The organism is Glycomyces amatae (assembly GCF_020991375.1).
GTDB lineage: Bacteria > Actinomycetota > Actinomycetes > Mycobacteriales > Micromonosporaceae > Glycomyces > Glycomyces amatae.
On sequence record NZ_JAJLQZ010000005.1, the window covers coordinates 171551 to 401186 of the forward strand.

At 72.6% G+C, this 229636-nt stretch carries 195 protein-coding genes and 2 pseudogenes (2 of these 197 cut by a window edge); 106 read left to right on the forward strand and 91 right to left on the reverse strand.

Annotated elements, in window-relative coordinates; genetic code table 11:
* The 3 genes from LO763_RS10035 to LO763_RS10045 all read right to left on the reverse strand — a co-directional run.
* Positions 1-370, reverse strand: the 5' portion of a protein-coding gene (locus LO763_RS10035) for a hypothetical protein (RefSeq protein WP_230601838.1). It extends 263 nt beyond the left edge of the window; 370 of the gene's 633 nt are visible here — the first part of the coding sequence; it begins with the start codon at positions 368-370; its stop codon lies beyond the left edge, outside the window.
* 139 nt (positions 371-509) lie between these two features.
* Complete coding sequence (locus LO763_RS10040; RefSeq protein WP_230601839.1) at positions 510-1820, reverse strand: DNA cytosine methyltransferase; 1311 nt, start codon at positions 1818-1820, stop codon at positions 510-512.
* A gap of 205 nt (positions 1821-2025) precedes the next feature.
* Complete coding sequence (locus LO763_RS10045; RefSeq protein WP_230601840.1) at positions 2026-2715, reverse strand: KpnI family restriction enzyme N-terminal domain-containing protein; 690 nt, start codon at positions 2713-2715, stop codon at positions 2026-2028.
* A 117-nt stretch (positions 2716-2832) separates the two neighbouring features.
* Here LO763_RS10045 and LO763_RS10050 point away from each other — a divergent pair, with 117 nt between their 5' ends.
* Genes LO763_RS10050 through LO763_RS29735 form a run of 3 tightly spaced genes read left to right on the forward strand, consistent with a single transcriptional unit; the run spans position 2833 to position 6917 of the window.
* Entirely contained in the window at positions 2833-4242 is a 1410-nt protein-coding gene (locus LO763_RS10050) for a ParB N-terminal domain-containing protein (RefSeq protein WP_230601841.1), read from the forward strand.
* Between the two features lie 10 nt (positions 4243-4252).
* Positions 4253-6073: a DEAD/DEAH box helicase gene (locus LO763_RS10055; RefSeq protein WP_230601842.1), complete on the forward strand. Its 1821-nt coding sequence runs from the start codon at positions 4253-4255 to the stop codon at positions 6071-6073.
* On the forward strand, positions 6057-6917 hold the full coding sequence (locus tag LO763_RS29735) for a protein NO VEIN domain-containing protein (protein WP_230601843.1): 861 nt from the start codon (positions 6057-6059) through the stop codon (positions 6915-6917). The genes LO763_RS10055 and LO763_RS29735 overlap by 17 nt, the downstream gene beginning before the upstream one ends.
* Here the strand turns inward: LO763_RS29735 and LO763_RS10065 are convergent.
* Together LO763_RS10065 and LO763_RS10070 are read right to left on the reverse strand one after the other, a co-directional pair.
* Positions 6873-7391 carry a very short patch repair endonuclease gene (locus LO763_RS10065; RefSeq protein WP_255672187.1) on the reverse strand — a complete coding sequence of 173 codons (519 nt, stop codon included), beginning with the start codon at positions 7389-7391 and terminating at the stop codon, positions 6873-6875. The genes LO763_RS29735 and LO763_RS10065 overlap by 45 nt on opposite strands.
* A gap of 128 nt (positions 7392-7519) precedes the next feature.
* The gene (locus tag LO763_RS10070) at positions 7520-8266 is read right to left on the reverse strand and encodes a hypothetical protein (protein ID WP_230601845.1); all 747 of its coding nucleotides are present in this window, start codon (positions 8264-8266) and stop codon (positions 7520-7522) included.
* Positions 8267-8695: 429 nt separating this feature from the next.
* Here LO763_RS10070 and LO763_RS10075 point away from each other — a divergent pair, with 429 nt between their 5' ends.
* Together LO763_RS10075 and LO763_RS29740 are read left to right on the forward strand one after the other, a co-directional pair.
* Positions 8696-10156: an NF041680 family putative transposase gene (locus LO763_RS10075; protein ID WP_230601846.1), complete on the forward strand. Its 1461-nt coding sequence runs from the start codon at positions 8696-8698 to the stop codon at positions 10154-10156.
* Positions 10157-10243: 87 nt separating this feature from the next.
* On the forward strand, positions 10244-12913 hold the full coding sequence (locus tag LO763_RS29740; protein WP_230601847.1) for a CHAT domain-containing protein: 2670 nt from the start codon (positions 10244-10246) through the stop codon (positions 12911-12913).
* A gap of 181 nt (positions 12914-13094) precedes the next feature.
* Here the strand turns inward: LO763_RS29740 and LO763_RS10085 are convergent, their stop codons facing one another.
* The 3 genes from LO763_RS10085 to LO763_RS10095 all read right to left on the reverse strand — a co-directional run bounded on the left by LO763_RS10085 (position 13095) and on the right by LO763_RS10095 (position 16255).
* A complete protein-coding gene (locus tag LO763_RS10085; RefSeq protein WP_230601848.1) occupies positions 13095-13787 on the reverse strand; it encodes a DUF6338 family protein in 693 nt (230 codons plus the stop codon).
* 555 nt (positions 13788-14342) lie between these two features.
* Positions 14343-15188 carry an aldo/keto reductase gene (locus LO763_RS10090; RefSeq protein ID WP_230601849.1) on the reverse strand — a complete coding sequence of 282 codons (846 nt, stop codon included), beginning with the start codon at positions 15186-15188 and terminating at the stop codon, positions 14343-14345.
* A gap of 14 nt (positions 15189-15202) precedes the next feature.
* Positions 15203-16255 carry a glycoside hydrolase family 113 protein gene (locus LO763_RS10095; protein ID WP_230601850.1) on the reverse strand — a complete coding sequence of 351 codons (1053 nt, stop codon included), beginning with the start codon at positions 16253-16255 and terminating at the stop codon, positions 15203-15205.
* A gap of 118 nt (positions 16256-16373) precedes the next feature.
* On the opposite strand from LO763_RS10095, the gene LO763_RS10100 reads away from it, so the two are divergent.
* Positions 16374-16997 carry a TetR/AcrR family transcriptional regulator gene (locus LO763_RS10100; protein ID WP_230601851.1) on the forward strand — a complete coding sequence of 208 codons (624 nt, stop codon included), beginning with the start codon at positions 16374-16376 and terminating at the stop codon, positions 16995-16997.
* Between the two features lie 604 nt (positions 16998-17601).
* On the opposite strand, the gene LO763_RS10105 is transcribed toward LO763_RS10100, so the two are convergent.
* Complete coding sequence (locus LO763_RS10105; RefSeq protein ID WP_230601852.1) at positions 17602-17913, reverse strand: hypothetical protein; 312 nt, start codon at positions 17911-17913, stop codon at positions 17602-17604.
* Between the two features lie 248 nt (positions 17914-18161).
* On the opposite strand from LO763_RS10105, the gene LO763_RS10110 reads away from it, so the two are divergent.
* Entirely contained in the window at positions 18162-21056 is a 2895-nt protein-coding gene (locus LO763_RS10110; RefSeq protein WP_230601853.1) for a DUF5005 domain-containing protein, read from the forward strand.
* A 162-nt stretch (positions 21057-21218) separates the two neighbouring features.
* On the opposite strand, the gene LO763_RS10115 is transcribed toward LO763_RS10110, so the two are convergent.
* On the reverse strand, positions 21219-24593 hold the full coding sequence (locus LO763_RS10115) for a DUF4132 domain-containing protein (protein ID WP_230601854.1): 3375 nt from the start codon (positions 24591-24593) through the stop codon (positions 21219-21221).
* Positions 24594-24754: 161 nt separating this feature from the next.
* Here LO763_RS10115 and clpS point away from each other — a divergent pair, with 161 nt between their 5' ends.
* From clpS to LO763_RS10135, 4 genes are all read left to right on the forward strand, one after another.
* Positions 24755-25102 carry an ATP-dependent Clp protease adapter ClpS gene (gene clpS / locus LO763_RS10120; RefSeq protein WP_230601855.1) on the forward strand — a complete coding sequence of 116 codons (348 nt, stop codon included), beginning with the start codon at positions 24755-24757 and terminating at the stop codon, positions 25100-25102.
* Complete coding sequence (locus LO763_RS10125) at positions 25102-25674, forward strand: DUF2017 domain-containing protein (RefSeq protein WP_230601856.1); 573 nt, start codon at positions 25102-25104, stop codon at positions 25672-25674. Before clpS ends, LO763_RS10125 begins: the two co-directional genes overlap by 1 nt.
* Before the next feature lie 524 nt (positions 25675-26198).
* Positions 26199-26522 (forward strand): DUF2563 family protein, encoded by a 324-nt coding sequence (locus LO763_RS10130; RefSeq protein WP_230601857.1) that lies wholly within the window; start codon positions 26199-26201, stop codon positions 26520-26522.
* Between the two features lie 79 nt (positions 26523-26601).
* Positions 26602-28659, forward strand: a complete 2058-nt coding sequence (locus LO763_RS10135; protein ID WP_230601858.1) for a hypothetical protein — start codon at positions 26602-26604, stop codon at positions 28657-28659.
* A 93-nt stretch (positions 28660-28752) separates the two neighbouring features.
* Here the strand turns inward: LO763_RS10135 and LO763_RS10140 are convergent, their stop codons facing one another.
* Positions 28753-31182, reverse strand: coding sequence for an MMPL family transporter (locus LO763_RS10140; protein ID WP_230601859.1), 2430 nt, complete (start codon positions 31180-31182; stop codon positions 28753-28755).
* A 42-nt stretch (positions 31183-31224) separates the two neighbouring features.
* Positions 31225-31857: a TetR/AcrR family transcriptional regulator gene (locus LO763_RS10145; RefSeq protein WP_230601860.1), complete on the reverse strand. Its 633-nt coding sequence runs from the start codon at positions 31855-31857 to the stop codon at positions 31225-31227.
* A 195-nt stretch (positions 31858-32052) separates the two neighbouring features.
* Between LO763_RS10145 and LO763_RS10150 the strand changes: the two genes are divergently transcribed.
* The 5 genes from LO763_RS10150 (at position 32053) to LO763_RS10170 (ending at position 41406) form a co-directional block, all read left to right on the forward strand.
* Positions 32053-33519, forward strand: coding sequence for an RICIN domain-containing protein (locus LO763_RS10150; RefSeq protein WP_230601861.1), 1467 nt, complete (start codon positions 32053-32055; stop codon positions 33517-33519).
* A gap of 135 nt (positions 33520-33654) precedes the next feature.
* Complete coding sequence (locus LO763_RS10155; RefSeq protein WP_230601862.1) at positions 33655-35553, forward strand: glycoside hydrolase family 127 protein; 1899 nt, start codon at positions 33655-33657, stop codon at positions 35551-35553.
* A 146-nt stretch (positions 35554-35699) separates the two neighbouring features.
* Entirely contained in the window at positions 35700-37130 is a 1431-nt protein-coding gene (locus LO763_RS10160; RefSeq protein ID WP_230601863.1) for a glycoside hydrolase family 43 protein, read from the forward strand.
* 64 nt (positions 37131-37194) lie between these two features.
* Positions 37195-38583, forward strand: a complete 1389-nt coding sequence (locus tag LO763_RS29745; RefSeq protein WP_369431961.1) for a glycoside hydrolase family 43 protein — start codon at positions 37195-37197, stop codon at positions 38581-38583.
* Positions 38584-38670: 87 nt separating this feature from the next.
* The gene (locus LO763_RS10170) at positions 38671-41406 is read left to right on the forward strand and encodes a beta-L-arabinofuranosidase domain-containing protein (protein ID WP_230601865.1); all 2736 of its coding nucleotides are present in this window, start codon (positions 38671-38673) and stop codon (positions 41404-41406) included.
* 73 nt (positions 41407-41479) lie between these two features.
* Here LO763_RS10170 and LO763_RS10175 read toward each other — a convergent pair whose 3' ends face one another.
* A complete protein-coding gene (locus LO763_RS10175; RefSeq protein WP_230601866.1) occupies positions 41480-42883 on the reverse strand; it encodes a four-carbon acid sugar kinase family protein in 1404 nt (467 codons plus the stop codon).
* A 247-nt stretch (positions 42884-43130) separates the two neighbouring features.
* Here LO763_RS10175 and LO763_RS10180 point away from each other — a divergent pair, with 247 nt between their 5' ends.
* Positions 43131-43580 (forward strand): hypothetical protein, encoded by a 450-nt coding sequence (locus tag LO763_RS10180; protein WP_230601867.1) that lies wholly within the window; start codon positions 43131-43133, stop codon positions 43578-43580.
* Positions 43581-43619: 39 nt separating this feature from the next.
* Here the strand turns inward: LO763_RS10180 and LO763_RS10185 are convergent, their stop codons facing one another.
* Both LO763_RS10185 and LO763_RS29380 read right to left on the reverse strand, forming a co-directional pair.
* A complete protein-coding gene (locus LO763_RS10185; RefSeq protein ID WP_230601868.1) occupies positions 43620-44324 on the reverse strand; it encodes a FadR/GntR family transcriptional regulator in 705 nt (234 codons plus the stop codon).
* 67 nt (positions 44325-44391) lie between these two features.
* The gene (locus tag LO763_RS29380; protein WP_304608810.1) at positions 44392-45060 is read right to left on the reverse strand and encodes an NUDIX hydrolase; all 669 of its coding nucleotides are present in this window, start codon (positions 45058-45060) and stop codon (positions 44392-44394) included.
* A gap of 190 nt (positions 45061-45250) precedes the next feature.
* Between LO763_RS29380 and LO763_RS10200 the strand changes: the two genes are divergently transcribed.
* Genes LO763_RS10200 through LO763_RS10210 form a run of 3 tightly spaced genes read left to right on the forward strand, consistent with a single transcriptional unit; the run spans position 45251 to position 48260 of the window.
* Positions 45251-46171 carry a 5'-methylthioadenosine/S-adenosylhomocysteine nucleosidase family protein gene (locus tag LO763_RS10200; protein ID WP_230601869.1) on the forward strand — a complete coding sequence of 307 codons (921 nt, stop codon included), beginning with the start codon at positions 45251-45253 and terminating at the stop codon, positions 46169-46171.
* On the forward strand, positions 46168-47853 hold the full coding sequence (locus LO763_RS10205; protein WP_230601870.1) for an AbeC-like domain-containing protein: 1686 nt from the start codon (positions 46168-46170) through the stop codon (positions 47851-47853). The genes LO763_RS10200 and LO763_RS10205 overlap by 4 nt, the downstream gene beginning before the upstream one ends.
* Complete coding sequence (locus LO763_RS10210; protein WP_230601871.1) at positions 47850-48260, forward strand: hypothetical protein; 411 nt, start codon at positions 47850-47852, stop codon at positions 48258-48260. The genes LO763_RS10205 and LO763_RS10210 overlap by 4 nt, the downstream gene beginning before the upstream one ends.
* A 121-nt stretch (positions 48261-48381) precedes the next feature.
* On the opposite strand, the gene LO763_RS10215 is transcribed toward LO763_RS10210, so the two are convergent.
* Complete coding sequence (locus LO763_RS10215; RefSeq protein ID WP_230601872.1) at positions 48382-49053, reverse strand: response regulator; 672 nt, start codon at positions 49051-49053, stop codon at positions 48382-48384.
* The gene (locus LO763_RS10220; protein ID WP_230601873.1) at positions 49050-50156 is read right to left on the reverse strand and encodes a sensor histidine kinase; all 1107 of its coding nucleotides are present in this window, start codon (positions 50154-50156) and stop codon (positions 49050-49052) included. Before LO763_RS10220 ends, LO763_RS10215 begins: the two co-directional genes overlap by 4 nt.
* A gap of 176 nt (positions 50157-50332) precedes the next feature.
* Between LO763_RS10220 and LO763_RS10225 the strand changes: the two genes are divergently transcribed.
* A complete protein-coding gene (locus LO763_RS10225) occupies positions 50333-51337 on the forward strand; it encodes an AF_0692 family protein (protein WP_230601874.1) in 1005 nt (334 codons plus the stop codon).
* A 214-nt stretch (positions 51338-51551) separates the two neighbouring features.
* Here the strand turns inward: LO763_RS10225 and LO763_RS10230 are convergent, their stop codons facing one another.
* Both LO763_RS10230 and LO763_RS10235 read right to left on the reverse strand, forming a co-directional pair.
* On the reverse strand, positions 51552-52931 hold the full coding sequence (locus LO763_RS10230; protein WP_230601875.1) for an extracellular solute-binding protein: 1380 nt from the start codon (positions 52929-52931) through the stop codon (positions 51552-51554).
* The gene (locus tag LO763_RS10235; RefSeq protein WP_230601876.1) at positions 52924-55029 is read right to left on the reverse strand and encodes a vWA domain-containing protein; all 2106 of its coding nucleotides are present in this window, start codon (positions 55027-55029) and stop codon (positions 52924-52926) included. Before LO763_RS10235 ends, LO763_RS10230 begins: the two co-directional genes overlap by 8 nt.
* A 149-nt stretch (positions 55030-55178) precedes the next feature.
* Between LO763_RS10235 and LO763_RS10240 the strand changes: the two genes are divergently transcribed.
* Together LO763_RS10240 and proC are read left to right on the forward strand one after the other, a co-directional pair.
* On the forward strand, positions 55179-55703 hold the full coding sequence (locus LO763_RS10240; protein ID WP_230601877.1) for a GNAT family N-acetyltransferase: 525 nt from the start codon (positions 55179-55181) through the stop codon (positions 55701-55703).
* 157 nt (positions 55704-55860) lie between these two features.
* Positions 55861-56649 (forward strand): pyrroline-5-carboxylate reductase, encoded by a 789-nt coding sequence (gene proC, locus LO763_RS10245; protein WP_230601878.1) that lies wholly within the window; start codon positions 55861-55863, stop codon positions 56647-56649.
* 13 nt (positions 56650-56662) lie between these two features.
* Here proC and LO763_RS10250 read toward each other — a convergent pair whose 3' ends face one another.
* The 5 genes and pseudogenes from LO763_RS10250 to LO763_RS29750 all read right to left on the reverse strand — a co-directional run.
* Entirely contained in the window at positions 56663-57664 is a 1002-nt protein-coding gene (locus LO763_RS10250) for a hypothetical protein (RefSeq protein WP_230601879.1), read from the reverse strand.
* A gap of 88 nt (positions 57665-57752) precedes the next feature.
* On the reverse strand, positions 57753-58913 hold the full coding sequence (locus LO763_RS10255) for a trypsin-like serine peptidase (protein WP_230601880.1): 1161 nt from the start codon (positions 58911-58913) through the stop codon (positions 57753-57755).
* 96 nt (positions 58914-59009) lie between these two features.
* Entirely contained in the window at positions 59010-59324 is a 315-nt protein-coding gene (locus tag LO763_RS10260) for a DUF4190 domain-containing protein (protein WP_230601881.1), read from the reverse strand.
* A 74-nt stretch (positions 59325-59398) separates the two neighbouring features.
* Positions 59399-59923, reverse strand: coding sequence for a Rossmann-fold NAD(P)-binding domain-containing protein (locus tag LO763_RS10265; protein WP_369431956.1), 525 nt, complete (start codon positions 59921-59923; stop codon positions 59399-59401).
* A gap of 91 nt (positions 59924-60014) precedes the next feature.
* Positions 60015-60320 (reverse strand): annotated as a pseudogene (locus tag LO763_RS29750) (NAD(P)H-binding protein); the annotation flags it as partial.
* Positions 60321-60383: 63 nt separating this feature from the next.
* Here LO763_RS29750 and LO763_RS10275 point away from each other — a divergent pair.
* Positions 60384-60974 carry a TetR/AcrR family transcriptional regulator gene (locus tag LO763_RS10275; RefSeq protein ID WP_230601883.1) on the forward strand — a complete coding sequence of 197 codons (591 nt, stop codon included), beginning with the start codon at positions 60384-60386 and terminating at the stop codon, positions 60972-60974.
* A 162-nt stretch (positions 60975-61136) separates the two neighbouring features.
* Here LO763_RS10275 and LO763_RS29755 read toward each other — a convergent pair whose 3' ends face one another.
* Complete coding sequence (locus tag LO763_RS29755) at positions 61137-62081, reverse strand: GntR family transcriptional regulator (protein ID WP_230601884.1); 945 nt, start codon at positions 62079-62081, stop codon at positions 61137-61139.
* A 162-nt stretch (positions 62082-62243) separates the two neighbouring features.
* Here LO763_RS29755 and LO763_RS10285 point away from each other — a divergent pair, with 162 nt between their 5' ends.
* Positions 62244-63368: an FAD-dependent monooxygenase gene (locus LO763_RS10285; protein ID WP_230601885.1), complete on the forward strand. Its 1125-nt coding sequence runs from the start codon at positions 62244-62246 to the stop codon at positions 63366-63368.
* A gap of 34 nt (positions 63369-63402) precedes the next feature.
* Here the strand turns inward: LO763_RS10285 and LO763_RS10290 are convergent, their stop codons facing one another.
* Positions 63403-63984: a pyridoxamine 5'-phosphate oxidase family protein gene (locus LO763_RS10290; RefSeq protein ID WP_230601886.1), complete on the reverse strand. Its 582-nt coding sequence runs from the start codon at positions 63982-63984 to the stop codon at positions 63403-63405.
* 205 nt (positions 63985-64189) lie between these two features.
* On the opposite strand from LO763_RS10290, the gene LO763_RS10295 reads away from it, so the two are divergent.
* The 4 genes and pseudogenes from LO763_RS10295 to LO763_RS29765 all read left to right on the forward strand — a co-directional run bounded on the left by LO763_RS10295 (position 64190) and on the right by LO763_RS29765 (position 68377).
* On the forward strand, positions 64190-64627 hold the full coding sequence (locus LO763_RS10295; protein WP_230601887.1) for an SRPBCC family protein: 438 nt from the start codon (positions 64190-64192) through the stop codon (positions 64625-64627).
* A gap of 140 nt (positions 64628-64767) precedes the next feature.
* Positions 64768-66516: a glycoside hydrolase family 35 protein gene (locus LO763_RS10300; protein ID WP_230601888.1), complete on the forward strand. Its 1749-nt coding sequence runs from the start codon at positions 64768-64770 to the stop codon at positions 66514-66516.
* Positions 66517-66721: 205 nt separating this feature from the next.
* Positions 66722-67756: pseudogene (locus LO763_RS29760) on the forward strand (winged helix DNA-binding domain-containing protein); the annotation flags it as partial.
* A gap of 147 nt (positions 67757-67903) precedes the next feature.
* The gene (locus tag LO763_RS29765) at positions 67904-68377 is read left to right on the forward strand and encodes an OsmC family protein (protein WP_369431962.1); all 474 of its coding nucleotides are present in this window, start codon (positions 67904-67906) and stop codon (positions 68375-68377) included.
* 64 nt (positions 68378-68441) lie between these two features.
* Here LO763_RS29765 and LO763_RS10310 read toward each other — a convergent pair whose 3' ends face one another.
* Positions 68442-69197 carry a helix-turn-helix domain-containing protein gene (locus LO763_RS10310; protein WP_230601890.1) on the reverse strand — a complete coding sequence of 252 codons (756 nt, stop codon included), beginning with the start codon at positions 69195-69197 and terminating at the stop codon, positions 68442-68444.
* A gap of 145 nt (positions 69198-69342) precedes the next feature.
* On the opposite strand from LO763_RS10310, the gene LO763_RS10315 reads away from it, so the two are divergent.
* From LO763_RS10315 to LO763_RS10330, 4 genes are all read left to right on the forward strand, one after another.
* Positions 69343-70332 carry an ABC transporter substrate-binding protein gene (locus LO763_RS10315; protein WP_230601891.1) on the forward strand — a complete coding sequence of 330 codons (990 nt, stop codon included), beginning with the start codon at positions 69343-69345 and terminating at the stop codon, positions 70330-70332.
* A gap of 3 nt (positions 70333-70335) precedes the next feature.
* Positions 70336-72069, forward strand: a complete 1734-nt coding sequence (locus tag LO763_RS10320; RefSeq protein WP_230601892.1) for a siderophore-interacting protein — start codon at positions 70336-70338, stop codon at positions 72067-72069.
* Between the two features lie 1042 nt (positions 72070-73111).
* Positions 73112-74263 carry an iron chelate uptake ABC transporter family permease subunit gene (locus LO763_RS10325; RefSeq protein WP_230601893.1) on the forward strand — a complete coding sequence of 384 codons (1152 nt, stop codon included), beginning with the start codon at positions 73112-73114 and terminating at the stop codon, positions 74261-74263.
* Positions 74260-75291 (forward strand): FecCD family ABC transporter permease, encoded by a 1032-nt coding sequence (locus LO763_RS10330; RefSeq protein WP_230601894.1) that lies wholly within the window; start codon positions 74260-74262, stop codon positions 75289-75291. The genes LO763_RS10325 and LO763_RS10330 overlap by 4 nt, the downstream gene beginning before the upstream one ends.
* A gap of 4 nt (positions 75292-75295) precedes the next feature.
* Here LO763_RS10330 and LO763_RS10335 read toward each other — a convergent pair whose 3' ends face one another.
* The gene (locus LO763_RS10335; RefSeq protein WP_230601896.1) at positions 75296-75925 is read right to left on the reverse strand and encodes a cellulose binding domain-containing protein; all 630 of its coding nucleotides are present in this window, start codon (positions 75923-75925) and stop codon (positions 75296-75298) included.
* A gap of 431 nt (positions 75926-76356) precedes the next feature.
* On the opposite strand from LO763_RS10335, the gene LO763_RS10340 reads away from it, so the two are divergent.
* Together LO763_RS10340 and LO763_RS10345 are read left to right on the forward strand one after the other, a co-directional pair.
* A complete protein-coding gene (locus tag LO763_RS10340) occupies positions 76357-76677 on the forward strand; it encodes a DUF2218 domain-containing protein (RefSeq protein ID WP_230601897.1) in 321 nt (106 codons plus the stop codon).
* Positions 76678-76706: 29 nt separating this feature from the next.
* A complete protein-coding gene (locus LO763_RS10345) occupies positions 76707-77648 on the forward strand; it encodes an NADP-dependent oxidoreductase (protein ID WP_230601898.1) in 942 nt (313 codons plus the stop codon).
* Between the two features lie 84 nt (positions 77649-77732).
* Here LO763_RS10345 and LO763_RS10350 read toward each other — a convergent pair whose 3' ends face one another.
* From LO763_RS10350 to LO763_RS10365, 4 genes are all read right to left on the reverse strand, one after another.
* Positions 77733-78545, reverse strand: a complete 813-nt coding sequence (locus tag LO763_RS10350) for a carbohydrate-binding domain-containing protein (RefSeq protein ID WP_230601899.1) — start codon at positions 78543-78545, stop codon at positions 77733-77735.
* 231 nt (positions 78546-78776) lie between these two features.
* Positions 78777-79442, reverse strand: coding sequence for a class I SAM-dependent DNA methyltransferase (locus LO763_RS10355; protein WP_230601901.1), 666 nt, complete (start codon positions 79440-79442; stop codon positions 78777-78779).
* Positions 79443-79475: 33 nt separating this feature from the next.
* Complete coding sequence (locus LO763_RS10360; protein ID WP_230601902.1) at positions 79476-80018, reverse strand: hypothetical protein; 543 nt, start codon at positions 80016-80018, stop codon at positions 79476-79478.
* Positions 80019-80124: 106 nt separating this feature from the next.
* The gene (locus LO763_RS10365; protein ID WP_230601903.1) at positions 80125-80976 is read right to left on the reverse strand and encodes a helix-turn-helix domain-containing protein; all 852 of its coding nucleotides are present in this window, start codon (positions 80974-80976) and stop codon (positions 80125-80127) included.
* Positions 80977-81141: 165 nt separating this feature from the next.
* On the opposite strand from LO763_RS10365, the gene LO763_RS10370 reads away from it, so the two are divergent.
* The 3 genes from LO763_RS10370 to LO763_RS10380 all read left to right on the forward strand — a co-directional run bounded on the left by LO763_RS10370 (position 81142) and on the right by LO763_RS10380 (position 83884).
* The gene (locus LO763_RS10370; RefSeq protein ID WP_230601904.1) at positions 81142-81924 is read left to right on the forward strand and encodes an SDR family oxidoreductase; all 783 of its coding nucleotides are present in this window, start codon (positions 81142-81144) and stop codon (positions 81922-81924) included.
* A 182-nt stretch (positions 81925-82106) separates the two neighbouring features.
* Positions 82107-83051, forward strand: coding sequence for an aldo/keto reductase (locus tag LO763_RS10375; protein ID WP_230601905.1), 945 nt, complete (start codon positions 82107-82109; stop codon positions 83049-83051).
* 89 nt (positions 83052-83140) lie between these two features.
* Positions 83141-83884 (forward strand): phosphotransferase, encoded by a 744-nt coding sequence (locus tag LO763_RS10380; RefSeq protein WP_230601906.1) that lies wholly within the window; start codon positions 83141-83143, stop codon positions 83882-83884.
* 625 nt (positions 83885-84509) lie between these two features.
* On the opposite strand, the gene LO763_RS10385 is transcribed toward LO763_RS10380, so the two are convergent.
* From LO763_RS10385 to LO763_RS10410, 6 genes are all read right to left on the reverse strand, one after another.
* Complete coding sequence (locus LO763_RS10385) at positions 84510-84875, reverse strand: hypothetical protein (protein ID WP_230601907.1); 366 nt, start codon at positions 84873-84875, stop codon at positions 84510-84512.
* A 467-nt stretch (positions 84876-85342) separates the two neighbouring features.
* A complete protein-coding gene (locus LO763_RS10390) occupies positions 85343-86227 on the reverse strand; it encodes a hypothetical protein (protein ID WP_230601908.1) in 885 nt (294 codons plus the stop codon).
* A gap of 303 nt (positions 86228-86530) precedes the next feature.
* A complete protein-coding gene (locus LO763_RS10395) occupies positions 86531-89479 on the reverse strand; it encodes an RICIN domain-containing protein (protein WP_230601909.1) in 2949 nt (982 codons plus the stop codon).
* Positions 89480-89691: 212 nt separating this feature from the next.
* A complete protein-coding gene (locus LO763_RS10400) occupies positions 89692-90477 on the reverse strand; it encodes a hypothetical protein (RefSeq protein WP_230601910.1) in 786 nt (261 codons plus the stop codon).
* Positions 90478-90529: 52 nt separating this feature from the next.
* The gene (locus tag LO763_RS10405; protein WP_230601912.1) at positions 90530-91690 is read right to left on the reverse strand and encodes a PP2C family protein-serine/threonine phosphatase; all 1161 of its coding nucleotides are present in this window, start codon (positions 91688-91690) and stop codon (positions 90530-90532) included.
* A 61-nt stretch (positions 91691-91751) separates the two neighbouring features.
* On the reverse strand, positions 91752-92153 hold the full coding sequence (locus LO763_RS10410) for a winged helix-turn-helix transcriptional regulator (RefSeq protein WP_230601913.1): 402 nt from the start codon (positions 92151-92153) through the stop codon (positions 91752-91754).
* Between the two features lie 110 nt (positions 92154-92263).
* On the opposite strand from LO763_RS10410, the gene LO763_RS10415 reads away from it, so the two are divergent.
* On the forward strand, positions 92264-93124 hold the full coding sequence (locus LO763_RS10415) for an SDR family oxidoreductase (protein WP_369431964.1): 861 nt from the start codon (positions 92264-92266) through the stop codon (positions 93122-93124).
* Between the two features lie 43 nt (positions 93125-93167).
* Here LO763_RS10415 and LO763_RS10420 read toward each other — a convergent pair whose 3' ends face one another.
* Positions 93168-93986, reverse strand: coding sequence for an NmrA family NAD(P)-binding protein (locus LO763_RS10420; protein ID WP_230601915.1), 819 nt, complete (start codon positions 93984-93986; stop codon positions 93168-93170).
* A 303-nt stretch (positions 93987-94289) separates the two neighbouring features.
* On the opposite strand from LO763_RS10420, the gene LO763_RS10425 reads away from it, so the two are divergent.
* Positions 94290-95492: a cellulose binding domain-containing protein gene (locus LO763_RS10425; protein ID WP_230601916.1), complete on the forward strand. Its 1203-nt coding sequence runs from the start codon at positions 94290-94292 to the stop codon at positions 95490-95492.
* A 117-nt stretch (positions 95493-95609) separates the two neighbouring features.
* On the opposite strand, the gene LO763_RS10430 is transcribed toward LO763_RS10425, so the two are convergent.
* Positions 95610-98777 (reverse strand): AfsR/SARP family transcriptional regulator, encoded by a 3168-nt coding sequence (locus tag LO763_RS10430; RefSeq protein ID WP_230601917.1) that lies wholly within the window; start codon positions 98775-98777, stop codon positions 95610-95612.
* Between the two features lie 94 nt (positions 98778-98871).
* Here LO763_RS10430 and LO763_RS10435 point away from each other — a divergent pair, with 94 nt between their 5' ends.
* Positions 98872-100401: an MFS transporter gene (locus LO763_RS10435; protein ID WP_230601919.1), complete on the forward strand. Its 1530-nt coding sequence runs from the start codon at positions 98872-98874 to the stop codon at positions 100399-100401.
* Between the two features lie 141 nt (positions 100402-100542).
* Here LO763_RS10435 and LO763_RS10440 read toward each other — a convergent pair whose 3' ends face one another.
* A complete protein-coding gene (locus LO763_RS10440; protein ID WP_230601921.1) occupies positions 100543-101289 on the reverse strand; it encodes an SAM-dependent methyltransferase in 747 nt (248 codons plus the stop codon).
* Positions 101290-101535: 246 nt separating this feature from the next.
* Here LO763_RS10440 and LO763_RS10445 point away from each other — a divergent pair, with 246 nt between their 5' ends.
* Positions 101536-102027, forward strand: coding sequence for a VOC family protein (locus tag LO763_RS10445; protein WP_230601922.1), 492 nt, complete (start codon positions 101536-101538; stop codon positions 102025-102027).
* Here LO763_RS10445 and LO763_RS10450 read toward each other — a convergent pair whose 3' ends face one another.
* The 5 genes from LO763_RS10450 to LO763_RS10470 form a co-directional block, all read right to left on the reverse strand.
* Positions 102028-103053 carry a glycoside hydrolase family 43 protein gene (locus LO763_RS10450; RefSeq protein ID WP_230601923.1) on the reverse strand — a complete coding sequence of 342 codons (1026 nt, stop codon included), beginning with the start codon at positions 103051-103053 and terminating at the stop codon, positions 102028-102030.
* 13 nt (positions 103054-103066) lie between these two features.
* The gene (locus LO763_RS10455) at positions 103067-103864 is read right to left on the reverse strand and encodes a helix-turn-helix domain-containing protein (protein WP_230601924.1); all 798 of its coding nucleotides are present in this window, start codon (positions 103862-103864) and stop codon (positions 103067-103069) included.
* Positions 103861-104241, reverse strand: coding sequence for a nuclear transport factor 2 family protein (locus LO763_RS10460; RefSeq protein WP_230601925.1), 381 nt, complete (start codon positions 104239-104241; stop codon positions 103861-103863). Before LO763_RS10460 ends, LO763_RS10455 begins: the two co-directional genes overlap by 4 nt.
* A gap of 120 nt (positions 104242-104361) precedes the next feature.
* A complete protein-coding gene (locus tag LO763_RS10465; protein WP_230601926.1) occupies positions 104362-105045 on the reverse strand; it encodes a haloacid dehalogenase type II in 684 nt (227 codons plus the stop codon).
* A gap of 114 nt (positions 105046-105159) precedes the next feature.
* Positions 105160-105783, reverse strand: coding sequence for a TetR/AcrR family transcriptional regulator (locus LO763_RS10470; protein ID WP_230601927.1), 624 nt, complete (start codon positions 105781-105783; stop codon positions 105160-105162).
* A gap of 48 nt (positions 105784-105831) precedes the next feature.
* Here LO763_RS10470 and LO763_RS10475 point away from each other — a divergent pair, with 48 nt between their 5' ends.
* Complete coding sequence (locus tag LO763_RS10475) at positions 105832-106782, forward strand: NADP-dependent oxidoreductase (RefSeq protein ID WP_230601928.1); 951 nt, start codon at positions 105832-105834, stop codon at positions 106780-106782.
* Positions 106783-106872: 90 nt separating this feature from the next.
* On the opposite strand, the gene LO763_RS10480 is transcribed toward LO763_RS10475, so the two are convergent.
* Complete coding sequence (locus tag LO763_RS10480) at positions 106873-107352, reverse strand: hypothetical protein (RefSeq protein WP_230601929.1); 480 nt, start codon at positions 107350-107352, stop codon at positions 106873-106875.
* Positions 107353-107638: 286 nt separating this feature from the next.
* Between LO763_RS10480 and LO763_RS10485 the strand changes: the two genes are divergently transcribed.
* The 3 genes from LO763_RS10485 to LO763_RS10495 all read left to right on the forward strand — a co-directional run bounded on the left by LO763_RS10485 (position 107639) and on the right by LO763_RS10495 (position 110201).
* Positions 107639-108079 carry a hypothetical protein gene (locus tag LO763_RS10485; RefSeq protein WP_230601930.1) on the forward strand — a complete coding sequence of 147 codons (441 nt, stop codon included), beginning with the start codon at positions 107639-107641 and terminating at the stop codon, positions 108077-108079.
* A gap of 35 nt (positions 108080-108114) precedes the next feature.
* Positions 108115-109182 (forward strand): hypothetical protein, encoded by a 1068-nt coding sequence (locus tag LO763_RS10490; protein ID WP_230601931.1) that lies wholly within the window; start codon positions 108115-108117, stop codon positions 109180-109182.
* A 179-nt stretch (positions 109183-109361) separates the two neighbouring features.
* The gene (locus tag LO763_RS10495; RefSeq protein WP_230601932.1) at positions 109362-110201 is read left to right on the forward strand and encodes a S1 family serine peptidase; all 840 of its coding nucleotides are present in this window, start codon (positions 109362-109364) and stop codon (positions 110199-110201) included.
* Positions 110202-110285: 84 nt separating this feature from the next.
* On the opposite strand, the gene LO763_RS10500 is transcribed toward LO763_RS10495, so the two are convergent.
* The 6 genes from LO763_RS10500 to LO763_RS10525 all read right to left on the reverse strand — a co-directional run bounded on the left by LO763_RS10500 (position 110286) and on the right by LO763_RS10525 (position 114835).
* On the reverse strand, positions 110286-110861 hold the full coding sequence (locus tag LO763_RS10500) for a GNAT family N-acetyltransferase (RefSeq protein ID WP_230601933.1): 576 nt from the start codon (positions 110859-110861) through the stop codon (positions 110286-110288).
* 8 nt (positions 110862-110869) lie between these two features.
* Complete coding sequence (locus LO763_RS10505; protein WP_230601934.1) at positions 110870-111730, reverse strand: alpha/beta fold hydrolase; 861 nt, start codon at positions 111728-111730, stop codon at positions 110870-110872.
* A gap of 12 nt (positions 111731-111742) precedes the next feature.
* Complete coding sequence (locus tag LO763_RS10510) at positions 111743-112309, reverse strand: TetR/AcrR family transcriptional regulator (protein WP_230601935.1); 567 nt, start codon at positions 112307-112309, stop codon at positions 111743-111745.
* Positions 112310-112456: 147 nt separating this feature from the next.
* On the reverse strand, positions 112457-113677 hold the full coding sequence (locus tag LO763_RS10515) for a cytochrome P450 (RefSeq protein ID WP_230601936.1): 1221 nt from the start codon (positions 113675-113677) through the stop codon (positions 112457-112459).
* A gap of 104 nt (positions 113678-113781) precedes the next feature.
* The gene (locus tag LO763_RS10520; RefSeq protein ID WP_230601937.1) at positions 113782-114003 is read right to left on the reverse strand and encodes a hypothetical protein; all 222 of its coding nucleotides are present in this window, start codon (positions 114001-114003) and stop codon (positions 113782-113784) included.
* Between the two features lie 16 nt (positions 114004-114019).
* Complete coding sequence (locus LO763_RS10525; protein ID WP_230601938.1) at positions 114020-114835, reverse strand: NAD(P)H-binding protein; 816 nt, start codon at positions 114833-114835, stop codon at positions 114020-114022.
* Between the two features lie 170 nt (positions 114836-115005).
* Between LO763_RS10525 and LO763_RS10530 the strand changes: the two genes are divergently transcribed.
* From LO763_RS10530 to LO763_RS10565, 7 genes are all read left to right on the forward strand, one after another.
* Complete coding sequence (locus LO763_RS10530) at positions 115006-115317, forward strand: winged helix-turn-helix transcriptional regulator (protein ID WP_230601939.1); 312 nt, start codon at positions 115006-115008, stop codon at positions 115315-115317.
* 126 nt (positions 115318-115443) lie between these two features.
* On the forward strand, positions 115444-116187 hold the full coding sequence (locus LO763_RS10535) for an SDR family NAD(P)-dependent oxidoreductase (protein ID WP_230601940.1): 744 nt from the start codon (positions 115444-115446) through the stop codon (positions 116185-116187).
* Positions 116188-116190: 3 nt separating this feature from the next.
* Positions 116191-117459, forward strand: a complete 1269-nt coding sequence (locus LO763_RS10540; RefSeq protein ID WP_230601941.1) for a metallophosphoesterase — start codon at positions 116191-116193, stop codon at positions 117457-117459.
* A gap of 285 nt (positions 117460-117744) precedes the next feature.
* Positions 117745-118446, forward strand: a complete 702-nt coding sequence (locus LO763_RS10545) for an alpha/beta fold hydrolase (RefSeq protein WP_230601942.1) — start codon at positions 117745-117747, stop codon at positions 118444-118446.
* Between the two features lie 192 nt (positions 118447-118638).
* On the forward strand, positions 118639-119562 hold the full coding sequence (locus tag LO763_RS10550; RefSeq protein ID WP_230601943.1) for a phage antirepressor KilAC domain-containing protein: 924 nt from the start codon (positions 118639-118641) through the stop codon (positions 119560-119562).
* Positions 119563-119974: 412 nt separating this feature from the next.
* Positions 119975-121471 carry an HAD hydrolase-like protein gene (locus LO763_RS10555; protein WP_230601944.1) on the forward strand — a complete coding sequence of 499 codons (1497 nt, stop codon included), beginning with the start codon at positions 119975-119977 and terminating at the stop codon, positions 121469-121471.
* 654 nt (positions 121472-122125) lie between these two features.
* Positions 122126-123346: a glycoside hydrolase family 64 protein gene (locus LO763_RS10565; RefSeq protein ID WP_230601945.1), complete on the forward strand. Its 1221-nt coding sequence runs from the start codon at positions 122126-122128 to the stop codon at positions 123344-123346.
* Between the two features lie 108 nt (positions 123347-123454).
* On the opposite strand, the gene LO763_RS10570 is transcribed toward LO763_RS10565, so the two are convergent.
* The 3 genes from LO763_RS10570 to LO763_RS10580 form a co-directional block, all read right to left on the reverse strand.
* On the reverse strand, positions 123455-125812 hold the full coding sequence (locus LO763_RS10570) for a discoidin domain-containing protein (RefSeq protein WP_230601946.1): 2358 nt from the start codon (positions 125810-125812) through the stop codon (positions 123455-123457).
* A 433-nt stretch (positions 125813-126245) separates the two neighbouring features.
* Positions 126246-127913: a sialidase family protein gene (locus LO763_RS10575; protein WP_230601947.1), complete on the reverse strand. Its 1668-nt coding sequence runs from the start codon at positions 127911-127913 to the stop codon at positions 126246-126248.
* A gap of 203 nt (positions 127914-128116) precedes the next feature.
* Positions 128117-129133 carry a LacI family DNA-binding transcriptional regulator gene (locus LO763_RS10580; RefSeq protein WP_230601948.1) on the reverse strand — a complete coding sequence of 339 codons (1017 nt, stop codon included), beginning with the start codon at positions 129131-129133 and terminating at the stop codon, positions 128117-128119.
* Between the two features lie 78 nt (positions 129134-129211).
* On the opposite strand from LO763_RS10580, the gene LO763_RS10585 reads away from it, so the two are divergent.
* The 4 genes from LO763_RS10585 to LO763_RS10600 are packed head-to-tail and all read left to right on the forward strand — an operon-like array spanning position 129212 to position 134444.
* Positions 129212-130573, forward strand: a complete 1362-nt coding sequence (locus LO763_RS10585) for an ABC transporter substrate-binding protein (protein ID WP_230601949.1) — start codon at positions 129212-129214, stop codon at positions 130571-130573.
* Complete coding sequence (locus tag LO763_RS10590; RefSeq protein ID WP_230601950.1) at positions 130570-131502, forward strand: carbohydrate ABC transporter permease; 933 nt, start codon at positions 130570-130572, stop codon at positions 131500-131502. Before LO763_RS10585 ends, LO763_RS10590 begins: the two co-directional genes overlap by 4 nt.
* A gap of 2 nt (positions 131503-131504) precedes the next feature.
* Entirely contained in the window at positions 131505-132374 is an 870-nt protein-coding gene (locus tag LO763_RS10595) for a carbohydrate ABC transporter permease (RefSeq protein WP_230601951.1), read from the forward strand.
* 3 nt (positions 132375-132377) lie between these two features.
* The gene (locus tag LO763_RS10600) at positions 132378-134444 is read left to right on the forward strand and encodes a glycoside hydrolase family 2 protein (protein WP_230601952.1); all 2067 of its coding nucleotides are present in this window, start codon (positions 132378-132380) and stop codon (positions 134442-134444) included.
* 997 nt (positions 134445-135441) lie between these two features.
* Here LO763_RS10600 and LO763_RS10605 read toward each other — a convergent pair.
* The 4 genes from LO763_RS10605 to LO763_RS10620 form a co-directional block, all read right to left on the reverse strand.
* A complete protein-coding gene (locus LO763_RS10605; RefSeq protein WP_230601953.1) occupies positions 135442-137331 on the reverse strand; it encodes an HNH endonuclease signature motif containing protein in 1890 nt (629 codons plus the stop codon).
* Between the two features lie 652 nt (positions 137332-137983).
* Entirely contained in the window at positions 137984-138676 is a 693-nt protein-coding gene (locus LO763_RS10610) for a hypothetical protein (RefSeq protein ID WP_230601954.1), read from the reverse strand.
* Positions 138676-139494 carry an ATP-binding cassette domain-containing protein gene (locus tag LO763_RS10615; RefSeq protein WP_230601955.1) on the reverse strand — a complete coding sequence of 273 codons (819 nt, stop codon included), beginning with the start codon at positions 139492-139494 and terminating at the stop codon, positions 138676-138678. The genes LO763_RS10610 and LO763_RS10615 overlap by 1 nt, the downstream gene beginning before the upstream one ends.
* Positions 139491-139823: a PadR family transcriptional regulator gene (locus LO763_RS10620; protein ID WP_230601956.1), complete on the reverse strand. Its 333-nt coding sequence runs from the start codon at positions 139821-139823 to the stop codon at positions 139491-139493. The genes LO763_RS10615 and LO763_RS10620 overlap by 4 nt, the downstream gene beginning before the upstream one ends.
* Before the next feature lie 285 nt (positions 139824-140108).
* On the opposite strand from LO763_RS10620, the gene LO763_RS10625 reads away from it, so the two are divergent.
* On the forward strand, positions 140109-140921 hold the full coding sequence (locus LO763_RS10625; RefSeq protein ID WP_230601957.1) for an isocitrate lyase/PEP mutase family protein: 813 nt from the start codon (positions 140109-140111) through the stop codon (positions 140919-140921).
* Between the two features lie 110 nt (positions 140922-141031).
* Positions 141032-141394, forward strand: coding sequence for an Imm51 family immunity protein (locus tag LO763_RS10630; protein WP_230601958.1), 363 nt, complete (start codon positions 141032-141034; stop codon positions 141392-141394).
* Here LO763_RS10630 and LO763_RS10635 read toward each other — a convergent pair.
* The 3 genes from LO763_RS10635 to LO763_RS10645 all read right to left on the reverse strand — a co-directional run bounded on the left by LO763_RS10635 (position 141391) and on the right by LO763_RS10645 (position 144189).
* A complete protein-coding gene (locus tag LO763_RS10635) occupies positions 141391-141846 on the reverse strand; it encodes a PaaI family thioesterase (protein ID WP_230601959.1) in 456 nt (151 codons plus the stop codon). The genes LO763_RS10630 and LO763_RS10635 overlap by 4 nt on opposite strands.
* 227 nt (positions 141847-142073) lie before the next feature.
* Entirely contained in the window at positions 142074-143390 is a 1317-nt protein-coding gene (locus LO763_RS10640) for an extracellular catalytic domain type 1 short-chain-length polyhydroxyalkanoate depolymerase (protein ID WP_230601960.1), read from the reverse strand.
* Between the two features lie 163 nt (positions 143391-143553).
* Entirely contained in the window at positions 143554-144189 is a 636-nt protein-coding gene (locus LO763_RS10645) for a LysE family translocator (protein WP_230601961.1), read from the reverse strand.
* 122 nt (positions 144190-144311) lie between these two features.
* Here LO763_RS10645 and LO763_RS10650 point away from each other — a divergent pair, with 122 nt between their 5' ends.
* Complete coding sequence (locus LO763_RS10650) at positions 144312-145949, forward strand: hypothetical protein (protein WP_230601962.1); 1638 nt, start codon at positions 144312-144314, stop codon at positions 145947-145949.
* A gap of 34 nt (positions 145950-145983) precedes the next feature.
* On the opposite strand, the gene LO763_RS10655 is transcribed toward LO763_RS10650, so the two are convergent.
* The 7 genes from LO763_RS10655 to LO763_RS10685 form a co-directional block, all read right to left on the reverse strand.
* Complete coding sequence (locus tag LO763_RS10655) at positions 145984-146526, reverse strand: histidine phosphatase family protein (RefSeq protein WP_230601963.1); 543 nt, start codon at positions 146524-146526, stop codon at positions 145984-145986.
* Between the two features lie 189 nt (positions 146527-146715).
* A complete protein-coding gene (locus tag LO763_RS10660) occupies positions 146716-147366 on the reverse strand; it encodes a response regulator (protein ID WP_369431957.1) in 651 nt (216 codons plus the stop codon).
* Positions 147356-148651: a sensor histidine kinase gene (locus tag LO763_RS10665; RefSeq protein ID WP_230601964.1), complete on the reverse strand. Its 1296-nt coding sequence runs from the start codon at positions 148649-148651 to the stop codon at positions 147356-147358. Before LO763_RS10665 ends, LO763_RS10660 begins: the two co-directional genes overlap by 11 nt.
* A 1-nt stretch (position 148652) precedes the next feature.
* Positions 148653-149387 carry an ABC transporter permease gene (locus tag LO763_RS10670; protein ID WP_230601965.1) on the reverse strand — a complete coding sequence of 245 codons (735 nt, stop codon included), beginning with the start codon at positions 149385-149387 and terminating at the stop codon, positions 148653-148655.
* Positions 149388-149415: 28 nt separating this feature from the next.
* A complete protein-coding gene (locus LO763_RS10675) occupies positions 149416-150324 on the reverse strand; it encodes an ABC transporter ATP-binding protein (RefSeq protein WP_230601966.1) in 909 nt (302 codons plus the stop codon).
* A gap of 130 nt (positions 150325-150454) precedes the next feature.
* Positions 150455-151282, reverse strand: coding sequence for an SAM-dependent methyltransferase (locus LO763_RS10680; RefSeq protein ID WP_230601967.1), 828 nt, complete (start codon positions 151280-151282; stop codon positions 150455-150457).
* A gap of 282 nt (positions 151283-151564) precedes the next feature.
* Complete coding sequence (locus tag LO763_RS10685; RefSeq protein ID WP_230601968.1) at positions 151565-153895, reverse strand: ATP-binding protein; 2331 nt, start codon at positions 153893-153895, stop codon at positions 151565-151567.
* 302 nt (positions 153896-154197) lie between these two features.
* Between LO763_RS10685 and LO763_RS10690 the strand changes: the two genes are divergently transcribed.
* The 10 genes from LO763_RS10690 to LO763_RS10735 all read left to right on the forward strand — a co-directional run bounded on the left by LO763_RS10690 (position 154198) and on the right by LO763_RS10735 (position 164196).
* Complete coding sequence (locus LO763_RS10690) at positions 154198-155802, forward strand: tryptophan halogenase family protein (protein ID WP_230601969.1); 1605 nt, start codon at positions 154198-154200, stop codon at positions 155800-155802.
* Between the two features lie 106 nt (positions 155803-155908).
* Complete coding sequence (locus tag LO763_RS10695) at positions 155909-156997, forward strand: monodechloroaminopyrrolnitrin synthase PrnB family protein (RefSeq protein WP_230601970.1); 1089 nt, start codon at positions 155909-155911, stop codon at positions 156995-156997.
* A complete protein-coding gene (locus LO763_RS10700; protein WP_230601971.1) occupies positions 156994-158238 on the forward strand; it encodes a flavin-dependent oxidoreductase in 1245 nt (414 codons plus the stop codon). The genes LO763_RS10695 and LO763_RS10700 overlap by 4 nt, the downstream gene beginning before the upstream one ends.
* Entirely contained in the window at positions 158235-158834 is a 600-nt protein-coding gene (locus tag LO763_RS10705) for a flavin reductase family protein (protein ID WP_230601972.1), read from the forward strand. Before LO763_RS10700 ends, LO763_RS10705 begins: the two co-directional genes overlap by 4 nt.
* Positions 158834-159196, forward strand: coding sequence for a DoxX family protein (locus LO763_RS10710; protein WP_230601973.1), 363 nt, complete (start codon positions 158834-158836; stop codon positions 159194-159196). The genes LO763_RS10705 and LO763_RS10710 overlap by 1 nt, the downstream gene beginning before the upstream one ends.
* A 67-nt stretch (positions 159197-159263) precedes the next feature.
* Positions 159264-160955 carry a beta-ketoacyl synthase N-terminal-like domain-containing protein gene (locus LO763_RS10715; protein ID WP_230601974.1) on the forward strand — a complete coding sequence of 564 codons (1692 nt, stop codon included), beginning with the start codon at positions 159264-159266 and terminating at the stop codon, positions 160953-160955.
* A complete protein-coding gene (locus LO763_RS10720; protein ID WP_230601975.1) occupies positions 160952-162004 on the forward strand; it encodes a beta-ketoacyl-ACP synthase 3 in 1053 nt (350 codons plus the stop codon). The genes LO763_RS10715 and LO763_RS10720 overlap by 4 nt, the downstream gene beginning before the upstream one ends.
* Positions 162001-162255 carry a phosphopantetheine-binding protein gene (locus tag LO763_RS10725; RefSeq protein WP_230601976.1) on the forward strand — a complete coding sequence of 85 codons (255 nt, stop codon included), beginning with the start codon at positions 162001-162003 and terminating at the stop codon, positions 162253-162255. The genes LO763_RS10720 and LO763_RS10725 overlap by 4 nt, the downstream gene beginning before the upstream one ends.
* A gap of 16 nt (positions 162256-162271) precedes the next feature.
* Positions 162272-163531 (forward strand): cation:proton antiporter, encoded by a 1260-nt coding sequence (locus LO763_RS10730; RefSeq protein ID WP_230601977.1) that lies wholly within the window; start codon positions 162272-162274, stop codon positions 163529-163531.
* A 188-nt stretch (positions 163532-163719) separates the two neighbouring features.
* Positions 163720-164196 (forward strand): MarR family winged helix-turn-helix transcriptional regulator, encoded by a 477-nt coding sequence (locus LO763_RS10735; RefSeq protein WP_230601978.1) that lies wholly within the window; start codon positions 163720-163722, stop codon positions 164194-164196.
* Positions 164197-164559: 363 nt separating this feature from the next.
* On the opposite strand, the gene LO763_RS10740 is transcribed toward LO763_RS10735, so the two are convergent.
* Positions 164560-165657 (reverse strand): NAD(P)/FAD-dependent oxidoreductase, encoded by a 1098-nt coding sequence (locus LO763_RS10740; protein ID WP_230601979.1) that lies wholly within the window; start codon positions 165655-165657, stop codon positions 164560-164562.
* Positions 165658-165819: 162 nt separating this feature from the next.
* Between LO763_RS10740 and LO763_RS10745 the strand changes: the two genes are divergently transcribed.
* The 4 genes from LO763_RS10745 to LO763_RS10760 all read left to right on the forward strand — a co-directional run bounded on the left by LO763_RS10745 (position 165820) and on the right by LO763_RS10760 (position 169588).
* Positions 165820-166998 carry a MalY/PatB family protein gene (locus LO763_RS10745; RefSeq protein WP_230601980.1) on the forward strand — a complete coding sequence of 393 codons (1179 nt, stop codon included), beginning with the start codon at positions 165820-165822 and terminating at the stop codon, positions 166996-166998.
* A gap of 32 nt (positions 166999-167030) precedes the next feature.
* Complete coding sequence (locus tag LO763_RS10750; RefSeq protein WP_230601981.1) at positions 167031-167483, forward strand: MarR family winged helix-turn-helix transcriptional regulator; 453 nt, start codon at positions 167031-167033, stop codon at positions 167481-167483.
* A complete protein-coding gene (locus LO763_RS10755; RefSeq protein WP_230601982.1) occupies positions 167480-168199 on the forward strand; it encodes a DUF8817 family protein in 720 nt (239 codons plus the stop codon). The genes LO763_RS10750 and LO763_RS10755 overlap by 4 nt, the downstream gene beginning before the upstream one ends.
* Positions 168200-169249: 1050 nt before the next feature.
* Positions 169250-169588: a hypothetical protein gene (locus LO763_RS10760; RefSeq protein ID WP_230601983.1), complete on the forward strand. Its 339-nt coding sequence runs from the start codon at positions 169250-169252 to the stop codon at positions 169586-169588.
* A gap of 248 nt (positions 169589-169836) precedes the next feature.
* Here LO763_RS10760 and LO763_RS29775 read toward each other — a convergent pair whose 3' ends face one another.
* The 3 genes from LO763_RS29775 to LO763_RS10775 all read right to left on the reverse strand — a co-directional run bounded on the left by LO763_RS29775 (position 169837) and on the right by LO763_RS10775 (position 173990).
* The gene (locus LO763_RS29775) at positions 169837-170898 is read right to left on the reverse strand and encodes a GNAT family N-acetyltransferase (protein ID WP_230601984.1); all 1062 of its coding nucleotides are present in this window, start codon (positions 170896-170898) and stop codon (positions 169837-169839) included.
* A 284-nt stretch (positions 170899-171182) separates the two neighbouring features.
* Positions 171183-171332: a hypothetical protein gene (locus LO763_RS10770; RefSeq protein ID WP_230601985.1), complete on the reverse strand. Its 150-nt coding sequence runs from the start codon at positions 171330-171332 to the stop codon at positions 171183-171185.
* Positions 171333-171611: 279 nt separating this feature from the next.
* Entirely contained in the window at positions 171612-173990 is a 2379-nt protein-coding gene (locus LO763_RS10775) for a VPS10 domain-containing protein (RefSeq protein WP_230601986.1), read from the reverse strand.
* Positions 173991-174269: 279 nt separating this feature from the next.
* Here LO763_RS10775 and LO763_RS10780 point away from each other — a divergent pair, with 279 nt between their 5' ends.
* Positions 174270-176168: a glycoside hydrolase family 3 protein gene (locus tag LO763_RS10780; RefSeq protein ID WP_230601987.1), complete on the forward strand. Its 1899-nt coding sequence runs from the start codon at positions 174270-174272 to the stop codon at positions 176166-176168.
* Here the strand turns inward: LO763_RS10780 and LO763_RS10785 are convergent.
* Complete coding sequence (locus tag LO763_RS10785; RefSeq protein WP_230601988.1) at positions 176165-176629, reverse strand: HIT family protein; 465 nt, start codon at positions 176627-176629, stop codon at positions 176165-176167. The genes LO763_RS10780 and LO763_RS10785 overlap by 4 nt on opposite strands.
* A 100-nt stretch (positions 176630-176729) precedes the next feature.
* Here LO763_RS10785 and LO763_RS10790 point away from each other — a divergent pair, with 100 nt between their 5' ends.
* Positions 176730-177380, forward strand: coding sequence for a 4a-hydroxytetrahydrobiopterin dehydratase (locus LO763_RS10790; RefSeq protein ID WP_230601989.1), 651 nt, complete (start codon positions 176730-176732; stop codon positions 177378-177380).
* Positions 177381-177429: 49 nt separating this feature from the next.
* Here LO763_RS10790 and LO763_RS10795 read toward each other — a convergent pair whose 3' ends face one another.
* A complete protein-coding gene (locus LO763_RS10795) occupies positions 177430-178071 on the reverse strand; it encodes a dihydrofolate reductase family protein (RefSeq protein WP_230601990.1) in 642 nt (213 codons plus the stop codon).
* Between the two features lie 80 nt (positions 178072-178151).
* Between LO763_RS10795 and LO763_RS10800 the strand changes: the two genes are divergently transcribed.
* Positions 178152-178661, forward strand: coding sequence for a winged helix-turn-helix transcriptional regulator (locus LO763_RS10800; protein WP_255672164.1), 510 nt, complete (start codon positions 178152-178154; stop codon positions 178659-178661).
* A 50-nt stretch (positions 178662-178711) separates the two neighbouring features.
* Here the strand turns inward: LO763_RS10800 and LO763_RS10805 are convergent, their stop codons facing one another.
* Entirely contained in the window at positions 178712-183208 is a 4497-nt protein-coding gene (locus LO763_RS10805) for a HEAT repeat domain-containing protein (RefSeq protein ID WP_230601992.1), read from the reverse strand.
* 75 nt (positions 183209-183283) lie between these two features.
* Positions 183284-183952, reverse strand: coding sequence for a cellulose binding domain-containing protein (locus LO763_RS10810; RefSeq protein WP_230601993.1), 669 nt, complete (start codon positions 183950-183952; stop codon positions 183284-183286).
* Between the two features lie 220 nt (positions 183953-184172).
* Between LO763_RS10810 and LO763_RS10815 the strand changes: the two genes are divergently transcribed.
* The 9 genes from LO763_RS10815 (at position 184173) to LO763_RS10855 (ending at position 197714) form a co-directional block, all read left to right on the forward strand.
* On the forward strand, positions 184173-186473 hold the full coding sequence (locus LO763_RS10815; protein ID WP_230601994.1) for an FdhF/YdeP family oxidoreductase: 2301 nt from the start codon (positions 184173-184175) through the stop codon (positions 186471-186473).
* A gap of 132 nt (positions 186474-186605) precedes the next feature.
* Positions 186606-187490: a hypothetical protein gene (locus LO763_RS10820; protein ID WP_230601995.1), complete on the forward strand. Its 885-nt coding sequence runs from the start codon at positions 186606-186608 to the stop codon at positions 187488-187490.
* Positions 187487-188182, forward strand: coding sequence for a hypothetical protein (locus LO763_RS10825; RefSeq protein ID WP_230601996.1), 696 nt, complete (start codon positions 187487-187489; stop codon positions 188180-188182). The genes LO763_RS10820 and LO763_RS10825 overlap by 4 nt, the downstream gene beginning before the upstream one ends.
* Positions 188183-188309: 127 nt before the next feature.
* On the forward strand, positions 188310-189131 hold the full coding sequence (gene fdhD / locus LO763_RS10830; RefSeq protein WP_230601997.1) for a formate dehydrogenase accessory sulfurtransferase FdhD: 822 nt from the start codon (positions 188310-188312) through the stop codon (positions 189129-189131).
* A gap of 105 nt (positions 189132-189236) precedes the next feature.
* Entirely contained in the window at positions 189237-189728 is a 492-nt protein-coding gene (locus tag LO763_RS10835) for a hypothetical protein (protein ID WP_230601998.1), read from the forward strand.
* A 428-nt stretch (positions 189729-190156) separates the two neighbouring features.
* Positions 190157-190795, forward strand: coding sequence for a hypothetical protein (locus tag LO763_RS10840; protein ID WP_230601999.1), 639 nt, complete (start codon positions 190157-190159; stop codon positions 190793-190795).
* Positions 190792-194112, forward strand: coding sequence for a helicase HerA domain-containing protein (locus tag LO763_RS10845; protein WP_230602000.1), 3321 nt, complete (start codon positions 190792-190794; stop codon positions 194110-194112). The genes LO763_RS10840 and LO763_RS10845 overlap by 4 nt, the downstream gene beginning before the upstream one ends.
* A complete protein-coding gene (locus tag LO763_RS29780) occupies positions 194109-195827 on the forward strand; it encodes an AIPR family protein (RefSeq protein WP_230602001.1) in 1719 nt (572 codons plus the stop codon). The genes LO763_RS10845 and LO763_RS29780 overlap by 4 nt, the downstream gene beginning before the upstream one ends.
* A 192-nt stretch (positions 195828-196019) precedes the next feature.
* On the forward strand, positions 196020-197714 hold the full coding sequence (locus tag LO763_RS10855) for a DUF6055 domain-containing protein (protein WP_230602002.1): 1695 nt from the start codon (positions 196020-196022) through the stop codon (positions 197712-197714).
* A gap of 52 nt (positions 197715-197766) precedes the next feature.
* On the opposite strand, the gene LO763_RS10860 is transcribed toward LO763_RS10855, so the two are convergent.
* On the reverse strand, positions 197767-198051 hold the full coding sequence (locus LO763_RS10860) for a hypothetical protein (protein ID WP_230602003.1): 285 nt from the start codon (positions 198049-198051) through the stop codon (positions 197767-197769).
* Between the two features lie 220 nt (positions 198052-198271).
* Here LO763_RS10860 and LO763_RS10865 point away from each other — a divergent pair, with 220 nt between their 5' ends.
* Genes LO763_RS10865 through LO763_RS10875 form a run of 3 tightly spaced genes read left to right on the forward strand, consistent with a single transcriptional unit; the run spans position 198272 to position 200457 of the window.
* Positions 198272-198640 (forward strand): effector-associated constant component EACC1, encoded by a 369-nt coding sequence (locus LO763_RS10865; RefSeq protein ID WP_230602004.1) that lies wholly within the window; start codon positions 198272-198274, stop codon positions 198638-198640.
* Positions 198633-199829 carry a caspase, EACC1-associated type gene (locus LO763_RS10870; RefSeq protein WP_230602005.1) on the forward strand — a complete coding sequence of 399 codons (1197 nt, stop codon included), beginning with the start codon at positions 198633-198635 and terminating at the stop codon, positions 199827-199829. Before LO763_RS10865 ends, LO763_RS10870 begins: the two co-directional genes overlap by 8 nt.
* Positions 199830-199845: 16 nt before the next feature.
* Positions 199846-200457 (forward strand): hypothetical protein, encoded by a 612-nt coding sequence (locus LO763_RS10875; RefSeq protein WP_230602006.1) that lies wholly within the window; start codon positions 199846-199848, stop codon positions 200455-200457.
* A gap of 469 nt (positions 200458-200926) precedes the next feature.
* Here the strand turns inward: LO763_RS10875 and LO763_RS10880 are convergent, their stop codons facing one another.
* Positions 200927-201511, reverse strand: a complete 585-nt coding sequence (locus LO763_RS10880; RefSeq protein ID WP_230602007.1) for a hypothetical protein — start codon at positions 201509-201511, stop codon at positions 200927-200929.
* Between the two features lie 208 nt (positions 201512-201719).
* On the opposite strand from LO763_RS10880, the gene LO763_RS10885 reads away from it, so the two are divergent.
* Entirely contained in the window at positions 201720-202487 is a 768-nt protein-coding gene (locus LO763_RS10885) for a hypothetical protein (protein ID WP_230602008.1), read from the forward strand.
* 55 nt (positions 202488-202542) lie between these two features.
* Here the strand turns inward: LO763_RS10885 and LO763_RS10890 are convergent, their stop codons facing one another.
* The 3 genes from LO763_RS10890 to LO763_RS10900 form a co-directional block, all read right to left on the reverse strand.
* Positions 202543-203118, reverse strand: a complete 576-nt coding sequence (locus LO763_RS10890; protein WP_230602009.1) for a TIGR03086 family metal-binding protein — start codon at positions 203116-203118, stop codon at positions 202543-202545.
* A gap of 89 nt (positions 203119-203207) precedes the next feature.
* Positions 203208-203957, reverse strand: coding sequence for a MerR family transcriptional regulator (locus tag LO763_RS10895; RefSeq protein ID WP_230602010.1), 750 nt, complete (start codon positions 203955-203957; stop codon positions 203208-203210).
* 230 nt (positions 203958-204187) lie between these two features.
* On the reverse strand, positions 204188-204943 hold the full coding sequence (locus LO763_RS10900; protein ID WP_230602011.1) for an AraC family transcriptional regulator: 756 nt from the start codon (positions 204941-204943) through the stop codon (positions 204188-204190).
* Between the two features lie 76 nt (positions 204944-205019).
* On the opposite strand from LO763_RS10900, the gene LO763_RS10905 reads away from it, so the two are divergent.
* Positions 205020-206180, forward strand: coding sequence for an MFS transporter (locus LO763_RS10905; protein WP_230602012.1), 1161 nt, complete (start codon positions 205020-205022; stop codon positions 206178-206180).
* Here LO763_RS10905 and LO763_RS10910 read toward each other — a convergent pair whose 3' ends face one another.
* Positions 206181-206597 carry an SRPBCC family protein gene (locus LO763_RS10910; protein WP_230602013.1) on the reverse strand — a complete coding sequence of 139 codons (417 nt, stop codon included), beginning with the start codon at positions 206595-206597 and terminating at the stop codon, positions 206181-206183.
* Positions 206598-206922: 325 nt separating this feature from the next.
* Positions 206923-207966: a LacI family DNA-binding transcriptional regulator gene (locus LO763_RS10915; protein ID WP_230602014.1), complete on the reverse strand. Its 1044-nt coding sequence runs from the start codon at positions 207964-207966 to the stop codon at positions 206923-206925.
* Between the two features lie 364 nt (positions 207967-208330).
* On the opposite strand from LO763_RS10915, the gene LO763_RS10920 reads away from it, so the two are divergent.
* From LO763_RS10920 to LO763_RS10945, 6 genes are all read left to right on the forward strand, one after another.
* Positions 208331-209149, forward strand: coding sequence for an SGNH/GDSL hydrolase family protein (locus LO763_RS10920; RefSeq protein WP_230602015.1), 819 nt, complete (start codon positions 208331-208333; stop codon positions 209147-209149).
* Between the two features lie 333 nt (positions 209150-209482).
* Positions 209483-209950, forward strand: coding sequence for a hypothetical protein (locus LO763_RS10925; protein WP_230602016.1), 468 nt, complete (start codon positions 209483-209485; stop codon positions 209948-209950).
* Between the two features lie 66 nt (positions 209951-210016).
* Positions 210017-210430 (forward strand): YchJ family protein, encoded by a 414-nt coding sequence (locus tag LO763_RS10930; protein ID WP_230602017.1) that lies wholly within the window; start codon positions 210017-210019, stop codon positions 210428-210430.
* A gap of 136 nt (positions 210431-210566) precedes the next feature.
* The gene (locus LO763_RS10935) at positions 210567-211154 is read left to right on the forward strand and encodes a TetR/AcrR family transcriptional regulator (protein ID WP_230602018.1); all 588 of its coding nucleotides are present in this window, start codon (positions 210567-210569) and stop codon (positions 211152-211154) included.
* A gap of 57 nt (positions 211155-211211) precedes the next feature.
* Positions 211212-212204, forward strand: a complete 993-nt coding sequence (locus LO763_RS10940; RefSeq protein WP_230602019.1) for an aminoglycoside phosphotransferase family protein — start codon at positions 211212-211214, stop codon at positions 212202-212204.
* A 119-nt stretch (positions 212205-212323) separates the two neighbouring features.
* Complete coding sequence (locus LO763_RS10945; protein WP_230602020.1) at positions 212324-213067, forward strand: SDR family NAD(P)-dependent oxidoreductase; 744 nt, start codon at positions 212324-212326, stop codon at positions 213065-213067.
* 59 nt (positions 213068-213126) lie between these two features.
* Here LO763_RS10945 and LO763_RS10950 read toward each other — a convergent pair whose 3' ends face one another.
* Complete coding sequence (locus LO763_RS10950) at positions 213127-214818, reverse strand: Hsp70 family protein (protein ID WP_230602021.1); 1692 nt, start codon at positions 214816-214818, stop codon at positions 213127-213129.
* A gap of 202 nt (positions 214819-215020) precedes the next feature.
* Between LO763_RS10950 and LO763_RS10955 the strand changes: the two genes are divergently transcribed.
* Entirely contained in the window at positions 215021-216010 is a 990-nt protein-coding gene (locus LO763_RS10955) for a phosphotransferase enzyme family protein (protein ID WP_439650282.1), read from the forward strand.
* Positions 216011-216045: 35 nt separating this feature from the next.
* Here the strand turns inward: LO763_RS10955 and LO763_RS10960 are convergent, their stop codons facing one another.
* Positions 216046-216750 (reverse strand): alpha/beta fold hydrolase, encoded by a 705-nt coding sequence (locus LO763_RS10960; RefSeq protein ID WP_230602023.1) that lies wholly within the window; start codon positions 216748-216750, stop codon positions 216046-216048.
* An 88-nt stretch (positions 216751-216838) separates the two neighbouring features.
* On the opposite strand from LO763_RS10960, the gene LO763_RS10965 reads away from it, so the two are divergent.
* From LO763_RS10965 to LO763_RS10980, 4 genes are all read left to right on the forward strand, one after another.
* Complete coding sequence (locus LO763_RS10965; protein ID WP_230602024.1) at positions 216839-217345, forward strand: GNAT family N-acetyltransferase; 507 nt, start codon at positions 216839-216841, stop codon at positions 217343-217345.
* A gap of 882 nt (positions 217346-218227) precedes the next feature.
* Positions 218228-218368 (forward strand): hypothetical protein, encoded by a 141-nt coding sequence (locus LO763_RS10970; RefSeq protein ID WP_230602025.1) that lies wholly within the window; start codon positions 218228-218230, stop codon positions 218366-218368.
* Positions 218369-218546: 178 nt separating this feature from the next.
* Positions 218547-219077: a hypothetical protein gene (locus LO763_RS10975; RefSeq protein ID WP_230602026.1), complete on the forward strand. Its 531-nt coding sequence runs from the start codon at positions 218547-218549 to the stop codon at positions 219075-219077.
* A 209-nt stretch (positions 219078-219286) separates the two neighbouring features.
* Entirely contained in the window at positions 219287-220288 is a 1002-nt protein-coding gene (locus LO763_RS10980; RefSeq protein ID WP_230602027.1) for a TerC/Alx family metal homeostasis membrane protein, read from the forward strand.
* A gap of 36 nt (positions 220289-220324) precedes the next feature.
* On the opposite strand, the gene LO763_RS10985 is transcribed toward LO763_RS10980, so the two are convergent.
* Complete coding sequence (locus LO763_RS10985; protein ID WP_230602028.1) at positions 220325-221425, reverse strand: MFS transporter; 1101 nt, start codon at positions 221423-221425, stop codon at positions 220325-220327.
* Positions 221415-222056 carry an HAD-IA family hydrolase gene (locus LO763_RS10990; RefSeq protein ID WP_230602029.1) on the reverse strand — a complete coding sequence of 214 codons (642 nt, stop codon included), beginning with the start codon at positions 222054-222056 and terminating at the stop codon, positions 221415-221417. Before LO763_RS10990 ends, LO763_RS10985 begins: the two co-directional genes overlap by 11 nt.
* A 58-nt stretch (positions 222057-222114) precedes the next feature.
* Between LO763_RS10990 and LO763_RS10995 the strand changes: the two genes are divergently transcribed.
* Entirely contained in the window at positions 222115-223305 is a 1191-nt protein-coding gene (locus tag LO763_RS10995) for an ROK family transcriptional regulator (protein ID WP_230602030.1), read from the forward strand.
* Here the strand turns inward: LO763_RS10995 and LO763_RS11000 are convergent.
* Positions 223302-224540, reverse strand: coding sequence for an MFS transporter (locus tag LO763_RS11000; protein WP_230602031.1), 1239 nt, complete (start codon positions 224538-224540; stop codon positions 223302-223304). The two genes, LO763_RS10995 and LO763_RS11000, sit on opposite strands and share 4 nt — an antisense overlap.
* A gap of 469 nt (positions 224541-225009) precedes the next feature.
* Complete coding sequence (locus LO763_RS11005) at positions 225010-226680, reverse strand: glucuronyl esterase domain-containing protein (RefSeq protein ID WP_230602032.1); 1671 nt, start codon at positions 226678-226680, stop codon at positions 225010-225012.
* Between the two features lie 385 nt (positions 226681-227065).
* Between LO763_RS11005 and LO763_RS11010 the strand changes: the two genes are divergently transcribed.
* From LO763_RS11010 to LO763_RS11020, 3 genes are all read left to right on the forward strand, one after another.
* Complete coding sequence (locus LO763_RS11010) at positions 227066-228505, forward strand: class II fumarate hydratase (RefSeq protein WP_230602033.1); 1440 nt, start codon at positions 227066-227068, stop codon at positions 228503-228505.
* Between the two features lie 70 nt (positions 228506-228575).
* Positions 228576-229370 (forward strand): SDR family NAD(P)-dependent oxidoreductase, encoded by a 795-nt coding sequence (locus tag LO763_RS11015; protein ID WP_369431965.1) that lies wholly within the window; start codon positions 228576-228578, stop codon positions 229368-229370.
* Positions 229371-229386: 16 nt separating this feature from the next.
* Positions 229387-229636, forward strand: the 5' portion of a protein-coding gene (locus LO763_RS11020) for a low temperature requirement protein A (protein ID WP_230602035.1). Its footprint extends 947 nt past the window's final position; 250 of the gene's 1197 nt are visible here — the first part of the coding sequence; it begins with the start codon at positions 229387-229389; the stop codon falls past the right edge of the window.

The window sequence follows — 229636 nt, forward strand, 5'->3', positions numbered from 1 at the left end:
CGCCACTTTTCTCGATGTAGATAGCGCGCTCGAAGATACGCAGGGTGCCGTCGGGAGCCGCACCAAAGTCGGCCACGATCCTGCGGAGTTCGGCCTCGATGGTCGAATCGCGGTGGTCCGCGTCCAACGGGTTGGCCTCGATAGCGACGCCGCGGTGGCGCAGCGTGCCGTTCTCGTCGAGCTCGGGGACCATCGCAACACCGATCATGCCGCGCACCCCGACCTTGACGAAGTATCCGTCCCCTGTCCGCCCGTCGTCTTCCCACGCGACCTTCTGGTAGTCGCCGGAAGCGATCCCGGCCCCCACTTCAGCTTCAGTGATGGGCGGGTTGACGCTGATCGCCTCGTACACGTAGACGTCTTCGCTCATGCTCAGTCCTCCCGGTGGTAGGGCGTCTCGAAGTCTATGGGATCCGGAGCAGCCTGGCCGGCCCGCTAAACCAAGCCGGAGCAGGGCTTCAGGCTGTCCTTGGGGCCCGCGCGGAGGCGGCGGTGCGCCATACACGGGCTCAGCTGATCCGCGACTGCTGCTGCGCGAACTTCTTGTTGCGGTCGTGGTCCAGCTGGCCGATGAAAGCTTCGAACCTTTCGAGCTTGTACGCCCAGGCCCCGTTGGAGCGCTGCTCCATCTCCACCTTGAAGTCGCGGCCCAGGTGGTTGATGTGCCTCTCGATCTCGGCCACCTTCATCTCGATGCCCTCCCGCAGCAGCTTCTCCTCTATCTGGAGGGGGGTGAGCGACCGGTTGGCGCTTCGGAGGATCCTGTACACGGGATCGTGCACGGTGCTGGTCGACTCGATCAACTGCTTTGGCTGACCGGTCTTCAGCAGCGCCTTCCGGATCACCGCCCCGAGGTCTTTAGCGACTGGAGGGGGGAAGGCGTTCCCGATCTGGCGGTACACGGAGGTCTTGCGGCCGTGGAACCGCCATCCGGAGAACTCCGGCCCGGTCCAGCCCTGGATCCGCGCGACCATGGCATTGGTCAGCCGCGGCCCCGGCGCGTCCCCCGCCGGCTCCCATCCTGGACCCGGCGCCATGTCGGCGACGCCCATGGCGTCGACTCCTAGGAGCGACCACGCCCGCTTCGCCCTCGTCGGCCCGAGGTCCGCTCCGCCGTGCCGCTTGGACCCCCCGACGATCGTCGGGGCGACGCCGTTGGCGGTGACTGCCCATTTCTCGACGAGCTCGCGCTCCCAGCCGTTGGCGGACATGAGGTCTTTGAGGAGCTCTCCAACAGTCGGCGGCTCTTCCGCGTGCCGCTCAGGCCAGGAGAAGTACGGGGCGTACTCCTCCCGCAGCGCGATCAGGACGAACCGCGGACGCTGCTGGGAGACTCCGAAGCTGCTGGCGTGGAGCAGGCTCCACTCGGCTATGTAGCCGTGCTCGTGGAGCCTGTCGAGGACGTGCTGCCGGTAGGCCGAGAACCGGTTGCCGCTCAACCCCCTCACGTTCTCCAGCATCAGCGCTTTGGGCTTGACCCGGCCGCAGAGCTCCACCGCCCATGCGAAGAGGTCCCGCTCGTCGTGGGCGCCGAGCTGCTTGCCTGCGATGCTGAAGGGGGGGCACGGGACGCCGCCGGCGAGCAAGTCGACGCCTTCGAAGTCCTCCGGCCTCCAGACTTCGGCAGAGGCCACGTCGCCGACCTTGACGACCTGGTCCCCGTTCGCGAGGTTCTGGCGGAGGGTTTCGGCGGCGTTGGGGTCGAGCTCCACTGCCAGCCGGTGCGCGAACCCGGCCCTCTCCAGCCCGAGGGACTGGCCTCCGGCGCCGGCGCAGATCTCAACCACGTCGAGTTGGCGGTCTGATCCGGTCCGTGACATCGGCTGGCCTCTCCATCCCGGGGCTTCGAACAGGACGTCTACCCATGGATATCCCCAGGTCGGCATATACGTCATCGCATGAGCAGGAAAACCGCGCCGCCTGGCAACGGCTGGTCTGCTGCAGTCTAGTCGCCGGGTGCGTCAAAGCTGAGCGGCCGGGTTCGGCCGGGGGCCTCAACTAAACGAAACCGGTTCTCGTTTCTGGTCAGTCGGGCTTCTCAACCTCGGCGCGGAGCTGGTCGCGGTACTCAGGAGGCAGGGCGCGGTAAGCGCTCCAAAGGAGCTCGAGGTCGGACCAATCCCTCTCGTCCCGGGCCATCCACTGCGCGAGCTGCCGCTTCGCGGCCTCGTCCAGTGCTCCGATCCGCTCCTGCAGCTTGTCGAGGCGCCGCGCGCTCTTCGCCGAGCCCGACCGGCACCGCTTGCACTCGGCCATGGGCCCGGTCTTCCGCGAACCGTCCGGCAGCACGACCTCCTTGCGGAAGACGGACAGCACGGCGGTGTTGACGGGGTCGTCCGGATACGACTCGCCCCCGGTGATCCCGCAGGTCCTGCACATGTAGCCGTCGCGTTCCATCGTCTCCCCGCGCACCTTGGCGCTCAGCGGCTTCTCCCGCTGGCTTGCGCGCCGCGCTTCCCGGTCCCAGACGGGGGCGCCGATCTTAACGAGCCGCTGGGCCTCGGCGGACAGCCTCGCGTCACTGGTGTTGGTGTGGATCACCCAGCCGTGGTCCCGGAGGTCGCGGATGCGGCGGTCGGCCTGGGCCACACCGGGAAACGCCTCAGCGATCTGCTGCTTCGTGAAAGTGTTGCCCTCTCCGACGACCTGCTTCAGCCACAGGGCGCCGCGCACCATGGTGCCGGCTTCGAGTTCGTCCCAGGCGGGTTCGGACATGCGCTGCTCCGTTTCATCAGGGGTTCGGTCGGCGACGCTGCAGTGGTTCCGAGAAGGTCACCACCGCCTGACATGATGTCATGGAGCATAAGGAGTCCCGTGTCCTATGGAGGGGTCATGCGAGCAGAGCTGGGGCGGCCGGCGCAAGGCGACAAGATCCGCGCGATCGCCGAGGAGCGCCAGAAGCAGGCCAGGCAGGAGGACGGCGCCAAGATCACCGTCCCGTGGCGCGGGGGCGAGGAGAAGCACCTCTACGTGATCGCCGTGCCGGTCAACCTGCTCTACTTCAACCCCGACACCCACCGCGTGCGAGCCCAGCGCACGCTCGATCCCAAGAGGGACGACGTCCTGGACGCGGACCCGTGGGGAGAGGAGGCGCAGGACTACCTCCACCACCTGCTCCGGTGCAAGCCCTCCGACCCGGACAAGGTCGACCCCGACTACACCGCCTTGAAGGAGGAGCTGGAGGCCTTCGACCAGCGGGAGCCGGGCATCATCACCCCCGACGGCGTCCTCGTCGACGGGAACACCCGCTGCGCTGCGCTGAAGGACCTGGGCAGGGAGTACATCCGCGTCGGCGTCCTCCCCGAGGACACCTCCTCGGACGACATCAACAACGTCGAGTTGAGGATCCAGCTCCGCCGCGACAAGCGCAGGGAGTACTCGTACATCAACCAGCTCATGGCCATCGAGGACGAGCTCAGGAAGGGGCGGAAGGAGGACGACGTCGCGAAGGACTTCAACATCAAGGTGAAGACCCTCCAGCTGGACCGCCAGGTGTACAAGATGATCATCGACGTGATCGAGCGGAGCGAGGCCCCGGACGGGAGCAGGCTCCGCCTGGTCGACTTCGAGGACCAGCAGGAGAAGCTCCGGGAGCTCCAGCGCGACTACAGCAAGCTTGCCAAGAGCAACCCCCAAGAGGCGGAGCAGCTGAAGGAGTCCCGGCTCGCGGCGCTCTTCCTGAGCTTCCCGAAGACCTCCATGCGCCTGGTCGAGCCCGACTTCTACGACCGCTACCTGGCGCGCAACCTCCCCGACGAGCTCCGCCCCCAGGACGAGGCCCCGGAGACGGTCGCCGTTCCCGGGCTCGACGGGGTCGAGGTCCAAGGAGACTCCCCCCAGGTCAAGAAGGTCCGCAGCCTGACCGACCAGGTCTTGCGGGATCTCGCGGCCACCAGGTCTGTCAGCTCTGACCAGAAGGCTGCTGCTAGGGCGCGCGGGCGCCTGGACAAGGCCGACAAGGTCTTCGCCACCGCAGCGAAGCTGGCGGGGCAGAACGAGCAGCTCAGGAAGCGCCAGATCGCAGTCCCAGACCGGATCACCGACGCCGCCGACTACATCCGCCAGTGCGAGGCCGAGTTCGCCGAGGCGAAGGCGAAGGGAGTTCTCGACGAGGACGCGCTCGACGACGCCCTCATCGTGCTCAGGGACGAGCTGGCGCGCCTCGCGAAGCACGCGGCGAGGGCCTTCGACACCCCCGGCGACGGCGTCCAGTGGCTGCTCGACTCGGCCCGGAACGTCTAAGGCGGCTCTGATGGCGGAGCAGAGCCTTCGGCTCGGATTCAGCGACGACACGGCCCACGTGGTGCTCAGGGCCAGTCCCGGCGGCGAGGACGACCTGCGCCGACTGGCGCTGCGCTTCAGCAGCTGCGTCCAGCGGTCGGCCACCACCCTCGAGGTGGAGCTCGACGACCTCCTCGCGAACCTGGCGGCCCTCGCCGGGTGGCCGGACAAGGCGGGGGTCGAATGGGCGCCTACGCTCAAGGCGCTCGTCACCGACTCCGCGTCCGACGCGCAGCGGGTGTCCAAGCGGCTCGACCCCGCCACCGACGACGCCGACTCGGTCGACCCGCCAGAGGTCCCCGACCTGCTGGGACCGGACTGGACCGGCCCGCTGACGCCGTTCCAGCAGAGGGACGTAGCGAAGCTCCTGTCGCTCCGCCACGGGGCCAACTTCTCAGTCCCCGGAGCGGGGAAGACGAGGGTGGGCCTCGCCGTGTTCCACGCGCTCCGCCGAAGCCAGGCCGTCGAGCGCCTCCTCGTGGTCGGGCCCAAGTCCTCATACGAGGCGTGGCTCGAGGAGAACAGCGAATGCCTCGCCCGGCCGCTGCGGATGAAGGTCCTCGACGGGCGCCCGGACCCGGCCGCGGACTCCCTCATCGTCAATTACGAGCGCCTCAGCCGATCGGTCGGCGAGCTCGGGCAGTGGCTCTCCGAGGCCCCCTCGATGCTGCTGCTGGACGAGGCCCACCGGATGAAGCGCGGCGCCGGGGGCGTCTACGGGGCCGCCTGCCTCGCCCTGGGCCCCCTCGCCCGCCGCAGGCTCGTCCTCACCGGCACACCCGCGCCGAACGGCGCCCGCGACCTCGAGAGCCTCTTCGGCTTCGTCTGGCCCGGCTACGGGCGGAGGACCGTGGTCCAGGCGGTGGCGGGCGGCGACCTGGCGAAGGCGAGCAAGGTGCTGAGGCCCCTCTTCACGCGGACCACGAAGAAGGAGCTCGACCTGCCGAAGATGGAACCCAAGGTGAGGTGGGTCTCCATGCCTCCGAGGCACCGCGAGGTGTACGACGCCCTGACCGGCCAGTTCTCAGCGCGCGCAGCAGGGTACGAGGCCGACTTCCAGAGCCTGGGGGGGACGATCGCGTACCTGCTGATGGCGGCGACGAGCCCGGCGCTCCTGTCGGTCGGCAGCACCAGGCACGAGCCGCTCGAGTACCGGGTCCCGCCGCTCGGGGTGCCGGACGACTCGTCGCTGTTCGAGCTGATGAAGGACCTGCCCAGCTACGAGATGTCGCCCAAGTACGCGGAGGCGCTCCACATCGTCGCGGGCAACGCCGAGCAGGGCAGGAAGACCCTGGTCTGGTCGACGTTCATCCGGAGCCTGAACACCCTGGAGCGGATGATGGCCCGGTTCTCGCCCGCGGTCGTCCACGGGGGCACCGAGGACCGGGAAGAGCAGATCAAGAGGTTCCGCGAGGACGACGACTGCAAGGTCCTCCTCTCGAACCCCGCCACGCTCGGGGAGGGCATCAGCCTCCACCACGACTGCCACGACGCGGTCTACATCGACCGCGACTTCGCCGCCGGCCGGTTCCTGCAGAGCCTCGACAGGATCCACCGGCTGGGCCTCCCTCCCGACACGGACCTGAGCGTCACCGTCCTCGCCTCTGAAGGGACGATCGACGAGGTCGTCGCCCAGCGGCTGGACGACAAGCTGCGCTTCATGGGCGGGATCCTCGACGACCCCTCGCTGAGGGAGCTCGGCGACCTCGGGGAGGACGAGCCGGTGAGCGGAGGGTTGAACCCCGAGGACATCCGAGCGCTGATGGGGCACCTCCGTGGCCATCCCGCCTGAGCCGATCCTCCGCGCCGCCGCCCGCTGGCTGGACCTGCTGCCGTCGACCGGGGCGGCGAGGTCGAGGGCGATCCTGAACTCCCACAGCGGCTTCAGCGACATCACGCCCACCCAGTACGAGACCGCTTACGACTGGCTGGAGAAGACCGGGCTGCTGGAGGGCCCCCGGGACGGGGGCAGCCCAGCGCACTCCGTGCTGGAACACTCGCTCGTCTGCGACGCGCCCCCCTGGCTCCAGGACGCCGACCTCCTCGTCCGCGGGCCGGACGAGCTGCCTGCAGACGCGGCGCGGGCTGCGGAGGCGCTCGGGTTGAGCCTCAGCGAGGCGTACGCCTGCGTGGCGGCGGCTTGGGGGAAGGTCGACACCGCGGAACGCAAGCGGATCGGCGACGCGGGCGAGCTCGCACTGGCGAAGCTCATCGAGGCTGAGACAGCCGCTGACGTCGACCACGTCGCCGCTCGAAGCGACGGCCTCGGATTCGACCTCCTCGTGAAATGCAGGACCTTTCAGTCGCACATCGAGGTCAAGTCGACGACGAGGAGGAGCAGGCTCTCTATCTACCTCTCCCGCAACGAGTTCGAGACCATGAAGCGGGACCGCGACTGGCTGCTCGTAGCGGTCCGGCTGGACGAGCGCATGCGCATCCTCGCGACCGGGACCGTCTCGCGGGACTGGCTGTCGCTCAACGCGCCCTCGGACAGGGGACCGCACGGCAGGTGGGAGTCCTTCCGCCTCGACGTGCCGCCAAGCGAGCTCGAACCGGGGATACCGGCCCTCGCCGACCAGCTGGTGTCCGACTCAGGCGACCCGCTCATCACCGGGGGCCTCGCCTGGGACAGGTAGCGCCGCCCCCGCGGCCGCCGACCTGGCTGCGGCGGACCGCCTGGCGGCCACCGCTTCGCTGATCGCCGTGGCGCAGCCTCCCGCGTGCTCGTGCTCCCAGAAGCGCAGCACCAGCCAGCCCTCCCCGAAAAGGCGCTCGTCGGTCTCGACATCGCGGGCCTTGTTGCGTGCGATCTTCTCCTGCCAATACGCGGAGTTCGTCTTCGGGAGGCGGAAGTGCTCGGGGCAGCCGTGCCAGTAGCAGCCGTCGATGAACACGGCCACCTTGGTCGGCCGGAAGACCAGGTCGGCCGTGCGGCGCATACCCGGCAGCGGCTTCGCCGCCACCCGGTACCGGAGGCCCGAGGCGTGCACCAGGCTCCTGATCGCGAGCTCGGGGCGCGTGTCCCGGTTGCGGTTGCCCAGCATGCTCTTCCTGTTGCCCGGAGACGACGCCCATGAGCCCTCGGGCGCAGTCCAGGGCTCCTGCTCCATCGATTCACTCAACACGGATGCAGTGTACGAGTGCCGTCCGACATGCCGAAGCGGCCCGCGGCGGGCCCGAGGCAGCCCCGGCGCCCGAAGGGCGGGCGCGCCGACCTCGGCAGCTCCTCGCCGGGGCGTCAGAGCGGGCGCGGACCCGGCTGCCGTGCCGGACCCTCTGCAAGCAGGGGCGGGGCCGCCATTGAAGCGCTGTCCGCCAAGCCGCTGCCCTGATGCACGGCATCGGCCTCCGAGACCCCTCGGAGCCGACGAGACGCAGCGGACCCGAGCTCGGCCGCCGCTGCAGGTCCGAGGTGGCCCAGGCCGGCGAGGGCGCTGAGGAGCTCAGGCGCGAGGACTGGCTGCAGCGCCAGGGACTCGGGGTCGGCAGCGACAAGAGCCCAAGCCGGTCCGAGGCGGTCGGCGAGGGCTTCATGGACGGCGGCCCGTTCTGCTTCGGGCAAGGCCTGGTAGATGTCGCAGGCGATCGCATGGGCCAGCTCCTGCTCGGCGTAGTCGGCAAGGCCGGTCGGGACCTTCGCAGAGCCGGGGTTGTCGACGGCGAGTGCTGCGCTTGCCGCGGCCCACCATGACCGGTGCCCCGCCCGGTCGGCTTCGATGTAGGGCCCGAAAGGGTGCTCCGGGTCGTCGGTTCCGACGAGGTGCTGGTCGCGGTGCGCGGCGGCGAGTCCGATAGCGGTCCTCCATCGCTCGTAGGCGGTTTCGTCGCAGGGGGCGTCGCCGAAGGCAGCCGTCCAGGCGGGCCGCTCAGCCGCAGCGTGCTGGGCGAGGCGGTCGACGTGAGTCTTGATGGCGTCTGCGACGCGGTCGAGGTAGCGCCGGAGGTCCGCGGGGACGACGTCGCTCTCGTGGAGCGGCGCGGGCACCGCCGCCCAGGGAAGCGGATGCGGCGTTGCTTCAGCTGCCCGGACGCGCTGATGCCAGGTCAGCTCGTGGCCGGCTTCGAGGGCGAGGTCGGCGAGGGTGCGGCCGGGAGCGAGTTCGTTGATGAGTTCTGCTGGGTCGCCGCCGGCGTTCTCCCAGGCTTTGGTGGTCCATGCAATAGCCGGCCAGGCTTGGCCGGTGTGGGTGGGGTCGAGTTCGATCAGGCGGGTTTGGCGTTCGATGCGCCAGGCGAGGCTCTCGGCGTGGGAGTCGAGGCCGTCGAAATCGCGTTGCGCGGCGGCACGGCGCAGTGCCTTAGCTTGTCTTTTAACCTGTGGTGCTGGTCAGAGCACCCCGCTTGCGGGCGAGTGAAGCCCTTGCTTGATGATTCTTGTTGCGACGCAAGAACATCGATATAGCAAGGGCTTCGTTTGTCTATTCTTCCTGAACCAGGCGCTGCTGCGGGCGCCGGGGCACTGTCGGCGTTCCGCGCCGGGCTCTATCAGTGCCTGACTGCGCGAGCGGACACGCTGTTCGAGCTCGTCGAGGCACTGCTGTGCCAGAGCGACTCGGTGACCTCGTTCCCGGCCTTGTCGTTGGCCGAGGTGTTCCGGCGCGGGCACGGGGCGCTCTATGACGCGCTCGGGGCCGGCCGGATCGATGCCGGCCGCCTCCGTAACTTGCTCGCGGCCGGGCCGATCAGGCGCCTTGGCGGTCGGATCGTCCTTGCCGTGGACCTCACCCATTGGCTGCGTCCGGATGCGAACCGCAGCCCCGATCGGCTGTTCTGCCATGTGTATGGGCGTGGCCGCTCCGCTGACCAGTTCATCCCAGGATGGTCCTATGCCATGGTGGCGGCGCTGGAATCGGGCGCCTCGTCATGGACGCAGATCCTGGACGCGGCCCGGATCGGCCCGGACGACGACGTGCAAGCCGTGACCGCGGCGCAGGTGCGCGGGGTGGTCGAACGGTTGACCGCTGCCGGTCATCACCGCGAGGGCGATCAGCCGATCCTGGTGGTCGCCGATGCCGGATACGATGCGGCTCGTCTGGCGTGGTGCCTGCGGGACCTGCCGGTCACCGTGACCGCCAGGGTGGGGTCGGACCGGGTCTTCTACGCTCGACCGACCCGGCAGGCCGCGGCCGGCGGTCGGGGAGGACGGCCGCCGAAACACGGGACCGCCCACCGGCTGGCCGAGCCTGACAGCTGGGTATCGCCGACGCATCGCACCGCCTGCGAGACCGCTCGCTACGGCAGATTGGAAGCCAGATCGTGGAATCGGCTCCACCCGCGGCTGACCCAACGGGCCGCCTGGATCGGGGCCGGAGCCGAGCTGCCGGTCATCGACGGGACACTAACGCGCATTACCGTCGACCGGCTCCCGCATGAGGGCAGTCCAAAACCGGTATGGCTCTGGACCTCGGCCGCCGGACTGTCCGCGGCCGAACTCGATGGGATCTGGGCGGCATGGCTGCGCCGCTTCGACATCGAGCACACCTTCCGGTTCCTCAAGCAGGCTCTGGGATGGACTACACCCCGGCCGCGGCATCCGGCCCAGGCCGATGTCTGGACCTGGATCGTCATCGCCGCGTTCACCCAGCTCGGGCTCGCCCGCGGCCTGATCGCGGATCGGCGTCTGCCCTGGGAGGCGCCGACCGATCCGGGGAAGCTGACACCGACCCGCGTCCGGCGCGGGTTTCGGAACCTCCGCCCCGACCTGAACTGTCCGGCCCGGGCACCGAAACCTTCCCGGCCAGGACCCGGGAGACCCAAAGGCCGCCGCAATGCCCGACGCGCACCCCTCTACGATCCCGGCAAGACCACCAAACGCAACAGAAACCTCACACAACAAGGCGCAGAACCAAAAGCCGCCCAACCGCCCCCAGGTTAAAAGACAAGCTTAAGGCCCGGGCGGTGGGCTCAAACGCCTCCTGAGTCGGGTGGTCGGCGGGGATTGCCCGGTGGACATAAAATCGGTGTGGTAAGCCGGGGCTTCGGTGCGGGGATTGGTGACAGCTTCGCTTACGTCCTCACCTACGACCAGGTTCAGCACGATCTGGGCCTGTTGAGGAGCGACGCCTTGCAAACCCGACTCGTGCAGATCGCCCAGCTCATCGCCGGTTACGAAGCAACTGGTATTGGCGGCTTCATCTCCAGGGCCGAGAGGCTCAGTCGAAACCTCGAACGTGAAGCGCCGCCGTATTTGGCGGCCACCGCGGTCGCCATGCGCGGCACCGTGCTCTGGACCAGGTTCGAGCACGCCCGCAAGCCGGCGGATCTGGAGGAGGCCATCGCGTGCTTTGAGCGGTCGGTCGTCCTCGCGGACTTTGATGCCGACGCCAGAGCATCGGCGCACGCCGAGCTGGCGGCCCTGGCGCGGTTGCGGTGGGAGACTCATGGCGGGGCCGAGGACATCGAGACCGGGCTCGAACATATCGAGAAGGCCCTCGACGCCACCGACCGCTCCGCCCAGAACTACTCTGGGCGCCAGGTGAAGAAGGCCAGCCTGCTGGAGGCCCGCTACCTCGTCCTCGGCGACCGCGACGATCTCGACGCCGCCGCTCTGAACTACGAGCGCGCGCTGGCGGCTTCCATGAGTCTGCTCGGCCTTGGGGCGGCCTCCTATGACGTCGCGATGAAGGCCGGCACGCACTCGAACCTGGCGCTGCTGCTCGTCACCGGCCAGGCCGCCATCCCGCGGCCGCAGCTCGACAAGGCGCTGCGGCACGCGGAGACGGCAGTGGGCATGGTCCCCGAGCGGCACCGCTTGCACGCACGATTCTTGTCGAACCTCTCGCAGGTGCGGCTGCGTCGCTACGAGGAGACCCGTGAGCTCGGCGAGCTGCAGGCCGCCCTGCGGGCCTGCGAAGACGCCGTAGCCGCCACTCGCGCCGGCGATGCCGCCGCCCCCATCCGGAACCTGTGCCTCGCGCGAATACTCGACGCGCGCTTGCGCCACGACCCTCATCCGTTGTACGTCGACCGGCAAGTCCGGCTCACCCGCCGCATCCAGACGCTCCCGCGAAGCAGCGAATCAGTGGTGGCGCAGGCGACTCTTTTGGAGGCCAAGGCGCTGCGGACAGGAAGCGAGTTCGCATCGAGCCGCCAGTTCGCGTCTGCCGAGCGGCGCCTCGAGAGGTTCGCGCGCCGATGGCGGCTCCCGGCCGACCTCCAGACCGCTGTGCTCGAGGAGTGGGCCCACCTCGCGCTCCGGCGCTCCCCGCAGCAGGCGCTGCCGCGCTTCGAGCAAGCGGTCGAACGACTGTCCGTACTGGTACCCAGAAGGGCCGTGAGCCTCGACGAGATCCAGCTGCTCGCCGACTTCCGCGGACTCGCCGGTGACGCCGCGGCCTGCGCGGTCAAGGCAGGACGCCCTGACCGGGCCGTCGCGCTGCTGGAGCGGGGGCGCGGAGTCCTCCTCACCCGCCAGCTGGGCATCGATCATCCGCTACGGCGGCTCGCGCGCGACCATCCGCGGGTCGCCGCGGAATTCGAGAGGACCAGGGACCGGCTCAACACCCGGCGGCCGTCCGATCCGAAAGAGCGCGAGCGGCTCGCCCGGGAATTCGGTGTGATGATCACCGAGGTCAGGGCGCTCGGCGGCTATGCGGACTTCTTCGACTTCGACTTCGATCTCCGGCAGGTCGCCGACCGTGCGCCGCTGGTGTGGCTGAACGTGTCCCAGCTCGGCTCGCACGCGATCATCGCCCGCGACGGGTTCGAGGTCGTCGAACTCGCCGAATCGGTGGACGAGCGGACAGTCCGCTCCGCCGTCGTCAAGTTGCAGCGCGCGGCGGTCGGCGGACCCGACCAGGCGCGCGTGACGGAGTCGGTGCTGGAGTGGATCTGGTCGAATCTCACCGCCCCGGTCCTGCGCCGCTTGGGGATCGACGGCCCGCCGCCAGACGGCCGCTACCCGACCGTGTGCTGGATTCCGACCGGACTCGCGACGCAGCTGCCGCTCCACGCCGCCGGGCGGGACGGCGAGGCCGTCATCGACCGGGTGGTCTCGACCTACGCTCCTACCGCGATGAGCCTGCGCGAGAAGACGACGACGCGACCGGACGGCCCGGTGCGGGCCGTGGTGGTGTCGGTCGCATCGCATGACGGACTGCCACGGCTCAAGGCCGCGGAGAAGGAGGCCGCCGCGGTCGCGGGCCGTGTGCCGGGGGCCGAGGTCTTGAAGGACGGGGAGGCCACCGCCGCAACGGTGCGAGCAGCCTTGCGGAACGCGGAGCTGGCGCACTTCACCTGCCACGCCGAGGCGCCCGACCACGCCGACCCCGGCTCGGGCGGGCTCATGCTCCACGGCGGCGAGCGGTTGTCCCCTCGCGATGTCCCGGTCTCCGAGTCCGCGTTGCTGGCGTTCCTGTCGGCCTGCCGCACTTCGCAACCGGCGATCGAGATGGTCGACGAGTCACTGCACACCGCCGGCGCCTTCAAACTCGCCGGCTACCGCAACGTCATCGGAACCCTCTGGCCGATCCGGGACCGGCAGGCTGTGGAGGTCGCGGACGCGTTCTATGGGCACCTCGACCATGAACGGCCGCAGACCTCAGCCGAGGCCTTGCACCAGGCACTCCGCGAGATCCGTTCACGCACGCCGAAGGACGCTCGGGCCTGGGCCGGGTATGTCCACTTCGGGTAATCGGCGCTCGGCTGAGGTGTCCGTACCGCCGTAGTCCTCGATATCGGGCGGACCACCGTCGAGGTCGCCTTTGGGTTGGAAGCCGATGGATTCGTCGTCGTCCCAGCCGCCGGGGTCCCCCCGGAAGCGGTGCTCCTCCTGCTCCGACGACTCGTCCTGCGGTGTGCTCTCACGGTCGTGTTCACTCATCGTCAGACGCCTCCTCGTTCTCGACCTCGCCGCGGTCCCGCTCACCGGCCCCGTGGAACTCCACGAAAGCGATCTCGTCGCCGTTGATCCACACGCCGTCGCTGGAGGGAACGGGCGGTCCGTAGACTTTGCCCGCTCCGGGCATGAACTGCCGTTCGAGGAACAGGTCCCTCCTGGAGGGGTCCGAGGCCGCGAACGACCGCGAACCCAGATACCCCAGGACGACGCGCTGGTCCTTGAGATGCACCCGGACGAAATCGGGGCGGCGGCGACTGAAGTGCCATTGCCAGGCATCAGGAGTGCGAATGTGATGGGCCAGCGCCGTGTAGTCGAGCACCGCCGCCGCCCAACGCGGACGGCGCGCCTTCACCGCGGTGGCCGCCACCGAGCCGACGAGGACCGGCCCCGCAACGAGCACCACCAGCGCCCACGCCGCGAACTCCCACGGGCTCGAAGTCCCCTCCCTGGCCGCCTCGACGAGCCGGAACGTCCAAGGCAGAGCGAGCGAATGCACAATGAGCGACCCGACAACCGTGCGCGCCAAGAACACCCGATCGTGCGTCTCGGGAGACCGCAGGCCGCGCATGTACGCCGAGTGCAGCAGAAAACCGGGAACGGTGAACAGCACCGGCACCGCGAGGCCCGAAACCACGGCCACCGCGGTCGAGGCGAGGACTTCGTTCACGATGCCTCCGAAAGGGGGGACCTGCATAATACTCAGGCTGCTCCAGCGGTGTCGCCGATCGGACTGCGGGCCACAGGTCGCCAGGAGCTTTATGGGTTTCGCGATACGCCCGCTTCTCGGGCCTGCCGAGCCGACCGCTGCGGATGCCGATGCCGTATCGGACCGTGAGCCCACGCTGTCTCACTCCGGATTTGAACGAGGCGCCGAGCCCCATCCGTCGACTGGTGGTGAGGTGTCGTGCGAGGGGACGAGGGCGCCTCTCCGCCACCTGCTCGACAGCCGATTCGGCACTGCTGCCGGAGGGAAATGCGGGGCCCGAAGCTTCGGCGTCACGGGAACACTGATCCGACAGGCCTCCCGGTCACGCCGTCTACCTTCGGTGGTGTGCGCAAAGGAGCGATTATCGGCTCGACCATGCATCGGTGACAGCGTGTGTTCTGGGTCCGGGCAGTCGGCGGCCGACTGCCCGAACCCGTTTTCAGCGGCTGGTGGCCGCGTCGGTGTCCTTGCCCGGGTCGTCCGGTTCGGAGTCGATGGCAAGGCCGGGCGCGGTTCTCATTCGTTCAGTTCGGCCATGTCCGTGGCGGTGAGGCGGAGGCCTGCGGCGGCGGTGTTCGCCATGAGGTGGTCGATGGAACTCGTGCCCGGGATCGCCAGGGTCGCGGGCGAGACGGCGAGGAGCCAGGCGAGGGCGATCTGCCTCGGTGCGGCGTCGTGCCGGGCGGCGACCGCCGCCAGGCGGTGCGCGTCGATCTGCTGCATGCCCCCGCCCAGGGGGAAGAAGGGCGCGTAGGCGATGCCCTCCCGCTCGCATCGCTCGAGGATCGCGGCGTCGCCCCGGTAGTGGACGTGGAACTGGTTCTGCACTGCGGCCACGGGGGCGATGGACCGGGCCTCCTCCAGTTGCGCGGCGTCGACGTTGCTGACGCCGAGGTGCCGGATGAGGCCTCCCTCGCGCAGTTCGGCCAGGGCGGCGAAGCGGTCGCCGATCGATTCGCCCGGCGTGGGCTCCATGCCGCCGGCGCGCAGGTAGGCCAGGTCGAGCCGCTCGACGCCGAGGCGCCGGAGGTCGTCCTCGACCAGGGCGCGCATGTCGTCGGGGCCGGCTTGTCCGGCGGGCCTGCCGTCCTGGAACAGCGGACCGAACTTCGTCGCGATCACCAGCTCGTCCGGGTACGGCGAGAGGGCCTCCCGGATGAGCTCATGCGAGCGGAGCGCCCCGGCGCCGTAGAAGCCGGCCGTGTCGAGGTGGTCGACGCCGAGGTCCGCGGCGCGTCGCAGGAGCGCGACCGCTGCCTCGGGGTCGCGGATCGAGCCGCCGATCGCGAGCCGCATCGCCCCGAGGCCGAGCCGCTTGACGGGGCGGTCGCCGCCGAGGGCGAACTTGTCGGGATTGCTCATGGGTGTTTCGCCTTTCAGGAGCGGGGGCGGGAGTAGCGGGACGCGACGGCGGCGAAGGCTTCCTTCGGCTCCCAGGGCATGTCGGGGTAGGTGGTGCCGCGGCCGCCGTCGAGGACGGCGACGATGCCCGGGCTGGCGAGGTCGAGGTCCTCGCGGCGGTCGCCGCCGGGCCGGTGGGGGTAGTTGTAGAGCGCGAAGAGGTGGACGAACGCGCTGTCGACGCCCTCCTCGGAGAAGAGGTCGAGCAGTTCCGCCAGGTAGGCGGCCTGGCCGGGCTCGTCGCGCTGGTACTCGCCGTCCAGGCGGGCCGTGCCCGTGCGCTCGTCCCAGCGGGCGATCTCCATGCTGCGGGGCGCGACGTCGGCGGCGCCGCGCCATGTCGCGCAGGCGAAGCCGGTGACCGCGACGGGTTTGTCGTGCGAGCGGACGAGGGTGCGCACGCCCTCGCGGAACCGGTCGGCGACCTCGGCGGAGCGGATGAGCTCGAGCGTCACGATGTCGAACAGGTCCCAGTCCAGCCGCTCGAACGGGATGGCCGCGTAGGTCACCTTCCCGTGGAACCGGTCGCGGACCGCCGCCACCGCCTCCCGGAGGAAGGCGTCGAGCCCGGCGCTCACGTCGGCGATGCGCTTTTGACGGCCGACCGGGTCGGCCAGGAGCCGCGCCACCCGGTCGTCGATGCCGTCGCCGTCGATGAACCCGCTGCTCATGACGCTCAGCTCGACGCCCGTGACGAAGACGACCTCGGCGCCCTCGGCGCGCAGCCGCTCGGCGCGTTCGGCGCAGTCGGCGAACAAGGGGAGCATCTCCCCGGTCTCCAGGCCGATGGGGTAGGGCGAGAACCAGACCTCCATGCCGAGGTCGGCCGCGTACCGCGCGGCGGTCTCGAGGCGGGCCGGGTCGCCGCCGATGATCTGGACCGCGTTGCAGTGCAGGTCGTCGCGGATGATCGTCAGCTCCCGCCGGACCGTGTCGGGGTCGAAGTCGGGCCGGGAGTCGAAGTGCTCCGGCGAAGCGCTGCTCGGTTGGTACAGGCCGGTGTCGTAGGCGATGCCCCTCGCACGCATGTGATCGGTCCTCCTCTTGGGTGTCGGGGTCCACGACGCTAACTCGAAAAATGCGCTCACGCAAGTTTACGGATACGTAAGTTTGCGCACCGGCATCGACGTGTGCCACGCTGGGACCGTGACGACGCGACGGACGGGGCTGCGCGAGCGAAAGAAGCAGGCCACCAGGGAGGCCCTGCGGCGCGCCGCCCTGCGCCTGGCACTGGAGCGCGGCCCTGAGAACGTCCGGGTCGACGACATCGCGGACGCCGCCGGGGTCTCCCCGAGGACCTACAACAACTACTTCTCCAGCCGCGAGCACGCGATCGTCGCCGCCGTCGTCGAGGACCGGGAGGAGCGGATCGCCGCGGCCGTGGCCGCCCGGCCCGCCACGGTGCGGTTGTCGGAGGCCGTCGCCGACGCCGTGGTCGAGCAGTACACCAACCCGGGCGACGAGGCGCGCGGGGCCATGATGATGATCACCACCAGCCCCGGTCTGCGAAGCTGCTACGTCGACGCCGCCGAATCCCTCACTGGGCCGCTGACCCGCGCGATCATCGAACGGGCCCCGGGCACCGATCCCATCGCCGCCGAGGTGCTCGCCGCCGGCGTCGGCGCCGCCACCAAGATCGCCGTCCGCGAATGGCTCCGCTCCGGGGCCGGGGACCTCGTCATCGCCGCCGGCTCCCTGCCCGACCTCATCCGGAAGGCGCTCCTGCCGCTCGCCCCCGCGCTCGACGCCACCATGACCGCACCGCCGTAAGTCGACCTCGGCAGACTGCCGGGGCGACGGCAAGCCTCAGAACCTCGTCATCTGCTGTGTCATCGCCATTGCGACCCACGCCCGTCGCGGGAGATCCCTCGACCGCTTCGCGCCCCCGCAACTGTCGCGCCCGAAACCACCCGGCCGTCTGTGGGGGCATGTGCTGAGCACCTTGCGACCCCGCGAGCCCAGATACCAGAAGAACCCCGCTCCGTCGGCAACACCTTCAACGGCGACGTCCGGAACGTCATCCAGGGAGGACACGTCGAAGTCCATGCGGGGCCGGTGGCCGTCGGCTCGCAGGAGGGGCCCTTGGCGCGAGCGGACTGGGTCGGGCGGGAACGCGATCTCGAGACGATAACCGAAGCGCTGCAGGAGGTCGGCCGGTGGCGCTCGCCGGCGTGAGCCTCTTCGATAGTGTCTACAGTGGCCTCAGTGACTCCGCCAGACGGCGCTACCGCCTGCTCGGCTCCCTGCCGAACGGCGAATTCGAGCGGGCGCTGACCGGGAATCTTCACCGGTTCGAAGAACTGGACCGTCGAAGGGGTCCCCGCGCCCTTCGCGGAACTGCTCGACACCGAGCGCGTTCGCCGCACGCTCGAACTCAACGGAGCGGCCGGACGCTGAGCACCGCCTCGCCCTCCCGGCCCCGGAGCTGCCAGCCGCCCGCATCGGGCTGACCGGCCTCGAACCAGACCGACACGGCCGCGTCCGCCGACCCGGGCGGAGAGGCTGAGCGCAGGCGCCGCCCGTCCTGTGCTGCCCGGACACTCGTCGCCACCGCCATCGGATGCTCCCGCAGCAGCTGCCAGCCTTCCTTGAGCGCCTCGGCATCGGTCAGCCGCCCATGGTGGCGGACGATGACGTCGGCACGATCGCGCGCGTCCACATCGAGACAGCGGACGTCGGCCGCCAAGTGCCCGGCGCCGTGGGGGACCAGGCCGAACGCGCAGCCCGGTCGGCCGTTTCAAGATGTCCCGGTTGCATGTTTACTCCGCCTGGGCCACCCCGTACGCCCGCGCCGAGCGGAGATGCAGATCAATCTGCGTGGCCCTCCGCACACGGTGATCGACCTATCCAAACCCTTGGGGCGCTGCGATACTCAACGGACCTCACCCTACAGGAGGAATGTTGAGAAGGCTTGCTCAAGTCTGCATAGCCGCGGTGGCAGCGACCCTGCTCGCCGCGCCCGCAGCACAGGCGGAACCCGACCCCGCCCCCGACCCCGCCCCCGACACCACTGGGCACACCGGCGTTCCCCAGGCGCACGAGTTCGACTCGGCCATCGCCGACGCGTTCGCGCAGAGCCAGGGCTTCCCCTCCCTCACCGGGGAGGCCGACTTCGGATCCGACGAGCACATTGTCGATGCGCACCGCGAAGGCGAGATCAACACCGCCGAAGCGGTCGAGTACGGCCTCGCCTCCCTCACCGACCCCGAGTCGGTCCCCGAGGAGCTGCGGCCCACCGGCCCGATCGAGGACCCCGAGCGGTACCTCGCCTACCTCTCGGCGCAGGGCGCCGAAGTGGACCCCGCCCGCAACCCGCTGCGGCAGACGATCACCGCGCCCGAGTCCTCGACCGCGCAGTACGACGACTGCGCCTCGCCGCTGGAGTACAACTTCCACGACTACGAGTGCCAGGCCTTCGTCGGCGACTTCGTGTTCCTCTACGACGTCAAGGACGACCCGAGCGACGAACGGGGCCTCCCGGCCGACGTCAACGGCAACGGCCGCCTCTCCGTGGTCCAGGACATGATGAACGCTATCGCCGAGGCGCAGGCGGCGTACGAGGAGCTGGGTTTCGAGGTCGACCCCGGAGACGGCCCCTGGGGCGTCGTGGTGGGACTGAACGAGACGCAGGAGGGCTGGTTCCAAGGCCACCCGTTCGCCCTGCCGTTCGGCATCAACGACCAGCCGATGATCATCATGCCCTCCGACCCGGGGTGGCACGACAGCGACAACTACGACTACGTGCCCCGGCACGAGTTCTTCCACATCGTGCAGTACCAGTACTGGGACACCGGCGAAGTGGGCTGGGTGTACCTGCTGAACTGGCTGGGAGGCAGCGCGTTCAAGTCGATGAACTGGTGGATGGAGTCCACCGCCGAGTGGGCCACGGCCCAGTCGTACCGCCTCCAGGACTGGGATCCCGCCAACCCGGCGGCCGCTGAACTGTACGCGCGCAACGTGGACGAATTCCTGGGCGATCCAGGGAGGGCGCTCAACGCCGCCGGTGAGCTGGGCGCCTCGCGCCAGTACGGCGCCTTCGTGCTCCCGACCTACCTGAGCGAGCGCACCGACCGCGCGTTCGTGCGGCGCACCTGGGAGCGGATCGCCTCCAACGACGAGTACCCGATCGCCGCGATCACGGCGACGCTGGCCGGGTACGGCCTCGACCGCGACTCGACGCTGCTGGGGTTCGCGGTCGCCAACTACCGGCTCGCCGCCGAGCAGGGCGGCGCGCCGCCCAACCCCATGGCCGGCTACGGGTACGACGACCCCGACCGGGAGCTGTGGCGCGACTACCTCGGCGACGACGGGACCGACGACCACGTCCTCGGCCTGGATCGGCCGGCCCGGACGGTGCGCGCGGTCCCGCTGGGGCACGACGAGACCTACACCGCCGCGATCGAGCCGGGTGGGGCGGCGTACTTCGACTTCTCGGCCGTCGAGAAGTCCGGCGACCCCGCCGACGGCTACGAGTCGACCCTGACCCTCGACACCGGGAACCACGACGAGCTCGAGTACGTCGCGCTCGTCTGGTCCCCGGTCGGCAGCCCCGGGTCGCTCGCCGAATACCCGACCGCCGCCCGTGCGGTCTACCCGAACGCGAACGGCGTCATCACCGTCACCGATTTCGCCTCCCCCATGGTCGTCACGCTCATCGCCGCCCGCACCGACCTCAACCACGACTCGGCCGAGGCCGACGAGGACGGCCGCGATTACTCCTGGCGGGTGCGCGCCCTCATCCCGCTGGACAAGCGCTCGTGCGACCTGTCGGATCTGGACGTGGGCAACCTGGAGGCCGACGCCGCGCCGCAGCAGCTGTTCCTGGACTACGCGGACAGCACCCCGAACGGCTGGACCGGCGGCGACTCCACCTACTCGGTGCGCCTGCCCGACGGCGACCTGCTGTGGCTGTTCTCCGACACGTTCCTGGGGCCGCTCAACGACGACGGCACCAGGCCGACCTCCGCGCCGCTGGTGAACAGCACCTTCGTCAGACAGGACGGGAACTCGCTGTCCACCATCCAAGGGGGCACGGCGGCCGATCCGGCCGCGATCATGCCGCCGTCTGAAGCGAACCACTGGTTCTGGCTCGGCGACGGCATGATCTCGCGCCAGAGCGGCGTCGACTACCTCCAGGTGGTCTACCAGGAGTACTACCGGTACGGCACCGGCGCCTGGGACTGGGCCTTCAAACGCAACGTCGTGGCCACGTTCTCCCTGAACGACCTGAGCGAGCCCCTGCGGGTCGACGAGCTCCCGTCCCAGGCGGGCGCCTGGGGCTCGGCGCTGCTGCCGGCCAGCCAGTCCGGCGACGGCTACACCTACGTCTACGGGCTCGCCGACGCCCAGACCAACAAGAAGCAGCGCATCGCCCGCGTCCACGGTTCCAACCTCAACGCCGTCGACAAATGGCAGTACTGGACACCGGACGGGTGGACCGCCTACGAGTCGGACGCCGGCATCGGCCTGAACGGGATCGCGAACGAGTACTCCGTGACCAAGTGGAACGGCCAGTACGTCCTGGTCAGCCAGGATTCGACGCTCGCCTTCGACAACGAGGTGTATGCGTACACCTCGTGCTCGCCCGCCGGCCCGTTCACCAACCAGAGCCTGATCTTCGCGATGCCGGAGACGGGACCGTGGGGCAGTTACGGGGACAAGGACGTCTTCGCCTACAACCCGCACATCCACCAGACGCTGAGCTCGGGCAACACGTTCACGCTCTCGTACAACGTCAACCACTTCGACACCACCGTGGGCCCGGACGGCGCCCACTACCGCGACCCGAGCATCTACCAGCCGAGGTTCATCACCTTTACGCTCTCCTGATCCGACCGGTCCGACAGCGGGGACGGGGCCGTCACGGCCCCGTCCCCGCTCGCCGCGGGGCCCGGGACGGTGGTCGGTCTCGGGCGGCGGACCAGGACGCTCGGCGCCGTCGGCGAAGTACTCGGCGGCGGGCCGGATCGATGGGCCCGGCCCGCCTCGCCGTCAGGAGGCCGCGGTGATCCTGGTGAGCGCGCCCAGCACTTCGGCGGCGGTCACCGCGTCGACGCCGGTCGGGTGGTCCCCCTCGCCGGACGCCGCGTAGTCCGCACTCGCGGACAGGCGCACGCTCACGACGGTCTGGACCTGCGCGGCGTCGACCCTGCCTTCGTAGCTCTCGATGCCCGGGTCCAGCGAGACCACGACGAAGCCGCCCTCCGGCAGCGGGTAGTGGAAGCCCGGCTCGACCCACCAGCCGTTCGAGGCGCCGCGGCGCCACCCCCACTTGGCCAGCCCGAGGACGCTCCCGGACTTGAGGGTCGCGCCGTCGAAGCGCGTGATCCGGCCGCTCTCCAGCTCCTCCGCCGTGAAGTCCGCGACCGGCCGCGCGAGCTGCCGGAACGGCTGGAGGATCTCGTAGTCGGCGAAGACCTCGGCCCAGTCCGCGAGCCGGTCTCCCAGCATGACGGGGTGGGCCAGGCGGATCGACGCGTCGCCCGGCAGGTCGCGCCGGTCGTCCTCGACGTCGGCGACCGTGCGGTCCTCGGCCAGGCGGAAGCCGAAGCTGCCCGCGCCGGTCTCGGCCAGCCACACGAGCCGCCGGGCCAGGTGGCGCATCAGCGGGTGGCCCGAGAAGAACTCCTCGAACTCCGGCACCGTCCACGCGCGACCCGCCACCATGGCGTGTTCGAGCCGCCGCACCTGCTCCTTCGCGACCGTGCGGAGGTCCTTCTTCAACTGCGCGAACCGCTCGTAGGCGGCCTCGGCGGCCGCGGCGTCGTCTTCGGCGCCCGGTTTCGGCAGCCGCTTCAGCGGCGTGCCGTCCCCATCGGACACGAACGGTCGCAGCTCCTCGTCGAAGCCCACGGTGAACCGCCGCGGCCCGTAGTCGAGCACGAGGCTCGTCTCGCCGTCGAGCCCGAAGTCCGGCACGAGCCGGTCGGCGAGCTGCTCGGCGGTGAGCCCGAGGCGCTCGGCGACCACCTCGATCTGCCGTCCGGCCTCCTCCTTGAGCGCCTTGAACTCGACCTTCCGGGAGATGCCGTGGAGTGCGCGCAGGGAGGTCTCGGAGCCGATGGCGCCCAGGACCTCGAGTCCGGTGACGGCCCGCTTGTGCTGGCCCTGGCCGGGCCACCGGCGGACCAGCGCCGCGATCTTTGCGACGGTGTCGTCGTCGGCGAAGCGCGCGAGCTGCGTGAACGCCCATCCGTCCTTGGACGGCGCGCCGACGTCCGTCCACAGTTCGAACAGCTTCCAGGAGAAGCGCGTGAGCGAGGCCGGGTCGCAGGCCTCGGTGACGACCTCGACGCCCGCGTAGGGGAGCTGCGGGCTGTCGAGGGCCAGCACGGTGGTCAGATGCCCCACCGCTTCGGGGGGCAGCGCCGACTCCCGTCCCTTGAGGATCACCTGCGGCAGCATGGTCGGGGTCGCCCAGGCGGGCGGTCGGGGGATCCTGGCGTCGAGCGGGTCGAGCGGGTCGGTCGCGGCGAGCGCGCCGATCGCCTCGGCGGCGGCCTCGCCGTACGCCTTCGCGGCGGCCGTCACCGCCTCCGCGCCCTGCTCGGCGATCAGGTGCCGCAGTGCGACGGTGGCGGCGCGGCGCGCCGCGGCGTCGCCGCCGAGCGCATCCGGGACGAGCAGGAGCGCCGACGCGTCGGCGTGCCGGTCGAACCAGCGCTTCGCGACGGGTACCAGGGATTTCGACCGCGCGAGCCAGTCGGCGGCGATGCGGGCGACCGCCGGGCTCCGGATCGGCACGAGCACTTCGGCGAGTCCGCTGCGGCCCTTGGCGAGATCGGTGACCCGATCGGCGACCCGCGGCCCGAACCTGCCGAGGAGCCGCATGAGGTCCCTGCCGGCGGGGTGGCTGGCGGTGCCCTGCCACCGGTCGAGGAACGGCTCGGCGTCCTCGGCCTTCCCCCAGGAGAGGAACATCAGCAGGTGGTCGTACCCGGGGTGCTCCTCGAGGAACGCGAGGAGCTGTTTCGGCTTATCGGCGTCGTACCGCGTGTAGGGGTGGTCGTCGCCGACGGTCGCCCAGCGCCGCTCCTCGTCGGCGTCGGCCCAGACGACGCCGGTCTCGGATGCGGGGGCGAGGCCCTCGATCACGACTCCCTTGCGGCGCTTGCCCTTCCATGGCGGGGTGACCAGGAGCGGCGGCAGCGCGTCGGCGGGGGCGTCGGGCACCCTGTCCGAGGCGTCCAGCAGCGCGGCGACGGCTTCGCGCGTCCGCTCCCCGGCTTCGGGCAGCGCGGCGCCCAGCGCGGGGGAGGACCGGACGACGCCCGCGAGCCGCTCCCGCTCCGCCGGGCCGGCCTCGCCGGCGCGGGCGGCGACGGCCCGGAGCGTGCGGTGCGGGAACCGCTCCGCGGCCGCCATCACCGCGGTGAGCACCCCGGGCAGCGCCAGCCTGTCGACCAGGCAGCCGACGGCCTCGTCCGAGGGCAGCAGGCCGATCGCGGTCATGAGGGCGGCGCGGGCGGGCTTGGACATCCGCGCGAAGCGCCATTCCAGCAGGCTCGCCAGCACCGGGAGCGCGGCGGCCCCGAGGCCCTCGAGCAGCGGGGCGAGGTTGCGCTCGTCGATGCGGTCGGGGTTGACGCCGTGCCGCTCGACCAGCTCCTGGTGCAGCGGGTCGGCCGCGATGGACCACAGCATCCAGTCGTCGACGCGGCGGCGGTCGAAGTAGCCCGTGCCCGCCTCGAACGCCTCTCGGACCCAGTCGGCCTCGGTCGGCAGCAGGAGCGCCGCGCCGATGCGCCGCTCCGGGTCGGTGCGGCGCGCGCCGACCGCGGCGGCGGCCTCCCGGTACTCGGCCTCGGGGGCGGCCGCCAGGAGCGAGCGGAGGCGGTGGACCGCGGGCTGGGCGGCCAGCCAGCCCTCGGGCTGGTCCCAGTAGAGGTAGGTGCCGAGGTTGCCCTCCGCGATGGCGCGGTCGTCGGGGGCGAAGGAGCCGTTGCGGATCATCGCCGACTCGAGGACGGCGGCGGCGGCGAACGCGAGCCCGTGGACGGCGACCCAGGCGTCGAGGTGCCGCAGGCGGACGGCCGGGTCGATCGTGTTGTGCACCCGCCGGTGCGCCTCGGTGCTCTCCAGCAGGTGCATCACGGCGGCCGCGCCGACCGGGTCGGGCCGCCCCTCCAGGTGGGCGGTCATCGCCGCCGCGTACTTCTCGTTCGCCCGCCTGGCGAGGCCCGCGTCCAGCTGCGGGCGCTTCTCGGCGATCCGCCGGGCCACCGCTTCGGCCGCGCTCGGGTCGACCGCGGTGTCGAAGTCGGTGTTGGCGACGTCGCGCCCGCGCCGGGGCGGCACGTGCCGCCGCCACTTCGCGGGGAGGCTGAGCCGGTCTTCGTCGGGGCGGGGCGTCTCGGACTGTTCCATGCCGCGCAGCCTAGAGCGGCGGGCCGACACGCCGTCGCCCGCGCGTTCGAACAGTGATGGCGTTGAGCGCGTTGGCGACAGTCGGGACGGTCCGGGCCGCGGCGCGCGGCGGCCCGGGTCCCGCAGGCGGCGCCCGCCGACCCGATGGCAGCATTGACGCCGTGTCCGTCCAGTCCTCATCCGTCACCACCGCCCCGCCGGGCGGCGTCCTGGCCGCCCCGGTCGAGGCCGAGCGCGCGGCCCCGGCCGCGACGCCCGCCGAGACCGCCGAACCCGACCTCCCGTGGGTCACGATCGTGCACAACGACCCGGTCAACCTCATGAGCTACGTGTCGTACGTCTTCCGCAGCTACTTCGGGTTCACCGAGGACAAGGCCGAGCGGCTCATGCTCGACGTCCACCACAAGGGGCGCGCGGTCGTCTCCAGCGGCACCCGCGAGGCGATGGAGCGCGACGTGCAGGCCATGCACGGCTACGGCCTCTGGGCGACTCTGAGCCAGGACCGCTGATGGCCCGCCACTTCGAGCCCCGGCCCGGCGGCGGCGCCGCGATCACCTTCGAGCCGTTCGAGACCGCCCTCCTGCGCGACTGCGCCGAGCAGCTCCTCGACCTGCTCGGCCCCGAGGACGGGCCCGAGGACCCGCTCGCCTCGGCCCTGCGGCAGGGGCCCAGCGAGGCCCCCGAGGACCCGGCGCTGGCCCGGCTCCTGCCCGACGCCTACGGCGACCGCGACGACGAGGCGCGCGCCGCTTCGGCGGAGTTCCGCCGCTTCACCGAGAACGACCTGCGCGCCCGCAAGCGGTCCGACGCCCTCGCGGTGCTCGCCTCGCTCGACGAGGCCGAGCCGGCGGCGGGCTCCCGCGACGCGGACGTGCGCCTCGGCCCCGACCGGTGCCGCCAGTGGCTCGGCGCCCTCAACGACCTCCGGCTCACCCTCGCCTCCCGCCTGGGCATCGCCGCCGAGGGCGACGACCGCGCGCTCCTGAAGCTGCCCGACGACGACCCGCGCCAGGCCGCCGCGGCCGTCTACTTCTGGCTGACCTGGCTCCAGGACGACCTCGTCGAGGCGATGATGCGGTGAGGAGCGGACCGCCGCGGCCGACGGACCGGAACTCTCGGAACCACAGTGGCCAGAGTGGAATGACCTTGACGGATCCACCTGGGGCGCAACGGCTCGACGCACCCGATGCAACCGGTTGCGGCGTGTCCGCAGATGAAGTTCTGGTAACGAATTCGCCAATGGGGCCGGGCGTTTCCGCGTCGCGTCCGGCGCGGTCGCGCGCCTCGCCGTCCGATGTGACTAGCGCGCGCTACGTCGTCCCAGTTCAGGGCCCGCGCCGCACCCGGCGTGGAACCGGTTGCGCGCCGGGCGTCCGAGAGGTGTCGGATGCCCGGATTCAGAACGGAGTGTTTATCATTGCCCCATCCTCGCGCCGCAGGGTCCGGCCAGGGCGGACCCGTGGTCGCGGCTGACGCAGAGAGCGCTCACCTGTCGACGGGGCGCCGGCTCGGGGGACGCGAGAAGGGCTCTGCATCTGTTAGCCTCGATCGTGTCAAACGGCTCATCGTCGTATATAAGTCGTAATATTCACATAAGGCGATTCCATGGCTGAACGAGTAATCGATCCCGAAGCGCTCGAGGAGTACCGGGCGCTCATCCGCGAGCAGTTGGACCACCTCGACTCGATCATCCCCAAGCTCGAGAACGGTCAGAGCCTCGGCCGCGCGCCCGCCTTCGGGCAGATGGACGCGTCCCAGGCCGCCCACGAGAGCTACGCCCAGTTCCACCAGACGACCTGGGACAACCTCCAGGACCTCCGCGAGGCGCTGCACGGCATGATCACGACCCTCAACGACTCCGCCGAGCTGGCCGAGGAGTCCGACCAGGCCGCCGAGGACGAGATGAACCGGTATGAGTCGGCCCTCTGACGCCACCGCCCGCACCGGTCGCCGCCCGGGGCGGCGCCGGCCCGACACCTTCCCGCCGGCCGAGAGCGAGTAGCAGCCGATGTCCGAAGAAGAACCCGATTTCGAGCGCAAGGACTACGGCGACCTCTCCGAGGGCCAGTCCGGCGCCGACTACCAGACCGCCGCGAACGACCTGCGGGTCAGCCCGCAGTGCAGCCACGACTCGTGCACCAACAGCACCGAGGACCCCGCCGAGCCCGCGTGGGTCAAGCTCATGTCCGCGGTGCCGCAGGCGAACCAGATCAGCAGCCTCAAGGCCGCCCGCGAGGGCACCATGATGCTGCCGGAGGGCCAGACCATCCAGAGCATGGTCGCCTCGATCCGGCCCCAGCCCGAGGCCGATTACGCGCTCGACACCATCCGGGACGAGTGGATCGACTTCCGCGAGGACTTCATCACCATCGCCCCGAAGCTGGAGCAGGGCCTCACGACGCTCTCCGGCTTCTGGAAGGGCACCGACTTCGACGCCTTCGAGGAGCAGGCCGAGACGGTCCTGAAGAACTGCAAGACCATCGCGGGCGACATCGCGGGGGAGAACGGCGACGGCGGCGTCGTCAAGCTGCTCGACGACAAGCAGCTGGAGATCTACGACCAGCAGGGCGGCACCTCCTGCGTCTACCCCGCGCCCAAGTTCTACATGCAGGGCACCAGCTGCGGCTCGCACCAGATCCACATCCGCCCGCCGTTCTTCAAGAACTGCGAGATCCACAAGAACGACGAGATCAAGAAGGCCGTCGAACTGGCCGGCTTCGACCCCACCGTCATCGACGAGGTGCAGGAGGGGCGCGAGACCACCTACAACCGGTGGCTCGAGTACGTCAACGCCAACCCCGACTACGAGGAGGGCGGCGTCAAGGGCGAGGCCCTGGCGAAGCAGAAGGCCGACGAGTTCGCCGACCGCCGCCTGATCTCCCTGGGCGCGCAGGGCTCCGAGCAGCTCGAGGAGGAGTCCGCCCGCGTCAACGAGGAGGTCACCGAGCGCCACTCCAACGCCGAGGCCCACGTCCAGGAGATCACCCCGGACGTCCGCAAGGGCGAGGCGACGACGTTCAACGACGGCGAGACCCCGCCGTTCGACAGCGGCGGCCTCGACATCGGCGACGGCGGCGGGATGCCCGACCTCGACGGGACCGGCGGCATCGACGGGATGCAGACGCCCGGCGAGCTCAAGTCCCTCAGCGGCGGCGGCCTCGACGGGACCGGCGGCGGCCCGGGCGGCGGGGGCCTGGACAGCACCAGGCCCACGATGCCGAACAGCGGGAGCCTCAACGGCCTCAACGACGAGAACCCGTTCGGCTCCAACATCCCCGACCCCGACAACGTCACCGGCGGCACCCTGAGCACGCCCAGCAGCAGCGAACTGCCGCCCGGGTCGAACCTCTCGGGCCTCAACGGGACGCCGCCCGGGGCGGACTACTCCGGGAGCGACCTCGCCGGCCTCGACGACAACCCCTGGAGCGCCGGGACCGACCCCGACGACATCTCCGGCGGCCTCGCGAGCGGCGGCGGCCTCGGCTCCCCGCCCGGCGGCATCAGCACGGGCGGCCTCAGCGGCGGCGGCCTGGGCGGCACCGGCGGCGGCACGCCCCCGAGCTCCTTCGGCGGGCCCGGCCTCGGCGGCACGACCGGCTACACGCCGCGCCGCGGCTCCACCTCCGGTCTCAACGGGCCGCGCAAGCTCGGCGGCACGGACGGCACCGGGCCGCGCAAGATCGGCGGCAAGCTCGACCCCGGCCGGACGACCTCGGGGCTCCCGGGCGGCTCGGGCAAGGGCGGCAGCCTCGGCGGCCCGCCCGGCTCGTCGGGCCGCGGCAGCGGCCTGAGCGGCCTGAGCGGCGGCTCCGGTTCCGGTTCCGGCTCGGGGGCCGGCCGCGGCCTCGGCGCGGGCGGGGTCGGCGCGGCCGGCGCCGCCGGAGCGGCCGGTGCCGGAGCGGGCAAGGGCGGCGTCTCCGGCGCCCACGGCATGATGGCGCCCGGCGTCGGGGCCGGCGCCCGGCGGGACGACGACCAGGAGTCCGAGCGCCAGTTCTGGATCGCCGAGGACGAGGACGTCTGGGGCGGCGGTCCCGAGGACGAAGAGGAAGACCCGTACGCGTAGGCCGACAGGCCCGGCGACACCGCCGGGCCCGGCCGCCGCAGCGCGAAGGCCGCCGACCGGAACCCCGGTCGGCGGCCTTCCACGTTGCGGCGCCTACCCCTTCGCCGCGGGCTGCGCCTCCTGCTCGACGTGGGGGTGGCGGCGCTCCAGAGAGGCGCCCTCCACGTCCACATCGGGCAGGATCCGGTCGAGCCACTTCGGCAGCCACCAGGCCTTGTCGCCCGCGAGGTGCATGAGCGCCGGGATGAGCAGCATCCGCACCACGAACGCGTCGACCAGGACGCCGAAGGCCATCGCGAAGCCGATCGGCCGGATCATCGCGCTGTGGGAGAACATGAACCCGCCGAACACGGCGATCATGATGATCGCCGCCGCGGTGACCACCGCGCGCCCGGCGTGCAGGCCCTGCACGACCGCGAGCCGCGCGGGCGCGCCGTGCGCGTACGCCTCCCGCATCCCCGAGCCCAGGAACAGCATGTAGTCCATCGCGAGTCCGAACAGGATGCCCACGAGCAGGGTGGGCAGGAAGTTCAGGATCGGGCCGGGGCTCTCCACGCCGAACACGTCGGCGAGCCAGCCCCACTGGTAGATCGCGACCACGCCGCCGAGCGCGGCGAAGTAGGACAGGATGAACCCGAAGGTCGCGATGACCGGCACGTAGATCGACCGGAACACCAGGATCAGGATGATCAGCGACAGGCCCACGACCACCAGGAGGTACAGCGGCAGCGCTTCGGCGAGCTTGTCGGAGATGTCGATGTTGCCGCTGGCCGAGCCCGCGACGCCGATGTCGTAGACCCCTTTGACGGGGGAGAGGTCCCGCAGCGTGTGCACCAGGTCCTCGGTGGACTCGCTGGTGGGCCCGTCCTCGGGCACGACCTGGAACGCGGCGACCGTGCCGTCCTCGTTGGCCCCGATGGGGGCCACCGCGACCACGTCGTCCTGCTCGAACAGGGCCTGGGCGATCGCGATCTGGTGGTCCACGATCGCGGCCTCGTCCGCCGAGGGCGGCAGGTCGGCGACCACCAGCAGCGGGCCGTTGACGCCCGCGCCGAAGGACTCGGACACGGTCTGGTAGGCCTGGTACTGCGTCGAGTCGTGCGCCTCGGTCGACCCGTCGGGCAGGTTCAGCCGCAGGTCGAGCGCGGGGATCGCGAGGACCAGCAGCCCGGCCACGCCGGCGACGACGATGCCGAGCGCGCCGAGCACCGTGAACTGCCGCGGCTCCTTCGCCGCCTTCGCGGGCCTCGCGCCCCCGGCGACGGCGGCCCGGTCCTTCCGGCCCAGGACCCGCTTCCCGACGAGCGCGAGCAGCGCCGGGGTGAGCGTCACGGCCACCAGGACGGCGACGACGATGCACATCGCGCCGACGGTGCCCATGAGGCCGAGGAAGGGGATGCCGGTGACGTTGAGCGCCAGCAGCGCGATCACCACGGTCGCCCCGGCGAACACCACGGCGTTGCCGGAGGTGCCGTTCGCGAGCGGGATCGACTCCTCCAGGTCGTAGCCGTCCTTGAGCTGGCGGCGGTGGCGGTTGATGATGAACAGCGAGTAGTCGATGCCCACGGCCAGGCCCAGCATGATGCCGAGGATCGGCGTCACCGACGCCATCTCGACCGCGCCCGACAGCGACATCGCGAACAGCGCGCCGACCCCGACGCCCACGAGCGCGTTGACGAGCGGCAGCCCGGCCCCGATGAGGGTGCCCAGCATGACGATGAGGACCACCGCGGCCACGACCAGGCCGACGACCTCGCCGACGCCGAAGACGTCCGGGACGCCCCCGGCGATCTCGGTGGAGTAGTCGACCTGGACGCCCTCGATGTCCGCGTCGTCGAACACGCCCGTCAGGCCCGACTTGGTCTCGTCGGAGAGCGCCATGGAGTCGTCGCTGAACTGCACCTGCGCGACCGCCGCGGTCCCGTCCTCGGAGACGACGCGGATCTCCGCGGCCGTCGCCATCAGGGCCGCGCCCTGCTCGAGTGCGGCCTGCTGCTCCTGGATCGCCGCGAACCCGGCGTCGAGCTCGGCCTGCTGCGCGTCGAGCTCGGCCCGGGCCTGCTCGATCGTGCCGGCCTCCTCGGCGGCCGCGCGGGCCGCGTCGAGCTCCGCCTGCGCGGCCTCCAGCTCGGCCAGTCCGGCCTCGAGCTCGGCCGCCCCCGAGGCCATCGCCTCGGCCTGGGCGGCCTGCTCGAACGGGTCGACGACGCCCTCGACCCCCTCGACCTCGGCCGCCTCGTCCAGGGCCGCGCCGATCGCCTCCTGCTGCTCGGGCGTGAAGGCGCCGTCCTCGGCCTGGAAGACGATGGTGCCCGACCCGCCCGAGGCCTCGGGGAACTCCTCGGCGAGCCGGTCGGTCACCTCCGAGGTCGGCGTGTCGGGGATGGTGAAGGCGGTGGCGAGCGTCCCGCCCCCGAGCGCGTAGGCGGCGCCCGCGGCGGCGAGTACGAGCACCCACACCGCGATCACCGTCTTCGCGCGCCGGGCGGCGGCGCGTCCTATCCGGAACAGCAGTTCGGCCATGGCAGTCCTTCGGGTGTTGTGGACGGATTCTTGGAGTCGGCGCTAGACGGCGGCGTGGCCGTTTCGCACCTTGTCGAGCAGGCGGTCCAGGAGCTCGCGCCACACGCGGTGGGAGTGCTCGTCGACCACGGCGCCGGTGGCGTCGTACCAGTGGCGGTGGACCACGATGAGGCCGCTCGCGACCGAGGCGACCAGCAGGTGCACGCTCAGCTCGTCGGCCTCGGGGCGGCGCTCGGCGATCTGGCCCACCAGGAGCGTGCACAGCTCGGTGAACGCGCCCAGGAGCATGGCGGCCGAGCGCGGCGGGGGCGGGTCCTGGACACCGCCGAAGACCCGCGTCAGGTACGCCATCGGCTCGACGAGCTCGATGTCGCGCAGGGTGGCGGCGAGCTCGTCCAGGATCGAGGCGCCCTCGCCCGCGGCGGAGCCGAGGGCGACCTGCTCGAACAGGCCGCCCAGGAGTTCGCCGCAGACGATGATGAGGAGGTCGTCGAGGGTCGCGAAGTGGTTGAAGACGGTGCGCCGCGAGACGCCCGCCCGCTCCGCCAACTCCTCGACGGTGAAGTCCGTGCTCTCGGTCTCCCGCATGAGCGCGGCCGCCGCGTCGATGATCGCGCGGTGGCGCCGCTCCCGCAGCAGCGAGCGGCGGTCGGTGGTCGGCGGAGTCGGCGGCACGGGGCCACCCTACCCACTCGGTGCACTCAGTGCAAATTGTTCACCGGTCGTTCGCCGTGACGCCTCCCGCAGGCCCGCCGCCGGGGCCTTGCGCGACCGCACGCGGGTTATGTAAATTGAAGAAATTAAATATCACGATCATCGATGCCCCTGGCCCCGAACGATCGTGGTCCCCTCCGTACGAAGGAGCGACGCATGACCCTGTCCGCACCCGCCGCCCGAAGACGACCGGCGCTCGCCGGCCGCTCCCGCCTGCTCCTCGCGATCGCCGTGGTCGCGATCGGGGCGCTGGTGGCCGCCTCCCTCACCGTCTGGAACAGCGCCAAGGCCCAGGCGTTCGAGACGGGCGTCTGGTACAACATCGAGTCGCGCCATTCCGGGCTGGTGCTGGGGATCCGGGCGGCCTCGACGGCCAACGGGGCCGAGCTGGTCCAGTGGGACTCGAACGGCTCGACCGATCAGCAGTTCCGGTTCCTGGACTCCGGCGGCGGCTACTACCGTATTCAGGCCCGGCACTCGAATAAGGTCCTGGACGTCGCCTCGGGGAGCACCGCTGACGGGGCGCTGGTCCAGCAGTGGGGCGACGCCAACAGCACGAACCAGCAGTGGCGGGTCACCGAGTCGGGCGGGTACGCGACGTTCGTCAACCGGGCTTCGGGTAAGGCGCTGGACGTGTGGGAGTGGTCGACGGCCAAGGGCGGCCGGATCTCCCAGTACGCGCCCACCGGCGGCACCAACCAGCAGTGGGAGCTCAACGAAGTGGGCGGCGGCGGCCCCGGCGGCGTCGGCGACCTCGTGGGCTTCGCCGAGGGCACCACCGGCGGCCAGGGCGGCACCACCGTCACCGTCACGAACCAGGCCGACCTCGAGGACTACGCCAACGCCCCGGGCGCCTACGTCATCAGGGTCGCGGCCGCGATCAACATCAGCCCCAAGGGCAAGGAGATCCGGGTCGGCTCGAACAAGACCATCATCGGCGTCGGGACCTCCGGCCACATCGTGGGCGGCGGGTTCTTCCTCGGCGAGGGCACGAACAACGTCATCATCCGCAACCTCACGATCCGCGACACCCTCATGCCCGAGGACGACCCGGACGACAAGGACTACGACTACGACGGCATCCAGATGGACACCGCCAGCAACGTCTGGATCGACCACAACCGCATCTACAACATGAACGACGGCCTCATCGACTCGCGCAAGGACACCACGAACCTCACGGTCTCCTGGAACGAGATGGGCCCGGGCAACAAGTCGTTCGGCATCGGCTGGACCGAGAACGTCACGGCCCGGATCACCATCCACCATAACTGGATCCACGGCACCAACCAGCGCAACCCGAGCACCGACAACGTCCAGTACGCCCACCTCTACAACAACTACCTCCAGGACGTCTCCGGCTACGGGAACTACTCCCGCGGCCACACGAAGATGGTCCTGGAGAACTCCTACTTCGACAACGTCAACGACCCCTGGTACCCGGACTCGACCGCGCAGCTGCGCCAGAGCGGCAGCATCTGCGTCGACTGCACCGGCGACCGGATCACCAGCGGCTCGGCCTTCGACCCGTCGGACTTCTACGACTACAGCCTCGACCCGGCGAGCGGGCTCCCCGCCCTGCTCGACGCCTCCGCCGGGCCGCAGGCCTGGCTCGGGGTCTGACCGGACGCCGGCCCCCGGAGGCGAACCGGGCCTCCGGGGGTCCTCACGTACCGGGACCGGCGGTTGACATGGCGTTATGTACCGGTAAAGTGCTGGAGGTTCGCACCCGCCGCCAGCGCCGCTAAGGAACCGCCCATGTCCCAGCCACACCGCTCCTCCCTGCCGATCCCCGACGTGGTGATCGCCGACGAGTTCTGGTCCCCGCGCCGGGAGACCGTGCGCGCCGAGACCCTCCCGCACCAAGAGGAGCGCCTGCGCGACGGCGGCCAGTTCGCGGCCCTGCGCTTCGAGTGGCGGCCGGACCCCCACGACGACCGGGAGCGGTTCCCGATCTTCTGGGAGTCCGACGTCGCCAAGTGGATCGAGGCCGCCGGGTACGCGCTCGCATCCAGGCCCGACCCCGGGCTCGAGGCGGCCGTGGACGAGGCGATCGCGCTGCTCGCCGGAGCCCAGCAGGACGACGGCTACCTCAACGCGTACTTCACCGCGATCAAGCCCGGGAAGCGCTTCACCGACCTGCGCGACGCCCACGAGCTGTACTGCGCGGGCCACCTCATCGAGGCGGCCGTGGCCCACTTCCAGGCCACCGGCAAGACCTCCCTCCTCGACGTCGTCCGCCGCTACGCCGACCTCATCGACCGCGAGTTCGGGCCCGGCGGCTCCTGCGAGGGCGGCTACTGCGGCCACCAGGAGATCGAGCTCGCCCTCGTGAAGCTGTTCCGCGCCACCGGGGAGCGCCGCTACCTCGACCTGTCGCTGCGCCTGCTCGACAACCGCGGCAAGGCGCCGTTCTACTTCGACGAGGAGGCGCGCGAGCGCGGCGATGCGGGCTACTTCGGCGGCCAGGGGTCGGTCGTCCGCGCGGACCGGCGCTCGCGCGAGTACAACCAGTCGCACGCGCCGGTGCGCGAGCAGACCGAGGCCGTGGGCCACTCGGTGCGCGCCATGTACCAGTACGCGGCCATGGCCGACCTCGCGCTCGAACTGGGGGACCAGGGCCTGCGCGAAGCGTGCGAGCGCCTGTGGCGCGACCTGGTCGGCACCAAGCTCTACGTCACCGGCGGCATCGGCGCCGACCCCTCCATCGAGGGCTTCGGCCCGGCCTTCCACCTGCCCGACGGGGACGGCTACGCCGAGACCTGCGCCGCGATCGGCCTGGTCTTCTGGGCCCACCGCATGATGCTCCTGACCGGCGAGGCGACCTACGCGGACGTGCTGGAGCGGGCGCTGTACAACGGCGTGCTCTCCGGCGTCTCGGCCGACGGCACCGCGTACTTCTACGGCAACCCGCTCGCCAGCGACGGCACCGTCGAGCGCAGCGACTGGTTCGACTGCGCCTGCTGCCCGCCCAACCTGGCGCGGCTGCTGACCTCGCTCGAGGAGTACGTCTACGTCGCCGACGACGCGGGCCTGGCGGTGAACCTGTACGTCTCCGGCACCGCCCGCTTCACCCGCGAGGGCCGGCACGCCTCGGTGACCCAGCGCTCCGCCTACCCGTGGGACGGCGCCGTGGCGCTCACCGTCGGCGGTGAGGCGCCCCTGGCGTTCGCGCTGCGCCTCCGCATCCCCGAATGGACCACCGGCGAGCCCGCGATCGCGGTCAACGGCGAGCCCGCCTCCTTCGCGGTCGAGCGGGGCTACGCCGTCCTCGACCGCACCTGGGCCCCCGGCGACCGCGTCGACCTGGTGCTGCCGATGGCACCGGTGCTGGTCCGCGCCGATCCCCGCGTGGCCGCCGCCCACGGCAAGGTCGCGCTCCAGAAGGGACCGATCGTCCACTGCGTCGAGGAGGTCGACAACGCGGCCCCGGTGCCGCACCTGGTGATCGCACGCGACGGCGAGCCCGCGGTGGAGCACCGCGACGGGCTCGACCGGATCACCGTCGCCGGCGCGGTCGACGCGCCCGCCGCGGGCGGCCTCTACCGCACCGGGACTACCGCCTTGCGGCCCACCGAGGTCCGCACTGTGCCCTACTTCGCGTGGGCCAACCGCGGCAAGGGCACCATGGCCGTCTGGGTCCGCGAGGCCCCCTGACCACCGGCCGAGCGGCCTCCGTCCGGACCGGACGGAGGCCGTTTTCCGTCGCGTTCTCGTTAGATATCGAAGATATTGACTACGTCGATGCGTGATGTTACCCTTCACATCACGCATTTCGGCTCTCCCTCCCTCTTGGAGTGACCATGTCCTCGAACTCCCGTCCCCCACACCTGTCGCGCCGCGGCCTGCTCACCGCGGCCGCCGCGATCCCCCTGGCCGCCGCCGTCCCGGCACCCGCGGCGGCCCAGACCGCCTACACCGGATACCTCATGGCCCACTTCATCGGCGAGGGCACCGGCGGCGAGCAGATCTACCTCTCCCACTCCGACGACGGCCTCAACTGGACCGACCTCAACCGCGGGCAGATCGTCCTGCGCACCCCCATCGGCACCCGCGGCGTGCGCGACCCGATCATCGTGCGCTCCCCGGCCGGGAACCGTTACTGGATCGTCGCCACCGACCTCCACATCGGATCGGGCACCTCCTGGAACGACGCCGCCAACAACGGCAGCCGCAGCCTCGTCGTGTGGGAGTCCGCCGACCTCGTCAACTGGTCGATCCCGTGGCTGCTCGGCGTCGCGAACGCGATCGGCGACGCGGGCGACGCCTGGGCCCCCGAGGCGATCTGGGACGCCGCCGCCGGGAACTTCCTGCTCTACTGGGCCACGAACTCCACCCTGAACGGCATCAAGAAGCACCGCATCTGGTCCGCCCGCACCTCCGACTTCCGCTCCATCAGCGCTCCGCAGGTCTACGTCAACCCGGCCGGCACCGAGGGCATCATCGACACCCAGATCGTCGAGGCCAACACCGGCGGCTGGCGCTACTACCGCGCCTCCAAGGCCACCCAGATCGTCATCGAGGGCGCGAACTCGCTCACCGGCTCCTGGACCCGGCTCGGCGACCTCGCGAACCTCACCGGCAGCGGCGTCGAAGGCCCCATGTGGGCCAAGTTCAACGACCGCGCCGAATGGGCCCTGTGGCTCGACCAGTACGCCACCGGCCGCGGCTACATGCCCGTCCTCACCACCAATCCCGCGAACGTCGGGGGCTACCGCAAGACCACCGGCTACGGCCTCGGATCGAACCTCAAGCGCCACGGCTTCATCCTCAACCTCACCTCGGCCGAGGAGTCCCGCGTCCTCTCGCGCTACCGGAACCCGGTGTTCAACCGCCTCCAGTCCTACAACTACCAGGACCGCTACGTCCGCCACTACAACATGGACGTGCGCATCGACCCCAGCGTCAGCCCCGGCGCCGACGCCCAGTTCCGACTCGTCCCCGGCCTCGCCTCCTCCTCCGGGCACGTCTCGATCGAGTCGGTCAACTTCCCCGGGCACTTCCTGCGGCACACCGACTACGACTTCGCGCTCGTCGCGAACGACGGCTCGTCCCAGTTCGCGCAGGACGCCACCTTCCGCCAGGTCGCCGGACTCGCCAACTCCTCGTGGAGCTCGTTCCAGTCCTACAACTTCACCGACCGCTACATCCGCCACTACGGCTACAGCCTGCGGCTGGATCCCGTCAGCACCGCCACCGAACGGTCGGACGCCACCTTCCGCGTCACCACCTGACCCGCGCCGGGCCGCGGAGGCCCGCCCGCCGCGGCCCGCCCGCACTCCCTCACCGAAAGGCCCGATCGTGCTCTCACGCCGACGCCTCCTCGCCACCGCCACGGCCGCCGCCGCGGTCCCCTTCGCCGGCGCCTCCACGTTCCTCTGCGCGAGCCCGGCTGCCGCGCAGGCGAACGCCGCCTACGCCATGTCCTACTTCAAAGAGTCCCCGAACGAGACCGACGACAGCTACGCGCTCCACCTCGCCGTCAGCGCCGACGGCCTCCAGTGGACCCCGCTCAACCAGAACGACCCCGTCGCCGTCCCGACCGCGGGCACGGGCGGCCTGCGCGACCCGTTCATCCTGCGCAAGCGGACCGGCGGCTTCGTGGTCCTCGCGACCGACCTCAAAGGACGCGTCTTCAACCTGAACAACCAGTACCTGCACGCCTGGGACTCGACCGACCTGCGCAGCTTCACCGGCTACCGGCGCATCAGGGTCCACGGCATGGCCACCCACTCGTGGGCGCCGACCGCGTTCTGGGACCCCTCGCGCGGCCAGTACGGCGTCGTCTACTCCGCCTACAACGGCACCCGCGACGTGCTCCTGGTCAACTACACGGCCGACTTCGTGAACATGGGCTCGCCGCAGGTCTTCTTCGACCCCGGCTTCAACGTCCTCGACGGCGACGTCCTCGCCCACGACGGCGCGTTCTACCTGGCCTACAAGAACATGGACAACGGCTACCTGTACGTCGCCCGCTCGACCACCGGGGCGCCGAACTCCTTCACCACCCTCACCTCGGGCCTGCGCCAAGGCGGCGCCATCGAGGCGCCGATCCTGGTGAAGTCCAACTCCGCCAACGCGTTCTGGCTGTGGGGCGACTCGTTCTCGCCGTCCAACGCCGTCTTCTACGCCTGGCAATCCTCCAACCTCGCCGGGAACTCCTGGTCGGCGCTCGACCAGCGCGCCTACACCGCGCCGATGAGCAGCAAGCACGCCGGGATCGTCCCCATCACCGAGGCCGAGCGCGCCGCGCTCGTCTCCCGCTGGGGCGCGCCGCAGTGGAACCGGCTCAAGTCCTACAACTTCCCCGACCGGTTCGTCCGCCACGCCGCCAACGTCGCCAGGATCGACCCGTTCCCGATGGAGCCGCCCGCCGACCAGCAGTGGCGCCTGCGCCCCGGCCTCGCCGACGCCTCCGGCGTCTCCTTCGAGTCGGTGAACTACCCCGGCCGCTACCTGCGGCACGTCGACTACGCGGTCGGCCTGGTGCAGAACGACGGCTCGACCCAGTTCGCGCAGGACGCGACCTTCCACCGCACCGCCGGCCTCGCCGACGGCGCGTGGGCCTCGTTCCGCTCCCACAACTTCCCCGACCGGTACCTGCGCCACTCCGGCTACGTCCTGCGCATCGACCCCGTCGCCACGGCCACCGACCGCGCCGACGCCACCTTCCAAGTCACCTACTAGGACCACATTCCCGGGCGGCCCCACCGCCGCCCGACGGCGCCTGCCCGCCGCCCGGCGGGCGGGCGCCCCGGCACCCCAGGAGCAACCATGCAGTCCACACCCGTCAACCGCCGCAGACTCTTCCAGACCGCCGGAGCGGCCGCCGTCGCCGCGGCCGTCCCCGTCGGCGGCGCCGCCCACGCCGCACTGGCCCCGGCCCGGCCCGACCAGGGCGTCGCCGCCTACGCGTTCGACCTCGGCAAGGTCCGCCTCACCAGCGGGCGCTGGATGGCCAACCAGTCCCGCACGCTCGCGTACCTCCACGACGTGGACGTCAACCGCCTGCTCTACAACTTCCGCGCCAACCACGGCCTCTCGACCGGCGGCGCGGCCGCCACCGGCGGCTGGGAGGCGCCGACGTTCCCCTTCCGCACCCACTCCCAGGGCCACTTCCTCACCGCCTGGGCCCAGGCGTGGGCCGTCCTCGGCGACACCGACGCCCGCGACAAGGCCAATTACATGGTCGCCGAGCTCGCCGAATGCCAGGCGAACAACGCCGCCCGCGGCTTCAACACCGGCTACCTCTCCGGCTTCCCCGAATCCGAGTTCACCGCCCTCGAGGGCGGCTCCCTCTCCAACGGGAACGTGCCCTACTACGCCCTGCACAAGACCCTCGCCGGCCTGCTCGACGTGTGGCGCCTCATCGGCTCCACCCAGGCCCGCGACGTCCTCCTGGCCTTCGCCGGCTGGGTCGACTGGCGCACCGGCCGCCTCTCCTCCTCCCAGATGCAGACGGTGCTGCGCACCGAGTTCGGCGGCATGAACGCCGTCCTCACCGACCTCTACCAGCAGCACGGCGACGCCCGCTGGCTCGCCGCCGCGCAGCGGTTCGACCACGCCGCCGTCTTCGACCCCCTCGCCGCCGGCACCGACCGCCTCAACGGCCTCCATGCGAACACCCAGGTGCCCAAGTGGATCGGCGCCGCCCGCGAGTACAAGGCCACCGGCACCGCGCGGTACCGGACCATCGCGACGAACGCCTGGGAGTTCGTGGTCGACGCCCACACCTACGCCATCGGCGGCAACAGCCAGGCCGAGCACTTCCGCGCCCCCGACGCCATCGCCTCGCACCTCACCAACGACACGTGCGAGGGGTGCAACACCTACAACATGCTCAAGCTGACCCGCGAACTGTGGCTGCTGGAGCCCGAGAACGCCGCCTACTTCGACTACTACGAGCAGGCCCTGCTCAACCACCTCATCGGCTGGCAGAACCCGAACGACGCCCACGGGCACATCACCTACTTCACGCCCCTGCGCCCCGGCGGGCGCCGCGGCGTCGGACCCGCCTGGGGCGGCGGCACCTGGAGCACCGACTACAACTCGTTCTGGTGCTGCCAGGGCACGGGCATCGAGACCTTCACCAAACTGCCCGACTCCGTCTACGCCTACAGCGGCACCACCCTGTGGGTCAACCTCTTCACGCCCTCGGTCCTCACCTGGTCCGAACGGGGCCTCACCGTCACCCAGACCACCGCCTACCCCGCGAGCGACACGACCACCCTCGCGGTGACCGGTTCGGCGAGCGGCTCCTGGACCATGCGCGTCCGCATCCCCGCCTGGACCCAGGGAGCCGAGATCAGGGTCAACGGGCAGCTCCAGTCGGTCGCCGCCGCGCCCGGCACGTACGCCGCCCTCACCCGGACCTGGGCCTCCGGGGACACGGTCACCGTCAAGCTCCCCATGCGGGTGGTCATGCGGGCGGCCAACGACGACGAGAACGTCTCGGCCGTCGTCTACGGGCCCGCCGTCCTCTCGGGCGACTACGGGAACACCGCCCTGAGCGCCCTCCCGGTGCTCGAGACCGCCTCGATCCAGCGCACCAGCACCACCGCGCTCGCCTTCACGGCCACCGCGAACGGCGCCCAGGTGAACCTCGGCCCGTTCTACGACGCCCACGGCCACAACTACACCGTCTACTGGAACGCCGACGGCGAGGGCGGCTCGACCGCCGGCCCGGCCTTCCGGCTGTTCAACGCCGCCAGCGGCATGGTCCTGGGCGTCCAGGACATGTCCACCGCCGACGGCGGCCGGGCCCTCCAGTGGGGCGACACCGGCACCGCCGACCACCGGTGGGAACTGGTCGTCGACGGCGGTTCGGTGAAGTTCCGCAACGCCAACAGCGGCAAGGTCCTCGGTGTCCAGGACATGTCCACCGCCGAGGGCGCCGCGGTGCTCCAGTGGTCCGACAACGGCACCGACGACCACTTGTGGACCGTCACCGACCAGGGCGACGGCACGCACGAGATCGTGAACGGCAACAGCGGCAGGCTGCTGGGGATCGCCGGGAACGCCGCCTCCCAGGGCGCCCTGGCGGTGCAGACCGCCGACGACGGCACCGGCGACAACCGCTGGCGGTTCGTGCCCGACGGGGCCCGGCGCCTCCAGAACCTGCGCAGCGGCATGGTCCTGGGCGTCCAGGACATGTCCATGGCCGACGGCGGCCTGGCGCTCCAGTGGGGCGACACGGGCACCGCCGACCACCTGTGGACCGCCGTGACCGACACCGGCGGCTACTTCCGGCTCCGCAACACCAACAGCGGCAAGGTCCTCGGCGTCGAGAACGCCTCCACCGCCGCCGGGGCGCGCGTCCTGCAATGGTCCGACAACGGCACGGCCGACCACAAATGGCGGCTGCGCTACGGCGACGACGGCTACTTCCGCATCCAGTGCGCCAACGGCGGCAAGGTGATCGGGGTGCAGAACGCCTCGACCGCCCAGGGCGCGCAGGTCGTCGTGTGGGACGACAACGGCGCCGACGACCACCTGTGGCGCTTCCTCTGAAAGACGCGGTGAGCGGCCCGGCGTCCCGGGCCGCTCGCCGCGGCCGGGGAATCGCCGACGGCCGCCCGCCGGCTCAGCCGGCGAGCTTCGCGACCACCGCCGCGAGGGAGTCGGCCTGCCCGACGTTGCCCGCGAAGACGACGTAGGGGACGCCCACGGCCGGGCCGGTCTCGGGCCGCCACAGGGACACGATGCCCGGGAGCATGGGCCCGACGACGGTGGCGCGCCGGATGCGCAGCGCCTCGGAGGCCACGTCGGAGGAGGTGATGCCGCCCTTGGCGACCACGAACCGCGGCGGCGCGAGCTCGAGCACGCGGGCGACGAGGTCCACCACGCCGCCGGAGACCCGCCGGGCGATGTCGAGGCTCTCCTCGGCGGTGGCGCCGGTGACGAGTTCGCGCGTGGTGTGGACGATGACGGTGCCCTCCTCGAGGGCCCGCGCGACCGCCTCGGCCCGCTCGGCGAGGTGCGCCTCGCGGCGGTCGCCGATGAGGCGCCGCACGTCGAGCTCGACGGTGGCCGTGCCGGGCCGCGCCTCGCGGAGCGCCGCGAGCTGCGCGGTGGTCAGCGGCACGTGGCTGCCGACCACGACCAGGCCGCCGCGCTCGTGCGCGAGCGCGATGTCGCCGGCCTCGACCGGCTCGGCGATCTCCTGCCCGATGTGGGCCCTCACGTAGGGCGGGCCCACGCGCAGCAGTGTCCCGACGCCCTCCTTCTCGATGCGGTGCAAGGCGATCGCGACGACGCGCAGGTCGGTCTCCTCGACCGCGTCGACCGCGGCGACGGTCCCGGCCGGGAGCGCGCGGAGCGCCTCGGCGACCGCTTCGGGCCCCTGGCGGATCACGTCGAGCGCGAGCGCGGCGACCTCGGCCGCCCCCACGCGCCCGCCGGTCTTCTCCTCGACCCACTCGCGCAGGTCCGAGGAGCGGAAGCCGAAGGTGGCGTCCCGCGCGAAGGGCGTCTCGCCCACCGGCGTCGCCTCGCCGTCGACCGCCCAGTAGTGGACGCCGTCCACGGTGATCCGCCCGGCCTCGGGGAACGCGGGCACGAGCAGCGTGAGGGCGGGGGCGCGCCCGCCGTGCGCGGCGATCGCCTCGGCGAGCACGTCGGTCTCGAGCGGGAAGTGGCCGCGCAGGGTCGAGTCGGAGCGGGAGACGAAGGTGAGGCGCTTGCCCGCGCGCCCGGCGGCGTCGAGGGCCGCGGCGACGACCTCGCGGTTGCGGGCCGCGGCGGTGCCCTCGTCGAAGGAGCGCGTGTTGGTGAGGACGTAGACCGCGGGGGCGCCGGTCGCGAGGGCCCAGTCGAGGTCCTCGGCCTCCCAGCGGGTGAGCACCGGGAGCCCGGCGACGGACTGGGTGCCGGTCGGGTCGTCGTCGAGGACGACCAGGACGGCGTCGGGGTCGGCTTCGGCCCGCACCTCGGCGGCGGTGGTCGCCGCGGGGTCGGGCACGGGCGCGAGCAGCGTCTCGATGCGCACGGGAGCTCCTTCGTCCACGATCGGGAATCTCGGATATCAGATATCTGATATCACACGTCGGCCATCATGCCTCGGCATCCCGCCGTTGTCAAGCGGCCGCCCCGGCCGGGGCCCGGTCCGCGAATTCGCGGACCGGCGTGCAACCCCGGGGCGTATTCGATACGTATTTACATGTAACGATCCCTTGGTCCTGATCCCCGCCCCGTGTCCACCGTCGCCCACGCGACGATCGCAATCAGGAGAGTGCATGACCGTTCGACGACTGAAGAGGACCGCCCAGGCCGCCGCCACGCTCGCGGCCTCGATCTTCTTCGTGATGGCGCTGGCCCCGAGCCCGGCCCAGGCCCAGAACAACTACCACGCCTGGGTGTGGGCCCAGAACCCCGCGGGCACCTACAACGCGGGCGTCGCGGAGATCCGCAGCTACGGCGAGAACATCCTGGTCGAGGACTTCCACCCCGACGGCTGGGGCGTCCGCGCCCAGCTCCAGACGCTCGAGTGGGCCCCCGAGGGGTACCGCTACTGGAAGAACCACGGCGGCGTCTGCTTCGACGACACCAGCCGGGGCAACACCGCCCGCGGCGCCACCGTCTGCGACCGCAACGTCGCCGAGGGCCAGGAGTTCCGGGTCCACATCTGGGCCTCGCAGAGCGGCTCCACCAAGTGGCACCACTACAGCCCGTCGATCCCCGCCTGATCCCCTGAGCCGCTGAGCCGGGCCGCCTCCGCGGCCGGCTCAGCGGCGGGCGTGGACGTGGGCGACCAGGTCGCCGCGGGTCTGGTCCATGTGGCTCGCCATCGCGTCGCGCGCCGCGAGCGGGTCGCCCGAGGCGATCGCGGCGACCACCGCCTCGTGCTCGGCGATCGCGTGCTCGCGGATCTCGGACACCGCGCTCGTCTCGCTGCGCGTCTCGGCGAGCATCGCCGTCAGCGGCAGCAGCGCCGCCACCAGGATCCGGTTGTCGGCCGCCCGCAGGATCACCTCGTGGAACTCCAGATCGGCCTCCGCGAACGCGGCCACGTCGGTCCGCTCGTGCGCCGCCCGCATCCGCTCCACCTCGCGGCGCATGGCGTCGACGTCGGCCTCGGAGCGCCGCGCGGCCGCGAGCTGCGCCGCGCCGGTCTCGATCATCATGCGCACCTCCAGCAGCTCCAGCGACGAGCGCTCGCGCTCGCCCGCGCTGCGCGCGTGCCGCACCACCGCCTCGAGCCCCGACCACTCCGCGACCGGCGCCACCCGGTGCCGCCTGCCGGGCACCTGCACGATGACCCCCTGGGCCTGGAGGAGCCGCACCGCCTCGCGCAGCGTCAGGCGCGAGACCCCCAGCTCCTCGGCGAGCACCCCTTCGGGAGGCAGCGCCTCGCCGGTGCGGATGGCGCCCTGGATGATGGCGTCGAGCACCCGCTCGACCACCTCGTGCGTCCTCGACGCTCGCGCCATCGCGTTCCTCCCCGCTGTCCGGTCAGGGTAAGCCAGTTCCGGCGCCGGTCCGCGCCCGCATCCCGCGTCAGCGCCCCGGCGAGAGCGGCAGCGGCAGCCACCGCAGGTCCCCGGCGGTGTACAGGGCCGCCGGGCGCCCGCCGTCCTTCGTGGTGGTCCTGCCCGTGGGCTCCAGGAAGCCGCGGACCTTGGTGACCTTGCGGTGGAAGTTCCCCGGGTCCAGCCTGGTCTGCCACACGATCTCGTAGACGCGGCGCAGCTCGGCGACGGTGAACTCCTTGGCGCAGAACGCCGTCGCGGCCGTCGTGTACTCCAGGCGCCGCCTCGCGTGCTCCACCGCGCTGCCGAGGATGCGCGAGTGGTCGAAGGCCAGGGGCTCCCCGAGGGCCCGGTCGACCGGGACCCACTCGGTCGCGGCCGCGTCGCCGCCCGCGCGCGCCCGCGGCGGGTTCGGCACCAGCGCGGCGAAGGCGGCGCTGACGACCCGGCCGCGGGGGTCGCGCCCGGGCTCGGAGTAGACGCCGATGTGCTCCAGGAAGGACTCGCCGGCGGGGAATCCGGTCTCCTCGTGGAGCTCGCGCGCCGCCGCGTCCTCGAGCGTCTCGCCGTCCTCGAGGAACCCGCCGGGCAGCGCGAGCCGCCCCTTGAAGGGCTCGTTGGCGCGCCGGATGAGCAGCACGGCGAGCCCGCCGCCGCGGATGGTCAGGATCGCCACGTCCGCCGCCACGAAACTCATCGGAGTCGTACTGTCGCCCAACGTGCTCCCCCTTATTGATGACTTGACAATAAAAACGCCTCGGCCTAGGCTGTTCTTGTTGTCTCTAAAACAATAAACGTCGACAGTATAGACGAAGTTTTGTCGGCTACCCGACAGAACCCTCACTCCCCGAAGCATTCAGCCTCGCGCGACCACCCCTGGAGTCCCCATGAACGACCTCCCGACCGCAGTCCTCGCCACCCCCATCGACGTCGAGCGCCAGGCCGTGCTCGAACTCCTCGCGGAGAGCGAGCTCATCGACCGACATCGGGACGGGATCGCCTACCGCACCGCCGAGTTCGCCGGGCGCCACGGCACCTGGAACCTGGTGCTCGCCATGACCGGCCGCGGCAACGAGCGGGCGGCCGCCGCCGTCGAGCACGCCCTCGCGGCCTGGCGCCCGCAGCTGCTCGTCCTCTGCGGCGTCGCGGGCGGCCTGCGCGACGCCCAGGTCGGCGACGTCGTGGCCGCCACCAAGGTCTACGGGTACGAGCCCGGACAGGACACCGACGCGGGGCTCCTCCCGCGCCCCGAGTCCCTCCCCACCTCCTTCACCCTCCACCAGCAGGCCCAGCTCCTCGTCGAGCACCGGTCCTGGGCCCGCCGCCTCGGCCCCGGGGCGCCGCCCCGCGTCTTCCACCGCCCGATCGCCTCCGGATCCAAAGTGGTCACCGGCAGGGACTCGGCCACCGCCGAGCTCGTCAGGAGGCAGAGCGGCGACGCGCAGGCCATCGACACCGAGAGCTACGGCGCCATGGCCGCGGCCGCGCGCAAGAGCGCGGTCGAGGCCACCGTCGTGCGCGGCGTCTCGGACCTCCTGGCGGGCAAGACCAAGGCCGCCGACCGGGTCCACCAGCCCGCCGCGGCCCGCAACGCCGCCGCCTTCGCACTGGCCCTCATCGAGTCGACCCGCCCGCGGAGCGCCGGGACACGGCCGCTGTCGGGCGGCTCGGGCAGCACGTACATCGGCGCGGTCGGACCGCACTCGCAGGCGGTCACCGGGGCCGTGGGGGAGCGCGCCCGGGGCAGCGTCGTCATCAACAACCGAGGCTGGAACGGCCGCCCGGACGGCAACAGGGACGCCCCGTGATCCCGACGCAGTCCCAGGCCGGCCCGGCGGCCCCCTCGCCCGCGCCGCCGCCGCGGACCGGGACCTGGGCGACCATGTTCCTCTGCGCCGGGACCTACCTCGACCGCGAGTACCGCGACTACGTGATCGACCAGATCTACATGAGGCCCGACCGCGGCATCGCGCCGAACCCGGGCGCGGACGCCGCGCCGGTCCTGCGCCACGCGCTGAAGGTCCGCAGACTCGAGGTCCTCCAGCAGTCGATCCTGCTGTCAGGCCTCGTGTTCCTGCTGGTCGCGGCCGCGAACCCGCTCGTACCGGCGGTCGGGCTCGCCCTGTGGGCGCTCGCCGGCTGGCCGGTTCTCGTCCTCGAATCGCGGCTCGGCACCTCCCAGGCCGGTCGCAGGTCGACCAGCGCCCGGCCGACGCGATGGCCGCGCCTGCACGCCGGCACGGCGGTCGGGCTGTTCTGCCTCGCGCTGTTCCTCGCGGCCGCCGTCGCCGCCATCACCGCGACCGCCCTTTCCGCAGAGGCCGCGGGCGCCGAACCGGCCGCCGCCCGCCCCGCCGCGGGCCTCCTGCGGGACCTCGAGCTGGTCATCGGCGGAGGCACCGCGCTCGGCCTGATCGCCGCGGTGTTCGGGCTCCTCCGGGCCAGGGGCCTGATCTCGATTCCGACCGACGCCGGACCCCCGGCCCCGCCCGACCCGCGGATCGCGTACATCGACGAGGCGCAGTCGGCGCCGGTGGTCGCCTACGGCATCGGGAAGCACCCGTTCGTCGGCTCCGGCCGGCTCATCGGGCCCTGGGAGTTCGCGATCGCGCTGCGGCCGAAGGACGCCGACGCGGACATGACCGTCGACGCGGTGGACCTGAACCGGAGCGTCAAGGCCAGCGTGCAGAAGCTCGACGCCCGCACCGGCGGGGCCGGCGCACTGCCGAACCTCGCCTTGAGCGACCACCTCTACGTGTCGGGGGGCGCGGTGCTGCGGCCCGTGCGGCACGCGCACGAGCTGCCCCACGCGGGGTTCCCGTTCCAGTCGCTGGAGGAGGTGCAGCGCAGCCCGGTCACCGCGGTCCGGCACTATCTGCGCTGCACCGTCTCCTCCTGGGACGGGGAGCTGGTCACGACCGTCCTCCTCCACTGCGCGCTCCAGGGGGAGAGCCTCTACGTGGAGTTCGCCGGCTGCATCCTGCCGCCGATCGCCCCCCGCTACCACGTGTTCGGCGAAGGCCGGGTCCCCGACTGGGCCACCCTGGTCGCGGGGGCGCTGCGCGGCGCGGCGTCCATGCCCGTCCTGCTGGTGCGCAGCCCGTTCGACAGCGTCCACTACCTGCTCCGGGCCCTGAGGAACGCCGTCCGGTCCAAGCACGACGGGGTCCGGGCCCTCCGGGACCGCGGCGCCGTGCACGGCGTGCGCGAGCTCGGGACCCACTGGCGGTGGCTGGACTACTTCCAGTACCGCGACTCGGTCAAGTACCGCGGCATCCTGGAACTCCAGTTCCTCGACGCGATCACCCACTACCTGCGCGGGAACAACGTGGACACGAGCGAGCTCGAGCAGCGCGTCGCGGCGATCATGAACACCAACATAGTCAACTTCGGACAGTTCACCGCCGGCGCCGCCGGCACCGGCGCCACCGCCTTCACCGGCGCGGTCGGCGACGGGAGCAGCGGCACCGCTACAGGAGGGAAACCATGACCGACAACGCGAACGAGACGGCCCCCACGGGCTACGTCTTCAGAGGGAACGTCCAGACCGGCGCCGTCGGGACCGGGGCCTCCGCCACCGTGGGGGCCATCGGCGACAACGCCCGCGGCACGGTCCACGTCAACCGCGCCCAGGCCGAGGACCGGCTCCTCGAGGAGATGCTCGAACTCGTCGGCGAGCTGCGCACGCGGCTCGACGAGCACCGGCCCACCATCGGCGAGCGCTACGACGTCATCAAGGACAACCTCGACGACCTCGAGGAGTCCATCGAGGACATGAAGCCGACCGGTCGCATCCGCTCCAAGCTCAAGGCGATCGAGCAGCTGGTGAGCCCCTTCGGCGCCCTGGTCGACCTGGTCCTCAAACTCATCGAGCTCGTCAACCGCCAGGAGGGCTGACCGGCCCCCGGACAGGCCGGGGGCGCAAGGGATTCCACCCCCGCGCGCCTCCGGCCGCGCCTGCGCGGCGCCGGCTCGGAACCCGGCCGGGCGGTCCGCCCCGCGCCCCGGCCGCACCGCGTCAGTCGGCCAGGCCGGCGTCGTGGACCAGCAGCGCGAGCTGCACCCGGTTGTTCAACCCGAGCTTCGCGAGGGCGGCCGACACGTGGGTCTTCACCGTCGGCACGCTCAGGTGCAACGCGGCGGCGATCTCGGCGTTGGCGCTGCCGCGGCCCACCTCGACGGCCACCTCCATCTCGCGCTCGCCCAACGCGGCGAGCCGTTCGCGGGCCGCGGTGCGCCGGTCCTCGGCGCCGCCGACCGCGAGGCCGATGAGCCGCCGCGTGACCTCGGGGGACAGGACCGGCTCGCCCGCGGCGACGCGACGCACGGCCGCGACGATGTCGGCCGGCGGCGTGTCCTTGAGCAGGAACCCGCACGCGCCGGCGCGCAGCGCCCGCCGCACGTGCCCGTCCGCCTCGAACGCGGTGAGCACCAGGACCTCCGGCGCGCCCGGGGCCGAGCGCAGCCGCTCGGTCGCCGTCAGGCCGTCGACGCCGGGCATGTGCAGGTCCATGAGCACCACGTCGGGCCGCAACCGCGCCACCAGGGCCGGCACCTCGCCGCCCGTCCCGGCCTCGCCGACCACGGCCAGGTCCCCGGCCCCGCCGAGGATCATCCGCAGCCCCGCCCGCACCAGCGGGTCGTCGTCGACCACCAGGACGTTCAGCACGGTCGCCGTCGCTTCGCTCATGCCGTCCAGGGTAGCCACGCCTCCACGAGCCAGCCGCCTTCGGCGGTCGGCCCGTAGGCGAGTCGTCCGCCCGCCAGCGCGGTCCGCTCCTCCAGGCCGATGAGCCCGTGCCCCGACCCGGCGCCCGCGTCCTCGCCGGGGCCGGACCGGACGGCGACGCGCAGCCCCTCCTCGGGCCCGCCCGCCACGGTCACCGCGACCGCGGCGCCCTCGGCGTGCCTGCGGGCGTTCGTGAGCGACTCCTGGACGATCCGGTAGGCGGTGCGCCCCGAGCGGTCGGGCACCTCGCCCTCGGCGTCCACCGACAGCTCGATCCGCATCCCCGGCCGGGCCTCCTCCACGAGGTCCCGCAGGTCGGCCATGGTCGGCTGCGGCAGCTCCCCGATCGGGGCGCGCAGCACCGCGATGACCTCGCGCAGGTCGCGCATCGCCAGATGGGACTGCTCGCGGATCACCCCGGCCGCGCCGGCGAGCTCCTCCGGCGGGGCGTCGGGCCGGTACTCGATGGCGCCCGCGTGCAGGCTCAGCAGCGACAGCCGGTGCCCGAGGAGGTCGTGCACTTCGCGGGCCAGCTCCTCGCGCGCCTTCTGGCGGGCCCGCTCGCGCTCGGCCCGCTCCTGCTCGGCCGCGCGGGCCCGCAGCTGCCGCCGGTAGCGGACGAACAGCCCCCAGCCCGCGACGGCGCCGCTGAGGACCACCGAGAAGACAATGTTCCCCAGGAGGCTGAAGCCCTCCTCGGGCCGCAGCGCCCAGTAGACGAACGTCGCGGACAGCGACACGGCGTAGACCAGGGCCGCGACGCGCAGCGAGCACCGCACCGTGACCGCGAACAGCAGCACGATCAGCGGGAACGCGATCGTCTCGGAGACGCCCGACAGCACCGCGGCGACGAGGGCGGCCTGCGCGGGCCGGCGCCGCCGCAGCCACAGCAGGCCCAGCCCGATCAGGCCCGCGACCTGGTCGACCTCGAACAGCCACGACGGCGAGGGCATCCCGATCCTGATGCGCTCGCCGACCAGGTACAGCCAGGCGAACACCGCGAAGGCGAACAGGACCGTGTCGACCGCCCACCCGCGCGCGCCCCGCCGTGCCTGCTCCACCATGGTCCGAACTTAACCACCGGTCGCGCCAGCGCCAAGGACCGGCGCCCGATCCGATACTTTCGTCGGCCCGGTCCATGCTTCGGTCGCGTTCCGCACCGCGGAATCCATGCCTCCGCCAAGGCCGAGGCGACCGCCGACCGATGCGCCCGGCCCGCCGCGGCCCATACCGTCGAGGCATGGAGACCGCAACGACGCTCGAACCACCGCGCACCAGGCCCGCCGGCCCCGTCCGGCTGCTCCTGGTCCTCTTCCTGCTCGTGCTCTCGCCGATCGGCGCGGAGTACCTCTCGGCCTACGACGACTCCACCGGGAACCTCCTCGGCCTGCTCGGCGGCCTGTTCGTGTTCATCCCGCTCTACGGGGCCGCGGCGGTCCTCATCCGCGAGGCCGCCCGCCGTTTCGGCATCGGCCGGGGCGGCGTCCTCACCCTGGGCGCCGCCTTCGGCGTCGTCCAGGCCGGGCTGATCGACCAGGCGATGTTCTCGACCGGCTACCGCGACATCCCCTACTGGCAGGACCTCATCGGACCCACCTGGATCGAGCCGCTCGGCCTCGGCGTCGCGTCCTCGCTCGGCTGGGTCCTCGGGCACATGATCATGAGCATCACCGCGCCCATCGTCCTCACCGAGGGCCTGAGCCCGCGCCTGGCCGACCGCCCGTGGCTGCGCGCGCCCGGCCTGACCGCGACGGCCCTGCTGTACCTCGCCGGGGCCTGGATCGTCCTCAAGTGGCACTACGAGACCGAGACCGACCACGCCTCGGCCGGGCAGCTGATCGGCGCCGGGGCCGTGGCGCTCGCCCTCGTCGTCCTGGCGTTCGCGTTCGGGCGCAGGAGGGCCGAGCGCGTCGAGCGCCGCGTCCCTCCCGTGTGGGCGATCGGCGCCGCCGCGTTCGCCGGGATCTGCACGATCGGGGCCTCCTCCACCTGGGCCGGGGTCGCGCTCGTCGCGGCCGCCATGGGCGCCTTGGCCCTCGGCGCCGCCTACTTCGCCCGCTCGACCGCCTGGGGCCGGCGCCAGGCGACCGCCCTCGCCGTCGGCGCGCTGCTCGCGCAGGCCTCCCTCGGGTTCCTCACGGAGCCGCTGGGCGACATCGACCCGGTCGCCAAGTACTCCCACAACGCGATCGCCACGCTCGGCGTCCTCGCTCTGGGCTGGTGGACGCTGCGCCGCACCCGCTGATCTCCGCTGCCGACGGCGGCCAGCGCGGTCGCACTCGCCTGCGGCCGCGCCGCGGCGGTCGTCCGCTGCGCCCCCGAGAGCACCCGCTCGGCCGCCGTCGCCCCGCGCAGGGGTCGCCCGGCGGCGCAGCGAGCCGGACGGGCCCGTCCTCGACCGGTGCCCGCGCCCTCCGCGCCGGTGCGCTGAAGGCATGCGAGTCCCGCCGCCCTGCGCCCTACTTCCCGTCGATCGCGTCCTTGAGGCGGCGCTCGAGGTCGCCGAGCTCGGGGTCGGGGTTGTCCGTCAGCTCCGCGTGCAGCACGTCCCGGAACGCGCGGCTGAACTGCGTGTACCGCTCGACCGCGGGCCTGCGCCCCGGGCCTTCGCCGGTCAGCGCGTCGTACAGCTCGTCGGCCTCGGGCCGCGGCCCGGCGGCCGCTTCGCAGTCGGCGCCGCCCGCGCCCGCCGGCGCGTTCTCGAGCTGCGCGATCGCGTCGAAGTACGGTTCCGCCCGCGCCGCCGCGAACCCGCCGCGCTCGAACAGGAGCTGCTGGCTCGTCGCGCCCGTCAGGAACTCGACCAGCGCCCTCGAGACGTTCTTGCGCTCCGAATGCGCGCTCACCGCCAGGCTCCCTCCGCCGAGGACGCCGCCGGGCATCGGCACCACCCCCGCCGTGAACCCCAGGTCGCACGACTCGAGGGCGCGGATCGCCTGCGGCCAGTGCCGCAGGAACGGCACCCGTCCCTCCTGGAACGCTTTCAGGGACTCGTCCTCGTTGTGCTGCAAGGCGTCCTGAAGGATCACGTGCGCGCCCCCGTCGAGCTCCTCGTGGAGGTCGCGGCCCAGGTCCTTGAGCACCCCCGCCGCGGCCGAGCGCTCCCCGAAGTCGATCATGCCGTCGCCCTCGTCGACGGCGACGCCGTTGGCCAGCAGGTACTCCCAGACGTTGACCGTGAAGCCCTCGTAGGAGGCCAGCTGCATCGCGATGCCGCCCTCGAACGCCGGATTCGCCTCCAGGACCCACCCGATGGTGTCCCGCAGGTCGTCCCAGTCCCCGATGGACTCCGCCTCGGTGGCGGTCAGCGTCCCGTCGGCGTAACCGGGCTCGGGGCCCTCGCGGTAGTAGAGCATTCCCACGTTGGTGTTGAACGGCAGCGCGAACAGCGTGCCGTCGATGCGGCCGGTCTCCAGCGGGCGCTCGAGGAACCCGTCGGTGTCGGCGTCCTCGAAGGGCTCCAGGTGGCCGGCCGCCGCGAAGTCGGCGATCCACGGTATGTCCAGGTCCACCACGTCCACGTCGGGGCTCCGGGACTGGAGCGCGGCGTGGATGGCGCCGTACTGGAGGTCGGCGATCGGCGGGAGCTCCACCATCTCGACCTGGTGGTCGGTGTGCCAGGCGTTCCACTGGTCGACGAGCAGCCGGCGCTGGCCGTTCGCGGTGCCGTCCTCGGCGGCGAGCAGCCGCAGACGCCGATCGCCGACCTCCTCCCATTCGCGCGCGCCCCTGCGGGAGCCGAGCAGGTACCCGCCGCCGAAGAGCGCTCCCCCGACGAGCACGAGGCCGGCCTCCGCCATGGTGCGCCGGATGAACTGCCTTCTGGTGCGCTCAGGCATCGCCGCTCCACAACTGGCTGAACAGACCGTCGAAGGTGATGGTGATCTGCTGCTCCGCGGCCTCGAAGCAGGTGACCCGCGAGTCCTCGGCCAGGGCGCTGAACGAGGCCGACCGGCACGAGGCCTCGCCGACGGCGATGAGGTACAGCCGCACCTGGGAGTCCGCGAGCCGGTCGCGCACCGCCGCGGCCGTGGTCGGGGAGTCGTCGGCGTCGGCGCCGTCGGTGAGCACGACCATGGCGCTGAGCCGCTCGCCCTCGCGGGCCGCCTCGAGCGCGGCTATCCCGTCCACGACCGTCTGGTGCAGGTCCACGCCGTGGCTGACCTCGGTGTCCTCCAGCGCCTCCGCGACGCCGCCGCCCGGGTCCGGCCCGATGTCGAGCACCGGCGTGTGCGAGTCCGATCCCTCGGCCGGGAACGTCCACACCCCCACCCGGTCCTCCGCGCCGAGGTAGTCGAGCGCGGCCACCGCGCCCTGCGCGGCCAGCTCGAACCGGCTCGCGCCGCCGCCGACCGGCTCGTTCATCGTCGCCGACCGGTCGATGGCGAGCAGCACGTCGGTGGGCACCCGGTTCCGGCTGTAGACGTCCCGCAGCGCGGTCAGCTCGTCCGCGCTCATCGGATCGGCCTCGGCGGCGAACCCGTGCTCGAACCCCTCGTCGCCGGCGATCGCCCCGCCTGCGTACCGGACGTCGCGCAGGCCCATGTCCGCGGGACTCCAGCCGTCGTCCCCGTCCGCCAGCCACGTCCGCAGGTCCTCGGCCACCGCCGCGCGCCGCTCGGCCCACGCGTCGTCGTTCCAGTCCAAGCCCACCGCCTGGTAGTCGAGCGCGCCCAGTTCGGGGCTGTAGACCGGCACCAGCGCCGGGGGCGCGTCGCCGCCGATCGCGCACTCGTCGCCGAGGGAGCCGCCCGTGTTGGAGCGGGCCAGGGCCGCCTCCGTGGTCAGCACCGCCGCGGTGGGGATCGACCCCTGCGCCGTGCTCAGATCGCACAGGAGATCGGTATCGCTGGGGGACAAGGCGATCCCCGTCTCCGCGGCCGCGTCGGCGAGCCGGTTCTCCATCCGCGCGCCGGTGCCGCCGGGAGCGGCGTCCCGGCCGTAGAGGGCTCTGAGGAACAGCAGGCCCGCGTGCGTCGCCTCCGGGTCGGACCTGAGCACCGGCGTGCCGTGGACGTCCCCGAGTTCGGTGATGAGCTCGGGCAGCGTCCGGTCGGCGATCGGCGAGCCGCCGTTGAACCCCTCGCCGAGCACGCCGGTCGGGACGGCCAGGACCAGCGGCGTCAGGCCGATCGGCTCGGCGTCGTCCGGTGCGAAGACCTCGTAGTCGACGTCCGAGCCGTCCAGCGCCTCGGCGGCGAGGTCGACCTGCGTCCGCGATTCGGCGATCCAGAGGTGGGGCCGGGGCCCGACGTCCCGCAGCGGGTCGAACAGGGCGCCGTCCTCCGCGTCCTCGGTGTCCTCGACGTGCTCCCAGCCCAGGCGCATCGCCTGCTCCACGGCGGGCCAGGGGGCGCTGTAGCTGGTCACGTTCGCCCTGCGGCACCGGTCCTTGTCGGTGTACCGCTCGTTGAACTCCGCGATCGACTCCTGGAAGCCCGCCGCGCCGTCCACCGGCACCACGACGGACAACTCCACCGGGTCGGCGCAGTCGACCAGCAGCGTGTCGTTCAGCCGCTCGCCGACCGGCCTCAGGATGTAACCCAGGACCAGGAAGAACACGCTGACGCCCACGACCACGGCGAGGATCGAGCGGCGGCGGCCCTTCCGGTCGCGCAGCAGGTCCACCAGCCAGGAGCCGCCCGCGAGCGCGATGCCCGCGATGATGAGGACCGTCCGCCACGGCGGCGCGGCCGCGCCGATGAGCAGCTCCAGGCACAGCAGGAGCACGCCGATGCCGGTGATCGCGGGCGCGAGGCGGCGCAGGGACTCGGCGACGATCCGGGCGACGTCGGCCTCGTTCATGCGCGGGGCGGGCCGGTCCGTCGCGTCGGCCGGGGGAGGGGCGCCTGTCGGGTCGTCCCGGTCGGTGTCGTTCTCTGTTCTGCTGTTCTCGCCTGCGCTGTCTTCGGCTGTGCTGTTTTCTTCATCGGGCACGGTGGCTCCGTCGCGGGGTCGCTCTGTCCTGTTGCCGTAAGCGGTCGTCCGGAGGTCCAATCCGGAACATCATGCAGAACAGTATGCCCGATCACAGCTCGCCGCAGGGGCGCCGAACGCGAGCGGAGCGCGGGGAGCAGGATGGGGGCATGATCGCGATCCGACCCGTCGTGCCCGGCGACGCCGAGGCCGTCGCCGCCCTGCGCCGCGAGGGCCGCGACTACCTCGCCCCGTGGGAGCCGGACCGCGGCGAGGCGTCCTACACCGCCGCGGGGGTGCGCGAGACGATCGCCGCCTCGCTGGAGCGTGCGGCGGCCGGGACCGGGTTCTCCTACAGCATCACCGACGACGACCGCGTGGTCGGCGGGATCGCGCTCAACACGGTCGTCCGCGGCCCGTACTTCCGCTCGTGCAGCTTCGGGTACTGGGTCGCGAGGTCCGAGGCCGGGCGCGGCGTCGCGACCGAGGCCGTGCGCCTGGCCAAGGCCGTGGCCTTCGGGGAGCTCGGGCTGCTCCGCGTCCAGGCCGAGACCCTCCCGCACAACACCGCTTCCCAGAAGGTGCTGGCGCGCAACGGGTTCGAGCCCATCGGACTGGCCCCGGCCTATCTCAAGATCGCCGGGAAGTGGCAGGACCACCTGCTGTTCCAGGTTCTCAACCCCGCGATGGACTGACATCGGCCACCGCGGAGCCGGCGGGCTCTTCTGGACCCGCGCCGCCGACCGGCCCGCCGCGCCCGCGCGCGAATGCGACCGATTCCCGCGAAACGCGAACGCGGTCGACGCGGGCACGTAGATTGCGGCTCAGAACCGCTGATTCGGAGGTGCCCCCATGGACATCGCACTGCTCGGGGTCGGCCACCTCGGCGAGGCCGTCCTCTCCGGACTGCTGGAGTCCGGGTTCCCGCCCTCGCAGCTCTGGGCCGCCGTCTCCTCCGCGGACCGCGCCGGCGCCCTCGCCGACCGCTACGGCGTCGAGGTCGGCACCGACAACTCCAGCGCCGTCAACGAGGCGGACGTCGTGCTCCTCGCGGTGCCGCCCGACACGGTCGGCCCGCTGCTCACCGAGATCGCCCCCGACCTCGAAGAGGACGCCGTCGTCGTCTCCCTCGCCGCCGGCGTGCCGCTGTCGGCCATCGCCGAACGCCTCCCCGAGGGCGTCGTGATCGCCCGCGCCATGACGAACATCGCCGCCGGCGAGCGCCGCGCGGCCACCGCGCTGGCCGCGCCCGAGGGCACCGACCTCACCGAGATCGAGGACCTGTTCGACCGCGTCGGCGTCACCGTCGTCGTCGAGGAATCCATGATGGACATCATCACGGCCGTCGCGGGCTCGGGCCCGGCGCTCCTGTTCAACCTCGCCGACGCCATGGCCGCGGCCGCGGTCGACGGCGGCATGGAACCGGACGTCGCCCGCCTCATGGTCGACCACACGCTCCTCGGCGCCTGCCTGCACCTCCAGGCCACCGACGAGCCGCCCGCCTCGCTCCTCGCCCGCATCGACACGCCCGGCGGCACCTTCCGCGCCGCCCGCGACGTGCTCGCCGAGGCGGGCACCGCCGACGCGGTCAAGGCCGCCGTCGCCGCCGCGGCCGCCCGCGGCGCGCGGCCCCCCGCGTAGCCGGCCCCCGCGGTCAGCCCTCGGCGACCGGCTCGTCCCGCCTGCGCCGCAGGAACAGCACGACCGCGGCCAGGACCGCCAGCACCGCCCCGGCGGCCAGCGCCAGCCAGTACGCCGAGCGCAGCCCGTCGGTGAACGCGTCCCAGGTCAGCGGCGCGTACGAGGCGTCGTCGGCCCGCTCGACGAACAGGGTCCGGCCCGCGGCCAGCCCGATGAGCGCCCCGCCCGCCAGCGCCGCGGTGAGCGCGCCGACCACCAGGGCCGCGGCCCACCGGCGCGGGGCGACGACGAACGCCAGGACCAGCAGCCCCAGCGCGATCCACGGCAGCCACGTCCCGGCCCACTCCAGCAGCTCGGCGTCGCGCTGCAACTGCGGCACCTGCTCGGACTCGACCAGCACGTACTCGGCCTCGACCTCCGGTATGTCGGCCGCGTAGGCGAAGTCGGCCTCGGCCAGGCGCTCCTTCACGAGCGCGACGACCCGGCCCAGGTCCAGTGAGAGCACGTTCCCGTCCGCGACCACCGATCCGGCGTTCTCACCGCGCAGCGCCGAGACCAGCGACGCGTGCGCCTCGGACACCGCCGCCTCCCACACCTCCAGGAACCGCGGGCTCTCCACGAACGCCTCCACCTCCTGGGCGATGTAGGCGCGCAGGCTCTCCGCCGCCGAGGCCACCAGCCGCTCCACGAGCTCCGGGGCGGCCTCCTCCCCGATCCACGAGTTCGCGCGGCGGGCGATCGCATCGACGTCGATCGCCTCCTCGATCTTCGCGGTGACGAGCGACGCGATCCCCGCCTGGACCTCCGGGTCCTCGGCGATCACCTCGGTCCGGCCCGTGAACCGCTCGGTGTCGAACAGCTCGAGCTTCGCGTAGTACGCGCCGATCGCGGCGGTGACGGCCACGGCGGCGAGCACGCACAGGAGCATCGCCGCGACCCACCGCGCGATCCGCCCGATCCCGTGCCGCTGCGCCTCGGGCCCGGCCGGGGCCTCCTCAGTCGCGGTCTCGCTCACGATGCCTCCCGAAGGTCCGTCTGCTCACGATAGACAGCGGACGCGCCGAAGGGCGGCGAACGCGTCCGCCGCCCTCCTGTAACCCGGTTCAGCCCCCGTAAACCAGGTACGGCTCGATGAGCGGGTACACCAGGTCCATGCGCACCGCCTGGTTCGGGCACCCGCCGAAGTGGTGCAGGCCCACGACCTCGCCGGTGACGCGGTCGACGAGCGGTGAACCCGAGGAGCCGCCCTCGCTGTCGCACAGGTAGCCCAGGTCCGTGCCCCGGCCGTGCCCGTCTGCCGCGGGGTCGTGCACCTGGCACTGGGCGCCGGTCCAGTCGGGTTCGGAGTCGCTCGCGGCGGCGATCCGCAGCGGCCCGCCGCCCGGATGCCCCGCGAGGTACACCTTGTCGCCGGCCTGGACCCGCTCGGCGCTGATCGGCAGCCGCGGCAGGTGCGCGATCGCCGCCCAGTCCGCCACGGTGAACAGCGTGTAGTCGTAAGTGAAGTCGGTCGTGAGCACCGAGGCCCCGGCGACCTTGACGGGCGCGGCGATCTCGCCGCCGACGCATTCGAGGCACTGGTAGCCGAACTGCACCTCGACCGTGGACACCTCGTCCTGGGTCGAGAAGCAGTGGTGGTTGGTCAGGAGCCGGTTGTCCCCGGCGATCCAGCCGGTGCAGTACGACTCGTCGTCGATGATCAGCCGCGCGACGGCCCGGCTCGTCTCGTACACGGCCGGGTCGGTCTCCCGGTAGCAGGCGGCGTGCACCGAGTCGTCCCCGCCGCAGATGCTCTCCGGCCCGGCCTCCCACGCGGGCGGGCGCGAGGCCAGCTCGTCCTCGTTCAGGCCCCGCGAGTACGCGGCGAGGCGGGCGGTCGCCGCGGTCCCGTCGGACGGGTCGTCGTGCAGCGCGACCTCGGCGGTGTCGCCCTCGACCGACAGCGCCCGCAGCCCCGCGCCGTCCACGTCGCCCGCGCCGTAGGTCCAGGTCTCGCTGCGGCCGGTCACGGTGATCGCGTCGCGCTCGCCGAGCCGGACGCGGTCGAAGCGGGCCTTGATGAAGGCCGCCCCCGGGTGGGCGACGGTGTGCGCGCCCCCGGCTTCGAGGTCGACGCCGGCGGGCTCGACCTGGGCTATCTGGTCGGCGCGGTAGCGCGGCTCGTCGGCCTCGGGTGCCTCGGCGGCGGCCTGCGGTCCCCACGCGAGCATCGCGGCGGCGACGGCCCCCGCGGCGGCCGCGGCCAGGATTCGGTTCGGATGCAAGGGTTTCGGTCCTCTCGAACGTGATCGCGACGGCTGCGGGCGGCGCCCGGCCTGAGCCGGGCCGGGCCCGCGGTGCGCGGTCCCGGCCCCCGGCGGCTAGTTGTTGTCGTCGAAGTTGTCCTTCCAGTCCTCCCAGTTCGCGAAGATGCCGCCCGCGACCCCGAGGACGATGAGGAGGATGAACGCGACGATCGCGATCCACCCGAGGATGATCGCGGCCTTGGCGAGGCCCTCGCCGGAGTTGTTGCGCTCCCGGATCTGTCCTCTGGCGACGTAGCCGAGGATGAGGCCGAGGATGCCGAGCGGGCTGCACCAGCCCACGATGGCGATCACGAACGCCGCGATCGCCAGGCCGTTCATCTCCCGGGGGCCGCCCACCGCGGCGCCCGGCCGGTCGTACTGCTGCGTCATGCCGCCCTCCAGTCCACACGGAAATGTCCGCAGTGTATGGAGTCGCGGGCCCCGGAAATGCCGTTTCGCCCGAATCAGGCCTGGCGCCGGAACCAGTCGAGGGTCGCGGCGACCGCCTCGTCGAGCGGGGTCGCCCGCGCGTCGCCGAAGGAGGCGCGGAACGCGGTGTCGTCCACGATCCAGGCGCGGTCGCGCTGGTACCAGGTCTCGCCCAGCTCCTTCACGACCGGGTCGAACAGGCCGAGGATCCGCTGCGTGCCGCGGCTGAGCCCGGCGGTGCGGAGCCTGCCGCCCGCCGCCTCCCGCACGAGGCCGAGGAACTCGGCGCCGGTCGGGGCCGGGGCGACCGGCAGGTGCCAGGCGTGCCCGTCGGCCTTCGGGTTCTCGCCCAGGGCGACCAGGCCCGCGGCGATGTCGGGGAGGTAGGAGACGGTGTGCGGCTCGTCGAGCTCGCCGACCCACCGCGCGGTCTTCCCGGCCGCGGCGGCCGCGAAGACCGTGGGCCCCAGGATGGTGTCGACGCCGCCGGGTCCGAAGTAGTCGGAGGCGCGGCCGAGGGTCGCGCGGACGCGGCCCTCCCGGTGCGCGGCCAGGATCATCTCGGCGGTCTTCGCGCGGGCCCGGCCCTTGGGGGTTGCGGGCCGCGTAGGGGAGTTCCTCGTGGAGGGGGCCCTCGACGGGGCCGTACATGTAGAGGTTGTCGGCCATGACCAGGCGGGCCCCGGCCCGTTCGACGCCGCTGAGCACGGTGTCGGTCAGGCCCGCGAACTCCTCGGCCCAGGCGGCGTAGGGCGGCTGCGCGCACTGGTAGACGACGGCGGCGCCCGCGCAGGCCGCCGCGGCGCCCTCGGCGGTGGTGACGTCGGCGCTCAGGGCGTCCGGGCCCGACGCGCGGCGGCTGACGGCGCGGACCTCGTGGCCGCGGGCGGTGAGCTCGGCGACGACGGCGCTGCCGATGGCGCCGGTGGCGCCGAGGACGACGTGCAGGTCGGACATGGGGGCTCCTGGTTCCTAGTTAAGTAACGATGTTATATAACAACGTTACGATACTCTTGTCAAATGCCGAGACCGAGAAAACGAGACTACGACGACCTCCGCCGCGACCTCATCGACGCGGGCGGGCGCCTCCTCGCCGACGAGGGCCCCGCGGCCCTGTCGACCCGGCGGGTCGCGCAGGCGACCGGGACCTCCACCACCGCCGTCTACAGTCTCTTCGGCGACAAGGCGGGCCTGGTCCGCGAGATGTTCGTCGAGGGCTTCGACCGCCTGGCCGCGGCGTTCGCGGCCGTCCCGCGCACCGGCGACCCGCTGGCCGACCTCCTGGCCCTCGGGGACGCCTACCGCGCCAACGCCCTCGCCAATCCGCACCTGTACGAGCTCATGTTCGCCCGCCCGGTGCCGGAGTTCCGGCCCGCCCCCGAGGCCGGCCGACGCATCCGGTCCACGTTCGACGCGCTGGTCGCGGCGTGCGCCCGGTGCGTCGAGGCGGGCGTGTTCGCCGAGGCCGACCCGGACGCCGTCGCGGTGCAGCTCAACGCGATGGCGCACGGCCTGTGCAGCCTGGAGCTGCGCGGCGCCCTCGGGGACGCGGCCGAGGCGCGGGCCCACTGGCGCCGGGCCTTCGCCGCGCTCACCAGAGGCCTCGCCTGAGACCGGCCAGGGGTGTCGACCGACCCCTGGCGGCCGCCATCCGGCCTGCCGGCCCGCTCGCCGCGTCGTCGGCCCTCCGAATGCGACACCGGTATTCGGAGGGCCTTCCGCCTTGCGGCCGAATCAACTCGGGGACTCGGACGCCGACCCGCCGGGGGTCGGTCAACACCCCCTGGCGCGCCCGCGCTCGGCCAGCGCCGCCAGGCCGTCGAGCAGCAGCCCCAGGCCCAGCTCGAACAGCTCCTCGAGGTCCATGTCGTACCCCTCGGGCAGGGCGCCGAAGTGCCCGAACAGCTTCGCGAAGTGCGGATAGCGGGCCATGACCCCGCTGCCGTTCATGGCCGGCACGTACTGGAGGTCGGTCCACTCCTCGGCCGACAGGCCGGTGTCGGAGATCGCCTCGTCCTCGCGCTCGAAGTTCGCCGCCAGGCCCACGATGTGGCTGTACAGCAGCACGTGCGCGTCGAACTGGAGCTTCGGCGCCAGCCCGACGTCCTCCAGGGCCCCCAGCAGGCGGTCGCCGACCTCCAGCAGGCTCGGCAGCGGCAGCGGCCGGGTCAGCGGGTGCACCCGCCCCAGCCACGGGTGCTCGCGGTGCACCCGCCACAGCGCCCTCGCGATCGCCGTGATCCGCTCGCGCCACGGCGCCGCCTCGTCGAGGTCGAGCACGAGCGTCCCGTACACCGCGTCGGACATGGCCATCACGAGGTCGTCCTTGCCTTCGACGTGCCGGTACAGCGACATCGGGGCCACCCCGCACCGGGCCGCGACCGCCCGCATCGAGACCGCCTCCAGCCCTTCGGCGTCGGCGATCGCGACCGCCTCGGCCAGGACCCGCTCGCGGGTGAGCTCGGCCGCGGGTCCGCCCGCCGCGCCGCCCGGCCGCCGCGGCGCCACCACCGTGCCCGACCGCGGCCGCGTGATCACCAGGCCCTCGGATCGCAGCACGTCCAGTGCCTTCGCGGCCGTGGCGAGCGCCACACCGAATTCCCGGGCGACCTGCCGCGTGGACGGCACCTTGTCGCCCGCGGTCAGCTCCCGCTCGGCGATGCGCCTGCTCAGCTCGGCGGCGATGCGCGCGTACGGCGGCTCGGTCGACTCGGACACCTCGGCCCCTCCCTCGGGTCTGTACTACGACAGATCCTAGCCCCCGACCCCGCTCCGACCCACCGCTGTACTAGGGCAGTGTGGCAGCGTATTTGCAGCTCACGGCCGATTTCCATACGGTGGTCACCGACAAGCGAGTACAACGTATCCGGGAGGAACCCCATGACCGCCGTCCTCATCTCCGGCGCCAGCGTCGCCGGCACCGCCCTCGCCTACTGGCTCCGCGAGCAGGGCCTCACCCCCGTCGTGGTCGAACGCGCCCCGGCGCTGCGCCGCGGCGGCCAGGCCGTCGACGTCCGCGGCGCGGCCCTCCGCGTCCTTCGCCGCATGGGGCTCGAACCGGCCGCCCGCGAACTGGGGAACCACAGCGTCGGCATGTCCATGGTGGACGGCGAAGGTAAGGAGCTGATGCGCTCCGAGGAGTTCGCGCTCTCCTCCGGCGCGCTCGACTCCGAGGACATCGAGATCCTCCGCGAGGACCTCGTCGACCTCGTCCACGCGCGCACCCACGGCGTCGAGTACCGCTTCGGCGACTCGATCGCCGCCCTCCACCAGGAAGCGGACGGCGTCACCGTCGAGTTCGAGCACGCCCCGCCCCGCCGCTTCGACCTCGTCGTCGGCGCCGACGGGCTCCACTCCAACACCCGCGGGCTCGCCTTCGGCCCCGAAGCCGACTACATCAGCCACCTCGGCGTCTACCTGTCGGTCTTCAGCAGCGACAACTACCTCGGCCTCGACCGCTGGCAGACCTGGTTCAACGACGGGGCCGTCGGCGGCACCGTGATGACCGTGCGCCGCAACGCCGAACTGCGGATCTTCCTCGGCTTCGGGTCCGAGCGGCCGATCGACTACGACCACCGGGACGTCGAGGCGCAGAAGCGGCTCGTCGCCGACAACGTGGCCGGCCTGGGCTGGGAGGTCCCCGGCTTCGTCGAGCGCATGTGGAAGGCCGAGGACTTCTACTTCGACGCGATGGCGCAGATCAAGATGGACGCCTGGTCGGCCGGGCGCGTGGGCCTCGTCGGCGACGCCGCCCACTGCGCCGCGCCGCTGTCGGGCCAGGGCACCGGCCTCGCGCTCGTCGGCGCCTACGTCCTCGCCCTCGAACTGGGCCGCACCGGGGACCACGCGCTCGCCTTCGCCCGCTACGAGGAGCGGATGCGCCCGTTCGTCGAGGCCAACCAGGCCCTCGCCCTGATCGACCGCCAGAAGGTCGACCCCGAGGAGTCCACGGCCCGCATGAACGCGGTCAAGGACGCCATCGACCTCGACGCGGTCCCGGACTAGCGACTCGCGGGGGCCGCTCCCGGCCCCCGCGCGTTCAGCCCTTCCTGGGCGGCAGCGGGAGCGGCATCGCCGGGAGCCCGTCGATGCTCACGGGGTTGTGCGGCTTCGACTCGCAGTACTCGGCGAACTCCTCGTCCGTCTTGCGGCCCAGGAACCGCCGCAGCAGCGGGCGCTCCTCCCGGTAGTCCATGAACGGCACCGCGTAGCCGCAGGTGTCGCTGATGAGCTCGGCGCGCACCACGATGACGGCCCGCACGCCCGGCCCGTCGGTCTCCGCGAAGCGCGGGACGAGCTCCTCGAAGCGCGGGTCGTCGCGGTAGACGGCCTCGCCGGTGCCGTGGACGCGGACGATCTTCGGCGGGCCGGTGAAGGCGCACCACATGAGGGTGATGCGGCCGTTCTCCCGCAGGTGCGCGTGCGTCTCGGCGTGCGAGCCGCCGAAGTCGAGGTACGCCACGGTCCGCTCGTCGAGCACCTGGAGGGAGCCCTTGTGGCCCTTGGGGGAGAGGTTGACGTGGCCGTCCTCCGCGAGCGGCGCGGAGGCGACGAAGTACACCGGCTGCGCCTCGATGAACTCGCGCAGGCGCCCGTCGATCACCGGATACGTCCGTCCCATGCCGTGAACCCAGCCTCTCTCCGCTCGGGAATGCCGCGTTCCAACGTAGGCCGCCCCCGGCCCCGCCCGCAACGGCGTTCCCACCCTCTGCCCGGCGGCGCGGGGGCCCTGTGAGAAATATTTCCGCGGAGGCGATGAATACCGGTGCGCCGGTGCGTCTATACCGACGTAAGCAACCCGCACCGCGCGAACCGAGGAGACCGACATGAGCACCGCCGCGAACAACGAGTCCGGTTACACCTACACCCTCACCGCCGAGGTCGACGTCCCCGTCGCCACCGTCTGGCGGGCCTGGACCGAGAACGACCACTACGAGGCGTGGAGCTACTCCAAGCCCGGCTCGGTCGAGCTGGACGTCACCGAGGGCGGCCGCTACGCCTCCACCGTCGTCACCCCCGACGGCCAGGAGTTCCCGATCACCGGCCGCTACATCCAGGTCAGCGAGAACGAGCTGCTCGTGATGGGCATGGACGTCCCCGGGGGCGAGGAGGAGGTCATGCGCCTCGACCTGGACGAGCTGGGCGAGGACCGCACCCGCCTGACGATCACGCAGACCTGCCCCACGCAGGAGGCGCACGACATGGCCAAGCAGGGCAGCCAGATGCTGCTGGACTCCTGCGCCGCCTACGTCACGAAGATCTGATTCCCGCGGAGGCGCCGGGGCCGGGCCGACAGGGCCCGGCCCCGGCGCGCGTCCGCCTCCGGGCGCCGCGGCGACGGCGGACCCGCTTCGTACAATGGTCATACGAAGAGGAAGCGCCACCGCGAACGGAGAACCCACGCATGAGCCGATTCGCCATCGGAGAGCACGACTTCCTGCTCGACGGCGAGCCCTTCCGGGTGCTCTCGGGCGCGATCCACTACTTCCGCGTGCACCCCGACCACTGGGCCGACCGCATCCGGAAGGCCCGCCTCATGGGGCTCAACACCATCGAGACCTACGTGCCGTGGAACCTCCACGCCCCCGAACCCGGCTCCTGGACCGCGGAGGGCCGCCTCGACCTGGACCGGTTCCTGCGGACGGTCGCCGCCGAGGGCATGCGCGCGATCGTCAGGCCCGGCCCCTACATCTGCGCCGAGTTCCACAACGGCGGGCTGCCCGCCTGGCTGTTCGCCGACCCCGAGGTCGGGGTGCGCCGCAGCGAGCCGAAGTTCATGGCCGCGATCACCGAGTACCTGCGCCGCGTCACCGGCGTCGTCGCCCCGCTCCAGGTGGACGCGGGCGGCCCGGTGATCCTCATGCAGGTCGAGAACGAGTACGGCGCGTACGGCGACGACACCGGCTACCTCCAGGACCTCACAGCGCTCCTGCGCGGCGGCGGCGTCACCGTCCCGCTCACCACCGTGGACCAGCCGGTGCACGCGATGCTCAAGAACGGCTCCGCGCCCGGCCTGCACATGACCGCCTCGTTCGGCTCCCGGTCCGAGGAGCGCCTGGACGTGCTCCGCTCCCACCAGGCCACCGGGCCGCTCATGTCCTCGGAGTTCTGGGTCGGCTGGTTCGACTCCTGGGGCACGCACCACCACACGACCTCCGCCGAGGACGCGGCGGCCGACCTCGACGCGCTGCTGCGCCGCGGCGCCTCGGTGAACATCTACATGTTCCACGGCGGCACCAACTTCGGACTCACCAACGGCGCCAACGACAAGGGCACGTACACACCCATCGCCACCAGCTACGACTACGACGCGCCCCTCGACGAGGCGGGCTCGCCCACCGCCAAGTACTGGGCGTTCCGCGAGGTCCTGGGCCGCTACACCGACCTGCCCGAGGAGGTCCCCGCGGCGGCCGGGCCCGCCCCGACGGGCGAGGCGCCGCTGCGCGCCGCGGGCGCGCTCCTGCGGTCGGCGGCGGCGCTGCCCGCGACGTCGACGCGCGACGTGCCGACCTTCGCGCAGGTGCGGCACGACGCCGCGTTCCTGCTGCACGAGGCCGGGCCGCGCACCGGGGCGCCGGCCGTGCTCACGGTGGGGGAGGTCCGCGACCGCGTCCACGTCGTGGTCGACGGCACCGCGGTGGGCGTGCTCTCGCGGGAGTTCCACGAGCGCGCGCTCGCGGTGCCGCCGATCCGCGAGTCCCTGGCGCTGCTGGTGGAGGACCAGGGCCGCGTCAACTACGGGCCCCGGATCGGCGAGGACAAGGGCGTCCTCGGCGGGGTGCGGCTCGACGGCGACCCGGTCGAGGGCTGGCGCACCCGCGCGATGGCCGAACCGGACCTGCTCGCCCTCGCCGGCGAGGCCGGGGCGGCGCCGGCGTCGCTGCCGGGCCTGACGTACGCGGTCGCCGAGTTCGCGGTGGAGGAGCCCGCGGACCGGTTCCTCGACACCGCGGGCCTCGGCAAGGGCGTCGCGTGGATCAACGGCTTCTGCCTGGGCCGCTACTGGTCCCGGGGCCCGCAGCGGACCCTGTACGTCCCCGGCCCGGTACTGAGGAAGGGCGTGAACGAAGCGGTGGTCCTCGAACTCGACGGCGCCCCCGAAGCGGTGCTGCGATTCGCCGAAGGCCCGAATCTCGGACCGCTGGAGTTCTGACCGGCCGGAACGATTCCCGGCCGGGTGCGCGTTCTCGGCGCAGCGGCGTTCTTCCGGCGGCCCGCCCGCCACGGGCTGCCGGTCCCCCGACGCCCCTTCGGGTTCGAAGGCCCTGGCGGGGCGGTGTGAAGGCCCGTGCCGACACCGCCCGCCCCCGCCTCCCGGTCCGGCGTGCCTGTCGCACCCGGGCGCTAACCTTCCGCTCATGCAGCTCACCGCCCGGCAGCTCAACCGCGCGACCCTCGACCGGCAGTCGCTCCTCCACCGCGCGCCCGCCGACGTGCTCACCGCCGTGCGCGGCGCCGTCGCCGTCCAGGCCCAGGCGCCCGCCTCGCCCTACATCGGCCTCTGGAACCGCGTCGCCGGGTTCGACCCCGCCGACCTCGACGCGGCCTTCGCCTCCGGCGCCGTCGTGCGCGGCAACCCCGTCCGCATGACCCTCCACGCCGTCGCCGCCGACGAGTACCGCCCCTTCCGCGAGGCCACCGAGCCCTCCCTCTACGCCGCCAAGCTCGGCGCCCGCATCGCCGAGGCGGGCCTGTCCGCCGCCGAGGCCGCCGGGCACGCCGCCGCGCTCCTCGACTTCGCCGCCGAGACCCGCACCTCCCGCGAGTGCGAGGCCTGGCTCGCCGAACGCCTCGGGCCCGCGACCGCCAAGGCCGCCTGGCCGGGCATCCGCCAGTACGCGCCGCTCCTGCGCAGCCCCGGCGGCGGCCCGTGGGCCTTCGGCGAGAAGGTCGCCCACCGCGCCGCCGCCGACCGCCCCGCGCTCGGCGACCGCGAGGCCGCCGACAAGGCCCTCCAGCACCTCGTGCTCCGCTACCTCGCCGGGTTCGGCCCGGCCTCGGCCGCCGACGTCGCCCAGTTCGCGATGGTCCAGCGCGGCAGGGTGAAGCAGGCCGTCGCCGCCCTCGGCGACCGGCTGACCCGCTGCGAGGGCCCGAACGGCGAAGTGCTCCACGACCTCCCCGGCGCCGTCCTGCCCGACCCCGAGACGCCCGCGCCCGCGCGTCTGATGGCCATGTGGGACAACGTGTTCCTCGCCTACCACGACCGCAGCCGCACCATCCCGCCCGAGATCCGCACCACCGTGATCCGAGGCAACGGCGACGTCCTCCCCATGCTCCTGGTCGACGGCCGCGCCGCCGGGCTCTGGCGCGTCACCGACGCCGGGATCGAGGCGACCGCCTGGCTGCCCGTCCCCGACGACGCCTGGGCCGCGCTCGACGCCGAGGCCCGCGCCCTCACCGCCCTCCTCGACGGCCGCGACCCGGAGGTCTACCGCCGCTACCAGCACTGGTGGAAGCGCCTGCCCGAAGGGCGGACGGTCGTCCTGGCCGCCCGGTTACGCTTGCGGCCCACCCCTTCGCGACGGAAGGAGCCCGCCATGAGCGGCCGCGAACACCACTACGACGTCACCGTCCGCTGGACCGGCGACACCGGCAAGGGCACCGCCCGCTACCTCGAGTACGGCCGCGACCACGACATCACCGCCCCCGGCAAGCCCCTCATCAAGGGCAGCGCCGACCCCGCGTTCCTCGGCCAGAGCGAGCGCTGGAACCCCGAGGACCTCCTGGTCGCCTCGCTCGCCGAATGCCACATGCTCACGTACCTGGCGCTGTGCGCCCGCGAGCGGATCGTCGTGACCGCCTACGAGGACCGCGCGACCGGCACCATGACCGAGGAGGGCGGCGCCAGCGGCCGCTTCACCGAGGTCGTGCTGGCGCCGGTCGTGGTCGTCACGGACGCCGCGAAGGCCGAGCGCGCCGCCGAGCTGCACCACGACGCGAACAAGACCTGCTTCATCGCGAACTCCGTGAACTTCCCGGTCCGCCACGAGCCGGTGATCCGCGTCGAGTAGGCCCGGCTGCCGGACCGCCCGCGCGGCGCGACCCTCGACGGGGCCAGGCCCGGCTCGCGTCCCGCTACGCGCCCGGCCGCGCCTGCTCCAGCGCGCCCAGCGGGTCGAGCGCCAGCCGCTCCGCGGGCAGGCCCGTCTCCCTGCCGATCGCCTTCACCAGCCCGCCGCGCGTCGCGTACCCCGAGGCCCTGGCCGCCGCGGCCAGCGAGCCGCCGCCCCGCAGCCGCCCGATCGCCAGGTTCAGCCGCGCCCGCGTCCGCCACCGCGTGAACGGCATCCCCGTCTCCTCCTGGAACAGCCGCTGCACGTGCCGCACGCTGGTGCGGCGCGCCTCCGCGAGCTCCCCGAGCGTCAAGGGCGACAACGCCTCCCGCGCGATCGCCCGCGCCACGGGATGCTGCGGCAGCACCAGCGGGAAGTACCGGCCGTCGATCCCGCGCAGCACGTCGTCGAGCGCCTCCCGGAACGGCTGGATCTGCTCGGGGGTCGCGGGGGCCGCGACCAGCACGGTCGTGATCACATCGGTGAGCGCCGGGACGACCCCCAGGCGCCGCACCCGCTCCGGCGGCGCCGTCCCCGGCGACAGCAGCGGCCCGAGCGCCACGCCCTCGTCCGAGAGCCGCACCGAGTGCGGCACCCCCGCGGCCAGCCACAGGTTCTCGCGCGCCCGCAGCCGCACCCGCGCGCCGTCGACCACGAGCTCGGCGGTGCCGATCACGATGTGGATCAGATGCGGCGCTTCATGCTCGTGCGTGTCGTGGCCGAGGAACCGGATAGAGTTCTCGGGCACCACGCCGACGAGCGCGGACGTCGAGCGCATGCGCGTCCCCCGAATCATGTCGTGTCGGGCGCCTCCCGATGTCGCATGGACGAGGCCCCCCTCGGATTTGGAGGATAGCCTAGCCTTACTTCCGGGGCGCCGCGCCCGGGAGCACCGCCCGTCCCCCGTCCCCGATAGAGGTCCCATGCGTTCCCCGCGCCCCGCGCTCACCCTGCTCACCGCCGCCCTCGCGGGCGGCGCCCTGGCCCTGGCCGGCTGCTCCTCCGGCGCGGAGGACGCCGCCGCCGACGGTGAGACCCGCACCGTCGAGACCGAGCAGGGGCCCGTCGAGGTCCCCGCCGACCCGCAGCGGGTCGTCGTCCTCAACTACGCGCTCGCGGGCTACCTCTACGACCTCGAGGTCCCGGTCGTCGCGACGATCCCCGAGGACGCCGACGCCGGGGGCGAGTTCTCCGAGTTCTGGGCCGACCAGGCCGAGGAGGACGGCACCGAGTTCCTGCCGTGGAGCGTCGACGGCTTCGACCTCGAGGCGGTCCTCGACCAGGAGCCCGACCTCATCGTCGCGGGTGGCCTCGGCCTGCCCGGCGCCCAGGCCGTCGAGGCCTACGAGCAGCTCTCCGAGATCGCCTCGACGGTGATCGTGAGCGGCGCGCTCGCGACCTGGCAGGACCAGTTCTCGTTCCTCGCCGTCGACGTGTTCGACAAGGCCGACGCCTACGAGGGCTTCACCGCCGACTACGCGGCCCGCGCCGCCGAGACCGCCGCCGCGATCACCGTCCCGCCCGGCCCCTTCGCGGTCCTCTCGGTCACCGGCGACGGCACCGTCTACGTCCTCATGGACGACGCCGGGCTGCCGCAGGCCCTCGCCGAGCTCGGCTTCGAACCCGCCCCGCTCGCGGCCGAGCACGGCTTCGAGCCCTACCGCGAGGGCGGCGACATGTTCGAGCTCTCCACCGAGCAGGTCGCCCAGGTCCTCACCGTCCCGACGGTGTTCGTGACCGGCTTCAACGCCGACACCACCGACGTCGCGACCCTCATGGAGTCCGACGTGTTCGCCGCGCTCCCCGCCTTCGCGGACGGGAACGCCCACGACCTCCCGTACTGGTCCGTCCGCGGCGACTACGACGAGGCGCTGGCCGTCCTGGACCTCCTCGAGCAGCAGTTCGCCGCCTAGCCGATGGCCCGCCGACACCTCGTCGTCCACCCGCTCGTCCTGCGCCGCGCGCAGGTCCTGCGGGTGGACGACCTCAACCCGCGCACCCGCCGCGTCACCCTCACCGGCGAGCAGCTCGGCCCGTTCGAACGCGACGGACTCCGCCTGCCCGCCTTCAGGACCGAGGCGTTCGACGACCACGTGAAGCTCGTCTTCGCCGCCGACGGCGACCTCGCGCCGGTCCTGCCCGTGCAGCTCGAGGACGGCATCGACTGGCCCCCGTCCGAGACCCGCCGCGCCCGCGACTACACGCCCCGCCGCTTCGACCCCGAGGCGCTCGAACTCGACCTCGAGTTCGTCCTCCACGGCGACGGGCCCGCCGCGGCCTGGGCCGCGGCCGCCGCGCCCGGCGACGACCTCTGGTTCGCCGGACCCAAGTCCTCCGCGGTCGTCCCCGCCGACGCCGACTGGGTCCTCCTCGCCGGGGACGAGACCGCCCTGCCCGCGATCGCCCGCTACCTCGACGAACGGCCGGTCGACGCGCCCGTCCGCGTCGTGGCCGCCGTCCCCGACGAGGCCGCGTACCGCGACCTGCCGACCCGGCCCGGCGACCGCGTCGCATGGGTCAAGGCCACACCGGGCGACCCCCGCGCGCTCGCCGACGCCGTCCGCGGCCTCGACGCCCCGCCCGGCGAGCCCTACGTCTGGGCCGCCGCCGAGAGCCGCTCGCTCCTCCCGCTCCGGCGCCGCGTCAGCCGCGAACTGCGACTGCCCAAGTCCCGCAGCAGCATCACCGGGTACTGGCACCGCGAGGACGCCGAAGCGGCCGCGCCGGCCGCCTCGCTCCAGGCCCCGACCGCCTGGTTCGCCGTCCGCGCCGCCCTGCGCCTGGGCCTGCTCGACTCGCTCGGCGCCGGACCCGTCCCGCTGCCGGCGCTCGCCGAGCAGCTGGGGATCGACGGCCGCCGACTCGCGACCCTCCTGGAGGTGCTCGCGACCGCCGGGGTCGCCGCCGGGCCCGACCCCGCCGCGCTCGGCCCGGCGGGGGAGGAGCTCCTGGCCGACGAGCACGCCCGCGAGCGCTTCACGGGCGTCGACGCCGACCGGGTCCTGGCGCTCGCCGAACTCGCCGGGGCGCTCGAACTGGACGAGCCGGCCTGGTCGCGCGTCCACGGCCGCACCATGCGCCAGTCCCTCGAACGCGACCGGCACCGGTACGAGGAGCTCGTCGAGGACGCCGAGGGACTGGCGCACCTCGTCAACGGGCTGCCGCGCCTGCCGGTGTGGGGGAGCGGCGCGATGGTCGCCGTCACCGGCCCCGGGGCGGTCGTCCTCGCCGACCTCCTGCGCGAGCGCCTCGACATCGACCCGTCCATCGTGGAGTCTCCGGTGCCGCTCGAGGTGCTGCGGCAGGAGAGCGAGCGCTTCCCGCACCGCTTCAGCGAGCAGTGGCGGTCCACGGGCGTCGCCGCGACCGCGCTCGCCCTGGGGCACCGCACCGACGACGAGGCCGTCGCGCTGCTCACCGAGATGCGCCGCGCCGCGACGAAGGCCGTGCTCGTCGAGGCGCTGCGGCCCGACGCGCTGGGGCCGGGCGCGGCCCACGAGGCGCTGCTGGGCCTCGCGGCGACCGGCAGCGCGCCGCGCTCGCCGAGCGACATCGCGGTGCTCGCGGCCGACGCCGGGTGGACGGTGGCCGACAGGCGCCCCCTCGGCTGGGGCGTGGAGTACTTCGCGCTGGACGGCGCCGTGCAGTGAGCACGTCACGACCGGGAAACCCCAGGGCCGCCGCCGAGGACCGAAGGCGGCGGCCCGCCGGCCCGCCGGCGCCGACAGTGGAGCGGGAAGGCGGCACGGAGGCCTCCGGACCCGTTGGGGACCAGGCGAACAGGTCCACGGCGGTCGACCGGCCGGTCCCTGCGGAGCGCCCCGCCGCAGACAGGCCGGCCGCGACGGCCCGTCCTGCCGCGAAGGGCCCTGAGGCCGCCGACCGCCCGGGCGGCTCGCCGGACGCCGCGGCGACCGCGGACCGTCCGGGAACCTTCGGCCGACCTGCGGGTGCGGTCGAGAAACCGACCGGTGCCGCGCGACCCGCAGACGCACCGGCGCCCGCGGGACGCCCGATGGCTTTCGACCGCTCGTCCGACTCGGGGCAGCCCGCAACAGACCGGCGATCTGGTGTCGAGCGATCCTCGGGCGTGGAGTCCGCGGCCCGCCTCACCGCTTTCGACCGCTCGGCCGATGAGGCTCGGTCCGCGCCGCAGGAACTGCCCGATGCCGCACGGCCGACCCGGTCCACGGATACACCCGCGGCCGCGGGAGACCCGGTGTGCTTCTTCGGCCGCTCGGCCGATGCGGAACAGCCCTTGCCTGACCAGGCGCTCGGGAGCGCCCGGCCCGCGCCGGACCCGATGGTCCGAACGGCTTGCCCCAGCGGGTTTCCCGAGGCGGCGGCCGCAGGCGTTCAGGCGGCCTCCGCGGCCGAAGCGGAACAGCCCGCGCAGGGCCGTCGAACCGGTGCCGAGCGGTCCGAGCGGCTTTCGGGCGCCGTCGAGCCCGCGGTCCGTCCCTCCGGCTCGCCGCGGGCTGCGCCGCAGTGCCCGGCAGGCGACCGCCGGCCCGATCCGCCCAAGGGTCCGAAGGGGCCCGCAGGTCCTTCAACCGCCTCCGGCCGCTCCGCCGACGAGGCCCCCGGCGCGCGCCGCAGGACCCCGCCGTTGCCGACCGGCCCATGGGCCCGTCGAACCCCGCAGACCGCTCAGCCGCCCTCGCCCGCCCCGCCGAGACCGAGGAGACCGCAGTGAACCGATCGGCCGGGCCCGGCCCGGCCGCGACGGCGTCCGCCGACCGCGCGGCCTCCGGCGGCCTTTCCACCGATGCGGCGCGACCGACCGGACCGGCGGCCGTCGTTCCCTCCGCGACCGACCACCCTCCGGCTCCCGGCCCTGTCGCCGTCTCCCGGCGCCGACGCCTGCTCGGGCTCGCCGCCTCCGTCGCGGCGCTCGCCCTCGCGACGGCGGTCAGCCTCGCCGTCGGCTCCGCGCCGCTGCCCCCCTCCACCGTCTGGGCCGCCCTCACCGCCCCCGACGGCAGCCTCGACCACCTCACCGTCCTCGACCTGCGCCTCCCCCGCACCCTCCTCGCCCTCCTCGTCGGCGCCGCGCTCGGCCTGGCCGGCGCCCTCATCCAGGCCCTCACCCGCAATCCGCTCGCCGACCCCGGCATCCTCGGCGTCAACGCCGGCGCCGGCTTCGCGATCGTCCTCGGCGTCGCCCTCTTCGGCGTCACCCGCATCCAGCAGTACCTGTGGCTCGGCTTCGCGGGCGCGGTCACCGCCGCCGTCGTGGTCTACGTGATCGCCGCGCGCGGCCCCGGCGGCGTCAACCCCCTCCGGCTCACCCTCGTCGGCGTCGCCCTCAGCGCCGTGCTCTCCGGCGCCTCCTCGACCCTCGCGCTCATCGACCCGCGGACCTTCGACCGGATGCGCTTCTGGGGCGCCGGCTCGATCGCCGACCGGCCCGACGGCACCATCGCCGCGATCCTCCCGTTCATCCTCATCGGACTCGCGCTCGGCCTCGCCTGCGCCCGGCCCCTCAACGCCCTCGCCCTCGGCGACGACATGGCCCGCGCCCAGGGCGCGCGCATCGTGCTCACCCGCACCGCCGGGGTCGTCGCCGTGACCCTCCTCTGCGGCGCCGCCACGGCCGCGGCCGGGCCGATCGGCTTCATCGGCCTGATGATCCCGCACGCCGTCCGCTGGCTCACCGGACCCGACCAGCGCTGGATCCTCCCCTTCTCCCTCGTCCTCGCGCCCGTGCTCCTCCTGGTCGCCGACGTGCTCGGGCGCCTGGTCGTCTGGCCCGCCGAGCTCCAGGTCGGCGTCGTCACCGCCCTCATCGGCGCCCCCGTCCTCATCCTCATGGTCCGCCGCGCCAAGGCGGCCACCCCGTGAACGGCGCCTTCACCGTCCGCATCGGCCGGTTCAGCCGCCGCTGGAGCATCCGCGCCCTCGCCGTCGGCGTCCTCCTCACCGCCGCCGTGCTCGCCTGCACCGCGGCCTCGCTCATGATCGGCTCCCGGTCCCTCAGCCTCGCCGAGGTCCTCGCCGCGCTGGCCCCCGACGCGCACGGCCCGAACCGCCTCGTCGTCGTCGAGTGGCGCGCCCCGCGGGCCCTCGCCGCCGCCCTCTTCGGCGCGTGCCTCGGCGTCAGCGGCGCGATCTTCCAGTCGCTCACCCGCAACCCGCTCGGCAGCCCCGACGTCATCGGCCTCAACACCGGCGCCTACACCGGCGTGGTTTTCGCGATCACCGTCGGCGGCACCGGCTACCTCGCCTACGCCGCAGGCGCGATCGCGGGCGGCCTCGGGGCCGCCGCGCTCGTGTACCTGCTCGCGTTCAGCGGCGGGATGCGCGGGTTCCGGCTCATCATCGTCGGCATCGCCGTCAGCGCCATGCTCTCCTCGGTGAACACCTGGTTCTCCGTCAAGGCCGACCTCGACGAGGCCCTGCGCGCCGCCGTGTGGGGCGCGGGCTCCCTCAACGGCATCGAGTGGCCCCCGGTCGCCTTCGCCGCGGCCGCCGCGGCCCTCCTCGCGCTCGCGCTGCCCGTGGCAGGGCGCCGGATGCGCCAGCTCGAGCTCGGCGACGAGACCGCCGCGATGCACGGCGTCCCGGTGGAGCGCAGCAAGATCCTCCTCGTCGGCCTCGGCGTCGGGTTCACCGCCGTGGTCACCGCCGCCACGGGGCCGGTCGCGTTCGTGGCGCTCGCGGCGCCGCAGATCGCGCGCCGCCTCAGCGGGCGGCCCGGCTCGGCCGACCTCGCGGGCTCGGCGCTGGTCGGCGCCGTGCTCCTCGGCGGCGCCGACCTCATCGCCCAGCACGCGATCCCCGGCACGCCGATGCCGGTCGGGGCGGTGACCGTGCTCCTCGGCGGCGCCTACCTGGTCTGGCTGCTGCTGCGCGAGCAGGGGCGCGGGTGACGCCCTAGGCGCTCGGCGTGCAGGGCACGGTGGCGGGCAGGTCGAACCCGTCCTCGACGTCGGCCCGGAAGCTCGGGTCGACGCCGTCGCCGGGGTCGAGCGCGCCGTTGAAGAAGACGTCGCCGTAGCGGTCGCCCTCGATGCGGTTGAGGCCCCAGGTCGAGGTCACGGTCAGGTGCTCGAGGTCGAGCAGGACCTCCCAGCCGTCGATCGGCTCGGTGCCGGTGTTGGCGACCTCGACGGTGACCGCGATCGAGGTCTCCCCGTCGTCGTCGAGGGTGAGGGAGGCCGTGCACTGGGAGGCGGCCGGGGTCGTCTCGGCGGGCGCGGAGGACTCGGCGGGGGCGGCGGCGGTGGTGCTCGGCTCGGGCTCGGCGGGGGCGGACGGGGACTCGGAGGCGGGGGAGGGGCTCGGGGAGGCGTCGGTGGTGGGCGCGTCGGGCTCGGCCTCGGGTGCGGGGACGGTGGTCCCGTCGACGGCGATCTCGGCGTACTCGGGGCGCTCGTCGTCGCGGAGGGCGCCGAACTGCCAGACGGCGACGAGGCACGCGATTGCCGCGATCACGATGAGGGCCAAGAGGAGACGACCGTGAATGCGCCCGCGCGCGACGGCGCGGTCCATCCATGGGCGCATGGTTTTTCCTCCATTTAGGACGTGTTAATGCCGGGGTGACGCGTCCGGGCGAGAACGACGGGTGAGGGGGCGTCGTGTCCAAGGTGAAGCGTACAAGGCCCGGATTCCCAGTGGGAACGTCCTGGCCGCTTCGGCGGTGAATCGGCCCATCGTGTCCCGCTTTCATCACATGCGGCCTGAAAATGTCGTACCCCCCTGCCACCCTTGTGTCAGGGGGCCCGCGATCCGGCTCCCGGTGACACTGCCCATGCCCGCGATCCCGCGCGGCCCGAATGTCGCACCCCTCGGGCACCCTCGTATCGGGGGCCCGCGGCCCGACCCCCGAGGGAATCGCCCCTGCCCCGACCTCGCTCGACCAGCTCACTCTGCGCCCGAACCGGTGTAGATTCAGGCGAGACGCCGCAGCAGGCCCGTCGAGGTGAGGAGGACGCATGAGTGCCGCCACCTCCGAGCCCCCCGCCCCATCGCCGATCTTCCGATCCCGGGCCAGCGCCGCCCTCGACCGGCCCGCCCGCTACGCCCGCGAACTCGCCGCCCACTTCGGCCGCCGCACCCCCGCCGACGAGGTCCCCGGCGGCTACCGCCTCCACTTCCCCCTCGGCCGCGTCCTCCTCTCCATCGCCGACGGCGGCCTCGTCCTCGAAGCCGACGCCCCCGACGAGGACGCGCTCGCGCGCGTCGAGGCCCTCGTCGGCGACCGCCTCCAGAGCATCGCCCCGCACGGACTCGACCTCGTGTGGCGGCGCCAGTGACACCAAGGGCCACCACCGAAGGGACAGCCATGCGCGCCGTCGTCATCACCGATTTCGACACCGAACCGGTCCTCACCGACCTCCCCGTCCCCGAACCCGGCCCCGGGGAGGTCCTCGTCCGCCTCGCCGCCGCCGGCGTCAACCCCTTCGACTGGAAGGTCATCGGGGGCGCCATGCGCGGCGCCGTCGACCACGCCTTCCCGCTCGTGCTCGGCTCCGACGGCGCCGGCACCGTCGAGCGCACCGGCGCGGGCGTCGCCGCCTTCACCTTCGGCGACCGCGTCTTCGGCCCCTTCATGGACGTCGAGCACGGCCGCGGCTCCTACGCCGAGTACGCGATCGCCAAGGCCTCCAAGCTCGCCCGCCTCCCCGACGACCTCCCCTTCGACCTCGCCGCCGCCATGCCCACCGCCTGCGCCGCCGCCTACACGTTCGTGGAGGGCACCGGCGTCGGCCCCGGGCAGACCCTCCTCGTCAACGGCGCCTCGGGGGGCGTCGGCCAGGCCGCCGTGCAGCTCGCCGCCGCCCAGGGCGTCCACGTCATCGCCACCACCGACTCCGGCACCGCCGCCTACCTGCGCGACCTCGGCGCCGCCGAGACGGTCGACTTCACCGCCGCCCCCACCGCCGAGCAGGTCCGCGACACCCACCCCGACGGCGTGGACGCCGTGGTGGACCTCGTCTCCGCGGACGACCAGATCGAGGCGATCGCGCTGCTGCTCAAGCCGAACGGCGTCATCGTCTCCTCCAACGGCTCGCTCGGCGATGAACTGCTCGCCGCCCACGGCCTGCGCGGCGCGAACCTGTACGCCAACATGACGCCCGCGACGCTGGCGTTCCTCGCCGAGGCGGTCGAGGCGGGCCAGCTGCGGGTCCGCATCGACCACCGCGCCCCGCTCGAGGAGGCCGCCGCGGCGCTGGAGCGCCTGAAGGAGGGCCAGGCCCGCGGCAAGACCGTGCTCGAGCTCTGAACGGCGCCCGCGAGCGCGCGAAGGCCGCGGCCGCCTGGTCCTGGGGAACGAACGGGCGGCGGCCGCGGCCGGCATGCGGGGCGGTCAGATGGCCTCCACGTCCACCCAGAAGCGGGTGTCGTTGGAGAGGTTGGCCGAGTCCGACTCGAGCCGTCCCTTGATCCAGTAGACCGCGGTGCGGTATTTGTCGATGTCGTCGGTGCCCGGGTCGTTCAGGCCCGTCTCGCCGTTGCGGTGCCCGGCGAACCAGGTGTACTCGCCGTAGTGGCTCTGGGCCTGGTGGCGGCAGTACAGGTCGGCGCCGAGGTCGCTGTTGAGCAGTGCGCCGTTGTTCCAGTCGTTGATGCTCTGCCCGGTGAACCAGCTGCACGAGTTGCGCAGCATGTGCCAGTTCTGCTTGAAGATGCCGAAGTTGGCCGCGTCGTAGGTCTTGTTGTCGCCGTAGGCGTAGTTGGTGGTCATCGTATCGGTCTCGAGCATGGCGATCGCCAGGTCGAGGGTGGTGCCGCCGTAAGCGATGATCTGCTGCTTGCGCTGGCCGAGGCCGCTGACGGCGTACGAGCCGCATTCGGCGTTCGAGGGGCAGGTCAGGCTGCCGCCTCCGCCGCCCTGGACGATGCAGGACCGCCCGTTCTCCCAGCCCCAGCCGTCGCCGTCGGGGTCGGAGGCACTGCCGTTCTGGCAGGTCGGGTAGCCGCCTCCGTTCGGATCGGCGCTGCCGCCCTGGACGATGCAGGACTGGTTGTTCTCCCAGCCCCAGCCGTCTCCGTCGGGGTCGGAGGCACTGCCGTTCGCGCAGTACGGGTAGTCCTGCGCGGTGGCGGGGGAGGCCCCCGCCAGGCCGAGGCCGAGCATGGTGAGGCAGGCGGCGAAGAGGATCGCCAGTCTTCGTTTCATCGTGTGCTCCTTCGGGTGAGGGTCGAGGAATGCGCTGCCCGACCGCGGCCCTCAGGGCACGGCGATTCGCCGTGCGGGGCCGCAGCCCCGCCCGATTCGCTTAACCGTGTAATCTCCCGATGGTGACCGCAGATACAGGCATATTGATGATTTTCAATAGCCTAGAACTGAACCCGTTAAGTTGCAAGTCGCCGCATCGGGAAGATCGGCCCCCGCCGCCGCGCCCGGTCCTCACCCGGCGCCGCCGGCCTCGGCCGGCTTGCGGAACAGCAAGTGGCCGTAGTGGAACCCGCGGACCGGGTCCAGCTCCGGCGCGGAGACCAGGCGGGCCGTCTCGTGGAACCCCGCCTCCCGCAGCAGCCCGGTGACGCGGTCGACCGGCCAGCGGTAGGCGGGCGCGACGGCGTGGTCGAACGGTTGCGGGACCCGCGCGGCCCCGGCGTCGGCCTGGAACGTCAGCAGCAGGTGCCCGCCCGGGGCGAGCAGCCGGTGGAACTCGGCGAACACCGCCGGGACCTCCTCGGGCGGCGTGTGGATGATCGAGGACCGCGAGAGCAGCCCGCCCAGCGCCCCGTCGGGCAGGTCGACCGCGGCCATGTCGCCCTGCGCGAACTCGACGTCCGGGAAGTGCTCGCGCGCCAAGGCGACCATCTCGGGGGAGAGGTCGAGGCCCCGGGCCCGCAGCCCGAGCCGGCGCAGCTGGTCGGTGACGGCGCCCGGCCCGCAGCCGACGTCCAGCACCGGGAGCGAAGCGCCCCGGACGAAGTCCGCGAAGGCCCCGATCATCGCATTGTCCAGCGGGTGCTCCGGCACCGCGTTCCTGAACAGCGCCAAGTACTGTGCGGCCGCCGAGTCGTACCCGTCCCGGGTCGCGCGCATGTGTTCGAGTTCGCCCATGGCGCAGAACCCTACGCCGCCCGCGGCCCCGATCTAGGGCAGGTGACCGGTGAAGGCGGTCTGGAAGTAGCGGTTCTGCTCCATGTGCGCCAGGTACCTCGGGTCGGTCACCTCGATGGTGAAGTCCGCGTTCTCGCCGTCATCGTCCGGATCGATCCCGAAGGCCGCGATGATGGCCCCGGTCCGCTCGAGGAACTCGTCGCTGCGCGGTTGCAGCACCAGGTAGTGGTACCCGTCCGCGAAACCCCGCGAGGAGTCCAGCCGCCCCGCGTAGTGGTCGGCCGCCTTCACCCTGGGCAGCACCGGCTCCCTGGTGCCCTCGTCCAGCAGGTAGCCGTCCTCGTCGACCCACGCCTTCTTGCCCAGGAACAGCTCGAAGCACTCCGCGAACTCCTCGGCCGTCCCCTTGTCGATGTCGGCGGCCCCGTACCCCTGGAACCAGGTGTCCATGAGCAGCTGGAGCCCGAACTCCGGACCCCGATGGAACTCGATGCCGTGCCCGAGCCGGCTCGTGAGCAGGCCCTCCACCTTGGTTCCCTCACGGCCCCAAGTCATCACATCGAAGATGAAGGTCATGGTCGCGCATCCTAACCAGTTCGGGCAAATCCGGCGCCCGCCGGGCCCCCCGGACGTGGCGTCGAGCCGCGCGGCAGCGAAGGCCGCCCGTCGCCGGACACCGCGTTCAGCCCCGCGGCGCCGCGGGGGCGGTCCAGCTGTCGAGGAGCCGCAGCGCCTCGGCGCTCTTCGAGCCGGGCTCGACGTTGTACACGCACAGCGTCTGGTTCGGGTCGCCCGGCGACCCGAAGGCCTCGTAGGCGAACTCGAGCTCGCCGACCACCGGGTGCCGGTACCGCTTGACGCCGTAGGTGCGCCGCAGCACCCCGTGGTCGTTCCACCAGCCGCTGAACTCCGGGCAGCCGAGCGTCAGCTCCCCGACGAAGTCCGCCAGCCGCCGGTCCTCCGGGTGCTTGCCGGCGTCGAAGCGGAGCATCGCCACCGAGTCCCGCGCGATCGTCTCCCAGTCGACCACGCGCTCCCTGGCCTCCGGGTCGAGCAGGTAGTACCGGGCGAGGTTGCGCCGCGCCGCGGGCATCGCCTCGAAGTCGGCCACGACCTCCCGGGCCAGGCGGTTCGCCGCCAGCACGTCCAGGCGCCTGCCGACGATGAACGCCGGCACGCCGTCCAGGCTCTGGAGCGTCAGCAGCAGCCCCGGCCGCACCCGCTGCGCCGCGATCGGCCCCTTCCGGTGCGGCGCCCGCCTCCCGGCCAGGTCCACGAGGTGCTCGCGCTCCGAGGCGTCCAGCCGCAGCGCCGCCGCCAGCGCCTCCAGGACCTCCGGCGACGGGTTCCCGGCCCGGCCCTGCTCCAGCCGCGTGTAGTACTCGACGCTCACGTTCGCCAGCCGCGCGACCTCGTCGCGGCGCAGCCCCGGCACCCGCCGGACGCGGCCGTCGTCGGGCAGCCCCGCCTCCCGCGGGCGCACGCGGGCCCGGCGGCTCCGCAGGAAGTCCGAGATCGCAACGCGCTGGTCCATACCCCCATTGTGCCCGCGCCGACCCGGCCCCGGCGGCGCCCGGGTGGTACTGCCGGTACCAGTCGGCGCAGGGCCGATCGAGCGCCGTCCCCGGGCCCGGAACGGTGCTGTACTCGATTGCGGGGCGGGCAGGCCGCTCCACCGCAACGCCATCGAGGGAACCAAATGTCCACTGTGAACACCACTGAGATCCCGCGGCCGCTCGCCGGACGCGTCGCCGTCGTCACCGGCGCCTCCAGCGGCCTCGGCGAGGCCACCGCCGAGCTGCTGGCCGCGCGGGGCGCCCGCGTCGCCCTCCTCGCCCGCCGCGCCGACCGGCTCGACGCCCTCCTCGCCCGCATCGAGGAGGCCGGCGGCACCGCGATCGCCGTGACCGCCGACGTCACCGACGCCGAAGCGCTCCAGGCCGCCGCCGAACGCGTCCGGTCCGAGCTCGGCACCGCCGACCTCCTGTTCAACAACGCCGGGGTCATGCTCGCCGCACCGGTCACCGAGACCCGCCACGACCAGTGGCGGCGCCAGATCGACACCAACGTCTCGGGCCTGATGAACGCCATCGGCGCGTTCGTCCCGCAACTGGTCGAGGCCGCCGCGGAGAAGGGCGTCGCCGACCTGGTGAACACCTCCTCGATCGCGGCCCAGGGCGTCTTCCCCAACTTCGCCGTCTACACCGGCTCCAAGGCCTTCGTCTCCCACGCCTCGCGCAACCTCCGCTCCGAACTCGGCGCCCTGAACGTGCGGGTCGCCGTGATCGAGCCGGGGATCGTCAGGACCGAACTCCAAGGGCACGTCACCGACCCGGGCTCGAACGCGTGGCTCGACGAGGTGTTCGCCACCCAGGTGGTCCTGGAGCCCGGCGACATCGCCGAGACCGTCGCGTTCCTGGCCCAGCAGCCGCCGCGCGTCAACTTCCAGCAGATCACCGTCATGCCCACCTTCCAGGTCTGAACCCGCCCCCCGCGGGGCACCCTCGCGGGGCGGCGCACTGCGACGATCGTTCGGGAACCGAAGCGGCGGCCCCGGGACGCGTGGCACGATTGCCGTCGGAAACCGACTCGGCCGAACCCGAGTCCTCATACGGCGGACGTCCGGCACGCGTCCCGGGAAGCACCGACACACGGAGGTTCACCATGGCCAAGCTCGGCCGGACCGACATCGAGATCTACCCGCTCGTCCTGGGTACCAACACCTTCGGGTGGAACACCGAGGAGTCCGAAGCGCACGCGGTGCTCGACGCCTTCACCGCCGCCGGCGGCGACCTCATCGACACCGCCGACTCCTACTCCGCCTGGGCGCCGGGCAACTCCGGCGGCGAGTCCGAGACCGTCATCGGCACCTGGCTCGCCAAGCACCGCGACACGCGCGCCATGGTCGCCACCAAGGTCTCCCAGCACCCCGAGTTCAAGGGCCTCTCGGCCGCGAACGTCAGGGCCGCCGCCGAGGCCTCCCTCAAACGCCTCGGCGTCGAGGCCATCGACCTCTACTACGCCCACTTCGACGACGCGGAGACCCCGCTCGAGGAGACCGTCGGCGCCTTCGACGCCCTCGTCCGGGAGGGCAAGATCCGGTACATCGGCGTCTCCAACTACAGCCCCGAGCGGCTGCGCGAATGGCTCGACGTCACCGAGCGCCACGGCTACGCCCGCCCCGTGGCCCTCCAACCGAAGTACAGCCTCGTCAGCCGCGCCACCTTCGAGCCGGGCCTGCGCGACATCGCCGTGGCCGAGGACCTCAGCGCCCTCCCCTACCACGTGCTCGCGAGCGGCTTCCTCACTGGGAAGTACCGCACTGAGGCCGACCTGGAGCAGAGCGTCCGCGGCGGATCGGCCGCCAAGCACCTGAACCCCTCCGGCCTCGCGGTCGTCGACAAGCTCGACCAGATCGCCCGGGACCGCGGCGTCGCGATCGCCTCGGTCGCGCTGGCCTGGGCCCGCTCCAGGCCCGGCGTCGCCGCGCCGATCGCGGGCGCCCGCGTCGCCGACCAGCTCGCGCCGCTCCTGGCCTCGGCCAAACTGGAGCTGTCCCCCGACGAGGCCGACGAGCTGACCGCCCTCTCCGACTTCATCGGCGCCTGACGCGCCGTCACGGGGCCCGCGGCCGTCCCAGACCGCGGGCCCGCCGAAAGTCCGTTGCCGAACGGCCCCCGCGGGGCGAGACTGTCCGGATGGCGCATGAGACCCCCCTCCCCGGCGGCTACGTCAACGAGGTCGTCCTGAAGGACGGCAGCGTCCGCCGCCCCGTCGGCCCCCACTCGCCGTTCGTCCACCGCGTGCTCGAGCACCTCGAGGACCACGGCTGGAGCGGAGCGCCCCGCCTCCTCGGCCGCGACGAGGAGGGCCGGGAGATGCTGGGCTTCATCGAAGGGCACGTCGCGATCGAGCACGGCCGCTCCGCCTACGCCGAGTCCGACGCGAGCCTGGCGCGGCTGGCGGCCATGGTCCGCGAGTTCCACGACCTGTGCGCCGACCCGGCCCTGTCCGGTGACGCCGGGACGGTGTGCCACAACGACCTCGCCCCGAAGAACACCGTCTACGCCGACGCGGGCCCCGGCGCGCTCCCCGTGGCGTTCATCGACTGGGACGGGGCCGCCCCCGGCGAGCGCCTCCACGACGTCGCCCACCTGTGCTGGGAGTTCCTCCGACTGGGCACCCCGGTCACCGACCTCCCGGAGACGGCCCGGCGGATGCGGCTGGTCGCCGACGCCTACGGGCTCGACCCCGACCGGCGCTCCCGCCTGGTCGACACCGTGCTGTGGTGGCAGGACCGCTGCTGGCGCGGCATCGAGGCCGGGGCGGAGGCGGGCGACCCGGCGATGGTCCGCATCCGCGACCTGGGCGCACCCGTCTGGATCAGGGGGGACCACGACTGGGTCCTCGAGCACCGGGCGGCCCTCGGGGCGGCGCTGTAGCCGGTGCGCTTCCGGCGCACCCGATCACGACGGCCTAAGCGCGATGTCGTTCAGTCAGGGGTGTCGGTCTTAGTCCGGTGTTCGGGCGGGCGGCGACAGCGTGGTGTGGGGCCGGTCCTGCGTGCGTCGCTGAGGCCGAGCTGGTCTTGGGTCGGTGTTCGGGCGGGCGGCGACGGAGCTGTGGAGGCCGGGGCCGGGGTGGGTTGCCGGGGCCGGATCGGCGCTCAGGTGAAGTTCAGGCCATCAGCGACGGTGTGGCGGAGGGATCGGTCCTGCGGTGGTCGCCGGGGCCGGGTCGGTGTGCGGGTGGGGGTCGAACAGGCGGCGATGACGAGGTGGAGGCCGGGCTTGGATGCGTCGCCTGGGCCGGGTCGGTTCGTGGTCGGTGTTCAAGCGTTCAGCGACGGCGGAGCGATAGGCCGGGCGCGGGTGCGTTGCCGGGGCTGAGTCGGTGTGCGGTTGGGGTTCAGGCGGCAGCGACGGTGTGGTGCAGGGGCAATCCTGTGGGGGTGTCGGGCCGGGCCGGTTCTCAGGCGGGTTCAGGCAATCGGCGACGATGTGAGGGAGGGACTGGTTCAGGGTGGCCTGCCGGGGCCGGACCGGTCCTCGAGTGGGATTCAGGCCATCAGCGACGGTGTGGCGGAGGGGTCGGTCCTGCGGTGGCTGCCGGGGCCGGGGCGGTGCGGGTGGCGCCGGGAACGAACGACGGTGTTCCGGTGGCGGTGGCGGCGGGACCGGTGGTTGCCGGTGCGGTGGCGGCTCGGCCGGTCCTCGCTGCGGCGGCGGGGTCGGTGAGCGCTGGTGCGGCGGTGCCGGTCGTCGCTGCGGTGTCGGTGGTTGCCGGGTTCGACCAGGCGGCCTGCCGCCGGGCGGCCTGCCGCCGGGCGGCCTGGCGCGCGGTGCGTGCCGCAGGAGTCGCGGCGCAAGGCATCGTCGTCGTGGTCGTCGTGGTCGTCGTGGTCGTCGTGGTCGTCGTGGTCGTGGTGGTCATGGTGGGTTCACCTCCTTCCAAAGGCGTGGTCGCGTCCTGGCGGATACGCGGTGATGGTCGCGATGGTGATCGCCTCGCCTGGCGGCACCGTCTCGCAGCGGGCTCTCGCGGCCGGGTCTCGCATCGCCGTCGAGTAGTCGCCGCCGTGGCCTGCCGGTCCTGCCTGGCGTGCCGGACGATCTATCGGCCTACCGGGCGTGGTGGGCCTGTCGGGTCTTCCTGTCCTTCCTGTGGTGGTGGTCGGGTGGGTGTGCTGGATACGCCCGGGGGTGTGTGCGGGACTCCGACTGTGCTGGCCGGCGGTACCTCCTCAAGGAGGCCGCGCTCCCGTCACATGCCCGTAGACCGCGGTGACGGTGGTACCAGCGCAGGACCGGAACGCGGGACAAACAACCCCCGTCCTAGCTGCGAGGGCGGCCCCGACACCAGTGGGCGGTACGAGCGGCCAGAGGCTGTCGTAGTCTGCATTAAGTGAACACATCTCGTTCGCTTGCACTGATTCCGTAACCCTGTACGTACCACCAATCATCCCCCCGATAGCCCCACCCCGGCAACACCCACACGGGTAGAGAACCCTCATGTTTCCACCGGTGCTCCTGTCCCGCAACGGCATCCACACCTAGGCTCCACAATGGCGCCCTGCCCGGCCACCCGCGACTCCGGGCCCGCCAACCAACACCAGCCCTCCACACACCGCTTCGTCGCCGCCGCCCTGACCGCTCCCCCCGTGCCACCGGCAACCCACCGACCCACCCCGGCGCACCGACGCCCTGACTGAATGACATTGGGCCTAAGCGGGCCGAACGCCGCCGGTAGTAGTGCACGGTCAGCACCGCCAGCAGCGGCCCCCACAGCGCGAGCGGCGCGTACGCGATCCAGAAGACGACGTTCTGCCAGCCGTTCACGACCAGCTCCGTGGGCTCGCCGTCGATCCCGAGACCGAAGGCGTACATGACCATCGCGTACGGCAGGACCATCAGCGCCGCCGCGCCGACCGCGGCCGGGGCCACGGCGGCCGCGACCGGGACTCTGCGGCCCCGCAGCACGGGCACCCACCGCGGCCAGACCTCGCCCCAGACCGCGACGAGGCCGACCGCCAGGAACGCCAGCGCCTCGCTGACCACGCTGAGCGCCACGATGTACCACCACGGGCCCTGCTCCATGGCGGTGGCCCGGGCCATGGCCTCAGGGTCCACCTCCATCAGCGGCAGTCCGGCGATCAGCGCCGCGATCCGCCAGAGCGCGGACGGCAGCGCGGTCAGCGCGGTCGCGTAGGCGGTCCGGACGGCCCAGCGCGGCACACCCGCGGCGGTCCGGCCGTGCAGGCGTTCGGCGAACCCGACGGTGGCCATGCGGTGCTCCGATCTCGAAGGGGCCGCCGCGGATGCGACGGCCGGCTCCCGCGAGCATCGCGCGGCCGCCGGGGTCCCCGCCTCCCCCGAGGGCCCCGGCCCGATCCCCCGCGAGGGGGAGCGGGCCGGGCGCCTCCCGACCGTGCCTCTCGACCCGCATGACACGTCCGGGTGACATGGGCCGGCGGGGGCGGCGTTGCTGTCGGACCCGCGCGGGAGAGTGGGGCCTATCTTCCTTTCCCCTCTCGGGAGGGTGGGGGTTCGGGATGGCAGCGGCACCGGCCCGTCGCCGCCGGGCCGGCCTCAGGCGGCCGGGGCCTTCGCGTAGACCTCGATCTCGCTGAGGACGATCCAGCCGACGGTGCCGCCCAAGCCGGCGGTCATCGCCACCCGGACCGCCGAAGTCGTCGCGTTCACCTCGACGTCGATCACCGGCACCTCGTCGGCCGGCACGTCGACCACGCCGCCCGCGTCCTGCCAGTTCCCCTCGGCGTCCAGGTACTGCACCTGGAGCGTGTCGGCGTAGCTCGCCCGGCCGCCGTCGCTCCAGAAGTGGGACACCACCCGGGTCACGTCCCGCTCCCGGGGAAGCCGCACCGTGATCGCGTCCTCGGTGTTGAACGGCCCGGACTTCCAGTTCGACCAGCCCTTGTCGGTCAGGTTCCCGTTGCGCAGCGCCTCGGTCGAGTACCCCGGCTCGGTGTAGGTCGCCGAGGTCGTCACGCCGTCCCCGGTGGCCACGTTGACCTCCACCGGGTCGGTCACCTCGACCTCCACGACCGCGTCCAGCGCGGTCCCGTCCACCAGCGTCGCCGCGCCCTCCAGCGTCACCGTCCCGTAGTCGTCGAAGGCGCCCTCGGCGGGCTCCTCCCACACCACCGGCACGGACGCCTCAGTGCCCCTGTCGCCCAGCGCGGTCACCGTGTCCGGCAGGTCCGGCGTGAAGCCCGGGTAGGTCACGGCCGAGGCCGGGACCGTCTCCGAGAACCGGTCCACGCTCACGGTCGCCTTGGCGCGGAACGTGTTCCCGAGCGCGTCGGTCGCCTCGCCCCGCACCGTCACCTTGCCCGAGCGGTCCCATCTGGACTCTCGCGGCATGTCCCACTCGACCGGGAGCGCCCCGCGCTCCCCGTCCCGGTAGACGCCGGGCACCGCGGAGGGCAGCTCCGGCACGTGGCCGGGGACGGTGTACGCCGCGACCTCGGCGGCGCGCAGCACCGTCTCGTCGGTCACGCCCCAGCGCTGGTTGTCGGCGGCGGTCGGCGTGTACGTCTGGATCGGCGAGCCGTCGGCGGTCGCCTCGCCCCACACGTCCAGCACCAGGCCCGTGCCCGCGTTCACCGGCACGTACGTGCCGTCGCCGGTGGTCGAGAGGTACCACCGGGCCGCATCGGACGGGTCCCCTTCGGCCGCTTCGAGCACCGCCAGGCCGTCGGCCACCGCCAGACGCGAACCGTCGGCGGCATTGGTGATCGCGTACTGCTCCCGGTTGGAGTACCCCTCGGTGAGCCGCTCGACCGCCCACAGCTGCGCGCCGTCGGCCGCGTCCTCGGTCGCCAGCACGATGCCGGTGCCGTCCTCGGACGGGGCGATCGACTTGCCGCTCTGCACGCCGTCGAAGCGGTACGCGTGGCCGTCCTGGAACAGGGCCGCGTCGCCGTCCACGCCCGAGACGCCCTCGACGACGAACGTGGTCACCGACTTCGCCGGGACCGTCAGCGTCGCCGAGCCGCCGCGCACCCTGACCCGGTCGCCCTCGACGAGCGCGCCGTCGGCGCTGGTGACCACCGGGGTCACGGTGGCGCCGCGGGGGACGCGGTCGAACCCGGACAGGTCGAGGGTCACCGCGATCGCCTCCTCGGCGTTGTTGGTGTACACCACGTTCGCGCCCCGGCCCGAGGCCTCGATCGCGGCCGTGGCGGCGGTGCTGTCGGTGGCGATGACGCGGTCGCCCGGCTCGATGTAGTGCGTGAAGTTGCGCAGCGTGTCGTACTTCGTGTTGGTCATGATCGGGCAGGTCTCGAGGGTGTCCTCGGCGGTGCAGTCGAACGGCAGCTGGATCGAGCCCCAGCTGTGGTTCTCGTTCCTGTCCTCGACCGGCTGCCACAGCACCCACGCCGACGGCTCCAGCTCGCGCAGGTCGTCGGTGACGCGGGTGGCGATGCCCAGGCCGTTCTCCATGGAGGTGTAGTCCTGGCCGGAGGTCCAGGCGCCGCCGACCTCGCTCATCCACAGCGGCTTGTCACCGCCTTTGGCGAGGTCGCGGACGCCGGTGCGCCCGCCGGTGCCGTACGTGTGGACGTTCATCTGGCCCACGTTGGAGCGGGACTCCTCGGTGTACGCGTTCCAGTTGCGGGTGAAGGTGCCCGGGTTGGTCTCGTCCATCGCGGCGACGACGGCCTCCAGTTCGGACGCGGAGAGCCGCTCGGCCAGCGCGTTGACGACGAGCTGCTGGAGCTCGGGCCCGGCGTGCGCGCCCTCCTGGCGCCCGCCCGTGGGCTGGACGCCGTCCTCGCCGAGCTGGGTGCCCCAGTAGTTCGTGTTCGGCTCGTTGAGCGGGTCGACGGTGTCGAACTCGATGCCGTGCTCGTCCTCGACGTGCTCCATGACCTCGGTCAGGTAGGTCGCGAACTCCTCGACCGAGTCGGTGCGGATCTGGTCGTCGTTCGCGTCGAAGCCGCCGGAGACGTAGCCGGAGACGGTCTGGAAGTACGGCGGGGAGTTCGAGAACGCCTCCCAGTGGGTGACGTCGTCCTTGACCTGGTCGATCCACCACCGCTGCGAGGCGTCGGCGTCCCAGTTCCAGTGGTCGGGGTTCTCCGGGTCCCACCAGTCCTTGTCCTCGTGGGTGGTGCCCTCGGGGGCGGCCCACCAGCCGGGGACGGCGGAGGCGCCGCCGCGCAGGTACTCGTCGTCGATGTTCGGGGCGTTGCCGCCCCCGATGTTGTACCGGGCGATGTTGAGGTTGAGGCCCTCGTCGCCGAAGACCATGTCGACGAGCCGCTCGCGGATCTCGTCGGGGTAGCCGCCGGTCGCGTTGGCGAACCAGACCAGGCTCGTGCCCCAGCCCTCGAACTCGGGCTGCTGGTAGGACGGGTCGAGGGTGACGGTGACGGCGCCCCCGGCGGGTTCCTCGGCGTTCGCGGCGGTGCCGATCAGCACGGGGAGGGCCGACGCGGCGAGCACCGCGGCGAGCCCGGCGGCGCCGGCCGCGGCCGGCGCGCGACCGCGCCTCGGTCGGGGAGATGGCATCGTGGTCTCCTTCGGGGGGTTGCAATCGAACGAGTTCGATATTTCCACAGAAGTCGACGCTTGTGAACACCCTTTGTCTAACGGGTTGAAAAATGAAGTGGCCGGGATCGCCCCCGCCCGCTTCTCGCTTCCCGCGAAAAACGTCGCACCCCCGAGGCAGGGTTGTTGCCGGGGGCCTGCGATACGGCGCTCAGCGCCTCTGCCCCTGCCCGCTACGCCGCCGGCGGGTCCTGCTCGACCCGCAGCACCTCCCAGATCCCGGACGGGTCCCGCACCTCCGAGCGCCCGGGCATGATCAGCCGCCAGCCCGGCCCCGCGGCCGAGTGCCGGTCGGCCGTGAGGTACCCGCCCGCCGCCTCCGCGCCGAACACCGCCTCCGTGCGCACCGTGAGATGCGACGTCAACCGCATGTGCAGGGCCGACCGGGCCTTCGGGTCCGCGTCGAGCCCCGCCGCCCACAGGTCCACCGCCCGCAGCAGGCGCCCCGCCTGGGCCGCCCCGGTCCGCGCGTCGGCCACCATGGCGACCGGCACCGTACCGCTGTTCTCGCCCTGCGGCAGTTTCAGATCGCTCACGTAGGCCACCCCCAGGGTCCCGGTCTCGCGCGCCAGCGCGTACAGCCGCCGCACCCGTGCCGCGTGCGCCCGCGGCGCGCGCACCACCTTGACCAGGCCGCCCAGGATCAGCGCCGCCGCCGCGAACGCCAGGGCGTTCTTGTACCAGACATTGCCGAGGAAGAACGCCTCCGCCGCCCCGAGCTCACCGACCCGGTCCCGGAAGTCGCTGAAGAGGACGATCGTCCCCGCGCCCATCGCGCCGATGAGGATGCCCATGCCGCCGTAGAACCGCCGCTCGTTCTCGATCACCACCCGCGCGGTGAACCGCTCGAGCGACGAGGTCGGGTCGGGAACCGGCGGCCGCTCCAGCGGCGGCGCGCCCGCCGCCGCGGCCCACGCCGCCTTCGGGTCGCCCGGCCACGGGCGCTTGTCGTGTCGCATCGCCCCATTGTGCGACCGGCCCGCCTCCCGCCGCGAGCACCGCGTCCGGTCGTCATCGCCGCCCGCCGATCACCCGCACCGGCCGCTCCGGCCGCTCCGCTCTCTCCGGCCGCGCCGCCTCCGCGGTCCGCCCCCGCCCGGTCCTCGTGACCGCCAGGATGCTCACGTCGTCGTCCATCCTGGCCGCGAACCGCGAGGCGTCGTCCCACACGAACTCGATGAGCCGCCGCGGCGACGGCACCACCAGCCCCTGGAGGTGGCTCGCGAGCGGGTAGTAGTTCCCGTCCTCGTCCCGCGCCTCGACCAGCCCGTCCGAGAACGCCAGCAGGGTCTCGTCCGCGCCGAACGGCACCGCGACCGACTCGCCCGGCCGGACCGGCGCGGCCAGCCGCAACCCGAGCACCGGCGCGGGCTTGAGGTCGACCTCCTCGACCCGCTCGCCGCGCAGCAGCAGCGGCGGCGGGTGCCCGCACGAGAGCAGCCGCACCTCGTCCGAGTCCTCCGCGAACTCCGCCAGCAGCACCGAGGCGAACAGCTCCGGCACGTACCCGTGCGCCGCGTCGTCCAGGATCCGCCGCTCCAGCCGCCACGCGATCCCGCCGAGCTCCTCCTCGTCCAGGATCGCCTCGTGGAACACCGACAGCAGCATCGACGCGGTGCCGACCGCGTCGAGCCCGTGCCCCTGCACGTCGCCGAGGATCAGCCGCGTCCCGAACGGGCTGGGCCGCACGTCGAACAGGTCCCCGCCGATCCACGCGCCCCGCTGCGCCGAGTGGTAGAGCCCGGCGCACGCGAAGTCGCCCACCCGCGGCGGCAGGTTCGGCAGGATCGCCTGCTGCGCGGCCTCGGACACGCTCAGCATCGTCACCAGCCCGGCCACGAAGCGCTGGCGGATCCAGGAGATGCCGACGGCCGTGGCGAACACGATGACGACCACCACGATGTCGTCCCCGTCGAACCGCCGCGAGAACGGCAGCGGCGCGGCGACCACCACCAGGGCGAGCCCGGCGATGGCCGCGGTCCACACCGGTCCGAGGACGAACGCGGCGAGGACGGGGACGATCGCCATCGCGATCCCCGCGTGCAGGGGGTCGGGCCGGAAGAGCTGGAACACGGTGGCCGCGAGCAGGGCGGCGAGCGGCAGCAGCCGGACCCGCAGCGGGACCGCTGTGCCCGACTGGAGTCGGATCGAACCCGAGACCCGCATGCCCATGGCCTGATTTTAGGTGCGATCGGGCCCGCTACCTGGGATTTCTGGCAGGTTCAGGGAGCTTTCAGGACACCGGGCCGCCGGGTCGGCGCGAGTCGTACGCCGCCTGCGCGGCGAGCACCTGCGGCATCGCCGCGTAGAGGTCGTCGACGAGCGCGGTGAGCCGCGCGGTGATGCGGCGCCCGGTCTCGGTGAGCCGGTACTCCACCCGGGAGGGGTAGCCCTCGGAGGCGGCGCGGTCGACGAACCCGTCGCGTTCGAGCTGCCGCAGGCTCTGGGCGAGGGCCTTCTCGTTGATGCCGTCCACGGAGCGGCGCAGTTCGCTGAACCGCTTCGCGTCCCCGTGCAGGACGAGGAGAATGAGCGTGCCCCAGCGGCCGGTCACGTGGTCCAGGACCGTGCGGGACTCGCATCCTCGGGCCAGTACCTGGAAGTCGGGTGCGGCGTCGGAGGGTCGGGTGCTCATGGCGTGATGTTACCTCCGCAACAGCGCCTCGAATCAATTGTGCTTTCAAAATGAAAGTGCTTTCATTTGGATAGTGAAATCGTAGTCCCGATCCGCAGTGAAGGAGCAGCATCATGATCGTCGTCACCGGGGCCACCGGCAAACTCGGCACACTCGTCGTGGAGGGCCTGATCGACCGGGTGCCCGCCGAGCAGATCGCCGTCGTCGTGCGCGACGCGGCCAAGGCCGCCCGCCTCGGCGGGCTCGGCGTCGAGGTCCGCGTCGCCGACTACGACGACCCGGCCGCCCTCGGGGACGCCTTCCGCGAAGGCGAGAAGGTCCTCCTCATCTCCGGCAGCGAGGTCGGGCGGCGCGTCCCGCAGCACCGGGCCGTCATCGACGCCGCCGAGGCCGCGGGCGTCGCCCTCCTGGCCTACACCAGCATCCTCGGCGGCCCCGCCGCCGACTTCGAGCTGGCCCGCGAGCACCAGGTCACCGAGCGGTACCTCATCGACTCCGGCGTCCCGTACGTACTGCTGCGCAACGGCTGGTACCACGAGAACTACACCGAGGGCCTGGCCGGCGCCGTCGCCGCGGGCGCCCTGACCACCAGCACCGCCGAGGGCGCGAGGATCGCCACCGCCGCGCGCGCCGACTTCGCCGCCGCCGCGGTCGCGGTGCTCACCACCGAGGGCCACGAGGGCCGTGCGTACGAGCTCGCCGGCGACACCGCGTGGACCTTCGAGGAGTTCGCCGCCGAGGTCGCGAGGCAGAGCGGGAGGGACTTCCCCGTCAACCGCGTCTCCGGCGAGGAGCTGCGCGGCATCCTCACCGGCCAGGGCGTGCCGGACCCGTTCGCGGCCGTCCTGGTCGGCGTCGACGACGCGATCTCGCGCGGCCTGCTCGACGACGGGTCGGGGGACCTGTCGAAGCTCGCCGGGCGCCCCACCACCCCCGTCGCCGAGGCGATCGCCGAGGGACTGCGGTCCTGAGCGCGCGGCGGCCCGCGGAACACCGTTCCGCGGGCCCTGCGGCCTAACGGAAGGCGTCCGCGTGCTCGCGGGCCCACTCGGCGAACGTCCGCGCCGGGCGGCCGGTGACCCGCTCGACGGCGCCGGAGGCCCGGGTCGTCCACGCGGGCGGGTGCGCCCGCCAGCCCAGGACGTACGCGATCGCCGGGTCGTCCATGCCCATGGCCCGCATCCGCTCCCTGCCCTGCGCCTCGGTCAGCGGCTCGTAGCGCACCTCCCGGCCGGTCGCCGCCGCGATGGCCGCGACCTGGTCGGGCACCGTGAGTGGCTCGGGCCCGGTGAGCTCGTACGCCTCGCCCGCGTGGGCGCCGGTGGTGAGCGCGGCCGCGGCGACCGCCGCGATGTCGGCCACGTCCACGGGCGCGTGCGCGACCTCCCCGAACGGCTCGCGGACGACGCCTTCGGCGCGGACGTCCTCGGCCCAGGTCAGCGCGTTCGACATGAACTCGCCGGGCCGGAGGTGCGTCCACTCCAGACCGCTCGCCTCCACGGCCTCCTCGACCGGGCCCCGGTACCCGTTCCACAGGGTCGTGACCCGGCGGACCCCGGCCTCGACGGCCGCGGCCGCGATGCCGGCGCTGCCGGGCACGGTCAGGTTGGCGGGCCCGACCGCGGTGAGCAGGTGCAGGCCCGTGGCGCCCTCGAGCGCGGCCTCGACGCTCGCGCGGTCCGTGAGGTCCCCGGCGACCGCCTCGACGCCCTCGGGGAACCGCGCCGCCGCGGGGTCGCGGGTGAGCGCCCGGACCGGGTGCCCGGCCGCGGCCAGTCGCGCGACCAGGTGGCGGCCGACGTTGCCGGTCGCGCCGGTGACCAGGATGGCCATACTGTTCCTCCTCGAGACTTCCGGGGCCGGTAGGGCCCCTTGGAATGCCAAGGCTAGGAACGGGGAGGGCCCGCCGCATCGGACCTGCGGCGGGCACGGCGGTACACCGCAGGTCCTAAGACCGGCCCGCCCTCAGGGGGGTCCGGGCCGGGCGCCGCGGATCGCCGCAGGTGAGCGGCTCGCACGGCGGCCGCGGTTCCATTTCCCTCGCCCGTAGGGCATAATATTCGTCGATATCGATATATCGGTTTTTGTCCGCCGTCTGGTTGGGGTGGGGCGGACCCAGCCAGAGGAGGTCATGGCATGCGAGCCATGCGAAGCAGACCGCGCAGGTTGGCGGCCGTCGCCGCCGTGTCCGGCGCGGTCGTCGCCGGAACGATCGCGGTGGTCGCGGCGAGCCCGGCACAGGCCGCGGCGTGCGAGTCGATCGAGTACGACGTCGTCAGCTCCTGGGGCGGGGGCCACCAGGCCGCCGTCTCGCTCACCGCCGGAAGCGAGGACGTGAACGGCTGGACCGTCGCGTTCGACCTGCCGTCCGGCGCCTCGGTCCAGAGCGCCTGGAACGTCGACTGGAGCCAGTCCGGCGCCGCCTTCACCGGCGGCGACGTCGGCTGGAACGCCGCCGTCGCCTCCGGCCAGACCCGGGAGCTGTTCGGCCTCATCGTCTCCGGCGCCGCCGCCGAGCCGGAGTCGTTCACGCTCAACGGGGTCGCGTGCGGCGACGTCGCCGAGCCGACCGACACGCCGAGCGAGGACCCCACCGACGAGCCGACGGACGACCCGACGGACGAGCCCACCGAGGACCCGACCGACGACCCCACCACCGACCCGGGCGAGTGCCCGGCCGGGGCCGTGTGCGACGGCTTCGAGGACCAGACCGGCACCACCCCCGGCGGCGACTGGAGCGTCGGCGCCCCGGACTGCACCGGCACCGGCACCGCCGCAGTGGACCGTTCGGTCTCCAACAGCGGCGAGGCCTCGATCCGCGTCGACGGCGGCGCGACCTACTGCAACCACGTGTTCGTCGGGCGCGACCTGCCCGCCGACGCCGAGTGGTTCCGCGTCTACATGCGGCACGACACCGCGCAGCCGGCCAACCACACCACCATGATCGCCATGCAGGACCGCAACGACGCGAACACCGACCTGCGCCTGGGCGGCCAGAACGGCGCGCTCCAGTGGAACCGCGAGTCCGACGACGCGACCCTCCCGGAGCAGAGCCCCGCGGGCGTGGCGCTGAGCCGGCCGCTGCCGGTCGACGCCTGGACCTGCGTCGAGTTCCAGGTCTCGGGCGGCCAGTTGAGCACCTGGGTCGACGGCGACCTCGTCGAGGGCCTGGTCGTGGACGGGGTCCCCACCCACGACATCGACTCGCAGTGGCTCTCCAAGTCCGGCTGGAACCCGGACCTGGCCGACCTGCGGCTCGGCTGGGAGAGCTACGGCAACGACGCCGACACCCTCTGGTACGACGACGTGGCCTTCGGTCCTGAAAGGATCGGCTGCTGAGACCGGGGCCGGTGCGCGGACGCCGCCCCTCACCGCCTCGGCGGCGTCCGCGCACCGGCCCCGCCCCGCGAAGTCCGGGCCCCGGCCGCGCGGCGGCGTCGGCCCCGCCGCGGGCCCTCAGCCGGGGCCCGCGCCCGCGCGGCCCCGCTCGTACGCCGCCTTGAACGCGTCGGCGCCGATCATCCCCTCCACGCGCCGCCCGATGCGGTCCACGTCGAACCGCTCGCCGTCCGGCAGCGGGGCCCCGGCCCGTTCCCGCAGGGCCGCCGCCTCCCCGAGGGCCGCGGCGGCCCGCTCCGGCTCGCCCAGCAGCGACCGCGCCCCCGCGAGTCCTTCGAGGACGAACGCGACGCTCCGCCCGTCGGGCCCGCCGCGGAGCGCCCGCGCCCCCGCGACGCCGTCGATGACGGACGCGACGGCGCCGCCGCCCGGCTCCCCGCCCTCGAGCAGCGCCAGGGCCTCCTCGTGCAGGCGCAGCGCCTCCCGGCCGTCGCCGCGCATCTCGGCGATGAAGCCCCGCTCGCCCAGCAGCATGACCGCCATGTCCTGGAGCGCCGGCGGCTCCGCGTTCCACGCGAGCCACTCGGCGGCGATCCGCTCGGCCTCCTCCAGCCGCCCGGCCCGCCGCTCCAGGAGCATGAGGCCGGTCGCGGCGAACATCTCGCAGAACCGGACGGACTGCTCGACGGCCATCGCCAGGGCCTCCTCGTGCAGCCGCCTGGACGCCGCGAACTCGCCGCGCAGCATCCGGACCCGGCCCAGCCGCGAGAGCCGGTACGACTGCTCCATGCGCAGCCCCAGGCCCTCGGCGAGCGCGAGCCCCTCGTGGTTGAGCCGCAGCGCCAGCTCGTAGTCGCCGGTGCTCTCGGCATGCACCGCAAGGCATTCGAGGGCCTGGAGCTCGCCCCAGCCGTCGCCTGCGGCCGCGAAGGCGGCGCGGCTGCGGGCCGCGAGCCCGCGGGCGGCGTCGAGGTCGCCGCGGACGATCGCCGTCCACGCCAGCGCGCCGTCGACGGCCGCGAGGCCCCAGGGGTCGCCGGCCTCCGCGAAGTACGCCCCCGAGGAGCGCACGAGCGCGTCGAGCTCGCGCTCGCTCCCGACCCCGATCTGCGTCTGCGCCAAGAACAGCTCGGCGTAGGCGCGCTCGCGGTCGTCGGCCAGGTCCGCGAGGTGCCGCGGCGCGTCGGCGATCCCGCGGCCGAGCGCGGACGCGGTCATGAACGCGAAGCAGGACCGCCAGAACCGCGCGGCCGCCGCGCGGCCCGGTGCCGCGGGCCCTTCGACGGCGAGCGCCGCCTCCAGCGCCCGCCCGCCCTCGAGGAGGCTGCTGCGCAGGAACCAGAACCAGGTGAGCCCCACGGCGATGCGCAGCGCGCGGTCGGCGTCGCCGCGCCGCGCCGCCGCCTCGAGCGCGGCGTGGAGGTTCCCCGAGTCCGCCTCGAGCCGCCGCATCCACGCGAGCTGGCCGGGCCCGCGCAGGCGGTCGGCGGACTGCTCGGCGAGTGCGGTGAAGTGGCGGCCGTGCCGCTCGGCGACCTCCTCGTGCAGGCCCTCCTCGCGCAGCCGCTCGCGGCAGTAGGCCGCGACCGAGTCCAGGAGCCGGAACCGCCGGTCCGCGTCTCCGGCGACGTGCACCAGGGACCGGTCCACCAGCTGCACGAGCGCGTCGACCGCGGCGGCCTCGGTCAGCTCCCCGGCGACGAGGTCCTGGACCGTGTCGAGCGCGGCGCCGCCCGCGCACACCGACAGGCGGCCGAGCACGAGCCGCTCGGCGGGCCCGAGCAGCCGCCAGCTCCAGTCGATGACGGCCCGCAGCGTCCGCTGCCGCTCGGGCCCGCCCCGGGTCTCGGCGCTGAGCAGGCGGTCGGCGAGCTGGTCGGCGAGGGCCGCGACCCCGAGCGCGGGCACGCGCGTGGCGGCCAGCTCCAGCGCCAGCGGCAGGCCGTCGAGGCGCTCGCAGATCGCGTCCACCGCCGCCCGGTTCTCGTCCGTCACCGCGAAACCGGGCTGCGCGGCGCTCGCGCGGGCGGTGAAGAGCCGCACGGCGCCGCCCTGGTCGAGCGGCTCCACCGGCAGCACCTGCTCGCCGGGGACGCGCAGCGCCTCCCGGCTGGTGGCCAGGACGCGGACCTCGGGCGCCGCCGCCGTGACCTCGGCGCACAGCTCGGCGGCGGCCGCGACCAGGTGCTCGCAGTTGTCGACCACCAGGAGGGCCCGCCGCCCGGCGAGGGCCGAGCGCAGCAGCGCGAACGGATCGGCGGCGGGCTGCGCCGCCCGGGGGCCGGCCCCGTTGAGCCCCATGGCGTCCGCGACGGCCGCGGCGAGCAGCGGCGCGTCCGTCCCCGGTTCGAACCCGGCGAGTTCGACCAGCCACGCCCCGCCCTGGAAGCGGGCCGCCGCGCCGAGGGCGAGCCGGGTCTTGCCGACCCCGCCGGGGCCGGTCAGCGTCACCAGCCGCGACGACTCCAGCAGCGACACCAGGTGCGACAGGTGCTCGTCGCGGCCGATCAGCGGTGTCAGCGGGACGGGCAGGTTCCCGCGCGGGGGAGCGGTCGGCGCGGCGAGCGCGGGGTCGTGCCCGAGCATCGCCCGGTGCAGGTCCCGGAGCTCGAGTCCGGGGTCGAGCCCCAGCTCCGAGGCGAGCCGCTCGCGCAGGTCCCGGAAGGACGCGAGCGCTTCACTGTGGCGCCCGGCCTGGTAGAGCGCCCGCATGTGGACCGACCGGAGGCGCTCGCGCAGCGGGTGCCGCTCGACCAGCGCGGCCGCCTCGCCGAGCGCGGCCTCGTGCAGGCCCAGTTCGAGCCGGGCGTCGAGGAGCCGCTCGAGGGCCGCGAGCCGCCGCTCCTCCAGCCGGGCCGCCTCGGCGGCGAGCGCGTCGTACTCGGCCAGCGCGGGCCCGCGCCACAGCCCCAGCGCCTCCTCCAGCAGGGCGGCCCGCTCGGCCGCCCCGGCCCCGGCGGACCGCTCCACCAGCAGCTCGAACCGTCCCGCGTCCACCTGCTCGGCCTCGACGGCCAACCGGTAGCGGTCCTCCAGGCGCTCGACCCGGACGCCGATCCCGGCGAGCGCGCGCCGCAGCTGGGACACCTTGGTCTGGAGCGCGGCGCGCGGATCGGCGGGCGGCCGGTCGCCCCACACGTCCGCGATCAGGCGCTCCACCCCGACGGGGCGTCCGGGGTCGACCAGGAGCCGGGCCAGCAGCGCCCGGACCTTCCGCTCCGGCACCGGCACCGGCTCGCCCGCGTCCGTCCGCACCGCCAGCGGCCCGAGTATCCCGAAGAGCACCGCACCACCCTAACGAAGCGCGCCGGAAGGAAACCGTGAGCGGACCGAAAGCGGCGTCCGGATCCTGGACCGGGACACCCGTTTGGAGAAGGACATGACCACCACTGACGAGAACGCCGCCCCGGCCAGGGCCGGAGCGAAGGAGTGGGCGGGCCTGGCGGTGCTGGCGCTGCCGGTCCTGCTGCTCGCCATCGACCTGAACGTCCTGCACCTGGCCGCCCCCGCCCTCGGCGCCGACCTCGGCACGAGCAGCACGCAGCTCCTGTGGATCCTGGACGTCTACGGGTTCATGGTCGCCGGGTTCCTGGTGACCATGGGGAACCTCGGCGACCGGATCGGGCGCCGCCGCCTGCTCCTGATCGGCGCCGCCGCGTTCGGCGCCGCCTCGGTCGTCGCGGCCTACGCCCCGTCCGCCGAGGCGCTCATCGCGGCCCGCGCGCTCCTCGGGATCGCCGGGGCGACGCTCATGCCGTCCACGCTCGGCCTGATCGGCAACATGTTCCACGACCCGAAGCAGCGGTCGACCGCGATCGGCGTGTGGATCATGGCGTTCATCGGCGGCAGCGCCGTCGGGCCCATCGCGGGCGGCCTCCTCCTGGAGCAGTTCTGGTGGGGCGCGGCGTTCCTCATGAACGTGCCCGTGATGGTCCTGCTCCTCGCGGCCGGGCCGCTGCTGCTCACGGAGTTCCGCGACGAGTCCGCGGGCCGCATCGACCTGCCGAGCGCGCTCCTGGCGCTCGCCACGATGCTGCCGGTCGTGTACGCGGCAAAGGAGTTCGCCAAGGACGGCTTCGAGCCCGCCACCGTCGCCGTGCTCGCGGTGGGCCTGCTGTCCGGCGCGCTCTTCCTGCGCCGGCAGCGGCGCCTGGACGACCCCCTGGTCGACCTGCGGCTGTTCCGCAGCCGCGGGTTCGGGGCCGCACTGGCGGTGCTGCTGCTGGTCACCTCGGCACTGGGCGGGATGCTCATGCTGTTCGTGCAGTTCCTCCAGATGGTCGAGGGGCTCTCGGCGCTGGAGAGCGGCCTGTGGATGCTCCCGGGCGTGGCCGCGAGCATCCTCGCCTCGGCGCTCGCGCCGGTCCTGGCGCAGCGCGTGCGGCCCGCGGTGGTCATCGGCGCCGGCCTCGCGCTGGCGCTCGCGGGCGCGGCGCTGTTCATGCGGGTGGAGGCCGACGGCGGCCTGGCCCCGCTGATCGCGGGGACGGTGCTGATGTTCCTCGGCATGACGCCGGTCGCAGTCCTGGGCACGGACCTGGTCGTCGGCGCGGCGCCGAAGGAGCGGGCCTCCTCGGCGGGCTCGCTCTCGGAGACCGCCTCAGAACTCGGGTCGGCGTTGAGCATCGCCCTGATCGGCTCGGTCATCACCGCCGTCTACACCGGACGGATGGCCGCGGCCTCGCTCGGCGGCGGCGTGCCCGAGGCGGCCCGCGACAACCTCGCGGCGGCCCTGGCGAGCGCCGAGCACCTGCCGGAGGAGGAGGCGGCCGGACTCCTGGAGGCGGGACGGGAGGCGTTCACCCAGGCGCTCAACGTCGGCGCCCTGGCGTCCGCCGCGATCCTGCTGGCGGCCTTCGCGATCACCGCGGTCGCGCTGCGGCGGGTCCCGCCGCTCGGCCGCGAATGAGGTCGGCGGCCGAAACGGGCGACACCCTGCCCGCTTCGGCCCCGATCCCTGGGTTCCCGCCACCGCGCGGAATATGCGAGGGGCCTCCCGCCGGACCCGCTGCGCCGCAGCGGGTCCGGCGGGAGGCCCCGTGGCCGGTCGTCAGCGCCGCATCAGCGCGAAGACGCCCCAGCCGAGATGTTCGCGCTGGTAGCGGACGTAGTTCGCGCGGCCCTGGTCGAGCACGGTCCGCATCTGGCCGACGAGCTCGTCGCCGGGGTTGGCGTCGAGCCAGCGGCGGATGTTGAGCCACTGGGCGGCGCTGTACCGGTCCCAGCCGTCCTGGTCGGCCAGGACCATCTCGACCACGTCGTAGCCGAGGTCGCCGAAGTGGTCCACCAGCCCCGGGAGCGAACGGAACTCGTCCCTGCCCTGGGCGTGGCAGCCCTTGACGGTGGCCTCGTCGGGCGGGTCGAGCCGCCAGTAGCACTCGCCGACGAGCATCAGACCGCCCGGTTTCAGGCTGCGCTGGAGCAGTTCGACGGTGCCCGCGGTGCCGCCGCCGATCCAGGTCGCGCCGATGCACGCGGCCAGGTCGACCGGTTCGTCCGCGACGTGCCCGGCGGCGTCGCCGTGGACGAACGCGACCCGCCCGGCCACGCCGAGCTCCTCGGCCCGGGCCTTCGCCTTGGCGGTGAACGCGGCGCTGATGTCCACACCGGTGCCGGTGACCTGGTGGTCGCGGGCCCAGGTGCACAGCATCTCGCCGGAGCCGCTGGCGAGGTCGAGCGCCGTGGTCCCGGGCTCGAGCCGCAGCGCGCGGCCGAGCTGGGCCAGCTTGCGGTCATCGATCGGGTTGTGGATGCGGTGGCCGCTCTCGGCGATGGTGAAGCTTCGTGGGAGATCCACTCGTGAGTTCCTTGCTGTCGTTGAGGTCATGACGGTGTCGGAAGGCGGCCGCCAAGCGGCCGCCGTGCCCGGACCTCCATGAAATGCACCTCCTCGTCGTCGATCGCCCTGCGGATCGCCCGAACGCTAGAACGAAGCGGCCCCCGTGTCCAGCGAATTCCCGTCGAACCGGGGAGTTGTTGGAACAAACAATTCCGTTCTGATATGGTCGAGCGGTACCCGACGCGACCCAGGAATCGAGTCGCCATGAACGCCAAGCCCGATCCGATCCCCGACGGCTACGGCACGGTCACCCCGTGGATCTCCGGCAAGGACACCGCCCGCCTGCTCGACTTCCTCAAGGCGGCCTTCGGCGCCGAGGAGCTCGGCCGCGTCGAAGGCGCCGAACCCGGCTCGATCGGGCACGCCGAGGTCCGCATCGGCACCTCGATCGTGATGATGTTCGATACGCCGTTCAAAGTGGACACGCCTGCGATGATGCGCCTGTGGGTCGAGGACGTCGAAGCGGCCCTCCAGCGCGCGGTCGACGCCGGGGCCGCCGTCGTCACCCCCGCCACCGACGTGCAGGCCTGGGGCGACCGGGTCGCCCGCGTGCGAGACCCGCTCGGGCACCTCTGGTGGCTTCAGGAGCGGGTCGAAGACGTCGACGCCGAGGCCATGGGCGAGCGCATGGCCGACCCGAGATACCAGAAGGCCATGGAGCAGACCCAGGTCATGGACGCCCCGGACCTGGTCTGATCAGTCGCCGTCGAGGTCGGTGCGCTGGCGCACGACGCGCAGGTCGTCGCCGTCCCAGGCCATCTCGTAGAGCTTCCCGCGCGCGCCGGTGAAGGGCCGGTGCAGCACGAGCATCAGCGTCCCTTCGAAGGTCGTGAAGAGCATCCCGTGCCCGGAGTCGCCGCGCACCAGCGGTTCGCGCTGCTCCCAGGGGCCTTCGAGGCGGCCCGAGCGCGAGACGGCCCAGGTCTGGACGTAGTCGCCGTCGACGCCGCCCTCCGTGAGCCGGTTCTTCTCGTAGGTCGACCACAGGCAGACCAGGGCCCCGCCGGGCGCGCGGTGGAGCTGCGGCCCGTCGGTCACATACGGCGCCAGCTGGTTCGGGACCCCGGCCGGGAGCTCGCGGGTGAGCCAGGGCGCGTCCGAGCCCTTGAACAGCATGACCGCTTCCCCTGCAACGGCGTCCAACTCGTCCGTCAGCGGGAACGCCTCGACGGTGCCGTCGATGCGCTGGAGCCACTCGTTGGCGTAGACCATCCACGGCCGCCCGTCCCCGTCGGCGAACAGCGTCCCGTCGAGCGTCATCAGCTCGGCCGGGAGGGTCGGCTCCCCGGGCTTGAGCATCCGGAACGGGCCGGTGAGCGCGTCGGCGACGGCGACCACTGTGGAGCGCCGGTGGTTCGCGACCGGGAACGGCGTCCCGTACGCGCCCGGTTTCGGCACCGGCAGCGGTGCCTCGGCGTCGTGGAGGGTCGTGAACAGGTACCAGCGGCCGTTCCAGCGGTGCACCTCGGGCGCCCAGGCGCCGTGGACCGCCCAGGGCCCGCGCTCCTCCTCGACGAGGAACACCGGCACCGGCTCGGCCCATGCGCGCAGGTCCGGCGACCGGTAGACCATCGTGCCGACCCCGGCCGGGCCGCCGTCGAGCGCCTGGTTCGACGTGTACAGGTGGTACAGGCCGCTCTCGGCGTCGGCGACCACGTACGGGTCGTGCAGCGGCATCCCGGGAAGGCGCAGCGGGAAGGCGGAGGGCGTCGGCTCGCTCATGCCGCAAACGCTATCAAAGCCCGGGGTCTGCGGTCCGGTCCGCGGCGAGGGCGTGCAGGGCCGCCTCGGTCGCGGCGTCGACCGGGTAGTACGACTCGATCGAGACCTCCTCCAGCGTGATGTCCTGCGGCGTGCCGAACGTGGTCACGGTCGAGAACAGCCTGAGCTCCCGCCTCCCGTGGCGGATCACCATCGGCGTGGTGATCTCGTCCTCGACCGGGACGCCGCCCTCGCCGTCGGCCACGCCGGGCGCGAGGTACGCCTCGTACAGCGCCGCCAGCTCCGGGTCGCGCGTCCGCTCCAGCTGCCGCGACAGCCGGGCGCGCAGCACCGCCCGCACCTGGTCGAGGTTGGCGATCCGCGAGCGCAGGCCCTGCGGGTGCAGCCCCAGCTCCAGCATGTTGACCGGCGGCCGCAGCAGCGCCGGGTCGACGCCCTCCAGGAACCGCTCCAGGACGCGGTTGGCCATCACGACGTTCCAGCGCCGGTCGATCACCACCGCCGGGTACGGCTCGTGGGCCCGGATCACCGCGGCGACGGCCCGGTGCGCCGCCGCGAGGCCCTGCCCGTCGAGCGGCCGCTCGCGGTACCGGGGCGCGTGCCCGGCCGCGAGCAGCAGCCGGTTGCGGTCGCGCAGCGGCACGTCGAGGCGCTCGGCCAGGCGCAGCACCATGTCCGCGCTCGGCGTCGACCTGCCCGTCTCGACCAGGCTGACGTGCCTGGCCGAGACGCCGGCGGCGAGTGCGAGCTCGAGCTGGCTCATCCGCCGCCGCTGCCGCCACTCGCGCAGCAGCCCGCCCGCCTCCGTCACGGCATGAGGCCGCTGGGGACGGCCGAGGCGTCCTCCTCGGGGATCGGCTGGAAGACCTCGACGTGCTCGGCGACGAGATCGCCCTCGAAGCGCCAGACGTCGGCGACGGCGATCCAGTGCCCCGCCCACGGCAGCCACCGCCGCGACAGCATGACCACGTGGTCGCCGTCCTCCAGCATGAGCCGGATCTCGATCTTCATGTCGGCCGAGGGGACCTGCCGTACGGCCTCGATCCACTCGGCCCTGCTGGAGGCCACGACGCCCGGTCCGCGGTCGACGAAGTCGTCGCGGAAGCAGTGGGCGATGGCCTCGGGGTCGCCGTCCCTGAACAGCGTCTCGATGGCGGTCCTGATGAGGTGTTTCCTGTCGGTCGTCATGCGCTTCAGTGTCGCAGCCGGTCCCGCCGGCGTCGATGAAATCGCATTTCATGAGGCCCGTGCCGCCGCCTCCGGCCGCAGGTCAGGGCCCCGGAATCGGTGCTGTGACGCCGGTCTCCGCTAATGGGCGATCTGGGCGACGACCTCTTCGAGGCTCCCGCCGCGGTAGTCGAAGTCGTCGTCCTCCCGCGGTGGGTCCCCTACGGGCCGTTCGACATAGGCCGTGCGGAACCCGGCCGCCCGCGCTCCCCGGAGGTCCCACGCGTGGGCGGCGACCATGAGGATGCGCTCGGGGCCGACCCCGGCGAGGTCGAACGCGAGCCGGTAGACCTCGGGCGCGGGCTTGTAGCTGCGCGCCTCCTCGGCCGAGAGCAGGAAGTGCCAGCGCAGGCCCGCGTAGGCGCTCAAGCGGATCAGCGTCTCCCGGCTCGCGTTGGACAGGCCCACCACGGGGAAGCGCTGCGACAGCGTCGCGAGCGAGTCGACGGTGTCCAGCCAGGGGGCGAGCCGCCGCTGGGCGGTCGCCAGCCGCTCGACCGCGGCGGGGTCGGCGACGCCGGCCTCGGCGGCCACGAGCTCGGCCGCCTCGCGGTTCACGGCGTCGCCGTCGACGTACGGGCGCAGGCCCTCGACGATCTTCCGCTGCTCCTGCTCGACGTGGCCGAACCACAGTTCGACGAGCCGGTCGGGGTCCTGCGCGTCGGGGGCCGCCTCGCCGATGGCGGCGCGGACGCCTCCGGGCTCGTCGACGAGGGTCCCGAGGATGTCGAACACGACGAGGTCGATGTCGGTGTGCGCGGGCATGGTCGCTCCGCCTTCCCTGCTGGTCGGTGGTTCCGCTGGCGAGGGGTGCCTGCGGGGCAGTCTACCGGCGCCCGGGCCGGACGGGCCGCACCGAGCGGATCGGCCCGGCGGGTCCTAGATCCCGTTGAGCGGCAACCGGACCGGCGGCGGCAGCGGCGCCGGGACCGGGTCGGCCCGGAACGACTGGAGCATCAGCGCCGCGAACCGGCGCGACGCCGCCGCCCGCATGGCGGGCGTCTCGGCCCGGATGCCCTCGTTCGCCATCAGCGCCAGGCTGAGGTCCTCCAGCACGAAGTCGCTCCGCAGCCGGCCCGCCGCCTTCGCGCGCCGCGTCAACTCCAGCGCCATGCGCAGCAACCGGTCCCGCTCCGCCGCGAACTCGGCGGCCTCGGGGAGCCGCGACGTGAACGCGCGGGCGAAGCCCCGGTCGAGGGCGTGCATCCGCATCACCTTCTCGATCATGACGCTGAACCCCTCCCACGGGTCCTCCGCCGCCAGCGCCTCCTCCGCGAGCGCCGCGCACGTCGCCATCTGCTCGGCGAACGCCTCGCTCAGCAGCGCCTCCTTGGTCCCGAAGCGCCGGTACACCGTGGCGGCCCCGACCTGGGCGCGCCGGGCGATCTCCCGGATCGGCACGTCGACGCCCTCGGCCGCGAACGCCGCGCGGGCGACCGCGAGGATGCGCTCGCGGTTGTCGCGGGCGTCCGACCGGAGCCCTGCTCTCACTTCTGCCGTCACGACTCTCACTTTAGCCAAACGGACGGGGTGCTCCGCTACGGTCGGCGCATGAGAGCAGTGCAGTTCAACGAGTACGGTCCTCCCGGCGTGGTGCACGTCGCCGACATCGAGGAGCCCCACGCCGGACCGGGCCGGGTCCGCATCGCCGTCCGGGCCTCCGGGCTCTCGGCGGGGGAGGCGCTCATCCGGTCGGGGGCGTACCGCGACGCCGTGCACATGACGTTCCCGTACCGGACCGGTGTCGAGGCCGCGGGCGAGGTGGACGAGGTCGGCGAGGGCGTCACCGGCGTCGCGGTCGGCGACGCCGTCTTCGGCCTCACCTCCATGGAGGAGCGCACCGCGAACGCCGACTTCGCGGTCCTCGCCGCCTGGGCCCCCAAACCGGCCGCATGGAGCTGGGAGGAGGCCGGCGGCGCCGCGGGCGCCGTCGAGACCGCCACCCGCGTCCTCGACCGGCTCGGGGTCGGCGCCGGTCAGACCGTCCTGGTGCAGGGCGCGGCCGGGGGCACCGGCTCGGTCGCCGTCCAGTTCGCCCTCGCCCGCGGCGCCGCCGTGATCGGGACGGCCGGCGAGCGCAACCACGACTTCCTGCGCGCCCTCGGCGCGACCCCCACGACGTACGGGCCGGGCCTGGTCGAACGGGTCCGCGCACTCGCCCCGAACGGCGTGGACGCGGTGTTCGACTGCGCCCGAGGGGCGCTGCCCGACCTGATCGCCATCGCCGGGGACCCCTCGCGGGTGGTGACGATCGCCGACTTCGAGGCGCCCGCCCACGGCGTGCACCTGTCCCACAGCGCGCCGACCGACGACGAGGGCAGGCCGCTCCTGCCCGGGGCCGACCCGATGGCGCTGCACGGCCTGGGGATCGCCGTGGCGCTCGCCGACGAGGGCCGGCTGCGCATCCCGGTCGCGGAGGCCTTCCCGGTCACCGAGGTCGCCGCCGCGCACGAACTGAGCGACACGCGCCACGCGCGCGGCAAGATCGTGCTGACCCACTGACGGCGGACCGGCCGCGACGCGCTCGGGGACGCGTCGCGGCCGGGACCTCGGGGACGCCCGGCCCCTCGGCGGCCGGCCGCTCGAGGCGGATCAGCAGCCGCAGATGACGATGCCGGGTTCGAAGGCCGCGTTGCGGTCCCGCGGCTCCTCGCCGTGGCCCCAGCCGTCGGTGTGCGCCTTCTCGTGCGCGCCGACGCGGTCCCAGTCCGACTGGCCGGCGCCGTACCGCTCCATCTCGCACTTGTCGTACACGATGTACCAGTCGCCCACCGACCACCAGGTCGCGTAGGCCAGGACGTTGTCGTGGCAGTCGCCGCCGTAGAAGGTGGGCACGTTGCCGTCGACGTCGGGCGGGTAGGTGTGCCCCTTGTCGCCGTGGTCGAGGGCGGTGAAGTCCTCCTCCGCGGCGGCCTCCACCTGTTCGGGTGTCGGGTCGGTGATGACGCTCAGCGTCAGGATGTTCCCGTCGTGGGTGTGCGCGTCGGCCGCGTCGTGCGCCGGGGCGTCCGTGGCCGGGGCCAGGAGCACGGCCACCACGCCGGCACCGGCGAGCAGGGTTTTCAGGAGCATACGCAATCCTTTGGGGGAGTAGGGAAGAAATATGCTGATATCAGCCGATCTTTCTTTAAGGTTTGCATATAGATAAAAATATGTCAATGAATTCATGTCATTTCGCTCCGCATCGCCCCGATCGGGGCGATGCGGCCCTCGCTCCGGCGCCCCTGCCGCCGCTGTGATCACGGGCCCGTCACGAAGCCACCCTGCGGCGGCGGGACGAATCCGGGACGGCTCGTACGAAACTTCCGGTGTCTGCGGTGAACCGACCGTGGAGACCCGACACCCGGGAGCGCCCGCCATGAGCGACAGGATCGAGTACGACCCACAGGCCATCCGCGAGGTCGGTGAGGAGGTCTGCCCCGACATCGCCAACTTCTACGACGACATCGCCTCGAAGACCGCCGCCGCCGGACAGGTCAGGGACTCCGCCTTCGGCGCGCACGCCTTGGGCGACAAGTGGAACGAGATGTTCACCCTCTTCTACGGCATCGTGTTCGAGACCGGCTCCAACGTCCGCGCCATGGGCCCCACGCTCATCCGGATCGCCGAGGACCAGGAGATCCTGGAAGGCGAACTGGTGAACGCCTTCGGGCAGATCGAATCCGAGATCGACGCGAACGGCCACGCCCCGTCGACCTCCGTGAACTATGGTGCGGCGCCTGAGCTCCCGCCCGCCCCCGCCCTCCTGGACGACAACCCCTACGAAGCCGAACTCGGCGGCCCGGCCGCCGCGTTCTGACCCGCACGGACCCGACCCTGAGAGGAGCCGCCCGCATGACCGCCTACCAGCCGATCGACTTCGCGCAGCTGAAGGAGGACTACGGCGACATCCCCGAGATGATCCGCGACCTCCGTGACCCGTTCATCGAGATGTTCCAGCGAGAGAAGGCCCTCGCCATGTGGCCGGACTACGCGTTCGTCATCAGGCTCACCAAGGACCAGGTCTTCGCCCAGAAGAACTCCGGACCGGGTTCGGAGTACCCCGGTCCGCGCTCCCGGCGCCACCGCGAATACCCGAGCCGGCCCTCCGGCATCCTGCCGTTCTACGTCCCCGAAGACGCGAGCGCCGCCGACGAGCAGGCGATCGACGACGCGGCCCGCACCGACGCGGGGACCGCCGTCACAGCCGTTGATCTCGCCTTCAACGCAGTGCTCCAGGACGGCTCGCTGACCGCCGCCGACATGCTGCTCCAAGGGCTCAGCGACGTCGACCAGGTGGTCGAGCACCTCATCCGGGCCCATGACCGGAACGGGTTCACCCGCGTCGAAGAGTTGTTCGCGGCATGGGAGGGCGCCGACGCCGACGCGGGCGCCGAGCAGTTCGGCGACCTGCTCCGGCCCGCCGCCGGGTTCCACCGCATGATCGCGGCGCAGCTGATCCAGGGCGCCCTCGCCGAATGTGCGGTGAAACTGGCGGTCCACGTCAACATCGGCATGATGCTCAAGCAGGTCCGCGATAACATCGACGCGCTCAGGACCTCGACGGACCCGGGCCTGAAGATCATCGTCCGGACCGCCTTCAACACGATCAAGCACTCCGGCCCCATCGTGAGCCTGGCCGACGGCGTCGGCGAACTGGCGGGCAGTTCGAGCGAGGCGCCGGTGAGCGACTGGCTCGCGGCGTTCTTCGGCAACTTCGACATCGAGCACGAGATGGCGCTCCAGCCGCAGAACGGGTCGGTGCTGCTCCAGCAGCTGCTCAACGCGGCCGAGCAGTGCAAGAGGATCCTGGCGGGGAAGCGGGACGAGGCCCTGCCCAACCTGAGCAGCGACCACGGCTCATGGGCGGCCCTGGTCGACAATGAGCCGCGGATCCTGATCCCTGGAGAACCCAACAAGTGACGGCGCCCGCGTCCGAGCGGCGGGGAGCGCCGCGCCGCCCGCGACGGGAACCCTGCGGGGCCGCGACCTCGGTGCGGCTGTCGCGCTTCGGGTCCGGGAGGGGTCCCGGCAGAATACGGTATTTTCGGGTCAGGACGGCCAATCGGCCCAACCCTCACATCCACCCCGAAAGGATCACAGTGGACAAGCAGAGGAAGCACCTGATCCGCCTCGGCGCCGGCCTCGCGGCCGGCGTCGGCGCCGCCGCCCTCACCTGGGCCGGCACCGCGGCCAACGCGGAGGAGCCGAGCCCCGGCGGCGACTTCGAGACCAAGATCATCGGCGGCCAGCCCGCCGAGGAGGGACAGTACCCCTGGCTCGTCGGCGTCGGCTCCTCCGGCGAGGGCACCCCCTGGGAGCGGCAGTTCTGCGGCGGCTCGGTCATCACCGAGACCGTCGTGCTCACCGCCGCGCACTGCGTCGAGGACACGACCGACCCCGATGAGCTGGTGGTCTTCTCCGGCTCGGTCGACCTCGAGTCCGACGACCTCGTCGAGACCGACGTGGTGGACCTGCACCTCGCCCACGACTTCAACGAGCCGGTCGCGTTCGCCAACGACTGGGCGCTGCTGCTCCTGGACGAGCCGGTCGACGCCGAGCCGATCGAGGTCGGCACCGAGCCGACCGAGTTCGACGCCCTCGAGGTCGCGGGCTGGGGCAACACCGGCGCGGGCTTCCCGACCGTGGCCGAGTGGGTGGAGGTGCCGTTCGTCGACGACGAGGCCTGCGCCGACGCCTACCCCGGTGAGATCGACGCGGCCACCATGCTGTGCGCGGGCGACCTCGCCGACGGCGGCGTGGACTCCTGCCAGGGCGACTCGGGCGGCCCGATCATGGCGCCCGGCGAGGACGGCGAGCTGATCCTCGCGGGCATCGTCAGCTGGGGCTACGGCTGCGCCGAACCCGGCAGCCCGGGCGTGTACGCCGAGGTCGCCGACTTCAACGACGCGATCGGCGACGTCCTCGAGGACTGGGACTAGACCGCTCGGAAGGCCGGGAGGGCCCGCCCTCCCGGCCTTCGCCGTTTCCGTTGCGCCCGTTGCGCGACGCCTCCGGAACGGCCTTCAGCCCTTGACGCTCCGCACGAAGCGCCGGCACACGTGGACCCGCGCGAACTGCTCGCGCATGGCGGCCTCCTCGGCCATCGCCGCGTGCAGGAGGGCCTTGACCGGCCGCAGGCCCGGCCGCCGCCCGCCGATCGCGCGGTCCGGTTCGGCCGCGTCGGTGTAGTAGTCGGCGTACACGTGGAGGTAGTGGTCGCCCTCGGCGAACCCGTTGGACCGGTACCAGCGCAAGGTGTCCGGGTCGTCCCTGGTCCAGGCGTCCAGCGTGGTCGCGCCCAGCGCGGCGAGGCGGTCGAGGGCCTCCTCCAGCAGCGCGCCGCCGACGCCCCGGGACCGGTGGTCGGGGTGGACCGCGACGGTTTCGACGGTCGCCGCCCCGTGCTCCACCTCGACGTCGATCACGCCGATGACCGCGCCGTCCGGGCCGACCGCCACGAGCGCGAAGCCGGGGGCGGCGATCGCGGGCCTGACGCGCTTGACGTCGTCGAAATAGGCGGTGTCCAGGAACGCCAGGGCCCGGCAGCGCAGCCAGGCGGTCTCGTCGGTCGGCAGGTAGGGGCGCACGGTGCAGTCCATGTCGGTCCTCAAGCGTCGTGGAGGAGCCGGGTCAGCGCTCGGGCGAACAGGGCCGGGCGTTCGACCGGGCCGAGGTGGCCTCCGGGGAACTCGGTGAGCGGCGCGCCGATCCGTTCCGCGAGCGCGGCGGCCGACCGGTATGGCAGCTGGCCCCGGGAGTCGACGCCCGCGGCCGGTACCAGTTTATTCGCGTTCGCCTGCAGCGCGAACTCATTCGGGGCGTGGGCGGCGAAGGGCACCAGGAGGTGCTCCAGAAAGGCCGGTTGCAGCCCTCTCAGCCGGGCGAACACCGCCGCCAGCTCCGGCGCCGGCGGTTCGGGCGCCGTCTCGGCGTAACCGTCGTACCAGTCGCCGAACCGGCGCACCTCGACCGGCGCCTCCGCGGCGCCGGCGGCCATGCCCGCCGCCATCACCGCCATCGCCTCGCCCGTCCCGCCGGTGCGTGCGGTCTCCCTGACCTGCTCGAACATCCCCTGCCGCGCCTCGGCGTCCGGCAGCCAGCGGGTCATCGGCGCCTCGTGGACCACCGCCAGCCTGACGCGTTCGGGATGCCGGACCGCCAGTTCGAGCGCGGTCACCGCGCCCGAACTGGACCCGAAGACGAACGCCGGCCCCTCGACCAGCGCGTCGAGCAGTCCGAGCGCGTCCTCGGCGTGGTCCGCCGGGCGCTGGTCGGCGTCCGCCCCACCCTGCGAGGCGACGCGGCCGTACATCCCGACGACGTCGAACGCCTCGGCCAGGCGCTCGGCGAACGGGCCGAAGACGCCCGCGTCGCCCGAACCGCCGGGGATGAGCAGCAGCGGGGGACCGCCGCCTCGGCGGTCGTAGCCGATGGTGCTGCGGTGCAATGTGACGGTGCCGTCGGGCATCGCGGTCTCCTGTCAGTTCGACCAGTCGGTCAGGGTGCGGTGCAGGGCGTCGACCGCCTTGCGCCATGAGGTGTCCAGGTCGCGGGCGGCCATGAACCCGCCGGAGGCCTCCAGGTCGCTGAAGCCGTGGAAGGTGCTGCGCAGCAGGCGGACCGCGTCGGTGGCGTCCGGCTCCTCCAGGTCGTAGCCGCGCAGCAGCGCGTAGCAGAGCTCCAGGATTCGCACCGCGCCCGCCGAGGCCGCGGCCAGTTCCGGCGCGAGGGGCGAGCGGGTGGCGGCGTACCGGCCCGGGTGCGTCGTGGCGAAGCCCCGGTAGGCGTCGGCGAAGGCCGTGAGCGCCGCATGGGCGGACCGCCCGGCCACGGCCGAGCCCAGCCGGTCCGCCCACTCGTCCAGGGCCAGGAGCGCCACCTGCTCGCGCAGGTCGGCGAGGCCTCTGACGTGGGCGTAGAGGCTCGCGTCGCGCACCCCGAACCGCTTCGCCAGAGCGGCGAGCGTGACGTGCTCGAACCCGATCTCGTCGGCGAGGTCGGCGGCGGCGGCCACCAGCGCCTCCCGGGTGAGCCCGATTCTCGGCATCCCGACCACTCCCTAATCTCCCTAGGTTTCAACCTAGGTTAACTAGGAACAGCTGCCGCGGCAAACCGTTTTTACGCAGGCCCGGCACCGGACTCGGCCGGTCCGGATCCGCCGGCGCTCACGGCGAGGCGCCCACCGGATCGCCCGTCAGCCGGCCGCGGCGCCGCGGCCGATGCGCACGCGGAACCTCCGGGGCTGCGTGATCGCGCCCCACCGGCGCCCGGGCAGGCCCGAGCGCCCGGTCACCGCCCGGTCCGCGAGCAGGCCCGCCGCGCTCTCCAGCACCGCGTTCGAGACATGGACGCCGGTGCAGATCCGGGGGCCCGCGCCGTAGGGCAGGTACGCATGCGCGTCGTGGACCTCCTCGGCGAGCCACCGGGCCGGGTCGAACCGGCCCGGGTCCTCGCGCCACCAGCGCGGGTCGGTGTGGAGCAGCAGCGAGCTGAGGACGACCGAGTCCCCGGCGGGAACCGCGACGCCCCCGAACTCGGCGTCCTCCGTCAAGGTCCGGCTGGTGAGCGCGACCGCCGGGTACAGCCGCAGCGTCTCCTTCACCACGGCGCGCGCCCAGTCCTCGGCGCCGACCCCCTCGGGCCGGGCGACGCCGTGCTCGCCGCAGGCCGCCAGCAGCCACGCCAGGCCGGTCCCGCCGACCGTGTAGACGTTGCCGAGGTTGATCGACAGCGCCTGCGCGACTTCGAGGTCGGAGAACGCCGGACGGTCGTCGTCACGGGCGTCCAAGAGCAGGTCGAGCAGGTCCGAGGGCGGTTCGGCGGCGTCGCGCGCGGCGCGGCGCGCTCCGACGTGCGCGACGAGGGCCTCGATCCAGACGGTGTTGGCGCGCAGGCGCCGCCGCGCCCGGGGGGAGAACCGGTACGGCAACGCGAACGACGCCATGCTCTCCCGCTGGAGCAGCACTGCGGCGGCGAGGAAGGCGCTTCGCAGCGGGCCCTCGAGATCCCGGACGAACACGCCCCCGGCGGCGTCGAGCACGGCGAGCTGGCAGTCGGCCAGACCGGCGGGGGAGTCGCCCGCGGCGTCCATGAACGACAGGAGGCTCCTGCGCATGACCGGGGCGGTCCGCTCGGCGACGTCGCGGCCGAGGCGGTGCCACTGCGCGGTGCGGCGGGCGGCCATCCAGGTCTCGACGTGGTCGCGGATGAGGTCCGGGCGGCGGAACTGCGGCGGCTCCTCGAACTGGTCCGCGCGGGCGGCGCCGTTGCTGCGGGCCAGCGCCCAGTGCATCCATTCAGGACGGGCGAGCAGGACCCTGCCCGAGGCGATGGAGCACACGTCGCCGTACTCGTCCCGCAGCCGCGCCAGGCACGCGACCGGATCGCGGTCGAAGTCCGCGGGGGGCAGGCCCAACGGCCGCGGCACCGGCCCTGGGGGACGGGTCGCCGGTTCCCGCCGACCGTCGGGGCCGGTGGGCGGCGTCCGCTTCTCGGTGCCGCGGCCGTCGGGGTCCACGGCTACTGCGCGTAGGGCAGCCGGTAGTTGGCGGGCCTGACGGTCCCGCCGAAAGCGTTGATCAGGAATGCCTTGACCAGTGCCATGTTCGCTCCAATCCTTCGGGCGGCGGTGTGCCGCCGCAGTGTCCTGAGGTCAAGTACAGCAGCGGACGGCAGCGATTTCGAGGCGATGAACCGGCAGGAGGGCGGCAGGAACGCCGGGCCGGGCCGGCCGATGCGCACGGCGTCCCGCCTCCGGTCAGCGGAAGGCCGCCGCGTTCCGCCGCGCCCACTCCGCGAAGGCGTGCGGCCTGCGGCCCAGGACCCGCTCCACGTCCGGGCTGATCCTGCGCTCGGCCTCGTTCGGGCGGCCCATGACCTCCAGCGACGCCTCCACGACGTCGGCCGGCCAGAACCGGAGCAGCTGCTCGTACGCCTCCTTCCGCGACTGCTCGACGAACGCCACCGGCTCGCCGATCGCCGCTCCGATCGCCGCGACCTGGCCGCGGGGCGTGACGAGTTCCGGGCCGGTCAGCGAATACTCCCGGCCCGCATGGCCGTCCTCGGTGAGCGCCGCCGCCGCGACGGCGGCGATGTCGAGCGGATCGACGATCGGCATCCCGACGTCGCCGAAGGGCGCGGTGGCCGAACGCCCCCTCCTGATCGACTCGCTCCACAGCAGGGCGTTCGACGCGAAGCCGCCCGGCCGCAGGATCGTCCACTCCAGACCGGAACCGGTCACGGCGGCCTCGAAGCGCAGCTGCGACTCGTCGTTCCTGGTGGCCGCGGTCTCCGAGGAGAGCAGGACGACGCGGCCGACGCCGGCGTCCGCGGCCGCCTCGACGACGGGCGCGATGTCGAGCGCCTGATCGCGGACGAGCAGGAAGAGCCGGTCGGCGCCCTCGAACGCCGCTTCGAGCGAATCGGGGACGCCGAGGTCCGCCTTGCGATGGAGTACTCCGGCGGGGAAGTCGGCCCCGCCCCTCGAGACGGCGGCGACGTCCTCGCCCGCGGCGAGGAGGGCCTCGACCAGCGGCCGGCCCGTGTTCCCGGTGGCTCCGGTTACGACGATCATCTTCGGGTTCCCTTCGATTGCGGTGTGGAACCCAAGGTAGGGATCAGACTTACTTTCGGGAAGGACATACCTTGAGGTAAGCTCCTGACATGCCGGGAGGAGAACAGATCAGCGCGGCGGCCCCGCCGGACGGTAGTGAGGTGTTTCACTCCGAGTGCCCCGCAAGGCAAGTGCTCGACCACATCACCAGCCGCTGGGGCATCTGGGTGCTGCTCGCCCTGCGCGAGCGGGAACTGCGCTTCTTCGAGCTGCGCGAGCGCATCGAGGGCATCAGCGAGAAGATGCTGTCGCAGACCCTGCGGACCCTCGTGCGCGACGGCCTCGTCTGGCGCGAGGTCGAGCCCTCCGTCCCGCCGAAGGTCACCTACGGCCTCAACGAGGTCGGCCGCGGCACCGCCGACCGCCTCGTGGGCGTGTTCGACTGGATCAAGGACAACGCCGTGGCCGTCTGCGAGCGCGGGAACGAGGACGACGCGGGCTGACCCCGCGCCCGCGCACCGCCCACCCGGCCGCGCCCCCGCGACCGGGCCCCTCCGCTTCCACATCGGCCCGGCCCCCGAACCCGCGCTAGCATCGCTGCGGCACCCGATCCCGAAGAGAGGCCCCACATGGCACGCACAGCAGTCATCAGCGGCGGCGGCACCGGCATCGGCCGCGCGATCGCCGCCCGCTTCGCCGACGCCGGCGACGACGTCGTCCTCGTCGGCCGCCGCGGCGACGTCCTCGCCGATACCGCCGCCCGCTTCGGCCCCACCACGACCTATGTGGCCGCCGACCTTGAGACCGTCGAAGGCGCCGAGCGCGTCGCCGCCCACGTCGCCGAGACGACCGGCTCGGTCGACGTCGTCATCGCCAACGCGGGCGGCAACGCCGCCCTCCACGCCCCCGCCGACCTCGACGGCCTCGCCCGCGTCTCCTGGGCCTGGAACGCGAACCTGCAACGCAACGTGCTCACCGCCGTCCACCTCGTCGAAGGCCTCAAGCCGCTCCTCAACGACCACGGCCGCATCGTCCTGTTCAGCTCCATCGCCGCCTACCGCGGCTCCGGCACCGGCAGCTACGGCGCCTCCAAGGCCGCCCTGCACCCGTACGCGATCGACCTCTCCGCCGAACTCGGCGCCCGCGGCGTCACCGCGAACGTCGTCGCCCCCGGGTACATCGAGGACACCGAGTTCTTCGCGGGCACCATGACCGAGCAGCGCCGCGCCACCCTCGCCGGGCAGGCGCACAACAAGCGCCCCGGCGCCCCCGCCGACATCGCGGCCCTGACCTCGTGGCTCGCCTCCCCCGAGGCCGGGCACGTCACGGCCCAGATCATCCAGTCCAACGGCGGCGCGCTGGCGGGACGGTAGCGGGTGGCGCTCGCGGGGTTCGTCATCCGCTTCCTCGCGGTGACGGCGGGGTTCGCGCTGCTGCACTACTACCTGTGGTGGCGCCTGTGCCGCGACACCACCGAACCGGGGTCGCGGTGGCGGCCGGCCGGCGCCGTCGTGCTGGGCGTCCTCGCCCTCTTCGGCCTCCTCGCGCGCTTCTTCGTGCCCTCGGACGCCCCCATGCCGTTCCAGTCGGCCGTCGGCTGGCCCGGCCTGATCTGGTTCGGGCTCTTCCTGTACCTCTTCGGACTCCTGCTCGTCGGCGAGGCCCTGCGCTGGTGCCTGCTCCGCCGCGGCCGCTCCGGCGAGGAGCGCGCCGCCGTCCGCGCCGACGGCCTCACCGCCCACCTCCGCTCGCTCCCGTCCCGGCTCCGCCGCGGGCCCGGCGAACCGCCCGCGGACCCGCCGCCCGCCGTCCACACCCGCCGGGTGGTGATCTCGCGCGCGATCGGCCTCGGCGCGGCGTCGATCGCGGTCGCCACGGTGGGCCACGGCCTCTACGAGGGCTACCGGACGCCGCAGCTGAAGCCGGTCACGGTGCCGCTGGCCCGGCTCCCGCGGCGGTTCGACGGCTACCGGATCGCCGTCGTCGGCGACACGCACTTCTCGGCGATCCGCGGCCGCGGGTACTGCGAGCGCGTGGTCGACCAGATCAACCGGGCCCAGGCCGACATGATCGCGTTCGTGGGGGACCTGGCGAGCAGCGAGGCCGACCAGATCCGGGACGCCACCGACCCGCTCGCGGGGCTCGAGTCGCGCGACGGGGCGTTCTTCGTGGCGGGGAACGCCGAGCATTACGTGGGCGCGGACGAGTGGTACGAGCGGGTCGCCGAGCTGGGGATGACCGGGCTGCCGAACACGCGCGTGGAGCTGCCGGGCTTCGACGTGGCGGGGGTGAACGACCTCATCGTGGACCAGCGGGGCATCGCGGGCGAGGTCGGCCCGGACTTCGAAGCGGCCCTTGGCGACCGCGACCCGGCGCGGCCGGTGGTCTTCCTGGCGCACCAGCCGAACGCGATCGACCGGGCGCTGGAGTACGGCGTCGACCTCCAGCTGTCGGGCCACACGCACGGCGGGCAGATGTGGCCGGTGCACTACGCGTCGCTGCTGCGCAGCGGCCAGCTGAGCGGTCTCGAGCGGCACGGGGGCGCGCAGGTCTACGTGACGAACGGCGCGGGCACGAACGGCCCGCCGATCCGCGTCGGCGCCGACGCGGACATCACCGTCATGACCCTCCGCGCCGACGGCTGACCGGAAGCCCGTGTCACCGGTTCGGGCGACACGGGCGCCGCGGGGGCCGGTTCTTGTCGACCCGAGCGGGAAGGCGGGGCTACCTTTCCCCCGGGAGGATGGGGGTCAGGGACGGTAGACGGCCTTCAGCACTCGCGCGCACGCGCGGCTCGGCGGTGTCGCGCGGCGGCGGCTCGTTCGCTTCAGCACTCGCGCGCACGCACGCGCACCCGGCGGCCGTTTCGGCCGCCAGGCCGCCGTTCACGGCGACCGGAACTGTCGTACCCTGCCGATAGGGTCGTGAGCATGGACATCATCCTCATTCCCGGCTTCTGGCTCGACGCGTCCTCATGGGACGAGATCATCCCCGAGCTCGAGAAGGCCGGGCACCGGGCCCATCCCCTGACCCTCCCCGGCATGGAGTCGCGCGACGCCGACCGCAGCGGCATCGGCCTGCGCGACCACGTGGACGCCGTCGCGGCCGCCGTCGACGCCCTCGAAGGTCCCGTGGTCCTCGTTGGCCACTCCGGCGGCGGCGCGATCGCCCACGCCGTGGCCGACGCCCGCCCCGACCGGATCGCCCGCGTGGTCTACGTGGACTCCGCCCCGCTCGGCCCCGGCGGCCTCATCAACGACGAGCTCCCCGTGGTCGACGGCGAGATCCCGCTCCCGGACTGGGACGTGTTCGAGGACGAGGACCTCGTCGACCTCACCCCCGAACTGCGCGAGGCCTTCCGCGCCAGGGCGATCCCCACCCCCAGGGGCGTGGCCTTCGACGAGCAGCGGCTCTCCGACGACCGCCGCTTCGACGTCCCCGTCACCCTCATCTGCTGCGAGTTCAGCAGCGCCATGGTCCGCGCCTGGGTCGAGCAGCAGATCCCCTTCGCCAAGGAGCTCGCGGCCATCAAGGACGCCTCCTACATCGACCTCCCGACCGGCCACTGGCCCCAGTTCACCAAGCCCGCCGAACTCGCCGACGCGATCCTCTCCGCGGTCGGCCGCGACTGACGCGCCGCCGGTCCCGGGACGCCGGGGCCGGCCCGGTTCGAACACCGGAGAAACAGTGTGTGAGCTGCGGACATCGCGGTCCGTGACGGCTTGGAAATGTCATATCTCGAACGTATGATCGAAGAGGATGCAGCACAGTCCGCCGCCGCACCACCTGCCGTGGCGGGCGAACTCCAGAGAACGGAGCCCACCATGCGCGAAGCCACTCCGAACCCGCAGGACCACACCCGCCCCGCCGCCGACGACGCGTCCGTCCCCTTCGAGCAGGCCAAGCGCCTCGACGGGCGCGGCGACCACTGGTACGCCCGAGACCTCATGCCGCTCTTCGGCTTCCGCTCCTGGCAGCGGTTCAAGGACGCCGTGGACCGAGCCGCCGCCGCCTGCGCCATCACCGACGGCGACCCCGCCGCCGAGTTCGTGCCCGCCCCCGGCGCCCGCCCGGACTACCGGCTCACCAGGCGCGCCGCCGGCCTCATCGCCATGAGCGGCGACGCCCGCGACCCGCTCATCGCCGCCGCCCAGGCCTACTTCGCCCCCAAGGCCCCCGAGCCCGACGCCGTCGAGTCCCTCGACGAGATCGAGGTCGCCCGCAAGTACCTCGCGGCCCTCGAGGCCAAGCGGGACCTCCAGTCCAAGGTCGCCGACCTCGCGCCGTCCGCCGCGTCCTGGGAGGTGCTCGCCTCCGGCCGGGGCGACTTCTCGGTGTCCGACGCCGCGAAGATCCTCTCCCGCGACCCGTCCATCCAGATCGGACAGAACCGCCTCTTCGGGACCCTCGGCGCCCTCTCCTGGGCCTACCGCCAGCAGGGCGACCACTCCTGGCGCGCCTACCAGTCCGCCGTCAACGCCGGATGGCTCTCCGAGCTCCCGCAGTCCCACTCGCACCCCCGGAGCGGGAAGCGCGTGCTCGACCCGCCCCAGCTGCGCGTGACGGCCAAGGGCCTCGGCGAGCTGCGCCGCCGCCTCGGCGGCGACCGGGACGCGCCCATCGCGGGCGTGAACCCGCCCCGGCCCGAACCGGAGGGGACCCTGAACCGCCCCGAGGAGGCGCCGAACGCCGACCTGCCCCGGCGCGAACCCGGCCGCGCCCTGGGCCGCACCCTCGAATCCCGGTGACGACCCCGGCCCCGGCTCCGGCCGGGGCCGCCCCGGCGGCCGGTCGCCTCGGAACGCCGCGGAAGAGCGACGCCCCGAGGCGCCCGGACCGCCGCCCGCACGAAGCCGCGGGGCACACGCTGACACGGCCGACTGCGCGCCGCCGGGCGCGGACGCTCTCGCGAAGCGGCGCGGCACACCCGCCTGCGGCGGTTGGACGCCGCCCCGCACGGGTACAGAAAGCCCATGCGAGGACCGCGGCGGTCCACCGGCGCTCCAGTGCCGGGCGGGCCCCGCCGCCCGCCCGCGGCGAGCGTCCCCCGCGAGGGCGCCCCGCCCGCGCGCACGTCCGGAGCGCTCCGCCCCGGAACCGGTCGTCCCCGAGCGATCGCCGACCGAGAGGCACGAAGCGACCGCCGACCAGGAGGTACTGATGAGCACCGCGGCACCGAACGCCACCGTCGTCATCCCCGTCACCGGGGGCCTGCGCCTGCGAACCCTCCTGCTCGCGCTGGCCGCCGCCGACGGACCCGCGCCCGAGCGGCTGATCGTCGTCGACGACCGCCCCCGGCCCGGCCATCTCGACCTGCCGCCGCTCCCGTTCCCGCACGAGGTGCTGCGCTCGCACGGCAAGGGCCCCGGCGCCGCGCGCAACCTCGGCTGGCGGGCGGCCGAGACCGAGTGGGTCGCCTTCCTCGACGAGGACGCCATCCCCTCCCGCAGCTGGTTCGCCGACCTGGCCGCCGACCTCGCCGGCCTCGGCCCGAGGGACGCCGCCTCCCGGGGCCGCACCGCCCCCTCCCGCGCGATCGGCCGCCGCCCCGCCGCCGAGGAGCGCGCCGTCGAACTCCACGAAGGCGCCCGCTGGGACACCGGCGACCTCGCCGTGCGCCGCGACGCCCTCCAGGCCGTCGGCGGCTTCGACGAGCGGTTCCGCCGGCCCTTCCGCGAGCATGTCGACCTGTGCCTGCGCCTGGCCGACGCGGGCTGGCACGTCGAGGAGGGCGCCCGCTCCTGCGAGCACCCCGCCCGGCCCCGCCCCTTCCTCGCCACCGTCCGCGACCAGGCCGGGAACACCGACAACGCGCTCATGCGCGCCAAGCACGGCCTCGACTGGCGCGACCGCAGCGGCGAGGAGCCCTCGCCGTTCGGCCACCACCTGGCCACCACCGCGCTCGGCGCGGCGGCCCTCTACGGCACGATCCGCCGCCAGCGCTGGGGCAAGGCCGCCGCGAGCGCCTGGGTGGCCCGCACCGGCCATCTCGTCGCCGAACGCGCCGAATCGGGCACGGCCTCGCCCGTCGAGCTCGCGGACATGGCCCTCTCCAGCGTCCTCATCCCGCCCGTCGCGCTCTTCTGGAACGTCGCCGGGACGGTCCGCCACCGCCGCGTGCGCAGGCCGGAGGCGGTCCTGTTCGTCCGCGACGGCACGCTCATCGCCGCGGGGGACGGGCAGGCGGACGTCGGCGTCACCCCGATGCCCGGCGCCGAGGCCGCGATCGCGCGCCTGCGCGCCGCGGGCGTGCCCTTCGGCCTCGTCGCGCCCTGCAACGGCGCCCGGCCCGGCCCGGACGGCACCGACGAGGTCGAACGCCGCGTGAGCGAACTCCTCGGCCCCTTCGGCACGCTCAGGACCGGCGCGGACACCGCCGATCCGAACGCGGGCATCGGCACCGCGACGGACGCCGACACCGCCGCGGAGGCCGAGCTCGTCACCGAGGCCGCCGCCGACCTGGGCGCCCGGCCCAAGCGCAGCGTCCTGATCGGCCACACCGGCGCCGACGTCGAAGCGGCCCTCGCCGCCGGGGCCCGGGCGATCCTGGTGCCCACCGAGCAGACGGAGCCCGCGGCGATCGCCGCGGCGCGCCGCCGCGCCTCGGTCGCCCGCGACCTGTGCGAAGCGGTCGACCTGGCACTGGACGGACGCTGAGGTTCCCGAACACCGGCGGCCGGACGATGAGGTCCGCACCGCTCCGCCGTGCCCCACGGTGCACGCGGCCGAAACGCGCAGACCCTGCGCGGCGCCGCCGCCCTCGAACGACGAGGCGGCCGGACGGCCCCCAGTCGGGCCGCCCGGCCGCGCTGCCGAAGCCGCGCTAGACGTGATGTCCAGGGAGGTCGGTCGGTGGGATGACCGGCGGCAGGCCCCCGATGTCGGAGCGGGCTCGGCGGCGATGGCAGTAGCGGAGCCGCTCCGGTAGGGCCGCTCGGCGTTCGGTTTCTGACGGGTAGTGGTGGGCATAGGTCCAGCCGTCGGCGAGGGTGCGGTGGATCGATCCTGCCATCGGTTCGCGGCCGGCAGGGCCGGGTCCGTCTGTTCGCTCGCGAGGCGGAGGGAAGCCCGGTTGCCGGTGCGGTGGCCGGGATTTCCGGCGACGCGGTGAGCGGGCGGCCGGTCGCCGCTGCGCGGCGCCCGGCCCGGGTTGGCGGTCGGCCATGGGGGAGTGGGCCGGATTCGGCGGCCGTGCCGCGCCGTACCGCGCATACGGTGAGCGCTTATGTACGAAATTGCCCCTTTAATCTTTTAAGAAACCATGTTAATCTCAGCCCCACTCCGCAAGGTCGCACCATTTGGAGGTTTTCCATGGTTTCGCGAAGAGCGATGATCACCCTCACCGCCGCCGCGGGCGCGGTCGCCGCGAGCTCCCCCTGGTGGCGCTCGTTCGGCGTCCCGAGCGCCTCGGCCGCACCATCCACATGCGAGCTCGCGCTCGTGAACGACACCGACACCGGCGCCGTCAACGCCTACGTCACCGGCCGCGAGTTCGGCACCGACCGCATGATGCTCCTGCGCGCGGGCGGGCAGGGCCCGTACTACATCCAGGAGCCCGGCGCGCCGAACACCCCGCTCCCGGTCGACGCCGCGATCCCGCTCGGATCGCCCGGCTCGACCGTGACGGTCACGCTGCCGCGCATGTACGGCGCCCGCGTCTACTTCGTCCGCGAGTCCACACTCGAGTTCTTCGTCAACCCCGGGCCCGCGCTGGTCGAGCCCGCCCTCCACAACGAGGCCGACGCCAACTTCGGCAAGATCGTCTCGTTCTGCGAGTTCACCTTCAACGACGTGCAGCTGTTCGCCAACGTCAGCTACGTCGACCTCGTCACCGCCCTCCCCATCGGGATGCGGCTCCAGGGCGACGGCGACCACTCCGTGGCGCCGCTGCCGCACGGCGCGGTCGAGGCGATCGCCGCCGAGCTCGAGGCCCAGGCGGGCCGCGACGGCCAGCCCTGGGGCGACCTGGTGATGCACGGCGACTCCGGCATCCTGCGCGTCATGTCCCCGCAGAACATCATGGCCCCCCACGTGGGCCAGCCGGACATGCCGTTCGCCGACTACTGGAACGGCTACGCCGACCAGGTGTGGGAGAAGTACCGCGGCACCGACCTGCGCATCGACCTCCAGGGCGGGCGCGGGGTCCTCACCGGCCGCGTCAACGGCGACAACCTCGTCTTCAACGACGGCTCCACGTTCGCCAAGCCCGGCTCCTGGGACGTCTTCACCTGCAACCACGGGCCCTTCGCGAACATCCCCTCCGACTCGGAGGCGAAGAAGGGCGCCCTGGCGCGGCTCGCGGCGGCGTTCAACCGCAGCACCGTCCACAGCCACGCCGACCAGCCGAACGGCCCCGGCGTCGCCGACTTCTACGACAACGAGGTCACCAACCACTACGCCCGCGCGGTGCACGCGAACTCGCCGATCGGGTACGCCTTCCCGTACGACGACGTGACCCCGGACGGCACCCCGGACCAGTCCGGCGTCGCCTTCGACGGCAACCCGACCAGGTGGACGCTCACGGTCACGTGAGAGAGCGCTCCCTGAGCCGCTGAGCCCGACGATCGGGCCGCACCCCCGTAGTGCGGCCCGATTTCATGTCATTTATTCATGTCTGAGGATTGATATATCGGGCACGAGTTACGGCCCGTAGACCTCCAGTTCCGAGACCTGGCCGGCTGGCCAGGCCATGTTGCCGGTGAACGTCAGCCGCAGGTGGCGGACCTCGGTCGGGTCGAACTCGATCACGACGGTGTTGCCGCTCGCCGGGTCGAACCGGTACTCGGCGGCGCCGAGGATCGTGCCGTACTGCGATCCGTCCACCGAGCCCGCGACCGCGACCGTCTGCGTCCGGGCCTCCCAGGCCGCGACCGGCGGCAGCGAGAGCTCGACGCGGCCCGCCTCCCGCACCTGCCCGAGGTCGACGGTGAGCGTCTGCGGGAAGGCGTGGTTCACGCTCTCCCAGTAGGTGCTCGGGTTCCCGTCCACGGCGTTGGCGGCGGTGTAGACGTCGGCGTGGCCGCTCGCGGTGACCGACCTGCCGAGGGCCAGGTTGCCGCCCTCGCCGGGGTCGGTCGGCTCCTCGGTGGGCTCCTCCGTCGGGTCGGTGGGCTCACCGGTCGGGTCCTCACCGCCGGGCAGGTCGGGCTCGGGGAACGGCCCGCAGTAGGTGTCCGGCAGCTGCTCGTTCCAGCCCGAGTTGCCCGGGCCCTGGTCGATGACCAGGTTCGACAGGCACGCGTAGACCGGCTCCTCGAACCCGATCCTCGTCGCGGTGACGTTCGAGGCCGCGACTTCGGCGGGGTCGTTGAACTGGAACGCGAACGTGCCGGTCCCGTCGATGCGCACATCGTCGAGCACGACGCCCTTCGTGGTCCCGGAGACGAAGTGGACCGCGGCGTAGGTCGAGTCGATGATGTCGGTGTCGGTGACATTGATGGTGGCTCTGTTGATGTCGCCGTTGCGGGCGTCGAACCACAGGGCCCCGACCGGGAACGGCCAGTTGTAGTCGGTGTTGCCGGTGCGGATGAGCGTGTTGCGCGCCAAGGTGAACACGCCCTGCACGTCGGTGCCGTTCCCGGCGTCCACGCCCGGGTAGCGGTTCCCGACGTGGATGCCGCCGCCGTTGGTCAAAGTGTCGGCCACGACGTTGTCCGAGACGGTGATGTCCTTGCCGCCGTAGATCGCGATCCCGTTGGCGAGGATCGGCAGCAGCACCGTGTTGCCGGTGAACGAGTTCCCGACGTTGTTGACCCCCTCGGCCCACATGGCGAGCCCGTCGTCGCCGGTGTTGCGGATGAACGAGTTCTCCACGCTGGAGTTCGTGACGCCGATGTGGAAGTTCACCGCGTCGGCGGTCAGGTCGAGCATCCTGGTGTCGCGGATGTGGAAGCCGTCCATCGGGCCGTCCATCCAGGCCGCGACCTTGACGTGCTGGATCCACAGGTTCTCGACCAGCGAGTCGCTCATGGCGCCGCCGATCGCGTTGACCTGGTCGCCGTCGACGCGCTCGGTGATCTCGCCGAGGATCGCGAAGTCGCGCAGCACGACCCCGGTGCTGGGGCCGCCGTCGCGCACGTACTTGCCGTAGAACCCGGCCGCCTTGGAGCGGTCGGTGGGGTGGCGGCCGGTGACCTCGGAGTACCACGGCCCGGCGCCGCGCACCGTGACCTGGTCGACGATCACGTGGTCGTAGAGCAGGAACTCGCCTTCGGGGATCCAGACCTCGGCGCCCTGCGCCTTCCCGGCGTCCACGGCCGCCTGGAACGCGGCCGTGGCGTCGCTCCGCCCGGTCGGGTCGGCCCCGAAGTCCACTACGGACAGCGAGCCGGCGGGCCGCGCGACCGGCTCGGGGACCTCCTCGAAGTCGGCCAGGTCGATGGTGAACGCCGAGGCGGCCGCGGTCGAGGAGACCTGGACCCGCACGGTCGTCCCGGCGTCGAGGGTCCGGTCGAAGACGGTGCGCACGTGGTCGTAGAAGTGGTGCGCCCCGCCCGCGCCGGGGTCGTTGGTGAACGGGTAGGAGCCGTAGAACCAGCCGTAGCGGGAGGTCAGCGGCAGTTCCTGGACCTCGGCCCCGTCGACGAGCAGGTCGATCGGCGCGTCGATCCCGGTGCCCTGCGCGCTGTCGGGGATCGAGTAGCGCAGGGTCATCGCGTCGGCCGGGGCGGTCAGCGTGAACTCGACGTACTCGCCGACCGCGTCCAGGGTGACGGCCTGGCGGCCCGAGGCCTCGGCCGGGAGCGTCCTGTAGGTGCTGTCGGGGCCGATGAGGGTGCCGTTGTGGGCGGCGTTCTCGGCCTCGATCTCGTAGAACGGCACTTCGGCGCCGCGTCCTTCGACGTCGAGTGCGGAGGGCGCGGGCGCGGCGGCGGCCCCGTCCGGTTCGGCGGCGGCGATCGCGGTCGCGGTGAGCGCGCCCGCGCCGACGGCGAGGGCGGCGGCGAACGGGACGGCCCGCCTGGCCAGGCGCCTTCGGGTTGCGTTGTGTTCCTTCATGGTCGGGTCACGGTGTCCTTCCGGGATCGGTGACGGGGTCTCGGTGTCGACGGTTCGGTCGCGGCGCCGGGTGCCGGCGGGGCCGGGGCGCTCCGGCCCGAGGGGGCCGGACTCGCCGGGTACCGGCTGCTTCTCGATGCGTCCGGGCGCGTCGACCGTCAGCGCTCATGCCACCGGATGCAAGGCAAGCGGTGGCATAAGCGCTGATGAAACTAGGTTTAGCGCTATACCTTTGATTGAGGAGCTTAATCCCTCATGTCCGAGTTGTCAACGATGGATTTCAATTGACCGATGGAATCGAGAGGGCCCGCGGCCGCCGGCCTCGTCCATGCACCGCCGACCCGCCTGCCCGGCAACGCGAAACGGCCGCGAGCGCCGAAGCGCCCGCGGCCGCCGCCGAGCGGTCGATGCGGGATTCCGGGCCGGGCCCGGCCTAAGCGGGGAGCGACCACTGCTGCGTCCACAGGCCGTTGCAGTCGTAGATCTCCAGCTTCGTGCCGTCGGCCGTGCCGCCCTGCGGCACGTCGAGGCAGCGGCCCGACTGCGGGTTCAGCAGCGAGCCGTTCGACTGGGGCGCCCACTGCTGGGCTCCCGAGCCGTTGCACTCCCACAGCTGCACCTTCGTGTGGTTCGCCGTGCCCTGCGCGTCCACGTCCAGGCATTTCCCGAAGGCGCGGATCGTGCCGTCCGCGCCGACCGACCAGTCCTGGCCGCTCGCGGTGCCGCACGTCCACAGCTGCGCGCGGTTCCCGTTCGCGGCCGTGTTGGCGTCCACGTCGAGGCACTTGCCGGTCTGCGGGTTCACGACCGCGCCCGTCGGGCCCGGGACCGCGCCGATCCCGAACCGCACCTCGCACTGGTTGTTCTGCCCCAGCCAGGTCGCGGCCAGGTACAGGTAGCTGGCGCCGTCCTCGCGCGGGATCGCCGGCGTCGAGTAGCCGGGGCACGAGGGCACGCCCGCCGCGTACCCGCCGGTGGGGTCCACCGTGACCGGCGTGGCCGCCTCGAACCAGTCGCCCGCGCCGAGGTTCCGGTTCGCGAACAGCACCGTCCCGGACTCTTCGAGGACCGTCTTGTTCCCGGTCGGGCCCGCGACCACGCGCTGGCCCGAGACGAGCAGCGTCCCGTTCGGACCGCCCGCGGGCGTCCACGAGACGTACGGGGTGTGCAGCAGCTCCCGGTCGTCGGAGGTCCGCACGAGGGTGCCGCGGTCGCCCGCCGCGCCCCAGTTCAGGCCGTCGTCGCTGTACTTGAGGTACACCTCGCACGCGTGGTCGGCGTTCGTGGCGTCCCGGCACAGCTCGTAGCTCATCACGAAGCGCCCGTCCGGCAGCTCCGCGAAGGTCTGCATGCCCGGGCGCAGCAGGTCGTCGGCCGGGAAGACCACGTCGTCCTGGATGCTCGAACTCCAGCTCGCGCCGCCGTTGGTGGAGGTGTAGTGCGCGATCTTCTGGTTGTTGGTGGCGCTGTTGGAGGGCCGCTCGTCGGAGATGAAGCACGCGAGGGTGCCGTTGTCCGCCACCAGGAACGTGGGCTCCCAGATGCCGTGCCCCCAGCCGTTCGGCTGGCCCGAGGTCTGGGTGCAGTTCGACAGGAACGTCCAGCTGGCGCCCCCGTCCGTGCTCTTGAAGACCTCCACCTTCTGTGCCGTGTAGTTCCCGACGTCCCAGGCGGTCCCGGCCGCGAGCAGGTCGCCGGCGTCGAGCCCGTCGATGTTCCGCGGCACCTCGAACAGCGTCGGCGCCTCGATGTCCCAGCCGGGCGTGTTCGAGCTGATCTCCGAGATCTGCGACCAGCTCTGGCCGCCGTTCGTGGAGCGGTAGATCGGGAGGGTGGTGGGGGCGTTGTGGCCGCCCTTGGCGAAGGTGGCGAGCATCGTCTCGGCCGCCGAGCCGTCGTGCTCGAGGCCGATGGCGCGCGGGTAGCCGGCGGTCCCGCCGGGGTAGGCGCCGAGGTCAGGGGAGTAGAGCACGGTTCCGGGCTGCGCGGCCGCGGCGGGGGCGGCCGTGAGCGTCTGGACGCTCGCGACGGCGAGGATCGCGGCCGCCAGCAGCGCTGATGCGCGCTTCGCGGTGGCGGCCCACTGACTGGATCCCGACATGGGTGGTCCTCTCGTGGATGCGGCGCCTGCTGCTTTGCAGACGTTGCAAACACCATGCCAGCAATTTGCCTACGTTGCAAGACTTGATTTACGGACCACGCTTGCCGATCCGCGGCACGCCCGGACCGCGGATCGACCTCTCGCGCTCCTCGTCCGCGTGCTGCGTTTCGCCTGTGCCCCTTGCGCTCGGACCGCCGCGCGGGTCAGTCCCGCCCGGCGGTGCTCTCGCGGACGACGAGCCGGTGCGGGGCCACGACCTCCTCGGCCGGGGTCTGCGGGTCGTCGATCCGCGCGGCGATCCGGCGGACCGCCTCGCGCGCGATGAACGGCGTGTCCAGCGAGACCGTGCTCAGCGACGGGCGCGCGAACCGGCCCTCCTCGATGTCGTCTATCCCGATGACCGCCACGTCCTCGGGCACGCTGAGCCCGGCGTCGAACACCGCGCGCATCGCGCCGACCGCGAGCAGGTCCGAGAAGCAGAAGATCGCGTCCGGGCGCGGCGAGAGCGCCATGAGCGCCGTCGCCGCCTCGTACCCGTCGGTGCGGCTGTAGTGCGGCGCGGGCGTCGCGTACTCCGGCGGCGCCTCCAGCCCCGCCGCTTCCAGGGCCGCCTCGTACCCGGCGGTGCGCAGCAGCGGCGTGGAGTACTCCTCCAGCGGCTGCGCGCCGATCGCGGCGATGCGGGTCCGCCCGCTCGCCGCCAGGTGCGCGACCGCGTCCCGCGCGGCCCGCACGTTGTCGATCGCCACGTGGTCGAACCGGCCGTCGAACTCGTGCTCGCCGAGCAGCACCAGCGGCATGTGCTCGGAGCGGTGCATGTCGAGCAGCTCGGACTTGGTCACCAGGGGGCTGAAGAGGATGCCGTCGAACAGCATCGTGCGGTCGTCGCCCATCAGGAGGCGCCGCTCGCGCTCGTGGTCGTGCCCGGTCTGGTCGATCATGACGCGGTAGCCGAACTCGGCGGCCGCGTCGATCACGTCCCGGGCGAGCTCGCTGAAGTACGGTACGTCGATCTCGGGCACCACGAGCGCGAGCATCCCCGTGCGGCCGGTGCGGAGGGTGCGGGCCACGGGGTTGGGGCGGTAGTCGAGCTCCTCGATGGCGCTGAGGACCTTGCGCCTCATGCGCTCGCTGACATGCTCGTAACCGCTCACCACGTTGGAGACGGTGCGGACGGAGACCTGCGCCAGTTCGGCGACGTCGCGGAGTGTTGCCGGCATGGGGCCATCCTACCGTTTGCAACGTCGGCAAAGGGGTGCTAGATTTTGCACACGTTGGCAAATCACAAGGGAGTGCACATGCAACGCCACCACCTCCGACGACGCGCACTGCTCGCGTCCGCCGGCCTCGCGGCCGCGGCCCCCGCCCTCGCGGCGTGCGGCCCGGACATCACCTCCGGCGACGACTCTGACGAGTCCCGCCTCCTCAAGGCGCCCGGCGGCGACAACCCCGAGGGCGAGATCACCATCTGGGACCGCTCCGGCGACCTCTTCGAGGTCTTCGAGGGCGTCATCGCCGAGTTCAACGCCGCCTACCCGGGCATCAAGGTCAACCACGTCGCCGTCGACATCGACGCGAAGCTCCAGAACACGCTCATCACCGGCGCCGACGTCCCCGACGGCGTCTTCCTCGACGACGCGAAGGTCGGCGGCTTCACCGACTACCTGTGGGACCTCAGCGACGTGCTCGCCCCTTACGCCGCTGACATCGCCCCGCAGAAGCTCGACGTCAACACCGTCGACGGCGGCGTCTACGGCGTCCCCTTCGACCTCGACCCCGGCCTGCTGTTCTACAACGCGACCGCGCTCGAGGCCGCCGGGATCGACGTCGCCGCCATCGAGACCTACGACGACCTGCTCCAGGCCGCCCGCGACTACCAGGCCGCCGTGCCCGGCTCGGCGCCCATCCACCTCGAGCAGTCCGCCTTCCTCGGCCAGCTCCAGCTCGAGATGTACGCGAACCAGCTCGGCACCTCCATCGCCGACGCCGACGGGAACCTCCGCCTCGACACCCCCGAGTTCGAGCGCATCCTCACCTTCCTCGACACCGTGCGCCAAGAGGGCCTCGGCACCCGCGCCGAGTACCTCACGCCCACCGACATCGCCGAACTCGACAACGGCAACCAGGTCTTCTACCCGTGGGCCATCTGGTTCAGCTTCGCGCCGCAGCAGGTCCTCACCGAGACCTCCGGCGACTGGCGCGCGACCCAGCTCCCCGCGTGGGACGCCGGGGGCGCCCGCTCCGGCGCCATGGGCGGCTCCTCGTTCGTCCTCCCCAGGGACGGCGCCAACGCCGACCTCGCCTGGCTGTTCTACGAGTTCCTCATGTTCGACGAGGCCGGGTACACCGCCGTGTGGGGCCCCGGCGACGTCTACCCCGAAGGCCTCGCCACCTCCATCCCCAGCTACACGCCCGCCGCCGACCCCGCCAAGCCTCTGTACGGCGAGATCACCGCCCTCGGCGGCCAGGACCTGTGGACCGTCGCCACCGAGGCCGGGGCCGAGATCCCCGGCGGCACCCCCACCCCCACCTGGTGGACCGGCGCCGTCGACTACCTCGGCAACGACGTCCAGCGGATGCTCGACGGCGACCTCACCCCGCAGGAGGTCCTCGCCAAGTCCAGCGAGGACATCCAGACGAACCTGGTCGACCGCCAGTGACGGCCCTCCCAGCCGCCCGCGCCGCGGCCGCCCCGCCCGAGCCCCGCCGCAAGCGCCGCCACGGGGGCACCCGCCTGCGCCGGCGCCTCGCGCCCTACGTGTTCGTGGCGCCCTTCCTCGCCGTGTTCCTCGCCTTCAGTGTCTACCCGCTGTTCTTCACGGCCCGACTGAGCTTCACGAACTGGCGCGGCACCGGCGCCGCGGAGTGGGTCGGCTGGGACAACTACACCTACCTGCTCTCCAACCCCGCGTTCTGGAGCTCCCTGGGCAACTCCGCGGTGCTCTGGCTCCTCATCGTGCCCGTCCAGATGGTCGTCGGCGTCCTCATCGCCGTACTGCTCAACAACGCGAAGCTGAAGCTCCGCGGCCTCTACCGGGTCGCCTTCATCGTCCCGTTCGTGACGCCGCTCGTCGCCGTCGCCCAGATCTGGGTCGTCCTCTTCGACGGGCGGTACGGCGCCGTCAACGCCCTCCTCGGCGTCTTCGGCGTCCCCGAGGTCGGCTGGCTCACCACCAGCGCCTGGGCCAAGCCCACCCTCGCGCTGCTGTTCCTGTGGAAGACCACCGGGTTCATCGTGATCATCCTCCTGTCGGGACTCCAGTCCATCGACGGCGCCATCTACGAGGCGGCCGAACTCGACGGCGCCTCCAAGCGCCGCCAGCTGTGGAGCATCACCGTGCCGCTCCTGCGGCGCACCATCATGTTCGCCGTCGTCCTCCAGACCCTCGCGGTGTTCCAGATGTTCGCCGAGCCGTTCGTCGTCACCCAGGGCGGCCCCTACGGCTCCACCACCACCGCCGGCTACTACCTCTACAACCACATCACCCGGGCCGACCTCGGCACCGGCGCCGCGAACTCGTTCCTCCTGGTCGTCCTCGTGATGGCCCTGTCACTCGGGTTCGTCCGCCTCCTGCGAGCGAAGGACTGACGATGACCACGACCTCCGCGCCCGCGCGCCGCGAACGGCCGCGCATCGGCTCCCACGCCTTCCTCATGCTCCTGCTGGCCGCGTTCCTCGCGCCCGTCGCCTGGGCGCTGCTCTCGGCCTTCAAGCCCGCGAACGACATCATCCGCTCGCCCCTGACGTTCGACCCCACGACCTTCAACCTCGACAACTACACGGCGATGCTCCAGGACGTCCCCATCGGACAGGGCTTCCTCAACACCGCGGTCGTGCTCCTGCTCAAGGGCGCCGTCACGATGTTCTTCGCGCCCCTGGCCGCGTTCGCGTTCGCCAAGTACCGCTTCCGGGGCCAGAACCTCGCCTTCGGCGCCGTCCTCATCACCCTGATGCTGCCCACGATCGTGCTCATCATCCCGCTGCTGCTGGAGATGAAGACCCTCGGCTGGGTCAACACCTACCAGGCGCTCGTCCTCCCCGGCGCGGTCGACGCGTTCGCGATCTTCTGGATGCGCCAGGTCATCAGCGCCGTCCCCGACGAGCTGCTCGACGCCGCCCGCGTCGACGGCTGCGGCGAGTTCGGCATCTTCTGGCGCGTCGTCGTGCCCGTCATCCGACCCGGCCTGGCCGGACTCGCCGTCCTCACGATCATGAACATCTACAACGACTTCGTCTGGCCCGTCGTGGCCGCGAGCTCCGAACGCATGGCGACCCTCCAGGTCGTGCTCTCCACCCTCGCCCAGAACATCACCGGCAACCGGATCGGCGCCGACTACGCCACCGTCACCGGCGAACTCCTCGCGGCGAGCTCCGTCGCACTCATTCCGCTGCTGGTGCTGTTCATCCTGCTCCAGCGGCATTTCATCAACGGCATCCTCGCCGGCAGCGTGAAGGGCTGACGCATGACACCGAACCCGTTCCCGACCCCCCGCCCCGAGTACCCCAGGCCCGACCGCGACCGGTCCGAGCGCTGGCTCAACCTCAACGGCCGCTGGGACTTCGCGGCCGACGGCCACGACGGGCCCATCACGGTCCCGTTCGCCTGGGAGAGCGAGGCCTCGGGCGTGCACCGGACCTGGCTGGAGCGGGGGACCTACCGGCGGACGGTCACCGCCCCGTCCGAATGGGACGGGTCGCGGATCGTGCTCTCCTTCGGGGCCGTGCACCACCACGCGGTCGTCAGCGTCGACGGCGCGGTGGTCGGCGAGCACACCGGCGGCTACGAGTCCTTCGAGATCGACGTGACCGGCGCGCTGCGCCCCGGCGCCGAGGCCGTCCTCGAAGTCGACGTCACCGCCCCGGCCGACAAGCGCGCCATCCCGCACGGCAAGCAGCGCTCCCTCCCGCGCGACGACTACGACGGCGTCTCGTTCACGCCCACCTCCGGGATCTGGCAGACCGTGTGGCTGGAGGCCCGCGGCCGCACCTACGCCCGTTCGGTGCGGCTGCGCGGCGACAGCCTCACCGGCATCGACGTCCGAGTCGAGCTCGCCGGCGACGCCCCCGCCGGGCACGCCGTCACCGCCGCGGTCGCGGGCCGCACCGTCGAACTCACCGCCGACGCCGCCGGCGTCGCCGAGGGCCGCGTCGACCTCGACGACCCGCGGCTGTGGACGCCCGCCGACCCGCACCTCTACCGCGTCGAGGTCCGCACCGGCGACGACCGCGTCACCGCCGTCACCGGCCTGCGCCGCTTCGAGGCCCGCGGCGAGGAGCTCTACCTCAACGACGAGCGCGTCTACCTGCGCGGCGTCCTCGACCAGGGCTACTGGCCCGACACCGGCCTGACCGCGCCCGACGCCGAGTCGCTGCTGCGCGAACTCGACCTCGCCCGCGGGCTCGGCTACAACCTCGTCCGCAAGCACCTCAAGTTCGAGGAGCCGCTGTGGCTGCACGAGGCCGACCGCACCGGGATGCTCGTGTGGGCCGAACCGGCCTGCCCGAGCCGGTTCTCACCCGAAGCGGCCCGGGCGTTCGAGGCCCAGCTCCCCGCGATGGTCGAACGCGACGGCAACCACCCGAGCATCGTCATCTGGGGCCTGTACAACGAGGAGTGGGGCCTGGACTGGGACATCCCCGGCAGCCCGGCCCGCGCCGAGGCCGCCGTCCGCGCCTACGAGCGGCTGCGCGAGCTCGACGACACGCGCCCGGTCGTGGAGAACTCCGGCTGGGCCCACGTGCGCACCGACCTCGTCGACTGGCACTACTACGAACCCGACCTCGGGAAGTGGAAGGACGCCGTGGCGCGCCTGGCCTCGGGGGAGCAGGACGCCTTCCCGGTGCGCCTCGCCCCGGACTTCACCGTGGACAAGTCGTTCTACGGCTCGCCCGACGTGCCCCGGCAGGGCCTGCCGATCGTCAACAGCGAGTACGGCGAGGGCTTCACGAGCCTCGAACGCGCCTGGCACCTGCGCTGGGAGACCCAGGAGCTGCGCCGCCACGACCGCTTCGCCGGATACGTGTACACCGAGTTCGCGGACGTGGAGCACGAGGCCGCCGGACTCCTCGACGTCGACCGCCGCCCCAAGGACTGGGGCGGGTGCGTGCCCGCCGACGTCAACGCCGAGACGGTGCTGGTCCTCGACCTGGTCCCGGCCGCGGCGGGCGCCGACATCACGCCGCCCGAGGCGCCGTTCACGCTCGACGTGCACGTCTCCCACCACGGCGGGAACGGGGTGTCCGGCACCGTCCACGCGGCGTGGACCGCGCCCGGGACCCCGGTCGGCACCGCAGTCGCCCCGGCCGCGAGCAGCGAGCCGGTCAAGGCCGAGCCGTTCCGGCTCTCGGCGGCGGTGAGCCTCGTCGTGCCCGCCGCCGAGGGCCCGGGGCGGCTCCTGATCTGGCTGGCGGACAGCGAAGGACGGACTATCGCCCGCTCCTACCTCGACGCCGCCGAGGTCGAGCCCCCGAACCGCCGGGGCGCCCGCCCCGGCGAGTTCGAAGGCGCCCCGAGGCCCGGCATCGCCTGATTCGGACGGGCCCGGTCGATCGCGATCGGGCCCGTTCCGTCGGCCTGCTCCTCGCTGCGCTCGTGGTGGCCCTCCTCGCCGCCGTGGACGTCCTCGAACTGCCGGAGTCGCGGCGACTTTAGGAGGAAGGAGGAGAAGAAGACGAACCTCCGGCGACCGTCGTCCGGCCCGCTCGCCTCGATTGGACCGATCGCCGCTGCGCGGTAGCGGGCCGCGCGCCCCTGTCACCGTGTTGTCGGTGCTCCCGATGCGACATCGCTCTGCGGAGGGCCTTCCGTCTGATGGGTGAACGGCAGTATCGGACACCGATGCGTAGGGGAGCGCTTGAACATCTTCGGCCCCAATGTCGTGCAGTCGAGGTTGCGGTGGGATCGGTGATCGGTGATCGGTGATCGGTGATCGGTGATCGGTGATCGGTGATCGGTGATCGGTGATCGGGGGTCGGGGGTCGGGGGTCGGGGGTCGGGGGTCGGGGGTCGGGGGTCGAATCCTGCTTCGGCGATGCTCATGGTCAGCGGGTAGTGATGGAGCCGGTGGCTGCTTCTCAGGGGGCTTCAGGCTCGATGCCGGTAGGAGCGGTGTTAGAGCGGGCAGCGACGGAGCGGTGGGCGGTTCCCTGGGCGGGGTAGCGGGTGCCTGATCGCTGGAATCGAGGTCAGAGCGGGCGGCGACGACGGGGTGATCGCGAACCGGGCGGGGATTTCGGCTTCGGGATGGCGATGGCTTGCTGTTGGAGCGGGCGGCGACGAAAGTGTGATCGTGCACGGGGTGGGGTAGCGGCTGTCCGGTCGCGGGAGCCGAGGTCAGAGCGGGCGGCGATGACGGGGTGATTGCGCATCGGGCGGGGTTTTCGGGCTTGGGATGGTGATGGCGTGCGGTCAGGGCGGGCAGCGACGAAAGGGCGGGCGGTTCTCGGGCCGGGCCTTCGGCCTTCAAGTAGTGGATGCTCGCGGTTCAAGCGGGCGGCGACGAAGGGGCGGGCGGATCTGGGGGTGAGTTAGCGGCTTTCCGGGCATAGACATGCTGGAGGGCCCGGCCCCGTGGGGGTTCGGGCTGCGGGCCGTGGGTGGTGCGTGGGCCTCGCGTCCCCCAGCAGTCGCCTGCTGGGGCAGGGTAAGAACGGCGGTTCGCCGTAGTCGATGGGCCCGATCGGGACCACTGGCCTGACCGGCCTGACCGTCCTGGCCGTGGTGGCGGTTCCCGCGAGGGCGGGTTCCCTTGGTGACGATGCTTCGGCTTCGGCTGTCGGTGCGGCCGGTGGCGTCGGCGTGGCGACCGGGGCCTGCTCACTGTGATCGCTGCGGTCGGCACTGCTGGCGCTGCTGTCGGTGGTGGTCCCGGTGGTCCTGGTGGTGAAGCGTGCTCGGGCTTTGGCGCGGGCTGCGCGCATCGCGGCCCGGGCGCGTTCGCTTTCGATGATGGCGGCGTGGCCGTCGAGGTCGGGTTGCAGCGTCTCGGACCATTCCGAACGGTAGAGGCCGGTGGGGAACAGGTCCCAGCCCGAACTCTGATGCTCGGTGTCCATGTCGGCATCGGTGCGCCAATCGGCGCAGCCGCACTCGGCGGCCTCGTGCTCGTTGCCGTTGCGGCCGTATGCCTCCGCGCCAGCACCGGTGCCGGAACCCTGGTGGTCGTGGTGGGTGATGACCGCCTGGCCGGGGCCGGTCTTGGTGACGGTCCAGCCTTCGGTGTGGAGGCGGCCGTGGTGGAACCGGCACACCAGGATCAGATTCTCGGCGTTGGTCTCGCCGCCGTCGGCCCAGTGGACGATGTGGTGCGCCTCGGTCCACGCGACCGGCCGGTCGCAGCCGTGCCAGGCGCACCCTCCGGGCTGCTCGAGCTCGAGTTTGCGACGCAGGGCCACATTCGGGAGGCGCAGGGCGCGGCCGAGTTCGACCGCTTCGCCGGACTCGTAGTCGAACACAGCGGGGATGGCCAGGGCCTCGCAGGCGAGGAGCCGGGCTTGGGCGAGGGAGATTGGGTCGCCGTCCAGGAGCGGGATGCGGCCGGTGTCCTCCCCGCGCAGTGTTGCGATGTCCACGGTGAGGTGCAATGTCGCGGTGTGTCCGTGCCGGGTGGCGGCCTCGGGCGAGGACCCATAGCCCGCGAGGAGCTGATGCAATGCTTCGGCGTGCCGGTTCGCTTGCGGGGGCAGGACCCCGTCGGCGTCCTGTTCGTCTTGGCGGGGTGGTGGGCAGGCGGTCTTGAGGTATTTGTCGAGGAGCCTGCCGGTGGTGGCGGTGAGTTCGCCTTCGAGGTGCCACATGCCGTTCCCGGTCTCGGTCACCTCGAGCCGCTGCAACGACTGCTCGCCGAGCGCGTCCAGCAGTTCCGATTCTGTGGCGATGGTCGCCCACAGCCCCTCGAGGTGCCGCTGGAGGTCGGTGAACGGGGCGTGGGTGCAGTACTGGGCCACCATCGCCTCGGGCGTGGCGCAGAGGACCGCGTCGTCGAAGGGGGAGGGGACTGCTTCGCGGAAGGGGGTGCGGGCGAACAGGCGCATCGCGGGGGTCTGGTCGAGTTGCCGGACGGCGTAGGCGACCTGATCGATCCGCGCCCGGCCCGACGTAGCAGCCTCGGTGAGGATCCGGAACTTGCCTGAGAGGCGGGCGATCGCGGCGATCGCTCCGGCGGTGTTGAACGTGAAGTCGAACTGCGACAGCAGCAGATCACGCAGTGCCGAGAACCCGAAGGCCGAGCGGTGGAGGTTCTGCTGCTTCATGTCGATCACGGCGGCGAGGACCTGGGCGTGGAAGGCATTGATACCGGCGGCCGCTGTATCGAGGGTGGCGCGCAGTTCCCGGGCCTGAGCGGCGCGGTCCGTGCCGATGAGAGAGGAAGGGCGGGCCTGGGAGGGAGCGTCCGGGGTGGGGGTACAGGTGTTCATCGGGGACTCACCTCCTTTCGGCAGTGCCGCTGTTCTCGAATGTGTTCTCGGTTGTCGTTCCTTCGTGCTTTATCAAGTGTGACAGGACGACTCCGGACTGTCATCGGTCGAAGGTATGAAAAACCGCCCGATCACCCCTAACTTTCGTCAGGGCCCCCTGCGGCCCAACACGAACCACCACCCCCACCACACCCCCCGCACCCCGACCACCGCGGCCAGACGCCCGCCACCCCACCCCCGGCACCCACCCACCCCACCGTCGCCGCCCGCTCTGACCCCGATCCATCCCAGCTGCACTCCGAGGCCCAACCTCGTCCAAGGGGGGCCTCTTCGTCGCCGCCTGCTCTAACACCGCGTCACTCCCGTCCGCGCCCCGAAAACCAGGCCGATCTCAAGGGCGCCTCTCCGTCGCCGCCTGCTCTGACCCCAACCTTCGCGGGCTGGACAGCCGCCGCCCCACCTCGGCATCCACCCGCCTTTCCGTCACCGCCCGCCCTGACTCCGACCCACCCCCCACCCGCACTCCGAGAGCCAACCTCATCCAAAGAGGAGGCCTCCGTCGCCGCCCGCCCCGAGTTTTATTCGGGCAGACTCGACAGCCGCCGAGTCCGCCCGAACCACGGAGATCCCCCGCTCCGATCCTTCGCCCGTTCTAGAGAACGACCGGTTCCGGCTCCGGTTCCGGCAGCGCCTGCGGACGGAGCCGCACCACCGCCGCGATCCACGCGGCGCCCGCGCACACGAGCGCGACCACTGCGAAGTGTGCCAGCCCGTCCCACAGGTACTCGGACCCGACCGGGTCGACGGCGTACCCCGTCAGCTCGCGCGTCGACCACAGCGGCAGCGTTTTCGCCAGCGCCCCTTCCGGATCGGCGATCATCTGCGTCGCCATGACCGCCAGCAGCGCGAGCGCGCCCTCCAGTTCTCGCGGCAGCACCAGGCTCACGACCGCACCCAGCGGCGCGGCGATGAGCACCGTGGTGCCCAGCAGCAGCCCCACGGCCCACAGCCGATTCACGTCCTGCGTCAGCGCCACCAGCCCGAAGTAGCCTGCGGCCAGCGCCAGGCCCATGCCGATCAGCGCCAGCTGCCTCCCGATCAGGAGCGCCGTCGGCGACGTCCCGACCACGGCGAGGCGCCGGTCCAGGTGGCGGGCGCCCACGTGCGAGAACAGCGCCAGCGTCGCCACCGCCCAGCCCACGCCGATGGCGAGGAACCGGATGGCCTGGCCCTGCATGTCGCTGCGCGCGGCGTAGAACGCCAGCGGCAGCGCGACGACCAGCAGCAGCGCGGCGCGGCGGCGCCCCGTCTCCCGCAGGCTCGTCCCTGCGATCGTCCACAGCATCAGCGGTCCTCCGCTCCCTTGAGTTCGAGCACGTGGTCGACGCGGTCGAGGTCGTGCAGCAGGTGCGTCACCACGAGCACTCCCGCGCCCGCGTCGCGCCAGGCGTAGACCTGCGACCACAGGTCCAGATAGGAGTCCTGGTCGAAGCCCTGGTACGGCTCGTCGAGCAGGATCAGGTCCGGCCGGTGCAGCTCGCCGAGGACGACGTTGAGCTTCTGTCGGGTGCCGCCGGACAGCTGTGCCGCGACGGTCCCCGCTCGCGGGCGCCACCCCAGTCCCGCCGCCAGGTGCGTCCCGGTGGCCACGGCCCGCTTGGCTCCCATGCCGTGCGCCCCGCCGAAGAGCCGGAAGTGCTCGTCGGCGGTGAGGTAGGGCGCGGTGCCGTGCTGCTGCGGCGCGTAGCCGATCCGCGCGGTGCGCTCCACGAGGCCCGAGGTCGCCTTCGACGCCCCGGCGCAGATGTCGAGCAGCGTGGACTTGCCGGAGCCGTTCGCGCCCACCACGGCCGCGACCTCGCCCGCGCGCAGCGTCAGGTCGACGCCGCGCAGCACCTCGCGGCGCCGGTACCGCTTCGTCACGCCGGTCAGGCGCAGGACCACCGGCCCGCGGGCCCGGGGCAGCGCCGCGAGGGGGGCGGGCCGGGCGGCCCTGGCGATGCCGGCCGCGTACGCCGCGGCCGGGCCGAAGAGCTCGGCCGGGGGCAGCCCCGCGGCCCGCGCCTCGTCGCGGCTGTCCGCGGCCAGCCGCCGCGCCTCACCGGGGGCCACGCCGCGCTCGACGAGGAGGCGCGCGAAGGACTCGTGCCACTGGTCGGTCACGGCCGCTCCACCTCCGTCGCCGCGGTCATGCGGTCCATGACGTCGCGGAACTCCCGCCACACCGCGACGCGCTCGGCCGCGGCGGCCCGCCCCTCGGCGGTCAGCTCGTAGTACTTGCGGCGCGGGCCCACATCGGACGCCGCCCAGTCGGCCCGCACCAGACTCTGCTTCTCGAGGCGCAGGAGCGAGGGGTAGAGGGTCCCGCCGGGGATGTCCCCGAACCCGGAGCGCGCCAGCCGCTGCGCGAGCCCGACGCCGTAGTCGCGGCGCTCGAGCAGCAGGCAGAGCAGGCACAGGTCCAGGAAACCGTGCAGCCATTGCTGTCTCATCGAATCCAACACGGTAGAAAGGCTAACTGACTAGCGGTAGATAGTCAAACTACTTACTGGGGTCGGCGCGCCCTCGCGGAGACGGGCCCGCCGGGCCGCCGCGGCTCTCCGCGACGCCCGGCCGCAGCCATGGGTCTCGAACGGCCCCACCGGGTACGCCCACGCGCCCGATCCTTCGGCACGCGGGCCCGTCAGGCCCGCCGGTCCCCAACGCGCATCCGGCCCTTCGACGGTGATGTCGTTTCGCGGCCAGCCTCCAGGCGACACCGATGGTTCGATTGCAGCATGACGAACGACAAGGCCGCCCGCTTCCGCTCCCTCCACACCACGCCCCCGCTGCTCCTGCCGAACTGCTGGGACGCGGCCAGCGCCGCGGTCGTCGCCGCCGCGGGCGCTCCCGCGATCGCGACCACCAGCGCCGGGATCGCCTGGAGCCTCGGCTTCCCCGACGGCGACGCGATCGACCGTGAGACGGCCGTCGCCGCGATAGCGCGCGTGGCCCGGTCGGTGGACCTGCCGGTCACGGCCGACATCGAGTCCGGGTTCGGGGCGACGGCGAAGGACGTCGCCGCGACGCTCGCCGCGGTCGCCGATGCCGGTGCGGTCGGCGTCAACATCGAGGACTCCGTGGCGGCGGCGCCGGGCGTCCTGCGCCCGGTCGCCGAGCAGGCCGAGCGCGTCGCGGCCGCCCGCGAAGGGGCGGGCGCGGACGTGTTCGTCAACGCGCGCACCGACGTCTACCTCGCGGGGATCGGCGAGGAGGCCACCCGCTTCGACGCCGTGGTGGAACGGGCCGCGGCGTACGCCGAAGCGGGCGCGGACGGGATCTTCGTGCCCGGCGTGACCGATCCGGCGGTCATCGCCGAACTGGTGCGGTCGGTCCGCCTGCCGCTGAACGTCCTGGCGGGTCCGGGCGCGCCCGCGCCGTCCGCGCTCGCGCGACTCGGCGTGGCCCGCATCAGCCTCGGCTCGAGCGTCGCCGCCGCCGCGTACGCGGCGGCCCGCCGGGCGACCGCCGCGCTTCTCGAAGCGGACGCGTACGACGTGGACGCGGGCGGTCTCGACTACGGCGCCATGCAGGGCCTGCTCTCCCGCTGACACCGGTGCCCCGACGTCCGCCGGGCGGCCCCGCGCGGCGGCGTCGCCGCGCCCCGCCGCGAGGCCCGCGCCACGGGAAGATGTCGCCCGTCACCGCTATGGTGGCGGGCATGTCAGAACGACCAGAATTCGCGCGCTTCCCCAACGTGACGTTCGTCGAAGGCGAGACCGGCGACTCGGTGATCTACAGCCCCGGCGGTCCGGCCGACTCGCACCTGCGGGAGGCCTTCGCCGCCCACAGGCTCGAAGGCTCCGGCTACGACTGGCAGTCGGCGGTGCACGCCGCCCTGGTCGAGCGCGGTCCGCTGCTGGAGCGGTTCTCCTTCGACTCCGAGGCCGGGATGTTCTGCGCCTACGGCACCGACCGCGAAGCGCTCGGCGAGGTCGCGGCGACCCTCGAAGGGCTGCTGGCGCACCCGGAGCGGCTGGTCGAGGCGCTGGCCGTCGCCGTCGAACGCGATCTCCTCGATTAGCTCGCCTCGCCCTTGGGCTCGTCCCGGATCATGCAGGTCAGGCGGCCGGTGCAGACGCGCCGGCCCTCCTCGTCGCTCACGACGACCTCGTAGGTCGCGGTCGAGCGGCCGCGGTGGATCGGGGTCGCCACCGCCTCGACCGTGCCCGAACGGACCGCCCGGTGGTGCGTCGCGTTGAGGTCCACGCCGACCGCGATCCTGCCCGGCCCGGCGTGGAGCATCGACCCGATCGAGCCGAGCGTCTCGACCAGCACCGCCGAGGCCCCGCCGTGCAGCAGCCCGTACGGCTGCCGGTTCCCCTCGACCGCCATCCGCGCCACGACGCGCTCCGGCGCGGCCTCGACCACGTCGACCCCCATGCGGTCGCCCAGCTCTCCGGCGGAGAACAGCCTGTCGAGGTCCATGCCCGCACCGGCGAACCGGTCGAGCACCTCAGGGGGGAATTCGGTCATCTCTCGCGGCTCCGTTCCGTCTCGGCCCGCGGCGCGGGTCCCGGCACAGTCTAGGAGCCTCGGACGCGCCGGGGACATCGCCGCGGCCGTGCCGCCCACGGGCGGGGCCGGCGTCGGGCCCGGCCCACGAGTCCCACACCGCCAGGCCGTGCCGCCCACGGGCGGGGCCGGCATCACGGCGGGGCCGCGGGCGAATCGCCCGCGGCCCCGCCGTTCTCCAGGGGGTGTCAAGCAGGTGTGCAGGTCACCGCCGGGGCCACTGCCGCCCCCGTGCCGATGAAGCCCCAGGCCGACGCCTTGGTCTGGCCCGCGTTCACCGTACCGTTCCAGTCCACATCGGTCGCGGTCACGGTCGACCCGCTCGTGGTCACCGTCGCGTTCCAGGAGCTGGAGATCGTCTGCCCTGCCGGCCAGGTCCACGTCAGCCTCCAGCCGCTGATCGCGGCGTCGCCCGCCGTCACGTCCACGTCGGCCTGCCAGCCCGAGTTCCACGAGCTGACCACCTTGACCGCGGCCGAGCATCCGCCCGCGGGCTCCGTCGGCTCGTCCGTGGTCGGCTCGTCCGTGGTCGGCTCGTCCGGCGAGGTCGTCGGCTCCGCGTCCGTGTCGTACCCGAAGAACTCCAGCGCCCTGGACGCCATGCCCCACGAGTACAGGTTGTGGCTCACGCCCTGGAGGCTGATCGCCTCGACCGCCGCCTGGGCCCCGGTGCCGCCGTAGCGGGTCCGGTTCCAGTTCGCCTGCGGCGTGTCGGAGAGGTCCGGGGTCTGGTCGGTGCCGTGGACGTTCGTCCACTGGTCGATCTGCTCCTGGAAGTTCGGGTAGGCCAGCGTCTCGTCGTTGGTGCCGTGCCAGATCTGCATCCGCGGCCACGGCCCCGAGTAGCCGGGGTTGTTCGCCCGCACCGCGTCGCCCCACTGCTGCGGGGTCCGGTCGATCTGCCCGCCGGAGCACTGCGAGTTCCACTCCGAGCCGTTGTCGGTCGCGAAGCACGTGTACGGGACCCCCGAGAACGCCGCGCCCGCCGCGAACACCTCGGGGTAGACCGCCAGCATCACGTTGGTCATCATCGCGCCCGAGGACACGCCGGTGGAGTAGACCTGGTCCGGGTCCACGTTGTACTCCGCGTCGACCCAGTCCATCATGGACTTGATGCCGACGGAGTCGCTGCCGCCGCCGGACAGCGAGGCCTGGGACGAGACGTCCCAGCACTTGCTCGCGCGCGTCACCGACGGGTACAGCACGACGAACCCGTACTGGTCGGCCAGCTGGGCCCATTCGGTCCCGCTGTGGAAGGCCGGGCCCGACCCGGTGCAGTAGTGGATGGCCACCACGAGCGCCGGCTCCGGGTCGACGTTATCGGGCACGTACAGGTACATCTGGAGGTTGCTCGGGTTGTTCCCGAAGTCCGTGATCTCGGTCAGGCTCGCCGCGCTGGCCGGCCTGGGCATCATGACCGCGACGAGCGCGGTCGCCGCGACGAAGACGGCGGCCGCCGCCGCGACCAGTCCTCGCCGCACGCGGGGGTGGGTTGCAACTGACATGGGGTCCTCTCTTGACGCTGCCGGGGGCGTCGAGACGGCCCGGGGGAGCGGGCCGTGCGAGCCGAAGCGCGATGGATCGCTGTGAGGGTCCATGTACTATATATCTAAAAGTTTCGATATGCAAGCGCTTCCATCGCGTGTCCTCGCACCCGGCGCCCGCCCCTCAGGCGCGTTCTCCCGCAGCCGCCGCGATGCCCAGGCCGATCATGGCCGTGCCCCCGGCGCGCCCGAGGACCAGCCGCGGCCGCGGCCGCTTCAGCGCCTCCCGCGCCGCCGAGGCCGCCACGCCCCACACCGTGTCGCACGCCGCGCACAGCACCGCGAACACCCCGCCCAGCAGCAGCATCTGCGCGGTCGCCGAACCGGACCCGGCGTCGATGAACTGCGGCAGGATCGCCAGGAAGAACAGGATCGACTTCGGGTTCAGCAGCCCCACCGCGAACCCCTCGGCCATCGTCGCCAGGGCCCGCCCGCGCCCGCCCGCCTCGGCCTCCGGGGCCTCCATGAGGCCCTTGCGGTCCCGCAGCGCCTTGACGCCCAGGTAGACCAGGTACGCCGCGCCCGCGTACTTGACGACCGCGAACGCCAGCGCCGACTCCTGGACGAGCGCCCCGAGCCCGACCGCGACCAGCGCCGAGGCGCAGAAGGTCCCGAGCGCGTTGCCCCAGGCGGTGAGCACGGCCCGCTTGCGGCCGTAAGCGATGGCCCGGCTGACGGTGAACATGACCGACGGCCCGGGGACGACGATGAGGATCAGCGAGGCGGCGGTGAACGCCAGGAACTGCGCGGTGCTCGGCATAGGGGGATCGAACCACCCCGACGCCCCCTCGGCAACCGCTATTCCCGTCCCGCGGACGGGTCCGGATCGGACAGGCGCATGATAGGGAATCCTGTCCACCCCCTTTCCACACAGGAGACCGCATGGACCGCCCCACCGGCACGGGGACCCGGCCGCACGCGCACGACCCGGCACCGGCGCCCCGCCGCGCCGCCTCCCCGGCCTACCGGCCGCCGCCGCATCCGCTGGGCGGGGCCGCCCGCGCCGCCGGGGGCCTGGCCCTGCTGGTCGTCCCGGTCGCCGCCCTCGTCCTGGCGTACGTGCTCCCCACGTTCCGCACCGTCCAGCTCAGCCGCCTCGAGCACTTCGGGACCTTCGGCGACTCCGACACCGTGGGCCCGGCCAACTACGACGACCTGCTCGCCGGCGGCGCCTTCGCCGGCGGCCTCGCCCGACTCGCGGGCCCGATCCTCGTGTCCGTCCTCATCGGAGCCGTCCTGGCGCCCCTGCTGGCCCGGCTCCTCCACCGCTCCGGCCCCGGCGGCCGCGCCGCCGCCCGGATCGCCGCCGCCGCGCTGGCGGTCACCTTCGCGCCCACCGCGCTCACCGTCGCCTGGATCGCGGACCGCGCCCTGTCCGGCCGCGAACCGGGCGTGTACGACTGGGCCGGACTGCTCGCCGGGGTCGTGCTCGGTCTCGGCGTCCTCGCGGGCCTCGCCGCCCAGCGCGGCGCCGCCGCCGACCGGCCCGCCGCCGCGCCCCTGGCCGTGGCCGCCCTCAGCGCCCTCGCCCTGGTCGCCGCGGGCCTCCAGACCTTCGCCTACGGCTCGGTCGGCCGCGTCCCGCAGGACGCCCCGCCGCCGGTCGTCCAGATCTACGACGCCCTCTACGTCGGCCGGGACGTCGGCACCGCCGCGGCGGCCTCCGTGCTCCTCATGGCGGTCCTCGCGGGCCTCGGCCTCGCCGCGGCCGTCCTGTTCCTGCTGTCCCGCATCAGGATCGACGTCGTCCCCGGACCCGACGACCCCGCCCGCGCCCGGCCCGCCGCGTTCACCGGGGGGATCGCGCTGCTCGTCCTCGCGGTCGCCGCCGCCGGCGTCTTCCTCCTGCCCTGGGTCACCCGGCTCGGCGAAGGCCCCGACGGCGACTACGACCTGTGGTTCATCATCCGCCAGACCTGGGGCCCGCCCCTGGTCACCACCGGCGTCGCCCTCGCCACGGCCGTCGTCGGCGGTTTCGCGATCGGCGCGCTGCGCCCCTTCGGCGACGCCAGCCGCTGGCTCCTGCTGCTGTTCGCGCCCTGGCTGTTCACCGGCTCCGGGCCCCTCGGGGCGGCCAACCTCGAAGCGGTCGCCGCGGAGGGCGAGTGGATGGTCATCGGCACGTTCCCGCCCCGCGTCTGGGTCGCGATCCCCGTCCTGTTCCTGTTCACCGCGCTGTTCTGGGGCCTGGAGGACCGGCGCCGCGCGGCCCTGGAGGCGGGCGTCGGCGAGCGGGAGGCCCGCCGCGCGTTCGCGGCCGGCGCCTGGCCCATGGCGGCCCTCGCGGGGCTCGCCCTGCTCCTCGTCTTCGGGCAGGACGCGTTCTGGCAGCAGATCACCTGGCAGGACATGCTCTCCACCGGCTACATGACCCACGCCCTGGAGAACCTCGACTTCGAGCACACGGCGGTCGCCCTCGGCTACCCGCTCCCCGTCCTCGCGGTCGCCGCGATCGCGGCGGTGGCGCTGGCCGCCCGGTACCTGCCGAAGGTCGCCGTCAAGACCGGCCGCGAGCGGTGAGCGAAGGGGGCCGGCGTCCGCCGGCCCCCTTCGCTCAGCCGCGCACGAACTCGATGTCGTGGAAGCGCCGCGCCGCCGTGTCGTAGTGCAGCCGCGCGCCCTCCATGTACCCGAACAGCGCGCCCCACTCGTCGTGCGCGGCCTCGGGGAACAGGGCGACCAGCGCGCACTCGATGTGGCCGCCGTGGCCGATGACCAGCGCCGCGTCGCCCGGCCCGAGCGGGGCCATCAGCTCGGCCCACTGCCGCGCGAGCGCGAACGAGTAGTCGTTGACGGCGCTGCCGCGGCGGTGCACCAGCCGCGCCAGCCGCGTGAACGGGGCGCCGACGTCCTGCGACGCCGCCTGGGACTCCTGGAGGAACGCGTTCACGTTGTGCAGGGTCGGCAGCTCGGTGGTCACCGCGAAGCCCATCGCGATCGCCGTCTCCCGCGCCCGGGGCGCGACACTGGTCGCCACGACCTCGAAGGGGCCCATGAGCGTTCCCGACCAGCGGGCCAGCTCCACCCCCTCCTGGGAGAGGTGGATGGCCTCGTCCCCGTCGCGCTTGCTGTGCCGGCGGATCTCGAGCATGGGCATAGGGCGGTCTCTTCTCTTCTCGAACACGCTGCACGGCAGGGCGGGAGCGTGTGGCGCGGCGGCGGTCCGCATCGAGCCTACGCGGCCCGGCCCGGCCGGACCAGGACGGCTGCGGGACCTCCATTGAAGCGCCTGTCACACTGCGGCGCAAGAGGCCTTCATACGGTGATGAACGGTGCGAATCGCCGCTCAGCGGCCCTTCGGCTGGAGCAGGCCCCGCTCGTACGCGGCCGCGACCGCCGCGGCCCGGTCGTTGACCTCCAGCTTCGCGTACACGTGCACCAGGTGCGTCTTGACGGTGGCCTCGGAGATGAACAGCTCGGCGGCCGTCTCCCGGTTGCTGCGGCCCCTCGCGATGAGCGCCAGCACCTCCAGCTCCCGCTCGCTCAGCGGCCCCGCCGCCGCGGCGGGCCTGCGGACCCGGTCCATCAGGACCGACGCGACCGACGGCGCCAGCACCGTCCCGCCCTCGTGCGCCGCGCGGATGGCCCGCCGCAGCTCCTCCGGCGAGGCGTCCTTGAGCAGGTAGCCGCTCGCGCCCGCCTCGATCGCGGGCAGCACGTCCGAATCGGTGTCGTACGTGGTCAGCACCAGCACCTTCGCGTCCACGCGCCGCGCCGCGAGCTCCCGGATGGCGCTCACCCCGTCGGTCCCGGGCATGCGCAGGTCCATGAGGATCACGTCCGGTCCCAGCGCGAGCGCCCGGTCCACCGCCTCGCGCCCGTCCGCGGCCTCGCCGACCACGTCGACGTCCTCGGTCCGGTCGAACATGCCGCGCAGCCCGTCGCGCACCACCGGGTGGTCGTCGACGATGAGGACGCGGATCGGCTCAGGCGCCACCGGGCACCGCCTGCGCGATCGCCGGGACGCTCGCCGAGACCACGGTGCCCCGGCCCGGCTCGGACTCGACCGACAGCCGCCCGTCGAGGCGCCCGACCCGCTGGCGCATCGCCGACAGCCCGTACCCGCCGCCCTTCTCGACGGTCTTGGCGCGGCCCGTCTCGAAGCCGAGCCCGTCGTCGCGGACGTCGATCGCCAACTGATCCTCCATATACGACAGCGTGATGCCGACGCGGCCCGCCTCGGCGTGCTTGGCCACGTTCGTCAGCGCCTCCTGCGCGATCCGCAGCAGCGTCACCTCGACCTCCGGGTGCATCGGGCGGGCCTCGCCGGTCGTGACCAGCTCCACCGGGACCGACGCGGACGCCGACCACTTGGACGAGACCTCCGCGAGGGCCTCCGGCAGCTGCGAGGACTCCAGCGCGGGCGGCCCGATGGCCTGCACGGTCCGGCGCGCCTCGGCCAGGCTGTCGCGGGCGAGGTCGAGCGCGCTGTCGAGGTGGCGCCGCCGCTGCGCCTCCTCGTCGGACCCGTCGACCGCGTGGAGCTGCGCGATGACCCCCGCCAGGCCCTGCGCGACGGTGTCGTGGATCTCGCGGGCCATGCGCTGGCGCTCGTCCAGGACCCCCGCCTCGCGGGCCTGGGTGAGCAGCTGCATGTGGAGCCCGGCGTTCTCCTCCAGGGCCTCCTCCCTGGAGCGGAGGGCCTCCTGGCGCTCGTCCTGGAGCCGCGTCATCTGGTCGTTGATCCGGTACCCGACGCTGATGGCCGTGATCTGCACCGCCAGGACGATGAGGTAGATCGTCACCATGTCGGTGCTCAGCCCGCCGCTGAGGATCGGGGCGTTCACCACGACCGAGGACGCCGCGATCCCGACCACCACGAGCCGGTGCGGCCCCAGCAGCGCGGCGTGGAAGAACCCGGTGGCGCCGAAGATGAAGTAGAGCATGTCGCGGCTGGTCAGCACCGCGGCCAGGGCGAGCATGACGAAGAAGTACACGGTGAGGCGCCACGAGAACGCGGCGGGATCGGCGCACCCCGTCCCCGCGTCGTGCCGCGTGTCCTGCCGCGGGTACATCACCAGCACCCACAGGGCGGTGGCGGCGGCGATCGCGAGGGTGGCGAGCCGCTCGCCGATCCCCGCGTCGGAGAGGAGCTGCGTGAGGGCGACGCTGAACGCCAGGGTCGCGTACGGGAGCCGGTTGAGCAGCCGGTTGTAGCCGGCGTCGATCCTCGACTGCCGCCGCCTGAAATCGGCGGCGGTCGGCGACCCTGGCGTCTTCATGTCACTCCCACCTGAACATTCGGCCTGCGAGCACTCCGGCCACCACGGCGGTCGCGCCCATGACGAGCAGCTGCACCGCAGAGGGGGCGGCCCCGTCCCAGGTGTCGAGGAGCGCCTGCACGCCCGGCGGCATGTAGTCGCCGATGCGCACGACCGCGTCCGGCAGCATGAACCTCGGGATGTACACGCCGCCGAAGAACATCGCCGCCATGAACAGCACGCTCGCGATGCTGGTGGCGGCGCGGATGGTCGGGGCCAGGGCCGCGACCAGCATACCGATCGCGAAGACCGCGCCGATGCCGAGGAGGAACGCGGCGGCGAACCCCAGCGGGTTCTCCGGCAGCGGCACGCCGTAGGCGATCCGTCCGGCCGCGACCACGAGCAGGGTCGACACCAGGGCCGCTCCGAGGTTGACGAGGAGCTGGGCGAGCAGGAGCCTGCCGGGGTGCACCGGGGTGGTCCTCATGCGGCGCAGGACGCCCTGCTCGCGGTAGGTCGCCATCATGACCGGCAGGTTCGTCAGGCCCACCACGCCCACGCACATGACGATCAGGGAGGGCGCGAAGTAGTCGATGAACCGGACGCCGCCGAACTCCGCCGAGGGCTCGCGCAGCATCGGCACGGCGCCGAGTCCGATCAGGACGACGGTGGGGAGGAGGAGGCCGACCGACAGCGACATGGGGTCGCGCAGGAACAGTCGGGCCTCGGTCTGGACGAGTTTCAGTGTCGATGACATGGGGATGCTCCTGATCTCCTGGGGCGGTTCAGTTCTCGGGGGTCTTGCCGGTGAGGGCCACGAACGCGTCCTCGAGGCTGACCTGCTCGACGCGCAGCTCCGCGGCGACGATGTGGTTGCGCGCCAGGACGGAGGTGACGGCCTGGAGCAGGTTGCCGCGGCCGGTGACGGCCACCTGCGGGCCGCTGCGGGCCACCTCGGCGACCTCGGGCAGGTCGAGCAGGAGCGCGTCCGCGAACGGGGCGGAGGGCCGGAAGCGGACCCGCTGCTCGTCCCCGGCGCGGGCGGTGAGTCCCGCGGGCGTGTCGAGGGCGACGACCTTGCCCGAGTCGATCACGGCGAGGCGGTCGCAGAGCCGCTCGGCCTCGTCCATGAAGTGCGTGACCAGGATGATCGTGACCCCGGAGTCGCGCACCTGCTCGATGAGGTCCCAGGTGTCGCGCCGCGCCTGCGGGTCCAGTCCGGTGGTGAGCTCGTCGAGCACCGCCACTTTCGGCCTGCCCACCAGCGCCAGCGCGATCGACAGTCGCTGCTGCTGGCCGCCGGAGAGCTTCCCGAACGGGGTCTTGCGCTTGCCGCCCAGGCCGAGCCTCTCGATGAGCTCGTCGGTGTCGGCCCGCCGCTTGTAGAACGAGCCGTACAGGTCCAGGGCCTCGCCGACGCGGAGCCGGTCGGGCAGGCGGCTCTCCTGCAACTGGATGCCGAGGACCTGCTTGAGCTCGGTGCCCTCGCGCCCGGGGTCGAGCCCCATCACCGAGACGCGGCCCGAGTCGCGCCGGCGCAGCCCTTCGAGGCACTCGACGGTGGTGGTCTTGCCCGCCCCGTTGGGGCCGAGGATGCCGAAGATCTCGCCTTCGTCCACAGTGAACGACACGCCGTCGACGGCTCGTTCCGTACCGTACTGCTTGACCAGTTCTTCGACTTCGATGAACGCCATACCGGCCTCCCTGCTCCGCTTCGTGTGTCCTCAACACTCGCAGGAGCGGCGCGGCCGGGCATCGCCCGAGCGGCGGGGGCCGCGGTTGATCCGTCCGGTCAACCGATCGGTTGACCCCGGCTCCGACCGGTCAGGGCTTGACGGCGATCCCGGCCATGTGGGTGCGCTCGAACGGCGCGAGGTCGTCGACCGCGGGGACCGCCCGGTCCGGTTCGCCCGGGTGCCAGCGGGGGATGTACTCCAGGCCCGGCGGGACCATCGGCATCCCCTGGAAGTGGCGTTCGAGCCGCTCGACCGGGCGGCACCAGCCGTTGCCGAGGGTCTCCAGGCAGGCCCGGGACAGGCCGTGCTGGGCCGGTTCGCCGGTGTCGGGCCAGGCGGTGATGAGCAGGTGCGAGCCCGAGGCCAGGGGCGCCATGAGCTCGGCGATGATCGCGTCGGGCGACTCGCCCTCGGCGATCTGCATGATGGTCCCGGCGATCACGAGGCCCACGGGCCGGTCGAAGTCGAGGTGGGCGCGCACGTCGGGGTTGGCGAGGATGCCCGAGGGGTCGCGCAGGTCGGCGGTGACCACGGTGGTGGTCCGGTCGTCGGCCAGCAGGGCCCGGCCGTGCGAGAGGACCATCGGGTCGTTGTCGACGTAGACCACGCGCGCGTCGGGGTCGATCCCCTGGGCCGCCTCGTGTGTGTTCTCCTCGGCGGGCAGGCCGCAGCCGATGTCGAGGATCTGGCCGATCCCGCCCTCGCCGACCATGTACCGGACGCCGCGCAGGAGCGCGGACCGGTTGAGGCGGGCGGCCTCCCGGACCCGGGGGCTCAGCCGCTCGAAGATCTCGGCGGCCCCGCGGTCGACCTTGAAGTTGTCCCGTCCTCCCAGGAGCGCGTCGTAGACGCGGGCGGCCGAGGGCACGTCGGGGTCGATGCCGGGGGCCGGCCACTCCGGGGCTGCATCGTTCACGTCGTTCCAATCGGCGCTGAATGGGGTGAGGTGACAAGGGGATCGGGGACGACGCGGCGGCCGGGCGCGTCACGCCCGTCTCGCTGCGCGGCAGAAGGCGACCGGTCCCGCCGCCGGTGCGGGACGTCGCTCCAGACTACTGCACGGCGGACCGGGAGACGAGCCGCGCTCGCCCCCGATCCGGGCCCCTCGGGGCCCCGTTCCGCCCGTCCCGCATACGGAACGGGACCGGCCGCCCCGAGATCGCTCCGGCCGTGTCGCGCCGTCCCCCGTCCGAGGCGCTCAGGACCGCGCCGCCCTCCCGATCGGACGCCCGCCGCGCGGGGCGGTGAGCGGCTCGGTGAGCTCCAGCCGCCCCCGCACCGCCGTCACCAGCGGGTCGCCCACGGCCGCGAGCACCGCCTCGGCCTCGTGCCACTCCGCGCGCGCGTCCGCGATCTCGCCCAGGTCGAACCGCAGGTTCCCGATCCGGTAGCGGAACCGGCCCTCGCTGAGCTGGTCGCCGATCTCGGCGGCGAGCCCCAGCGCCTTCCCGTAGGCCGCCATGGCCCGGCCGTGGTCGTCCATCTCCCGGCAGGTCTCGGCGATCACCTGGAGCGAGCGCATCTGCGCCCACCGGTTCCCGATCACCTCGGAGCGGTCGAGGGCGGCCTGGAACATCTTGAGCGCCATCTCGAACCGGCCCTGCGCGATGTACGCCCGCCCGATCGCGCACAGGCTCCCGCCCTCGCCCCAGGCGTCCCCGGCCCGCTCGGCGATGTCGTAGGCCCGCCGGGCGTGCTCGAGGGCCTCGCCGACCCGGTCGTGCACGACGCAGGCGTGGCTGAGCCCGCCGAGGGCCTGCACGAGCCCGGTCGCGTCCCCGGCCTCCTCGTAGAACGCCGCGGCGTCCCGCAGCAGGTCGATCGCGTCGCGGGAGCGGCGCAGCTCGGTGTAGGCGGCGGCGAGGTTGACCGCCAGGGCCGCGGCCACCGCGCGGTCGCCCGCGCGCCGCGCCGCGGCGAGCGCGGTCTCCCCGGTGGCCGCGTAGGACTGCCAGTGCCGCAGCAGGACGAAGAACCCGCCCGCCGCGTACGCGAGCCGCCACGACAGGGCGTCCTCGCCGGTCTCGGAGGCGAAGCGCACGAGCGCGGCGATGTTGTGCCGCTCGCGCTCGTACCACTCCAGGGCCTCGCGGGCGTTCGACATCGGCGCGTCCGGCAGGGCCGGGACGTCGAGTGCGAACCAGTCGGGCATGAGCAGCCGGGTCGCGGCCGCGGCGGTCCCGGTGTACCAGGCGAGGAGCCGCCGGGCGGCGTCGTCGGGCTCGTCCTCGGCGACCCACCGCGTGGCCGCGTACAGCCGCAGCAGGTCGTGCATCTGGTAGCGGCTCGGCCCCGAGCTCTCCAGGAGGTTCGCGTCGACCAGGGTCTCGAGGCGGAGCTCGGCCTCGCCCTCGCCGATCCCGGCCAGGCGCGCGGCGACCGCGGGCCCGAAGTCCACGCCGGGGAACAACGCTCCCAGCCTGCGGAACAGCAGCCGCTCGGCGTCCTCGAGGGCCCGGTAGGACATGGAGAACGCCTCCATGAGCCGCAGGTCCCCGGCCTCGAGCTCGGCCAGGCGGCGGGCCTCGTCGCGCAGCCGCTCGGTCAGCGTCGTGACCTTCCACTGGGGACGCGAGGCGAGCCGGGCCCCGGCGATGCGCAGCGCCAGCGGGTAGTGCCCGCACTGCTCGGCGAGCTCGGCGGCCGCCGCCGGCTCGGCCGCGACCCGCCCGGTCCCGGCGATGCGCCCCAGCAGCTCGAGCGACTCGGCCGCGCTGAACGGCTCCAGCTTGAGCGTCCGGGCCCCTTCGAGGCCGATGAGGTTGTTGCGGCTGGTCGCCAGCACCAGGCACCCGGGCGCGCCCGGCAGGAGCGGACGCAGGTCGGCCTCCTCGCGGGCGTTGTCGAACACCAGCAGGCAGCGGCGGTGGCGCAGCAGCGACCGGTAGGCGCAGGCGAGCTCGTCGGGATCGGCGGGCACGCGCTCGTCCGGGTGCCCGAGGGCCCGGACGCACTGGCGCAGCACCGATTCGGGGGACAGCCGCCGCTCGTCGAAGCCGCGCATGTTGATGAACAGCTGGCCGTCGGCGTACTCGGGGGCGAGCCGGTGGGCGAGGTGGACGGCGAGCGCGGTCTTGCCCACGCCGGGGCCGCCGGTGACGCCCAGGACGGTGGGGGAGCTGCGGTCGGCCTCGTCGAGGCGCGCGAGGGTCGTCTCCAGGAGCCACTCGGTCTCCTTGGCGCGCCCGGCGAAGTCGGGCAGGTCGGCGGGGAGCTGGTAGGGCAGCGGGGCGGGGGCCGGCGCCGGCGCGGGCGCCCCCGCGAGGTCGTGTTGGAGCCGGTGCCACCGGCGGGCCCACGTCTCGGGGTCGGCGCCGCACGCGGCCGCGTAGGCCACGGTCACCTCCAGGGACGGCACCTCCCTGCCGGAGGCCGCGCGGGCGAGCGTGGACGCCGAGTAGTGGGCGCGGGCGGCCATCGCCCGGTAGGTGCGGTCCTCCGGCGCGGCGGCGCGGAGCTCGCGCAACCGCTGCGCGAACTGCTCGAGCGGACCCTGCCGCGGGTCGATCGGTTGCTCTGGTCGTCCCATACCCTCGCTCTTCGCCTCGAAGTCAAGCCGGTTCGAGTCCCCCCGTGGACGCTTCACATTGTATTGACTCGGTGCGATGCGCGCAGAGCGAACATTTGCGGGCCGGGGCCGCGAAGCCGTCGAAAGAAGGACGCGGCGCGGCCCGCGCGGCGTTGTCCGCCGATGCGCTCCGCGGTCGCGTTGTCGCGCAACAACCGCGCCGCTGGTCGACAATCCCGCGCCCTCCGTAGCGTCGGTGCCGGACTCAGATTCGAACACCAGGACGCATTCGCCTCGGCGGCGCGTCGGACAGGAGCCAGCACATGGACACCTCTCCCACCGACCACCGGATCCGGAACGTGGTCGTGCTCGGCGGCGGCACGGCCGGCTGGATGACGGCCTCCTACGTGGCCAAGGCCTTCCAGGGGACCGTGAAGGTGACGGTGCTCGAGGCGCCCGCGATCCCCAGGATCGGCGTCGGCGAGGCCACCGTCCCCAACCTGCACCGGGCGTTCTTCTCGTTCCTCGGCATCGAGGAGGACGAGTGGATGCGCGAGTGCAACGCGAGCTTCAAGATGGCCGTCAAGTTCGTCAACTGGCGCACCGAGGGCGAAGGGGTGCCGCACTCCCGCGACCACCGCGGCAAACCCGACCACTTCTACCACACCTTCGGCATCCTCCCCGCCCACGAGCGGCTCCCGCTCTCGCACTACTGGGACGCCGCCCGCCGCGCCGGGCGCACCGACGAGCAGTTCGACTACGCCTGCTACCGCGAACCGGCCGTCATGGACGCCAAGCTCTCCCCGCGCGACCGCGACGGCAACGCCTGGACCAACTACGCCTGGCACTTCGACGCCCACCTCGTGGCCGACTTCCTGTCCCGCTTCGCGACCAAGACCCTCGGCGTCGACCACGTGCAGGACCGCTTCACCGAGGCCGTCCGCGACGAGCGCGGCTTCGTCACCGCGCTCAAGACCGAGGCCGGCAGGACCATCGAGGGCGACCTGTTCGTCGACTGCTCCGGCTTCCGGGGCCTGCTCATCAACCAGGTCATGCGCGAGCCGTTCCTCGACATGAGCGACTACCTCATGTGCGACAGCGCCGTGGCCGCCTCCGTCCCCCACGACGACGAGGCGAACGGCGTCGAGCCCTACACCTCCTCGATCGCGATGAAGAGCGGCTGGACCTGGAAGATCCCGATGCTCGGGCGCTTCGGCTCGGGCTACGTCTTCTCCAGCCGCTTCACCGACCGCGACACCGCCACCGAGGACTTCTGCAGGCTGTGGGGCCTCGACCCCGAGAACACGGACCTGAACCACGTCTCGTTCCGCGTGGGCCGCAACCGCCGCGCCTGGGTCAAGAACGTCGTCTCCGTCGGCCTCGCCTCGTGCTTCGTCGAGCCCCTGGAGTCCACCGGCATCTACTTCACCTACGCCGCGGCCTACCAGCTCGTCAAGCACTTCCCGGACAAGAACTTCGACCCGGTGCTCACCAAGCGCTTCAACGCCGAGATCGAGACCATGTTCGACGACACCCGCGACTTCCTCCAGGCGCACTTCAAGTTCGCGCCCCGCAATGACACCCCCTTCTGGAGGGAGAACAAGAACCTGGTGCTGGACCCCGGGATGCAGGAGAAGGTCGACATGTACCGCGCCGGGCTGCCGGTGAACCAGCCGGTGAACGACGAGGCCACCTACTACGACAACTTCGAGGCCGAGTTCCGCAACTTCTGGACCAACGGCAGCTTCTACTGCATCTTCTCGGGGCTCGACTTCCTGCCCGAGCGCACCTACCCGTACCAGTCCCACCGGCCCGCCGACGCCGCCGGGGCCGAGCCGATCTTCGCACGGATAGCCGCCGAGCGCGACCGGCTCCTGGAGACCCTCCCCACCACGTACGAGTTCCTGCGCGGACTGCACGGGAAGTAGCCGGAGCCTCCGGCGAGCCCCCGCGCCGACCGCGGGGGCCACGACGCGCCGGGCCCGGCACTCCTCTGCCGCCGGGCCCGGCCCTCTCCCGAAGGGCGACACCACCATGCACCTGGCCGACCCCCGACTCCGCGACGCCCGCTTCGACGGGGCGCGCACGGCCGGACTCGACCCCCTCGGCGCCGACGGGCCGCTGGCCGCCGTCCCGGCCATGAACGCCGGCGCCGACGTCCGGGCCCTCACCGCCGCGCTGCGCCGGCTCACCCCGAGCCTGCCCGAGGTGGCCGCGTTCGACTTCTGCGAGTGCCTGGCCGCCATGCGCGACCTCGGCCTGCTGCTCGGCTCGATCAAGCGCCACGGCGTCCAGCCGCTCCCCGAGGTGCCCGGCCTCGAGACCGTGCTCGTCGAACTGGGGCGGCGCACCGAGATGATCCCGCGCGACACCGTCCACCACTACACCGAGTGGAACCCCCTGGGCCCCCGGCAGCGCATGTACACCGGCGACCCCCAGGAGACCGTCCTCATGGGAGGCCCCCGCGCCTCCATCCCCGAACTCGGCCAGGCCCTCGAACGCTGCGCGGCCCTGGCCGACACCGACGTCGCCGACCCCGCCTTCGCGCCGCTCCTCCAGGAGCTCGGCGACCACCTGGCGGCCTTCGAGACCGTCATCGCCGACGTCGTCGCCCGCGTCTCCCCGGAGTTCTTCGCCCAGCAGATGCGCCCCTACTACGAGGAGGTCGCGGTCGCCGGGCGCGACTGGCTCGGCCCGGCCGCCGCCCACGTCCCGCTCTACCTCGCCGACCTCGCCCTGTGGGCCTCGGACGACAACGACCCCGCCTACGAGGCGTTCCTCGAGGAGTCCGCCGAGCACACCCTCCCGGCCTGGCGGGGACTGGTGCGGCAGTGGCGCGACCGGCCCTCCATCGTGCGGCGCCTGCGCGAGGCCGCCGAGCCCGACCCGGCCCCCTGGGGCGCGCACCTGACGGCCCTGCACCGGGTCATGCGCTCCCTGGTGGTCTTCCGAGGCCGCCACCTCGGCATCGCCCGCAAGGCCTACAAGGAGGAGGTCCGCCTCTACGAGCTCGGCAGCGGCGGCGGCTCCATCGGCCTCCTCCAGTCCATCCTGGACCTCACCCGCGAGAACGCCGTGACCGCCAAGGCCCTCGCGCCCGCCCCCGCCGGGAGGACCGCATGAGGATCGTCATCGCCGGGGCCGGGATCGGCGGCCTCACCGCCGCCCTGAGCCTCCACCGCGCCGGGCACCGCGACCTCACCGTGCTCGAGGCCGCGCCCGAACTCCGCCCCCTGGGGGTCGGCCTCAACATCCTCCCCAGCGCCGTGCGCGAACTCCACGCCCTCGGCCTCGAAGGCGCCGTCGAGGCGCACGCCGTCCCGACCGCCGAGCTCGCCTTCTACAACCGGCGCGGCGACCTGGTCTGGTCCGAGCCGCGCGGCCGCCTCGCCGGGCACCGCTTCCCGCAGTACTCCCTGCACCGCGGCCTCCTCCAGCGGGACCTCGCCGACGCCGTCGCCGCCGAGACCGGCCCCGGCACCGTCCGGACCGGACGGCCCGTCACCGGCTACACGAGGGACGGCGACCGCGTCCGCGTCCACACCCCCGCGGGCGACCTCGACGCCGACCTCCTCATCGGCGCCGACGGCCTCCACTCCGCCGTCCGCGCCGCGATGCGCCCCGGCGAGCCCGCACCGGGCACCAACGGGCTCATGATGTGGCGCGGCACCACCCGCGCCCGCCCGTTCCTCACCGGCGCGTCCATGACCGTCCTCGGCGACGACCGCGCCAAGTTCGTCATCTACCCGATCCGGCCCGCCGACGAGACGGGCCTCGCCCTGGTCAACTGGGTCACCGGCCGCCCCGCCGACGGCCCCTCCGCCGCCACGACCACGGCCGCCCGCAAGCGCGAGGTCCTCGCCCAGTTCGGCGACTGGAAGGCGCCGTGGGTCGACATCCCCGGCCTCATCGGCGCCGCCGAGCAGATCCACGAGTACCCCATGCTCGACCGCCCGCCCCTGCCGGCCTGGAACGACGGCCCCGTCACGCTCCTGGGGGACGCCGCCCACCCGATGTACCCCGTCGGCTCCAACGGCGCGACCCAGGCGATCATCGACGCGAGGGCCCTCGCCTGGCACCTCCACACCGCGCCCGACGCGCCGACCGCGCTGCGCGCCTACGAGTCCGAGCGGCTCCCGGCCACCCGCGGCGTCCAGGAGGCCAACCGCCGCATGGGGCCCGAGCGCGTCATCGACCTCGCCTGGCAGCGGGCCCCGCAGGGCTTCGACCGCATCGAGGACGTCTTCAGCCCCGAAGAGCTCCAGAGGATCTCGGACGAGTACGCCTCCACCGCCGGGTTCACCGTCGAGGAGCTGGAGGGCGACTCCCCCTACACCTGCGGCCCGCCCGGGGAGGCGGCGTGAACGCCACCGCGCGGCCCGCCGCGCCCGCCGACCGCCGCGCCGCCGCGGCGGGGGACCTGCGGACCCTCATGGCGGCCTTCCCCACCGGCGTCGCCGTCGTCGCCGCCTACGACCCCGAGGGCGAGCCGTTCGGCATGACCTGCTCGTCCCTGTGCTCGGTCGCCCTGGAGCCGCCGACGCTGCTGGTGTGCCTGCGCGAGTCCGGCCCGACCGCCGGCGCGGTCCTCGCCTCCGGCGCCTTCACCGTCAACCTCCTCGACGGCGAGTCGCGGTCGGTCGCCGAGCTGTTCGCCTCCGGCGACCCCGAGCGGTTCGCCCGCGTCGACTGGGAGCCGGGCGCCGCGGGCCCGCACCTGGCCGCCGACGCCCACTCCACCGCCGACTGCCGGGTCTCGAGCACCTACAGCATCGGCGACCACGTGGTCGTCCTCGGCGAGGTCGCCGGGGTGACCGCCCACCGCGAGCCGCGGCCGCTCCTGTACGGCATGCGCCGCTTCAAGACCTGGGAAGGAGCGGAGTCCTGCCTGGACTCCGGCTGCTCGTGCCCCGACTCGGGTGCCCGACGACAACACGGCAATCACAACACGGAGAACTGATGAACATCGCGACCATCGTCATAGCCCTGCTGCTGGCGCTCGCCTTCGCCGCGTCCGGGGTCGTCAAGATCCTGTCGCTGCCCCCGGCCAAGGCCGACGCCGACCGCTTCGGCATGTCCTACAACGCCTTCAAGGGCATCGGCGTCCTCGAATTCCTCGGCGGCGCGGGCCTCGCGGTCGGGGCGCTCGTGGCCGACTTCTGGTGGGTCGGCGTCGCCGCCGCCGTCGGCCTCGTCCTGCTCACCGCCGGGGCGCTCGTGACCCACCTGAAGGCCGGCGACCCGGCCGCCAAGGCCGCCGGGGCCCCGCTGTTCGGCGTGCTCAGCGCCGTCGCCGGCGTCCTCATCTACCTCAACGCCTGACCGGCCGCGGGGCCCGGCTCCCGGGCCCCGCGCCTCCCCTTCCGCCCCTTCCGAAACGAGGCCACGCATGGAGTACCGCCGCGAACCGATCGCGATCGTCGGCATGGGCTGCCGCTTCCCCGGCGCCGCCGACGTCGACGCCCTGTGGGAGCTGCTGCTCGCCGGGGGCGACGCGACCGGCCCCACCCCGACCGACCGCTACGACGCCGAGGCGATGTACTCGCCCGAGCCCGAGCTCGGCAAGGTCATCGCGAAACGCTCGGGCTACCTCGCGGACGCCTTCGACTTCGACGCGCCGTTCTTCGGCATGACCCGCGCCCAGGCCTCCCACCTGGATCCGCAGCAGCGGCTGCTCCTCATGGCCGCCTACGAGGCCTTCGCCGACGCCGGGCTCACCCGCGAGGCGGTCGGCGGGACCCGCACGGGCGTGTACGTCGGCAACATGAACCTCGACTTCTGGGACGTCATCGCCCGCCGCGGACCCGAGGCCATCACGCCCTCGGTCGTCTACAACCTCCGCAGCGTCCTCTCCGGGCGCCTCGCCTACGAGTTCGACCTGCGCGGGCCGAGCATCACCGTGGACACCGCGTGCTCGTCCTCCCTGAGCGCCCTGCACCTCGCGTGCCTGTCGCTGCGCGCCGGGGAGACCGAGGCGGCCGTGGTCGCCGGGGTGAACCTCAAGCTCAACGCCGAGGAGGACCTCCTCCTGTCGCAGGCGCGGATGCTGGCGCGCGACGGCCGCTGCAAGTTCGGCGACGCCCGCGCGGACGGCTTCGCGCCCTCCGACGGCGCCGCCGTCGTCGTCCTCAAGCCCCTGTCGAAGGCCCTCGCCGACGGCGACCCGGTGCGGGCGCTCGTCCTGGGCGGCAACATGAGCAACGACGGCCGCGCCTCCGGGTCGCTCCTGGCGCCCTCGGCCGAGACCCACGCGCAGATGCTGCGCTGGGCCTACGAGGACGCGGGGGTCGACGCGGCCGACGTGGACTTCATCGAGGCCCACGGCACGGGCACGCCGCTCATCGACCCGATCGAGTTCGCCGCGCTCGGCGAGGTCCTCGGCAAGGGCCGCCCCGCCGACCGGCCCGCGCTCGTGGGCTCGGTGAAGAGCAACATCGGGCACACCGAGGGCGCCGCGGGGGTCGCCGCGGTCATCAAGTCCACGCTCGCGCTCCAGCACCGGCGACTCCCGGCGAGCCTCCACTACGAGACCCCGAACCCCAAGATCGCCTGGGACGCACTGCCGCTCGAGGTGCCGACGGGCGGCGTCGACCTCGACGGGCGCGGCAGGCCGCTCATCGCGGGCGTCAGCGGCCAGGGCATCTCGGCGGCGAACGCGCACATCGTGCTCGCCGAGGCCCCGCGCCGCGAGGCCGCCCCGGACGACGGCCGCGCGTACCCGTTCGTCCTCTCAGGAGCCACCGAGCAGGCGCTGCGCGACAACGCCCGGAACGTCGCGGAGTGGCTGGCGGGCAAGGGCGCGGGCCATGCGCTGCGCGACCTCTGCTACAGCGCGGCCGTCAGGACCACGCACCACGCCCACCGGGCCGCGGTCGCGGCCGAGAGCCACGCGGGCCTCGCCGCGGCACTGGCCGCGGTCGCCGCGGGGGAGGCCCCCGAGGCCGAAGGCCCGGGCGCCGACTTCCGCGAAGGCCGCCCGGTCGACTGGACCGAGGTCTTCGACGACACCGCGGCCTTCGTTCGCCTGCCGCACTACCCGTGGCAGCTCGAGACGTTCCCGATCCCCGAGGAGTCCCGATGACCGCCGCCGCCGTCGTGGCCGGACTCGGTTCGGCCCTTCCCGAGCGCGCCGTCGGCAACGACGAGCTCGCCGCCCGCCTCGACGTCACCCCCGAGTGGATCGAGCGCCGCACCGGCATCCGCTCCCGCCGCTTCGCCGACCACACCACCCCGACCTCGGCGCTCGCCGCCGAGGCCGCCCGCGGCGCGCTCGCCGACGCCGGGCTCACCTCCGCCGACGGCGCTTTCAACGGCGCCGTCGACGCGCTCATCGTCGCCACCTACACGCCCGACTACCAGATCCCCGCCACCGCGCCGCTCGCCGCCGCCGCGCTGGGCCTCGGCGCCGTCCCCGCCTTCGACCTCAACGCGGCCTGCTCCGGCTTCGTCTACGCCCTCGCCACCGCCGCGGGGCTCATCGCCACCGGGGCCCGCCGCGTCCTCGTCGCCGGCGCCGAGACCGCCTCCACCCTCACCGACCCCGCCGACCGCACCGTCCACCCCCTCTTCGGCGACGGCGCCGGAGCGGTCCTCCTGCGGGCCGGCGACCCCGGCGAACCCGGCGCGCTCCTCGCCACCGACCTCGGCAGCGACGGCACCGGAGCCGGACGCCTCGCCGCCCCCGGCTCCGCCTCCCGCGCCCGCCTCCTCGACGCCGAAGGCGGGCGGCCGCGACCGGACCCGTCCTCCTACTTCATGGCCATGGACGGCCGCGAGGTCTTCCTCCAGGCCGTCGCCCGCATGAGCGCCTCCTCCAGGACCGTGCTCGACCGCGCCGGCGTCAAACCCTCCGAAGTGGACCGCATCTGCGGCCACCAGGCCAACGTCCGCATCCTCCGCGCCGTCGCCGACGAACTCGGCGCAGGCCACGACCGGCTCCTGGTCGACCTCGACCGCGTCGGCAACACCGGCGCCGCCTCCATCCCCCTCGCGCTCGACCGCGCCCGCGGCGCAGAACGCCTCGACCCCGGCGACACCGTCCTCCTGACCGCCTTCGGCGGCGGGTTCACCTGGGGCTCGGCGCTGCTGCGCTGGCCCGACACCCACCCACGGAAAGCAGGCCGATCATGACCACCGCAGACCGCGTCGCCGCCGTCGTCGCCAAATGGTGCCAGGCGAGCCCCGAGGAGCTCACCCCCGACACCCGCCTCGACGACCTCGACCTCGACTCGCTCAGCCGCCTGGAGACCGCCCTCGGCCTCCAGCGCGAGTTCCGCGTCGCCGTCGACGACACCCGCATGAACGACGCCGAGACCATCGCCGACGTCATCGCGATCGTCGAGACCAGCCCGCCCAAGACCGGCGACCCCGACGCGGTCTGAGCCGGCCGCCGCGAACATGAGCGCCACCGCCGCACTCCTGCTGGCCCTGCTGGTCGTCGTCCTCGCCTGCCGGGCCGCGCACGCGGTCTGCCGCCGCCTCGGGCAGCCTCCCGTCCTCGGTGAGATCCTCGTCGGCATCCTCCTGGGTCCCAGCCTGTTCGGCATGGTCGCGCCCGAGGCGCACCGGACCCTGTTCGGCCCCGAGCTCGTCACCGTCATCGACGGGGTCAGCCAGATCGGCCTGGTCCTGTTCATGTTCACCGTCGGCCTCGAGTTCCCGATCGGGCGGCTGCGCAGCACCGCCCGCGTCGGCCTCGCCGTCTCGGGCGCGGGCATGGTCGTCCCGCTCGCGCTCGGCTTCGGCTTCGCGCTGTGGGCCGGACCGGCCCTCGGCCTCTTCCCCGCCGGGGTCGACCCCGCGATCGGGGCCCTGTTCATCGGCCTGCTCCTGGCGATCACGGCGTTCCCCGTGATGGCCCGCATGATCGCCGACCACGGGGACGTGCGCACCCGCTTCGGGTCGGTGTCCCTCACCGCCGGGGCCCTCGACGACGCGGCCGCGTGGATCCTCCTCGCCGTGGTCCTGGCCGCCTTCGGGACCGGCAGCGGCGCCTCCGCCGTCATCGCCGTCGCAGGACTGCTGGTCCTGGCCGCCGCGCTGCCGCTCGTGCGCCGCGCGGCCGACCGCTGGATCGCGACCCGGAACCCCGGCCGCGACGCCGTCCTCGTCGCCGCCGCGCTCGGGCTGCTGGCCGCCGCCGGGTTCACCGAGCTCATCGGGATCCACGCCGTGTTCGGCGCGTTCGCCCTCGGGGCGGCCGTCCCGCGCGGCGCCGCCGCCGAGGTCCTGGCCGAGCGCATCCGCCCGCTCACCACGGTCCTGTTCCTGCCCTTGTTCTTCGTGCACTCGGGCATGAACACCGACCTGGGGCTCATCGACGGGGCCGGGCTCCTCGCGGGCGCCGGGGCGCTCGTGGCGCTGGCCTTCGCCGGGAAGCTCGGGGCGTGCACCGCCGCCGCGCGCCTGGCGGGGGAGACGTGGGCCGACGCGGCCCGGATCGGCTGCTACATGAACGCGCGCGGCCTGATGCAGCTGGTGGCGCTCGACATCGGGCTGCGGGCGGGCCTGATCGACCCGGCGGCGCACGCGATGATCGTGGTCGTCGCGGTCGCCACCACCTTCGCGACCGCGCCGGGCCTGGCCCTGGTCGACCGCCTCGTCCGGCGCCGAGCCCGTCCGGAACCGGAGCGCGAACCCGCGTTGGCGAGCACCTAGGCCCTGTTCCATGACCCGGTCGGTCCGCATCCGGCCCGTCCTCCCGTGGCCGGCCGCTATCCGGACCGGACGCCGCCGCGCGGCGCCGCCCCGACCCGGACGGAGCGCGGGCCTGCCGCGGGACCTGAGCCGGCCCGCGTGGCCGACGACACCCGCCACCGGTCGTGGCCTGCGAGTATGCTTGGCGCATGGAGGAACACGCGGACGAGCCGATGGGCATGGGCACCGTGCTGGTGCGCACGGCCTTCCTGGTCGACGCCGTCTACGCCGACTCGGTCCGCGACTTCGACCTCACCGTGCCGCAGGCCCAACTGCTGTGCGTGCTCATGGCCCGCCCGTACGGGATGTTCGAGCTCGCCAAGACCCTCGGCCTCGCCAAGTCCAGCATCTCCGGCCTCGTGGACCGCTCCGCCAAGCGCGACCTGGTGCGCCGCGAGGCCGACCCCGGCGACGGCCGGGCCTTCCGGGTCGCGCTCACCGCGAAGGGCGCCCAGCTCGCCGAGGAGTTCCACGACGCGACCACCCGCCGCGTCGCCGAGCTGCCGCTCGGCCTCTCGGAGGCCGAGCGCGCCGTGCTCGTCGGCCTGCTCGCGAAGGTGGTCACCGACAACGAGGTGCCGGTGGTCTTCACCGACGGCGAGTGCCCCTCGGCCGGCGGGAGCTGAGCGAGCGGCCGCCCGCCGCCGCATCGGACACGGCGGGGACCCGCGGCCCTAAAGGGTGTTGACCGACCCCTGGCGGCCGTTGTCCGGCCCGTCCTCCCGTCGCCACCCGGACCGGACGCCGCTGCGCGGCGGCCGGCCGATGACCCGCATCGCCGCGGTGTCGGCCCTCCGTATGCGACACCGGTATCCGGAGCGCCTGCCGCCTGGCGACCCGAACCGACTCACGGACTCGGACACCGACTCGCCGGGGGTTCGTCAACACCCCCTGGGACCATCCGTCCCCGCGCACGGCGAAACCCCCGCAGCGGGTCGCTGCGGGGGCTCTCGGCCCCGTGACGATCGGCGGGACCGGGTCTGCGGGCCCTAGGCGAGGCCGAACAGCTCGGCGAACTTCCCGTGCATGAGGTCGCGGCCCTTCCACTCGATCACGGCCGACCTCGGCAGGAGGCTCGGTCCGTCCTCCGAGGGGATCTGCCCGACCCCGCCCTCGGGACCGAGCGGCAGCAGTACCACCGGGAGCGGCGACGGCCGGTACTCCCGCACCGGCTCCTCGCCGCCGAGCTGCGCGATGATGTTGGCCGCCACGACCTCCGCGTGCTGCATGGCGTTCCCGGCGCGCTTCTCCTCGGCCACGTCGGTGAGGTCGCCGACGGCGTACACGTGCCCGTATCCGTCCACATTGAGCTTCTCGGTGACCGGGAGCCTCCCGTGCCCGTCCAGCGGGGCGAGGCCGTCGCCCAGGAAGCCGGAGTTGACGGTGGCGCCGTAGGCCCGGAACCAGATGTCGGCCTCGATCTTCCCGCCGCCGACCGCGACCGCCACGGCCCCGGCCCTGCCGGGCTCCACGTCGGGCTCGGTGTCGAGCGCCGCGCCCAGCCGCAGCTCGACGCCGAGCTCCTCGAGCTGGTCGTGGAGGTCGGCGCGCAGCTCGTCGGCGTACCCCGGCAGCAGCTGTTCGCCCGGGTCGACGACGGTGACGGCCTTCTCGGGCCAGGCCGACTTGATCTCGCCGGCCAGTTCCAGGCCGACCGGTCCGGCCCCGGCGATGAGCACCCGCTCGGCCCCGGCGAGCTCGGCGTGGGTGGCCTCGAACTGCGCCGCGGACTCGGCGGCCGAGTCGGTGCGGGTCTTGGCCGGGTACGGGTAGCCCGAGCCGGTCGCCACCACGATGTAGTCGGCCTCGACCCGCTCGCCCGAGGCGAGGGTGACGCCCTTCGCGTCCACTGCGGACGCGTACTCGCGGATCTGCCTGCCGTGCTTCAGGAGCTTGTCGTAGGGGTAGAAGAGCTGCTCGGCCCACTCGCCCGCCCGGGCCACCGCGCGGAGCGAGGCGGCGGCGTTGACGAAGGCGTCCTTGGGCTCGATGAGGACCACGTCGGCGTGCTCGTCCAAGGCCTTGGCGACGGCGACCCCGCCGTATCCGCCGCCGACGACGGCCACGGTGCGTCCCTGCTGCGTCATGATGTTCTCCTCCGGATAAAGTAGTTCGTAACACGAACCATAATAGTTCGTATTACGAACTAAAAGGGTTTCGCGGGATCCTTTCCCGTGACGGCCACCACCTCGTGTGATCCCCTCTGTCACAAGGTGACAGGGAGTCAAAACTCCGATACCGTTATGTATATGAGCGTCGTCACAAATGCCGCACTCGATCTGCCCGGCAATCCGCTGCGGCAACTCACCCTCGACCAGCTCCGCCAGCGCACCAGTGCGAAATGGCGGACCCACCCGGCCGACGTGCTGCCCCTGTGGGTCGCCGAGATGGACGTCCTGGTCGCCGAACCGATCGCCAAGGCCGTCACCGACGCCATGGCCGCCGGGGACACCGGCTACCCCTCCGGCAGCGGCTACGCCGAGGCCGTCGCGGCCTTCGCCGCCGAGCGCTGGAGCTGGGACCTCGACCCCGACCGCGTCAGGACCGTGCCCGACATGATGCTCGGCGTGGTCGAGATGATCAAGGTCCTCACCCGCCCCGGCGACGCCGTGGTCATCAACAGCCCGGTCTACCCGCCCTTCCACCGGTTCCCGGCCTTCAACGGCCGCAAGGTGATCGAAGCGCCGCTGGGACCGGACCACCGCATCGACTTCGCGGCCCTCGCCGAGGCCTTCGAACTCGCCCTCGGGCGCGGCGGCCGCGCCGTCTACCTGCTGTGCAGCCCCCACAACCCGACCGGCACCGTCCACGCCAGGGCCGAGCTGGAGCGCGTCGCCCGCCTGAGCGCCGACTACGGCGTCCGGGTCGTCGCCGACGAGGCCCACGCGCCGCTCGTCGCGCCCGACGCCGCCTTCACCCCCTACCTCGCCGTGGCGGGCGCCGCGGACGGCCTCGCGGTGACCTCCGCGGCCAAGGCCTGGAACCTGCCGGGGCTGCGCGGCGCCGTCGCCATGGCCGGACCGGACGCCGCCGTCGACCTCGCGCGCATGCCCGAGGAGATGAGCACCAGCATCAGCCACCTGGGCGCGCTCGCCCACGCCGCCGCCTTCCGCGAGGGCGGCCCGTGGCTCGACGCGCTCGTGGCCGACCTGGCCGAGAACCGCCGCCTCCTGGCCGCCGCGGTGGCCGAGCACCTGCCGCAGGCGCGGTACCGGCCGCAGCCGGGCACGTACCTGGCCTGGCTGGACTGCCGCGACCTCGGCCTCGGCGACGATCCGGCGGCGCACTTCCTCGAGCGCGCCCGCGTCGCCGTCAACTCGGGCCTCCCCTTCGGCACGGGCGGGAAGGGCCACGTGCGGCTCAACTACGCGACCACGCCCGAGATCCTCACCGAGGCCGTCGAGCGCATGGGCGCCTCCCTGAATTGACAGGTACCTGTCAATGATCTAGTGTCGAGGGCGTGGAGCCGTTGAGTCCCCGCGCCCTCGCCGCGTCCGACCTCGTCATCGAGGTCTTCCGCGCCAACGGCGCCCTCCTCGCCGCCGGCGACGACCTCGCCCGGCCCGCCGGCCTCACCAGCGCCCGCTGGCAGGTCCTCGGCGTGATCGACCACGCCCCGCAGACCGTCGCCGACGTCGCCCGCACCATGGGCCTGCGCCGCCAGAGCGTCCGGCAGACCGCCGACGCCCTCGTCGCCGAAGGCCTGGCCGCGTTCACCGACAACCCCCGGCACCGGCGCGCGAAGCTCCTCGCCCCGACCGAGGCCGGACGCCGCGCCCTCGCCGACGTCGAGCGCCGCCACGCCGTCTGGGCCGACGAGCTCGCCGCGGCGCTCGACCCGGCCCAGGTCGAGACCGCCACGGCCGCGCTGCGGGCCCTCACCGCCGCACTCGAACCAGGAGCAAACCCATGACCCGCACGACCACGATCCCCCTGCTGCCGTGCGCCTCGATCGACGAGACGAGCGACTTCTACCGGATGCTCGGGTTCGAGCGGACCCACCACCAGACCCGCCCCAACCCGTACATCGTCATGGCCCGCGACGACTGGCAGCTGCACTTCTTCGGCGTCGACGGCCTCGACCCCGAGCAGAGCCTGGGCACCTGCCTGGTCTTCGTCCCCGACACGGGGGAGTTGTGGGACGAGTTCGCGGCGGGCATGCGCGAGGTCCACGGCAAGGTCCTGGTCTCCGGCCTGCCGCGCGTGACCCGCCCGCGCAAGCGGGCCAACACCGGCAACCGGGCCGGGTTCTCCCTGACCGACCCCAGCGGCAACGTGATCCGCTTCTTCCCGCAGGACGCCGACGACGAGAAACCCGAAGCGCCGCAGAGCAGGCTGGGCCGGACCCTCGTGAAGGCGATCGTCCTCGGCGAGTCCAAAGGCGACACCGCGCAGGCGGTCCGCATCCTCGACTCGACCCTCGCCCGGAGCGCCGACGAAGCGCCGAAACCCGAACTCCTCGACGCGCTCGTCTACCGGACCGAACTGGCGCTGCGCCAGGCCGACGACGCGAAGGCCGCCGAGCTGCTCGACCGGATCGCCGCAACCGACCTGACCGAGGTCGAGCGGACGGCGGCCGCGAGCGCCCTGGCCACCGTCGCAGACCTCGCAAAGCAGTTGCGGAGCTGAGCTCCCGGCCCTTGGGGCGCGGTCGCGACGAGCGCGCGGCGTGGGGTTGTGGGTCCAACGCCGCTCGGTGTGCGTCGGTGCGTCGGTGGTGGATGGCAGGTGCGAGAGGATCTTGGAGATCGGCGGGTCCGGCCTTCCGGCAGCCGGGGCCGTGCGCCTGGAGCCGGTGGCAGTAGGGGGCGGGGTCCGGCTTCAGACGGCGGCGACGAGAGGGCGGGCGGGGAGTGCGTGTGGGTATGCGGGGCCGGGCCGGCGGGGTTCGAGCTGAGGGCGGCGACGGTGGGGCAGGGGTGGCGCGGGGGCGGGTCGGCCGGTTGCCGATCGCGTTGGAGCAGCGGTCAGGGCGGCGGCGACGAAGCGGTGTGCGCGGGGCTGGGGTCGGTTGGCGGGCCCGAGGTAGTGGAGGGTCGGGCGGGCGGGGCGCCATTGTGGATCCGGTGGTCGGTGTTGTTGCGGTGCAGGGACACCGGTGGAAACGTGAGGGTTCTCTACCCGTGTGGGTGTTGCCGGGGTGGGGCTGGTGGGGGGATGATTGGTGGTACGTACAGGGTTACGGAATCAGTGCAAGCGAACGAGATGTGTTCATTTAATGCAGACTACGACAGCCTCTGGCCGCTCGTACCGCCCACTGGTGTCGGGGCCGCCCTCGCAGCTAGGACGGGGGTTGTTTGTCCCGCGTTCCGGTCCTGCGCTGGTACCACCGTCACCGCGGTCTACGGGCATGTGACGGGAGTGCGGCCTCCTTGAGGAGGTACCGCCGGCCAGCACAGTCGGAGTCCCGCACACACCCCCGGGCGTATCCAGCACACCCACCCGACCACCACCACCACAGGACAGGACAGGAGGGGAAGACCCGACAGGCCCGGCAGGTCCACACGCCAGGGAGAACCGGCGGGACCGGCAGGCCATGGCCGCACGGCGGCGGCTACTCGACGGCGATGCGAGACCCCGCTGCGAGAGGCGCTGCGAAGCGACGCCACCAGGCGGCACGCAAACGACCGCGTATCCGCGTGCCCGCGACCACACCCACCGGGAGGAGGTGAACCCACCATGACCATGACCATGACCACGACCACGACGATGCCCTGCACCGCGACACCGGCGGCACCCACCGCGCGCCAGGCCGCCGGGCGACAGGCCGCCTGGTCGAACCCGGCCGCCACCGACACCACCGCCGCCGCAGCGATGACCGGCACCGGCCCCACCGCAGCGGCGACCGGCCGAGCCGCCGCAGCGAGGACCGGCCGAGCCGCCACCGCACCGGCAACCACCGGCCCCACCGGCCTCACCACCATCGCCGCCGCCCGATTCCGGCGCCACCCACACCACCCCGGCCCCGGCAGCCCACCCAGGACCGACCCCTCCGCCACACCGTCGCTGATGGCCTGAACCCCACTCGAGCACCCGCCCGGCCCCGGCAGCCCGCCCCCGCCCGGCCTCCACGCCTCCGTCGCCGCTCGCCCGAACCCCTACTGAGCACCGGCCCGGCTTCGGAAATGCGTCCCCGACCGGACCCGCGCTGTTCCATCCGCGGGATTCGGCCTTCGACCCAGGACCTGTCTCCTCCGATCGGAACCGACCAGCGGGAGAGGCAAGCCCGACACCGCCGCCGGCCCTTCAACCGAACGACATCAACCTTAACGGCGCCAGAGCAGGTGCAGGGCGGGCAGCCGCTCCTCGTTGCCGAGCGTCTCCATCACGAACGAGAACCCGTGCCGCGCATAGAAGGCGCGGGCGCCGTGGTTCTGCTCGAACACCTGGAGGTCCAGGCCCTTCCGGCGCCGCTTCGCCTTCGCGATCAGGGCCTCGCCGACGCCGAGCCCCTGCGAGGCGGGCTCGACGTAGAGGTGGGCGAGCACGTTCCCGTCCAAGGCCGCGAACCCGACCGGCGTCCCGCGCCGCTCGGCGATCCACAGCTCCGAGGACGGGATCATCACCTCCCTGACCCACCAGGCGGTCTCGTCGTAGGTGTGCAGCGCAGGAAGGTACGCCATCTCGCTGCGGGCGGCCCAGAAGACCTCGGTCACCCGCTCCGCGTCGCCGGTCCAACCGCGCCGCACCAGCGGCAGCGCGTCGTGGCGGATGAGCTCGGCGGTCCGCCGCAGCGGCAGTACCGGTGCCCGGACGCCGTGCTCGGTGTACAGCGCGAGGACCGCCGCCTCCAGCCGCTCCATGAGCTCCGGAAGCCGCCGCCGTCCCGCCGCGTCGAGCCCGCCGCCGAGGTAGGCGTCCACGAGCGGGGCGAGCTCGGCCTCGAGCGGCTCTATCAAGGGCCGCGTCGGCGGCTCCTCCCGGCGCGTCGTTCGTCGCTGCCACTGATAGGCCACAGCGAAGGCCGTCGCCTCATACGCGTCGGGCCCGGGCCAGCGGCGCCCGAACCGGTACCGGACCTCGTCGCGGTCGGCGGGCAGGCGCAGGCGCTTCAGCGCGGTGCGGCGCTCCGCGAACGCGGCCGCCTCGGCGAGCCATGCCGCCCGGCTGGTCTCGATGCGTCCCAAGGCCTTCAGCAGCCCGGACTCGTCGAGGCGGCGCGGGCCCGCCGCCGAACCGGGCCGCGCGTCGTCGCGGGTGATGAACGCCCAGGCCGCGTCGTACCCGATGCGGCGGTAGTGCTCAAGGGCCGAGCGCAGCGCCGCGTAGCGCAGGCCGAGCGGGAGCTTCGGGTCGCGCACGCGGCGCGCGAGCGTCTGGAAGCTCACCGGCGGGCCGCCGGGGAGGAGTGATCGAGCATCACGCCATTATTCTACGCCGCCGCCGAGCCCGCCGACCGGTCGCACCGAGGCGAGGACCAGAGCGCGCTCGGCCCGGCCGCTGCAACGGCCGGGCCGCGAGCGAGCAGGTCGCGCGCCTACGCCGCCGCAAGGGCCGGGAACGCCTCGGGCTGCGCGGCCATGAACCGGTCGAAGCTCCGCGGCGCAGCCCCGGTGAGGCGTTCGACCGCTTCGGTGACCTCGCTGTGGGCGCCCTCGCCGAGCGAGGCGTACTACAGCGAGGCCGTCTCGTCGGCGAGCGCGGTGCCCATGCCGAAGCCGCGCAGCCGGTCGGCGACGGCGCGCTCCGACCGCCCGTTGAACCCGACGCGGCGGCCCCGGCCCTCGTCGGGCTTCGCGGCGATCGCGGTGTAGGCGAGCACTCCGGGGCCGGTGAGCGCGCGCTGATCCGGCGGGGCCGGGCAGGTGAATGTGAACGGAGGGTCTGTGCAAATCGGACATCGATGGGCCCCCGGTCTCAACCCTGCCTCGGGGGTGCGACAGTTCTCGGCCGAGGCGGCGAAAAGCGCCGGTCGCGGAGCCGAACGGCGGCTCCGCGACCGGCGCGGGCGCTCCCCAGCGCGTCTTGGGAGGGGCGGTCGGGCGGTGTCCGCGGGCCCGGGCGGCCGTTGTCCGGCCCGCCCCGGGCCCGTGAACACCACCTAATCCCCGATGTCGCCGTAGATCAGGCCCCGGCCGTTCGTCGCGATGTAGACCCGGCCGTAGACCTCCGGGTCGCCCGAGATCGCCTTCCCGGTCCACGCCCACTGGTGCGCGTCGTCGTTGATCCGGTCCCACGACCGGCCCTCGTCGGTCGAGCGCCAGATCCCGCGCGTCCCGCGGGCCTTCGCGGAGGCGTAGACCACCGGGTGGCCCTGCCGCCCGCGCCCCTTGCCGAAGCCGACCGCGTCCGCCTCCTCGAAGTCGCGCACGCGCTTCCACCGCCTGCCGCCGTCGGTCGAGCGCCACATGCCGTAGTCCGCCCCGGCCTGCCCCCCGACCAGCCACAGCTGCTTCCGCTTGCCCGGAACGGCCCGGAAGTCCACGGCGCCCTCCGCCGGCAGCCCCGACGCGCCCGTCTCCGCGAAGCTCGCGCCCGCGTCGGCGCTCGCGTAGAACACGCCCGCCGCGAAGGCGTACAGCCGGTCCGGATCGCGCCGGTCGGCGCGCACCAGCGCCCCCGCCGGCAGGCCCTCCACCGCGGTCCACGTCTGCCCCAGGTCGGTGCTGCGCACCGGCGCGGTCGCCCCGTCGCCCGGCGTCCAGACGATGGCGGTCCCGTCGGCGCTCACCGCGACGGTGCCGCCGTTGGCGCCGCCCGCCACGCCTTCGAGCCGTGCGGTGGTCAGCCAGGTCGCGCCGCGGTCGAGCGAGACGCCCACGTGCCCGTCGGTCTCGCCCTCCACGTCGCCGGAGCCGACGACGACGTCGGGGTCGAGCGCGGCGAAGTCGACGCTGCGGCCCGACGTCCAGTTCGGACGGCGGATCTGCGCGCCCGCCCGGCTCAGGTCGGTCTGCACGAACCCGCCGAGGTCGCCCATCGCCGAGACCAGGGTCCCGCCGAGCGCGGCGATGTCCTGCACCGAGGTCTCCTCCAGGCCCTCGACCCGGACGCCCACGGTGAACGGGTCGATCGGCAGCGCGATCTGGCGTCCGGCCGCGTCGTCCCAGCCGACGAGCCCGCCCTGGGCGTCCCACTCGGTCAGTCGCTCGGTGCCCCAGATGGTGGCGCCGGTGCCCCACATGATCCGGTCGGAGTCGTGGGGGTCGATCGCGAGCGCGTCGATCATCCAGCCGTGCTTGACGGCGTACGCGGGCCCGTCGTCGGCGTTCCCGAAGTCCAGCCACTCGCTGCCGGTGCTGTCCATGGTGAACCGGTCGGTGCGCTCGGGCGGCCACGACCAGTTCGCGTCCCACACGTAGTCCCAGCTGGTCTGCCAGGTCGCGCCGGAGTCGGTGGAGCGGTAGATGATCTCGTCGGGCCACCAGTTGTTCTGGGTGGCGGCCATGAGGGTGCCGGGGCGGCGGCGGTCGACGGTGAGGCCGCCGAAGCCGGGGACGGCCCCGATCGGGTTGTACGTCGGCGTGACGTCGGTCCACTCGCCGGTGGCGAGCGACAGCCGCTGGACCGAGCCGCCGCGCCCTGAGGCGGGGGCGCCGTTGTAGGGCCCGGGGTCCCAGCTCGTGACGATGAAGAGGTGGCCGTTCTCGTGGTCGAACGCGGCCTGCTTGGGGATGGTGCGGTTGCCGTCGGCGGTGCCGAGCGCTTCGGCCGCGCCGGGGACGGGCTGCCAGGTGGCGCCGCGGTCGGCGGAGGCGTAGAGCGGGTCGTCGGGGTCGGCGACGCCGACGAAGACGCGCCCGTCCTGGTCGAAGTCGATCCAGATGACGCCCTGGTTGTCGTCGGAGTAGTCGCCGCTGGGGTCCTGCACGAAGTTCCCGGCGTTGGGGAAGGCCTCCACGCGGGACCAGTTGCGGCCGTGGTCGTCGGAGCGCCACAGGCCGTTGCCGTTGGGGGTGCCGAGGTACACCCGGGCGTTGTCGTGGGGGTCGACGGCGAGGCGTTCGCCCATGCCGCGGCCGGGCATGTTGCCGCCCTGCTTGAACGGCAGCTCGGCCGCCTCCCACGTCTCGCCGTAGTCGTCGGAGTAGAGGACGGCGCCGTTGCGGGGGTCCCAGTCGTTGGTGTAGGTGCCGACGGCCGCGTACACCCTTCGCGGCTCGACGGGGTCGGTGGCGACCGAGACGACGCCGGTCCAGCCCCAGTCGTCCCAGCCGACCCAGTCGAGCAGGGGCTTCCAGGTCTCGCTGCCGGGCTGCCAGCGGTAGAGGCCGCCGATGTCGGTGCGGGCGTAGATGAGGTCCGCCTCGGTCTCGTTGAAGACGATGCCGGGGACGTAGCCGCCGCCGTTGACCACGGCGTTGCGCCACGTGTAGGCGTCTTCGCAGCGCCCGTGGGTCTTGGCGAGGGCCGCCGAGGGTACCGCGGTCGCCGCCACCGCGGCGGCGCCGAGCGAAGCGGTGAAGGTGCGTCGTCGCACGTGTGCTCCTAGGGGTCAGAGGGAGGGGAGGGGTCCGATGGGGGCGGACCCCGAAGGGTTAGTTGGGGGACCCAACATAACAGGACCGCTCATCGAGGGCAACCGCGCGAGCGCGGAAATGTCGCACCCCTGAGGCACCCTGAATACCGGGGGCCCGCGGTGCGGGGCCGAAGAGGCCTGCGGGGTGCCTGCGCACCGTAGACGTGGGAGCGCTTTTCCGTTAGGGTGGACCGAGGTTGGGCCCGTCACCGTCCGCTCACCCCTCGAGGAGCCAGCCCCATGGGCGCAAGCCTGCCCGCACTCTTCCGCCGCCCCGCCATCCTGTGGGCCGCCCTCGCCGCGGCGCTCACCGCCGCGGTGGTCGCCGTCCTCCTCGTCGTCCCCGGCAACGGCACCGCCGGCGCGGACTACCGCGACGCCTCCCTCCCGATCGACGAGCGCGTCGCCGACCTCCTGAACCGCATGACGCTCGAGGAGAAGATCGGGCAGATGACGCAGGTCGCCGTGCCCGCCATCGAGACCTTCCCGCGCCACATCGGCGAACTGGGCATCGGCTCGCTCCTCAACGGCGGCTCCGAGGCCCTGCGCGACACGCCCGAGGAGTGGGCCGCGATGATCGACGGCTACCAGCGCGAGGCCCTCGACTCGCGCCTGGGCATCCCCCTCATGTACGGCGTCGACGCCGTCCACGGCAACACCGCGATCCCCGGCGCCGTGGTGTTCCCGCACAACATCGGCCTCGGCGCCGCCCACGACCCCGAGCTCGCGGGCCGGGCCGCCGCCGTCACCGCCGAGGAGACCCGCGCCGCCGGGATCCACTGGACCTTCGCACCCTGCGTGTGCGTCGCCCGCGACAGCCGCTGGGGCCGCACCTACGAGTCCTACGGCGAGGACCCGGGCCTGGCCTTCGAGTACGCCGCCCCGGTCGTCCAGGGCTACCAGGGCGATGACCTGGCCGCGAACACGAGCGTCCTCGCCACCGCCAAGCACTACGTCGGCGACGGCGCCACCGCCTACGGCAGCTCCACCACCGAGGAGTACCTCCTCGACCAGGGCGTCGCCACCCTCACCGAGGACGAGCTGCGCGCGATCCACTTGGCGCCCTTCCGGGAGGCGGTCGACGCCGGGGTCGGATCGGTCATGGTCTCCTACTCCTCCAACGACCTCGGCGACGGCCCCGTGAAGGCCCACGCCGACGGGTACCTCCTCACCCAGGTCCTCAAGGGAGAACTGGGCTTCGAGGGCTTCGTCGTCTCCGACTGGCAGGGGGTCGACCAGATCAGCGGCGACTACGCCGAGGCGGTGCGCACCGCGATCAACGCCGGGGTCGACATGGTCATGGTGCCCTTCGAGTACCAGGACTTCATCACCACGCTGCTGACCGAAGTGGAGGAGGGCCGCGTCGGCGAGAACCGCATCGACGACGCCGTGGCGCGCATCCTCACCCAGAAGTTCGCCCTCGGCCTGTTCGAGCACCCCTTCGCCGACACCACCGGCGCGGCCGACGTCGGCTCCCCGGAGCACCGCGACGTCGCCCGCGAGGCCGCCGCGGCCTCGCAGGTGCTGCTGCGCAACGAGGACGACCTCCTGCCGCTGACCGGCGACGAGTCGATCTACCTCGCCGGGTCGGGCGCCGACTCGCTCGGCCGCCAGCTGGGCGGCTGGTCCGGCTCCTGGCAGGGCACCGCCGAAGCGGTCAACGAGGGCACCAGCATCCTCGCGGGCATCGAGCAGGTCGCCCCGGACGCCGCCCTCACCTACAGCGAGGACGCGAGCGAACCGGTCGGCGGCGCCGACGTCGGCATCGTCGTCGTGGCCGAGGACCCCTACGCCGAAGGCGTCGGCGACGTCGGGGCGGGCGAGCACGACATGCTGGTCTCCGAGGCCGACGCCGCGGCCGTCGAGACCGTCTGCGGGGCGGTCGACTGCGTCGTCATCGTCGTCTCGGGCCGCCCGATCGAGCTCGAACCGCATCTGACCGGAGTGGACGCGCTGGTGGCCGCCTGGCTCCCCGGCAGCGAGGGCGCGGGCGTGGCCGACCCCCTCTTCGGCCTGACCCCGTACGACGGCAGGCTCCCGGTCAGCTGGCCCCGGCTCGTCGCCGACGAACCGCTGAACGTGGGCGACGACGGCTACGATCCGCTGTTCCCCTACGGCTTCGGCCTCGAGACCGCCTAGCGGGCGAAGTGCGCCCGCAGCCGCTCGGCGTAGACCCGGCGCTCCGCCGGTGCGGCCCAACCGGGTCGGGGCTGCGATCGGTAGAGCCCGTCGCCCTCGTATCGGGGGAACACGTGGACGTGCAGGTGCCAGACGTCCTGGTCGCCGGCCGGTTCGTTGTGCTGGCGGGTGGAGACGCCGTCGCAGCCGTAGGTCTCGCGGATCGCGACGGCGACCTCGCGCACCAGGTCGCCTACGGCCCGATAGGCGTCGGCGGGGATCGAGTACAGGTTCTCGTGGTGCGCGGTCGGGACGACGAGCACGTGCCCGAGGTTGTCCGGCCACCACCGCGGGGAGACGAGGGCCGCGGCGCCCTCGGTCCGCCGCACGATGTCCTCGGGGCCGGTGACCCCGTCCGACCCACCGGCCAGGAGATCGCAGAACGGGCACCGGTACCCGGCGGGTTCGTGGGTGGCTCGCATGGGGCGACCATAGCCGAGTGGCGCACCGACGAGCTGCGCACCGACGAGCAGCCCACCGCTTTCCGCCTCGGGTGTCGGTGGGCGCTCCTACGATCGCGCCATGACGGTTTTCATCACTCCGAAGCAGTTCCACGAGGCCGACGGCGTCGACGACTGGCGGGTCCTCTGGTCGGTCGCGTTCGCGCTCTACCGCACGGGCGACTTCGCCACCGGCGTGAAGCTCGTGGCCGAGATCGGCCGTATCGCCGAGGCGGCCGGGCACCACCCCGACCTGAACCTCCGCTCCAGTGTGCTGGAGGTGCGCCTGGTGACCAAGGAGCGCTGGTCGCTGACCGAGGCCGACCTCGAGCTGGCCCGGCAGATCTCCGCGGCGGCCGAGGCGCTCGGCGTCAGTGCCGATCCCGGCTCCACCCGCACCTGGGAGTTCGCCATCGACGCCCTCGACGTCGACAGGGTGCGGGCGTTCTGGTGCGCCGTGCTCGGCTACGAGATGGCCGGCGACTCCGACATCGCCGACCCGGACGGGCTGTACCCGCCGGTCTACGTGCAGCAGATGGATGTCATGCGGGAAGGTCGGGGCCGCATCCACATCGACGTCGGCGTGCCGCATGAGCAGGCGGAGGCCCGCGTCGCCGCGGCCCTGGCCGCGGGCGGCACGCTCGTCACCGACCGGTTCGCCCCCATGCACTGGACGCTCGCCGACCCCGAAGGCAACGAGGTGGACCTCGCCACCTGGGTCGGCCGCGACTAGTTCACGAACCGAGTCGGCAGGACCGGCTCGCGAAGGGGCGCCCCGGCGTTCATCGGGAGAAGGTGACGTGGACGGTGCCGCTCTCGGCGACCTCACTGGCGACGGTGTAGTCGCGTTCGAGTTCGCGCAGGTCCGTCCAGAGGTTCTTGCCGCGGCCGAGGAGGATCGGGACGATCGCGACGTGGAGGCTGTCGACCAGGCCCGCGGCGAGGAAGGACCGCACGGTGCGGGGGCCGCCGCCGATGCGGACGTCGCGTCCGTCCGCGGCCTCCTGCGCGCGCTTCAGGGTCTCCTCGATCGAGGTCTGGACGAAGTGGAAGGTGGTGCCGCCCTCCATCTCCAGCGTGGGCCGCTCCTCGTGGGTGAGGACGAAGACCGGGCAGTGGAACGGCGGGTTCGGCCCCCACCAGCCCTGCCAGTCCAGGTCATCGGGGTGGAGGTGGAGGCCGAACTTGCCGGCGCCCATGATCTCGGCCCCGACGCCCTCGAAGTAGGCGGCGGCGTACCGCTCGTCGATCCCGTCGGTGCCCTTGCCGGTCTGGCCGAAGACGCGCTCCTGCATGGTCCGCGTCCCGAGGTAGGCCGCGACGAGGCGGTTCCAGTCCTGGCCGATCGGGTCCTCGGGCGTCTGGTCGGTGGTCGAGGCGTAGCCGTCGAGGGAGATGTTGAGGTCGACGCGAACCCGGCCCATTGCCGCTCCTTGAAAGTAGTTGTAAAATGCAACCACTACGATAGTCGGTGGTGTCCGGGGACGTCAAGAAAGGGCGGCGGATGGGTCGAGGCGGTGCGGTGGAGCCGCGCTCGGGCTGCGCGATCAACGCGGCCGTGGAGGCGCTCGGCGACCACTGGTCGTTCCTGGTGCTGCGCGACATGGTCTTCGGCGACCGCCGCTACTTCCGGGAGCTGCTGAACGGCTTCATCGAGGGCATCGCGTCGAACATCCTCGCCGACCGCCTCAAGAAGCTCGTCGCGGCCGGGATCCTCACGAAGGAGGACGCGGTGCGCGGCCGGCGCGCCCGTTACAGCCTCACCGAGGCCGGCGTCCAGACGCTCCCGATCCTCTTCGCGCTCGGCAACTGGGGCCTGGACTGGCGCGAGGGCACCCCGGAGCTGCGCACGCGACAGGAGCTCATGCGCGCCGAGGGCCCGGCGTTCATCGAGGAGCTCATGGACGAGCTCCGCGTCCGCCACCTCGACGCGCCTCCGGTGCCACGCGAAGGCCCCGGCCCCTTCGAACGCCTCGAAGAGGCGTACCGGCGGGCCAGGGCCGAAGCGGACTGAGGGACTGCGTTCGCGAACACGGCCTGGGCGGCGCTCGAGAGCTTCGATGCTCAGTCGAGGACGCCGTCCGGCTCGAGCGGATCCGGACGGCCCGCCCGGGCCGCCGCGATCGCCTCCACCCGGGCTTTCGCCCGGGCCCCGGCACGAGGAGCGACCTCGACCAAGGTGGCGGCGAGGTCGCGTACCCGATCGAGCGCTGGCGAGGCGATCCCCTTGTAGCGTTCGGGGAGCGCCGCGCGCAGATCGGCGTCGTGGTCGGCTGACGCGATGTCGGCCCAGCATCGGACCGCTTCCTCCGAGCTCGCCCGCAGTGCGGCCAGCGCGTGGTCAGCCTCCCTTCTGCACTCGAAGCTCAACGACCAGGCCGCCTCGACCTTGCCGAGCTCGTCGAATTCGGGGTCTGCAATGAAGCTCCTGAGCAGTTGCAGGCTCTCGCGACCGTTCGATGGCAGCAGACCTGCCGCGGCGACCCGCATGGCGTGGTCGCCGCGGTCGTCTTCCGCGACCGTTCTGAGCACGGCGATCGCGTTCGGTCGATGATGGGGGAGCAGGCTTGAGGCGGCCATGAGCCGGGCGGTCGGCCGGAATGCCGCGGTCTCCGCGAACTGCGAGAGCGCGGCGATGCCGATAGGACGGTCGCAGGACACCAGTGCCGAAGCGGCGTGGACCCGGACCAGGTCGTCCGCGTCCTGGTCTGCAACGGTTCGCGACAGCCGTTCCACGGCATCCGGCTCATACCGGGCCAGGGCCCCGTCGACCAGGACCGCCAGCATCGGCCGCTCTCGCCGAGTCTGCTCGGCCGCGTGCAGCAGTCGCAAGCCGATTTCGGGATCGTGGTGCGCGAGCTTGGACAGCGCATCGGCTCTGGCGACATCGTTGAAGTCGGCGTTGGAACCATGAGCGCGCAGCGATTCCAAGGCGGTATCGCGATCGAATTTGAGCAGGTGTTCAGCGGCGTTCACACGAGCCTGCTCCTCGATCCCCGTGTCCTGCGCGTACTGCTTGAGCAGCGCCACGCCACGGGCGTCCCCGTGCAGTGCGAGCAGTTCCGCTCCTTCCGGGGCGCTCGTATCGGAGCCGGTGGAGTCGCACGCATAGGCGCGCAGCAGTTCCATGCCCTCGTCCGGCTCCAAGGCGATCATGGCCTGTATCGCTTCCAGCCGCGCCGTTTCATGGAGTCCGTTGTCGGTCGCGTACCGCCGCACCAGGGTGGATCCTGCGGCGCGGTCGTACTTGGCGAGTGTTGCTGTGGCAGTACAGCGGTCAGCGTCCGTCAACTCGGGGGTCTCAGCCAAGGCCCGAAGTATTTTGAGCGCTTTCGGCTTCTGGTACGGCATCAGACGTTCTGCCGCGAAGAGGCGGGCAGCGCCGTCGAGCTCCAGGGCCTCGGCCAGCTCTCGCAACCGGTCGGCTTCGCCGGGTGCGTCGAGATCGATCCATCGGCTTGTCGCAGCTACACGGTCGCGGTCGGTTAGCCCCGGGTCGGTTCGCAATCGACGCAAGCATGCCAAACCCTTCGGAAAGTCGAGTTTTGCCAACTCCTCTGCCGCCCATACTCGAGCGCCACTGCTCGCGTTCGGCTCCTGTGCGAGTAGCCTCAGCCGTTCCAAACCACCCGAATCACCTCCCGTGATAAGACCCAGGCTGACCAATACTCGGTCAAAATCATCAAGGCGCGCGTCGTTCGCAAGATGAGAGAGGATGGGCATACCGAGCGAAGGGTCCTTTTCGATCAGTATTCTGGCCGCCGCGGCCTGTCCTCCATTCTCATGATCGGCACTTTCCATGATCGCCGACAACCGCGGGAACCATGCAGGCCGATCGAATTCGACCAGTCTGCCGAGTGCATGTACTCTGGCCCCGATCTCAATGGTGGTGTCTGCGGCCAGCAGGGCAAGATGGTGGCGCGAATATTCAGGGGCGTCAGTTTCAAGGATGCTTGCTGTCGTGATACGTGTCCACGCGTCCATCCGCAGATCCTCGACGGCTTCAATGAGGAGGGGCGATTCTGGTAGTTCTTCATGCTGCGCCAGATCCTGCCTGGCCTGGAGTCGTACCACATCAGACAGCAAAGCGTCTGAAGCGAATTCGAGGAGCAGGCGGACGCTCTCCTCGCGATCGAACTTCTTCAAGTGGTTTGCGGCTTGTTCTCTCGCTATATCCTCTATGCAGTCGTCGTTTGCAAATTCTCGCAATAGTCTGAGTCCGTCAGGGTGATCCTGATTCGCCAAACGTTCGGCCAAGTAGACCCGGTAACTATCCGAGTAGATTCGGTGTCTTGCATACCGCCTGGCCAATTTCAAGCCTTTTTTATTTCCATGCCTTATGAGTTCTACGACCGCGAGTATCCGTGTATCCGAGGATACGAACTGGTCCACGGCAAGCGATTGCAACTTGCTTTCGGCTTCACTCCACTGGTAATTTGCAAGCGCTTGTGCCGTTCCCAGGCGGCGTGCTCCGTCTGGATCGGGTTCGGAGGCAAGCTGTTCCAACAGCTTCAACCCCGCCTCGGAATCATGTTCGAGCAGATGGGATGCTGCATTTGAACGAACATGATGATTGAAAGAATTGCTTTCGGCGTACTCTTTCAAGAGCATTATGCCCCGCTGATCATGGTTGGCGATCTCGTTGCAGATCCGCTCGAGCGTCCAATCCGAGATCTCCCGACTCTCGACTTTGGCGATGAGGTGGTCACGTCCCTTGTCGATCGTAGCGAGCGCTTCGATGAGATTCCACCAATCGCTCTTCGGTCGGGGTGTTATGGCTCGTACACAGGCTTGTATCAATCGGTTTCGCTGATCTTCGTCGATCCTGCCCGAGACGCCTTCGATGCACAGCCCTTCGACGGCGATCCAACCGCACGCCTCCGGGAACTCGTCGGTCTCGGCCATGGCGTCGCACAGTTCCCGGCGGCGCTCGGGATCCATTTGAGCGAGCGCGAAGACCGCCCCGATGCGGCGGTCGGGGTCGCGCAGGACCGCGTTCCACCGCTCGACGTCCGACCCCTGGTCGAACAGCGCGGGCGCCGCGAAGTACTCGGCGAACGACTTGTGCACGAAGCTCGGGTTGATCGCCTTCACATCGTGGATGAGCCCGGTGGCGTCGAGCAGCGCCAGCACGGCGCGCACCCGCTGCCGGTCCTTGGGCCCCATCGGCACCCCGAGCAGGTCGCACGCGGTCGGCACCACCGACTCCGGTCCCGATTCGATGTGGGCCACCGCGAGCCGGCGTAGCAGATCGCGAATGGCGGCGTCGACGTCCGCCGCGGACGGTTCTTCAGCGTTCGCCCATTCCCGCAGCAGTCCCAACGCGGGCGCGTACCGGTCCCGCTCGCCGCTCATCCGCTTGTGGAACTGGGCGATCAGGTGCTCGATCGCGTCCTGGTAGATGTCGACCCGCCGCTTCGGGATGTCCAGCAGGAGGTCCTGGAAGTAGATGGTCGAGGTGACCCGCGCCAGGAGCGGCAGCCTGATCAGCTCCAGGAGTTCGTCATGGCCCTCCCAGCGGTCCATGAAGCGGTCGACCTTCTCGGTCGCCGCGTCGTACGCCGCAGTGCGGCCGTCGATGTCGCGCCCGCTCGTCTCCTCGCGGACCAGATACTGCCGCAACTGGTCGTCCGTGAACGACTGGAGCCGGTACTCCGAGACCCCTCGCGTGTCGAAGCTGCGGCGCCGGTCGTCGGTGAGGCCGCGGCTGGTGACCGCGAACTTCATGTGCCCGCGGTCGCCGATCTCGTCGATGGCCTCGAAGACGATCCGCTCCACCTCGGCGCGCGAGTCGGCGTCGGTGATCTCGTCGAACGCGTCGATCATCAGGAACCACCGCATGCCCGCCCCCGGCGGCCGCGACAGCACGTCCGGCCCCTCCGGGCCGAACGCCTCGCCGACCGAGCCGAGGCCCACCAGGCTCCTGGCGGGAATGAGCAGCGGCACGAGCCGGGACAGGGCGTCGCCGTGCGCCGGTCTGCGCAGCCGCAGGTCGTGGCGCCAGAACTGGAGGAGGCTGGTCTTGCCCGTGCCCGCCTCGCCGGTGAGCGCGAGATGCCGCACCGCGGGATCGGCGAGCAGGTCGTCGAAGCCGCGCGGCCGCGTCGGATCGGGACCCTTCCGCCGCCGCGACGCGGCCGGATCGCCCGGTTCGCCCGTCCCCACGAGGTCGTTCTTCGTGTACACGCGCACCAGGTCGGGCAGGAAGTCCCGGTCGTAGGGGTAGCCGCCGTCCTTGCCGCCCCACTCTTTCAGGAACCGCTCGGTCTCGGGGTGCGGGCCCACCCTCCGGGCGCGCCGCCATGCCAGCAGCGCGTACGAGGCGACGCTCAGGACGACGCAGCCGACGAGCGCGGGCCACCGCCAGGGTCCGGGCGCCAGCCAGAACACCACGGTCGCCGCGGCGACCGTGGTGGAGAAGGCGGTCCACAGCGTCTTCCGCTTCGCGCGCCGCCCGTGCGCCGTGTTCGCGGTGCCGGGCTTCGTGACGCGGTCGATGAACCAGGGGAGCATGGGGGACAGCAGTGCGGCGAGGGACGGAACCCAGACTTCGGGCTTCATCTGCCCACCATAACGGCTAGCGGCCCTTGGCGGTCGGCCCGATCGCGGCGCCCGACCGCGCCGGTGCGTCCGTCCTCAGTCCTCTGCCGCGCAGGGTACCGAATCCGGCATTTCGAAGTCCCAGTCGGTCTCGGCCTGGAATCCCACCACCGCGTCCTCGCCGGGGTCGAGCCGCCCGTTCCAACCGGAGTCGCCGTACCAGTCCCGGCCGAGTTCCTCCATGTTCCAAGTGGAGGTGACCTCGGCGTCGTCGAGGTCGAGGTCGATCGCCCACGAATCGATCTCGCCGTCGCCGGTGTTCACGACCGCCACGGTCACGGTGGCCCCGCCCCGCCACTCCTCCGCGAGCGCCAGCGTCGCCGAGCAGGAGGCCCCCGCGGGGGCGTGCTCCTCCTCCCGCGTCGGCTCCTCCTCGCGGGCCGAGGTCTCCTCGGCCTCCGCCGTGCTCGCGGCCGCCTCGGAGGGCGCCTCCGTGGTCGGCGACGCCGAGGACGCCGAAGGCGATGCGGACGTGGCACTGGCGGCATCGGCCGACGCGGTCGCGCTCGTGCCGTCCTCTCCCGGGGAGAGCCAGGCCGTCTCCGGGCCGTCGAGCGTGCCCACGGGATCGCGGTCGTCCTCGCCGCCGAACTGCCACAGCGCGACCACGGCGGCCAGGGCGACGACCGCCGAGAAAACGCCGAGGACGTGCAGCAGGCGGCCGTGCAGGCGCCCGCTCCGGGTCGGGACGTGGTGCCGGCCCATTCCACTACCTTCCATTGAGGACGAAAGGCGGAGCCGCGCTCGCGGACCCACCCCGGTCAGCCTACCCGGGCGGGTCCTCCGCGGCGGCCCGCGCTGATTCGCCCCGGTACCCGGTGAACTGGGATTTCAGGTGGTTTTCGTGCCCATTCATGACGGTGTCCGACCGGCCTGATCACCACTCGACCGCCGCGTACCGCTACCGCCGACCTACACTGAGTCGATGAGCAAGGCACCGCGCCAGGACCCCGCCCAGGACGCGCCCGACGTCCGCGGCCCCAAGCACCGGGCGGCGGGCCTGCCCGCCGTGGTCGGCTCGGTGCGGTTCGTCGGCTCCCAGGCCGGGATCAGGCGCGGACTGCCGCTGCTGCGCGACATCAACCAGACCGACGGCTTCGACTGCCCCGGCTGCGCCTGGCCCGAGCCGGGCCACCGCCACCCCGCCGAGTTCTGCGAGAACGGCGCCAAGGCCGTCGCCGAGGAGGCCACCCGGCGCACCGTCGGCCCCGAGTTCTTCGCCGCCCACCCCGTCGCCGACCTCGCCGACAGGTCCGGGTACTGGCTCGGGCAGCAGGGCCGCCTCACGCGGCCCATGCACCTCGCCGAAGGCGCCGACCACTACACCCCGATCGGCTGGGACGAGGCCTTTGACCTCATCGCGGCCGAACTCGACGCGCTCGACCACCCCGACGAGGCCGCCTTCTACACCTCCGGGCGCACCAGCAACGAGGCCGCGTTCCTCTACCAGCTGTTCGCCCGCAAACTCGGCACGAACAATTTGCCCGACTGCTCCAACATGTGCCATGAGTCCTCCGGCTCCGCCCTGTCCGAGACCATCGGGGTCGGCAAGGGCAGCGTCACCCTCGACGACCTCTACCGGGCCGACCTCATCATCGTCGCCGGCCAGAACCCCGGGACCAACCATCCCCGGATGCTCACCGCGCTCGAGAAGGCCAAGCGCGCCGGCGCCCGCATCGCCACCCTCAACCCCCTCCCCGAAGCGGGCATGCGGCGCTTCAAGAACCCGCAGACCGCGCGCGGCCTGACCCTCGGCACCGAGCTCACCGACCTCTTCCTCCAGATCAAGGTCGGCGGCGACCTCGCCCTGTTCAGCGCCCTCAACCGGATGCTCCTGCGCTCCGACGCGCCCGGCGCGATCGACCGCGACTTCATCGCCGCGCACACCCACGGCTTCGAGGCCTTCGCCGCCCACCACGCGGCGGGCGACGACGAGGACGCGCTCGCCGACGCCGTCCGCCGCACCGGCCTCACCGCCGAGGAGATCAGGCGCCTGCTCGAGGAGGTCCTGGCCGCCGACCGGATCGTCGTCTGCTGGGCCATGGGCCTGACCCAGCACCGGCACGCCGTGCCGACCATCCGCGAGATCGTCGCCTTCCTCCTGCTGCGCGGCAACATCGGACGCCCCGGCGCCGGCGTCTGCCCCGTGCGCGGCCACTCCAACGTCCAAGGCGACCGCACCATGGGCATCTGGGAGCGGATGCCCGACCGGTTCCTCGACGCCCTCGGCACCGAGTTCGACTTCGCTCCGCCGCGCGACCACGGCCACGACACCGTCGAGACGATCCGCGCCATGCGCGACGGCCGCGTCAAGGTCTTCGCCGCCATGGGCGGCAACTTCGTCGCCGCCACCCCCGACACCGAGGCCACCGAGAACGCCATGCGCCGCTGCCGCCTCACCGTGCACGTCTCGACCAAGCTCAACCGCTCGCACGTGGTCACCGGCGCCCGGGCGCTCATCCTCCCCGCCCTGGGCCGCACCGACATCGACGCGACCGGCGGCCGCGAGCAGTTCGTGACCGTCGAGGACTCGATGGGCATCGTCCACGCCTCCCGCGGCACGGTCCCGCCCCTGAGCCCCGACATGCGCTCCGAGGTCGCCATCGTGACCGGCCTGGCCCGCACCGTCTTCGGCCCCGACGACGCCGTGCCCTGGGACGACCTCGCCGCCGACTACGACCGCATCCGCGACCGCATCGAACGCGTCGTGCCCGGCTTCGCCGACTACAACGCCCGCGCCCGCGTGCCCGGCGGCTTCACGCTCCCGCACGCGCCCCGCGACACCCGCGCCTTCCCCACGAGCACCGGCAAGGCCAACTTCACCGTCAACCCCGTGACCTCGCCCGAGGCCGGCCCCGGCCGCCTGCTGCTCCAGACCCTGCGCAGCCACGACCAGTTCAACACCACGATCTACGGACTCGACGACCGCTACCGCGGCATCAGCGACGGCCGCCGCGTCGTGCTCGTCAACCCCGAGGACGCCCGCGAACTCGGCCTCGCCGACGGCGCCTACTGCGACCTCGTCAGCGAATGGTCCGACGGCGACCGCCGCGCCCCGCACTTCAAGATCGTCCACTACCCGACGGCCCGCGGCTGCGCGGCCGCCTACTTCCCCGAGACGAACGTGCTCGTCCCGCTCGACTCCGTGGCCGAGACCAGCAACACCCCCACCTCCAAATCGATCGTCGTCCGCTTCGAGCCCGACAGCGCCCCGGCCGTTCGGTGACCCCGGCGCCGGCCTTCGCGGTTCCCCGTGCGGCCCACCGGCTCGAACGCGAAACAGTCGCTTCTCGGGGCGCCCTCAAACGTGTGAAACCGGTATGATCGAGCCGACCGCCTCCCCTCCAGGAGCGCCCGCATGGCTTCCGATGATCGGCCGGACGAGGACTCCGGCGACGTCCAATTCCACAACCGGTTCGACGGTCCCGTCGACGCCGTCGTTCAGGCGGGGACGTTCAACGGGCGCATCGACTTCCATTTCCAAGCCGAGCGCGCCCCGCTCGACCTGTACGCCCTGCGGCTGTGGATCGACCGCATCGCCCGCGACCACCGGCTCCGGCTCGACCGGGGCGGCGGCGGCCCCGAAGGGCCAGGCCGCCTCGCCGACGTCGAAGCGGTCCTCGGCGGCATCAACGACTCGCCGAAGGCGAGAACCCGGCAGGACATGGTCCCGAGGCTGATCATCGGCGGGGTCGTGGCCTACCTCGGGCGGGCCGGGCACGCCCCCCGCACGCCGCTTCCCGAGCAGGTCCTGCTGGACCTCATCGTCTTCGGCATGTGGCCGATCGTCACCGCCAGGAAGCTCCCCGAGCACTGGCAGGGGCAGCTCTCCATGCTCACCTCGCCCCGGCTGGCCGCCCTGGTCGCCCGCGCCCGGGAGGCGCACCGCTCGGACGGGGAGGCCGCCGCCGAGGACTTCGCGCGCCGTGTCGCCGACCGCGACTTCGCACCGGCCATGATCAACCTCTTCGACTACCTGGGCGACCCCCGGCGCGGCGGCGCCCTGCTGGCCTCCATGGCCGTCGTCGGCGGTCTGGAGCAGCCGTCCGGACGCGGCGCGCGCAAGGTCCTCACCTGGGTCGTCGGCATCGCCGGAGGCGCGGCGGTCGTCGAAGCGGTGCTCGACCCGGACTCGCGCCTCCGCGGGCTGATCGAGGCCGCGATAGCGGACCTGCCGGTCGACCCCTTCGTGCTCGACCTCTCCGAGCTCTTCGCCGACATCATGGAAGGGCTCGAAGGTTGACCTGGACGAACCTGCTCATCGCCGTGGTGGCCGGCCTTCTCATGATCCCCCTCTGCAACGGCTTCCTCATCTTCCTGAGCCCGGGGAACCCGCGCTCGGTCGCCGTCGCCGCCGCGCGGCTCAAGGCATTGCGGTCCGCCTCGCCCACCATGCTCTTCCGCTGGCGGAAGGGCATGGGCCTGCACGTGATCTTCTACGACGAGAAGGCCGACGAGGAGCGGGAGATGCCCTCCGCGTGGAACCTCGATCCGTATTCGTCGACGTACTGGGTGTGGGCTATCGGCTGGGGCGACGAGCCCCTCCCCAAGTTCGCCGCGGAGCGACGCGCCCGACTCGACCTGGTCCTTCGCGTCCTGTGCTGCCTGTTCCAGATAGGGACGGTGATCGCGCTCGTGTACCTGGCATTCGCGTGGACGTGGCTCTGGGCCGTCGCGCTCGCCTTCCTCCTCGTCCATGAGCTCATGTTCATGAGGGTCGGTCGCCACCTGCTCTTCGCGAGACGGGCCCACTTCATCGCCTCGTGCGCCGGTGTGTTCGTGTTCCTCCAAGGAGGCCCCTGGGAGGCGGTCGCCGTGTGCGCGGTCGGCGGCTTCTTCATCGTCGTCGTCATCGCCTCCTGGGCCCAGCTCCGAAACGAAGAGCGTAGCCCGGAGCTGTACGCCCAGCTCAGGAGATACGGGATGTGGCCCTGACCCGGCGGCGACGCCGCCCGAGCCGTGAATCACCTCCGTTCCCGGATGAGAGAATGGCTAATTGGGCAAGTAGAGCACCCCGAACCTGAAGCCACGCTGAAGCCGCCTGAAGGGAACCTGAAGCGCCATGGGCCGCGTCACCGTCCGCCGCAAGACCACCCGCCTCAACGGTGGGCACCGCACCGAGCGCGTCGACACCCTCGCCGTCGAGGAGCCCCTCGAACTGCGCGTCGGCGGCGAATCCCTCCAGGTCACCATGCGCACCCCCGGCGACGACTTCGACCTCGCCACCGGCCTCCTCCTCGCCGAGGGCGTCATCACCAGGTCCGAAGACCTGGTCAACATGCGTTACTGCGCGGGCGTGGACGAGAACGGGGAGCAGACCTACAACCTCCTCGACCTCACCCTCGCCCCCGGCGTCGCGCCGCCCGCCAAGGCCGCGAAGCGGAACACCACCGTCACCTCGGCCTGCGGCGTGTGCGGCAAGGACAGCCTCGCCGACGTCCGCACCAAGGCCGCCTGGGACCTCGGCGAGGACGCCACGACCGTCCGCGCCGACGTACTCGCCTCACTCCCCGAGCGACTCCGGAAGACCCAGAAGGTCTTCGACAAGACCGGCGGCCTCCACGCGGCGGGCCTGTTCACCGCCGAGGGCGAGCTCCTCGCCGCCCGAGAGGACGTGGGCCGCCACAACGCGGTCGACAAGGTCCTCGGCCGGGCCCTCCGCGACGGCCTCGTGCCGCTGCGCGGCACCGTTCTCGCCGTCTCCGGGAGGGCCTCCTTCGAACTCGTCCAGAAGGCCGTGATGGCCGGCGTCCCCGTCCTGGCCGCGGTCTCGGCCCCGTCCTCCCTGGCCGCCGACCTCGCCGACGAGCAGGGCCTCACCCTCGCGGGCTTCGTCAGGGGCGACACGATGAACCTCTACACCCACCCCGGCCGCGTCGCCTGACCCGGCGTGTCGCCACCAGATATTACCGCTCGGTAACTAATCTCCCCGTCAGGACGACACCTGAACGGGGGCACCATGTGCAAGCCGCAGCATCGAACCCGAGTAGTGCTGGACGAATCCGAGATCCGGCGCCGCACGGCCCGGCCCGAGCGGCCCACGCTGGCCGAGCGCTACGCCCGAGCCTCCACTTCGGCCGAACGAGACCGCTTCTACGGCGCCGGCGACCACCGCAGTGAACCCGAACCGGCGCGCGGTACGGGCCGCCCGCCTTCGACGGTCTGGATCACCAAGCCGATCCTGAGGACCCGCGGCTGGACCGAGTCCGCCATCCGCGAATTCCTGCCGCCGCCCGAACGCCACTACTCCAATCCGCACGTCAAGGGCGGCAGCCCGATGCAACTGTGGAGCGCCCGCACCGTGGGCCGGGTCGAAGCCACCGACGAATGGCGTGCCTGGCTCGCCCGGTCCCTGGCCCGCCGGGGCACCACCCTCCGCGACCTCGCCGAATCCATCCGCGAGACCGCATTCCGGCAACGGGCCCTGGCCGCCGACAAGGCCATGGCCTTTTACCGGAAACCCCGCTGCGGAGTCCGGTAGTCACGCGCCGGTCGTATTCGGGGAGGCGCGGTTCAACAGATCCACGCCTCCCCGAATCTTTTTCTAAAATGGATTATGGGAAAACCTTCGGCGATCGCATTCGACGAATTCGTTAATGCCGACGAGGTCGTATGCGCCATGAGTGTCGATCAGAGTCGGTTTCCGTTCAAGGGCAGATCGCCGTCATTCCTGAAGTCATTCTGACCTGGTATTCATCTGCTTTGCGACCGTGTTGGATTCCGTCCGGATTCGTTGTCATACAAATGTTCGATTATTGTCGATCGGGGATTCACAACCGGCCAAGATCAACTTCAGGGTTGCAGCGGAAATGGTCTCAGAGGAGAATCCGGGGCTGACAAGCATTGCAAGAGACGGTATCGTGCCTGTATTCCTCTGACCTCTCCCAGCGCTATGGAATGGACCCCTCTATGTCCGACCTCGAGTTCAGCGTCCCCGAGTTCAACCTGCTGCTCGCGCTCGTGCACCTGCGCGGCAGCGGCACCACGGCGGCGGTCGATGCGGCCTTCGGCCCCTACGAGCCCAAGAAGAGCGAGAAGGACGGCCTCAGCGCGAAGGGGCTGATCACCATCCGCAAGGTCGGCAGAGCCCAGGTCTGGGAGTTGACCGACTCGGGGTGGCGAACTGCGGATGAGCTGCTCGCAGAGCCTGCGCCCGCCAAGATGTCCAACCGCACCGCTCGAATCCTCTGGGCGATCATCGGCGACTTCTCCAGGCACATGGGGCGTGAGAGCATCCGACTCGCCGACGTCTACTCGGCCGAACCTGAGGATGAACCCGCTCCCGGGACGCTCGGCGAACGGATCGTCGCGGCCTTCCATGAGCTCACGGGTGGAAACCCCGACTGGGTGCCGCTCCTTGTCCTGCGCGAGCGGCTCGACGGCGAGGACCGGGCCGAAGTCGACAAGGCGCTCACTGAACTCCACGCCACGCGTGAGGCCGAACTCATCCCCGAGTCCAACCAGATGTCGCTGACCGACGCCGACCGAGAAGCGGCTATCTGGCTCGGTGGCGAATACCGCCACCTGATAGGGATCGGGGTGCGATGAGCAGCGCACTTGAAGCACTGCGGAAAGCTCCGAGCGACTTCGCGGTCACCCCCGACGACATATGGGACGACGGCTCCCGGCCGCATGTGAAGGGGATCAACGAATCTGTGTTGCAGGCTATCGAGGCCCAGATAGCACTCGCCGAACGCAGTCCGAAAGCAAGCGTCTACGGTCTTCCGATCATCGGTGAAGGTGGCCGCGGCAAGAGCCACCTGCTCGGTCAGACCCGCACCATGGTCCAGCAGCGCGGTGGCTTCTTCGTACGATTGAACCTGCTCCACCTAGACCAGTTCTGGTTGAACCTGGCGGGCAGCTACCTCTACGCGCTGAACATGCCGCACCGGCTCGCCGAGACCGGCCTCGCCTACCTGCTCGAGGCTCTGGCGAAGCGCGCGAGCGTTCCCGACAAGGTCTGCCGCCGGATTCTTGGCGACCGGCAGCCCGACAACGAGTCGATCTCGAGGTACATCGAGGCAGTGCGAGAACTCGACCCGAGCCTCGCCAGTACGCGCAAGACGCTGCGGGCCCTGATAATGCTGCACTCCCAGGACGAGGTCACCGCGAACGCCGGTGAAGACTATCTCAACGGCGGCGAGGTCGGCTTCGATCCGGAAATCGGCATGACCCATTCCCAGCCGAAACCTCCCAGGGAGATCGTGCGGGACTTGTCGCGGTTGATGTCACTCTGCGGTGCCACCGTGGTCGCGGTCGATCAGGTCGACGACATCGTGAGAGCTTCTAACAGCGGCACTACGGAGAAGCATCGCGAGAGCGCGGGGCAGCTGCTCGACATGCTGGGGATCAACCTCATTGACGTGCGGGACGAAACGAGGCGGACCACGGTGGTCATCGCCTGTCTGCGGAACACGTGGAGGGAGTTCGGGAGCCACACGACCGCGACCATTGTCCAGCGTTTCGAATCTCCGGTGTTCCTGGACGATGCGCTGCCGAGCGCTGAGGTCGCGGCATCGCTCCTCGCGGAGGTGCTCGGGCCTGTCTACCGGGACGCCAATTTCACGCCCCCGTACCCCAGCTACCCGTTCCCGGTCGAGCGCCTCGCCACCGCGACCAACTACAGTCCCCGCCAACTGCTGCGCGCCGCCGGTTCACATCTGCGAGCGTGTGTCGCGGCGGGGACGGTGACCGAATTGGAGCGGCTCGAGATCATCGACGTCCCCGTGGCGCCGCCGGCGACCGACGCGACGTCGCTCGGCGATCTCGATGAGCGGTTCGCGAGGTACCGCTCTGAAGTACCCGCCGATCACGGAGTCGGCTCGGACGCCGAGTACGCGGTCCTGCGTCCTTACCTCGGCGCAGCTCTGAACGCCTACCGGATCGAGTCGGGCCGCGATCCGGAGCAGTTCACCGTGCAGCTTTCGATGGGTCCCAAGCAGGGATATCACGCTGAGGTCCGTGACCGGAGCGGCGAGCGTACGCAGCGGTGGGTGTTCCGGGCGATCGGGACCGACCACGGCGGAGCGGTGCTGCGCCGCGTGCACCAGCTTTACGACTGGGCCAAACTTGGCGAGGACAACCCGGTCGAAGAAGACCACGGGATCCTCTGGGTGACCGCCCGGCGCGACAAGTGGCGAAAGTGGACTCCCGGGGCCCAGGTGTGGGAGTGGGTCGAGCGGTTCGGCGGCGTGGGCATGGAGATTCTGACCTCTGAAGAGGATCTTCAGGTTTTCGGGGCTCTGCACCGGATGGAGGTCGAACACGTTCCGGGGTACGAGTCCTGGCTCCGCAGCAGGCGCCCGGCGTCCCGGACCAACCTGATGCAGGCCGTCTTTGGCGGCCCGCCGGAAGCGGCGGCCCGGGCCGCCGGTCCGGTGACCCCGCCGCAGAGCGGGCCGGTCCTCAAAGGAACCGACGATGAAGCGGCCGCTTCCGCCGGGGAGTCGCGGTTCCTGGACATCCCCCTGTTCCCGCAGGCCACCGCCCGCGCCGTCGCAAAGGGCGGGAGCGTCAACGTCGGCGCGGTCGGCAGCGGCGCCAGCAGCCGCATCGGCTCCATCGGCGAATCCGCCAAAGGCCAGGTCAGCATGGCCGAGGTCATGGCCCCCCGGCCCGCGCCCCGCGCCCCCGCCATCGGGCGCCGACCGGACCGCGACCCGGTGCACGCCGACCTCGCCGCGATGGCCAAGCACACCGCCGTCTTCGCCGGCTCCGGGTCGGGCAAGACCGTGCTGCTGCGGCGCATCATCGAAGCCGCTGCGCTGCAAGGCGTCTCCTCGATCGTGCTCGACCCGAACAACGACCTGTCCCGGCTCGGCCTGGCATGGCCGACCCCGCCGGAGCACTGGCTCGACGGTGACGCCGCCTGGGCCGAGGAGTACGCGAAGGTCGTCGAGGTGGTGGTGTGGACGCCGGGCCGCAGCCGCGGCCGCCCGCTGAGCTTCCAGCCGCTGCCCGACTTCTCGGCCGTCGCCGCCGATCCCGACGAGTTCGAGATCGCGGTCGACACCGCGGTGAACTCGCTGGTGCCGCGGGCGCGGATCGGCAGGGCGACACCGAAGGACGACCACGCCAAGGCGGTCCTGAAGCAGGCGCTGGCGGCCTACGCCCGCGACGGCAGCTCCGACTTCGAAGGGTTCCTCCTGTTCCTCGAGGACCTGCCCGAGGACACCAGCTCGATCGCGAAGGCGGCGGACATCGCCGCGGGCATCGCCTCCACGCTCCGCGCGGCGATGATCAACGACCGCGTGTTCGCCGGCACGGGCCAGTCGCTCGACCCGGGCGTGCTGCTGACGCCCGCGGCGGGCAGGCGGGCCCGCGTCTCGGTCGTCAACTTCATCGGACTGCCCACAGAGGAGCAGCGGCAGGGTTTCGTGAACCAGCTCGAACTGGCGCTGTTCTCCTGGGCCAAGCGCCATCCGGCGGTCGACCGGCCGCTGTCGGGACTGCTCGTGCTCGACGAGGCGCAGACGCTGGCGCCGTCGGCCGGACCCTCCATCTGCCTGGACTCGACGCTCGCGCTGGCCTCGCAGGCCCGCAAATACGGGCTGGGGATGCTGTTCGCCACCCAGGCCCCGAAGGGCGTCCACAACCGGATCGTGGGCAACTGCGCCACGCACTGGTACGGGCGCATCAACGCCCCCTCGCAGATCGCGGCCGCCAACGAGGTGGCGCAGAGCCGGGGCGGCACCTCGGTCGACCTGGCCCGCCTGTCCGCCGGCCAGTTCCACCTGGCCGCCGACGGCAGCCCGACCGAGCGCGTCGACGTGCCGATGTGCCTGACCTTCCACCCGTCGACGGCCCCGACCGTCGAGGAGATCCTCGACGCGGTCGGGCGGACCGGCGAGGAGCCCGGCGAGTGAACGAGATCATCCGCGAACGCCTGGCGGCCTTCCGCAACGACCAGGAACTGCCCGAACTGGACGACACGACGCTCTTCGAGGCGTTCGCCGCCTACTGCGTGCTCCACCAGTTCCACGAGGAGCGCTTCGAACCGGAGCTCCACCGCACCGGCGGCGGCAACGACCTCGGCGTCGACGCGTGGGGGATCGTCGTCAACGGCGACCTCCACCACGACCTGGGCGGCGTCAGGCACGCCATCGAGACCAGCCGCGAGATGAACGTGGTCGTGATCGTGGTGCAGGCCAAGACGAGCGCCTCCGCCGAAGGCAAGGTCGTCGCCGATCTCGCCGACAACCTGCGCCAGATCTGCTCCCGCCGGCCGATCTCCTACACCGCCTCCCCCGAGGTGGGCGAGCTGCACGAGGCGCTGGGACTCCTCTACGACCACCAGCATCGATTCACCGAGCACAGCCCGCGGCTCGAGGTGCGGTACGTCCACTGCGGACAGGAGGCCAACGCCGACCTCGCCGAGAAGTGCCGGTCGGCCGAGGCCGCCGTCGACGAGCTCGGGCGCTTCCAGTCGATCAGGTTCGCCGCCGTCGGCTGGAGGGAGCTCGACCGCCTTTACAAGCTCACCAACCGCAAGGTCAAGGCGAAGTTCGAATGGCCGAACCGGTCGGCGATCCCGGCGATGGAGGGCGTCAAGGAGGCCTGGGTGGGGACCATCCCGGCCGCGGAGTTCGTCGAGCGGCTGCTGGTCGACGAGGGCGGCAGCATCCGCAAGTTCCTGTTCGAAGACAACCTCCGCGAGTTCCTGGGGCAGGCCAACGAGGTCAACGACGGCATCGCGCAGACGCTCGCCGACCCCGCGAAGCGCAAGCGCTTCGCGGTGCTCAACAACGGCATCACCGTGATCGCGGAGAGCTTCGACACCTCGGGCAACGAGTGCCATATGAGCCGCTTCCAGATCGTCAACGGCTGCCAGACGGGCCATGTGCTCTTCGAGAACCGCGACAAGCTGACCGACGACGTCCACGTGAAGCTCACGGTGATCGAGCCCGAGGACAAGGGCATCGCCGAGGCCATCACGGTGGCCACCAACCGCCAGACCGAGATCGCCTCCGAAGACCTGCGCGGCGATCAGCAGATCCACCGCGACATCGAGGAGTACTTCCTCATCCAGGAGGCGCCGCGGAACCTCTACTACGAGCGCCGCAGCGGCCAGTACGACGCCCGGTCGGTGACGATGACGCGCGTCGTCAAGCAGAGCCAGCTGATCCAGGCCTACGCCTCGGTGTTCCGCGGCCACGTCCACGAGGCGTCCCGGACCGCGAAGCTGCGCCGGGACCCCGAACTGCGCATCTTCCACGCCGACAGCCACCCGATCGCCTACTACACCGCGGCCGCGATCTGGTACCAGATCGACTGGCTGCTGCGGAACAACCACCTCGACCGCAAGTGGAAGCCCGCGCGGTTCATGCTCATGGCCGCGGCGGTCCGCCGGTTCGCGAACGGCCTCGTGCTGCCGCAGAGCCCGCGCTTCGCCCAGCGCCACTGCGAGGCGCTGCTGGAGCAGATCTGGAACCGCGACAAGGTGGAGCGCCTGGTGGGCCTCATGATCCCCCATCTCGAGAAGCTCCTGGACGCGGAGGCCTCGAAGCAGCGCCTGAACGACCTCGCCCGGACCAAGGGCTTCACCGAGCGCTTCCTGCGCGCCGTCGCCGACGTGGAGTAGCCGTTCGTCCCGTACGCGCCCGAGTGGGGTGGAGTTTTCCGAAAGCTCCCGCTCTTGATTCGCGGGTTCCGGCCGCGATCTAATATTTACGTCCGTAAATATTAAGTGCGGTTCGGCCGTAAGCCCTGGTCACGCGGGCTCCGGTCGGCTGCGGGCGTGTCCTGGACGCGCCGGAGCGAAGGAGCTCATCCCATGGAAGTCACGCGGAGTCGCAGGAGGCGGCTCGGGGCCGTCGGATTGGCGGCGGGCGCGCTCATGGCCGCCTCCGCGGCGGTGGTGGCGGCAGTCCCGGCATCTGCCGCCGTCTGCGACGCCGTCCAGTACTCGATCACCTCCCAGTGGGGGACCGGGCACAACGCGGCGGTGTCCATCAAGGCCGGTTCGGAGCCGATCGACGGCTGGACCGTGGAGTTCGACCTGCCCGCCGGCTCGACCGTGCAGAACGCCTGGAACGTCGAGTACACCCAGTCAGGGCAGCGGTTCCGAGGCGAGGACGCCGGCTGGAACGCCCAGATCGGTGCAGGCCAGACCAAAGAGGTCTTCGGCATGACCGTCACCGGCACGGGCACCACCCCGACCGCGTTCGCGGTCAACGGCGTCGACTGCGGCGAGGACAGCGTCCCCACGACCGAGCCCACCGAGGAGCCCACCGGCGAGCCGAGCCAGCAGAAGCAGACCCGCACCCCCGCGTTCCTCATCGAGGCCGGGGCCGAGACCGACAACTACGTGGAGTCCGAGAACTTTACCGTCCGCTGGGGCGACGCCGTCGACGCGGTCGCCTGGGGCCGGCAGCGCGGCTACGACAACTACCCCCAGTGGGTCGCGGACCACATGGAGGAGATCTACGACTACTACGTCGACGAGGTGGGCTTCGTCGACCCCGCCGACCACGACCTGGGCTCCCGGTACCGCATCAACCTCTACCTGTGCGGCACCTGGTCGAACGGCTTCCTGCCGCCCGCGAACTGGGCCGGGCCCGACGAGACCGGCGTGGGCCACATCTGCATGCCGTACGACAAGACCTGGGACGACTGGGTCGAGTCCCACGAGTTCAACCACATCCTCCAGTCCTACGCCAGCGACATCAACGCCGACGACGGGAACGGCGGCGGCTGGGGCCACGGCAACCCCGTGGCGGGCCCGGTGTGGGAGGCGCACGCCAACTACATGGCCCGCATGCAGCGCCCCGACGTGGTCCTCGGCTCCGGCTACTACCTCGAGCGCCAGCACTTCCGCTGGCTCGCGCAGGAGACCTACTACGGCGACTGGCTGATGTTCGACACGATCGCCGAGCTCTACGGCCCCGAAGCGGTCGACCGGCTCTGGTTCGAGGCCGAGCAGGGCGAGCACCCGATCGACACCATCAAACGCGTCCTCCAGCTCGACCACGCCGAGTTCGCGGCGCTCATCGGCGAGATGACCTCCCGGCAGGTCGTCTACGACTTCGACCAGGGCCAGGCCATGCGCTCGGACCTGTGGCGCAGCGGCGGCTCCTACCGGCCGCTCCACACCGACGCGCTCCAGGGCCTCGGCTCGAACCGCTACCGGATCGCCGCCTCGGACGCCCCGCACCAGTACGGGCACAACATCATCCGGTTGAACCCGACCACGAGCGACGTGAGCGTCCAGCTCGCGGGCGCCTCGAACCTCTCAGGCGCCGACTGGCGCTTCCGGCTCGTGGCCGTGAAGGCCGACTTCTCGGTCCGCTACAGCGACTTCTTCTCGCCCGGCCAGACCGCGAACTTCTCGCTCCAGAGCGGGGAGACCCACATGATGCTCGTCGTCGCCGCGACCCCGTCGCAGCACCGCAACTACACGATGTGGGAAGTGGGCGTGGGAGACCCGTTCCCCTACGAACTCACCATCAACGGCGCCACACCGTCCTAGAGGGAGGAAACGGTCGGCGACGCGGCCCTCGGGTCGCGTCGCCGCACTCGGTTCACGACTGGCGGTGCCTGCGGACGGCCGCGAGCGCCTGGCGCGGATCGGCGAAGTCCTCGGTGCCCGCGCAGGTGTAGGCGACCAGGTCCTCTTTGGAGCCGGTCGCCCTGACGAACATGAAGCCCTCCGTGGGGTGGGTGACCGCGGCGCGCCACTTGGACGGTCTGACGTCGCTCGGGATGACCGACCCGACCCACTGGCCGGTGGCCCCGTCGATCGCGGCGAAGCCCTCCGACACGAGGTCCGCGTTCTCGACCAGTTGCAGTTCGCCCTTCTTGCCCATGGGACTCCTTCGATCGGTGCGGGAGATGAGCAGGAGTATAGGTTCGCGGCGCCCGGCGGGCATCCTCCGCGAGCGCCGATCGGAGCGGAACCACCCTTGGTGTCCATGATCCGACAGTAGAGCGCGATGCGCCGACCAGGGCCCCTGGCTAGTCTTGGCCTTCCCCGAGTCGCAGCCGAGCCGTAGCATGTCCGGATCGCCGATCACCGCTGGAGGCGCCGTGAACCCCCTTACCTCCGAACCGCCTCGGGACGCCCCGCGAGTCCCCACCGAGGCCCGGATCTCCGTCTCGGACCAGGCGGAGCTGCGCTCGCTGCGGGAGCACCTGCGGCGGATCCGCGGCGCGCAGGTCGAGCAGGTCGCGGCGGAACCGGAGGCCGGGGCGCTCGGCTCGGGCGAACTGCTGCAGATCGCCGTCCCCGCCGCAGGACTGCTCGCGGTCGTCGTCAGGACGCTGCCGGAGTTCATCCGGTCCCGGCGTTCCTCGGTCAGCGTCACCGTGGAGACCGCGGACTGGAACGTCACCGTCTCCGGCGAGAACCTCGACGACGTGGAATCCGTCATCAAGCGGGTCCTGCCGGATGCCTGACGCGCTCGACGGCGACTACTCGCGCTCGCGCGCGGTCCTGATGGGCACCTGGTCCTACCGGCACCTCAAACCGGTCGACGCGGCCGAGCGCAGCTACCACCGCATGCGCGACCTCCTGCGCGGCCCGGTCTGCGGCGAGTGGCCCGAGGACCGGATGACGGCCGTCGCGAACCCGGAGACGGTCGGGGAGCTCCGGCGCGAACTCGTCGAGGCATTCCTGGACGTCGAGGACGTCGCCCTGTTCTACTTCGTCGGCCACGGGCTCTACGACTACCGCGACCGGCTGCACTTGACCGTCCAGGCCACCGAGCCGCGCACGCCGTACCGCGGCGCGACCAGCCTGCCGTTCGAATCCGTCCGCGAGGCCTTCCACCACAGCCGGGCCCGGACCAAGATCGCCGTCCTCGACTGCTGCTTCGCCGGCCTGGCCGCCCGCGCCGAAGGCTCCCTGGCGATCGACATGCCGCTCCCGCAGTCGGGCTCGTACCTCATGATGAGCAGCAGCGAGTACGCCAAGTCGTGGTACGAGCTCCCCGATGAATCGGCCGAACCGCAGACCTACTTCACCAAGTACTTCGTGGACACCGCCGAGGCGGGCATCGCGGGACGACCGCCCGGCCTGACCCTCGACGACCTCTTCGCGACCGTCGCCCGCCGACTCGTCCGCGACGGGATCCCCGAGCCGCGCAGCCGCACGGACGACTACGCCGCCCGGTTCGCGTTCGCCCGCAACAAGGCGGCCGAGAACGGACCGGACGCGCTGTACGAGGAGGCCTACCGCCTCGAGCGCGAGGGCGGCGCCGAGCACCTGCCGACCATGAAGGCCCTGTACCGAACGGCCGCAGAGCAGGGCCATGGCCGCGCGATGTGCCGACTCGGCCTCATCGAGGAGGGCCGGACGCTCGCGGAGATGGAGGGGACCCCGCTCGGGGAGGTGGTCGACACCGACGTCTTCGCGGCCGTCCGCTGGTACACCAGGGCCTCCGAGGGAGGGGACGAGGCCGCCCCGCTCCTGCTGGGACGCGTCTACGAGGAGGTGTTCCGCGAGCCGCACGAGGCGCTCCGCTGGTACCAGCTGGCCGTCAACCGAGGCAACAGCGCCGCGAGGGAGCGGCTGAACGGGCTGCGGTACCGGCTGGACCACGGACTCGGCCCGCCCTCCCGCGACGAGGACCACGAGACGACCTGAAGAGAGGACGAGGAAGATGAGCGGCACCGATCAGGAGCGGGCCCGAGCCGCCCACCGCCGCTGGATCGAGCGGGAATGGGAGGGGCAGGACAGCCTCGCCGTCGCGTACTGCCTGGACGCGCTCCTCGAAGCAGGAGGCGGCGACTACGGCGAGTTCGCGATGCTCGCCGAACCGGAGCAGGCGCTGCTGCTCAGGTGCTTCTGCGGCCTCCTCCCGCCCCGGGCCGGCCTCCGCCGGGCGGCCCGCGACTTCTACGAGCAGATCGGACCCGGCCGCCTCAGCCCGTTCGCGGCCGAACTGGCGCAGCCCGAAGGCGGTCGCCTCCTGGATGGGTTCCGCCTGGCCGAACCGGGACGTCCGGACGCCTCCCGCATCGGTCCCGAACTGCGGCAGGCCCTGTCGCGGCACGGGTGCACGCCGGTCTTCGCGGCCGACGCGTCCGTCGGGGACACCTGGCAGCTCGTGTTCGACGGCGGTCTCAGCGTGGGGCACGCCGTCGCCGTCGGCGGGCTCTGGGAGGCGTATTCGCTGGTGCGGCCGAACTCCATGTGGGGCATGGAGAAGGTCGGCGCCCACGCCGACCTCGAGGACGCGGTCCGCGACGTCCTCGTGAACTACCTGGCCTGACAGGAGGAACCAGATCAAGGTCGAACCGCGTTTCCGCCGTCAGGTCAAGGCGTTGATCACCAAGGACCCCAGTGCCCGCGCGCTCAACGACGCGCTCTCCCCGAAGGAGCGCACCAGGTTCAACGCCTACGCCGAAGCGGTCGTCCTCGCCCTGCTGCGGCCGCGGCTCGGCGACGCCGCAGGCGTCGCCGAGCTCGCCGACCTCACCTCGGCGATCACGGTCGGCCACCGGGCGCAGCGGCGGCCGGTCAACGAGTTCGTCATCGAGCACGTCCTGCTCTCAGCGTTCGGGCGGCCGTCGGACTTCGACGCCGCCGCGATACCCGCGACCGCCTTGTCCGCGGCGGCGGCCGCGATCATCCGGCACGAGCGCGACACGCGACCCGAGGTCGCCGAGACGGTCGACGCGATCCTCGACCACGCCGAGACGCTGCTGCGGGCGAGACCCGACTTAGGGGGTGTGACCGGCTCAGTGGAGCCGACCGGTCGCCACAGGGCTCCGAGCGTCCACGACCGGGACTTCAGCGGTCGCGGAGGCTATCAGTCGGGTCAGGGCCTGGACGTCGATCCTGCCGGAGACCACCGACGTGTTCGCGAGCGCACGGCTGACCCCCATCGGGAGCGGGGACGCGCCGAGGGCGCGGGTGACCCGGTTCTGCTTCGCTTCGCGCGGCAGCGGGGAGGCGGTCGGCGTCCGCTCGATCCCGATGAACGACTGCTTGGCCGCGCCCGCCTGCCGCTCCCAGAGCACCACCGTCTTGACGTCCCGCCAGGGGATGAACGTGCGCCGCAGACCGATGAACAGCCGGAGCTCGATGCCCTCCGCGCTCGTGGTCACCACATTGGTCCGACGCACGAGAGGGTACAGGTAGAACGCCAGACCGGTTACGACGAACGGCAGCAAGATCAGCTTCGGGTCGCGCCCGTTCGGGTCGTTGTTCGGCATGAACGCGAGAATCGTCATGAGCGCGAGCAGCACCAGCAGCATGTTCATGGCGGCGCCGTGGCGGTAGCGGATCGAGCCGAAGATCGGATCGGGGACGAGGGCGGCCATGGGCGGGGCTCTTTCCGAAGGGCCGTCTGATGAGGCCGGGCGGAGCCGAACCTACCCGAGGCGGTCGCGGCACTCCTCCACATGCGGCGGTCACCGATCCGAACGCGCTCAGGCCCGCACCGGTCGAGGCGGGCCGGTTCGCGGGGCCGGTGATGCCGGGGCGCCCGCGCACCGGTGGCGGATCGGCCGGCGACACTAGAATTGCGGGATGACTATGAGCGAACAGCAGCTTTTCGGTTCGCCGCAACGGTTCTGGCCGACCGGGGAGGTCGCGCCGCTGCGTCGCCGGCCGCCGCCTTCGCTCGCGGACTTCAGGGACTTCATCGTCCTGACCGAACTGCGCTCGCCCCGCTGGTACGGACCGGTGCTGCTGGCGGGGCTGGCCGTGTTCTGCGCGCTGTACTCCTTCGCGCCGTACGGCGGAGAACTGCTCTCGACCGACGCCCGGCGGTTCGCGCTCTGGGCGCTCGGCGCGGGGTTCGCCGTCGCTGCGGTGGCGGTTCTGCTGTGGGACTTCCGGACCCGGGCGAACTCGCAGATCCGCGCGCATGAGCGCTTCCTCGAGTACGGGATCGTGGCCCACGCCTACAAGACCGGTCTGAACGTGGACGACGAGAGCTTCCTGCCGGCGTGGGTGCTCATCGACGCCGAGGTCGCGGACGAGCAGGCCGCCCGGCTGCACGCCGCGTTCGACGCGTGGCTGAACGCGGTGCTGGAGGACGAGAAGCTGCGATCGCAGGTGCGGACGATGTTCCACGCGAAGGACGGCCTGGTCGCGAGCGAGACGCTGTTCGGCCCCGAGGCGGCGGGCGGGTTCCTGGCGGGGCCCTACAAGTCCGGGCATTGGAGAGGCCTGCTGCCGAAGGGGAACGGGGTGCCGCTCCCGCGGGCCGAAGGCGGAGCGTGGCGGACGTTCACGGTCTTCGACCCCGAGCCGTCGGATGAGCTGCAACCGACGGTCGGCACCGGGGACTAGCGTCCAGGGGTGCTTCCGGGCCGGCCCCGCGCCCGCACGGGACCGGCCCGTCGCTTCAGGGCCGCCAGTCGGGGTCGCGGCCGGTGAGGGCCATCAGGCGGTCCTGCGGGTCGGCGTCGTCCGCGACCTTGAAGGCCGGGCCGTAGATGCCCTCCCTGGCAGCCTGGTCGTCGGCGTCCTGGCCCACGAACTCCAGGAGCGTCTCGAGGGTCGCCTCGTCGAGCTCGTAGTCCTGGCCCGTGGCCCGGGCCAGGTCCCAGCCGTGGACCGCGACCTCGTTGAGGCCCACCAGGCCCATCACCGCGGCCGGGAAGGTCACGCCGCCCGCGGTGGCGTCGCCCTCCCACGCGGACGGGCGGCTCCACGCCTCGGCGAGCGTACGCAGGCGCTCTTCCAGGAGCGGCCGCCAGCCCGGTTCCAGCGTTGCATCCGGTACTCCCGGAGGGGCGTCGTTGTGCGGGCCGCGTTCGCCCTCGGCCGCGGCCGTGAACGCCAGGCACAGGCCGAGCATGTGGTTCACCAGCTGCGCCACCGTGTACTCCTCGCACGGGGTGGCGCCGGACAGCCGCTCGTCCTCGACGTGGTCGAGCAGCGCCGCCACCCGTTCGGTGGTGCTCTTGAAATCGGTCATGCGCGGTCCCTTCTGAGGTTGTGAGTGCAGACGACGCGCGGTGCGCGGATTCATCGGTGCGGCGGACCCCTCCGGGTCCGCCGCCCTTGCTAGAGGTTCGCGTCGGCGTAGGCGTCCATGCCCTCGCGCAGGTACGCCGCGAGGTTCTGCGCCACCTCGTCGAACGTGGCCGTGAAGGCCGGGTCGTCGGTGTAGAGCGCGCCCAGGCCCTTGTACGCCTCGGCGGTCGGGGCGGTGCCCCACAGCTTCGCGATGAAGCGGTAGTGCTCCTCGACCACGGCCTGGACCGCCTCCGAGGCGGCGGCCTCGCCGGCCGCGTCCAGTCCGGCGAGCCTGCGGTGCAGGTCCTCGAACCGGGCCGGGATCGCCCGGCGCTCCTCGTCGCTCATCGCCCGCACGGCCGCGTCGCTCGCGTCCACCGCGGCGTCGCCCCAGCGGCGCCGCGCCTCGGCCTCGTGCCTGCTCGCCTCGAGCCCGTCGAACCAGGTCTCGGGTGTCATGGTCTGTCTCCCTTCGAGTTGTCGGATGGTGTCCGCGACGGTGGCGGCCAGGCGGTCGAGGCGCTCGCGCTCCTCGGCGAGCCGCTCGGCGTGGCGCCTGAGCGCCTCGACCTCGGGCAGGGCCCCGTCGAGGATCTCCGCGATCACGTCGAGGCGCAGGTCCAGGCGGCGCAGCAGCAGGATCTGCTGGAGCCGCAGGAGCTCGCCCTCGCCGTAGCGCCGCAGGCCCCCGTGGCCCGTCGCGGCGGGTTCGAGGAGTCCGATGGCGTCGTAGTGCCGCAGAGTCCGCGACGTCACGCCCGCCAGGCGGGTGACCTCGGCCGTCGACCACGTTCGCATCGCTTCCTCCTCGTTCCTGAACCGAAGGTATTGGTTGACGCTACGTCAACCGCAAGGCGCTTTTCATGAGGCGCACGACACAGGCCCGGGCCGGAACGCTGTCGTTCCGGCCCGGGCCCGGTGAGGGAGGGCGACGGGGCGCCGTCGCCATGGCGTCGAGACATCGAATTGAATCGATATAATGACGCGGCCTCAGCATAGCTTGTTAACGCTCTCATCGCAATGGCCGCCTACAGCCGAAGGTCCGGCTCGCGCCGCAGGTACTCGCCCGGCGTCACTCCGAACGAGGCCCGGAACGCCCCGATGAACGCGCTCGGGCTCGCGTAGCCGCAGGCCACGGCGATCCGCGTGATCTGGTGCCCCTCGGCCAGGAGCACCAGCGCGTGGTGCAGCCGGAACTGGCCGCGCCACCGCGCGAAGCTCGTCCCGGCCTCCTCGCGGAACAGCCGGCTCAGCGTCCGCTCCGAGGACCCCACGGCCGCACCGAGCTGCGCGAGCGTGCGCCGGTCCCCGGGGTGCTCCTCCAGGAGCGCCACCACCTCCCGCAGCCGCGGGTCGGCCAGCGCCGGCAGGAACCGCTGCGGCGCCTCCACAGTGCACAGCAGGTCGAGCACGACCTGCTCGAGCCGCCCGCGCACCGGCTCGCCGAGCGCGCCGCCGGTGAGCGCGGTGACCGCCTCGCGCAGCAGCGGCGTGAACGCCAGCACCGAGGGCCGGTCGATGAACGGCCCGCCCCCTTCGGGGTCGAACAGCACCGACCGCATCTCCGTCGCGCCGCATGCCCGGTGGGCGTGCGCGGTCCCGGCGGGCATCCACACCCCCTGCGAGGGCGGCACGACCCACACCCCGGAGGCGGTGAAGACCCGCAGCACGCCCCGGAGCGGGTAGATGAGCTGGTGGCCCTCGTGGCGGTGCCAGCCGATGCGCTCCAGGTGCGAGAGCAGCCGGATCGGGGAGCTCGGGATGATCTGGCCGTCGATCGTCATGATTCGGCAGAATACCGTTAGCCGGAGGCCGGCGCGACTCGGAACCCTTGTGGAAGAACGGACAAGGAGTACCGACATGACCCTTACGACGCCGGCCGCCGACACGGCTCCGGCCGACGCCTCGCCCTTCCGGCGGATGCGCCTGTGGGCCGCCGCCCACGCCGTCGACGACATGTACCAGGGGCTCGTGCCCGCGTGCGTGCCCTACTTCGTGCTCGACCGCGGCTACGGGTACGTCGCGGCCACGGGGCTCACGCTCGCCGCGGCCATCGGCAGCTCGATCCCGCAGCCCTTCATCGGCATGGCCGTCGACCGCCGCCGCCTCGACTGGTTCGCCCCCGCAGGGGTCGCCCTCGCCGGGACCGGCCTCGGCCTCGCGGGCGTGGCCGGACCGTACCCGCTGGTCCTGGCCCTGATCTTCCTCTCCGGCCTCGGGGTGGCGATGTTCCACCCGGCCGCCGGGAAGGGCGCCCGCGAGACGGCGGGCGACAGCGCCGCCGCGATGAGCGTCTTCGCCGCGGGCGGCAGCGTCGGGTTCTTCCTCGCCCCGGTCCTGGCCACCCCGGCGCTCATGGCGTGGGGCGTGGGCGCCACCGCGCTGTTCATCCCGCCCGCGGTGCTCATCGCGTTCGTCATGCTCCGGGGGCGCACCCGGACGGCCGCGGGCCCGGTGCGGCACCGCACCGGCACCGACCGCTGGGGCCCGTTCGCGGTCCTCACCGCGATCGAGGTGGTCCGCTCGATGCTGTGGGTCGGGATCATCACCTTCATCGAGCTGTACTGGATCCGCCACCTCGGCTCGGGCCACGCCGTCGCCGGGATCGCCTTGGCGGGCTTCATGCTCGGCTCGGTGGTCGGCACCCTCATGGGCGGACGCCTGGCCGACCGCTTCGGCGCGGTCCGCACCACCCGGATCGGCGGGGTCGCCATCGTCCCGCTGCTGGTCCTGCTGCGGGTGGTGCCCGGCGAGTGGGTCCCGCTGCTGCTGGCCCTCGCCGTGGGCGTCGCGATCAACATCCCCTTCGCGGTCCTGGTGAAGCTCGCGCAGGACTACCTGCCGACGCGGCCCGGGACGGCCGCGGGCGTGACCCTCGGCCTGGCGATGAGCGCGGGCGGCCTGTTCGCCCCCGCGTACGGCCTCATCGCCGAAGCCCATGGGCCCGAAGGGGTCTTCACCGTCCTCTGCGCCGTACCGGTGGCCGCGGTGGTCCTCGGGGTCTTCCTGAAGCGGCCCTGATCAGCTCTCGGCGAGGGCCGCGAACGCCGCGGCCTCCGCCGCGACGTACCGGCGGGCCTTGCCCGCGAAGAACGCCTTGGCGACCCAGGCGCCGGGACCGGACCACTCGATCGCGAGTGCGAGCCGCGTCCCGGCGCCACTGGCCTTGAGCTCGTGGGACGCCCGGGTGCGGATGCCCGAAGCGCTCGCGACCCAGGTGAAGCCGGCGTCCGGGCGCCAGTCGACCACCTCGTACTCGGCGGCGGCGAGGCCGGGCTGGCGCACCAGGAACCGGCTGCCGACCGCGATCGGGCCCGGATCGCCGACGCGCGCGATCGAATCCACTGTGGGCAGCAGCTCGGCCCACCGATCGAGCGCACTCAGGTGCGTCCATACCTCGGCCGGGGTCGCGCGGATCTCACGTTCGACAAGGATCATGCGGCACATCGTACCCATCGACACCTGTCGAAGCGTTCCGCGCGCTCAGCCCTCGAACGCGCGCCGCTCCTCCCGCAGCCACCGCGCGAACGTCCGCGCCGGGCGGCCCAGCACCCGTTCGACGTTGTTGTTCACCGTGGCCGGCGTGTCCCCGACGTTCTCGGCGACGTCCAGGAGCGAGCCGAACGCGCCCTCGGGGAACCACTCGGGTCGGGCCGCGAGCGCCTGCGCCCGCGTCAGCTCCTCGACCTCGACCGGCCTCCCGAACTCGGCGTCGGCACGGGCGGCTGAACGTCCAGCGGCCCGACGGGCCGCGATCCCGCCCTCAGCGGGCCGAACGCGGCGGCGCGGTCGACTCGCGCACGACGAGGCTCGTCGCCAGCTGCACGTGGTGCGAGTCGGGGACCTTGCCCGCCGCCAGGTCCAGCGCGGTCCGCGCCGCCACCCGCCCCATCTGGCGCAGCGGCTGGCGCACCGTCGTCAGCGGCGGCTCCACCCACATCGCGTTGTAGGTGTCGTCGAAGCCCACCACGCTCAGGTCGCCCGGGACCTCCAGGCCCCGCCGCCGCGCGCTGCGCAGCACGCCCACCGCGACGCTGTCGCTCCCCGCGAAGACCGCCGTCGGCGGGTCCTCCAGGTCCAGCAGCGCGTCCGCGCTCACCTCGCCGGACTCGGGACTGAACTTCCCGGTCCTCACCAGCGCCGGGTCGACCTCGATGCCCGCGGCCTCCAGCGCCTCCCGGTACCCGTGCAGGCGCTCGCGCGCCGGAACCGACCGCTCCGGCCCGCCCGCGAAGCCGATCCTCCGGTGCCCCAAGTCGATCAGGTGCCTCGTGGCCTGGACGCCGCCCGCCCAGTTCGTCGCGCCCAGGCTCGTCACCCGCTCGTCGAGGGGGTTGGCCGGGTCGATCACCACCAGCGGCAGCCCCAGCTGCTCGCACGCGGTCATCTCCTCGCCGGTCAGCTGCGCGGTCACCACGACCAGTCCCGCCGCGCCGCTCCCGGCGATCTCCTTGATCCGGTCGAGCCCCAGCGGCTCGTTCTGCGCCGTGATCTTCGAGTCGAGCGCGCTCGTCACCACCTCGACGCCCAGTTCGCGGCCGCCGCTGATGAGGCCGTCGAGCACGTAGACCGCGTACATGTTGAGGATCGTGTCGAACACGACGTGGATCGACTGGGGCGCGGCCGTCTCCCGCGGGCCGGTGGTCGGCACGTACCCGAGCTCGGCGATGGCCTCCCGCACCAGCCGCCGCGTCTCCTCGGCCACCCCCGGTCTGCCGTTGAGCACCTTCGAGGCCGTGGCCTTCGAGACGCCGGCGCGATCGGCCACCTCGGTCAGCGTCGCGCGGGGGCGGGCGGGCTCGCTCATGGGCTGCACCTTACTTCGGGACGGGTGCCGTCATTCTAGCCATGAGTGAAAAAGTTTCCAACAGTCCCGGCGATATTTCCACTCCATGAAGAGAAGAATCCATGGAGGCGTCCGGTAACGCGCCGCCCTCGCAGGGGTAAACCGGACGAAACACTTTCTCCGATGGGTCCGCGGCATCAATCGCGCCTACAGTGGACCATGCTCCGCCCCGGTCGACGCACCGCCCGAGTGACGGAATATCACGCACCGTTCCTATTGCGGCACAATGGACTTGCCTGCATATAATGGCGCGGTCCTCCGGCGGGCGGGCGCCTCTCACCCGGGGCGGCCCTCCCACCGGCCCTGACGACAGCAAGGAGACCCTGTGTCCTTCAAGGAAGGCAAGTCGCGCCGCGTGATCACCCGCGTCGCCGCGGTCGCCGCGGCCGCGGGCCTGGGCGTCGCCGGCCTGGCCGGCTCCGCTTCGGCCGACATCACGATCCAGCAGTACGTGGCGCTCGGCGACTCGTACGCCTCGGGCGTCGGCGCGGGCGACTACATCGGCGACGACGGCTGCTACCGCTCCGCCAACGCCTACCCCCGGCAGGCCGCGTCGGAACTCGGCGAGCGCCTGTGGTTCGAGGCCTGCTCGGGCGCCCGCGTCGAGGACGTGGTCGCGAACCAGCTGAACCACCTCCGCCCCGCCAACACCGAGCACGTCACGATCGGCGTGGGCGGCAACGACGCCGGGTTCTCGACCGTCCTGGGCGCCTGCGCCGGCACGGACACGGCCCTGTGCGAGGGTGCGATCGCCAACGCGCGGAACATCATCGAGAACTCGCTCCCGGCCGAGCTCGACGACCTGTACACCCGGGTCGAGACCAAGGCTCCCGACGCGGACGTCGTGGTCGTGGGCAACCCGCGCCTGTTCGACGGCACCACCTGCGCGGGCTCGCTCGCGATCACCCCGGACGAGCAGGCGCTCCTCAACGAGACCGCCGACCTCCTCGCCGAGACCACGGCGGCCGTCGCGGCCGACCACGGCTTCGACTTCGCGGACGTCCGCGACGCGTTCGAGGGCCACGCGGTCTGCTCCGCCGACCCGTGGATCCTCGGCTACGTCGGGACCCTGGAGTCGTTCCACCCGACCGCCGCCGGCCAGGACGCCTACGCCGAGGTCGTCCTGCCGCTGCTCGACTACTAAGCGCTCGAGAGCCGAGGGGGTCTCCGGTCGGTTCCGCGGCGCCGCCGAACCGACCGGAGACCCCGGCTCCGATCCCCGAGGGCGCGAACGCGCCCGATGCGACCGGCGCGCGACGGCACCGGTCCCGGAGGGGCGACGGCGAGCCCCTGACGGCCGCTGTCCGGCCCGACGGCCCGCATCGTCCGGAGGCGGCACCGGTACCCGGAGCGCCTGCCGCCCTGCGGCCGAACCGACGGTCTCGGGTACCGGCTCGCCGGGGACCCGCCGATGCCCCTACGATCACCGACGGCTCGAATCCGAGCACCTTTCATTCCTGGGGGCGTAGTGGAGAACATGGGCGCTTACGCGGCCGCCGTACCGGTCCTGGCGGTCGTGGTGCTCCAGCAGCTTCGCGCGAGGCCGATCCGGCCCGTCGGCTCGCTCGTCACCCCTGCGGTGTTCGGCGTCCTGGGGGCTGCGGGCATCGCCTTCGGCATCGCCTCGGTCGTGAAGTTCCACCCGCTCACCGCGCTCCCCGTCGTGCTGCTCGGCGCGAGCCTGGCCGCCGCGGCGGTCCTCGGCGCCGCCCGCGCCAAGACCGTGTCGGTATGGCGCGAGCCCGGAGGCCGCGTGCTGCGCAGGGGATCCGTGGCCACGACCGGGCTGTGGCTCCTGTCGTTCGCCGTCCACCTGGCCTTCGGCCTGTGGATCGACCACGCCGACGGCGTCGGCCTCCTGGGCATCGCGTCGCTGTACGCCTATGCGGCGATAGGGCTGAGCGCGCAGAACCTCCTGCTGCGCCGACGAGCCGCCGCCCTCTGACGGGACCGCGGAACCACCGGGCCTTCCGCCCCGCCGTCCTCGCCGCGCCCGGGGGAGAATCCCCGCATGCCTCGACGCTCCCGCAAGCCCGCCCGCCCGACCGCCTGCCCGTGCGGGACCGGCCTGCCCTACGCCGAGTGCTGCGGCCCCTTCCACACCGGAGCCGCCAAGGCCCCCACCGCCGAGGCCCTCATGCGCTCGCGCTACAGCGCCTTCGCCGTCGGCGACGAGTCTTACCTCCTGCGCACCTGGCATCCCGGCACGCGGCCCGAGCGCCTCGGCCTCGGCGACGACCGCCGCTGGACGGGCCTGGAGATCCTGGAGGTCACCGGCGGCTCTCCGCTCCACACCACCGGCACCGTGCGCTTCCGCGCCGACTACGCCGACGCCGAGGGGCCCGGCTCCCAGGCCGAGCGCAGCGCCTTCGAGCGGATCGGCCCCGACTGGTATTACACGGACGCCCGCCATTTCACGCCGTGAATATTTTCGCAGGTGATAGCTGCCACAAAATCGTAAACTTTCCATTCAGTTCATCGAATACTTGTCGATTTATTAACAGCTGTCTATTCTCGTCCGAGTGAGTTTCGACCCTCCGCCACCCGCCAAGGACCGCCGGGTGCGACGAACCCGCGCCGCCCTCCTGGCCGCCGCGGTCACGCTCGTGAGCGCCCGCGGCACCGCGAACGTGCCCGTCTCCGAGATCGCCGACGCCGCGGGGGTGAGCCGCCAGCTCGTCTACCTGCACTACGGCGACCGCGACACGCTGCTGTTCGAGGCCGCCCTCGACCTCGCGCGCCGCGAACTGGCCGACCCCTGGGGCGAGGCGCCCGCCGAGACGATCAGCCGCGAACGAGCCCTGGCCGTGACCAGGCACTTCGCCGCCCACCGCGGCTTCTACCGGGCGATGTTCGAGTCCTCCAGCGCCTACGCGCTCAACCAGGTCGTCAGCGCCCTGCTCGCGCCGCTGCGCAGCAGCTCCCTCCGCGTCCGCTTCGGCTCCGTGCTCCCCCCGCGGGTCGCCGACGACCTCGGCGTGTTCATCACCGGCGGCGGCACGGCCCTGATGCACGCGTGGGTCGCCTCCTGCGACGAGGTGCTCGACCCCGAGTCGATGGCCGACCGGCTGCTGGCCGTCGGCGAGATCCTCACCGGCGCCCTCGAAGGCATCCAGCACCCCGTCCCGGCCCAGCGGGCCGGGGACTAGACCACGGGCCGGTAAACCGGTTGCCACGGGCCGCCTGCCCGGGTTGAATCACCGACCATGGACGTGACGCGGGCGACCGAGCAGCTCGGACTGGGGCGGTCGCTGCGACCGCCGGTGGTGCTCCAGGAGAACGAGCAGCTCCCGGTGTGGAAGGTCGAGACGGACTCCGGCGCCTGGGTGGTGAAGCTCCAGCGCCCCTGGGGCGACTTCTGGCTCGGCATGGCCGCGCAGACGGGCGCGCTCGAGGCCGCGGCCTGGGAGGCCGGCGTCGCCATGCCCGAGCCGCACTCGACTTACCTGGGCGAGGCGGGCCTGTGGCGCCCGGTCGGCGAGGACGTGTACGCCCGGGCGATGCGGTTCGTCGAAGGCGGGCACCCCGCTCCACCGGTGGCGGAACCGCTGGCGGCATGGGCGGGCGGCGTCGTCGCCGTCCTGGAGGCGCTCGCGATCCCGGCCGATCCCGAGGTCGTCGGCGACTACCGGACCCACCCGGACGAGGAGTGGGACGAGTGGTTCGCCCAGGCCGAGCGGCTCGGCGTCCTCGACGCCGGCCAGGTGCGCGCCTTCCGGCACGCGGTGGCGCGGACCGAGGAGATCCTCCGGGCCGACCCGCTCGCGAAGCGGCCCAAGCTGGTCATGCACCGCGACATCAGCTACAACAACGTCCTGGAGGGCCCGGACGGACCGGTGCTGCTGGACTTCGACGCGGCGGGCGCGCAGGTGCCCTGGTGGGAGCTGGTCTGCACCGCGTTCGAACTGGCCGCGCCCGGCCTGGGCGTGATGCGGCCCGAGCGCCGCGTCGTCGAGGCCTGCCTGTCGGGGTACCTCGCCGCGGGCGGGCGCCCCGGCCCGACCGACGAGTCCGCGTTCACCGGCATGCTCGCCGGACGCGTGAGCGTGGCGACGTGGCAGCTGTGGATGGCGTGCGGGCACCGCGGCGGCAGCCCCGAGCTCCAGGCCCGGTTCGGGCGGGACGTGCGCGACTCGGTCGAGGCCGCCACGATCATGCTCGAGACCGTCCCGACCTGGGCCGCCTGGCTCGAGGGGTGAGCGGCGGTTCCCGGCCCTGAAGCGGACCCGATCCGGCGAAACCGCAGGGCCGAGCCCCTCCCGGCGTCATACTGCGACACGGGCCGCCGTGCCGGGCGACCCGGAGCCGAGGAGGACTCATGGAAACAGGGAACCGCTTCACGGGCAGGACCGTCGTCGTCACCGGCGCCGGCTCGGGCATCGGCCGCGCGACCGCCAGGCGCCTGTCCGAGGAGGGCGCCGAGGTCGTGGCCGTCGACGTCGACCAGGACCGCCTCAACGAGCTCGGCGCCGAGGTCCACGTCCTCCCCGTGGCGGGCGACCTCACCGACGCGTCCGTGATCGACCGCGTGATCGCCGCCGCGGACGGCCCGATCCACGGCCTCGCCAACGTCGCGGGCATCATGGACGGCTTCCTGCCCGCCGCCGAGGTGGACGACGACACCTGGGACCGCGTCTTCGGCCTCAACGTGACCGTGCCGATGCGCCTGACCCGCGCGGTCCTGCCGCTCATGATCGAGGCCGGGGCCGGTTCGATCGTCAACATCGCCTCCGAGGCCGCCCTGCGCGGCGGAGCGGCGGGAGCGGCCTACACCGCCTCCAAGCACGCCGTCGTCGGCTTCACCAAGAACACCGCGTTCTTCTACGGCCCCAAAGGCATCCGTACTAACGCCGTGGCCCCGGGGGCGACCGCGACCAACATCGAGGGCTCGATGCGGTCCGAGTACGCCGGGAAGCGCATCGGCCCGATCATGAAGGCCGCCGTCCCCGAACCGGTCGGCGCCGGGGTCATCGCGAACGCCGTCACCTGGCTCCTGAGCGACGACGCCGCCAACGTCAACGGCGCCGTTCTCCCCAGCGACGGCGGCTGGTCCGCCGTCTGAACCGCGGTCCGCACCGGCACCCGGAGAGGCGGCTGTCGACTTCGGCCGCCCCGGCTCCCTCACCCGTTCCCGGTGACGTCCTCCAGCAGCGTGCGGCCGATCTCGACCAGCATCGCGTCGATCGCTTCGGGCTCGGCGGTCTCCGAGTCGTCTCCGATGATGACCTGGAACACGACCCTGCCCTCTACGAAGGCGATCCAGTGCTTCACGGGAGGTCCCGCCTCGACCCGGTGGTACCCGGTGTCGCCGAGTTCGGTGAATTCGCCGACCGCGACCCCCGCTTCAAGGTCAGGGTCCTCGACGACGCTCTCGACGTTGTACACCGCACTGCCGACCTCGTCGTACTCCATGACGGAGAACTGGAGGCTCCTGCCTTCGGCAGAGTAATTGCAGGCCACGTAGCCGTCATAATCGGTGACGTCGACCTCCTCGCTTGAGAAGTCGGCGGCGTCCACCCCGGCGAGCTCCAGGTACGGCCCGTAATCGAAGGCGGCGCAGATGCCGCTGTCGAAATCCGCGCCGGTGCCGGAGGCCTGAATCCCGTCCCAGATCAGCGTCACCACCGTGATGGAGCCGATGAGGATCAGCGAGGAGGCCGCCGCCAGGACCCTGTTGCGCCGGCGGCGCCGGTCCAGCGCGGTGCGCGACGGCTTGGGCAGCCTCTGAGGGCGCGGCAGCGTCACGGGCACCGGCGCGTAAGGCTGCGGCGGCGGGGTCTCCGATGCCGTCGCGGGGGAGGCGGGCCGCGTCCGCTCGGTGAGCACACTGCCCTGGGCGACGGCCGTCTCGGGCTGCTCGACCGTGGTCGGGGCGATGCCGAGTTCCCGGTGCAGCGCGGTCGCCACGATCGGCATGCGGCTCCCGCCCCCGACCAGGAACATCCCCGCGACGAGGTCGGGAGTGAGCCCGGCGGCCCTGATGACCGCCTTGACCACCTTGACCGCCTGCCCGATCAGCGGTGCGGCGGCCTGCTCGAGTTCGGGACGCGTCAGGTGGATGTCGGCGTCGCGGCCCGGGACGTGCAGGTCGGCGCTCTGGTGGCGCGACAGCCGCTCCTTGGCGAACCTGATCTCCTCGAGCAGTTCGCGGCGGGCCGCGCGATCGGCCCCGCTCTCCGGTTCGAGCAGCCGCCGCCAGTTCGGCTCGGCCGCGAACTGGCGGCCCAGGCGCCCCAGGACCGCCGCGTCCAGGTCGAGTCCGCCCAGGTCGTCGCGGCCGTCGACGGCGAGGACCGCGAAGCCGTCGGCGCGGCGTGCGACCACGCCGGCGTCGAACGTCCCGGCGCCGAGGTCGAACACCACCACCGAGGAGTCCACCGCCACGCCCTGGTCGAGCAGCGAGGCGTAGAACGTGGCGGCCGCGACCGGCTCGGGCACGAGCGCGACCGAGGCGAGGCCCGCCCGCTCGGCGGCGTCGCGGACCACCTGGCTCCTCGTCGGGCCCCAGGCGGCGGGCACGGTGACCGTGGTGCGCTCGGGCGTCCCCGCGATGCGCTCGCACTCGTCTCCGACCCGGCGCAGGATCGCGGCGACCACCTCGACCACCTCGTATTCGCGGTCGCCGAGCAGCAGCGTCTCGGCGTCGACCGCGCGCTTGGGGTTCGGCTCGAAGCGGTCGGGGCGGCGGCGGCCGCCGTGCACGGCGTCGCGGCCGACCGCGATCGTGCCGTCCTCGTGGGCGTAGACCGCCGAGGGGAGCAGGGGCGAGCCGTCGAACAGGAGCGTGTCGGACCGCCCGTCGGCGCGGCGCACGACGGCGACGGTGTGCGAGGTGCCGAAGTCGATGCCGAGGAGGAGACCGGGCCGGGGGTAGGGGCTTCCATGGGCGCCAGGCTATCGAAGCGGGCCAAGGCGGGCCGTCGCCGTGCGGTCCGCGAGGACGACGCCCGTTGCGGCCGCGGGCCGGGAATCGGATTGCGCGCGCGGCGATCGCCGGAGAGACTGACCGGCGATGATGCCGTTGACTGAGATCGATCGCCTGAAGCGCACCGTGACCCCTGCGTGGGAGAGCCCGGTCGCCGACCGGGTCGCCGCCGTGTGGGATTACCCCGGTGGCACTGCGAAGTGGTGGCGCTCAAGCGCTTCGCACGTGTTCGTCCTGCCCGATCCGAGCGGGAGGCGGTACCTCCGGTTCGTCCCCGGCGCCTACCGCGACGCCGAGGCCGTGGCGGCGGTGGCCGCTCTGACCGACCGGCTCGCCGAACTCGGTGCGGCGGTGGCCCGTCCGGTCCCGACGCCCGCCGGTGCCCTGACCGCGACCGTGCCGACGGCGCTGGGTCCCATGCACGCCATGGTGGTCGAGGCCGCTCCGGGAGACGAACTCGACCTCGCCGACGCGACCGAGGACCGCGCGCGAGCCTGGGGCGCCGCGCTCGCGGCGGTGCACGAGGCCGCCGCCGGCGTCGAGACCGGCCTTCCCGCGGCCTTCACCGAACTGGGCGAGATCGCCGACCGGTTCGCCGACGACCCGGCCCTGGTCGAGGCCGCCTCGCGCCTGTCCGACCGGCTCGACGGGCTTCCCCGCGACCGGTCCCGGTTCGGCGTCGTCCACGGCGACTTCGAACTCGACAACCTCGCCTGGGACGACGGCCGGGCGACCGCCTTCGACTTCGACGAGGCCGCCCGCTCCTGGCACGGAGCCGACATCGCCTACGCCCTGCGCGACCTGACCGGCCCCGACGGCCGCCCCGACCCCGAGCACCGGGCGCGCTTCGCGGCGTTCATCGCCGGGTACCGCGGCCTCCGGCCCTTCGACGACCGCGACCTGGAGCACCTGCGGCTGTTCGCCGGTGCGCACGCCGCCTGCTCGCTCGTGCGCATCGACCGAGCCCTCGGTGAGACGGACGGCGACGAGCCCGAATGGAGGTCCGAACTGCGGGCCCGCCTGGTCGACATGAGCGCCTCCCACCGGGCGCTCGCGGTGGCCGTCGCCGAAAGCCGCTGACCGCCGCAGGCCGACGGCCGCATGCGAGCGGGACCTCAGACCGGATTGCGGCAGGCGCTCGACACGACGTCGACCCAGACCTGCGGATGGGTCGACCACAGGTCGTGCGGGACGCCGGGGACCTCGACGAAGGCGCCGCGGGGGACCAGGGCGGCGAGCTGGCGCAGCGGCCAGGAGGGCCTGATGTCGTCCTCGGCCGCGATAATGGTCATCGGCACCGTGCAGTCGGCCAGGCCCCGGAACAGCCCGGGCTCGTGGATCCACTCCAGGAACGACGCCATCAGCGCCCGGTGCACCGAAGGCTCCCAATCGATGTCGATCCTGGGCTGCGTGTCCTTCAAGGACTCGTAGACCTCGGACCAGCTGCGGTCCTTGTGGAGGCCGTGAGCGGCGACCGACACGACCGAGCGGACGCGGGAGGGATGGTCCAAGGCGTACCGGACGGCGAGGTCCGCGCCCCACGAGTGGCCGAGCACCACCCACCGGTCCACGCCCGCAGCGCGTCTGACCGCCTCGAGGTCGGCGACGGCCTGGGCGATGGTGTGCGGACCGCCCTCAGAGCGGCCCACGCCCCGCGGTTCGGGGTACCACGCCCGCATCCCCCGGGGCGCGATCTCGTCGCGCTCGAGGTAGTGGACGCAGCCGGGGCCGCCGGACAGGACCAGCGCGTCGGGCCCGCTGCCGGTGACGCCGACGTGCAGGAGGGTCTGGTCGTCGGCGTGCACGGTCGTTGAGCGCATGGGCAGATCCTTCCGCACGCGCGCCGCGCTCGCATACCGGGGAGGCAAACCTGTTGCCGCCGCCGGTCCGCCGGGGCACACTGTCCCGATGCGCATCCGACCGGCCACCGCCACCGACCTGCCCCGATGCCGGGACATCGAACGCGCCGCAGGAGAGTGCTTCCGGCCCATGGGGATGCCGCAGATCGCCGACGACGAGCCGCTCAGCCTGGAAGAACTGGCCCGCTACCAGCGCTCGGGCCTGGCCTGGGTCGCCGCCGACGACCAGGACCGGGCGGTCGCGTACCTCATCGCCGAACCGGTGGACGGCGCGCTGCACCTCGAGCAGGTCTCGGTCCACCCCGACCGGGCCCGCCGCCGCATCGGCCGCCGCCTGATCGACCACGCCGCCGAGCACGCCGCCGCCGCGGGACTGGCGGCGCTGACCCTGACCACGTTCACCGAGGTCCCCTGGAATGCCCCCTACTACGCCCGCTGCGGGTTCGCACCGATCCCGGCAGAGGACCTGTCCCCAGGCCTGCGCAAGATCCGCGAGCAGGAGGCCGCCCACGGCCTCGACCGCTGGCCCCGCGCGGCCATGCGCCGAACCCTCTGAACACCCGAAGGCGGCCTCATGCGGCCGAGGCATGGGGAAGACGAAGCAGGGGAACGCCATCGGGTCGCCCTGCGACGAGGGCCGCCGAGACCACTGCTCGCGCTGGAGCGGAGGCCGCAGGACGCGGCTGAGCCGCAGGCCCCGTGGCCTCCCCTCCCGCCCGTGGCGACCGGCGCACCGCCTGCACCGATCCCCGCATGTACGAGTCGCCTATGGACGCGCGAAGGATTCCTCTGCGGCGCAGCCGGTGCTACGTTCCTCGATACCCCCTCGATTGGAGCATCGATGCCCGTATTCGATCCGTCGGATCCGCCGACGATGCAGGGGCGAATCCGGTTCTGCGCCGAGTGCACTGCTCTGATCCTGTCCCCGGACTGGGAATCATGCCGCCACTGCGGCGGCAGACCGACCGCGAAGCCGCCGGACCGGATCATGTTCCGGGCGGCCGGGCGACAGCCCGGTGAAATGCATGCGCCGCCGGTATCGAGCAAGGCGGACATCGATCCCCCCGTCCCCCGCTCGCAGCAGTCTCCGCCTCGATGCGAGTCGTGCGGCAAGAACGCGAAGGCCGGCACCCGCCGCTGCCGGCCGTGTGCTGCCGGCCGCTCTCCCGGCGAAGGGAATCGGCGAGGCGCCGCCGGCGATCGGCGCCGCGAGCGCCGTAAGAAGCACGTTAAAGCGCAGTCCTGGCCGCTCTGCATCGGCTGCGACAGCCGCAAGAAGGCCATCGGCTCCTACTGCGAGGCGTGTTTCGGGAAGATCCAGCGCGCGCAGCGGCAGCCACCGCGTCCTTCGAAGGACGGCAGGGCACGACCGCGTCGGCCTACCGGTGGGCCGCAGAGGGACCCGCGTCCCCCGCTGGACTCGTCCGCATCGCCGTCCGTGGTCGAGCCTCGGAGCGAGCGCCGCACCCAGGGCCCGATCAAGACGCGCTCCTACACGGCGCCCGAGAACGACCCCCGCCTCGTCAACGAGTTCGCCAAAGGCATGCGAGGACGCCCCCGCGGGGACATCACCGAGTGACCGCCCGCTCGGACCATCCCGTCGCTGCACCGCCGCTCGGATCCGCTGAGCGGCGGCCCGCAGGGCACGCCGACCGATCTGTTCCAAGGCCGACCATGCGGCCGAAGCCGAACCGCGCAACCTCCCGGCCCCGGTCGCCGTGTCAGTAGCATGGGCGTCGAAGGCCCGAGGAGCGCACATGGACACGGCAGGACTCAACTCGATCGCGATGCTGCTGCGTGAACGCAACCGGATCGACGCGCGCATCGCCGACATCGTGGGGCGGCCCGTCGTCTCCGGGCACCTCTCCGACTGGATCGCCGCCCAGATCTTCGACATCGAGCTGGAACCGGTCGCGGGCAGCGTCATCGACGGCCGCTTCCGCGGCGGGGCGCTCGCCGGGCGCACCGTCAACGTCAAGCACTACGCCCGCAACCAGGGCCTGCTCGACATGACCGACTCCGAAGAGCTCGACTACTACCTGGTCATGACCGGATCCGCTGGGGCGCACCGGCCCTGGTCCATCGAGCACGTCTACCTCTTCGACGCCCAGGAGCTCTACGACGAGCTGAGCGCCCAGCTGCGCCGCATCGGGGTCGCCACCAGCGTCCGCCCCGAGTACTGGCGGGCCGCCGAGGTCCACCCCAACCCGGCCCGGCCCGCGCTGGCCCTCGGCCCCAGGCAGACCGCCGCCCTCAAGGCGTTCGCCGCCCACGGCGACGACCTTTAGCCGTCGACCGGTGCGGAGCTCCATGCACGACGGTCCCCTTTCCGACTGATCACCCCATTCCCATGATGAACAGGAGATGAACGAACTTCGGTTCGGGTCCTACTCCGAGGGGTAGTCGTGGTCGGCGACGCCGGATGCCGTTAGGATTCGGTGCACTGAGGGGTGATGTCAGCCCGCAGTCGTGATGATGGCAATCTGACGGAGGAAGCGTGCTCGATATCAGCCCACTCACTTGGGCAGTCACCATCGGTCTCATCGTCGCGCTGCTGGCGGTGGACCTGATCTTGGCAGCGGCGCGGCCGCATCACGTCGGGTTCAAAGAGGCCACGGCCTGGTCGGTGTTCTACATCGCCATCGCCATCGGATTCGGCGTCTGGTTCGGTATGCAGTACGGCAACGCCGCCGGGACCGAGTACTTCGCGGGCTACATCATCGAGAAGAGCCTCTCGGTCGACAACCTGTTCGTGTTCGTCATCATCATGACGACGTTCGCGGTCCCCGACCACCACCAGCACAAGGTGCTCACCTTCGGCATCGTGCTCGCGCTCATCATGCGCGCGATCTTCATCGCCCTCGGCGCGACGCTCATCAACTCGTTCTCGTTCATGTTCCTGCTGTTCGGGCTGCTGCTGGTCTACACCGCGATCCAGCTGTTCCGGCACCGCGACGAGGATCCGGACGTCGAGAGCAACCTGATGGTGCGCGGCGCGCGGCGCTTCCTGCCCATCAGCGCCGACTACGTCGGCGGCAAGCTCTTCACCAAGGAGAACGGCCGCCGGGTCGTCACCCCGCTGTTCATCGTGCTCATCGCGATCGGCAGCGTCGACCTGCTGTTCGCGCTCGACTCGATCCCCGCGGTCTTCGGCGTCACGCAGGAGGCGTACATCGTCTTCACCGCCAACGCCTTCGCCCTGCTGGGCCTGCGGGCCCTGTTCTTCCTCGTGAAGGGCCTGCTCGACCGGCTCGTCTACCTCTCGCTCGGCCTGTCGCTCATCCTGCTGTTCATCGGCTTCAAGCTCATCATGCACTGGGCCCACGTGGACATCGACACGTCGATCCCCGAGATCCCGACCCCGCTCAGCCTCGGCGTCGTCATCGGCGTGCTCATCGTGGTCACCGTCGCGAGCCTCGTCAAGACCCGCGGCAACCCCGACGAGAAGGCCCACGCCGGATCGCTCAGGGCCACCAAGAAGGACGAGGAGCCCCAGTAGGCGGACGGGCCCCGGGACCAGGTCCCGGGGCCCGTTTCATCGCCTGCGGCTCAGGAGCAGCAGCACCAGCAGGAGCGGGATCGGCAGCAGGAACGCCTCCCGCAGGCCGATCTGCGCGTCCAGCCAGCCCAGGGCCGCGGGCGCGGCCAGGATCGCCGTCCCCGAGGCCAGCGACCCGATCGACGCCGAATGCCGGTCCGAGAGGTCCGGCACGGCCACCAGGCGCCCCAGCATGATCGGGTACAGCGGCGCGATCCCCAGGCTCGCCACCGCGATCCCCGCCGTGACCGTGTACGGGTCCCGCCCCGCGTAGACCAGGAGCGTGCCCGCCGCCGTGGTCGCCGCCGCGGCGGCCACCGCCCAGGACCGGTTCACGAACCGCGGTCCCGCGAAGCGGCCCAAGGCCATCCCGATGCCGAAGCTCGCCCCGAGCGCCGACGCCGTCCCCAGCGCGACCCCCGTGTCCACCAGCCGCGCCACGCCCCACACCACGAAGCAGAACTCGCACGCCACGCTCAGCACCACGCCCAGCCATCCGAGCGCGGCGGGCGCCAGCGGCACCGCGGTCCGCGGCGCCGGGCCGTCCCGCGGCCCCGCCACGGTCCGGTGCGCCACCGCCGCGAGCAGCACCGGGACCGGCACCAGGATCGCCCACCGGCCCGGCAGGCCCAGGGTCTCCAAGGCGCCGAACGCCAGCGGGGCGCTCACTCCGGCCGCGCTGGCGACGCCCACGGCGATCACGATCCGCTTCGCCGCCCCGGGCCCGCGCAGCAGCGACGGCGTCGCCAGCGTGACCGCCGCGCACCCGAGGCCCACCAGGACCGACCCCGTCCCGGCCGCGAGCAGGTGCGGCGACAGCGCCATCGCGGCCGCGCCGACCGCGATCCCCGCGCACGCCAGGCGCAGCACCAGGCCCGTGCCCGCGCGGAGCACCGCCGGGCCGGTCATGGCCGCCAGGACCAGCCCGGCCCCGAAGGTCATGGTGAGCCACACGAGCTCGCCGCGCGGACGGTCCAGTTCGGACGATATCCCGGCCAGATAGGGCCCGAACGACGCCACGAGGTAGCCGAGCCCGGCCTGCGCGAAGCCGACGACGCGGCCGACCTCGCGCGAAGGGGCGGCCGCGTCAACGGCCACTGCGCACCCGGTGGCTCACTTCGAGCAGGCCCGCCAGCCGCCCCAGGTCGGCCAGTTTCAGGTCCGCCTCGAGGCCGCGCAGGGACGCGGTCATCGCACCGGCCGCGCGGCCCGCGGCCAGGCCCGGCTCGGAGTCCTCGACCACGAGGCAGCCCGCGATGTCGACCCCGAGCATCGCGGCGGCCTTCAGGTACCCCTCCGGGTCGGGCTTGCCGCGCTCGACGTCGTCGACGGTGAGCAGCAGCGGCGGCTCGATGCCCGCGGCGCCGAGGCGGGCCCTCGCGAGCCGCTCGTCCGCGCTGGTGACGACCGCCCACGGGATGCTGGAGCGCTCTAGGACCGCGACGAGCCGCAGCGCCCCCTCGGCGGGCCCCACGCCCGCCAGGTCCTCGTATTCGAGGGCGGTCAGCCATGCCGTCGCCTCCCGGACGCCGTCGTCGTCCAGGTCGGGGCGCAGCCTCGCGACCGTGGCCGCCGAGGGGCTGCCGTGCGCGTCGGCGAGCGTGAGCGCGGGGTCCACGCCGTACTCGAGGGACCAGGCCTCCCAGGTGCGCTCCACGGCGCCGTCGGAATCGACCAGGGTGCCGTCCATGTCGAGCAGGACGGCCGAGGGGTTGCTGTAGCTTCGCATGAAGCCCTCCGGGGATCATTAAACTCGTAACGCGAGGATAATTGCTGGAGGTCACGACATGCAAGCCGGAACCCCTGCCGAGGACGCGGCCGAAGGCCGCGCGAAGGTCGGCCGGGCCGAGGCCGCCCGCTGGAGCGGCGCGCTCGACATGCTCAACCTCGTGCGCGCGCAGCCGGGCGTCACCCGCGCCGAGGCCGCGCGCGCCCTCGGCGTCGGCAGCGGCACCGCCACCGAGATCTGCGCCCGCCTGCGCGCCCTCGACCTCATCGCCGAGCGCCCCGCCCCGCCCTCGGGCCGCGGCCGGCCCACCACCAGCCTGCACGCCCACCCCGAAGGGCCCCTCGCCGCGGTGGTCGACATCCGCCAGTCCGACTGGCGCGTCGCCGTCGCCGACCTCGAAGGCAGCCTCACCGACACCGCGACCGGCCGCCACACCTCCAAGCGCCCCGACCGCGTGCTCGCCGCCGTCCGAGACGCCGTCGCGGGCCTCGCCGAACGCTACGGCCGCCGCGTGCGGGCCGTCTCGGTCTCCACCGCGGGCACCGTGCGCCGCGGCACCATCGTCCAGGCCAGCGTCCTCAACTGGCGCGACGTCGAGGTCGAACCGCTCCTTCCCGGTGTGCCGCAGGCGCTCGGCAACGACGCTACCCTCGCCGGACTCGCCGAGGCCCGCCTGAACCACCCCGGCCGGGCCGTCCTCTTCCTCACCGTCGAGGTCGGCCTCGGCGGCATCTTCGTCGACGGCGGCCGGGCCCTCACCGGCGCGACCGGCGCGGGCGGCGAGTTCGGGCACGCCCCCTTCGGCGACCCGGCCGTCGCCTGCCCGTGCGGGGCGCGCGGGTGCTGGGACGTGGCCGTCGACGGCCGCGCCGTGGCCCGCCTGCGCGGCGAGGACGAGCCCGACGACCCGCGCTCCTACCTCATCGACGCCCTCGTCGACCCCGGAGCCCGTGCGGCCGTGGCGGAGTGCGCGTCGGTCCTCGGTCGCGGCACGGCCGGGCTCGTCAACGTCTTCGACCCCGAGGTCGTCTGCCTCGGCGGCCTCGCGCCGGAGCTGCGGCGGGCGGCGCCCGACGCCTTCGCGGCGGCGTACGAGGCGGGCACGATGGGGTTCCGCAGCGAGGACCCGCCCGAGCTGGTGCCCTCGGTGCTCGACCGGGACGCCTCGATGCTCGGGGCGACCGAGGCCGCGTTCGACGCCATCCTCACCGAGCACGGCATCGCCGACTGGATCGAGGAGCGCGCCTAAGCGGCGCCGACGGGCTCCTTCGGCCGCCGCGCCGGGTCGTACACCGGCACCCAGCGGGCGAGCCAGCCCGCGCCGAACCAGGTGATGGCGCCCAGCGCGACCGCCGCGGCCGCCAGCGGGAACGCCAGCGACACCAGGCTGATGAGGCCCGGCCCGGCGACGTTGCCCAGGTCCGCGCACAGCCGCCAGCCGCCGAGGAACTGGCGGCGGCCCGCGTCGGGGGCCACGTCGGAGCCGATGGTGAGCACGATCCCCGAGGAGATCCCGTTGCCCAGGCCCATGAAGCAGGCGACCAGGCCGATGGTGAGGGCCGTGCCCGACAGCGGCAGCAGCAGGAAGCCCGCGCCCATGACGACCATGGCGGGCAGGGCGACCCACATGCGGCCGAAGCGGTCCATGATCGCGCCGCCCGGGTAGAACAGGAGCATGTCGACCCCGGCCGCGAGGCCGAAGATGATGCTCGTGGTGGTGGCGTCGAGCCCCTGGAACGCGGCCCACAGCGGGATGATCGCCTGGCGCGAGGCGCGGGCGATCATGATGAGGAAGACCCCGGTCCCGGCGGTGGCGAAGACCTTCCTGTGGTCGGCCAGGACCCGCCACAGGCTGCGCTTCTCCGGGACGGGGGCCTCGGACTCCGCGGCGCGGCCGGACGGGAGGTCCGGCAGGGCCAGGCTGAGCAGGCCGCCGGCGAGGCTCGTCCCGGCGGCGAACGCGTAGGTGGCGCCGAACGAGTGCTGCTCAATGAGGAGGGCGCCCACGAACGGGCCGATGAACGAGCCGATGCGGAAGGTCCCGCCGAGGGTCGACAGGGCGCGGGCGCGGAAGCCGATCGCGACGGCCTCGGAGAGGTAGGCGTGGCGGGCCAGGCCGAACACGGCCGAGGAGAGGCCCATGGCGAACACCGCGGCGGCGAGCACCGCGAGCGCGTCGGTGCGGGAGGCGACCAGGAGGGCGGCCGCCTCGACGATGCAGGCGGCGAGGAGCACGCGCTTCTCGCCGAAGCGCTGGGCCAGGGCCCCGGCGGGGAGGTCGCCGCAGAGCTGGCCGAAGCCGATGAGGCCGACGACGATCGCGGCCTGGGTGACGGTGGCGCCGAGGTCGAGCGCGGAGAGGGCGATGAGCGGGACGACCGCGCCCATGCCGATGGAGATCAGGACGGTGGGGCCGTAGATGGGGAGGGCGAGCCTGCGCAGCCGGATCGAAGGGGGCGGGTCCGATGCGGCGTTGTGGGGCACGACCGCGAACGTACCAAGGAGTGGCGATGAGCGCTCACATCGCGGGAGCCGGTTGTGACCGATTCGACCGGCCGACCGGTCAGTGGGGGAGGAGCGAGGCGCGCGGCGGCGAGTGTGGAGCCGGGGCCGGGCGTGTCACGGCGGTTCGCGGCAAATCGGGCCTCGCGAGGCGCCCCCGACTTCGATGGTGCTGGGTCGGTACGACGGTTTCAGCGGCCGGGTGCGCGGCGCTGCCGCGAGCTGCGCCAGTGGGGTTGGGAGTGTCGCGGCGGTTCCCGGGCAAAACGGGCGCGGCGAGGCGCCCCCGGCTTCGATGGTGCCTTGCGGGTACGACGATTCAGCTGAGCTGAGCTGAGCTGAGCTGAGCTGAGCTGAGCTGAGCTGCGGTGCAGTGCGGTGAGGCAGTGCGGCCAAGGCGGGTGCGCGGCGGCGGCTCGGAGCTCCGAACCGGTCCGCCGCCGCGCGGGATTTAAGCCGCTGTGCAGGTCACCGTCGGTTCGACGCTGCTCCCGCTGGCCACGAAGCCCCAGGCGTTCCTGGTCTGGCCCGAGTTCAGCGAGCCGTTCCAGCCCACGTCGCCGGCCGTCACCGACGCCCCCGAACTCGTCACCGACGCGTTCCATGAACTGCTGATCCGCTGGCCTCCCGGCCACGTCCACGTCACGGTCCAGCCGCCGATCGCGCTGCCCCCGGCCGTCACATGGACGTTGCCCTGCCAGCCCGAGCCCCACTCGTTCACGACCTCGACCCTCGCGGTGCAGCCGTCGCCGCTCGGCGGCGGCGTGGTCTCCTCCGGCGGCGTGGTCTCCTTCGGGTCGGTGGTCTCCTCGTCCGGCGGCGTGGTCGTCTCCTCCGGGTCGCCCTGGCCGAGCGTCGGCGTCGTCCAGTTGCGCCACTGCGACAGGTTCGCCGACTTGCTCGAGTGCATGTTGATCACGCCGGGCGGGTTGCCGCTGCCCTTGAGGAACGTGCTGATGCTCTGCTGGAGCGGCGTCCGCCACTCGCTGCGGGTCGCGCAGTGCGTCCCGTCGGACACGTTCGAGTGGTACGAGATGTTGTCCTCGGCCCCGAGCGCCTTGTAGACCTCCGCGCCGCCGAGCGCCGCCACGGCCCCCGAGCGCGCGCCGAGCCACTCGACGTGCGGGTTCTCCATGATGAACAGGCCGCGCGGCGCGACCATCCCGACCATCTCGTGGGTGTCCACCGGCAGCCCGTTCGGGTTCGAGGTGTACGCGTTGAACGCGTCGCCCAGCCACGGCTGCTCACCGTAGGCGCTGCTCAGCGGCTGCGAACCGCCCTCCTGCGCGATGGAGCGCATGGCCGGGGCGCCGCCGGTGCCCGACTCGATCGGCATCGTCAGATCGATGCGCTGGTCGAACGCGCCGGCCACGAACGCGCCCTTGCCGTACCGGGAGCACCCGGTCACGCCGGTGCTGGTGTTGAGCACCGACCCGCCCGACTGCTCGATGACGTCGATGATCCTGCTGACGCCCCAGGCCTGGGCCATGAGGATGCCGGTGCTGCTCGACGCGCCGTACAGGGTGTAGAACGCGCCCTGCTTGTTGTTCCGCGAGGTGCCCTCCGCGCCGACCGAGCCCGGGTCGAAGTTGACCACCGCGGCGCCCGAGGACAGGATCGTGTTCGTGTCGGCGCCGAAGCCGCCGTAGACGATCACCGCCGGGAACGGGCCCGAGCCGCCGGGCAGCTGGACCGTGGCCGAGAAGCTGGCGCTGCGGCCGCCCTCCGAGACGTTCACGGTGATCCGCGACGAGGTGACCGTGCCGGTGACGCTGTCGGGCGCCTCCGGCTTGTCGCCGTAGATGGTCCGCTCGGCCAGCTCCTTGATCTCCGAGCGGCGGCACTCCCACTGCTCCCGGGTGGTGACGCGGCTGCCGTCGATCTTCGTGAACGGGTCGGGGAGCAGTGAGCTCGAGGCCCAGCTCCCGGGGACGGTGACGTCGCAGTCGGCGCCGTCCCACTCGGAGGAGGCCTGGACCTGCGCCTCGGCGCTGTGGATGCGGGGTGCCAGCGCCAGCGCCGCGGCGACGGCCACTGACGCGAGCGCGACCAGTGCGAACCGCAGGCGGCGGCGGTGCCGGGAGCGCCCCGGAGCGGGTCCGGGCGCGATCGATGATGCCATGACGGAATCCTTCTGTGGTGGGGCGGAGGTCCATCGTCGACGGTGTGGGGCGGCACGGGGATCGGTGCCGACATCGCGCGGAGACCACTCATGCCGAAACTTTCAATGAAACTTCCGTGAGGGTGACCAAAGCTTATATCGAAAGTTTTCGATACACAACGCTTTGTCGACAGTTTTCGATGGCGTTTGCCAAGACCTCCGCGCGGGCGCCGCCGCCGCGCCGAAACCGCCGCCGCGCCGCCGAGGACTTCGCGTACCACACCGCCTCCGGGCCCCGCGAGATACGATCGTCACCCCGCGCGGCCCGGCCCGCGCGGACGGCAGGCCGCCCCCGGGCGGCGATCGGGCGAGCGGCCCCGCGGCCGCGCACAGGGCGGAGACGGCATTGCTGCACAAGGACATCCCGATCGGCACCGGCGCGACCGGGACGCGCACCGAGACCGACGCCATCGGCGCGATCGACGTCCCCGCCGAGCACTACTGGGGCGCCCAGACCCAGCGCTCCCTCGTCCACTTCGACATCGGCGACGACCTCATGCCCCGGCCCCTCCACCACGCCTACGGCCTCGTCAAGAAGGCCGCCGCGCTCGTCAACGGCGAGGCCGGGCGCCTCGACCCCGACCTGGCCGCCGCCGTCGCCCAGGCCGCCGACGAGGTCGCCTCGGGCGCCCTCGACGCCGAGTTCCCCCTCCACGTCTGGCAGTCCGGCTCGGGCACCCAGTCCAACATGAACGTCAACGAGGTCATCGCCAACCGCGCCAGCCAGCTCCTCGGCGGCGGGCTCGGCGCCGACCGCCTCGTCCACCCCAACGACCACGTCAACCTCGGCCAGTCCACCAACGACACCTTCCCCACCGCCATGCACGTCGCCACCCTCCGGGCCGTCCGCGGGCACACCATCCCGCAGGTCGAGGCCCTCGCCGACACCATCGGCCGCAAGGCCCGCGAATGGGCCGAGGTGGTCAAGATCGGCCGCACCCACCTCCAGGACGCCACCCCGCTCACCGTCGGCCAGGAGTGGTCCGGCTGGGAGGTCCAGCTCCGCGACGCCCTCGCGCGCCTCGACGAGTCCCTCGAGGCCGTCGGCGCGCTCGCGGTGGGCGGCACCGCCGTCGGCACCGGCATCAACGCCCCCGACGGGTTCGGCGACGCCGTCGCCCTCAAGCTCACCGAGCTCACCGGCCTGGCCCTGGTCAGCGCCCCCAACAAGTTCGCCGCCCTCGGCTCGCTCGACGGCATGGTCGCCGCCAGCGCCGGCCTGCGCGGCGTCGCGGTCGCGCTCATGAAGGCCGCCAACGACATGCGCTGGCTGGCCTCGGGTCCGCGCGCGGGCTTCCACGAGCTCCGCCTGCCCGAGAACGAGCCCGGCTCCTCGATCATGCCCGGCAAGGTCAACCCGACCCAGCAGGAGGCGACCGTGATGGTCTGCCTCCAGGTCATCGGCGAGGACGCGATCGTCGCCAACGCCGGCTCCCAGGGCACCTTCCAGCTCAACACCATGCGGCCCGTCGTCATCGCCAACGTGCTCCACTCGGCCCGCCTCCTCGGCGACGCCGCCGCGCACCTGCGCGTCCACAGCGTCGAGGGCACCGAACTCGACCGCGACCGCATCGCCTCCCATGTGGACCGCTCGCTCATGCTCGTGACCGCGCTCAGCCCGCACATCGGCTACGACCGGGCCGCCGCCATCGCCCACAAGGCCGACCACGAGGGCACCACCCTCCGGGAGGCCGCGACCGCCCTCGGCGTCGAGGCCGCCGACTTCGACCGGATCGTCGACCCCGCGGCCATGGTCGGCGACCCCCGGCGCGATCTGGGGCTCTGACCGCGCCCCCGAACGCCCTTGATCAGGTCCGGGCTTACGGACCGGCCTTTTTGGGTAGCGTGAACCCATGATCGCGATCGACCTCGACGGCAGGACCGCACTCGTCACCGGCTCGACCCAGGGGATCGGCGCCGCGATCGCCGAGAAGCTCGCGCTCGCGGGCGCCAGGGTCGGCGTCAACGGCCGCAGCCCCGACAAGGTCGCGGCGGCCGTCGAGCGGTTCACCATAGAGACCGGCGTCGACCGGTTCTTCCCCGCCCCGGCCGACCTCGCCACCGAAGAGGGCGAGGCGGCGCTCGCCGAGGACCTGCCCGCCGTCGACATCCTCGTCAACAACCTCGGGATCTTCGGCGCGCAGCGCGCCCTGGACATCACCGACGACGAGTGGCGCCGGTACTGGGAGGTCAACGTCCTCTCCGCGGTGCGCCTCATCCGCCGGTACCTGCCGGGCATGTCCCAGCGCGGCTGGGGCCGGGTCCTCAACATCGCCAGCGACTCGGCGATCGTGATCCCCGAGGAGATGATCCACTACGGCACCAGCAAGACCGCGCTCCTGGCGGTCTCGCGCGGCTTCGCCAAGCAGGCGGCGGGCACCGGCGTCACCGTCAACTCGGTGATCGCCGGGCCGACCCACACCGGCGGCGTCGAGGAGTTCGTCTACCAGCTCGTCGACCGCTACCTGCCGTGGGACGAGGCGCAGCGCGAGTTCATGCGCGAGCACCGCCCGCAGTCGCTGCTGCACCGCCTCATCGAACCCGAGGAGATCGCGAACCTCGTGGCCTACCTCAGCTCGCCGCTGGCCTCGGCCACCACGGGCGCGGCCGTCCGCGTCGACGGCGGCTACGTCGACTCGATCGTGCCCTGACGACCGAGGAGGCCCCATGCCCGCCGACGCGACGAGCGCCGACCCCGGCGACCCGCGCGCCGCCGAAGGCGCGCCGCCGCACGGCCACCGCGCGGTCTCCCCCCTCGAACTGTTCTACGACCTCGTGTTCGTCCTGGCGATGTCCCAGCTCACCGCCCACCTGTCCGCCCACCTGAGCTGGCGCGGCGCCGCCGAGACCCTGGTGCTCACGGTCGCGGTGTGCGGCGTGTGGGCGTTCACCAGCTTCGAGGTGTCCCTGCTCGACA

What these genes read in the sequence shown, in the direction of transcription:
- LO763_RS10045 (WP_230601840.1), bottom strand. Translation starts at nt 2,715, where the DNA reads ATGTCCGAACCCGCCTGGGACGAACTCGAAGCCGGCACCATGGTGCGC.
- LO763_RS10885 (WP_230602008.1), top strand. Translation starts at nt 201,720, where the DNA reads ATGACTATGAGCGAACAGCAGCTTTTCGGTTCGCCGCAACGGTTCTGG.
- LO763_RS10155 (WP_230601862.1), top strand. Translation starts at nt 33,655, where the DNA reads ATGTCCCAGCCACACCGCTCCTCCCTGCCGATCCCCGACGTGGTGATC.
- LO763_RS10610 (WP_230601954.1), bottom strand. Translation starts at nt 138,676, where the DNA reads ATGCTGTGGACGATCGCAGGGACGAGCCTGCGGGAGACGGGGCGCCGC.
- LO763_RS10810 (WP_230601993.1), bottom strand. Translation starts at nt 183,952, where the DNA reads ATGGGCCGGCACCACGTCCCGACCCGGAGCGGGCGCCTGCACGGCCGC.
- LO763_RS10040 (WP_230601839.1), bottom strand. Translation starts at nt 1,820, where the DNA reads ATGTCACGGACCGGATCAGACCGCCAACTCGACGTGGTTGAGATCTGC.
- LO763_RS10360 (WP_230601902.1), bottom strand. Translation starts at nt 80,018, where the DNA reads ATGACCTTCATCTTCGATGTGATGACTTGGGGCCGTGAGGGAACCAAG.
- LO763_RS10860 (WP_230602003.1), bottom strand. Translation starts at nt 198,051, where the DNA reads ATGGGCAAGAAGGGCGAACTGCAACTGGTCGAGAACGCGGACCTCGTG.
- LO763_RS10715 (WP_230601974.1), top strand. Translation starts at nt 159,264, where the DNA reads ATGGAGTACCGCCGCGAACCGATCGCGATCGTCGGCATGGGCTGCCGC.
- LO763_RS10575 (WP_230601947.1), bottom strand. Translation starts at nt 127,913, where the DNA reads ATGTCGGGATCCAGTCAGTGGGCCGCCACCGCGAAGCGCGCATCAGCG.
- LO763_RS10335 (WP_230601896.1), bottom strand. Translation starts at nt 75,925, where the DNA reads ATGCGCCCATGGATGGACCGCGCCGTCGCGCGCGGGCGCATTCACGGT.
- LO763_RS10450 (WP_230601923.1), bottom strand. Translation starts at nt 103,053, where the DNA reads ATGAGCGAGCCGACGCCCTCCGCCTTCCCGCTGCGCCTTCCCGGGATG.
- LO763_RS10370 (WP_230601904.1), top strand. Translation starts at nt 81,142, where the DNA reads ATGTCCACTGTGAACACCACTGAGATCCCGCGGCCGCTCGCCGGACGC.
- LO763_RS10350 (WP_230601899.1), bottom strand. Translation starts at nt 78,545, where the DNA reads ATGAAACGAAGACTGGCGATCCTCTTCGCCGCCTGCCTCACCATGCTC.
- LO763_RS10565 (WP_230601945.1), top strand. Translation starts at nt 122,126, where the DNA reads ATGGTTTCGCGAAGAGCGATGATCACCCTCACCGCCGCCGCGGGCGCG.
- LO763_RS10055 (WP_230601842.1), top strand. Translation starts at nt 4,253, where the DNA reads ATGGCGGAGCAGAGCCTTCGGCTCGGATTCAGCGACGACACGGCCCAC.
- proC (WP_230601878.1), top strand. Translation starts at nt 55,861, where the DNA reads ATGGACATCGCACTGCTCGGGGTCGGCCACCTCGGCGAGGCCGTCCTC.
- LO763_RS10585 (WP_230601949.1), top strand. Translation starts at nt 129,212, where the DNA reads ATGCAACGCCACCACCTCCGACGACGCGCACTGCTCGCGTCCGCCGGC.
- LO763_RS10230 (WP_230601875.1), bottom strand. Translation starts at nt 52,931, where the DNA reads ATGCCTGAGCGCACCAGAAGGCAGTTCATCCGGCGCACCATGGCGGAG.
- LO763_RS10620 (WP_230601956.1), bottom strand. Translation starts at nt 139,823, where the DNA reads ATGAGACAGCAATGGCTGCACGGTTTCCTGGACCTGTGCCTGCTCTGC.
- LO763_RS10220 (WP_230601873.1), bottom strand. Translation starts at nt 50,156, where the DNA reads ATGGTGGAGCAGGCACGGCGGGGCGCGCGCGGGTGGGCGGTCGACACG.
- LO763_RS10310 (WP_230601890.1), bottom strand. Translation starts at nt 69,197, where the DNA reads ATGCGCTCGACGTCCGCGCTCGTCGGCGTGGTGCCCGAGAACTCTATC.
- LO763_RS10185 (WP_230601868.1), bottom strand. Translation starts at nt 44,324, where the DNA reads ATGGCGCGAGCGTCGAGGACGCACGAGGTGGTCGAGCGGGTGCTCGAC.
- LO763_RS10395 (WP_230601909.1), bottom strand. Translation starts at nt 89,479, where the DNA reads ATGCCATCTCCCCGACCGAGGCGCGGTCGCGCGCCGGCCGCGGCCGGC.
- LO763_RS10710 (WP_230601973.1), top strand. Translation starts at nt 158,834, where the DNA reads ATGAACATCGCGACCATCGTCATAGCCCTGCTGCTGGCGCTCGCCTTC.
- LO763_RS10800 (WP_255672164.1), top strand. Translation starts at nt 178,152, where the DNA reads ATGGGTCGAGGCGGTGCGGTGGAGCCGCGCTCGGGCTGCGCGATCAAC.
- LO763_RS10420 (WP_230601915.1), bottom strand. Translation starts at nt 93,986, where the DNA reads ATGGCCATCCTGGTCACCGGCGCGACCGGCAACGTCGGCCGCCACCTG.
- LO763_RS10490 (WP_230601931.1), top strand. Translation starts at nt 108,115, where the DNA reads ATGACCGCCTACCAGCCGATCGACTTCGCGCAGCTGAAGGAGGACTAC.
- LO763_RS10275 (WP_230601883.1), top strand. Translation starts at nt 60,384, where the DNA reads ATGCCGAGACCGAGAAAACGAGACTACGACGACCTCCGCCGCGACCTC.
- LO763_RS10890 (WP_230602009.1), bottom strand. Translation starts at nt 203,118, where the DNA reads ATGACCGATTTCAAGAGCACCACCGAACGGGTGGCGGCGCTGCTCGAC.
- LO763_RS10465 (WP_230601926.1), bottom strand. Translation starts at nt 105,045, where the DNA reads ATGCCCGCGCACACCGACATCGACCTCGTCGTGTTCGACATCCTCGGG.
- LO763_RS10895 (WP_230602010.1), bottom strand. Translation starts at nt 203,957, where the DNA reads ATGCGAACGTGGTCGACGGCCGAGGTCACCCGCCTGGCGGGCGTGACG.
- LO763_RS10795 (WP_230601990.1), bottom strand. Translation starts at nt 178,071, where the DNA reads ATGGGCCGGGTTCGCGTCGACCTCAACATCTCCCTCGACGGCTACGCC.
- LO763_RS10940 (WP_230602019.1), top strand. Translation starts at nt 211,212, where the DNA reads ATGGACGTGACGCGGGCGACCGAGCAGCTCGGACTGGGGCGGTCGCTG.
- LO763_RS10625 (WP_230601957.1), top strand. Translation starts at nt 140,109, where the DNA reads ATGACGAACGACAAGGCCGCCCGCTTCCGCTCCCTCCACACCACGCCC.
- LO763_RS10655 (WP_230601963.1), bottom strand. Translation starts at nt 146,526, where the DNA reads ATGCCCATGCTCGAGATCCGCCGGCACAGCAAGCGCGACGGGGACGAG.
- LO763_RS10990 (WP_230602029.1), bottom strand. Translation starts at nt 222,056, where the DNA reads ATGCGAAGCTACAGCAACCCCTCGGCCGTCCTGCTCGACATGGACGGC.
- LO763_RS10635 (WP_230601959.1), bottom strand. Translation starts at nt 141,846, where the DNA reads ATGACCGAATTCCCCCCTGAGGTGCTCGACCGGTTCGCCGGTGCGGGC.
- LO763_RS29380 (WP_304608810.1), bottom strand. Translation starts at nt 45,060, where the DNA reads ATGAGTTTCGTGGCGGCGGACGTGGCGATCCTGACCATCCGCGGCGGC.
- LO763_RS10845 (WP_230602000.1), top strand. Translation starts at nt 190,792, where the DNA reads ATGAGCAGCGCACTTGAAGCACTGCGGAAAGCTCCGAGCGACTTCGCG.
- LO763_RS10285 (WP_230601885.1), top strand. Translation starts at nt 62,244, where the DNA reads ATGACCGCCGTCCTCATCTCCGGCGCCAGCGTCGCCGGCACCGCCCTC.
- LO763_RS10095 (WP_230601850.1), bottom strand. Translation starts at nt 16,255, where the DNA reads ATGCGTGCGAGGGGCATCGCCTACGACACCGGCCTGTACCAACCGAGC.
- LO763_RS10785 (WP_230601988.1), bottom strand. Translation starts at nt 176,629, where the DNA reads ATGCGAGCCACCCACGAACCCGCCGGGTACCGGTGCCCGTTCTGCGAT.
- LO763_RS10130 (WP_230601857.1), top strand. Translation starts at nt 26,199, where the DNA reads ATGGCTGAACGAGTAATCGATCCCGAAGCGCTCGAGGAGTACCGGGCG.
- LO763_RS10460 (WP_230601925.1), bottom strand. Translation starts at nt 104,241, where the DNA reads ATGACGACCGACAGGAAACACCTCATCAGGACCGCCATCGAGACGCTG.
- LO763_RS10875 (WP_230602006.1), top strand. Translation starts at nt 199,846, where the DNA reads ATGAGCGGCACCGATCAGGAGCGGGCCCGAGCCGCCCACCGCCGCTGG.
- LO763_RS10905 (WP_230602012.1), top strand. Translation starts at nt 205,020, where the DNA reads ATGACCCTTACGACGCCGGCCGCCGACACGGCTCCGGCCGACGCCTCG.
- LO763_RS10115 (WP_230601854.1), bottom strand. Translation starts at nt 24,593, where the DNA reads ATGGAACAGTCCGAGACGCCCCGCCCCGACGAAGACCGGCTCAGCCTC.
- LO763_RS10925 (WP_230602016.1), top strand. Translation starts at nt 209,483, where the DNA reads ATGGGCGCTTACGCGGCCGCCGTACCGGTCCTGGCGGTCGTGGTGCTC.
- LO763_RS10505 (WP_230601934.1), bottom strand. Translation starts at nt 111,730, where the DNA reads ATGCCCGACGGCACCGTCACATTGCACCGCAGCACCATCGGCTACGAC.
- LO763_RS10265 (WP_369431956.1), bottom strand. Translation starts at nt 59,923, where the DNA reads ATGATCCTGGCCGCGCACCGGGAGGGCCGCGTCCGCGCGACCCTCGGC.
- LO763_RS10215 (WP_230601872.1), bottom strand. Translation starts at nt 49,053, where the DNA reads ATGAGCGAAGCGACGGCGACCGTGCTGAACGTCCTGGTGGTCGACGAC.
- LO763_RS10820 (WP_230601995.1), top strand. Translation starts at nt 186,606, where the DNA reads ATGGCTTCCGATGATCGGCCGGACGAGGACTCCGGCGACGTCCAATTC.
- LO763_RS10405 (WP_230601912.1), bottom strand. Translation starts at nt 91,690, where the DNA reads ATGGGCATGCGGGTCTCGGGTTCGATCCGACTCCAGTCGGGCACAGCG.
- LO763_RS10880 (WP_230602007.1), bottom strand. Translation starts at nt 201,511, where the DNA reads ATGGCCGCCCTCGTCCCCGATCCGATCTTCGGCTCGATCCGCTACCGC.
- LO763_RS10730 (WP_230601977.1), top strand. Translation starts at nt 162,272, where the DNA reads ATGAGCGCCACCGCCGCACTCCTGCTGGCCCTGCTGGTCGTCGTCCTC.
- LO763_RS10400 (WP_230601910.1), bottom strand. Translation starts at nt 90,477, where the DNA reads ATGCGACACGACAAGCGCCCGTGGCCGGGCGACCCGAAGGCGGCGTGG.
- LO763_RS10580 (WP_230601948.1), bottom strand. Translation starts at nt 129,133, where the DNA reads ATGCCGGCAACACTCCGCGACGTCGCCGAACTGGCGCAGGTCTCCGTC.
- LO763_RS10930 (WP_230602017.1), top strand. Translation starts at nt 210,017, where the DNA reads ATGCCTCGACGCTCCCGCAAGCCCGCCCGCCCGACCGCCTGCCCGTGC.
- LO763_RS10640 (WP_230601960.1), bottom strand. Translation starts at nt 143,390, where the DNA reads ATGTCAGTTGCAACCCACCCCCGCGTGCGGCGAGGACTGGTCGCGGCG.
- LO763_RS10475 (WP_230601928.1), top strand. Translation starts at nt 105,832, where the DNA reads ATGAGAGCAGTGCAGTTCAACGAGTACGGTCCTCCCGGCGTGGTGCAC.
- LO763_RS10355 (WP_230601901.1), bottom strand. Translation starts at nt 79,442, where the DNA reads ATGGGCGAACTCGAACACATGCGCGCGACCCGGGACGGGTACGACTCG.
- LO763_RS29765 (WP_369431962.1), top strand. Translation starts at nt 67,904, where the DNA reads ATGAGCGGCCGCGAACACCACTACGACGTCACCGTCCGCTGGACCGGC.
- LO763_RS10385 (WP_230601907.1), bottom strand. Translation starts at nt 84,875, where the DNA reads ATGACCACCACGACCACGACGACCACGACGACCACGACGACCACGACG.
- LO763_RS10375 (WP_230601905.1), top strand. Translation starts at nt 82,107, where the DNA reads ATGGCCAAGCTCGGCCGGACCGACATCGAGATCTACCCGCTCGTCCTG.
- LO763_RS10090 (WP_230601849.1), bottom strand. Translation starts at nt 15,188, where the DNA reads ATGAGCAATCCCGACAAGTTCGCCCTCGGCGGCGACCGCCCCGTCAAG.
- LO763_RS10510 (WP_230601935.1), bottom strand. Translation starts at nt 112,309, where the DNA reads ATGCCGAGAATCGGGCTCACCCGGGAGGCGCTGGTGGCCGCCGCCGCC.
- LO763_RS10975 (WP_230602026.1), top strand. Translation starts at nt 218,547, where the DNA reads ATGGACACGGCAGGACTCAACTCGATCGCGATGCTGCTGCGTGAACGC.
- LO763_RS10240 (WP_230601877.1), top strand. Translation starts at nt 55,179, where the DNA reads ATGATCGCGATCCGACCCGTCGTGCCCGGCGACGCCGAGGCCGTCGCC.
- LO763_RS10435 (WP_230601919.1), top strand. Translation starts at nt 98,872, where the DNA reads ATGACCACCACTGACGAGAACGCCGCCCCGGCCAGGGCCGGAGCGAAG.
- LO763_RS10390 (WP_230601908.1), bottom strand. Translation starts at nt 86,227, where the DNA reads ATGGCCACCGTCGGGTTCGCCGAACGCCTGCACGGCCGGACCGCCGCG.
- LO763_RS10545 (WP_230601942.1), top strand. Translation starts at nt 117,745, where the DNA reads ATGGACATCATCCTCATTCCCGGCTTCTGGCTCGACGCGTCCTCATGG.
- LO763_RS10345 (WP_230601898.1), top strand. Translation starts at nt 76,707, where the DNA reads ATGCGCGCCGTCGTCATCACCGATTTCGACACCGAACCGGTCCTCACC.
- LO763_RS10535 (WP_230601940.1), top strand. Translation starts at nt 115,444, where the DNA reads ATGGCACGCACAGCAGTCATCAGCGGCGGCGGCACCGGCATCGGCCGC.
- LO763_RS10180 (WP_230601867.1), top strand. Translation starts at nt 43,131, where the DNA reads ATGACCGTTCGACGACTGAAGAGGACCGCCCAGGCCGCCGCCACGCTC.
- LO763_RS10965 (WP_230602024.1), top strand. Translation starts at nt 216,839, where the DNA reads ATGCGCATCCGACCGGCCACCGCCACCGACCTGCCCCGATGCCGGGAC.
- LO763_RS10050 (WP_230601841.1), top strand. Translation starts at nt 2,833, where the DNA reads ATGCGAGCAGAGCTGGGGCGGCCGGCGCAAGGCGACAAGATCCGCGCG.
- fdhD (WP_230601997.1), top strand. Translation starts at nt 188,310, where the DNA reads ATGGGCCGCGTCACCGTCCGCCGCAAGACCACCCGCCTCAACGGTGGG.
- LO763_RS10295 (WP_230601887.1), top strand. Translation starts at nt 64,190, where the DNA reads ATGAGCACCGCCGCGAACAACGAGTCCGGTTACACCTACACCCTCACC.
- LO763_RS10150 (WP_230601861.1), top strand. Translation starts at nt 32,053, where the DNA reads ATGACCCTGTCCGCACCCGCCGCCCGAAGACGACCGGCGCTCGCCGGC.
- LO763_RS10780 (WP_230601987.1), top strand. Translation starts at nt 174,270, where the DNA reads ATGGGCGCAAGCCTGCCCGCACTCTTCCGCCGCCCCGCCATCCTGTGG.
- LO763_RS10855 (WP_230602002.1), top strand. Translation starts at nt 196,020, where the DNA reads ATGGAAGTCACGCGGAGTCGCAGGAGGCGGCTCGGGGCCGTCGGATTG.
- LO763_RS10200 (WP_230601869.1), top strand. Translation starts at nt 45,251, where the DNA reads ATGAACGACCTCCCGACCGCAGTCCTCGCCACCCCCATCGACGTCGAG.
- LO763_RS10600 (WP_230601952.1), top strand. Translation starts at nt 132,378, where the DNA reads ATGACACCGAACCCGTTCCCGACCCCCCGCCCCGAGTACCCCAGGCCC.
- LO763_RS10485 (WP_230601930.1), top strand. Translation starts at nt 107,639, where the DNA reads ATGAGCGACAGGATCGAGTACGACCCACAGGCCATCCGCGAGGTCGGT.
- LO763_RS10300 (WP_230601888.1), top strand. Translation starts at nt 64,768, where the DNA reads ATGAGCCGATTCGCCATCGGAGAGCACGACTTCCTGCTCGACGGCGAG.
- LO763_RS10870 (WP_230602005.1), top strand. Translation starts at nt 198,633, where the DNA reads ATGCCTGACGCGCTCGACGGCGACTACTCGCGCTCGCGCGCGGTCCTG.
- LO763_RS10665 (WP_230601964.1), bottom strand. Translation starts at nt 148,651, where the DNA reads ATGAAGACGCCAGGGTCGCCGACCGCCGCCGATTTCAGGCGGCGGCAG.
- LO763_RS10140 (WP_230601859.1), bottom strand. Translation starts at nt 31,182, where the DNA reads ATGGCCGAACTGCTGTTCCGGATAGGACGCGCCGCCGCCCGGCGCGCG.
- LO763_RS10700 (WP_230601971.1), top strand. Translation starts at nt 156,994, where the DNA reads ATGAGGATCGTCATCGCCGGGGCCGGGATCGGCGGCCTCACCGCCGCC.
- LO763_RS10210 (WP_230601871.1), top strand. Translation starts at nt 47,850, where the DNA reads ATGACCGACAACGCGAACGAGACGGCCCCCACGGGCTACGTCTTCAGA.
- LO763_RS10160 (WP_230601863.1), top strand. Translation starts at nt 35,700, where the DNA reads ATGTCCTCGAACTCCCGTCCCCCACACCTGTCGCGCCGCGGCCTGCTC.
- LO763_RS10755 (WP_230601982.1), top strand. Translation starts at nt 167,480, where the DNA reads ATGACCCGCACGACCACGATCCCCCTGCTGCCGTGCGCCTCGATCGAC.
- LO763_RS10555 (WP_230601944.1), top strand. Translation starts at nt 119,975, where the DNA reads ATGAGCACCGCGGCACCGAACGCCACCGTCGTCATCCCCGTCACCGGG.
- LO763_RS10365 (WP_230601903.1), bottom strand. Translation starts at nt 80,976, where the DNA reads ATGGACCAGCGCGTTGCGATCTCGGACTTCCTGCGGAGCCGCCGGGCC.
- LO763_RS10410 (WP_230601913.1), bottom strand. Translation starts at nt 92,153, where the DNA reads ATGAGCACCCGACCCTCCGACGCCGCACCCGACTTCCAGGTACTGGCC.
- LO763_RS10550 (WP_230601943.1), top strand. Translation starts at nt 118,639, where the DNA reads ATGCGCGAAGCCACTCCGAACCCGCAGGACCACACCCGCCCCGCCGCC.
- LO763_RS10725 (WP_230601976.1), top strand. Translation starts at nt 162,001, where the DNA reads ATGACCACCGCAGACCGCGTCGCCGCCGTCGTCGCCAAATGGTGCCAG.
- LO763_RS10135 (WP_230601858.1), top strand. Translation starts at nt 26,602, where the DNA reads ATGTCCGAAGAAGAACCCGATTTCGAGCGCAAGGACTACGGCGACCTC.
- LO763_RS10815 (WP_230601994.1), top strand. Translation starts at nt 184,173, where the DNA reads ATGAGCAAGGCACCGCGCCAGGACCCCGCCCAGGACGCGCCCGACGTC.
- LO763_RS10645 (WP_230601961.1), bottom strand. Translation starts at nt 144,189, where the DNA reads ATGCCGAGCACCGCGCAGTTCCTGGCGTTCACCGCCGCCTCGCTGATC.
- LO763_RS10695 (WP_230601970.1), top strand. Translation starts at nt 155,909, where the DNA reads ATGCACCTGGCCGACCCCCGACTCCGCGACGCCCGCTTCGACGGGGCG.
- LO763_RS10380 (WP_230601906.1), top strand. Translation starts at nt 83,141, where the DNA reads ATGGCGCATGAGACCCCCCTCCCCGGCGGCTACGTCAACGAGGTCGTC.
- LO763_RS10290 (WP_230601886.1), bottom strand. Translation starts at nt 63,984, where the DNA reads ATGGGACGGACGTATCCGGTGATCGACGGGCGCCTGCGCGAGTTCATC.
- LO763_RS10225 (WP_230601874.1), top strand. Translation starts at nt 50,333, where the DNA reads ATGGAGACCGCAACGACGCTCGAACCACCGCGCACCAGGCCCGCCGGC.
- LO763_RS10425 (WP_230601916.1), top strand. Translation starts at nt 94,290, where the DNA reads ATGCGAGCCATGCGAAGCAGACCGCGCAGGTTGGCGGCCGTCGCCGCC.
- LO763_RS10910 (WP_230602013.1), bottom strand. Translation starts at nt 206,597, where the DNA reads ATGATCCTTGTCGAACGTGAGATCCGCGCGACCCCGGCCGAGGTATGG.
- LO763_RS10065 (WP_255672187.1), bottom strand. Translation starts at nt 7,391, where the DNA reads ATGGAGCAGGAGCCCTGGACTGCGCCCGAGGGCTCATGGGCGTCGTCT.
- LO763_RS10900 (WP_230602011.1), bottom strand. Translation starts at nt 204,943, where the DNA reads ATGACGATCGACGGCCAGATCATCCCGAGCTCCCCGATCCGGCTGCTC.
- LO763_RS10125 (WP_230601856.1), top strand. Translation starts at nt 25,102, where the DNA reads ATGGCCCGCCACTTCGAGCCCCGGCCCGGCGGCGGCGCCGCGATCACC.
- LO763_RS10260 (WP_230601881.1), bottom strand. Translation starts at nt 59,324, where the DNA reads ATGACGCAGCAGTACGACCGGCCGGGCGCCGCGGTGGGCGGCCCCCGG.
- LO763_RS10995 (WP_230602030.1), top strand. Translation starts at nt 222,115, where the DNA reads ATGCAAGCCGGAACCCCTGCCGAGGACGCGGCCGAAGGCCGCGCGAAG.
- LO763_RS10670 (WP_230601965.1), bottom strand. Translation starts at nt 149,387, where the DNA reads ATGTCATCGACACTGAAACTCGTCCAGACCGAGGCCCGACTGTTCCTG.
- LO763_RS10720 (WP_230601975.1), top strand. Translation starts at nt 160,952, where the DNA reads ATGACCGCCGCCGCCGTCGTGGCCGGACTCGGTTCGGCCCTTCCCGAG.
- LO763_RS10500 (WP_230601933.1), bottom strand. Translation starts at nt 110,861, where the DNA reads ATGGACTGCACCGTGCGCCCCTACCTGCCGACCGACGAGACCGCCTGG.
- LO763_RS10605 (WP_230601953.1), bottom strand. Translation starts at nt 137,331, where the DNA reads ATGAACACCTGTACCCCCACCCCGGACGCTCCCTCCCAGGCCCGCCCT.
- LO763_RS10675 (WP_230601966.1), bottom strand. Translation starts at nt 150,324, where the DNA reads ATGGCGTTCATCGAAGTCGAAGAACTGGTCAAGCAGTACGGTACGGAA.
- LO763_RS10915 (WP_230602014.1), bottom strand. Translation starts at nt 207,966, where the DNA reads ATGAGCGAGCCCGCCCGCCCCCGCGCGACGCTGACCGAGGTGGCCGAT.
- LO763_RS10745 (WP_230601980.1), top strand. Translation starts at nt 165,820, where the DNA reads ATGAGCGTCGTCACAAATGCCGCACTCGATCTGCCCGGCAATCCGCTG.
- LO763_RS10735 (WP_230601978.1), top strand. Translation starts at nt 163,720, where the DNA reads ATGGAGGAACACGCGGACGAGCCGATGGGCATGGGCACCGTGCTGGTG.
- LO763_RS10840 (WP_230601999.1), top strand. Translation starts at nt 190,157, where the DNA reads ATGTCCGACCTCGAGTTCAGCGTCCCCGAGTTCAACCTGCTGCTCGCG.
- LO763_RS10960 (WP_230602023.1), bottom strand. Translation starts at nt 216,750, where the DNA reads ATGCGCTCAACGACCGTGCACGCCGACGACCAGACCCTCCTGCACGTC.
- LO763_RS11005 (WP_230602032.1), bottom strand. Translation starts at nt 226,680, where the DNA reads ATGGCATCATCGATCGCGCCCGGACCCGCTCCGGGGCGCTCCCGGCAC.
- LO763_RS10740 (WP_230601979.1), bottom strand. Translation starts at nt 165,657, where the DNA reads ATGACGCAGCAGGGACGCACCGTGGCCGTCGTCGGCGGCGGATACGGC.
- LO763_RS10445 (WP_230601922.1), top strand. Translation starts at nt 101,536, where the DNA reads ATGAACGCCAAGCCCGATCCGATCCCCGACGGCTACGGCACGGTCACC.
- LO763_RS10955 (WP_439650282.1), top strand. Translation starts at nt 215,021, where the DNA reads ATGCCGTTGACTGAGATCGATCGCCTGAAGCGCACCGTGACCCCTGCG.
- LO763_RS10595 (WP_230601951.1), top strand. Translation starts at nt 131,505, where the DNA reads ATGACCACGACCTCCGCGCCCGCGCGCCGCGAACGGCCGCGCATCGGC.
- LO763_RS10790 (WP_230601989.1), top strand. Translation starts at nt 176,730, where the DNA reads ATGACGGTTTTCATCACTCCGAAGCAGTTCCACGAGGCCGACGGCGTC.
- LO763_RS10630 (WP_230601958.1), top strand. Translation starts at nt 141,032, where the DNA reads ATGTCAGAACGACCAGAATTCGCGCGCTTCCCCAACGTGACGTTCGTC.
- LO763_RS10685 (WP_230601968.1), bottom strand. Translation starts at nt 153,895, where the DNA reads ATGGGACGACCAGAGCAACCGATCGACCCGCGGCAGGGTCCGCTCGAG.
- LO763_RS10320 (WP_230601892.1), top strand. Translation starts at nt 70,336, where the DNA reads ATGGCCCGCCGACACCTCGTCGTCCACCCGCTCGTCCTGCGCCGCGCG.
- LO763_RS10690 (WP_230601969.1), top strand. Translation starts at nt 154,198, where the DNA reads ATGGACACCTCTCCCACCGACCACCGGATCCGGAACGTGGTCGTGCTC.
- LO763_RS10945 (WP_230602020.1), top strand. Translation starts at nt 212,324, where the DNA reads ATGGAAACAGGGAACCGCTTCACGGGCAGGACCGTCGTCGTCACCGGC.
- LO763_RS10170 (WP_230601865.1), top strand. Translation starts at nt 38,671, where the DNA reads ATGCAGTCCACACCCGTCAACCGCCGCAGACTCTTCCAGACCGCCGGA.
- LO763_RS10805 (WP_230601992.1), bottom strand. Translation starts at nt 183,208, where the DNA reads ATGAAGCCCGAAGTCTGGGTTCCGTCCCTCGCCGCACTGCTGTCCCCC.
- LO763_RS10315 (WP_230601891.1), top strand. Translation starts at nt 69,343, where the DNA reads ATGCGTTCCCCGCGCCCCGCGCTCACCCTGCTCACCGCCGCCCTCGCG.
- LO763_RS10650 (WP_230601962.1), top strand. Translation starts at nt 144,312, where the DNA reads ATGGACCGCCCCACCGGCACGGGGACCCGGCCGCACGCGCACGACCCG.
- LO763_RS10480 (WP_230601929.1), bottom strand. Translation starts at nt 107,352, where the DNA reads ATGCTCCTGAAAACCCTGCTCGCCGGTGCCGGCGTGGTGGCCGTGCTC.
- LO763_RS10525 (WP_230601938.1), bottom strand. Translation starts at nt 114,835, where the DNA reads ATGATCGTCGTAACCGGAGCCACCGGGAACACGGGCCGGCCGCTGGTC.
- LO763_RS10760 (WP_230601983.1), top strand. Translation starts at nt 169,250, where the DNA reads ATGACCATGACCATGACCACGACCACGACGATGCCCTGCACCGCGACA.
- LO763_RS10570 (WP_230601946.1), bottom strand. Translation starts at nt 125,812, where the DNA reads ATGAAGGAACACAACGCAACCCGAAGGCGCCTGGCCAGGCGGGCCGTC.
- LO763_RS10340 (WP_230601897.1), top strand. Translation starts at nt 76,357, where the DNA reads ATGAGTGCCGCCACCTCCGAGCCCCCCGCCCCATCGCCGATCTTCCGA.